The following is a 183,694-nucleotide window of genomic DNA, read 5'->3' as shown; positions in this document are numbered from 1 at the left end:
TTTTTAGCGAAAAACATCTCGCGAAAGCTTGACCGTGAACAGAGTATCTACAGGGGAGATATCAGCTCAGGGCTTTTTCAATCGCCTGAATGACAGAGGGATCATCCGGAGCAGTACGTGGCGAGAATCGCGCCAGTACCCGACCATCCTTGCCCAGCAGGAATTTTTCGAAGTTCCAGGTGATGTCACCCGGGAACTCGGCACCCTCGCCCGCCAGCAGCTTGTACAGCTGATGACGCTCGTGACCGTTGACTTCCAGCTTGCTGGACAACGGAAAGGTCACGCCATAGTTGAGGCTGCAAAACTCCTGAATCTCTTGCTCGCTGCCAGGCTCCTGCCCGGCAAACTGGTTGCATGGCAAACCCAGCACGCTGAAACCTTTGCCCTTGTATTGCTGGTAGAGGTTTTCCAGCGCGGCGTACTGTGGGGTCAGGCCACATTTGGAGGCAACGTTGACCACCAGCACGACTTGCCCCTTGAACGGTGCCAGAGGTAGCGCCTGACCGTCCAGGGCTGTCAAATTAAGGTCGTGAAAAGCACTCATGACGTACTCCAGATTCCAGTGTTCTTCTCGAAACAGCCGCTTGGCGGCGTCACACGGGACAGCCGCAGACTAAAAAGGCGCCCTCGGGGCGCCTCTCCAGTCATCTGAGCTTAGCGCACAAATCAGTGGTGATGGCCACCTTCGCCATGGACGTGGCCATGAGCGATTTCTTCCTGGCTGGCGTCACGGATGGCAACGATCTTGACCTGGAAATTCAGGCGCTGGCCGGCCAGTGGGTGGTTGCCGTCGACGGTTACATCGTCGCCGTCCAGATCGCGGATGGTAACGATCTGCATCTGGCCATCCGGAGCAGAAGCGTGGAACTGCATGCCGACTTCCAGTTCATCAACGCCTTCGAACATGCTGCGGCTCAGGGTGCTGACCAGTTCGGCGGCATATTCGCCGTAAGCGTCTTCCGGTTCAACGGCTACGGTCAGCTCGTCGCCGACAGCTTTGCCTTCCAGGGCTTTTTCCAGGCCAGGGATGATGTTGCCTGCGCCTTGCAGGTAGACCAGCGGCGCGCCGCCGGCGGAGCTGTCGATGACCTCACCAGCGTCGTTGGTCAGGGTATAGTCGATGGAGACAGCCTTATTGGCGGCGATCAGCATGGGGCGAGACCTTTTGCATAAGAATATAGAAAGACCCAGTTTAGCGAAGCAATCGCCCGAAAGCGAACACAACCCGGACAGACGGGATTCGACGATTACTGGGTTTCATCAGGATGAGGACGGTCACTGGGTGGTCGAGCTTTCCTGCGGCCATACCCAACACCTGCGCCACCAGCCGCCATGGCAATCACGGGCCTGGGTCATGGACCCGGTGCAACGCCTGGAAAAAATAGGCCAGCCCTTTGCTTGCGGTTGGTGCGCACAGGGCTCGGTTAGCGATAACCTTGGTGACTGAATTTCGGTAGACGGCCAGTCATAGGCCCTCACCTTTGCCATGCTCCTTCAGAGAATCCGCATGCAAACTTTTTTTATCGCGCCCACCGATTTTGGTGTGGGTCTGACCTCCATCAGCCTCGGGCTGGTGCGTACCCTTGAGCGCGCTGGCCTCAAGGTTGGCTTTTTCAAACCGATCGCCCAGCCGCATCCGGGTGACACGGGACCCGAGCGCTCCACCGAACTGGTGGCCCGCACCCACGGTTTGAAGCCGCCGCAACCCTTGGGCCTGGCCCACGTCGAACGCATGCTCGGCGACGGCCAGCTCGATGAGCTGCTCGAAGAAATCATCACCCTGTATCAGCAGGCTGCCATCGGCAAAGACGTGCTGATTGTCGAAGGCATGGTCCCGACCCGCAGCGCCAGTTACGCCGCACGGGTCAACCTGCACCTGGCCAAGAGCCTCGATGCCGAGGTGATCCTGGTGTCGGCGCCGGAAAACGAGGTGCTGACCGAACTCTCCGGCCGCGTGGAATTGCAGGCGCAATTGTTCGGCGGCCCGAAAGACCCGAAAGTCCTTGGCGTGATCCTCAACAAGGTTAAAACCGACGAGAGCATGGAGGCCTTCGCCGCGCGCCTCAAGGAGCATTCACCGCTGCTGCGCAGCGGGGATTTCCGCCTGTTGGGCTGCATCCCGTTTCAACCGGAACTGAACGCGCCGCGCACCCGTGACGTGGCCGATTTGATGGGCGCCCAGGTGCTCAACGCCGGTGACTACGAAACCCGGCGCATGACCAACATCATCATCTGCGCCCGCACCATGCGCAACACCGTAGAACTGCTCAAGCCCGGCGTGCTGGTGGTAACCCCGGGCGATCGCGACGACATCATCCTCGCTGTCAGCCTTGCGGCCATGAACGGTGTGCCGTTGGCCGGCCTGCTGCTGACCAGCGACACCCTGCCGGACCCACGCATCATGGATTTGTGCCGGGGTGCATTGCAGGCGGGCCTGCCGGTATTGTCGGTGAGCACCGGCTCCTACGACACGGCCAACCAGTTGAACGGACTGAACAAGGAAATCCCGATCGACGACCGCGAACGGGCCGAAATCATCACCGATTTTGTCGCCAGCCATCTGGACGCCAACTGGCTGCATCAGCGCTGCGGCACGCCGCGGGAAATGCGCCTGTCGCCAGCCGTGTTCCGCTATCAACTGATCCAGCGAGCGCAGAACGCCAACAAACGCATCGTGTTGCCTGAAGGCAGCGAGCCGTTGACCGTGCAAGCTGCCGCGATCTGCCAGGCCCGAGGTATCGCCCGTTGCGTGTTGCTGGCAAAGCCCGAAGACGTGCAGGCCGTGGCCCGTGCCCAAGGGATCGAGTTGCCGCCCGGGCTGGAAATTCTCGATCCGGACCTGATCCGCGAACGCTACGTCGAGCCGATGGTTTCGCTGCGCAAGAGCAAAAGCCTCAACGCGCCGATGGCCGAACAGCAGTTGGAAGACACGGTGGTGATTGGCACCATGATGCTGGCGCTGGATGAAGTCGATGGCCTGGTGTCGGGGGTCATTCACTCCACCGCCAACACCATCCGACCGGCCCTGCAACTGATCAAGACGGCGCCGGGCTGCACCCTGGTGTCGTCGGTATTCTTCATGCTGTTTCCGGAGCAAGTGCTGGTCTACGGCGACTGCGTGATGAACCCGCACCCGAGCGCCAGCGAGCTGGCCGAGATTGCGCTGCAAAGTGCCGATTCGGCCGCGGCGTTCGGCATCACGCCGCGCGTGGCGATGATCAGCTACTCCAGCGGTGAATCGGCCAGCGGTGAAGAAGTCGAGAAGGTTCGCGAAGCCACCCTGCTGGCCCATGAACAGCAAAACTCGCTGCTGATCGACGGCCCGTTGCAATACGACGCCGCCGCCAACGAAACCGTGGCCCGGCAACTGGCGCCGAACAGCCAGGTGGCCGGTCGCGCTACCGTGTTTGTGTTCCCTGACCTCAACACCGGCAACACCACCCACAAAGCCGTGCAGCGCAGCGCCGACTGCGTGAGCCTCGGACCGATGCTCCAGGGCTTGCGCAAACCGGTGAACGATTTGCCACGCGGCGCTCAAGTCGACGACATCGTCTACACCATCGCGTTGACCGCGATTCAGGCAGCCAACCGACCTATGGATGTTTAAATGCTGGATTTTCTACCTGCACCGGTTCGCGGTGTAATCGCTTCATTGCTGTTGGCGTTGAACACGATTCTGCTCTGCTCGTTCCTGTTCTGCGTGGCGCTGGTCAAGGCTCTGCCATTCGCTGTCACTCAACGTCTTGCGGGCTGGCTGATGAGCCACACTCATGAGGCCTGGATCAGCCTCAACAAAGGCTGGATGAACCTGGTCCGTCGCACGCGCTGGCACATCAGCGGCTTGCAAGGGCTCGACTACAAGCACTCGTACCTGATCACCAGTAACCACCAGAGCTGGGTCGACATTCTGGTGCTGCAGTACGTGCTCAATCGACGCATCCAGCCGTTGAAGTTCTTCCTCAAACAGGAACTGATCTGGGTGCCGGTGATTGGCTTGGCGTGGTGGGCTCTGGGCTTTCCGTTCATGAAGCGCTATTCCAAGGCTTATCTGGAGAAGCATCCGGAGAAGAAAGGCAAAGACCTGGAAACCACCCGCAAGACCTGCGCGAAGTTTCGCAATAACCCGGTGGGCATTTTCAACTTTGTTGAAGGCACGCGGTTCACCGAGGGCAAGCATGCCCAGCAGAAATCACCGTTCAAATACCTGCTCAAACCCAAGGCCGGCGGCATTGCGTTTGTGCTGGATGCGATGGGCGAGCAACTGGAATCCATCGTCAACGTGACCATCCACTACCCCGCCGGCCGCCCGGGCTTCTGGGATTTGCTGTGCGGCAACGTCGCGGACGTGGTGGTGCACTTTGAAGAGCTGAAGATTCCACCGCAGTTCATTGGCAAGAACTACGACCAGGATGGTGAGTATCGGCTGCAGTTCCAGGGCTGGATCAATCAGATGTGGCAGGACAAGGATGCGCTGCTGGAACAGATGCACCGCGAGTATCCAGCCAAACGCTGATCCCCTGTGACTGATCGTTGCCTGATCGTTCCCACGCTCCGCGTGGGAATGCCTCAACGGACGCTCCGCGTTCGGCTCTGGAGGGGACGCAGAGCGTCCCGAGCTGCATTCCCACGCCGAGCGTGGGAACGATCATCTCAAGGACACAAAAAACCCGCCGGATGATCACTCATCGGCGGGTTTTTTATTAACGGCTAAGCCTTAGATCGCGCCACGCTTGCGCAGCAGATCCAGCACTTGCTTGACGCCTTCTTCCAGCGATACGGACTGGGTGTCGATCACCAGGTCGGCATCCAGCGGCACGTCGTACGGGAAGGACTCACCCGGGATGTTATCCCCGGCCGCCGCGTACAGGCCCTGTGGGTCACGCTCGGCGCAGACAGTCGGCGAGGCCTGGACGTAGACCGTCAACAGACGTTCCTTGCCGATCAACTCCCGAGCCTGTTCACGACCTTCGGCACTCGGCGCAACGAACGCCGCCAGCGTCAGCAGACCGGCTTCGTTGAACTGACGCGCCACGTGCGCGGCACGACGCCAGTTCTCGGTACGCCCGGCGCGATCCTGGGGCAGACCTTTGTTGAGGTCGTGACGCAGGTTCTGGCCATCGAGTACGAACACCGCACGACCCAAATCGAACAGCTTGCGTTCAACCGCATACGCCAGAGTGCTCTTGCCCGCACCCGACAAACCGCTGAACAGCACGGTGGCCGGTTGCTGACCGAAGCGCTGGGCACGCTCTTCGGTGGCGACGTGAGCCAGCTTGCCGTGGTGGGTGCTGGTGCCATGGGCCAAAGGCTGGGCGACGATCATGCCGGCGCCGACGGTGCCATTGGTCAGGCGGTCGATGATGATGAACGCGCCGGTGGTGCGGTTGCTGTCGTAACCGTCGAGGGCAATCGGCGCATCGAGCGCGATCTTGACCTTGCCGATCTCGTTCAGTTGCAACGCGCTGGCCGGACCTTCTTCCAGGGTGTTGACGTCGACCTTGTTGACGATACTGGCGATGGAACCCGGCACATAACTGGTGGCGCGTTTGATGTCGTACTTCTTGCCCGGCAGCATCGGCTCTTCAGCCATCCACACCAGCATCGCTTCGAAGCTGTCGGTCACCGGTGGCACGTTGTCGGCATGCACCAACAGGTCGCCACGGGAGATGTCGATTTCGTCTTCCATGGTCAGCGTGACTGCCTGACCTGGACCTGCATGCTCCAACTCACCTTCGAAGGTGACGATGGATTTCACGCGGCTGCTCTTGCCCGACGGCAGGACCACGACTTCGTCGCCTTTCTTGACGATGCCGCTGGCCAGCGTACCGGCGAAGCCACGGAAGTTCAGGTTGGGACGGTTGACGTACTGCACCGGGAAACGCAGATCGGTGAAGTTGCGGTCGCCCGCCACTTCCACGGTCTCGAGAATTTCCATCAACGACTGGCCGGTGTACCACGGCGAGCGCTCGGACTTGTTCACCACGTTGTCGCCCTTGAGCGCCGACATCGGCACGAAGTGCATGCTGGTCGGCTTGAGCTTCAGGCCTTCGGCGAACTTCAGGTAGTCGGCCTTGATCGACTCGAACACGTCCTGATCGAAGCCCTTGAGGTCCATCTTGTTGATGGCGACGACGATGTGCTTGATGCCCAGCAACGAGGCGATGAAGCTGTGGCGGCGGGTCTGGGTCTGCACGCCGTAACGGGCATCGACCAGGATGATCGCCAGGTCACAGGTGGAAGCACCGGTGGCCATGTTGCGGGTGTACTGCTCATGGCCGGGCGTGTCGGCGATGATGAATTTGCGCTTGGCGGTGGAGAAATAGCGGTACGCGACATCGATGGTGATGCCCTGTTCACGCTCGGCCTGCAGGCCATCGACAAGCAACGCCAGGTCGATGTCTTCTCCGGTGGTGCCGACTTTTTTCGAGTCGCGGGTAATGGCTTCCAGGTGATCTTCGTAGATCATCTTGGAATCGTGCAGCAGGCGCCCGATCAGGGTGCTCTTGCCGTCGTCGACGTTACCGCAGGTCAGAAAGCGCAGCAGCTCTTTACGTTCGTGCTGGCCCAGGTAGGCGAGGATGTCCTCGCTGATCAAATCAGATGCGTGCGACATAACAACCCCTTAGAAATAACCCTGACGTTTTTTGTCTTCCATGGAGCCTGCGCCATCGTGGTCGATGACACGGCCCTGGCGCTCGGAAGTTCGCGTCAGGAGCATTTCCTGAATGATGTCCGTAAGGCTTTCGGCCTCGGACTCCACCGCGCCCGTCAACGGGTAGCAGCCAAGGGTGCGGAAACGCACTTTCTTTTTGACGATGCGCGCTTTGTCTTCATCGCTCAGGTGTTCGAGGATGCGCTCATCGTCGATCATGATCAGCGTGCCGTTCTTCTCGATGACTTCACGCTCGGCGGCGAAGTACAGCGGGACGATCGGGATGCCTTCAAGGTAGATGTACTGCCAGATGTCCAGTTCGGTCCAGTTCGACAGCGGGAACACGCGGATCGATTCGCCTTTGTTGACCTTGCCGTTGTAGACGTTCCACAGCTCGGGACGCTGGTTCTTCGGGTCCCAGCGGTGCTTGCTGTCGCGGAACGAGTACACGCGCTCTTTGGCGCGGGATTTCTCTTCATCGCGGCGGGCACCGCCGAAAGCGGCATCGAAACCATACTTGTCCAGAGCCTGTTTCAGGCCTTCGGTCTTCATGATGTCGGTGTGCTTGGCACTGCCGTGGGTGAACGGGTTGATGCCCTGCGCCACGCCATCAGGGTTGACGTGGGTGATCAGGTCCAGGCCCAGCTCAGCGACCATCTTGTCGCGGAACTTGTACATCTCCTGGAATTTCCAGCGGGTGTCGACGTGCATCACCGGAAACGGCAATTTGCCCGGGAAGAACGCCTTGCGTGCCAGGTGCAGCATCACGGCGGAGTCTTTACCGATGGAGTACAGCATCACCGGGTTGTCGAACTCGGCGGCCACCTCGCGGATGATGTGGATGCTTTCCGCCTCCAGCTGTTTCAGATGCGTCAGTTTGTCGACCATGGCTACTCACGAAATCTTTCTTATGAACGGCCAGCGGGCCGTGTTCGAGCGAGGAATCCTAGCACAGCGACCTCTTCTAATCAGGACGCCAACTAGATCGAAAGAGCATATGAATATGCCTGCCTGTTTGGGCCAAGCTCCCGTAGGAGCGAGGCTTGCCCGCGAAAAACGATAACGCGATTTGGTCAGGTACACCCCGTTATCGTTCTTCGCGGGCAAGCCTCGCTCCTACAAAGGGAGGGTGTGGTCAGATGGGATTCGGGCAATCGATGAAGATGTGCTCGAGGGCAAAGCGCCTTGCCAGGTAATCGCCCAAGGCCTGCACGCCATAACGCTCGGTGGCGTGGTGACCGGCTGCAATGAAACTGATGTCGTTTTCCCGGGCGCTGTGGAAGGTCTGCTCCGACGCTTCGCCGCTGAGGTACAGGTCGACGCCCGCCAACACGGCTTGATCGATATAGCCCTGGCCACCACCGGTGCACCAGCCGACCCGGCGGATCATGTTGCTGCCTTCAATCAGCAGCGGTTCGCGGCCCATGACTTCCTGCACACGGCGGGCGAAATCGCGAGGGGTCGCCGGCTCGTTCAATGAACCGACCAGCCCGACGATCTTCAGGTTATCCGGGTCCAGCGGACCTTCGACAGTAATGTCCAGCTGCCGCGCCAGTTGTACGTTATTGCCAACCTCCGGGTGCAGGTCCAGCGGCAGGTGATACGACAGCAGGCTGATGTCGTGCTTGAGCAAGGTTTTCAAGCGGCGCTGCTTCATGCCGGTGATGCACGGATTTTCGCCCTTCCAGAAATATCCGTGGTGCACCAGAACCAGATCGGCATTGGCTTGCACGGCGGCATCGAGCAAGGCCTGGCTGGCGGTGACGCCACTGACGATGCGCATCACCTGCGGCCGGCCTTCGACCTGCAGGCCATTGGGGCAGTAATCGGCAATTTTCGAACTGGCGAGGTAACGGTCGGCTTCTTCGACCAGGGTGCTCAGGGCGACGGCCATAAAAGACTCCTAAATATCCCGTTCAGAGGCACGCGCGGCCTCGTATAATGCGCGTCATTATGAGCGGTCTCATTCCGCCTGCAACTCTCTCAGGACGTGCTTAATGCTCAAGGCGCTGCGTTTTTCCGGCTGGCCGCTGTTGGCCGGCGTGCTTGTCGCTCTGTTAATCATCCAGCGTTACCCGCAGTGGGTCGGGCTACCAAGCCTCGACGTCAACCTGCAGCAAGCGCCGCAAACCACCAGCATGAAAGAAGGCCCGGTCTCCTATTCCGACGCGGTAACCACCGCCGCGCCATCGGTGGTGAACCTGTACACCACCAAGGTCATCAACAAACCCAGCCATCCGCTGTTCGAGGATCCGCAGTTCCGGCGCTTCTTCGGCGACAACTCGCCCAAGCAGAAACGTATGGAATCGAGCCTCGGTTCCGGCGTGATCATGAGCCCGGAAGGTTACATCCTGACCAACAACCACGTGACCACCGGTGCCGATCAAATCGTCGTGGCGCTCAAGGATGGACGTGAAACCCTGGCTCGCGTGATCGGCAGCGATCCGGAAACCGACCTCGCGGTGCTGAAGATCGACTTGAAAAACCTGCCTTCGATCACTGTCGGCCGCTCGGACAACATCCGCATCGGCGACGTCGCGCTGGCCATCGGCAACCCGTTCGGCGTCGGCCAGACCGTGACCATGGGCATCATCAGCGCCACCGGGCGCAATCAACTGGGCCTGAACAACTACGAAGACTTCATTCAAACCGATGCCGCGATCAACCCCGGCAACTCCGGTGGTGCGCTGGTAGATGCCAACGGCAACCTGACCGGTATCAACACGGCGATCTTCTCCAAGTCCGGCGGCTCTCAAGGCATCGGCTTTGCGATTCCGGTGAAACTGGCGATGGAAGTGATGAAATCGATCATCGAGCACGGCCAGGTTATTCGTGGCTGGCTGGGTATTGAAGTACAACCGTTGTCCCAGGAGCTGGCGGAATCGTTCGGTCTTTCGGGGCGCCCGGGCATTGTCGTGGCCGGGATTTTCCGTGACGGCCCGGCGCAGAAAGCCGGGCTGCAACTGGGCGACGTGATTCTTGCCATCGATGGCGAACCTGCGGGTGATGGCCGCCGCTCGATGAACCAGGTCGCGCGGATCAAACCGACTGACAAGGTCACGATTCAAGTCATGCGTAACGGCAAGGAAATCAAACTGACGGCGGAAATCGGTTTGCGTCCGCCGCCGGCGCCGGTGAAAGAAAAAGAAGAGAAATAAGCCAGGCCCGATCAATTCGGGTCAATGGAAGACATTCTCATCGGACATGTTATATTGTTTCAATTCTAGCAATTGGAACAACATAACATGTCGTCTCGAACAAAGTCCTGCGTGGCAAGTCTTGCCCTCGGGCTGCTGGGTGAACCGGTCTTCGCCGAACAATCCCAGGCATTGGAACTGGACGCCATCAGCGTCACTTCCGACTACGAATCCCCCACCGGGCCTGTCGCTGGCTACCGCGCCACCCGCTCTGCCAGCGCGACCAAGACCGATACCGCCATCCGCGACATCCCGCAATCGATCAGCGTGGTCCCCGTCAGCGTGCTCGACGATCTAGGCAGTACCCACGTTGAGCGCGCGCTGGACTTCGCCGGCGGGGTTTCCAGACAGAACAACTTCGGTGGCCTGACGCTGTACGAATACAGCGTGCGCGGCTTCACCACATCGGAGTTCTACAAGGACGGTTTCAGCGCCAACCGTGGCTACCCGAGCTCGCCGGATGTGGCGAACATCGAGCGCATCGAAGTGCTTAAAGGCCCCGCCGCCAGCTTGTATGGGCGAGGTGATCCGGGTGGCACGGTGAACATCGTCACCAAGAAACCTCAGCCCGAAGCCTTCGCGACCCTGCACACCAGCGCGGGCAGTTGGGATCGTTATCGCACGGCGCTGGACGTCAACACGCCACTCGATGACCAGGGCAACGTGCTGTCGCGGGTGAATCTGGCCGTCGAGGACAACCACAGCTTTCGCGATCACGTCGACAGCCAGCGGGTGTTTGTCGCGCCTTCCTTCAGTTGGCAACTGAACCCGGACACCTGCCTGCTGGTAGAGAGTGAATTCGTTCGTCACAGCTCGACCTTCGATCGCGGCATCGTCGCACCCGACAACACCTGGAGTGGCGTATCCCGTTCGACCTTCCTCGGCGAACCCGACGATGGCGACATCGACAACCACAACAATCAGCTGCAGGCCGCCCTCGAGCATCAGCTCAACGACACCTGGAAATTGCGCCTGGCCAGCCATTACAAGCAAGGCAAACTCTGGGGCTTCGCCTCGGAGGCGCGCCCGCTGAATGCCGACGGCCATACCGTCAACCGCCGTTATCGAGAACGTGACAACAATTGGCACGACAGCATTAGCCAACTCGAACTGCGCGGCTTTTTCGACACCGGCCACTTGCAGCACGAATTGTTGATCGGCAGCGAATACGAGAATTTTCGCAAGAACGAGCGGGTGACGACCATTGCCGGCAGCCCCTACGCCATCGATATCTACCAACCGGTCTACGGTCAGCCAAAACCCAACGGCGCACGTTCCGGTACGGACTTCTTCGAGCATGTCGAGAGCCATGCACTGAACCTGCAGGACCAGATCATTTTCAACGACAAACTGCGCGGGCTGCTCGGTGTGCGGTTCGAACACTTCGAGCAACGCATCGACGATCGTACCCGTGGCGCCACCAGCAACCAGACTCACGACGCGCTGACCCAAAGGGCCGGTTTGCTTTACCAACTGACGCCTGAGGTCGGCCTGTTCGCCAACGCCTCCACTTCGTTCAAACCGAACAATGGCCTGGACGCGGCCGGTAAACCCTTCGACCCGGAAGAAGGCATCGGCTACGAGATCGGGATCAAGAGTGAGCTGTTCGATGACCGTTTGAGCAGCACCCTTGCCGCTTTCCATATTGAAAAAGAAAACGTCCTCGCCCTCGACCCGGCTACAGATACCAGCCGCGCCATGGGCAAGGCACGCAGCCAGGGAATCGATCTGCAAGTGACCGGGCAAGTCACCGACGCTGTCCGGCTGATCGGCGCCTTCGCCTACATCGATGCTGAAGTCACTGAAGGCGACAAGGTCATTCCCACCGGCAGCCGCATTCTCGGCGTGGCCAAACGCAGTGGCAGTCTGTTGGGGGTTTATGAGTTCCAGGACGGTCGACTGCGCGGGTCGGACCTTGGCGCCGCGTTCACTTACGTCGGTGATCGCTCGGGTGAGGCCGGCAGCGACTTTGAATTACCTGCCTACCACACCGTCGACCTGCTGGCCCATTACAAGGCCAGCGACAACGTCACGCTGGGCCTGAACCTGAACAACCTGTTCGACGAGAAATACTTCGAGCGCTCCTACAGCAACTACTGGGTCAACCCCGGCGAGCCGCGCAATTTCACTGTCAGCCTGACACTCACTCTGTAAAAGGAAGTCCCCATGCACCCACTCAAACCCCTGGCACTGCTCGGCTTGCTGTTTGCCACAGAAGTCTCGGCCCACGGCCTGTGGACCGAACAACGTCGAGGCAACATCGAGGTCATTTACGGTCACGGCGCCGAAGACAATGCTTTCAAGGCACCGAAAATCAGCGGCGCCTGGGCTTATGACGGCCATGGAAAAATGATTCCGGTGACGGTACAGCGGCTGCCCGATCACGCACGCCTGCAACCACTTAAACCACCCGCCGTGATGGCGGTGGCGCTCGACAATGGCATGTGGTCGCAGACCAGCGACAAGAAATGGATCAACGAAGGCCGCAGCAAGGTGCCGGGGGCGATCGAGGCGACCCAGACGTTCAAGTACAGCCTGGCGATTTATCAGCCGGGGGCGAAGTTGCCCAAACTTGATCAACTGAAATTGCTGATTCTGCCTGAGGTCGATCCGCTGACTGTAGGGCCGGGCGGATCATTGCCGGTGCGAGTATTGCTGGATGGCAAACCGGCGGCGGGCGTGAAGTTGGTGGGGGACTATCGCAACGCACCGAATACCTTGAGCACCGAAACCGATGCACAGGGTCGGGCACAGGTGGTGGTGCGCAATGAAGGCTTGAACGTGATTTCGGCGCAGATGGAAGTGCCGGTAAAAGACAGCCCTGACGTGAACAGTCGCGGGCTGTTCAGCTCGCTGACGTTCCTCGGCGAGCCGCATCACGAGTAACCCATAAAACCTTGTAGGAGCGAAATGCTGTTCACTTAAGGACGAACACTGTACCCGTGGCGAGGGAGCTGACGTGCTCTTAAGTGAAGAGCGAGGCTTGCACGCGAAGGACGATGGATGGGTATTCGTTTTTTACCGAGTCGTCCTTTTTCGCGGGCAAGCCTCGCTCCTACAGATTCCGGGCCGGTTTAGAGATCGCCTAAACCGTCGATCAGCGCCTGGTTCTGCTCTGGCGTACCGATGCTGATCCGCAGGAACTGCGCAATCCGCTCCTGCTTGAAGTGCCGAACGATCACGCCTTGCTCACGCAACTTCGCCGCAAGCCCTGCCGCATCGTGCTGCGGGTGACGGGCAAAAATGAAGTTGGCCGCCGATGGCAGCACCTCAAAACCCTTCTCCTCCAACTGCGCAACAACCTTCTGGCGATTCTCGATCACCAATCGGCACGTCTTGTCGAAATACTCGCGGTCCTCGAATGCGGCGGCGGCGCCGACATTGGCCATGCGATCCAGCGGATAAGAGTTGAAACTGTTCTTGATCCGCTCCAGCGCCTCGATCAGGTCCGGATGACCGACTGCCAGACCCACCCGCAGTCCCGCCAGGGAACGGGACTTGGACAGGGTCTGGGTCACCAGCAGATTTGGATAGCGGTCCACCAGCGCAATCGCGGTTTCACCGCCGAAGTCGATGTACGCCTCATCGACCACCACCACCGAATCCGGATTCGCCTTGAGAATCTGCTCGACCGCGTCCAGTGCCAGCAGGCAACCGGTCGGCGCGTTCGGGTTGGGGAAGATGATCCCGCCGTTCGGTTTGGCATAGTCCGCCGGGTTGATCCGGAACTGCTCGTCCAGCGGTACGGCGTCGAACGTGATGCCGTACAACCCGCAGTAGACCGGGTAAAAGCTGTAGCTGATGTCCGGGAACAGCAATGGCTGATCGTGTTGCAGCAGACCGTGGAAGATGTGCGCCAGCACTTCATCAGAACCGTTACCGAGAAACACCTGATTGCTCTGCACGCCGTAGTATTTGGCCACGGCATTCTTCAACAGATCGCTGTTGGGGTCCGGGTACAGGCGCAGGTTGTCGTTCAGCTCAGCCTGCATCGCTGCCAGGGCTTTGGGCGATGGACCGTACGGGTTTTCGTTGGTGTTGAGCTTCACCAGCTTCGCCAGTTTTGGCTGTTCGCCCGGCACGTAAGGCACCAGATTCTTGACGAACGGGCTCCAGAATTTACTCATCTCAGTTCCCCTTCTTGTCGTCAACGATGCGGTATTCGGCGCTACGGGCGTGCGCGGTCAGCGACTCGCCACGAGCCAGCACGGAAGCGGTTTTACCGAGTTCCGAAGCACCCTGTTCTGAGCAGAAGATGATCGACGAACGTTTCTGGAAGTCATACACACCCAGCGGCGACGAGAAGCGCGCAGTACCGGAAGTCGGCAGCACGTGGTTCGGGCCGGCGCAGTAATCGCCCAGCGCTTCGGACGTGTGACGGCCCATGAAAATCGCCCCGGCGTGACGAATCTGCGGCAACCAGGCTTGTGGATCGGCAACCGACAGCTCCAGGTGCTCCGGCGCGATACGGTTGGCCACTTCCATGGCTTGTTCCATGTCGCGCACCTTGATCAACGCACCACGGCCATTGATCGAGGTTTCGATGATCGTGGCGCGTTCCATGGTCGGCATCAGCTTGGCGATGCTGGCCGCGACCTTGTCGAGGAATTCGGCGTCCGGGCTGACCAGAATCGCCTGGGCGTCTTCGTCGTGCTCGGCCTGGGAGAACAGGTCCATGGCGATCCAGTCCGGATCGGTCTGACCGTCGCACACCACAAGAATTTCCGACGGACCGGCGATCATGTCGATACCGACCTGGCCGAACACGTGGCGCTTGGCGGTGGCGACGTAGATGTTGCCCGGGCCGACCACCTTGTCGACCTTCGGCACGCTTTCGGTGCCGTAGGCCAATGCCGCAACGGCTTGCGCACCGCCGATGGTGAAGACCCGGTCGACCCCGGCGATGCAGGCAGCGGCCAGCACCAGTTCGTTGATCTCACCACGCGGGGTTGGCACCACCATGACCACTTCGGTCACGCCGGCAACCTTGGCCGGAATGGCGTTCATCAGCACCGACGATGGGTAAGAAGCCTTGCCGCCCGGTACGTACAGCCCAGCGCGATCCAGCGGCGTGACTTTCTGGCCCAGCACCGTGCCGTCGGCCTCGGTGTAGCTCCAGGAGTCCTGTTTCTGCTTTTCGTGGTAGCTGCGCACACGGGCGGCAGCGACTTCGAGCGCTTCGCGCTGCGCCACGGAGATGCGGGTCAATGCCAGCTCCAGGCGCTCACGCGGCAGGATCAAGTCGGCCATGGACTGAACGTCCAAACCGTCGAACTGGCGGGTAAAGTCCACCAGCGCCGCGTCACCGCGCTCGCGCACAGCCTTGATGATGTCCAGCACTCGCTGATTGACCGAGTCGTCAGACACACTTTCCCAGCTCAGCAGATGATCCAGATGATGCGCGAAATCCGGGTCAGCAGCGTTGAGTCGGCGAATTGCAGTCGGTGCGGTCATAGCGAGAGCCTCATAGGAATGGCAAAAAACTCAGGCGCCCGAAGCTAACATTCGATCCGCTTGGGCACCTGAGAATTCTGGCTATGAGGCGGATAGACGGCGCGACTCAGCGTCGCGCAGGTGAATCAGCCGCGGTGTCGAGACTCCACTGCCTTGCGCAGGGTGTCGATCAACGCCTGGATACGGGCGTGCTGCATTTTCATCGAAGCTTTGTTGACGATCAGACGGGAGCTGATGGCCGCAATGAAATCCTGTGGCTCCAGGCCATTGGCCCGCAGCGTGTTGCCGGTGTCGACCACGTCGATGATCTTGTCGGCAAGACCGATCAGCGGTGCCAGTTCCATCGAACCGTACAGCTTGATGATGTCGACCTGGCGACCCTGTTCGGCGTAGTAACGCTTGGCAACGTTAACGAACTTGGTGGCGATGCGCAGGCGGCCCTTGGGCTCGACCGCGCCGACCTTGCCAGCCGTCATCAACTTGCATTGGGCGATTTGCAGGTCCAGTGGCTCATACAAGCCCTGGCCGCCGTATTCCATCAGCACGTCTTTACCGGCGACACCGAGGTCGGCGGCACCATGCTCGACATAGGTCGGCACGTCGGTGGCACGCACGATCAGCAGGCGTACATCTTCCTGGGTCGTGGGAATGATCAGCTTGCGGCTCTTGTCCGGATTCTCGGTCGGCACGATGCCCGCTTCAGCGAGAAGCGGCAGAGTGTCGTCAAGGATGCGGCCCTTGGACAGTGCGATGGTCAACATGGGAAACGTCAGTCCTTATCAAGGTACTCATGCCCGGTCGCAAACGGCGCCGGACACACATCGAGCCGGAAACCGGCTCGACTTCAACAATTCAACGGGCATGTCCTTATGCCCCTGCAGCAGGAACTAGCCCGGAACGCGACGGATCTTGGCGCCCAGCATCTGCAGTTTCTCTTCGATGCACTCGTAACCACGGTCGATGTGGTAGATGCGATCGATGAGGGTGTCGCCTTCGGCAATCAGTGCCGAGATCACCAGGCTGGCCGAAGCGCGCAGGTCGGTAGCCATGACTGGCGCGCCCTTGAGCTTTTCGGTACCGGTGACGATGGCGGTGTTGCCTTCGACCTGGATCTTGGCGCCCATGCGGTGCAGTTCGTAAACGTGCATGAAGCGGTTTTCGAAGATCGTCTCGATCACAGCACCGGTGCCTTCGGCAATGGCGTTGAGGGAGATGAACTGCGCTTGCATGTCGGTCGGGAACGCCGGGTACGGAGCGGTCCGCACGTTGACGGCTTTTGGCCGCTTGCCGTGCATGTTCAGCTCGATCCAGTCTTCGCCGCAGGTGATTTCGGCACCCGCTTCGCGCAGTTTTTCCAGCACGGCTTCAAGGATGGTCGGATCAGTGTCCTTGACCTTCACGCGCCCGCCGGTCACGGCAGCAGCAACCAGGTAAGTACCGGTTTCGATACGGTCCGGCATCACCTTGTAAGTGGTGGTGTGCAGACGCTCGACGCCATCGATGGTGATGGTATCGGTACCGGCGCCGGAAACCTTGGCGCCCATGGCGTTCAGGAAGTTCGCCAGGTCGACGACTTCAGGCTCGCGCGCGGCGTTGGCCAGGACGCTGCGGCCCTTGGCCAGGGCGGCGGCCATCATGATGTTCTCGGTACCGGTCACGCTGACGGTATCGAAGAAGAAGTGCGCACCGCGCAGGCCGCCTTCAGGCGCCTTGGCCTTGATGTAGCCGCCTTCGACGTCGATGATCGCGCCCATGGCTTCAAGACCACGGATGTGCAGGTCAACCGGACGCGAGCCAATGGCGCAACCGCCAGGCAGGGCAACTTCGGCTTCGCCGAAACGGGCAACCATCGGTCCCAGTACCAGAATCGACGCACGCATGGTTTTAACCAGTTCGTACGGAGCGATCAGGGTCTTGATGGTGCGAGGGTCGATCTCGACTGCCAGCTTCTCGTCGATCACCGGCTCAATGCCCATGCGACCGAACAGCTCGATCATGGTGGTGATGTCGTGCAGGTGCGGCAGGTTGGCAACGGTGACCGGGCCATCGCACAGCAGCGTGGCAGCCAGGATCGGCAGGGCAGAGTTCTTTGCCCCGGAGATGCGGATTTCGCCGTCAAGACGAGCACCGCCAGTAATAATCAATTTATCCATAAGAATCTCGACGCCCTTGGGCTCAGGTGCGCTCGGCCCAGGCCGCGCTGCTGAAAAATTTCATAGTGACCGCATGGATGCTGCCATCGGTGATCCATGGGTTCAAATGGGCATAGATCTGCTGCTGACGCTTCACCGGGCTCAACGCCGCCAGTTCATCGCTAATCACGTTCAGCTGGAAATTGCAGCCTTCGCCCTCGACTTCAACCTTTGTTCCGGGCAGCTTTCCTTCAAGGAAGCTCTTCACTTCTACGGCCTGCATGCTCAACCTCAATCGGCGCCCTGTGCGCGCGGGTCGGACATCATACAAAAAAGCCCCGCGCCTGCGAACCCCGCGGAGCAGGACTCTGACGGGGGGCTTCTTTATAGATGCGGGTTAGGGATGCGCCAACAGCTCGGTCAGCTCGCTGACCTGAGCGATTTCACGCATGTCTTCCGGCATTGCGCGGATGCTCAGCGCCTTGCCGGCAGCCTGTGCGTCGCGCATGAAACACAGCAGCAACGACAAACCGACGCTGCTGGATTTTTCTACCGCCGAACAATCGACCACCACTGTCGCCGCCTTGCTGGCCTTGATCAGCGCCTGCCCCTGCTGACGCAAGGCCGGGCCGGTGCGGTAGTCCAGCACGCCGCTGAGCCGCAGCTCGCCGGCTTCGTCCATCCGGACTGCCGACTCACTCATTGAGTTTGCTTCTCGGACGATTGTTCGGCAGTTTCCTTGGCCTTGGCGACTTCCCCGGCCCAACCATTGATGGTCTTGTCCAGATCGTTGCCATTGCGCTGCATTGCATCGGCGAACTGATCGCGGAACAGCTTGCCGATGTTGATGCCGTTGATGATGACGTTACGCAGTTTCCATTCGCCATTGATTTTTTCGAGGGTGTAGGACACTGGGTAGATCGCACCGCTGCTGCCCTTGACCGTCATGCCGACACTGGTGCGGTCCCCGGACTCCTCCTTGGGAGCGTCAACGGTGATGCCCTGGTTGTTGTACTCCAGCAAGGCGTTGCCATAGAACTGGAACAGACCTTTCTTGAAGTTCTCTTCGAAGGTCTTCATCTGTGCAGGCGTGGCTTTGCGCGAGTACTTGACCGTCATGATGCTTTTGGAGATGCCCTCGGCATCGACAACAGGCCCGACAATCGTGTTCAGCGCGTTATAGAAGTCTTGCGGATCTTGCTTGTATTTCTCTTTGTTGGCGGCCAGGTCGGCCAGCATCCGATTGGTGGTGTCCTGGACAAGGTCATGCGCGGAAGGGGCCGCCACGGCGTTAGCCATCAACGGCACGGCCGCGAGCAATATCAACAGGCCACGTCGCAAGGTAGAGATCATTTACAAATTCCTCATTTGGGGTCTTTGCTAACGGTATTGAGCAGGAACTTACCGATCAGGTCCTCGAGCACCAGCGACGACTGCGTGTCATGGATGGTCCCGCCATCCTTGAGCAACGCTTCTTCCCCGCCCACGCTGATACCGATGTACTTCTCGCCCAACAGGCCAGCGGTCAGGATAGATGCAGTGGAATCAGCCGGCAGATTATCTACACGCTTTTCCAGCTGCATGGTCACCCGACCGGTGAAACTGTCGCGGTCCAGATCGATCGCTGTGACCTTGCCGATAGTGACACCGGCCATGGTCACTTTAGCTCTGACCGTCAAACCGGCGATATTGTCGAAATACGCATAAAGTTTATAGGTGTCGGTGCTCGGGCTCGGGGTCAGGCCACTGACCCGCAATGCCAGCAGCAACAAAGCCAGGATGCCAGCCAGCAAGAAAAGGCCGACACCGATTTCCAGGGTGCGGTTTTGCATCAGAAATCTCCAAACATCAAGGCGGTCAGAATAAAGTCCAGACCGAGGACTGCCAACGAGGCATAGACCACGGTCTTGGTAGTGGCACGACTGATCCCCTCGGAAGTGGGCTCGCAGTCATAGCCTTGGAATACGGCGATCCAGGTCACGACGAAGGCAAATACGATGCTTTTGATGATGCCGTTGAGCACGTCGTCAGTGAAGGTCACACTGTTCTGCATGTTCGACCAGTAGGAGCCCTCGTAGACACCCAGCCAGTCGACAGCCACCCACGAACCACCCCAGATGCCCACCACGCTGAAAATCATCGCCAGCACCGGCAGGGAAATGAAGCCGGCCCACAGGCGCGGGGCAATGATGTACTTGAGCGGGTCGACCCCGATCATTTCCAGGCTGGAAAGCTGTTCGGTGGATTTCATGTTGCCGATCTCGGCTGTCAGCGCCGAACCGGCTCGCCCGGCAAACAGCAACGCGGTCACGACCGGCCCCAGCTCACGCAAAAGCGTCAGCGCGACCATCTGCCCTACCGCCTGCTCCGAGCCGTAGCTGGACAGAATGTTGAAGCCTTGCAGCGCCAGCACCATACCGATGAACACCCCGGAGACCACAATGATCACCAGGGACATCACGCCTACCGAATGCAGTTGCTTGACCAGCAGACCGAAACCGCCGCCGATACCGCCGCGACCCAGCAGTGCGTGAAACAGAAACAGCGTCGAGCGCCCGAACACCGCCAGCACATCGATGCCGGCGTGGCCGAACCGGCGCACTCGTTCCAATAGTGAAATCTTGCGCATCAACGCTTCCCCAGAAGATCTGCGCGGTAATCCGTCGCTGGAAAGTGGTACGCGACCGGACCATCGGGTTCACCGGTCATGAATTGACGGATGCGCGGGTCGTCCGAGTTCATCAGTTCGTCCGGCGTGCCCTGCCCCAGCACCTGCCCGTCGCCCACTACATAGATGTAGTCGGCAATGCTCGCGGTTTCGGCCAGGTCGTGGGAAACCACGATACTGGTGATGCCCAAGGCATCATTGAGCAAGCGGATCAGGCGCACCAATACGCCCATGGCGATCGGGTCCTGGCCAACGAAGGGCTCGTCATACATGAGAATCTGGGGATCGAGCGCAATGGCCCGCGCCAGCGCGACACGACGCTTCATACCGCCGGACAGTTCGTCGGGCATCAGGTCGATGGCACCGCGCAAACCCACGGCCTGCAATTTGAGCAGGACGATATCCCGGATCATTTCTTCCGGCAGCTCGGTGTGAACGCGCAGTGGAAAAGCCACGTTCTCGAATACATCGAGATCCGTAAACAGTGCGCCACTCTGGAACAGCACGCCCATGTGCTTGCGGGCATCGAACAGATCGCTGCGCGACAACGTCGGCAGGTTCTGCCCATTGACCCAGACTTCGCCGCTATTGGGCCGCAATTGTGCGCCCATCAACCGCAACAGCGTAGTCTTGCCACACCCGGAAGGTCCCATGATGCCGGTGACCTTGCCGCGGGGAATACGGATATCGACGTTATTGAAAATGCTGCGCGCACCGCGCTTGAAGGTCAGTCCCTTCAGCTCGACCGCGTAGGCGTTATCGGCACTCATCTAAACTCCTTGCGATGCAGCCTCTCACTCGGACGCCTGACTTTCTGACGAAAGCACATGCCTCTCGGGCGGGCCGAACTGGCGGCGAACTATATCACTGCAATGGTCACGCGCCCAAGGCCAAAGCCGGGCCATATTCGGTCACATGCCCGCCATGACGCGTCATTTAGAGGGATTGAGTAACAAGGAATGACAATGCGCGACGAACTTGCGTGAGGGTTTCGATCATAACCGCTATAATCGCCGCCTTTTCATCAGGCTAAACGATTTCTGACATGAGCCAATCCAGCGACCTGATTCAATCCGCCCAACGCACCATTCGCCTCGAAGTGGAAGCCGTACAAGGCTTGCTGCCACAAATCGATGCGGATTTCGTACGCGCCTGCGAGATGATTCTGGCCAGCAAAGGCCGCGTAGTCGTGGTCGGCATGGGCAAGTCGGGGCACATCGGCAACAAGATCGCCGCCACCCTGGCCAGCACCGGCACCACGGCATTTTTTGTCCACCCCGCCGAAGCCAGCCATGGCGACATGGGCATGATCACCCGGGACGACATCATTCTCGCGCTGTCGAACTCCGGCTCGACCAATGAAATCGTCACCCTGCTGCCACTGATCAAGCGCCTGGGCATCCAGCTGATCAGCATGACCGGCAACCCTGACTCGCCGCTGGCCAAGGCCGCCGAGGTGAACCTGAATGTTCACGTCGAGCACGAAGCCTGCCCGCTGAACCTGGCGCCGACTTCATCGACGACCGCCGCACTGGTCATGGGCGATGCCCTGGCCGTTGCCTTGCTTGAAGCCCGCGGCTTTACCGCTGAAGATTTCGCGTTCTCGCACCCAGGCGGCGCCCTGGGCCGACGCCTGCTGCTGAAAGTGGACAACGTCATGCACGCCGGTCAGGAGCTCCCACAGGTCCAGCGCGGCACCCTGCTCAAGGATGCATTGATGGAAATGACCCGCAAGGGTCTGGGCATGACGGTGATCCTTGAAACCAATGGCAAACTGGCCGGGATCTTTACCGACGGTGATTTGCGCCGCACCCTGGACCGCAGCATCGACATCCATAGCGTCACGATCGATCAGGTCATGACCGCCCACGGCAAGACTGCCCGCGCCGAAATGCTCGCCGCCGAGGCCCTGAAAATCATGGAAGACCACAAGATCAACGCACTGGTCGTGGTTGACGACGAAGACCGTCCGGTCGGCGCCTTGAACATGCACGACTTGCTGCGCGCGGGGGTAATGTAATGAGTACCGACCTGTTGCAACGCGGCCAGGCAATCAAACTGGCGGTTTTCGACGTCGACGGCGTTCTCACCGACGGTCGCCTGTATTTCCTTGAAGACGGCAGTGAATTCAAGACATTCAATACGCTCGACGGGCAAGGCATCAAAATGCTGATGAACGCCGGCGTACAGACCGCCATCATCAGCGGCCGCAAGACCCCGGTGGTCGAACGTCGGGCAAAAAACCTCGGCATTCCTCATCTGTTCCAGGGGCGCGAAGACAAACTGGTGGTTCTCGACGGTCTTCTTGAGCAATTAGGCTTAAGCTATGAACAGGTCGCCTACCTCGGTGACGACCTGCCGGACCTGCCGGTGATTCGCCGCGTCGGTTTGGGCATGGCTGTGGCCAATGCCGCCAGCTTCGTGCGCGAGCACGCCCACGGCGTCACGATGGCCCGCGGTGGAGAAGGTGCCGCCCGTGAATTCTGCGAACTGATCCTGCGCGCCCAGGGCCGCCTCGATGCGGCCAACGCCGCGTACCTGTGAGCCAAACATGCTGAGCAAAAAAATACGCAACATACTGCTGTTCGGCTGCATCACGGCGATTTTCGCCGCGGTCGGCTATTGGAACATCAGTCCGGAACGCTTCCTCGACAAGCCGGTCGTGCAGGTCGATAACAGCGCAATTGATTACTACGCCATCAATGCCCATAGCGTGCAGTTCCTGCCCGATGGCAAGTTGCAGTATGAAATGACTTCGGACAAGGTCGAGCACCTGAAAGCGACTGAAGTAACGCTACTGACCAATCCGGACCTGAACATGTTCCGCGGCACGCAGTTTCCGTGGCATGTCCAGAGCGATAAGGGTGAAGTCAATCCAGACGGCACCCAGGTCGAACTGATCGACTCGGTACGCATCACCCGTTTCGATGAGAAAAACCGCAGAACCCTGATCACCACCACTCGTATGACGGTGTTCCCGCAGCAGCAATATGCGCAGACCGAGCAACCCGTTAGAATCGACGGCGCTGGCGGTGTATCGACTGGCAAGGGAATGAAAGCGTATTTGAAAGAAAGCAGGATACACCTGCTATCGAACGTAAGAGGACAGTATGAGGCTCGTTAAAACCCTCCCTATTTTGCTCAGTCTGAGCGCTGCACTGGGAAGCGTGAGCGCCTGGGCTCTGCCGGACGATCAACAGCAGCCTATTCGCATCCAGGCCGACGACGCCCAACTGGACGACAAGAACGGTATTGCCACCTACACGGGCGATGTCATCATCACCCAGGGTTCGATGAAGGTCACCGGCAACAAAGTGACCATGACCCGCGCTCCGAATGGCGACATCGACGTGGTGACATCGGTGGGCAACCTGGCCTACTTCGAGCAACTGCAGACCGCGGGCGACACCAAACCCGTGCAGGGCTACGGCGTAACCATCCAGTACCACGCCTCGCAAAATCGCGTGGTACTGATCGACCGCGCCAAAGTCATCGACAAGGACAACAACGTCACCCAGGGCGAGAAAATCGTCTACGACACCCAGAAGAAACTGGCCAGCGCCGGTCGCGCCACGGGTAGCAAGGTGACCGAGTCGCGTCCGCGCGTCGACATGGTGATCCAGCCGAAAAAGAAAACCGACGAGCAAAAGGCCCAGTAATGGCAACTCTGAAAGCTCAGCATCTGGCCAAGAGCTACAAGAGCCGCCAGGTCGTGCGTGACGTCAGCCTGTCCATCGACAGCGGTCAGATCGTCGGCCTGCTTGGCCCCAACGGCGCCGGCAAGACCACCTGCTTCTACATGATCGTCGGCCTGGTACAGGCCGATCAGGGTCGCGTACTGATCGACGACCTGGACGTCAGCCACCAGCCGATGCACGGTCGCGCCAAGGCGGGTATCGGCTATCTGCCGCAGGAAGCGTCGATCTTCCGCAAACTCTCGGTCGCCGATAACATCATGGCGATTCTCGAGACCCGCAAGGAACTCGACAAGGCTGGCCGACGCAAGGAACTGGAAAGCCTGCTGCAGGAATTCCACATCAGCCACATCCGCGACAACCTCGGCATGAGCCTGTCCGGTGGTGAGCGTCGTCGCGTGGAAATCGCCCGGGCATTGGCCACCAACCCGAAATTCATTCTCCTCGACGAACCTTTCGCCGGCGTGGACCCGATTTCGGTAGGCGATATCAAGCAGATCATTCATCACCTCAAGGCCAAGGGCATTGGCGTGCTGATCACCGACCACAACGTCCGTGAAACGCTGGATATCTGTGAAACCGCCTACATCGTCAACGATGGCCAACTGATCGCCGAAGGTGACTCCGACACCATCCTGGCCAACGATCTGGTCAAGGAAGTGTATCTGGGCCACGAGTTCCGCCTGTAAGCACTGAAGCTCATGGCGGTACAGTTCGCGACAAACAGTAAAAATCAACCAGTTTTTATTGTTACAGCGGTCTAGGCAAACACTTCAGTTTCAGGCATATAATTTGCTTATGTTTGGCGCTTCGGCGCCCTGTAGTGGATGGCGCATGTGCGCCGGCGAATAAGGTGTTAAGCCCCTGCCATGAAACCATCGCTAGTCTTGAGAATGGGCCAGCAGCTGACGATGACACCGCAGCTGCAACAGGCCATCCGCCTGCTCCAATTGTCGACCCTGGACCTGCAACAGGAAATCCAGGAGGCCCTGGAGTCCAATCCGATGCTCGAACGCCAGGAAGATGGTGAGGATTTCGACAATTCCGACCCTCTGGCCGACAACGTCGAACAGAAGCCCAACACCGAGATTCAGGAGCCCTCGTATCAGGAAAGCGCCCCGACGGTGGACAACCTCGAGGAAGGCGACTGGAACGAGCGCATCCCCAACGAGCTGCCGGTCGACACCGCGTGGGAAGATGTCTACCAGACCAGCGCCAGCAGCTTGCCGAGCAACGATGACGACGAGTGGGATTTCACCACCCGCACCTCGGCCGGCGAGAGTCTGCAAAGCCATCTGTTGTGGCAACTGAACCTGGCGCCGATGTCCGACACCGATCGCCTGATTGCCGTGACCTTGATCGATTGCATCAACAATCAGGGCTATCTGGACGAGACGCTCGAGGAAATCCTGGAAGCGTTCGATCCGGAACTGGATATCGAGCTGGACGAAATCGAAGCCGTCCTGCACCGCATCCAGCAATTCGAGCCGGCCGGTATCGGCGCGCGCAACCTTGGCGAATGCCTGTTGCTGCAACTGCGCCAGTTGCCCGCCAAGACTCCGTGGCTGGCCGAAGCCAAGCGTCTGGTCACCGACTACATCGACCTGCTCGGCAGCCGTGACTACAGCCAGCTGATGCGCCGCATGAAGCTCAAGGAAGATGAGCTGCGCCAGGTGATCGAACTGGTCCAGAGCCTCAACCCGCGTCCGGGCTCGCAAATCGAGTCCACCGAGGCCGAGTATGTCGTCCCCGACGTCATCGTGCGCAAGGACAATGAGCGCTGGCTGGTAGAGCTCAATCAGGAGTCGGTACCACGGCTGCGAGTGAACGCCCAGTACGCCGGTTTTGTGCGCCGCGCCGACACCAGCGCCGACAACACCTTCATGCGCAATCAGTTGCAGGAGGCTCGCTGGTTCATCAAGAGCCTGCAAAGCCGCAACGAAACCCTGATGAAAGTTGCCACCCAGATCGTCGAGCATCAGCGCGGCTTTCTGGAGTACGGCGACGAAGCCATGAAACCGCTGGTGTTGCATGACATCGCCGAAGCGGTCGGCATGCACGAATCGACGATCTCCCGGGTGACCACGCAAAAATTCATGCATACCCCCCGGGGCATTTATGAGCTGAAATACTTTTTTTCCAGCCACGTCAGCACCTCCGAAGGCGGCGAATGCTCGTCTACGGCGATCCGCGCGATCATCAAAAAACTGGTTGCCGCGGAAAATCAGAAAAAGCCGTTGAGTGACAGCAAGATCGCTGGTTTACTGGAGGCACAAGGCATTCAGGTGGCTCGCCGCACCGTCGCCAAGTACCGCGAATCCCTCGGGATCGCGCCTTCGAGCGAACGCAAGCGGTTGATGTAGAGCCACGCCACAGCGTTCCAGTGGCAGATCATCGGGTCTGCCGCTTTATGCACTGGCAACGAAGGAGAAGCTGTATGCAAGTCAACATCAGTGGACACCAACTGGAAGTGACCGAACCTCTTCGCACCTACATCGGCGAAAAACTCGAACGACTGGAGCGACATTTCGACAAGATCACCAACGTGCAGGTCACGATGACAGTCGAAAAGCTTAAGCAGAAAATCGAAGCCACGTTGCATATTCCCGGCAATGAAGTGGTCGCCAACGCGGAGCATACCGATATGTACGCGGCGATCGACGCATTGACCGACAAGCTGGATAAACAACTCAAAAAGCATAAGGAAAAGACCCAGAGCCTCCTCCAGGGCGCGACCGGTCGTTAACACTCCCTACCCATGATCCGACTTGAAAGCATCCTGACCCCCGGCCGTTCCCTGGTGAACGTGCCGGGCGGCAGTAAAAAGAAAGCCCTCGAGCAAATTGCCAACCTCATCCATCGCGAAGTGCCGGATCTGGCCATGCAGGATGTCTTCGAGAGCCTGGTCGCCCGTGAAAAACTCGGTTCAACCGGTTTTGGCAACGGTATCGCCATCCCCCACTGTCGCCTCAAGGGCTGTCATTCACCCATCAGTGCCTTGATGCACCTTGATGCCCCTATCGATTTCGATGCCATCGACGGCGCACCGGTTGACCTGCTGTTCGTTCTGCTGGTCCCGGAAGCCGCTACCGATGCGCACCTGGAACTTTTACGCCAGATCGCCAGCATGCTCGACCGCAAGGAAGTGCGTGAAAAACTGCGCAGCGCGCCGAGCAATGAAGCCTTGTATCAGGTAGTCCTGGACGAGCAAAACGGTCATTAATCATGCGCTTGATCATCGTCAGCGGACGCTCCGGCTCAGGTAAAAGTACTGCCCTCGATGTGCTTGAGGACAATGGCTATTACTGCATCGACAACCTGCCTGCCGGGTTGCTGCCCGAGTTGGCCGAGCGCGCATTGATCCATACCGAACTGGTGCAACCACTGGTTGCCGTATCCATCGACGCGCGTAACTTGCCGAGTCACCTGTCGCGGTTCCCCGAACTGCTCGAAGAAGTCCGCAGCCGGCATATCCAGTGCGATGTCCTGTACCTGGACGCCGACGAAGAAACCTTGCTCAAACGCTTTTCCGAAACCCGTCGTCGCCACCCATTGAGCAGCGCCAATCGCTCGTTGGCCGAGGCCATCAGTGATGAAACCAGCCTGCTCGGGCCGATTGCCGACCTTGCCGATCTCAAGGTAAATACCACCAACCTGAACCTGTATCAGCTGCGCGATACGATCAAGCTGCGCCTGCTGAACCAGCCGGAACCCGGCACGGCATTCCTGGTGGAATCTTTCGGCTTCAAGCGCGGCATGCCGGTGGACGCCGATCTGGTGTTCGATGTGCGCTGCCTGCCCAACCCCTACTGGAAGCCGGAACTGCGCGCGCAGTCCGGCCTTGATCAACCTGTGATCGAGTACCTGGCGGCGCAACCGGACGTCGAGGAGATGTTCCAGGACATTTCCACATACTTGCTCAAATGGCTACCGCGCTTTGCGGCCAGTAACCGCGCTTACGTCACGATTGCCATCGGTTGCACCGGCGGACATCACCGCTCCGTCTACCTGACCGAACGCTTGGGCAAGACCCTGCAGCAATCCCTGAAGAACGTCCAGGTTCGCCACCGCGACCTCAGCTAAAGGATTCACATCGCGATGCCTGCTCTGGAAATCGAAATCATCAACAAGCTGGGCCTGCACGCCCGGGCATCCGCAAAATTCGTTGGGGTCGCCGGTCAGTTCAAGGACTGTACGATCAGGGTAGGCCGCACGCCGGAAACCACCGTCGACGGAAAAAGCATCATGGCCATGATGATGCTGGCTGCCGGCAAAGGTACGAGGATCTACCTGAGTACGGAAGGCGAACAGGAGCAGGAAGCGTTGGACGCCTTGGTCGCACTGATCAACAACTACTTCGACGAAGGCGAGTAAGCGGCAAGCCTATCGTTGACCGACACTGCGAAATCGCGACCACGGTTGCTTCTGCCGAGTCAGGCCCATGAAAAAGGCGCGCCACCCAATGGGTGGCGCGCCTTTTTCATGGGCTGCTGAGGTTAGCTACCGGCGACTGTCATCCGCTCGATCAACACCGAACCGGTGCGAATGTTGCTGCGCAGCTCCAGGTCATTACCCACGGCAACGATCTGTTTGAACATGTCGCGCATGTTGCCGGCGATGGTCACTTCCTGGACCGCAAACTGGATCTCGCCGTTCTCGACCCAGTAGCCCGCCGCGCCGCGCGAATAATCGCCCGTCACCATGTTCAGGCCCTGGCCCATCAACTCGGTGACCAACAAGCCACGCCCCATGCGTCGCAGCAAGGCAGCCTGATCTTCGTCGCCATGGGTGACGAACAGGTTGTGCACACCGCCGGCGTTCGCGGTGCTCGGCATGCCGAGCTTGCGGCCGGAATAGGTGCCGAGGATGTAGGAAACCAATTCGCCCTTTTCGACGAACGGCTTGGCGTAGGTTGCCAGGCCATCGCCATCGAACGCGGCACTGCCCATGGCGCGCATCAGGTGCGGTCGCTCATCGATCGTCAGCCATTGCGGGAACAACTTCTGGCCGAGGGTGCCCTCAAGGAACGACGATTTGCGATACAGGCTGCCGCCGGAAATCGCCGACAGGAAACTGCCGAACAAGCCACCGGCCAATTCTGCCGAAAACAGCACTGGCACTTCGCAGGTCGGCACCGGACGCGCACCCAGGCGGCTCGCCGCTCGCTGCGCGGCACGCTGGCCGATGCTGACAGGGTCGGCCAGCAAACTGCCCTGGCGATTCACGTCGTACCAGTAATCACGCTGCATCTGGCCATCGGCCTCGGCAATCATTACGCAGCTCAGGCTGTGGCGGGTCGACGCATAACCACCGACAAAACCGTGGCTGTTGCCATAGACCCGGCAACCCTGATGCGTGCTCAGGGTGGTGCCGTCGGCATTCTTGATCCGGCTATCGGCGGCAAACGCCGCAGCTTCGCAGGCCAGCGCCTGCTCGATGGCTTGTTCCGGGGTGATGTCCCATTGGTGGAACAGGTCGAAGTCCTCCACGTCACGCGCCATCAGAGCAGCATCTGCAAGGCCCGACGCTTCGTCTTCCGAGGTGTGTTTGGCAATGGCCAACGCCGCCGCGACGGTTTCGCGAATGGCATCCGGGCCACTCGCCGAAGTGCTGGCCGAGCCCTTGCGCTGGCCGACATACAAGGTGATGCCAAAACCCTGATCACGATTGAATTCAACGGTTTCGACTTCACGCTGGCGCACTGTGGTCGACAGGCCCTGCTCCAGGGACACTGCCACTTCACAGGCACTGGCACCCTGGCGCTTGGCTTCAGCGATGATCTGCTCGACTTGTTCCTGCAGTGCCGGCAACGCTTGTGGGCCGACGCTTTCAACTGCACTCATGCTGTTCTCCACTCAAATTCTGCTTTCGGTAACGGTCATCCGAGCGACCGGGCCGGACAAGCGGCCCCCGACTGGTTATCATGGCGGCGTTTCTTTGCGGACGGCCACCATGGTTGATTCTTACGACGACTCCCTCGATACGGGAGAAAAAAGCAAATCCCAGGTTAAACGCGAGCTGCATGCTCTGGTTGACCTCGGCGAGCGCCTTACAACACTCAAGCCTGACTTGCTGGCAAAACTGCCATTGACCGACGCTTTGCGCCGGGCTCTGGCCGATGCGCCCAAGCACACCGCGAACATCGCGCGTAAACGGCATCTTCAGTTCATCGGCAAGCTGATGCGCGATCAGGACACTGACGCCATTCTGGTTCTGCTCGATCAACTCGATGCCTCCACTCGCCAGTACAATGAACGCTTCCATAACCTGGAGCGTTGGCGCGATCGCCTGATCGCCGGCGACGATGCCGTGCTGGAAAAATTCGTCGTCGACTACCCGGACGCGGACCGCCAGCAATTACGTTCCCTGATCCGACAGGCCCAGCACGAGGTTGCGCAAAACAAGCCTCCTGCTTCCAGCCGTAAAATCTTCAAGTACATCCGTGAGCTGGACGAGACTCAACGCGGTCTGCGCTGAATCTCTGACCGGGTGAGTCGCCAGGCGACTCACCCGAAGCTTCACGTCTTATGCGCCCGTGCCACCCACGGTGATCGCATCAATCTTCAGCGTTGGCTGGCCGACACCTACCGGCACCGACTGCCCATCCTTGCCGCACGTCCCCACTCCACTGTCCAGCGCCAGATCGTTGCCGACCATCGACACTTTGCTCATGGCTTCCGGACCGTTGCCGATCAAGGTCGCGCCTTTGACCGGCGCAGTGATCTTGCCGTCCTCGATCAGGTACGCCTCGCTGGTGGAAAACACAAACTTGCCGCTGGTGATATCCACCTGCCCGCCGCCAAGGTTCGCGCAGTAGATGCCGCGTTTCACCGAAGCGATGATTTCCTGCGGATCGCTTTCGCCGGCGAGCATGTAGGTGTTGGTCATGCGCGGCATCGGCAAGTGCGCGTAGGATTCGCGGCGACCGTTACCGGTTCGGGCGACGCCCATCAGACGCGCGTTGAGCTTGTCCTGCATGTAGCCCTTGAGGACGCCGTTTTCGATCAGCGTGGTGCATTCGGTCGGCGTGCCCTCGTCGTCGACGTTCAAGGATCCGCGGCGCCCCGACAGGGTGCCATCATCGACAATGGTGCAAAGCTTGGACGCAACCATCTCGCCCATGCGCCCACTGTAGGCCGAGCTGCCCTTGCGGTTGAAATCGCCTTCCAGGCCGTGACCGACCGCTTCGTGCAGCAGCACGCCGGACCAACCGGAGCCGAGCACCACCGGCAGCGTACCGGCCGGCGCAGGGATGGCTTCGAGATTCACCAGCGCCTGACGCAGTGCCTCACGGGCATACCCCATGGCGCGGTCTTCAGCGAGGAAATAGCGGTAATCGGTACGACCACCGCCACCATGGCCGCCGCGCTCGCGTCGACCATTTTGCTCAACGATCACGCTGACGTTGAAACGCACCAGCGGCCGCACATCCGCCGCCAGACCACCATCGGTGGATGCCACCAGAATCCGCTCCCAGACCCCCGCCATGCTCACGGTCACTTGCTGGATACGCGGGTCGAGGGCACGGGTCGCGGCATCGATGCGCTTGAGCAGGTCGACTTTCTCGGCGCGGGTCAGCACTTCCAACGGATTGTCCGGAGCGTACAGCTGAGCGACATCTTGCGTGGTGAACGCTTGTACGGTGCCGTTCTGTCCCGCCCGGGAAATCGAACGGGCAGCACGGGCCGCCGCACCCAAGGCTTCCAGGGTGATCGCGTTGCTGTAGGCAAAACCGGTTTTCTCTCCCGATTGCGCCCGCACGCCAACCCCTTGGTCGAGGTTGAAACTGCCTTCCTTGACGATGCCGTCTTCCAGCGCCCAGGACTCGGAAATCTGCCCCTGAAAATACAGGTCGGCGGCATCGATGCCCGGCCCGGCCAGGTCGCCGAGCACGCCTTGCAGGCTTTCGATTGTTACGCCGCCAGGCGCCAGGAGATGTTCACTGACTGAGGACAACAACTCGCTCATATGCTTTACGCCTTAAAATTCATCGTTCTGAGGCAGGTCGCTGGGCGCCCTGCGAGAAAAAGCGCCGGTGACTGGACACCGGCATCCGCGCCCGGATGGACGCCTGTTCGCTGCTATCGCGTTCGGCCAGCAGCACGGCCTCGCCTTGATCCTGTTGCGCCAGCACCCGGCCCCACGGGTCGATGATGGCAGCATGGCCAAACGTTTCCCGCGGCCCTGGATGCGTCCCACCCTGGGCGGCCGCGAGCACATAACACTGGGTCTCGATGGCCCGTGCGCGAATCAGCACATCCCAATGCGCCGCGCCGGTCACCGCGGTGAACGCCGATGGCGCGGTAATCAACTCTGCGCCGGCTGCGCGCAATTCGCTGTAGAGCTCCGGGAAGCGCAAGTCATAACAGACTGTCAGGCCAACCCGGCCAACCGGCGTGTCCGCGACCACGACGCCACTGCCATAAGCATAGTCATCGGATTCACGGTAACGGCCACGATTGTCGGCCACGTCGACGTCGAACAGGTGCAGTTTGTCGTAGCGCGCCACTGTTTCGCCTTGATCATCGACCAGCAGCGAGCAGGCATGCACCTTGGCCGTCGGTTGATCCACCGGCGGCAACGGCAGAGTGCCGGCCACTATCCATAACTTGAGGTCACGTGCGGTCTGTTTCAACCATGGCAGGATCGGGCCTTCGCCCTGGGCCTCGGCGCGGCCGATGTCGGCAATGTCGCGGCGCCCCATGGCAGCGAAGTTTTCCGGCAGCACGGCAAGCACAGCCCCGGCCTTCGCAGCCTGTTCGAGCAGGCGTCGGGCCTGGACCAGATTGGCCAGCACATCGCTCTGGCTGACCATTTGAATCACCGCTACAGACATGGCGCACTCCTGGAAACGTATGCGGCCATGCTACTCCATTGATTTGCCGAGCGCCTTTTCAAAAAAGAAACTCAAAACGGCTTGTCGAAGGTGATTTTCGGTTCTTTCCACGGCCCCTTGACGGTGTACTTCACACTGGCGAAGCGAGCCACGCGGTCTCCGATCAGCTTGTCGATCAGAAACAGCGCACCACCGATGGCTGGTGCTCCGACGATCAGCGCGGCAATCGGCAGGTTGTTGGTCACCGGCAAGGTCACCAGCAGTTTCGCGTCGATCTGATCGGCGACCATGTTCAAAGTGCCATCAAGCTCGATGGTGCTCGACGGGCCGGTCAGGCGGATCGGTTCACGCGTGACGTACACGCCGTTGTTTGCCTCCAGCAAGCCTTTGACCCGGTCATAGCTCAAGCCTTTGCCGAACAGGTCGGAGAAGTCCAGACGCAAGCGGCGACCAATGGAATTGAAGTTGAGCAGGCCGAACACACGTAAAGCCTGGGCACTGCCTTCTACTTCGACAAACTGGCCTTCTTTGAGTGAGGCGTCCAGCGTGCCCGAGAAGCGCTTGGTCGCCAGCCATGCTGGCGATCCCGGCCAGCGCCCATCGACGTCCATATGGAACTCCTGGCTGGTGACGCTCGGTGCAAAGCCCCAGCCCTTGAGCACATCAGCGAGGTTCTTGCCGCTGGCCCGGCCCTTGAAAAAGCTTGTGCTGGAACCGGGCACGCCTTCCCAGCCACCACTGCCCTGCAACAGAATGCCCTTCAGGCCCATGTCCAGCGAATTGAACGCAATGCCTTTAGGCGTCGGACGAATCTTCAATGACCAGCCGCCGACCAGGTCGTTGCCCTGGAACAACTGGTTGATGGTGATATCCAGCGCCGGAATCTTCGTCGGATCGACTGAGGCCAGTGGGTCCGGGGAGTTTTCGTCGGCCAGTACCGTCGGATCAGGTGCCGGCAAACGCACGTATTGCAAGTTGACCACCAACGGCGCGGCTTTCGCATCGGGAATAGTGGCACTGCCCTTGGCCTGCTGGCTGTCGAGCTGCAAGGCCCAGGCGGACGGCTTGCGCGTCAATTGCAGGGAAGCCTGATCCAGCGTGGTGCCGAGCGCGCTAAGTTTGCCGACCTTGAAATCGGCGCTGCTGAGCAGCTGCTTGGCACTGCCGCCCGGATCCTGTCCGGCGTATTTATTGACCAGATCCTGCCAGGGGCCGACATCCAGCTCCGACAGCACTCCGCGAATACGCAATCCTTTAGCGCCGGGTAACACCGCGTCGCCGTTGCCGAGGAACAACTCACCACGGCCGTTGTTAAAGTTGCCCGTCGGTGCGGCAAAGGTGAAATTCGCCAGCTGACCGTAGTTCACCCAGTAACGCCGCTCTGCGCCCTGCAACGTCATGCGAAATGTCGTGTCTCGCCCCTCCTCTGCTGTCAGGCCGAAAGGTGCGGGCAGATCGACGGCAACGCCCTTGAGACTGGAGTTGACCATCAACTGGCTGTCGGCACCATCCAGTGTCAGTTGCAGCTGATACGGGATCACGCCACTGACCGGCAACGGCTGGGTAACGCTCAGCCACTCGGTGAGTTTCTTCACTTCAACCTGCCCCGAGGCCACGACCCGGGTATTGAGCTTGCCTTCACGGCCATCGGCAAAAATTTGCGCGCTCACCGGTTTATCGAAAGCCCGGGCGGTGATGTTCTGCCCGCTTAGCCCCTTGGTGCTATCAAAACGAAAATCGCCTTTGAGTTGAGTCAGCTCCAGAGGGGGCTCGGGAAGTTTCAGGCGAGCCTTGGCGGTTTTGAAGTCGACCTGGATTTTCGGCTGTTCACCTTTGGCCAGCGGGATATCCAGCTTCAGCTTGCCTTGCAGATCACCCTCGCCTTCCCAGCCGGCAAAGGTCTCGGCAGTGCCGATCGGCGCTTCCTTGAGGATTTTCAGGCCATCGCCCAACCCGCCGGCGAACCCACCGTCGAGAAACAGATGACTGTTCTGCCCCTGGGGTACGTGGGGAATATTGACGTAAATGTCGCTGACCCGGGTGTCGAGCAGCTGGCCCTTGCTGGCCAGGATGCGCACGCCGCTGTCTTCAACGAACACATCACCGGTGACCTTGCTGACGTGTGGCCAACCTGGCTGGAACGCCAGTTCGGCATCGTGCACCTTGAAAAACAGGCTGATGCTGCGGTCGGTCTCGGCGGCGCCGTGGTTGAGCGAACCTTGATACTGGAAGAAGCCTTGATCCACCGCCCCTTTGAGAATCGCCGTGCGCAGCCATTCGTCCAGCGCCGGGCTGAGGACAGTCGGCAGGTACTTGGCGGTATAGCGACCGTCACCGTCCACCAGGCCGACCCGCAGATCCATGTAATCTTCCCGGGTTTCATCGAAAAACAGGCGAATCAGAAAGTCACCGGCTATCTTGCCCTCCTCGCCCAGCACCTTCAGGTACGGCGCGATCAGGGTGAAACTCTCTTTGTCGAGTTTCCAGGTCAGGCGGGCGTTGGCCTGGATGTATTGCCATGGCTTGGCGAAAATCGGGTCCAGGTGCAGCATGAAATCCTTGCTGTCCATGCGCAGTTCGCCGTGCCCAAGATCACCGCTGATGCTGCCCGTTACATTTCGTGCCGCCGGAGCCCCGTGATAGGCATCAAACCCAACCTGCTCAAGGTTGGCCGCGAAACTGAACTTGCTGTCGTCGGTGGCGTTAGGGCGCAAATCGATCAGAACGTTGCGCAACCCTCCGGTCACCTTCAGCCGTTCAACCACTGTAGCCAGACCTTCAGGCAAGGGCGCCAGGGCATTGAGCAACGGTGTCAGCGGAGTCAGGTCGAGGCGGTCGGCTTGCAGGTGCCAGAGCTCTTCGGACTTGTCGGAGGCCGCGGTTTGCTTGAGCTGCAGATGCGTTTCCCAGCGACGTTCACCAAGGTTCATGGCCAGCGAATCCAGGGTCACCATCATGCCTTCGGCGTTGCGCTGGAAGTAGGCGTTGAGCGCCAGGTTACTGATCTTGACGGGTTTACGCTCGGCATAGGCGCCATTGAGTTGCGGTGCATTCAGGCGCACCGCTGCACTCTGCAGCGTCCCTTGCCCCCAGGTGACCCACACCTCGCCACCGGCCTTGATCTCGGAGAAATTCCACTGTCGGGTCAGTCGTTCGGGCAGCCATTTTGACCAGTCGCTCTGCGGCAGGCTGACATAAGCCTGCGCTTCGCCGTCCTTCCACTGACTCGCGCGAATGCGGGTGCGCAGGTTAATGGCCACCGGCTGCCCGTCCGGCAACGTCAGGCGGGCATCCAGTCGCTGGCGAACCGCACCGGTTTTCAGGCTCAGGCCGACGTAGGTCAGGGTCAGCGGCGACTCACCAAACGGTTGCAAGGTGACCTGGCTGTCGAGCACCGACAAGCGCTGGATCATTTGCATGCGATTGAGCATTTGCTCGGGGTCCAGCGGCTGATCGTCCTTGACCGGCAAGCCCTCCAGCGCCCACTGCCCGTCCTCGCCTTCCTTGAGGCTGATCTTCAGGCCGTTGAGTTCCAGATGGGCGATGCGCACTTCACGGGCCATGAGGCTGGCCCAGAGGTCCGGCACCGCGCGCACCTTTTCCAGATGCAAGGCATTGGTGCCGACACCGACCGTCACATCGTGGGCCGAGAGAATGGGCGCGAAACCACTCCAGTCGCCCCGCAGCTCGCCAATTTGCAGCGGCATGCCCAAAGCCTCGCTGGCTTTGGTTTCGACTTCGGCGCGGTATTCGGCCACCAGCGGCGTCAGTTCCCGGCCGAGACTGACGTAAAACGCCATCAACACCAAAACCAACGCGCACAGGCCCAGACCCCAGCGGGTCAGTGCGGCCAAAATGCGTGTCAGACGCTCCATGTCAGTTGGCTCCCATGGCAAATGTTTTGCAAAAAGCTGAGGCCAGCCATTGTGGAAAAATCACGACGCAGCGACTCAGAGCAACACCACGTCGTATTGTTCCTGGGAGTACATGGTTTCCACCTGAAAACGGATGGTGCGCCCGATGAAACCTTCGAGTTCGGCGACGTTGCCCGACTCTTCATCGAGCAGTCGGTCGACAACTTTCTGGTTCGCCAATACACGATAGCCTTCCGCCTGATAGGCGCGCGCCTCACGGAGAATTTCGCGGAAAATTTCGTAGCAAACGGTTTCCGGAGTCTTCAACTTGCCGCGGCCCTGGCAACTCGTGCACGGCTCGCAAAGCACTTGTTCGAGACTCTCCCGGGTGCGTTTGCGGGTCATCTGCACCAGGCCAAGCTCTGTGATGCCAATGATGTTGGTCTTGGCGTGATCCCGTTCGAGCTGCTTCTCCAGCGTGCGCAGCACCTGGCGCTGATGCTCTTCATCTTCCATGTCGATGAAGTCGATGATGATGATCCCGCCGAGGTTGCGCAGACGCAGTTGACGAGCAATGGCAGTCGCCGCTTCGAGGTTGGTCTTGAAAATGGTTTCTTCGAGGTTGCGGTGACCGACAAACGCGCCGGTGTTGACGTCGATGGTACTCATGGCTTCCGCCGGGTCGACCACCAGATAACCACCGGACTTGAGCGGCACTTTGCGCTCCAGGGCTTTCTGGATTTCGTCTTCGACGCCATACAGATCGAAAATCGGCCGCTCGCCGGGGTAGTGTTCCAGACGATCGGCGATCTCCGGCATCAGTTCGGCGACAAACTGCGTGGTTTTCTGGAACGTTTCCCGGGAATCGATGCGGATTTTCTCAATCTTGGGGCTCACCAGATCGCGCAGGGTGCGCAACGCCAGGCCGAGATCTTCGTAGATCACGCTCGGTGCGCTGATGGTTTTGATTTGCTCGCTGATCTGGTCCCACAGCCTGCGCAGATAGCGGATGTCCATGAGGATTTCATCGGCGCCGGCCCCTTCGGCTGCTGTACGCAGGATGAATCCGCCGGCTTCCTTGATGCCCTCTTTGGCAACGCAATCGGTGACCACTTGCTTGAGGCGGTCACGCTCGGCTTCATCCTCGATCTTCAGCGAAATGCCGACATGTGCGGTGCGCGGCATGTAGACCAGATAGCGCGAAGGGATCGACAGTTGCGTGGTCAACCGTGCGCCTTTTGAGCCGATCGGATCCTTGGTGACTTGCACTACCAGGCTCTGGCCTTCATGCACCAGCGCACTGATGCTTTCGACCGCCGGACCCTCGCGCAGGGAAATTTCCGATGCATGAATGAAGGCGGCGCGATCCAGGCCGATATCGACAAATGCCGCCTGCATGCCCGGCAATACCCGCACAACCTTGCCTTTATAGATGTTGCCGACGATCCCGCGCTTTTGCGTGCGTTCGACGTGAACCTCTTGCAGGACACCGTTTTCGACCACCGCCACGCGCGATTCCATCGGCGTGATGTTGATCAGGATCTCTTCGCTCATGGCAGGGTCTCGTTCAGGCATGTTCACGGTAATGGCCGCATCTGTTCAGTACGACGCTCAACGCGCGTTATGGGTTTGCCAACAGGGTATGCCGAAATGGCCGAGCACCTCGAAGGTTTCGCACAGCGGCAGTCCGACCACCGCCGAGTAACTTCCATTGAGCCCGGCAACAAACACCGCGCCCAGCCCTTGTATGCCGTAGCCGCCGGCCTTGTCCTGCGGCTCGCCGCTGGCCCAATAGGCCGCGGCCTCGTCACGCGTGATCGGGCGAAAACGCACCAGGCTGGTAATTACCCGAGACTCGCAATGCTCGCCTTCAAGCACGGCAATTGCGGTCAGCACCTGATGTTCGTTGCCGGACAACATCATCAGCATGGCGCACGCGTCGGCTTCATCAAGCGGTTTGCCAAGAATTTTTCCGTCGAGCACCACGGCGGTATCGGCGCCGAGCACACAGAACGATTCGTCAGACACGACCGTACGCTGCCCGGCCTCGGCCTTGCCGCGCGCCAGGCGCTCGACATAGGCCGACGGGGTTTCATGGATCAAAGGGGTTTCATCGATATCCGCACTGATGACGGAAAACGGTACGCCGATCTGCGTAAGCAGTTCACGCCGACGCGGCGAACCAGAGGCGAGGTACAACCGTTTCATCAAGACCTCTCCCTGTCTAATGCCTGAGCGAATTAATTGATTTTGTAGCGTCGACGCAATCCGCGCAAACCGAAGCTGATCCAGGGCCAGAGCAAGGCGCTGACCAGCGCCGGCAACACCAGCGCCAAGGTTGGCTGACGGTTACCGGTCAGGGCGCTGAGCCACAACTGGACCAACTGCGCGAGACCGAAGATCACCAGTATCACCAGGCTCTGCTGCCACATCGGGAACATCCGCAGACGTTGTTGCAGCGCCAGGACCAGGTAAGTGATGAGAGTCAGGATCAATGCGTTCTGGCCCAGCAGCGTACCGTAGAGCACGTCTTCGGCCAGGCCCAGGCACCACGCGGTGACCATCCCGACCTTCTGCGGCAAGGCCAACGCCCAGAACGCGAGCAACAGCGCCAGCCACAGCGGACGCAGGATTTCCATGAATTGCGGCAGCGGCGAAACGCTGAGCAGCAAACCGATGGCGAATGTCAGCCAGACGATCCAGCCATTTCGGGAGGCAGTAACACCGACCATTATTCTCGTCCCCCAGGAGTAGCCGGCGCAGAGACTGGCGGTTTGGCAGCAGGCTTGACGACGGCAGGTTGAGCGGCCGGTGGTTTGGCGGCAGCGGGTACGGTCGCAGGTGGTTTAGGGGCGGCCGGGTGCGTGGCCGTTGGCTTGACCGGTGTGGCGGCAGGCGGTGTGGTCGCCGGGGCTGCGGGTGTGGCCGCTGTCGGTGTCGCAGGTGCTGCAACGGCTGACGGGACGAGCGCCGGTTTGGGCACGGTCGCCGGAATGACCGGCCCACCGCCCTGCGCATCCAGGGATTCCTGCGCCTGGGCGGCATCGTTGGCACGCTCTTCCGGGGTACGGGTGTCGCTGAACACCAGCAGCAGGTAACGGCTGCGATTCAGTGCTGCAGTCGGCACCGCACGGACAATGGCGAATGGCTGGCCGGAATCGTGAATCACTTCCTTGACCGTCGCGACCGGATATCCGGCCGGGAAACGCTGCCCCAGGCCGGAGCTGACCAACAGATCGCCTTCCTTGATGTCGGCGGTGTCGGCCACATGACGCAGCTCCAGGCGCTCCGGATTACCGGTGCCACTGGCAATTGCGCGCAAGCCGTTGCGGTTGACCTGCACCGGAATGCTGTGGGTGGTATCGGTCAGCAACAGTACGCGGGAGGTGTACGGCATCAACTCCACCACCTGGCCCATCAGGCCGCGGGCATCGAGTACCGGCTGACCGAGAACCACACCGTCGCGCTCACCTTTGTTGATGATGATGCGATGGGTGAACGGATTAGGGTCCATGCCGATCAACTCGGCCACTTCGACCTTCTCGTTGACCAGTGCCGAAGAGTTCAGCAACTCGCGCAGCCGGACGTTCTGCTCGGTCAGGGCGGCAAGCTTTTGCATGCGCCCCTGCAACAGCAGGTTTTCAGTCTTGAGTTTTTCGTTTTCGGCGACGAGTTCGGTCCGGCTGCCAAACTGGCTGGCGACACCTTGCCATAGCCGCTGCGGCAGGTCGGTGATCCAGTAAGACTGCATCAACACCAGCGACATTTGGCTACGCACTGGCTTGAGCAGTGTGAAGCGGGCATCGACCACCATCAGCGCGACCGAAAGCACGACCAGCACCAACAAGCGCACGCCCAGTGAGGGACCCTTGGTGAAAAGCGGTTTAATAAGCCGCTCCTCCCAGGCAAATGTTCTCTTTATTCATACGGCAGCAAACCGGCCTGGATGCAGAGTGACAGAAGATAAACGCGAACAGGCAGCACTGCAAAGTGCCGCCTGCGCGCTCAACAGCATAGAGGCGTCCCGGCGACTTATTCGCTGGAAAGCAGATCCATGGTGTGTTTATCCATCATTTCCAATGCACGGCCACCGCCGCGAGCAACGCAGGTCAGCGGGTCTTCGGCGACGATCACCGGCAGGCCGGTTTCCTGGGCCAGCAGCTTGTCGAGGTCGCGCAGCAAGGCGCCACCACCGGTCAGCACCAGACCACGCTCGGCGATATCGGAAGCCAGTTCCGGAGGCGATTGCTCCAGGGCACTTTTCACTGCCTGAACGATGGTGGCCAAAGACTCCTGCAGAGCTTCCAGCACTTCGTTGGAGTTCAGGGTGAACGCGCGTGGAACGCCTTCGGCCAGGTTACGGCCACGAACGTCGACTTCACGAACTTCACCGCCCGGGTAGGCCGTACCGATTTCCTGCTTGATGCGCTCGGCGGTGGATTCGCCGATCAGGCTGCCGTAGTTGCGACGTACGTAAGTGATGATCGCTTCGTCGAAACGGTCGCCGCCCACACGTACGGATTCGGCGTACACCACACCGTTCAGGGAGATCAGTGCGATTTCGGTGGTACCGCCACCGATATCGACAACCATCGAACCGCGAGCTTCTTCAACCGGAAGGCCGGCACCGATCGCAGCGGCCATCGGCTCTTCGATCAGGAACACTTCGCGGGCACCGGCACCAAGGGCCGACTCACGGATGGCACGACGCTCAACCTGGGTGGATTTGCACGGAACGCAGATCAGCACACGAGGGCTGGGCTGCAGGAAGCTGTTTTCGTGAACCTTGTTGATGAAATACTGCAGCATCTTTTCGCAAACGCTGAAATCGGCGATCACGCCGTCTTTCATCGGACGAATGGCAGCAATGTTGCCTGGCGTACGGCCCAGCATGCGCTTCGCTTCGGTGCCGACAGCCACGACACTTTTCTGGTTACCGTGTGTCCGAATGGCCACAACCGATGGCTCATTCAGGACGATACCGCGCTCGCGCACGTAAATAAGGGTGTTGGCAGTGCCCAGGTCAATGGAAAGATCGCTGGAAAACATGCCACGCAGTTTCTTGAACATGGGAAAGGGACCCTAGGCAACGCGTGGGTAAAAAAGTGCGGCAAACTCTAACAACGACAGGGATTTTGGGCAAGGCGCCAATATGTTAAATTGGCCGCTTTTCTGTGCACCAAGCCCCACAATCGCGGCCTTATGACCGTAGAAGTGCGGTAGTGTTCCGACAATCTAACACACGGACGCCGTCCGTTTTGTTTTCCACTGGAGAATCCCAATGGCGCTTGAACGCTCCGACGTGGAAAAAATCGCTCATCTGGCCTGCCTTGGCCTCAATGATGCCGATCTTCCACACATCACTTCGGCCCTCAACAGCATTCTCGGGCTGGTCGACGAAATGCAGGCGGTCAATACCGACGGTATCGAACCGCTGGCTCACCCACTGGAAGCCAGCCAGCGCCTTCGTGCAGACGTCGTGACCGAGACCAATAACCGCGAGGCCTACCAGTCCATCGCACCAGCGGTCGAAAACGGCCTGTACCTGGTTCCGAAAGTCATCGACTAAAGGGAAAGAGCCTGCAATGCATCAATTGACTCTGGCCGAGATCGCCCGCGGACTCGCCGATAAAAAGTTTTCTTCCGAAGAGCTGACCAAAGTCCTGCTGGCGCGCATCGCCCAGCTCGATCCTCAGCTCAACAGCTTCATCAGCCTCACCGAAGACCTGGCACTGTCGCAGGCGAAAGCCGCTGACGCCCGCCGGGCCAATGGTGAGAGCGGCGCGCTGCTGGGCGCGCCGATCGCCCACAAGGACCTGTTCTGCACCCAGGGTATTCGCACCAGCTGCGGCTCGAAGATGCTCGACAACTTCAAGGCACCGTACGACGCCACCGTCGTCGCCAAGCTGGCCGCCGCCGGGGCTGTAACCCTGGGCAAGACCAACATGGACGAATTTGCCATGGGTTCGGCCAACGAGTCGAGCTACTACGGCCCGGTGAAAAACCCGTGGAACCTGGAACACGTGCCGGGTGGTTCGTCCGGTGGTTCGGCGGCGGCAGTCGCCGCTCGTCTGCTGCCAGCGGCGACCGGCACCGACACCGGTGGTTCCATTCGTCAGCCCGCTGCATTGACCAACCTTACAGGCCTGAAACCGACGTACGGTCGCGTGTCGCGTTGGGGCATGATCGCTTACGCGTCCAGCCTCGATCAGGGCGGCCCGATGGCGCGCACCGCCGAAGACTGTGCGATTTTGTTGCAAGGCATGGCCGGTTTCGATCCGAACGACTCCACCAGCATCGACGAGCCCGTGCCTGATTACAGCGCCAGCCTAAACGGCTCGCTGCAAGGCCTGCGCATCGGCGTGCCGAAGGAATATTTCAGCGCAGGTCTGGACCCACGCATCGCCGACCTGATCATGGCCAGTGTCGAAGAGCTGAAAAAGCTCGGCGCCGTGATCAAGGAAATCAGTCTGCCGAACATGCAGCACGCTATTCCGGCGTACTACGTGATCGCCCCGGCGGAAGCCTCGTCCAACCTGTCGCGTTTCGACGGCGTGCGCTTCGGTTATCGCTGCGAAAACCCGGTCAACCTGATCGACCTGTACAAACGCTCTCGCGGCGAAGGCTTCGGGCCGGAAGTGCAGCGCCGGATCATGGTCGGCGCCTACGCGCTGTCCGCCGGTTACTACGATGCCTACTACCTGAAGGCGCAGAAGATCCGTCGCTTGATCAAGAACGACTTCATGGCGGCCTTCAATGAGGTCGACATCATCCTCGGCCCAACCACGCCGAACCCGGCCTGGAAGCTCGGCGCCAAGAACAGCGACCCGGTCGCTGCTTACCTGGAAGACGTCTACACCATCACCGCCAACCTCGCGGGCCTGCCGGGCCTGTCGATGCCGGCAGGTTTTGTCGACGGCCTGCCGGTCGGCGTGCAACTGCTCGCTCCGTATTTCCAGGAAGGCCGCCTGTTGAACGTTGCCCACCAGTATCAATTGAATACTGACTGGCACACCCGCACCCCAACCGGCTTCTGAGGAGACACACATGCAATGGGAAGTCGTGATCGGGCTGGAGATTCACACTCAGCTCACCACCCGGTCGAAAATCTTTTCCGGTAGTTCCACCACGTTCGGTTCCAAGCCGAACACCCAGGCCAGCCTGATCGACCTGGGCATGCCCGGCGTGCTGCCGGTGCTGAACCAGGAAGCGGTGCGCATGGCGGTGATGTTCGGTCTGGCGATCGACGCCGAGATCGGCCAGCACAACGTGTTCGCCCGTAAAAACTACTTCTACCCGGACCTGCCCAAGGGCTACCAGATCAGCCAGATGGAATTGCCGATCGTCGGCAAGGGCCACCTGGACATCGCCCTGGAAGACGGCACGGTCAAACGTGTCGGTATCACCCGCGCGCACCTTGAAGAAGACGCCGGCAAGAGCCTGCACGAAGAGTTCAGCGGCGCCAGCGGCATCGACCTGAACCGTGCCGGCACGCCGCTACTGGAAATCGTCTCCGAGCCGGACATGCGCAGCGCCAAGGAAGCCGTGGCCTACGTCAAGGCGATCCACGCACTGGTGCGTTACCTGGGCATTTGTGACGGCAACATGGCCGAAGGCTCGCTGCGTTGCGACTGCAACGTGTCGATCCGCCCGAAAGGCCAGGTCGAGTTCGGCACCCGCTGCGAGATCAAGAACGTCAACTCGTTCCGCTTCATCGAAAAGGCGATCAACAGCGAAATCCAGCGTCAGATCGAGCTGATCGAAGATGGCGGCAAGGTGATCCAGCAGACACGCCTGTACGATCCGAACAAGGACGAAACCCGTCCGATGCGCAGTAAAGAGGAAGCCAACGACTACCGTTATTTCCCCGATCCTGACCTGCTGCCAGTGGTCATCGAGAACGCGTTCCTCGACGACGTGCGCGCCACCCTGCCGGAATTGCCACCGCAAAAGCGCGAGCGCTTCCAGGCGCAATTCGGCCTGTCGGTGTACGACGCCAACGTCTTGGCCACCAGCCGCGAACAAGCCGATTACTTCGAGAAAGTCGCGAGCATCGGCGGCGACGCCAAACTGGCGGCGAACTGGGTGATGGTCGAACTGGGCAGCCTGCTCAACAAGCAAGGTCTGGACATCGAACAGTCGCCGGTTTCCGCCGAGCAACTGGGCGGCATGCTGTTGCGCATCAAGGACAACACCATCTCCGGCAAGATTGCCAAGGTAGTGTTTGAAGCGATGGCCAACGGCGAAGGCAGTGCCGACGAGATCATCGACAAGCGTGGCCTCAAGCAAGTGACCGACACCGGCGCCATCTCGGCGGTGCTGGACGAAATGCTCGCGGCCAACGCCGAGCAGGTCGAACAATACCGCGCAGCAGACGAAGCCAAGCGCGGCAAGATGTTCGGCTTCTTCGTCGGCCAGGCCATGAAAGCCTCCAAAGGCAAGGCCAACCCGCAGCAGGTGAACGAATTGCTGAAAAGCAAGCTCGAAGGCTAACCACAGGGATCGTTCCCACGCTCTGCGTGGGAACGCCTCTCTGGACGCTCTGCGTCCGCTTATTTTGTGACGCGGAGCGTCACGAGCTGCATTCCCACACGGAGCGTGGGAACGATCATGGGGTCACCTAATGAAGCGTCTGCTAAGTGCCTGCGCCCTCCTCTCGCTCCTTGCCGGTTGCGCCAGCAACGATATCGTCGATCCGCACGGCTATGACAAGACCGGCGTTGCCTCGTATTACGGCGCCAAACACCAAGGCAAGCGCACCGCCAGTGGTGAGCGTTTCAACAAGAATTCCCTGACCGCCGCCCATCGCCAATTGCCTTTCGGCACACGGGTGAAGGTCACTAACCTGAACAACGACAAGTCCTGCGTGGTGCGCATCAACGACCGCGGGCCACATACCCGTGGACGCTTGATCGACTTGTCCCATGAAGCTGCCGCGCGCTTGGGCATGCTCAGGAGCGGCACTGCGCGGGTTCGCGTCCAGGCCCTCGACGACTGACACTTGGAGCCCCAGCCATTTTCGGACTAGCCGACCTACCCCTGATCAGCGTGATCGAATTGCTCAGCGGCCTGGTGCTGTTGATTGCCGGCGCCGAATTGATGGTGCGCGCCGCGGTACGACTGGCCGCGCGCCTGCATGTTCGACCGCTGATCATCGGCCTGACCATCGTCGCCCTCGGCAGCAGCGCGCCGCAGATGGCCGTCAGCCTGCAAGCCACGCTGACCCATAACGCTGACATCGCTGTCGGCAGTGTGATCGGCAGCAGCATTTTCAACATCCTGGTCACTCTCGGCCTCTCGGCGTTGATCATTCCGCTGCGGGTGTCGCGGCAACTGGTGCGCCTGGATATTCCCCTGATGATCGGTGCCAGCCTGCTGGTGTTTGTACTGGCGTGGAATGAGGAACTGACTCGCGCCGACGGTGTGGTTCTGTTGGCGGCATTGCTTCTGTACCTGGCGTTGTTGCTGCGCCAGTCACGGCATTCTGTGCGTCCGGTATCGGCTCACAGCCTCACCGGCGAAGCGCCATGGTTCACCAGCGTGCTGATGATCATCGCCGGGCTGGGGATGCTGGTGTATGCGGGGCATCTGTTGCTGGGTGCAGCGGTGGCGGTTGCCACCGACCTGGGTTTGTCAGAGCGGATCATCGGTCTGACCATCGTTGCGGTCAGCACCTCCTTGCCTGAACTGGCGACATCGCTGATCGCAGCGTTGCGCGGTGAACGGGAGATCGCCGTGGGCAACGTGATCGGCAGTAATTTGTTCAACCTTCTGGGCGTGCTCGGAGTGACGGCACTGCTTGCGCCATCGCCGCTGTCCGTATCGCCCAACGCCCTGGACTTCGACCTGCCGGTGATGCTCGGTGTCGCCGTGCTGTGCATGCCGGTGTTCTACTCCGGCTATCGCGTAACCCGCGCCGAAGGCCTGCTGTTTCTGGGCTTGTACCTGGCTTACGGCCTGCACGTGTTGTCGTTCACCACCGGCATGCCACTGGCGGGCAAGCTTGAACAACTGATGCTGTTTTTCATCCTGCCGGCGCTGGTGGCATTTTTGTTGTTCACGTCGCTGCGCGCCTGGCGGCGCCAACACCACAAGAAGGAATTGCCATGACCGAGCATAAAAAACCCGGCGTTGAAGTACGTCGCCAAGTGATGGGCGACGCCTTTGTCGACCGCGCCCTGGGCAACGCCACAGATTTCACCCAGCCATTACAGGATTTCGTCAACGAACACGCCTGGGGCGCCGTGTGGAATCGTGAAGGCTTGCCGCTGAAAACCCGCAGCCTGATCACCCTCGCCGCGCTGACTGCGCTGAAGTGCCCGCAGGAATTGAAAGGTCATGTACGCGGCGCACTGAACAACGGCTGCACCGTGGATGAAATCCGCGAAGCGCTGCTGCATTGCGCGGTGTATGCCGGTGTGCCGGCGGCAATCGATGCGTTTCGGGCGGCGCAGGAAGTGATTGATAGCTACCAGAAGCCGGAGTAATCAGGTCCGCCCCCTTCGCGGGCAAGCCTCGCTCCTACAGGGGATATCGAACCCGTAGGAGCGAGGCTTGCCCGCGAAGAGCCCTGATACACGCCGCAAATCTATCGATCAAATCCACCCACCCCACTGCAACAAAAAGATCCCGATATTGGTGGTGACCGCTGCCATCAGCGTGGTGATCACGATGATCGCCGCCGCCAATTCATGATTGCCGTCCGCCGCGCGGGCCATGACGAAACTGGCCGCTGCAGTCGGGCTGCCGAAGTACAGGAACAGAATCCCCAACTCCGCACCACGGAAGCCCCAGAGCCAGGCGCCGAGTGTCGCCAGGATCGGCAGGCCGAGCATTTTCACCAGGCTCGAGCTGAATGCCATCGAACCACTTTTGCGCATCGCCGCCAGCGACAACGTGCCGCCAATGCAGATCAACGCCAACGGCAAAGTGGTTTGCGCCAGATATTGGCCGGACGTCTCCAGCCATCCCGGCAGACTGATTTTGAAGTACGCAAACGGGGCCGCCGCAAACACGCTGATGATCAACGGATTGACCATGACGCTTTTGCAGATGCTCCACGGATCGGACTTGATCACCGGGCTGTACACCGCCAGCACGATGGTCGACAGCGTGTTGTAGAACAGGATGACCAACGCCGCGAGAATCGCCCCGAGGGAAATCCCATAGTCGCCGTACATGCTCGCTGCCAGCGCCAGGCCGATGACCCCGTTGTTACCGCGAAAGGCGCCCTGGGTATAAATTCCGCGGTCTTCGCGCGGGCATTTGACAATCGCCCAACCCCAGGCGATGGCAAAGCACACCAGGGTCGCGAGGGAGAAATAGATCAGCAGCGCCGGTTGCAGCGCGGCGTGCAGGTCGGCATGCAGGATGCCCAGAAACAGCAACGCCGGCATGCTGACGTTGAACACCAGGGCCGACGCGGTGTGGATGAAGTTGTCGTTGATCCAGTCGATGCGTTTGAGCAACACCCCGAGAAACAGCATGGCGAACACCGGTGCGGTGATGTTCAGGGTTTCGAGGAAAATTGCCAGCATGCCGGGGGTAACCTTGGGTGAGCGTCGTTAGTAGGCTAATGATAAGCCACTTTCACCCGGATCGTTCCCACGCTCTGCGTGGGAATGCCTCTTGTGACGCTCTGCGTCGAGCTTTTGGGACGCAGAGCGTCCCGGGTTGCGTTCCCACGCAGAGCGTGGGAACGATCACTGGTTGGTCTCAGGTGATCGGCGCCGGGTTGAACAAGGTGATGTCGTTATGCAGCTTGTGCTTCTCAGCCCACGTCTGCTGCTTGCCGCTGGCCACATCCAGATAGTAGTGGAACAACTCCCAACCCAGTTCCTCGATGGAGGCCCGGCCTGTAGCAATGCGCCCGGCGTCAATGTCGATCAGGTCCGGCCAGCGTTGCGCCAGTTCCGTCCGGGTCGACACTTTCACCACGGGGGCCATGGCCAAGCCATAAGGCGTGCCACGTCCGGTGGTGAACACGTGCAGGTTCATTCCCGCCGCCAGTTGCAACGTCCCGCAGACGAAGTCGCTGGCCGGGGTCGCGCAGAAGATCAGGCCTTTGTCCTTGAACCGCTCGCCAGGGCCGAGCACGCCGCTGATCGCACTGCTGCCAGACTTGACGATCGAGCCCAGGGATTTCTCGACGATGTTCGACAACCCGCCCTTCTTGTTGCCTGGCGTGGTGTTGGCGCTGCGGTCCGCTTCGCCCTTGGCGAGATAACGGTCGTACCAGTCCATTTCCCGAACCAGTTCCTCGGCGACCTCCTTGGTCTGTGCCCGAGAAGTCAGCAGGTAGATTGCGTCGCGCACTTCGGTGACTTCGGAAAACATCACCGTCGCGCCCGCCCGCAGCAACAGGTCCGAGGCATAGCCGAGGGCCGGGTTGGCAGTGATGCCGGAAAACGCATCGCTGCCACCGCACTGCATGCCGAGAATCAGCTCGGACGCCGGCACGGTTTCCCGACGGCGTTGATCAAGCTTCTTCAGACGGATTTCCGCCAGCTCCATGATCTGTTCGATCATCTCGGTAAAACCGTGACTGGAATCCTGCAGGCGATAGAGCCACGGCTCGCTCAAGTCCACCGAGGCATCGTCCTCGTGCATCACCTGCCCGGCCTGCAATTTCTCGCAACCCAGGCTGATCACCAGGGCCTCGCCACCCAGGTTCGGGTTGCGCGCCAGATTGCGCACGGTACGAATCGGGATGTAGGCGTCGGTGGCCGTAATCGCCACGCCACAGCCGTAGCTGTGGGTCAGCGCCACCACGTCATCGACGTGCGGGTACTTGGGCAGCAATTCGTCCTTGATACGCTTGACCGCGTGGTCGAGCACACCGGTCACACATTGCACGGTGGTGGTGATGCCAAGGATGTTGCGCGTGCCGACGGTGCCGTCGGCGTTGCGATAACCCTCGAAGGTGAAGCCTTCCAGCGGTGCTTGCGCGGCCGGCACTTCGGTAGACAGCGGCAGGCTGTCCAGCGGTGGCGCGGTCGGCATGCGCAGTTGATCTTCCTTGACCCAACTGCCGCGTGGAATCGGCTGCAAGGCGTAGCCAATGACCTGGCCGTAACGAATCACCTGGCCACCCTCGGGAATGTCTCCCAGGGTGACCTTGTGGCTCTGTGGCACGAAGTCCACGGTGACCAGGCCATCGGCAAACTCGGTGCCGGCCGGTACGCCCTGATCGTTGACCACGATCACCACATTGTCCCGCTCGTGCAGGCGGATGTAGCGCGGCGAGTCGGAATGTTCAATCAACTGCATGACGCCGCTCCTCAGGAATGCGCTTGAGACAATTTATTGTTGGTTTCAGGACCGCTGACCGGTGGCTCTTTGAGCACCACACGCTTGATCGGACCGACGATCACCAGATAGCTGAACACCGCGACCAGTGCGTTGCAACCAACGAACACCAGCGCCCACTTGAACGAGCCGGTGGAACTGATGATGTAGCCGATCACGATCGGGGTAGTGATCGAGGCCAGGTTACCGAAGGTGTTGAACAGGCCACCGCTCAGACCGGCGATCTGTTTCGGCGAGGTGTCGGACACCACGGCCCAGCCCAGTGCGCCCACGCCTTTGCCGAAGAATGCCAGGGCCATGAAGCCGACGACCATCCACTCAACATCGACATAGTTGCAGGCCACGATGCTGCTGGAAACCAGCAGGCCGGCAATGATCGGTGCCTTGCGGGCGAAGGTCAGGGAATGCCCCTTGCGCAGCAGGTAATCGGAAATCACCCCGCCGAGCACACCACCGATGAAGCCGCAGATCGCCGGCAACGAGGCGATGAAACCGGCCTTGAGGATGGTCATGCCGCGTTCCTGCACCAGGTACACCGGGAACCACGTCAGGAAGAAGTAGGTGATACCGTTGATGCAGTATTGGCCCAGGTACACGCCGAGCATCATGCGGTTGGTCAGCAACTGACGGATGTAATCCCACTTCGGACCGTCGGACTTCTTGCCCTTCTGGTCCATGTCGACCATGCCGCCGTTCTCGGAGATGTGCTTGAACTCGGCATCGTTGATCCGTGGGTGTTCACGCGGGCTGTAGATCACTTTCAGCCAGATCAGCGAGAAGATGATGCCCAGGATACCCATGACGATGAACACATGTTCCCAGCCGAAGGAGTAGACGATCCAGCCCATCAGCGGGGCGAACAGCACGGTGGCGAAGTATTGCGCGGAGTTGAAGATCGCCGAGGCCGTACCGCGTTCAGCGGTCGGGAACCACGCCGCAACGATGCGCGCGTTGCCAGGGAAGGACGGCGCTTCGGCCAGGCCCACCAGGAAGCGCAGCATGAACAGCGCAACCACCGCCGTGGACATGCCGAATTCACCGACGAAGCCTTGCAGCACGGTGAACAGCGACCAGGTGAAGATGCTCAGTGCGTAGATTTTTTTCGAACCGAAACGGTCCAGCAGCCAGCCCCCGGGAATTTGCCCGGCCACGTAGGCCCAACCGAATGCGGAGAAAATATAGCCAAGGGTGACGGCGTCGATGCCGAGGTCTTTTTGCAGGCTGGAGCCAGCGATAGCGATGGTAGCCCGGTCGGCGTAGTTGATCGTGGTCACCAGGAAAAGCATGAGCAGGATCAGATAGCGGACGTGAGTCGGCTTTTGCGTCGATTGCATGTAGATGTACTCCCACAAATTATTTTTATGCGCGGGTGAATCTTCTTCGGTCTTTTGTGGGAGCTGGCTTGCCAGCGATGCGGGCACCCCGGTGTGTCATTGACACCGGGTGATGCGATCGCCAGCAAGCCGGCTCCTACAGGGTATTGCGTAGATCAGGAGCCGATGTAGCTGGTCTTCACGACCGTGTAGAACTCTTGCGCATAGCGACCTTGCTCACGTGATCCATAGGATGAACCTTTACGCCCACCGAACGGAACGTGGTAATCCACGCCGGCGGTCGGCAGGTTGACCATTACCATCCCGGCCTGGGAGTGGCGCTTGAAGTGGTTGGCGTACTTCAGGGATGTGGTGGCGATGCCCGCCGACAGACCGAATTCGGTGTCGTTGGCCATGGCCAGCGCAGCATCGTAATCGGCGACGCGGACAATGTTGGCCACCGGACCGAAGATCTCTTCACGGCTGATGCGCATCGCAGCTTCGCTGTCGGCAAACAGCGTTGGCGCGAGGAAGTAGCCCTCGGTGTCACAGGTCACCAGACCGCCGCCGCTGACCAGACGCGCACCTTCGGACTGACCGATGTCGATGTACTTCATGTCTTGCTCGAGCTGCGCTTGCGAAACGACCGGACCGATGTCAGTGCCGGCTTTCAAGGCGTGGCCGACTTTGATCGACTTCATGCGTTCGGCCATGGCATCAACGAACTTGTCGTGAATCCCGGCGGTGACGATGAAGCGGCTCGACGCGGTGCAACGCTGGCCGGTGGAGTAGAACGCGCTCTGTACCGACAGTTCGACCGCTTGCTTGAGGTCGGCGTCGTCGAGAATGATCTGCGGGTTCTTGCCGCCCATTTCCAACTGAACCTTGGCCTGGCGCGAGACGCAGCTCACGGCGATCTGGCGACCAACGCCCACGGAACCGGTGAAGCTGATGCCGTCGACCTTCGGGCTGTGCACCAGTGCATCGCCCACTACTCGACCACTGCCCATCACGAGGTTGAACACACCGGCGGGGAAGCCTGCGCGGGAAATGATTTCCGCCAGCGCCCAGGCGCAGCCCGGCACCAGGTCCGCAGGCTTGAGCACAACGCAGTTGCCGTAGGCCAGGGCCGGGGCGATTTTCCACGACGGAATGGCAATCGGGAAGTTCCACGGAGTGATCAGGCCGACCACGCCCAAGGCCTCACGAGTCACTTCGACGTTGACGCCCGGGCGCACCGACGGCAGATAGTCGCCGGACAGACGCAGGCATTCGCCGGCGAAGAACTTGAAAATGTTACCGGCGCGGGTCACTTCACCGATGGCTTCAGGCAGGGTCTTGCCCTCTTCCCGGGCCAGCAGCGTGCCGAGCTCTTCGCGACGAGCGAGGATTTCGCTGCCGACTTTATCCAGGGAATCGTGACGCGCCTGAATACCGGACGTGGACCAGGCCGGGAATGCGGCACGGGCAGCATCAATGGCGGCGTTGACCTGGGCCAGGTCAGCCTTGGCGTAATCGCCGATGTTGTCGCTCAGCTCGGACGGGTTGATGTTGGCCGAGTAATCGCCACCGGCAACCCATTCACCATTGATGTAGTTATCGAAACGCTTTGCATCTGCCACTTTAAGATCTCCTCACGCAAAAGGCCGCTGATCACTCAGCGGCCTTACTTAAACGGATGTGTTACTGCGCACCCTGCTTGTCGATCAGCGCCGCGAGCATTTCATACTCTTCGCCAGTCAGATCGGTCAGCGGCGCCCGCACAGGGCCTGCGTCATAGCCGGCAATTTTTGCCCCGGCCTTGACGATGCTCACCGCATAACCCGCTTTGCGGTTACGGATGTCCAGGTACGGCAGGAAGAAGTCGTCGATGATCTTGCCAACGGTGGCGTGATCTTCGCGAGCGATCGCGTGGTAGAAATCCATCGCGGTTTTCGGGATGAAGTTGAACACCGCCGAGGAGTAGACCGGCACGCCCAGCGCCTTGTAGGCAGCGGCGTAGACTTCAGCGGTCGGCAAACCGCCCAGGTAGCTGAAGCGATCACCGAGGCGGCGACGGATCGACACCATCAACTCGATATCACCCAGGCCATCCTTGTAGCCGATCAGGTTCGGGCAGCGCTCGGCCAGACGTTCCAGCAGCGGCGCGTTCAGGCGGCAAACGTTGCGGTTGTAGACCACGACGCCGATGTTGACCGATTTGCACACCGCTTCAACGTGGGCGGCAACACCGTCCTGGCTGGCTTCGGTCAGGTAGTGCGGCAGCAGCAACAGGCCTTTGGCGCCCAGACGTTCGGCTTCCTGTGCGTACTCGATGGCTTGACGGGTCGAACCGCCCACGCCGGCCAGGATTGGCACGCTGGTGGCGCAAGTGTCGACGGCAGTCTTGATGATTTCCGAATATTCGCTGGCCGCCAGAGAGAAGAACTCACCGGTGCCACCTGCGGCGAACAGAGCCGAGGCGCCGTATGGGGCCAGCCATTCCAGACGCTTGATGTAGCCAGCGCGATTGAAATCGCCCTGTGCATTGAAATCGGTAACCGGGAAAGACAGCAGACCGGAAGAGAGGATGGACTTCAGTTCTTGTGGATTCATTATTCGAACACCCTGGGTTGCGACGTTTGTGTGTGATGACCGTTCAGCCTGCGCTGAAGTTGTAGGTCATCGTACAACTTAAAATACAACCGTCAACTGCATTTCATCGCGCCGGGTGAAAATTGTTCGACAAAAGGCTCGGAAACCCCATGTTTAAAAGCCTTTGGTGGGAATGAAGAGGATGGCGCTTCGAATAATACCAATCCTAGAGATACGTCATCCTAGGACCCTAAGAAGCATAACCGCTTGTCGAAACTGTAATTTCTATCAGTTCCGAATGACGCATCTCTAGAGGGATAACTCTGATCCGGAGCTTGGCATGTGCCGCAACCCATTTCGCCAACCTCGACACTCCAAGGAATACATCATGGCGCTTGAAGCCCCAACGCTTACAGGAATCACAACCCGGCCCGACGATCAGGAAACTGTCGTGGTGTTGTCGAAGCTCCAAGGAGATCTGGAAGTCTGCATTCCCGATTCCGCATATTCCTCGCCTTACAACGAAGCCTTTGCAATCTTGAATCTGGACAAGGGCGACCTGGAATGGCGGGGGAAAAAGATCCCTACCGGACAATACAACGAAGACATTGACGACGTCGCAAGAACGCCAAACCTGAAAGTTTACGTCTCCAGAGAAGAAGTGAAGAGACACGTAAACAAGACAGTCACGCTGTGCTACCAGATCGGCGGCGAGAACGAACCACAAACCAGCTCACTGCTGACATTGCGCATCGAATGGTAATCAGTCATGCCAATAAAACATCGATTTAACTTTCCGACCAGCGCCCAGCTCAAGCCGCTGGTCATGCCAATGGAATTCGACCTGCACGTGAGCATTGGAGATTGGGTCGAATTTGAGTTGATGCCGGGAAAAACCCTGGAGGTCACTCAAAAAAAAATCAAGGTATTGAGTGATAACACAGTCGAGTACATCGACTATGTGACGGTGCCAGTGGAAAATCCTGTGCTCCCCTAAACCCGCTGCGCCTCAGCCTCTTCATGGGCATGACGCAACCGCTCGCGGCTGTTGGTCAGGTGCAGGCGCATGGCGGCGCGGGCGGCATCGGAGTCCTGGCGGGCGATAGCGTCGTAGATTTCTTCGTGCTCGCGGCTCAGGCGATTCATGTAGTGCTGCTGATCGTCATGGGCCAGCCGCGCGGAGTTGAGCCGAGTGCGCGGAATGATGCTGGTGCCCAGGTGAGTCATGATGTCGGTGAAGTAACGGTTGCCGGTGGACAGGGCAATCTGCAGGTGGAACTGGAAGTCCGAAGCCACGGCATCACTGGCGTGAGACACGCTTTCGTTCAGCGCATCCAGTGCCGCGCGCATCAAGGCCAATTGCTCGGGACTGCGACGCTGGGCAGCGAGGCCGGCGGATTCCACTTCGAGACTGATGCGCAATTCCAGGATCGCCAGCACGTCACGCAAGGTGACCACGGTTGCCGGGTCGATGCGAAAACCACTCGGGCTCGGTGTGTCGAGAACGAAGGTGCCGATACCATGGCGGGTCTCCACCTGCCCCGCCGCCTGCAAACGGGAAATCGCCTCGCGCACCACCGTGCGGCTGACACCATGGGCATCCATGATCGCCGACTCGGTGGGCAACTTGTCGCCACGCTTGAGGTGACCGTCGCGGATCTGCTCGGACAGCACCGTCACCAGTTCCTGAGCGAGGCTGCGGCGCTTGCGAGGTAGGCGTGGTGCGTCGTTCGGGTTTTCCATGGTGGACGTCTGTCTCGAAATATTCGGCTGCTGAAACCGCATCATAGCGCAACGCGGTTGTACGATCACCACCACCCCTGGTAGGAGCAAAGCTTGCTCGCGATGAACGATCACGCGGTCCCAGGTCGAAAACCGCATGATGGTGATCGCGAGCAAGCTTTGCTCCTACAGAGGCATGATGTTTATGCGGTCACGGCCTGATCCACCAGATGCCCATTTTCGATACGCACATGCCGTGGATGGAAGCGCTTGAGACTGCTGCGATGGCCAACGCTGACAATGCTCAGCCCGGGCAATTCGTCGATCAGTGCCTGATACAGCGACGCTTCGTCCTCTTCATCCATCGCCGAGGTCGCTTCGTCCATGTACAGCCATTGCGGGGCGTAAAGCAGCGCGCGGGCAAAGGCCAGTCGCTGTTGCTCACCCGGCGAGAGCATGCGTTGCCAGTGATTGGCTTCATCAATACGCGCCACCAGATGCGGCAATCGGCAGGTTTCCAGGACGTGCGCATAACGCTCGCTCTGATACGTACCGCCATCCTGTGGATAACTCAGCGCTTCACGCAACGTACCGATCGGCAGATACGGCTTTTGCGGCAAGAACAGATAACGCGCCGCCGGCAGACGAATGCTGCCGTGACCGGACGGCCACAGATGCCCCATCGCCCGCAGCAACGTCGACTTGCCGCTGCCGGAACGCCCGCTGAGCATCACGCGCTCGCCCTCCTCCACAGTCAGGTCGGCATTGGTCAGCAAGTGACGGCCGTCGGCCAGGTCCAGGCCCAGGTTGTGCACTTTCAATGCATCACCCTGGTTCTGCACATCGATGGCCGGTGCGCGCTGTTCGTTGTCGGTCATGGCCTGACGGAAGCTGAGCAGACGATCGCAGGTGGCGCGCCAGGAAGCCAGGCTTTGGTAGGCACTGATAAACCAGCTGAAACTTTCCTGCACATTGCCGAACGCCGAGCTGATCTGCATCAACTCGCCCAGTTCGATCTTGCCCGCCAGGTAACGCGGCGAAGCAACGATGAACGGAAAGATAATGGCAGCCTGGTTGTAACCTGCCGTAAAGAAGGTCAGGCGCTTGGACACCTTCATGATGTCCCAGAAATTGTGCCAGACCATCCCGAAGCGGCCGCTCAAGCGACGATTTTCGTTCGGCTCGCCGTTGTACAACGCGATGCTTTCGGCATTCTCACGAATCCGCACCATGGAGAAACGCAGGTCGGCCTCGAAGCGTTGTTGTTGGTTGTTCAGACCGATCAAGCGACGACCGATCAAATGCGTCAGCCAACTGCCCACCACGGCGTAAACCAGCACGCACCAGAACATGTAGCCGGGAATGGTGATACCGAAGACTTCGATACTGCCCGACACGCCCCACAAAATGATCGAGAACGACACCAGGCTGACGATATTGCGCAGCAGACCGATACCCAGTTCAAGGGTGTTGTTGGTGAAGTTGTTGAGGTCTTCGGAAATCCGCTGGTCCGGGTTATCGGTGTAGCCGCCCTGCTCCAGCTGGTAGTAATTCTTGTCGTTGAGCCACCGCGTGAAATGTTTTTCGGTCAGCCAGGCCCGCCAGCGGATCGTCAACATCTGAGTCAGGTAGAGGCGATACACCGCACCGACAATCGCCACCGCCGCAATCGCGCAGAAGTACAGGATCAGGCGCCAGAAAGCGGCTTCGTCTTTCTGTTGCAGCGCGTTATAGAAATCCTTGTACCAGGTGTTGAACCACACCGAGATGCCCACGCTGATCAGTGACAACGCGATCACCGCGATCAACAACGCCCAGGCCTTGGCCTTCTCCTCACTTTGCCAGTAAGGCGTGATCATCGCCCACACTTTGCGAAAAAACTGCCCGCGCACAGCATCGTTGACCGCGGAGTACTCAGCGTTCTGGTTCATGGATAAGGCTCAATAGAGAAAAGTACACGCACGAACCGATCATAGATGATCGGTTCGGTTTGTCGCGAGGAGCGGCCCGCATTCGTTCAGCGCAGGTTCAGCGACGAACGGGGCGCTTCTGCAGTTTGCGCTGCAGCGTGCGGCGGTGCATGCCCAGGGCGCGGGCAGTGGCGGAAATGTTGCCTTCGTGTTCGGTCAAAACCCGCTGAATGTGTTCCCACTGCAAGCGGTCCACCGACATCGGGTTTTCCGGCACCAGGCTGTCGAGGTCGGCGTGTTCGGACAGCAGCGCCGCCAATACGTCGTCGGCATCGGCCGGTTTGCACAGGTAGTTGCAGGCACCACGCTTGATCGCTTCGACGGCGGTGGCAATGCTTGAGTAACCGGTGAGGATGACCACGCGCATTTCCGGGTCCATTTCCAGCAACTTGGGCAACAACACCAGGCCGGAATCGCCATCCATTTTCAGGTCCAGTGCGGCGTAGTCCGGCAGATCGGCCTTGGCCAGTTCCAGGCCTTCCTCGGCGGAGCCAGCCGTGCTGACGCGGAAACCACGGCGAGCCATGGCGCGAGCCATGACGCGGGTGAAGGTGGCGTCGTCATCGACCAGCAGCAAATGCGGCAGTTCTTCGCCTTCGACTTGGGTTTCGTCACTCATGTTGGTCTCCTCGGGCGACACGGGGCAGGCGCAGCTCGGTGAGCGTGCCACCTTCCTCATGACTGTAGAGTTTCACTGAGCCGCCGGCGCGTGTCACGCTGGCCTTGCTCAAAAACAGGCCCAGGCCGAAGCCTTTGCCCTTGGTGGTAAAAAACGGTTTGCCGATCTGTTCGGCGATAGCCAATGGTACGCCTGCGCCGTGATCGCGGATGCTGATGGTGAGGTTTTCGGCGTCCCAGTCCAGCGTCACCTGCAAGCCCTCCGGGCAGGCATCAGCGGCATTGTTGAGCAAATTCAGCAAGGCCTGGGTCAGGTCAGGCGGTGGCGCCATGCGTGGCACCGTGCCCTGGCCGAGGCGCTGGAAGCGGTAACTGGCCTCCGGACGCATCAGGTGCCAGCGATTGAGCGCTTCGTCGAGCCAATCGGTAACGTCCTGCATTTCCACCGCCAACCGGCGATTGGCCTCGGCGGCGCGTACCAGTTGCTGCAAGGTCTCTTTGCACAACTTGACTTGATCCTGCAACACGCTCAGGTCGTCCTGCAACATCGGGTCGTGATGGTCCTGGCGCATTTCCTTGAGCAGCACGCTCATGGTCGCCAATGGCGTACCCAGCTCATGCGCCGCGCCCGCGGCCTGGGTGGCGACAGCCAGGAGCTGTTGGTCGCGCAGGCCTTCTTCACGGCGGATGGCGCGCAACTCTTCCTGTCGGCGCAGTTCTTCGGCCATGCGAGCGGCGAAGAAGGTGATCACCGCCGCCGCCAGGGCGAAACTCAGCCACATCCCGTACACCTGCAGGTTTTCCCGGGCGATGGGGAAGGTTTGTAGCGGATAGAAGCGTGCCAGCAACAGGGTGTACATCGTCAGCGCGATGCCCGACAGGATCACCGAATAACGCCACGGCAACGTTACGGCAGCGATGGTCAGCGGCACCAGATAATAGGAAACGAAGGGGTTGGTCGACCCCCCGGAGAAATACAGCAAGGCACTGTGGATAAACAGGTCGCAGGCCAGTTGTACGGCGTATTCCAGCTCGGTCACCGGCCATGAGGTGCGCAAGCGAATCGCGGTGAATGCACACAGCAGCATTGAGCAACCGAGGGTGGCGGCCAGTTGAAACCAGGGCAACGGCAACAATTCGAACCAGTAGGCCAGGCCTACCGACCCGGCTTGGGCAGCCAGTACCAAAGTCCGGATGAAAGTCAGCCGCCAGAGATTCTGGCGAGTGGCGGAAGTGATTTGAACGGGGGCGAGCATGAGCTCTCCTGATGAGCGCTCCAGGCGGATCATTGGGAGTATAACCAAGCGGCGCCTTCAGAAGCGAAAGTGCGGCAAACGACCACATGCCAAATCTGATAACGCTGTGGTGGCGAGGGAGCTTGTCGGATCGCCGCACCGTCCCGCTGGACTGCGTAGCAGGCCCGCTCCATCGTACCGGGTAAAACAGGGAGGTCCTGCAATCCGACTTTGCGACTGCTTCGCAGCCGAATGGGAGCAAGCTCCCTCACCACAAAAAGCCCAGCACACGTTATCTGTATAGAAGTTGTAACTGTGCGAACCGGATCATTATCGCTAGAGTCTGATGGGTTCACGCAGGCCCGAACGATTCCCTGCACATCATCCCAGGAGCTTTCATGCACACATTCCGCCGCAGCGCCGCCCTCCTTGCCCTGAGCGTTGGCGCTTTCGCCAGCCTCCCGACCCTGGCGGCCGACGAGCTTCATTACAACCAGATTTCCCTGCGCGCCGAAGTCAGCCAGGAAGTGGCTCGCGACTTGATGATCGTGACCCTCTACACCGAAGAACAAAACACCGACCCGGCCAAACTCGCGGCCGACGTCAGCACCACCATGAACAAGGCGCTGGCCCAGGCCAAACAGGTCAAGGACATCACCCTGCGCCAAGGCAGTCGCAACAGCTATCCGATCTACGACACCAAAGGCCAGAAGATCACCGGCTGGCGTGAACGCGCCGAGTTGCGCCTGGAAAGCACCGACTTTGCCGCCCTGTCGAAGTTGACCGGCGAACTGCTCACAGACCTGAAGATGGGCGGCATGGACTTCGCCATTGCCACGCCAACCCGCAAGGCCAGCGAAGACACCTTGCTCAAGGAAGCAGTGACTGCCTTCAAGGCACGGGCGCAACTGGCAACCGATGCGCTGGGCGGCAAAGGCTACAAAATCGTCAACCTGAACCTCAACAGCAACGGCTATCCGCAACCGTACATGCGCGCGCCGATGATGATGAAAGCGGCCAGCATGGACGAAGCGGCGCCGGTCACTCCACAAGTCGAAGCCGGCACCAGCCAGGTCAGCATGACGGCTGACGGCTCGATCGAAGTGCTGATGCCCTGAGTCGAAGCCACCATGCAATCAGGCGATCACTTGGTGATCGCCTTTTTTTTTGCAAACTGCCATCTATGCTCTATCTGCGACGACAGAAATCCCTGAAAAACAGCCACAGTTGCACTTCGTACAACTCGACCAATTGCAGTGCAACGATAACCACTCCCATCAATCTCTACCCACCCCTTTAGAGCGGGGTATAAATAGGTAACACCTCGCCCCACCCACGGGCAACCCAAGCTATATTCGCACCACAAAGGTGCACTAAATGCACTGCAAAAATGCCGCGCAAACGGTCAAATGCGTCAACTTTTATACAAATGCGACATTAAGGTACGTTCGTGCCACCGTTTAAGACCTGCAGTCGCTCAAGATCTTGCATTGGGTATGCCCCCTGCATAAGTATCCGCAGGCACGACTCACGAGGTCGTCCTCAAAATTAAAAAATGACAACAAATCATGAGGCCACCATGCTTAAACAAGCGGTCATTCCGTTTTTAGTCGGCGCCAGCTTATTGGCCGCCGCACCGTTCGCCCAAGCTGCGACCAACCTGGTGTTCTGCTCCGAAGGAAGCCCGGCCGGTTTCGATCCAGGTCAATACACCACCGGAACCGACTTCGACGCCTCTGCAGAAACCATGTTCAACCGCCTGACCCAGTTCGAGCGCGGCGGCACCGCTGTCATTCCTGGTCTGGCGACCAGCTGGGACGTCTCCGATGACGGCCTGACGTACACCTTCCATCTGCGCGAAGGCGTCAAGTTCCACACCACTCCTTACTTCAAGCCGACCCGTGAGTTCAACGCCGACGACGTGCTGTTCACCTTTAATCGCATGATTAACAAGGATGACCCGTTCCGCAAAGCGTACCCGACCGAATTCCCGTACTTCACCGACATGGGGATGGATACCAACATCACCAAGATCGATAAAGTCGACGACAAGACCGTCAAGTTCACCCTCAAGGACGTAGACGCCGCGTTCATCCAGAACATGGCCATGAGCTTCGCCTCGATCCAGTCCGCCGAGTACGCCGCCCAGCTGCTCAAGGAAGGCAAGGCCGCCGACATCAACCAGAAGCCGGTCGGCACTGGTCCGTTCGTGTTCAAGAGCTACCAGAAAGACTCCAACATCCGCTACACCGGGAACAAGGACTACTGGAAGCCGGATGACGTGAAGATCGACAACCTGATCTTCGCCATCACCACCGACCCGTCGGTACGCATCCAGAAACTGAAGAAAAACGAGTGCCAGGTCACCCTGTTCCCGCGTCCGGCCGACCTCAAGGCGCTGCGTGAAGACAAGACCCTGAAGCTGCCTGACCAGGCTGGTTTCAACCTCGGTTACATCGCCTACAACGTGATGGACAAAGTCAAGGGCAGCAACGAGCCGAACCCGCTGGCCCAACTGAAAGTGCGTCAGGCACTGGACATGGCGGTCAACAAGCAGCAGATCATCGACTCGGTTTACCAGGGCGCCGGCCAACTGGCCGTCAACGCCATGCCGCCGACCCAGTGGTCCTACGACACCACCATCAAGGATGCACCGTACAACCCTGAGAAAGCCAAAGAGCTGCTCAAGGAAGCCGGCGTGAAAGAAGGTACCGAAATCGTTCTGTGGGCGATGCCGGTACAGCGTCCGTACAACCCGAACGCCAAGCTGATGGCAGAAATGCTGCAGTCCGACTGGGCGAAAGTCGGCCTCAAGGTCAAGATCCAGAGCTACGAGTGGGGCGAGTACATCAAGCGCTCCAAAGGCGGCGAGAACCAGGCAATGCTGATTGGCTGGAGCGGTGACAATGGTGATCCCGATAACTGGCTGAACGTGCTGTTCGGCTGCGACTCGCTGGAAGGCAACAACTTCTCCAAGTGGTGCGACAAGAAGTTTGACGACATCGTCAAGCAAGCCAAGCGCACTTCGGATCAAGGCAAGCGCACCGAACTGTACAAGCAAGCGCAACACGTCCTCAAAGACGCTGTTCCAATGACACCTATCGCTCACTCGACGGTGTTCCAACCCATGCGCGCCAATGTGCAGGACTTCAAGATCAGCCCGTTTGGCTTGAATTCCTTCTACGGCGTCAGCGTCAGCAAATAAGATCGGGTAACGGCGACGTCCTGGACGTCGCCGTTACTTTATCAACCGAGAAAGCAGGAATTCGCCTACATCCAAGTCGACTGCTGCTTACAGCAGAACGTCAGGCCACGTAGTCATTTCCTACGAGACTTTCGGACTCTTCGCATTTACTGCCGGAGCCACGGTTCATACCGTCGGTATCCGACCAGCTCATGCGTGGGTCATCGGTTTGTTTGCTGCACGTCATGGCTTGAAACCAGTGAAGCCTCGTCGTCTACGCACGGATTGCAGGCTCATTGTCACAACACTGAACAAGAGAGAGCGTCATGCGCCATACCTTGGTTTTATCTGCACTGCTGGGCACCGGTCTGCTGGCCGCTACCTCCATGGGCCACGCGGCCAGTAACAGCCTGGTGTTCTGCTCCGAAGGCAGCCCCGCCGGGTTCGATACGGCGCAATACACGACAGCGACTGACAATGATGCCGCCGAGCCGCTGTACAACCGGCTGGCAGAGTTTGAAAAAGGCTCGACCAATGTCGTACCGGGCCTGGCCACAAACTGGGATATTTCCGAGGACGGCCTCAAGTACACCTTTCACCTGCGCCCAGGGGTGAAGTTTCACACCACCAAATATTTCACCCCAACCCGTGAATTCAATGCCGACGACGTGCTGTTCACCTTCAACCGCATGCTCGATCCGCAACAACCTTTCCGCAAGGCCTACCCGACAGAGTTTCCGTACTTCAACGGGATGAGCCTGAACAAGAACATCGCCAAGGTTGAAAAGACCGGGCCGCTGACCGTGGTCATGACGCTCAACAGCGTCGACGCCGCGTTCATTCAGAACATCGCCATGAGCTTCGCCGCCATTCTCTCTGCCGAGTACGCCGACCAGCTGCTGGCCGAGGGCAAGCCGAGCGACATCAACCAGAAGCCGATCGGCACCGGGCCGTTCGTGTTCAAGAGCTATCAGAAAGACTCGAACATCCGTTACACCGGCAACAAACATTACTGGGCGCCTGAGCGCGTCAAGCTCGACAACCTGATCTTCGCCATCAACACCGACGCTTCGGTACGTGTGCAGAAACTCAAGGCCGACGAGTGCCAGATCACCCTGCATCCGCGTCCGGCCGATGTCACCGCGCTGAAGAACGACCCCAAGCTGCAACTGATCGAGAAGCCCGGCTTCAACCTCGGCTACATCGCCTACAACGTGCGCCACAAACCGTTCGACCAGCTTGAAGTGCGTCAGGCGCTGGACATGGCGGTGAACAAGCAAGGCATTCTCAACGCCGTTTACCAGGGCGCGGGGCAACTGGCGGTCAACGCCATGCCGCCGACCCAGTGGTCCTACGACGACACCGTCAAGGATGCCGCCTACAACCCGGAAAAAGCCAAGGAATTGCTCAAGGCTGCCGGCGTCAAGGAAGGCACCGAGATCACTTTGTGGGCCATGCCCGTCCAGCGTCCGTACAACCCCAACGCCAAGCTGATGGCCGAGATGCTCCAGGCTGACTGGGCGAAAATCGGCCTCAAGGTCAAGATCGTCAGCTATGAATGGGGCGAGTACATCAAGCGCACCAAGAATGGCGAGCACGACGTCAGCCTGATCGGCTGGACCGGTGACAATGGTGACCCGGACAACTGGCTCGGCACGCTGTACAGCTGCGATGCCATCGGCGGCAACAACTATTCCATGTGGTGTGATCCGGCTTACGACAAGCTGATCAAGCAAGCCAAGGTCGTGACCGACCGCGACCAGCGCACCGTCCTCTACAAACAGGCGCAGCAGTACCTCAAGCAGCAGGTGCCGATCACGCCAGTCGCCCACTCGACGGTCAATCAGCCGTTGAGCGCCAAAATCGAAGGGTTCAAGGTCAGCCCCTTCGGTCGTAACGTTTTCTCGGGTGTCAGCATCGAAAAATAAAACCGTGTAGCTGAATCGCTGGGGGCGTACTGCGCCCCCATGCAGGCGCCTTGCCGTAATTCGCCCAAAAGGCATGCAGCAAACGTTTGCGTTGCGTGAAAGAGTTCCAAAGCAATAGCCGCTCATCAAAAAAGAACGGCATAAAAAAAAGAAATAAAAAGGAGCTTCACCCATGAAACTGAGCAGCACCGCAATACTGGCCCTGGCCATCAGCAGCGTGACCGCCACGGCTTACGCTGAAACCCAGAGCCAGGCTTTCACACCGGTTACCGTGAAAGAAAAATCCGCTCAAAGCGAAGCCACTGGCTTTGTGGAAGGCCAGTCGATTACCGGCACCACGCGTAACTGGTACGCCAATGAACAACTGAAACGCGGCGGCAAGTTCCGCTACAGCAAAGACGGCGCATTGCCGGAAACCGATCGCCGTATCAACTGGGTGCAAGGCACCATCCTCAAGTACAACTCGGGCTTCACCGAGGGCACGGTCGGCTTCAGCACTGAAGTCGCCGCCTACAACGCCATTGCACTGGAGCGTGATCGCGAAAACCTGGCTGCCGGCAACGGTGGCGCGCCCAAGACCGGCGCCTTCTCGGGTAACAACCGTACCCTGACCGAGAAAGGCGGCGATGCGGTGGGCCAGTGGAGCAAACTGGGCCTGGCCAACGTCAAGGCGCGCGTCTCCAACTCCACCCTGACTGCCGGTCGCCAGAGCTACAGCAGCCCGCAAGTCGACACCATCGGCAACCGTGCCCTGCCTTCGAGTTTCGAGGGTGTGAGCCTGAATGTCGCGGAGCTGGAAAACCTGACCTTTGATATCGCGACCTTCGATCGCGTGTCTCCGCGTATGGAACAAAGCCTGCAAAAATTCCGTACGGAATACGCCAACGGCCGCGTGGAATCCGATCACATTTACACGGGCGGCATCACCTACACCCCATTCTCCAGCCTGACCACCAGCCTCTGGGCAACCCAGGCTGAAGACATCTGGAACCAGTACTACTTCGGCGCTACCCACGTGCTGGGCGACAGCCAGGTGCTGAGCCTGACCACTGGCCTGAACTATTACAAAACCCAGGAAGAAGGCAAGGCGCTGATCGGCGACATCGACAACGATACTTACTCGCTGTCGTTCGGCCTGACCCACCAGGCTCACACCTTGACCTTCTCGTATCAGGAAGTGAACGGTAACGAGTACTTCGACTACCTGCACGAAACCAACGGCATCTACCTGGCCAACTCCCTGCTGTCGGACTTCAACGGCCCGAACGAGAAATCCTTCCAGGTAGCGTATGGCCTGAACATGGCTGAATACGGTGTGCCAGGCCTGAAATTCAACATCTACCAGGCGCGTGGCTGGGGCATCGACGGCACCCACTACACCGGCAACAAAGGCGTCGCTGGCAAAGGCTACGACGGTGTGCAGGAACAGGACGGCGAACACCACTACGAATACGGTATCGGTGCCACTTATGCAGTTCAGAGCGGTCCGTTCAAGGCCACCACGATCCGCGGCACCTACACCGCTCACCGTGCCAGCGAGTTCCAGTCCGATGGCAGCATCAACGAGTTCCGTCTCGTGACCACCATCCCGTTCAATATTCTGTAATGCATTGGGCCGAACGGTGCGCTCAGCGATGAGTCGCCGTTCGGCTTTTGTCCTTTAACCGATTGCAGAGGGTTCTTGATGAAAATGCTTCCCCTACGTGCGGCCATCGCGGCCGCCTTGCTGAGTGTCGCGGTGGGCGTATCGGCCAAGCCGCTGGTGGTTTGTACCGAAAACAGCCCCGAAGGCTTCGACATGGTCCAGTACACCACTGCAGTCACAGCCGATGCGGTGGCGGAAACCATTTTCAATCGCCTGGCAGATTTCAAGCCCGGCACCACGGATGTGATTCCGGCACTGGCCGAATCCTGGGACATCAGCGAAGACGGTCTGACGTACACGTTCCACCTGCGCAAAGGCGTCAAATTCCACACCACCGAATACTTCAAGCCGACCCGCGACATGAATGCCGACGACGTGGTCTGGAGCTTCCAGCGTCAACTGGACCCGAATCACCCATGGCACAAACTGTCGAGCGTGGGCTTCCCCTACTTTGAAAGCATGGGCTTCAAGGAACTGCTCAAGAGTGTCGAAAAAGTCGATGACAACACGGTCAAGTTCACCCTGACCCGCCGTGAAGCGCCGTTCCTGGCTGACATCGCCATGGCCTTCTCCTCGATCTATTCCGCCGAGTACGCCGATCAGTTGCTCAAGGCCAACAAAACCGCCGATCTGAACAACAAACCGGTCGGTACCGGCCCGTTCATCTTCCAGCGTTATAACAAGGACGCCCAGGTTCGCTTCAAGGCCAACCCGGACTATTTCCGTGGCAAGCCACCGGCCGAGGCGCTGATCCTGGCCATCGCCACCGATAACAACGTGCGCCTGCAGAAGCTCAAGGCGAACGAGTGCCAGGTCGCGTTGTACCCGAAGCCGGACGACATCCCGAGCATCAAGAAAGACCCGAACCTGAAAGTCGATGAACTGAACGCGATGACCGTCGCCTACATCGCCATCAACACCCAGCACAAATACCTGAGCGACGTGCGCGTGCGTAAAGCCATCGACATCGCCTTCGACAAGGAAGCGGCGGTCAACGCGCTGTTCGGCAAAGGCAATGCGACCGCGGCGGTCAACCCGTTCCCGGACACCCTGCTGGGCTATAACCACGACATGAAGAATCCGGTCCGCGACCTGGACAAGGCTCGTGCCCTGCTCAAGGAAGCCGGCGTACCGGAAGGCACGGTTTTCACCCTGTTCACCCGCAACGGTGGTGGCGCGACCAACCCGAACCCGATGCTCGGCGCGCAGATGATGCAGGCTGACCTGGCCAAGGTCGGGATCAAGGTCGACATCCGCGTGATGGAATGGGGCGAAATGCTCAAACGCGCGAAAAACGGTGAGCACGATATGGTTTCCGCCGGATGGGCGGGCGATAACGGCGACCCGGATAACTTCCTTACGCCTATGCTCAGTTGCGAAGCGGCCAAGAACGGCGAAAACTACGCACGCTGGTGCAATGACAAGTTCCAGGCACTGCTCGATCAGGCCCGGGAAAAAACCGACCCGGCCGAGCGTGCAGCCCTGTACGAACAGGCTCAGGTTATTTTTAACCAGGACCAGCCATGGATCAGCATGGCGCACACTAGAATGTTCACCGCAATGCGCAACAACGTAGAGGGCTATCACATTAGCCCCCTCACCACGAATAACTTCGCCACCACCCAGGTGAAGTAAATAAGAAAACTCCCGGCAAGCCTGATCCAGGCCTGCCGGGCACGCCTAACCGGCTGATGAGGTACACCACACGATGTTTAGTTTTATTGCCCGCCGACTGGGGTTACTGATCCCCACGTTCTTCGGCATCACCTTGCTGACTTTCGCGTTGATACGCATGATCCCTGGCGACCCCGTGGAAGTCATGATGGGAGAACGCAGGGTCGACCCCGAAATGCACGCTCAGGCAATGGAACGCCTAGGTCTGAACAAACCCCTCTATGCCCAGTACCTGGATTACATCGGCAAACTGGCCCACGGCGATCTCGGGGAATCCCTGCGTACCCGTGAGAGCGTCTGGACCGAGTTCACCTCCCTCTTCCCCGCGACCCTGGAACTGTCCATGGCCGCCCTGTTGTTCGCCGGCATCCTGGGCCTGCTGGCCGGGGTGATTGCGGCACTCAAGCGAGGATCGCTGTTCGACCACGGGGTGATGGGCGTCTCCCTCGCGGGGTACTCGATGCCGATCTTCTGGTGGGGCCTGATCCTGATCATGTTCTTCTCGGTGAGCCTGGGCTGGACCCCGGTATCCGGGCGGATCGACCTGCTCTACGACATTGAGCCGCGTACCGGCTTCATGCTGATCGATACACTGCTGGCCGATGACGTCGGCGCGTTCTTCGATGCGCTGCACCACCTGATCCTGCCGGCCATCGTGCTGGGGACCATTCCATTGGCGGTGATCGCGCGAATGACCCGCTCGTCGATGCTCGAAGTGCTGCGTGAAGACTACATTCGTACCGCCCGCGCCAAAGGCCTGTCGCCATCGCGTGTGGTATTCGTCCACGGCCTGCGTAACGCGCTGATCCCGGTACTGACCGTGGTTGGCCTGCAAGTCGGCACCCTGCTGGCCGGCGCGGTCCTGACCGAAACCATTTTCTCCTGGCCTGGCATCGGCAAATGGCTGATTGAAGCCATTGGCGCCCGTGACTATCCGGTTGTACAAAACGGCATCCTGTTAATCGCCTGCCTGGTGATTCTGGTCAACTTCGTAGTGGACATCCTCTACGGCTTTGCCAACCCACGCATCCGTCATCAGCGCTGAGGTCAATACCCATGAGCACTCCAACATCCTCAGTAGCCACCGCCGCGTCCGCCGTGGATCAAAGCCTGCTGTACCCGTCGCCGTACAAAGAGTTCTGGCAAGCGTTCTCCAGGAACAAAGGCGCCGTTGCCGGCCTGATGTTCATGCTGCTGGTGATTTTCTGCGCCATCTTCGCCCCGTGGGTTGCCCCCCATGACCCGAGCGAGCAATACCGTGACTTCCTGCTGACCCCGCCAGCCTGGCTGGAAGGCGGGCAGATCCAGTTCCTGCTCGGCACCGATGAACTGGGTCGTGACCTGCTGTCACGCCTGATCGAGGGCTCGCGGCTGTCGTTGCTGATCGGCTTGTCGTCGGTGGTGATGTCGCTGATCCCGGGCATCCTGCTGGGTCTGTTCGCCGGTTTCTTCCCGAAAGCCGTCGGCCCGACCATCATGCGCCTGATGGACATCATGCTGGCCCTGCCATCGCTGCTGCTGGCCGTGGCGATCGTCGCCATCCTCGGCCCTGGCCTGATCAACACCGTGATCGCCATCGCCGTCGTGTCCCTGCCGTCCTACGTTCGTCTGACCCGCGCCGCGGTGATGGGCGAACTGAACCGCGACTACGTGACCGCCGCGCGCCTGGCCGGTGCAGGCCTGCCGCGCCTGATGTTCGTGACCGTGCTGCCCAACTGCATGGCGCCCCTGATCGTTCAGGCGACCCTGAGCTTCTCCTCGGCAATTCTCGATGCTGCCGCCCTGGGCTTCCTCGGCCTTGGCGTACAACCGCCAACCCCTGAGTGGGGCACCATGCTGGCCTCGGCCCGCGACTACATCGAACGCGCCTGGTGGGTAGTCAGTCTGCCTGGTTTGACCATTTTGCTCAGCGTGCTGGCAATCAACTTGATGGGTGACGGCCTGCGCGACGCGCTGGACCCGAAACTCAAGAACGCCGCCTGAGGAGATTCCAATGTCACTGCTAGAAATCAAGAATCTCAACGTTCGCTTCGGCGACAAAAACGCTACGCCAGTGGTCGATGGCCTCGACCTGAAAGTCGACAAAGGCGAAGTGCTGGCCATCGTTGGCGAGTCGGGTTCGGGTAAATCCGTGACCATGATGGCGCTGATGGGCCTGATCGAGCACCCTGGCATCGTCACCGCCGACTCGCTCAGCTTCGACGGCAAGGACATGCTCAAGCTCAGCAACCGTCAGCGTCGGCAGATCGTCGGCAAAGACCTGTCGATGGTCTTCCAGGACCCGATGACCGCGCTGAACCCAAGCTACACGGTGGGTTTCCAGATCGAAGAAGTGCTGCGCCTGCACCTGAAAATGTCCGGCAAGGCCGCTCGCAAGCGCGCCATTGAGTTGCTGGAAAAAGTTGAAATCCCGGGCGCGGCCAGCCGCATGGAAGCCTACCCGCATCAACTGTCCGGTGGCATGAGCCAGCGCGTCGCGATCGCCATGGCGATTGCCGGCGAACCGAAACTGCTGATCGCCGACGAACCGACCACCGCTCTGGACGTAACGATCCAGGCGCAGATCATGGACCTGCTGCTGGCCTTGCAGAAAGAGCAGAACATGGGCCTGGTGCTGATCACCCACGACCTCGCCGTCGTGGCCGAAACGGCCCAGCGCGTGTGCGTGATGTACGCCGGCCAGGCCGTCGAAGTCGGCCAGGTGCCGCAACTGTTCGACATCCCGGCGCACCCGTACAGCGAAGCGCTGCTCAAGGCGATTCCGGAACACAGCCTGGGCGCCTCGCGCCTGTCGACCCTGCCGGGCATCGTGCCCGGTCGCTACGATCGCCCGCAGGGCTGCCTGCTGTCGCCGCGCTGCCCGTACGTGCAGGACAACTGCCGCGTGCAACGTCCGGCCCTTGACCCGAAAAGCAACAGCCTCGCCCGCTGCTTCTACCCGCTGAACCAGGAGGTGGCGTAATGGCCGTCGTACTTACCGCCCGCGACCTGACCCGTCACTACGAAGTGTCCCGAGGCCTGTTCAAGGGTCACGCCACCGTGCGCGCCCTCAACGGCGTGTCATTCGAACTGGAAGCCGGCAAGACCCTCGCCGTCGTCGGCGAGTCGGGCTGCGGCAAATCCACCCTGGCCCGCGCCCTGACCCTGATCGAAGAGCCGTCTTCGGGTTCCCTGAAAATCGCCGGCCAGGAAGTCGCCGGCGCCGACAAGGCCCAGCGCAAGCAACTGCGCAAAGACGTGCAGATGGTGTTCCAGAGCCCATACGCGTCGTTGAACCCACGGCAGAAAATCGGTGATCAACTCGCCGAGCCGCTGTTGATCAACACCAACCTGTCGGCCACCGAACGTCGCGAGAAAGTCCAGGCGATGATGAAGCAGGTGGGCTTGCGTCCCGAGCACTACCAACGTTATCCGCACATGTTCTCCGGCGGTCAGCGCCAGCGTATTGCGCTGGCTCGGGCGATGATGCTGCAACCGAAAGTGCTGGTGGCGGACGAACCGACCTCGGCGCTGGACGTGTCGATCCAGGCGCAGGTGCTGAACCTGTTCATGGATTTGCAGCAAGAGTTCAACACCGCCTACGTGTTCATTTCCCACAACCTGGCGGTCGTTCGCCATGTTGCCGACCACGTGATGGTGATGTACCTCGGCCGTCCGGTGGAAATGGGGCCGAAGGAAGACATCTACACCCGTCCCCTGCACCCCTACACCCAGGCGCTGTTGTCGGCGACACCGACCATCCACCCGGATCCGGACAAGCCGAAAATCAAGATCGTCGGCGAACTGCCCAACCCGCTGAACCCGCCGCCCGGCTGCGCTTTCCACAAGCGCTGCCCATACGCCACCGAGCGTTGCAGCACTGAAGAGCCGGCCCTGCGCCTGCTCGACAGCCGCCAGGTGGCGTGCCATTACGCCGAGCAATTTGTACACGGCGCAGCATAAAAACCGCCTTGAAAAAAATGCAGGAGCCAGCCTGGCGATTACGGAATATCAGTCGACATCTGCGTCGACTGGCACACCGCAATCGCTAGCAGGCTAGCTCCCACAGGAACTGAGTTGAGCAAAAACCCCTTCTACTTCCGGTAGAAGGGGTTTTATTTTGTCTGTAAATCTAAGTCTGGCTATCACCTTCGTCGGCTTCATCGGAGTCCGGGTCATCGGTCATCGAGTCGTCGTCCCCCGCGCTGCCACCCTGGCCCTTGTCGCCCGGCTCCGATTCGGACTTGGCGATCATCAGCTCAGCATGCCCTGCCTGACTGCTTGAAGCCTGAGTTTCATGATCCTCGCACTCAGCCCAGACCGCCGAGCTGCCGAGGGCCAACATCACCAACACCTTCAACATCAAAATAACGCGTAGCAAGCTGTTCATGGCCGAATCCGTCCTTCGTAGAGTGCCTGTCTGGCGCTTAGTGAAATCTAGTTCCGATTAACTCGGTTCTCCAGATAGGATGCTGAAGCTGAGCCGTAAATGCCGTGAATCGGCAGATTGCTTTCGAATAAGACCTATACCCAAATCCACTAAAGCATCAGGCCATTGGCCAGGCATTAAAAAGCCCCGGTGCTTTCGCCACGGGGCTTTTGGTCTTGCAGCTCAGCGCTTAATGATGCTCACGCGTCGCACGGAATTTCACGTCCGGCCAGCGTTCTTCCATCAGTGCCAGGTTAACCCGGGTCGGAGCCAGGTAGGTCAGGTGACCGCCGCCGTCCAGCGCGAGGTTTTCCACGGCCTTGTTGGAGAATTCTTCAAGCTTCTTCTTGTCGCTGCATTCGATCCAGCGCGCCGAGTAAACGGTGATCGGCTCGTAGGAGCACTCGACCTTGTATTCCTCTTTCAAACGGCTGGCGACCACATCGAACTGCAGCACACCGACGGCGCCGAGGATGATGTCGTTGCTGCGTTCCGGGAAGAACACCTGGGTCGCGCCTTCTTCGGCCAGCTGTTGCAGGCCCTGGCGCAGTTGCTTGGATTTGAGCGGGTCTTTGAGGCGCACGCGGCGGAACAGTTCCGGAGCGAAGTGCGGGATGCCGGTGAAGCCCAGGACTTCGCCTTCGCTGAAGGTGTCGCCGATCTGGATAGTGCCGTGGTTGTGCAGGCCGATGATGTCGCCGGCAAATGCTTCTTCCAGTTGCTCACGCTCAGAGGAGAAGAACGTCAAGGCGTCGCCGATCCGCACGTCCTTGCCGGTGCGCACGTGGCGCATCTTCATGCCTTTTTCGTACTTGCCCGAGCAGATACGCATGAAGGCGATGCGGTCGCGGTGTTTCGGGTCCATGTTCGCCTGGATCTTGAAGATGAAGCCGGAGAACTTCTCCTCCACCGGCTCCACGGTGCGCTCGTTGGCCACCCGGGCCAGAGGGCGCGGAGCCCAATCGACCACAGCGTCGAGAACATGGTCGACACCGAAGTTGCCCAGCGCCGTACCGAAGAACACCGGGGTCAACTGACCGTCGAGGAATTCCTGCTGGTTGAACTCATGACAGGCCCCTTGCACCAACTCGAGCTGTTCGAGGAAGCGCTCGTACTCGTCGCCCAGGTGCGCGCGCGCTTCATCGGAATCAAGCTTCTCGATGATCTTGGTTTCGGTGCGCTCATGACCATGACCGGCGGTGTAGACGATGATGTAGTCATCGGCCAGGTGATACACGCCTTTGAAGTCCCGGTAGCAGCCGATCGGCCAGGTGATCGGCGCGGCCTTGATCTTCAGGACCGCTTCGATTTCGTCGAGCAGTTCGATCGGGTCGCGGATGTCACGGTCGAGTTTGTTGATGAAGCTGACGATCGGCGTGTCACGCAGACGGCAGACATCCATCAGCGCAATGGTCCGTGGCTCTACACCTTTACCGCCGTCGAGCACCATCAACGCCGAGTCCACCGCCGTCAGGGTGCGATAGGTATCTTCGGAGAAGTCTTCGTGGCCCGGGGTGTCGAGCAGGTTGATCATGTGCTCGCGATACGGGAACTGCATGACCGACGTGGTGATGGAGATACCACGCTGCTTTTCCATTTCCATCCAGTCGGAGGTGGCATGGCGGTCGGACTTGCGAGACTTCACCGTGCCGGCTACCGCAATCGCCTTGCCCATCAGCAAGAGCTTTTCGGTGATCGTGGTTTTACCGGCATCGGGGTGGGAAATAATGGCGAAAGTGCGGCGTTTCGCGACTTCGGCGGCCTGTTTGGTCATGGGAAATCGCCTGGCAGGTGATTCAAAAAAGGGCGCAGATTATAGCCCAAGTTGATCGAAGAACCGAACCGTTGAGCACATCAGGGGTGGCCAAATGCTGTTTCAGATGGGAACCTTTTGAATCACGGAGACGTCCACTCCCCCGTTACGACCATTCGTCAGGGGATGAAACATCTGCATTGTCGGCCTGACGAGGCTGCGCTTATGGCTCGATAAGCCGTACGCCGTCCCTACGGGGCGCGCGCTCGGTATCAGCTACTTCTCGCGAACGTTTTTTCCGGCAGCCAGGCATGGCATGCCACACGGAATGGCGTTCGCCGACTGAAAAAAAGGAGTCCGCCTGTGGCTATTCGCTATGGCAAAGGGCTGATAGGAGGCGTGCTGGTAATCGCCCTTCTGGCCCTGCTGATCCACTGGATCGGCATCAACACGATCGAACATTACCGCGACGATTTGTTGTTTTACCTGCAAGCTCATCTGATTCTCGTCCTCGCCTCCATGCTGGCCGCCCTTGTCGTGGGCATCCCTGCCGGCATATTCCTCAGCCGCCCGAACATGATCGGCCGCGCCGAGCGCTTCATGCAGTTCTTCAATATCGGCAACACGGTTCCGCCTCTCGCCGTTCTGGCCATCGCCCTCGGCATCCTCGGCATCGGCAGTGGCCCGGCGATCTTCGCCCTCTTCCTCGCCTCCTTGCTGCCCATCGTGCGCAACACCTACGAAGGCCTGAAAAACGTCCAGGGCTCACTCAAGGAAGCCGCGGTCGGTATCGGCATGACGCCCACTCAAGTGTTGTGGCGTGTCGAATTGCCCAACGCCGTGCCGATCATCATCGGCGGCGTGCGCGTGGCACTGGCGATCAATGTCGGAACCGCGCCGCTGGCCTTCCTGATCGGCGCCAACAGCCTCGGCAGCCTGATCTTCCCCGGTATTGCCCTGAACAATCAGCCGCAACTGCTGCTCGGCGCCGCGTGTACCGCGCTGCTGGCCTTGTTGCTCGATGGCCTGGTGACCCTCGCCAGCCGTCTCTGGCTCGAACGCGGTTTGCGCCCGTCTTAAGCCTCGGCAAAGGAATCGTCATGAAAACATCAAGCTTTTTACTGGGCTGCGTTCTGCTGTTTGCAGGATTTGCCCAAGCCGCGGAAAAACCGGTTATTCGCATCGGCGCCCGGGTGTTCACCGAACAGACCCTGCTGGCGGAGATCACTTCGCAATACCTGCGTACCAAAGGTTACGAGGTGCAAGTCACCGGCGGCCTGGGCAGTAACCTCGCCCGCAGTGCCCACGAAAGTGGGCAACTGGACATGCTTTGGGAATACACCGGCGTGTCGTTGGTTTCCTACAACCATGTCACTGAAAAACTCGACAGCGAACAGTCCTACGCACGAGTCAAAGAACTCGACGCGAAAAAAGGCCTGGTCTGGCTCACTCCGTCGAAGTTCAGCAACACCTACGCCCTCGCCCTGCCGAAAAACGTCGCTGACCAGTACCCACAGATCAACACCATCAGCGAGCTCAACTCGGTGCTGCGCAAGGAAGCCCAGACCAACAACCTGGTGGCGCTGGACACCGAGTTCGCCAATCGCTCGGACGGACTCGACGGCATGGTCGAGCTCTACGACATGAACCTGACCCGCAAGAACATCCGCCAGATGGACGCTGGCCTGGTCTATACCGCGCTGCGCAACGGCCAGGTGTTTGCCGGACTGGTCTACACCACCGACGGTCGACTCAACGCCTTCAAGTTGAAACTGCTGGAAGACGACAAGCATTACTTCCCGGACTACACCGCCGCACCGGTGGTGCGTCAGGCCTACCTTGATGCGCATCCGCAACTCGCCGAACAGCTCAAGCCACTGGCTGAACTGTTCGACGACGACACCATGCGCGAGCTCAACGCGCGGGTCGATGTCGAGCATCAAAGTCCGTCAGCCGTCGCCGCCGATTTCCTGCGCCGCCACCCGATTAACTAAGGAGGAAAAGTCATGGAATTCTTGAACGCCTTTTCCCATCTCGACTGGTCGCAGGTTTTGCACCTGACGTGGCAACACATCACGCTTGTCGGGATCGCCGTAACCCTGGCGATCGTGGTCGGCGTGCCGCTGGGCATTTTGATGACACGCTTCCCGAGCCTCGCCGGGCCTTTGCAGGCCAGCGCCACGGTGCTGCTGACCGTGCCGTCGATTGCGCTGTTCGGCCTGCTACTGCCGTTCTACTCGAAATTCGGCCAAGGCCTCGGTCCGATGCCGGCGATCACTGCGGTGTTCCTTTATTCACTGCTGCCGATCATGCGCAACACCTACCTGGCGCTGAGCGGTGTCGAACCGGGTATTCGTGAAGCCGCGCGAGGTATCGGCATGACCTTCGGCCAGCGCCTGCGCATGGTCGAACTGCCGATTGCCGTGCCGGTGATCCTTGCCGGTGTGCGCACCGCCGTGGTCATGAACATCGGCGTCATGACCATCGCCGCCACCATCGGTGCCGGTGGATTGGGCGTACTCATCCTCGCTTCCATCAGCCGCAGCGACATGTCGATGCTGATCGTTGGCGCCGTGCTGGTCAGTCTTCTGGCGATCTTCGCCGACCTCATTTTGCAGTGGCTGCAACGTTCGCTGACTCCAAAAGGACTCCTTAAATGATCGAACTTCAAAACCTCAGCAAGACCTTCCAAAGCAACGGCAAAGATGTGAAAGCCGTGGACTCGGTGAGCCTGACTGTCAATGAAGGCGAAATCTGTGTGTTCCTCGGGCCATCGGGTTGCGGCAAAAGCACCACGCTGAAAATGATCAACCGCCTGATCAAGCCGACCTCGGGCAAGATCCTGATCAACGGCGAAGACACCACCGGCCTCGACGAAGTGACCCTGCGTCGCAACATCGGCTACGTGATCCAGCAGATCGGTTTGTTCCCGAACATGACCATCGAAGAGAACATCGTGGTAGTGCCGAAATTGCTCGGCTGGGACAAACAGAAATGCCACGACCGCGCCCGCGAATTGATGAGCATGATCAAGCTCGAACCCAAGCAATACCTGCATCGTTATCCACGGGAATTGTCCGGTGGCCAGCAACAACGGATCGGCGTGATTCGTGCACTGGCGGCCGATGCGCCGCTGTTGTTGATGGACGAACCGTTCGGCGCGGTCGACCCGATCAACCGCGAAATGATCCAGAACGAGTTCTTCGAAATGCAGCGGGCGCTGAACAAGACCGTGATCATGGTCAGCCACGACATCGACGAAGCCATCAAGCTCGGTGACAAGATCGCGATCTTCCGCGCTGGCAAGCTGCTGCAGATCGACCATCCGGACACACTGCTTGCGCATCCGGCGGATGACTTTGTCAGCAGCTTCGTCGGTCAGGACAGCACCCTCAAGCGCCTGTTGTTGGTGAAAGCCGAAGACGCAGCGGACAACGCGCCCTCTGTCAGCCCCGAAACACCCGTGGCCGAGGCGCTGGAATTGATGGACGAGCACGACCGCCGTTACGTGGTGGTGACTTGCACCGAGAACAAGGCGCTGGGCTACGTGCGCCGCCGCGACCTGCACCGCCAGACCGGCACGTGCGGGCAATACCTGCGCGAGTTCAACGCCACCGCTGCCTACGACGAACATTTGCGCATCCTGTTGTCACGGATGTATGAGTTCAACCGTTCGTGGCTGCCGGTGATGGATGCCGAAAGGGTGTTTTTGGGTGAGGTGACGCAGGAGTCGATTGCGGCCTACCTGAGTTCAGGTCGTTCACGCGGGATGAAGACCAGTATCGTCTCGCCAGCAGAGGCCGTGGTCGCCTGATCAATAAATAGTCAGAAACGAACCTGTGGCGAGGGAGCTTGCTCCCGCTGGGTCGCGAAGCGGCCCCTCTTTTAAAAAAGCGGGGACTGCTTCGCAGTCCAGCGGGAGCAAGCTACCTCGCCACAGTTTTTTGTGTTTTCAAAGACTGGAAAAGAATATCAACACCGAGGTGGGCTCTGGCACTGCTAAAGCACCCGCCACATTAATCAAAATCGCCTTCACACCCGCCTCTCGCCGCCAACGTCGCCGATGTTGACGCCATCACACTTCTCTACGAACTAGCTGACAAAAGCATCGAACGTGCAGGTATTTTTAACACTGGAAAAATCACGGGGAACATCTGCCCGTCACACAGGTCCGCTACAAAGAGTGATATCGGGTACGCACGTCAGAAGCGTGCAAAAACGCGACATTTTTTGTTGATCTCAAGCCCCTCACGCCCTAAAGTTCGCGCCGAACGTCCATGCTGGAAACGATCCATCCGGCTCAAGTACTGACGACGAGACAGCAAGGCCAAGGGAAAGCTGCACTTCCCATGGCCTTTTTGCTTTCGGCGACATGCCTTGGGAAGTAGGCGAACCAAAGTGGGGATACGGAGGACGTTCATTTGCACCCATTGATTAACGACGTTTGCCACTAGGAGTCCCAAGTATGTCGATCCAGGTCGAAGACTATTTTGCGCGCGAAACCTTTCAGAAAATGAAGGCGTTCGCCGACAAGCAAGAAACCCCGTTCGTGGTGATCGACACCGCGATGATCAGCCAGGCCTATGACGACCTGCGCGCCGGTTTCGAATTCGCCAAGGTCTACTACGCGGTCAAGGCCAACCCGGCCGTGGAAATCATCGACCTGCTCAAAGAGAAAGGCTCGAGCTTCGACATCGCCTCGATCTACGAGCTGGACAAAGTGATGAGCCGCGGCGTCAGCGCCGCCCAGATCAGCTACGGCAACACCATCAAGAAATCCAGGGACATCCGCTACTTCTACGAGAAGGGCGTACGTCTGTTCGCTACCGACTCCGAAGCCGACCTGCGCAACATCGCCAAAGCAGCGCCGGGTTCGAAAGTCTATGTACGTATTCTCACCGAAGGCTCGACCACCGCCGACTGGCCATTGTCGCGCAAATTCGGCTGCCAGACCGACATGGCCATGGACCTGCTGATCCTCGCCCGTGACCTCGGCCTGGTGCCCTACGGCATCTCCTTCCACGTCGGTTCGCAACAGCGCGACATCAGCGTCTGGGACGCGGCTATCGCCAAGGTCAAAGTAATCTTCGAGCGTCTGAAAGAAGAAGACGGCATCGAACTGAAGCTGATCAACATGGGCGGCGGCTTCCCGGCCAACTACATCACCCGCACCAACAGCCTGGAAACCTACGCTGAAGAAATCATCCGTTTCCTCAAGGAAGACTTCGGTGATGACCTGCCGGAAATCATCCTCGAACCCGGCCGCTCGCTGATCGCCAACGCCGGTATCCTGGTCAGTGAAGTGGTATTGGTCGCGCGCAAGTCCCGCACTGCGGTTGAGCGCTGGGTATATACCGACGTGGGCAAGTTCTCCGGCCTGATCGAAACCATGGACGAAGCCATCAAGTTCCCGATCTGGACCGAAAAGAAAGGCGAGATGGAAGAAGTGGTCATCGCCGGCCCGACTTGCGACAGCGCCGACATCATGTACGAAAACTACAAGTACGGCCTGCCGCTGAACCTGGCCATCGGTGATCGCCTGTACTGGTTGTCGACCGGTGCCTACACCACCAGTTACAGCGCCGTTGAGTTCAATGGCTTTCCGCCGCTGAAATCGTTTTACGTTTGATAGGCATCCTCTCTGGTCCTGAAACAGGGTAACCCGTGTTCAGGACGAGACAACTCCATTAAAAAAGCCCATAAATTTTATGGGCTTTTTTTTCATTCACGAAGCCAAAGCTCAAGGTGGTTCATCATCTTCACGCACTCACCAGCGCCCTCCAGGGTGCCGGCCAGCTTGAAGTTTAATTCGCCGAGCCTCGCTGCCGTCTTTGCCCGGAGCAGCTCAATGAACACCCCATGGATACGTCGATAAAGCTCCTCAATGAATAACTGCATCTGAGCGATCACCGCAACGAACCCGGTGAATAACGCTGCAATATCTGCCTTATATTCTTCAGCGCTGACTGAAGGGTCCCTCGAAGAGTAATTGAAGTCCCAGACCGGAGTAGTCACAGGCTCGCCGAATAACGCCTGCGCAACCTTTGGCGTTGCATGGCAATTACAGGACCGATATTCCATGGCTGTGGTGAATACCGACCTCAACCCAAACGATTCTACATATACTTCTCCCAACGTAAATTTCAATTCTCCTACCGCGATTCTTAGCTCATCGAATCGAAGAGCCAGTTCATGAATCAAATCTGGCACCTTCGTAGGCGGAAATAACATCCAGGTCGGGGACCTGGATAAAATGAACTGCCTGAAATCCACCAGATCAATGGGCTCATCCCGCGAGGTTTTTCCGGTCATCTCCAAACATTCACGAGTGAATATGTCGAGATCTGAAAAAAAAGCTTCGCCTAAAAGCAAAGTTTCTCTGGTACGCCCCCAAAAGGTCTTTAAATATCGCTCATTGAACGGGGCATTCACCAGCCGCGAGTCCTTGGGCAGACTGGCAAGTTGATGGCCGTTTTTTCTACGAAGCTCAAGCATAAGCGATATACGATCAAAGGTCGGATACAAAGAACCTAGAAAAGTGCTGTATCGATTTAAAATGCGCCGTTGCGCTGATGTAAAACCATAGTCTTGTGAATTCATATTCATCATTTGAAGGGGATGGGCATATGACCACCCCCTAAATCCTGTTTATTGATAAACTGGTTTCATGTATTTGACAACTTCCGCTATTTTGGACACTGCACTATCCGCTCGCTTTTCGACGGAAATCGAAGCATCTTGCTTGAACTCACGAGAAAATTTTTCTACATCATTCTTCAGCTTTGAAAACTCATTTACGTATTTCGAACGACCGTCATCCACCTCGTTCAATGTCTTGACCAGAGTGATTTTCCCATCAATCTGGAGAATATGCCTGGCGTACTTTTGCGAGTGCGCTCGCAAATCAGTTGCCTTCTCGGCGAGTCGGTTATACGCGGCCACCATATTGAGAAAAGAAATAGCCTCACCTATACCCGAGATTATTTTCTTAAGCATATCAACAGCAAATAACGCAACCTGGACCTGCGGGGGTGCCAAACCCAACGCTTTCAAACTTTCAAGTGACAATTGAGCTTCTTCGCCAATTTTTTCGACGCCAGCTTTGGCGATCAAGTCAATCGCTTCGGACACCGACTTCATCTGCTCAGTCAGCTCGGCCAATTTTTCCTCGGTTTTAATCTTGAGGTCTTCCGTGAATATCCGATCCTGCGTGAGCGCTACAATCCATCCTTCAGGAGCCTCCCGATCATACGGGATGCTAATACCCCTTTGAATGCTTTTTAGATCCTCAGCATGTGCGCAGACTTTATTGGAAAGGTTATTGAGTTCCACCTCCATATCCTCCCGTACTTCATCCGCATCCTCCGGATTAACCAATTCTGCCTGGTAGCCTTTGAGCTTTTTCTCGGCACGCTCAAGAAAAAGAGTAAAGTCCTGAGCATTCTTGCGCAGCTCAAATGTAATCTTGTTAATATTGAACGCTACGCTATTCATCGTAACAACAGTGCCCGGCAAGTAATCGAATTGTTCGAAAAGCATTTGCGCAGAAGTATTCGCCCCTTGCACTTCAGCATTATGACCACGCAGCTTGACCACATTAAAAACCGGAACATCCACACTATAAATCAACCCACGCATTGCCATCCCCTCCCCAAAAACCAAACGATTGCTCTCATATTCTTTATCAGCCTCTGCGAACACGCTGAGCAACTGATCCGAACCTACTTTTATCTGCTCCCAAGGCTCGACAATACTGAGTATCTGATTCTTGAATCGTCTCAGGGAGGTTGCTTCATCCAGCTTGGTAACGTCTTGCATGGAAGCCGCGATGTAGTTACTCAACGCATTCCATACCAGCATAAGGTTTTGAGTCGCCACTTCAGCTTCAACCGCAACGTAACTCAGGTTCTGCAGATCATCACGCACTCTGTTCAAAGAGCTCAGTGTCTGGCTTTTGCTGGCCATCAATTGATTCGCGGTTCTTTGCAAATCTTTAAGCTTGTTACGCTGAGTGCGTATCTGCTCAGCTTTGACACCCTGGTAGATGCCGAGAATCAAACCGCCAACATTCAAGGTCGCTGCTGCCTTGATTGCCTCTTGAACCATCTGATCATATTGCTTGTTGAGATCCTCAATCTCTTTTGAGCGCTGATCAATTTCATCCTGCAGAACCTGTATATCTGCCCCATAGGTATTGTTCTTAACAAACTCAAGTCGCAACCTGATTTGCGGCAGCACTTTCGTGAGCATGTCGTGGCCAAACTCGTTCAGTCTGGTTCGTACCGACTCGGCGCTTTGATGACATTGCGTGACCTTGAACAGCAGATCATTGAGGTAGATTCGAATTTCGTTTACATCTCCGGGAGACACCTCATCACTGGGGAGGCCTGGAACTTTCATTTTCAGTTTCAGATACTCTTCCGGCGTATTGATATTATATTCTTCCAGATATTTCGATATCTTGAGGTCCTCATACACCTCTACAATTGAGTAACCTGTCCCGAGGATGCTGCCGGCAAAAATTTTCAGCTCGTTGCCTGTCAGCATTATGTCCCGGCGTAATGGTGACCAGCGCTTGGCATGGTTATAGGTCAAAGTGAATGTAAATAAAAAATCACTCGCCGTCAGCCCCTTGCCCCCCTCATCACCCGCGCCGTAATTCAAGTATGCAATTACATCTTGCAGCCGAACAGGAAGAGAAAGCCCTAACGTTTCATACTTCTTGAGACTGATGATCTGTTCCTTGGTCAACTGTATCCCCATTCCACGGTGATGCTCTTCACCCACACCTAACGATGCATTCACAAACACCTGGGGTGTTTTGGCGGCAGCTTCGACCAGTTCATTATTCGTTTTCAACTCCATCAGAGACTCCTTGTCTTCGTCGAGTATTAAGAAAGAATTAACAACAACAATATTCAAGCGCCGCTTCCGGCGACACTTTTCAATACTGTGAAAACAACCTTAAGGCGATACGAAACAAATCAACAAGTCTTAAAATATTAAAATTCAAGACAGCAGACATTAATAAAATAACCAGACCAGCAACAACCATCCCGCCCGCCAACTTTTACAGCGCGAGATTTTAATATGGGCTTTCTATTAATTAATGAACAGCGAAGCTGTTACGACGTGACCAACTGTGATAATCGCTGTTGATAAACTTCAGCCATCCCACGAATCTGCGGATGTCTTGCGCTCGACAAGGCTACAACGCTCACCCGCAGGAAATTGCTGTTTCCTCCCGCCAACGCCTTGTGCAACCACTCCAGAGCCTCGCCGATTTGTCCTTCTTCCGCCAGGAGCCCTGCATAACTGAATTGCCCACGAAAATCCCCGCCGAGCGCCGAGCGTCGATACCAGCTTCGCGCCGCGAGTGGGTCAGCGAGGCAAAACTTGCCTTCCTCCAGATAACGCCCCAACAGATTCATCGACTTCGCATGGCCCAGTTCGGCTGCCTGGCGATACAGACTCAAGGCTTGCCGCTGATCCACCGCCACGCCACGCCCGGTCGCCAACAGATTGGCATAGTTGTATATCGCCCAATCCAGTCCGGCTTCGGCAGCCTGGCGATAATGCCCCGCAGCAACCGTCGCATCGGCTACGCAACCCCAACCGTGTTCATGACAACGACCCAGCATGTTGCGCGCCATCAAATGCCCGCCTTGGGCAGCGATCTCGAACCAGCGCACAGCCAGCGGCTGATCCTGCTCAATACCTTGCCCATCCAGCAAAATTTGCCCGAGCAAGGCCTGAGCGTCGAGCACACCCTCACGCGCGGCGATCAAAATCGCCTGTGCAGCGCGTGCCGGGCTTTCCTCGAGCATGGTTTTAAGCTGGTCACCGTCGAGGACTTCCTCGCGGCGCAAACGAAAATCCGCCACTTACACCTCGACCCAGCGGCGCAACAGATTGTGATAAGTGCCGGTCAAGCGGATCAACGATGGGTGATCGGGCACATCGCGGGTCAGGTTGCGGATCGCCCCGTCCATCTCGAACAACAGTGCCCGCTGGCTGTCTTCACGCACCAGGCTCTGCGTCCAGAAGAACGAGGCGTATCGCGTACCCCGCGTCACCGCGTTGACCTTGTGCAGGCTGGTGCCGGGGTACAGGACCATGTCGCCGGCGGGCAACTTCACACGCTGGGTGCCGTAGGTATCCTGGATTTCCAGTTCGCCGCCGTCGTAGTCCTCGGGCTCACTGAAGAACAGCGTGGCCGACAGGTCAGTGCGTACCCGTTCGATGCTGCCCTTGGGTTGGCGCACGGCGTTATCGATGTGGAAATCGAAACTGCCACCGGCCGTGTAACAGTTCAGCAACGGAGGAAAGACCTTGTGCGGAAGTGCTGCTGACATGAACTGCGGATTTTTCCACAGTCGCTCCAGCATGGCCGCGCCAATCTCCTTGGCCAGCGGATGACCTTCCGGCAATTGCAAATTGTGCTTGGCCTTGGCCGACTGGTAACCGGCGGTGATCTTGCCGTCGGCCCAATCAGCCTGTTCCAGAGCCTCGCGGATGCGCTGCACTTCTTCTTTTTCGAACAAGCCTGGAATGTGCAGCAGCATGGCGTAGACACCTGGAAGCAAAAGGACGCCAATGGTATTGATTCTTATTGCCTGTGTAAAACCCGCTAGACGAACGAAGCAGCAAAAACCGTAAGGTCAAATTGTAAAGAATGTAAATTCAGTGCGAATAGCAATATTTCGCAATTGCTACAAATACGTGTTTACCCTATATTCCGCCGCCTCAAATCCTTGGGGAGGGGAATCAAAATGTCACGTCAACACCCACAATTACCGGTCAGCTCACCGCGTTTGCTCGCTTCTGCAATTGGCGTGGCAATCACCGCCGGCTCCGCTGGTCACATGGTTTTCGCGGCTGAAAAAACCGACGAGAAAGCGCCGGGCAACACGATTTCCCTCGGTGCCACGGCCATCACCGGTGAAGCCCAGGACGACACTTCCTACAACGTCGAAAAAGCCTCCTCACCCAAGTACACCGCGCCGCTGGTTGACACTCCGCGTTCGATCACGGTCATCCCGCAACAAGTCCTCAAGGACACGGGCGCCATGAACATGCAGGACGCATTGCGCACCGTTCCCGGCATCACCTTCGGGGCCGGTGAAGGTGGCAACCCGCAAGGCGACCGTCCGTTCATTCGTGGTTTCGATGCCCAAGGCGACACCTATCTGGATGGCGTGCGCGATACCGGTTCGCAGAGCCGCGAGATCTTCGCCGTAGAGTCGATCGAAGTCAGCAAAGGCCCGAACTCGGCCATCGGAGGCCGCGGCGCGGCCGGGGGCAGCATCAACCTGGTGAGCAAAAAAGCGCATCTGGGCGACTCGTTCGACGGTGGTTTCACCTGGGGCTCCGACCAGACCCAGCGTTACACCATGGACGGCAACTATCAGTTTTCCGACACCGTCGCCGGCCGTCTGAACCTGATGAGCCACGAGAGCAACGTCGCCGGCCGTGACAGCGTCGACTACGATCGCTGGGGCGTGGCGCCGTCGCTGGCGTTCGGCCTGGGCACCGACACCCGGGTCAACCTCGACTACTACCACCTCGAAAGCAACGACACGCCGGACTCGGGCATTCCTTATTCGATTCCGACCGCAGGCTCGGCGGCGCGCACCAAGTCCAATCCGGACAAACCGGATGACGGCGGCGACAGCAGCAACTTCTATGGCCTCGACAACCGCGACTTCCGCAAGACCCGCGTCGACACGGCCACCATTGCCATCGAGCACGACCTGAGCGACGCGCTCACGGTCAAGAACACCCTGCGTCATGGCAACAGCATGCAGGACTACATCCTGACCCAGCCGGACGACAGCAAGGGCAACGTCAACAATGGCAGCGTCTGGCGCCGTGCGAACACCCGCGTCAGCAACACCGAGACCACCACCAACCAGACCGACCTGTTTGGCGACGTCTACATCGCCGGCTTCAAGAACAGCTTCGCCACCGGTATCGAGCTGAGCCGCGAAGAAAGCAAGAAGTCCTCGTACAACGTCAACACCGACACCACGCCAAGAACTGCCGCAGCGACCACTAACTGCAGCCCCGCGCTGATCGGCGCGCCAAGCGGTTACAACTGCACCTCGCTGTCCAGCCCGAACCCGAGCGACCCATGGAACGGCGCGATCTCGCGCAACTATGCCGGCACCGACACTACGGGTAAAACCTACGCGCTTTACGTGTTCGACACTTTGACGTTGTCCGAGCAGTGGCTGGTGAACATGGGCCTGCGCTACGACCACTTCGACACCGACTACAAGACCTACAACGCGGCCGGCACCACCACCTCCAAGGGCGATGATGTCAGCGAATTCGTTACCGGTCAGTTCGGTGTGGTCTACAAGCCGGCGGAAAACGGCAGCATCTATGCGTCCTACGCAACATCCGCCACCCCACCGGGCGCGACCCTGGGCGAAGGCCAGGACGGCAACCCGCTGGGTGGCACGCCTGATCGCAACGGCAACCTGCTCGCCAGCGACATGGAGCCGGAGACCACCAAGAACTACGAAATCGGTACCAAGTGGGATCTGTTGAACGATCGTCTGTCGCTGACGGCTGACATCTTCCGCACCGAGAAAGAAAACGCTCGGGTGCAAACCAACACCACCACGTACGAAAACGTCGGCAAAACTCGGGTTCAAGGTTTCGAACTGTCGGCCACTGGCAAGCTCACCGACAAATGGCAGGTCTTCGCCGGTTACGCCTACATGGACAGCGAGCAAATCGATGGCGGCGACATGCCGGCCAACCGAGCCAACAATGGCAACGAACTGCCGAACACACCGAAAAACAGCGCCAGCCTGTGGACGACTTACCAGGTCACGCCGAAGCTGACCATCGGCGGCGGCGCATTCTATGTCGACGACGTGTTCGGTAGCGCAGCCAACACCACCATGGTTGACTCCTACGTTCGCTACGATGCGATGGCGGCCTACAAGCTGACCAAAAACGTCGACCTGCAATTGAACGTGCAGAACCTGACCGACGAAACCTACTACGACAAAGCGTTCTCGACTCACTTCGCCAACCAGGCGGCGGGCCGTACTGCTTTGCTGAGCACCAACTTCCACTTCTGATTGACTGTCATACGACAATCGCTGTGGGAGCGAGCTTGCTCGCGATGGGGCCATAACATTCAACATGCATGTTGACTGTAAGGCCGCCATCGCGAGCAAGCTCGCTCCCACAGCTTTTGTGTGTAAAAGGAATGTTTCTCGACAACCCACGGCATAATGCGCGCCGTGATGACAACTTTTGAACGAACAAGGCGAGCGACGTGTTGAAGAAAACCCTGTTCCAGTTGCACTGGTTTTTTGGCATCAGCGCCGGACTGGTCCTGGCCCTGATGGGCATCACCGGGGCGACGGTATCGTTTCAGGACGAGATCCTGTATGCGTTGAATCCATCTGTGTTGCAGGTGCAGAAACAGGTCGCCGGTGTGCTGCCGCCCGCTGAATTGGTGGAGAAGATCGAAGCGGCCACGAACCTGAAAATCGCGATGCTCTCGGTCGACATCGACAACGACGTCGCCGCAAAAGCCTTCTTCACCCCGGCACCGGGTGAGCGCCGCGGCCCCATGCGTTTCTTTGATCCGTACACCGGCGAATTGCTGGGCGACGCCACTGGCCAGCAGTTCTTCGGCCTGATGCTGCAACTGCACCGTTTTCTCGCCATGGGCGATACCGGTCGGCAAATCACCGGCGCCTGTACCTTGATCCTGGTGTTCTTCTGCCTGTCCGGCCTCTATCTGCGCTGGCCGCGCCAGTGGAAAAGCTGGCGCGCGTGGCTGACTCTCGACTGGAAGAAAAAAGGTCGCAGCTTCAACTGGGACCTGCACTCGATCGCCGGCACCTGGTGCCTGGTGTTTTATCTCCTGGCAGCGCTGACCGGGCTGTCCTGGTCCTACGAGTGGTACAACAAGGGTCTGAACAAATTGCTCTCCGACTCACCGCAGAACGAACGCGTTCGTGGTGGTCGCGGCCCGGCACCAAAAGGCCCGGCGCCGACAGCCGATTACTCGGCCATGTGGAGCAGCATCTACAGCGCGGCCGGTCCCGGCCTGAGTTTCTATAACACCCGCATGCCACCGGTGGCCGGACAACCGGCGACCGTTTTCTATTTGCTCAAGGATTCGCCCCACGACCGCGCGCTGAACCAGATCACCCTCGATCCGCTCACCGGCGTCATCAAGCGGCACGAGCGCTACAGCGACAAGAGCTTCAAGGCACAGTTGCTGACCAGCATCTATGCGCTGCATGTCGGCAGTTTCTTTGGCATTGGCGGACGGATCATCCTGACGATCACCGCGCTGACCATGCCGCTGTTCTTCATCACGGGCTGGATGTTGTACCTCGATCGTCGACGCAAGAAACGCCAGATCAAGGACGCACGCAAAGGGCTGGCCCAATCAGCCAGCGATGTGCCAGCGTGGCTGATCGGCTTCGCCAGTCAGAGCGGCTTCGCCGAGCAACTGGCGTGGCAGACTGCCGGCCAATTGCAGGCCGCCGGCCTGCCGGTCAAGGTCCAGCCGTTGGCGGATGTCAGCGAGCAGGATCTGCGTGAATCGAGCAACGCTTTGTTCGTGGTCAGCACTTTCGGCGACGGCGAAGCACCCGATAGCGCCCGGGGGTTTGAACGCAAGTTACTGGGCCGCAGCTTGAGCCTGGAAAGCCTGAACTATGCGGTACTCGGCCTCGGTGACCGCAAGTATCAACACTTCTGTGGATTCGCCCGACGCCTGCACAGCTGGCTCGGCGAACATGGCGGCAAGACCCTGTTCGCCCCCGTGGAAGTCGACAGTGGCGACCCTTACGCCTTGCGTCACTGGCAGCAACAACTGGGCCAGTTGACCGGTCAGGCGCCGGTGGACACCTGGCAAGCGCCGAGCTACGACAACTGGACCCTGACCCGCCGCGAACAAATCAACCCGGACAGCAGCGGTTCGCCCGTCTATTTGCTGGGCCTCACCGCACCCACCACCAGCAGTTGGCTGGCTGGCGATCTGGTGGAAGTGTTGCCGCGCAACTGCCCTTGGGCGATCGAACATTTCCTTGATGGCCTGGGCATTGATGGACGGGCAACGATTGAACTCGACGGTTTGTCGCAACCGCTGGAGCAAGCCCTTGCCAGCCGCCAACTGCCAGAAAACCGCAGCCATCTGGTCGGCCTGCACGCGCAAGCGCTGGTAGCCGCTCTGGTGCCGTTGGCCAAGCGCGAATACTCCATTGCCTCGATTGCCGCCGACGGCATTCTGGAGTTGATCGTTCGCCAGGAACTGCATGCCGATGGCAGCCTCGGTGTCGGCTCCGGTTGGCTCACTGAACACGCGCCTGTAGGCAGCAGCATCAGTCTGCGGGTGCGCCGCAACAGCGGCTTCCATCTCCCGAACGAACCCGTGCCCATGATTCTGATCGGCAACGGCACCGGTCTGGCCGGCTTGCGCAGCTTGCTCAAGGCGCGGATTGCCGATGGCCAGCAACGCCAGTGGCTGTTGTTCGGCGAGCGCCATCGGCAACACGATTACCTGTGCCGCGATGAGCTGGAAGAGTGGTTGATTTCCGGAGATCTCCAGCGCCTGGACCTGGCGTTCTCGCGGGATCAGGCCGAAAAGATCTACGTGCAGGATCGCCTGCGCGAATCGGCCGGCGAATTGAAGAAATGGCTGGCGGACGGCGCGGTGATCTACATCTGCGGCAGCTTGCAGGGCATGGCCTCCGGGGTCGATCAAGTGCTCAATGATGTGCTCGGTGCTGTCGAAGTCGAGCGCCTGATCGAACAAGGCCGCTACCGCCGCGACGTGTACTGACAACTGCGCACCTGCCCCTGTCGTTGATCGTTCCCACGCTCTGCGTGGGAATGCGGCCCTGGGACGCTCTGCGTCCCAAAAGCCGAACGCAGAGCGTCCGTAGAGGCGTTTCCACGCAGAGCGTGGGAACGATACTCCATCAGCGGGTCACACCGGCTGCAACGTCTGTTCAAAGACGGAAACCCCATCCAGATCCCGTAACACCACGCTCAACGCCCCGCTTTGCCCTTCGATATTCACCTCACCGAAAAACTGAAACCCGGCAAACGGTGAAATGTTCTGCGCGGGCGGTGCTTTCTGGAACACCACTTGCGGGCCGAAGGTTTTATCCAGCGGATTAGGCCCGTAGCTCCCGGCATTCAGGGGACCTGCGACGAACTCCCAAAACGCTTCGAAATCCTGGAACGCGGCGCGGTCCGGGTGGTAGTGATGCGCGGCGCAATAATGCACATCCGCTGTCAGGAACAGGAAGTTGCGCACCTGCTGCGCCCGCAGGAACCCCAGCAGCTCGGCAATTTCCAGCTCGCGGCCCTGGGCCGGTCCCGGATCACCATTGGCCACCGCCTCCCAGCGCTCGACACCGGGGCTGACCTCGCCATCGGGCACGCCGAGGCCGATGGGCATGTCGGCAGCGATGACTTTCCATTGTGCCTTCGAAGCTTTCAACGATGCTTTCAACCAGTCCAGTTGTTCACGACCGAGGAAGGGTTTGGCGCCACCCAGGTTGTCGTCATTGGCCTCGCGGTAACTGCGCATGTCGAGCACAAACACATCGAGCAATGGTCCGTAACTGAGCTGGCGATAGATCCGTCCGCCACCATCGGCGCTCTGCAAACGCATCGGTGCATATTCGAGCCAGGCCTGACGCGCGCGACCCACCAGCCTGTGGATATCTTGGCTCTTGTAGCGCTCATCCAGTTGCTTGCCCGGCGACCAGTTATTCACTACTTCATGGTCGTCCCACTGCCAGATTTGCGGCACTTCGGCGTTGAAACGACGGATGTTTTCATCCATCAGGTTGTAGCGGTAATTGCCGCGGTAGTCGTCGAGGGTTTCGGCGACTTTGCTCTTGGCTTCGGTGGTGAGGTTGCGCCACACGCGACCGCTTTCGGTGGTGAGCTGGGCGGGTACGGGGCCGTCGGCGTAGATGGTGTCGCCGCTTTGGATAAAAAAGTCCGGCAGGCGCAAACGCATGGCTTCGTAGATGCGCATGCCGCCGATGTCCGGGTTGATGCCGAAGCCCTGACCGACGGTGTCGCCGCTCCAGACGAACCGAATGTCGCGGCGAGTTTGCGGCACGCTGCGCAAGTGGCCGAACCACGGTTCGCTGGCGACGCCGCTCTGGGCATCTTCAAACTGTACGCGATAGAAAATCGCCTGGTCGGCGGGCAACCCGGTCAACTCGACACGGGCGGTGAAATCGGAGCGGGCATCGGCCAATGCCGAGACGAAACGCCGAGGGTTGGGGAACAGACTGCGGGTGTCCCATTCCACCACCATTCGAGCCGGGCGGTCGCTGCGGCTCCAGATAATCGCCCGGTCTCCCAACAGGTCGCCGGACTGCACGCCGTCGGTGAGTTGTGGTCGATCCTTGACCGAAGCGATGACCGCCGGCGCCAGCCCCGGCAACAACAGTCCGGCGCCGACCGCTTGCATCACACGACGACGGCCAAGGTTGAAATCGCTCATGGTGTTCTCCCTGGAAAAGGAAAAACTTAAGCACGTGTCCGTGACGCTGATGTGAAACCGCGATCCTTGTAGGAGCCGAGCTTGCTCGCGATGGCGGTGTTTCATTCACCTCGATGTTGAATGTCAGTCCGTCATCGCGAGCAAGCTCGGCGCCTACAGGTTCCGCCTCAGGCCTTGGCCGGCTCCAGCGCCAACTCAACCGTCTCCGGGCGCTTGACCAGCGCATACACCACCGCCGTCAGCAAACTCCCGGCGACAATCGCCAGCAGATACAGCAACGCATGATTGATCGCATTCGGAATCAGCATCACGAACAACCCACCGTGGGGCGCCATCAGTTTGCAGCCGAAATACATCGACAACGCACCGGTCAGCGCACCACCGGCAATGCTCGCCGGAATCACTCGCAACGGATCTTTCGCAGCAAACGGAATCGCCCCTTCGGAGATGAAGCACAACCCCAGCACCAACGCCGCTTTACCGGCCTCGCGTTCGGTCTGGGCGAATTTGCGTCGGGCGATGAACGTGGCAATCCCCAGGCCAATCGGCGGCACCATGCCGGCGGCCATGGTCGCGGCCATCGGTGCATAACTCTGCGACGCCAGCAGTCCCACCGAAAATGCATAAGCGGCTTTGTTGATCGGTCCGCCGAGGTCGACGCACATCATCGCGCCCAGCAGCACGCCGAGGAGAATCGCGTTGGTGGTGCCCATGCTGTCGAGAAAATGCGTAAGCCCGGCAAGCATCCCCGCCACCGGTTTACCGACCACATAGATCATCACCAGACCGGTAAACAAACTGGCGAGCAGCGGAATGATCAGAATCGGTTTCAACGCCTCGAGGCTTTGCGGTAAACGCGCGTAGCGGTTGATCGCCTGCGCCGCGTAACCGGCGATAAAACCGGCGATGATCCCGCCAATGAATCCAGCGCCCAGGGTGCTTGCCAACAGTCCACCGATCATCCCCGGCGCCAGGCCCGGCCGGTCAGCAATCGAGTAGGCGATGTAGCCCGCCAGCAACGGCACCATCAGCTTGAACGCCGTGTCGCCGCCAATTTGCATCAGCGCCGCCGCCAGCGTGCCCTCTTCCTTGAACGCAGTGATGCCGAACACGAAGGACAAGGCGATCATCAAGCCGCCCGCTACCACCATCGGCAGCATGAACGAGACGCCGGTCAACAGGTGCTTGTAAACGCCGGTCTTGTCTTTTTTGGCCGCGGCGCTGGCACCCGTCGCTGCGCTTTCCTGGGTGCCTTCGGCGAGGGCCTTGTTCAATGTCGCTTCGGCTTGCTTGAGCGCAATGCCGGTGCCGCAGCGGTAGATTTTCTTGCCGGCGAAACGCTCGGTGGCCACTTCGATGTCTGCTGCCAGCAACACCACGTCGGCATCGGCGATGGCCTGCGCACTCAGCGGGTTGCGCGCACCGACCGAGCCCTGGGTTTCCACTTGCAGGTCGTAGCCCAAGCGCTTGGCCGCTTGCTGCAATGCTTCGGCGGCCATGAAGGTATGCGCGACACCGGTCGGACACGCGGTGACCGCGACCAGGCGCGGCGCATTTTTTGCGGCCCCCGCCGGTTCCACGACGGCTTCAGCGACGGCTTCAGGCGCTGTGTAAACCTGAGCTTCTTCAGCCCCGCGGCGCAACACTGATTCCACATCCTGAAGGGCCTGGGCCGGGGTGCTCTGGTAGATGCGCTTGCCCACGAATCGCGACATGTCCACCGGCGCACTGGTGACCAGCAACACCCATTCGGCCGCATCGAGTGTGGCCGCCGACAGTTGCCGCTCGGGGTGCGCCGCATCGCTGATCTCGACGCTGGTGCTCCAACCCTGGCGCTGGGCTGCTGCGTCCAGCAAACGGGCGCACAGCACACTGGTGACCATGCCGTTCGGGCAGGCAGTAACAATGGCTAACTTCATGACCAACCCTCTTATTGTTCTGTCAGGGGACGCACGCGCACACCCTGTTCGAGCTGCGCCAGGCGCGCCGCATCGCTGATACCGAAACCGATCTGGGTAACCGCCATCGCGGCAATTGCCGTGGCCGTTCGCAAGGTTTGCTCAGGCGTATCGGCACTGACCAATCCGTGCAGCATGCCGGCCAGCAAGGAATCACCAGCGCCCACGGTGCTGGCGACACTGACCTTGGGTGGCGTGGCATGCAGCGCCGAACCGACACTGAACCAGTTCACGCCGTCGGCACCGTGGGAAATCACCACATGCTCGATACCCAGGGCGTGCAAACGGTTCGCCGCTTCTGCCTGGGCCAGAACCGAAACCGCTTCGCTACCCAGCACCTCTGCCAACTCTTCGCTGTTGGGCTTGATCAGCCACGGGCCGGCCGTGAGCGCGGCGCGCAATGCTTCGCCGCTGGTGTCGAGGGCGACTTTCAAACCGAGGTTTTTCAAGCGCACGATCAGCGCCTGCAACCACTGCGGGCTGACACCCTGTGGCAGACTGCCCGCGACGACGACGGCGTCATGCCCCGGCGCAATCTGGTCAAGCCGATCAAGCAAATCCTGTTGCGCCGCCGCGCTGACCATCGGTCCCGGACCATTGAGGTCGGTGATGCGCCCGTCGCTTTCCGCCAGTTTGATATTGCTGCGGGTCTCGCCGGGAACACGGATGAATGCATCGACAAAACCGCGCTTGGCAAACAGGGTTTCGAACGCTTGCAGATTGTCTTCACCGAGAAAACCACTGACCGTCAGCTGATGGCCCAAGTCCGCCAGCACCTGTGCCACGTTCACCCCTTTACCGGCGGCGTGGCTGTGCAGGGCGTCGCTGCGATTGACCTGACCGGGCTCCAGGCGCGACAACTCGACGGTGAGGTCGAGCGCCGGGTTGAGGGTCAGGGTAAGAATCCGGGCCATTACAGGGCCTCCACTAGTGCGCGCACTTCATTGGCGCTGCCCACGGCGAGCGCCTCTCGGGCAAGAATTTGAGTCTGGCTGAGGCTGAGTTCGCGAATCCGCGCCTTGACCTCGGCAATGCTGCGACCACCGACGCTGAGCTCATCCACACCCAGACCGACCAGCACCGGCACCGCCAGCGGATCGGCCGCCAACTCACCGCAGACACCGACCCACTTGCCATGGGCATGGGCCGCTCGAACGGTGATATCGATCAGTTGCAGCACCGCCGGATGCAAGCCATCGGCCTGGGCGGAAAGCGTCGGATGACCCCGGTCGATGGCCAGGGTGTATTGCGTCAGGTCGTTGGTGCCGACACTGAAGAAATCGACCTCTTTGGCCAGCACCGGCGCCAACAACGCCGCCGACGGCACTTCGATCATGATCCCCAGTTGCAGGTCCGCCACCGGGATTTCCAGGCGCAGGCGTTCGGTCATGTCTCGCGCCTGACGCCACTCATCGACACTGCCGACCATCGGGAACATGATCCGCAACGGACGGTTGTCGGCGGCGCGCAACAAGGCGCGCAACTGCGCTTCCATCACCTGCGGACGCTGCAGGGTCAGGCGAATGCCGCGCACGCCGAGGAACGGGTTTTCTTCCTTGGCAATCGGCCAATAAGGCAGCGGTTTGTCACCGCCGACATCCAGCGTACGCACCACCAGCGGCCGCCCGGCGAGGCCATCGAGGACACGGCGGTATTCGGCTTCCTGCGTCGCCTCGTCCGGCGCTTGCGGGTGGGCCATGAAAATCAGTTCGGTGCGCAACAGGCCAATGCCTTCGGCGCCCTGCTCCACCGCGCCGGTCACACCGGCGCTCTCACCAATGTTGGCAAACACCTCCACCGCATGCCCGTCGGTCGTCAACGCCGGTTGATGGCGTTGTTCGGCGGCAGCCTTCAGACGTTGCTCACGGGTATCACGCTCTTCAGTTGCGCGCTGCAAAGTGGCCACATCGGCATCCACGTGCAGGCGACCGCGCTGACCATCGAGCAACAACGGCGTGCCGGGCGCCAGCAGCAGCACTGCAGGGCCGGCGCCGACCAGTGCCGGAATACCCAGGGCCCGGGCGACAATGGCGCTGTGCGCGGTGGCGCCGCCACGGGCGGTAAGAATGCCGGCCACACGGGCCGGATCGAGACGCGCCACATCGGAAGGGCCGACTTCGTCCATCACCAGAATGTACGGTTGATCCGGCTCGTGCGGGGTTTCGATTCCGCACAGTTGCGCCAACACGCGCCGGCCAATGTCGCGCAGATCGGCGGCGCGCTCGGCGAGCAACGCGTCGTGCAAGGCTTCCTGCTGCCGGGCCGCAGCTTCGATTACCGACATCCACGCCGCTTCGGCGCTTTCGCCCTGCTTGAGGCGGGTGTCGACTTCATCGGTCAACTCAGGGTCGTCGAGCATTTCCTGGTGGGTGATGAAAATCTCGCGAATGGCCTTGGCCTTGCTGCGCTCGATCAAGCCCTGAATGTCCTGGCGTACCGCGGCCAGTGCTTGCTTGAGACGCTCGCGCTCGGTCGCCGCGGATTCACCGCGCAGCGGGTATTCGATGGTTTGCAGCACTTGAATATGCGCCGGGCCGATGGCGATTCCCGGCGCAGCGGCGATAGCCTGCACCAAACTCCCGGAGGTTGGCGCCAGCAGTACTTGCGTCACTTCAGCGATTTCTTCGCGCGGCTGGCTCACCGGTGGCAGCGGCTCGACTTCCTCACCCAGGCCTTCTTCGATGGCAGCCAATAGCGCGGGCAAGGCATCGGCGGCAATACTGGGCTCGGCGATGATTTCCAGCACCTGACCGCGACGGGCGCCGAGGCTGAGCAATTTGCTCAGACTCTTGACCGATACCGCGCTGTCCTGACCATCGACGATGCGGATGCGAATCTCGCCTTCAAAACTTTTTGCCAATTGCGCGAGAATCTTCGCCGGGCGCGCATGCAATCCGTGGGCGTTCGCCAGCGCAATGCGCGCACTCGGCCAATCGGCAGGCAGTTCACCACCGAGCACTTCCAGCACCGCACGGCAGCTGGTGGCGCGCCCCAATTCATGGCCTCGACCTTCTATCAGCAAGGCGCACAGACGTTCGAGCAACGCCTGATGGGCCTCGCCCAGACTGGCCAGGCAAAACAGTCCGTTAAGCGGTTGGCCGAGGTAACGCAGCGGTTTGTCCGGGGTGACGAAGGCCAGTCCCGGACGCTTCACCGTTTGTTCGCTGTGCAGCCACCACAGGCCATCACCCAGCGGCAGAGCTTCGACCTGCTGCAACACTGCCGAGAAACCGTTGCTCACGCAGTCGGCCTGGCGCAGCAAGCGCGCGCCGCGCCAAACCAGCTCTTCGAAATCTTCAGCGGCAACGCCCAGGCCAATCATCTGTGCATCCAGCGCCAGCTCCTGCGGCGCGCCTTGCAGCAGCTTGAGCAAGGCTTCGGCAGAGCTGGCGCGACGCAAGGCCTGTCCCAGATCGGTCTCGCCGAGGGCCCGGGTCAGCAGCTGCAACAGGCGCAGGTGTTCGTCGGATTTGGCAGCGATGCCAATGGCCAGGTAAACGGTCTGGCCGTCGCCCCAATCAACGCCGTCGGGGAACTGCATCAGCCGCACGCCCGTGGTGTATACCTGATCGCGGGTTTGCGGCGTACCGTGGGGAATGGCAATACCTTGACCGAGAAAGGTCGAGCCCTGGGCTTCACGGGCCTGCAGACCGGCCAGGTAACCGTCGGCAACCAGGCCATCGGCGACCAGATGTCCGGCCAGTAATTGCAACGCTGCGGCCTTATCCACAGCCGACTGGCCCATGGAAATCTGCTCTATGGTGAGCTCGAGCATGCTTTCTCCTTTTTGGCACCTTGGGTGCCAGGTATTGTTTTGAATGATTCAGCTTAGGCTTTTGTCTTGAAACAATCTTTGGCGGTTTCGCGGCAGCACCTGCCAAAGCGTATTTAATCCAGAAAATACGCCTGCTGAAACGTTTAATCTAGAATGATTGGCACGTTACTCGATTCTGTTGCGTCGTTGAAGCCCAACTTGTCGGATGCGTTGTGACGATGGTCGACTGCCCGAATCGGGTACGATTGGCGAAAATGTCGAGGCAAGCTCGAGAAAACAAGGAATTGCGGGTTGAAACTCAGTGATATAGCTCAGTTGGCCGGTGTGTCCGTCACCACCGCCAGCTACGTCATCAATGGCAAAGCCGAACAGCAACGCATCAGCAGCGCTACCGTCGAGCGCGTACGCGCGGTGGTCGAATTGCACGGCTTCACACCCAATCCCCAGGCTGCCGGCCTGCGCAGCCGGCACACCCGCACGCTGGGCTTTATTTTGCCGGATCTGGAAAACCCCAGTTACGCGCGAATCGCCAAACTGCTGGAACAGGGCGCGAGGGCTCGCGGCTATCAGCTGCTGATCGCCAGTTCCGACGATGCACCGGACAGCGAACGGCAATTGCTGCAACTGTTCCGCGCCCGGCGCTGTGACGCGTTGATCGTTGCCAGTTGCCTGCCCCCCGGCGACGACAGCTACCGGCAATTACAGGCCAAGGGCCTGCCGATCATCGCCATCGACCGGGTCATGGAGCCCGAGCATTTCTGCTCGGTGATCAGTGACGACCGTGAAGCCAGCCTGCACCTGACGCAAAGCCTGCTCGACCCGCTGCCCAAACAGATTGCCTTGATCGGCGCCCGTCCCGAGCTGAGCATCAGCCAGGAGCGCGCCGCCGGTTTCAAAGAGGCGTTGACCGGTTACAACGGTGAAATGCTGATCGAGCACGGCGAGTCGTTCAGCCGCGAATGCGGTAAACAGTTGATGGAAGAATTACTTCAGCGTGTCGGGCATCTTCCCGAAGCGCTGGTGACCACTTCTTACGTACTGCTGCAAGGCGTGTTCGATGCCTTGCACGACTTCCCGTTGAAAAACCGCCCACTGCGCCTCGGCACTTTCGGCGATACCCAATTGCTGGACTTTTTGCCGTTGCCGGTCAACGCCATGGCCCAGCAACATCAGTTGATCGCCGACAAAGCCCTGGCCCTGGCCCTGGCAGCCATCGAGCAATCCGATTACCAACCCGGCGTGCAGGCCATTGCCCGGACGTTCAAACAACGTATTCGTCAGGACTGAGCCATGGACCTGATCGACACCCACACACACCTGGACTTTCCCGACTTCGACGCGGATCGTCAGGCACTGATGGCCGAAAGCCGCGCCCTCGGGGTCAGGGAAATGGTGGTGCTGGGGGTTTGTCAGGGCAACTGGCAGCGGGCCTGGGAGCTGGTGCAAGACGATCCCGACCTGCATGCCGCGTTCGGCTTGCACCCGGTGTACCTGGACGATCATCGGCCTGAACACCTGACGCAACTCGGCGACTGGCTGACCCGCCTTGCCGGGCATCGGCAGCTGTGTGCTGTGGGTGAAATCGGCCTGGACTACTACATCGAAACCCTCGATCGCCAGCGTCAGCAAGCGTTGTTCGAGGCGCAACTGCGACTGGCGGTGGACTTCAATCTGCCGGCGCTGATTCATGTGCGGCGCAGTCACGCGGCGGTGATTGCCACACTGAAACGCTTCAAGTCGAAACGTGCCGGGATCATCCACGCCTTCGCCGGCAGTCAGGAAGAAGCCCGCGAGTACATCAAGCTCGGCTTCAAGCTGGGCCTGGGCGGTGCCGCGACCTGGCCGCAAGCGCTGCGCATGCACCGCGTGCTGGCAAAATTGCCGCTCGAATCGGTGGTGCTGGAAACCGACTCACCGGACATGGCGCCCGCGATGTTTCCCGGTCAACGCAACAGCCCGGCGCATTTGCCGGCAATCTGTGCCGCACTGGCCGACATCATGGCCATCAGCCCCGAACAACTGGCTGCCGCCAGCACCGCCAATGCCCGTGAGTTGTTCGGCTGGTAAACACATTGAGCAGATCGTTCCCACGCTCTGCGTGGGAATGCAGCCCGGGACGCTCCGCGCCCCATCCAGAGCCGAACGCGGAGCGTCCGATGAGGCATTCCCACGCAGAGCGTGGGAACGATCATGCGATGCGGATTTAAACGCGAAATGCGCTGATCAACTGTTTGAGCTCAACCACCTGCGCCGACAACGCGCGGCTGGCGTCCTCGGTCTGGTGCGCACCCTCAGCGGTGCGCTCGCCGGCGCGGTTGATCTCAACGATGTTCTGGTCGATGTCGTGGGCCACAGCGGTCTGCTGCTCCACGGCGGCGGCGATCTGCTGGTTCTGGTCGACGATCATGCCGACCGCACCGAGGATATTTTCCAGTGCGAGCTGGACCTTTTCTGACTGCCCCACGGTGCCGTTCGCCATCTCATGGCTGACCCCCATCGCCTTGACCGCCGCACCGACACCGCCGTGCAACTTGGCGATCATCTGCTCGATTTCCTCAGTCGATTGCTGGGTGCGTTTGGCCAGGGTCCGGACTTCGTCAGCCACTACGGCAAACCCGCGCCCCTGCTCACCGGCCCGTGCCGCTTCGATCGCAGCGTTCAGCGCCAGCAGGTTGGTCTGCTCGGCAATGCTCTTGATCACTTCCAGCACGCGACTGATGGATTGGCTGTCACTGGCCAGTTGATTGATCACCAACACCGACTGATCAATCTCGCTGGCCAGTGCCGCGATGCTGCCTTGCTGGGACTGCACCAGGCCGCGCCCGCTGATGGTTTCATCGTTGACGCTGTGGGCGCTGCTGACCGCTGCCGCCGCACTGCGCGCCACTTCCAGGGAAGTGGCGGACATTTGGTTCATCGCCGTGGCGACCTGCTCGATCTGGGTGCGCTGCCCGGCCACCGCCTGGTTGCTTTGCGCCGAAACATTTTCCACTTGCCCGGCTTGACGCTCGACCTCGCTGACGGTCTGCCCGACGCGCTCGATCAGGTCATGGATTTTCTTCACCGTGCCGTTGAACACCTCGCCCAACTCTCCCAGCTCGTCGCGGCTGTTGGCACTGAACGTCACTGTCATGTCGCCGGCCGCCACCTTGTCCATGACCCCACCCAGACGCTTGAGTGTGGTTCGGGTAGACGCGTAGAAACCGCCGTAGAGATAGAAGATCAGGACAAACACCACCGACAGCGCCACGGCCTGCAGGATCATGTGTGTGCGGTTCTGGTCCAGACGCTGCTGCAACTGGTTGCCGAGAAACTTCAGGGTGGCTTCATTGAGTTGGTAGGTCGAATCCATCAAGCCAGTGACCTGGTCGTAGAAGGCCTGCCATGGCGTATCGAGTGTATCGGCCATCACCACCTTTTCTTCGAACAGCTCGCTGGCTTTTTTCAACGAGGCTCTGCTGCTGTCTGCCTGAGCAGCCAGGGTCTGCGCCGCGGCCTTGCTGGAGTTTGTCGCGTCCTGCAACTTCAAGCCGTACTCGGCCTGGAGTTTTTCGATCTGCCCCAACAGGTCATCGAATCGGTTGCTCGATGCCGAGTTGAGAAAACCTTGCCCCAGCGAGGCCGCGCCCATCGCACGGCCGTCTCCCAGAATCTGGGTGATGCGCGGAGTGACGTTGGTCACCAGTTCGCTGAGTTGGCGCATGTCGCTTTGATTGTCGAGGCTCAGACCGGCCTGACTGGCAATGAGTTGGCTGAAAAGCTGGGCATTACCCACCAGCTTGCCCGCCAGGGCACTTTTGCTTTGCAGGGATGTTTCCGTTTGCTGTGCCTTGAACGCAGCGACCATCTCATCGCGTTTGCCGTCGAACACCGCAATGTGCTCCGGATCGCTGCTCATTGCCGTCAACCCTTGCAGGCGCGTCAGCACGCTTTTTTCCAGGCTGCTGATTTGCGCCTCGATATTCCCGGCCCTGCCGGACTGGCCGAGGGCAAAATTGATCTGCACCAGGTTGTTCAAGGTTTCCAGATCGCGTCGTAGCGTCAGGCTACTGCCCAACAGGTCGAGGCTTTGCAGTTCGATCCGGGTGCCCTGGAATTCGCGATAGGAATCGCGTACCAGATAGAAATTGGTGACTAACATTGGCACCAGGAACAGGACGCTGATCAGGCTGAACTTCATGCCGAAGCTCAGGCGATTCATTAGCGCGACGGCGGGATAGAGCAAGCTCTTCACTGGAAGTCTCCCTTGGATTTCTTATTTTTATTGGCAGGCGCAGCGAGGCAGCAGATAGCCACTATTGAGCGCTATCCCTGTATAGCTTAAATCGGCAGGAAGTTTTGTAACTTAAGGTTAACGAGAGGCCAGCGCAGCCCTGTAGCAGCGGGTATCAGCCGCTACAGGGATCAATCGCTTCAGGGCAAGACAGTCCACAATGCAAAACCGGCATACCACAGCACCGCCGCTCGCAGCAGTAACTCCCAGAGCCGGTCGAGATTGTTGATGCCGTCGGGCCCTGCGACCGGTGCAGGAATTTCCGCGGCCACCCGCCCAGCCTTCTCGATCAACTGAGCAGCGCTGATGTTCCAGTTCAGCAATTCGTGCAACATCACCCGGCTGACAGCGACAAAATTGCCGACCAGGGCAAAGCTCGCGGCCAGCAAGCGCACCGGCACCCAATCGAATGCGTGACGCAATTGCCCTGCGCGCTCGACCACGGCCGGGTTTTGCCCGTGCTCTTCAGCCAGGGCCAGCAGGCGGTAGCTCAAGGCGGCGACCGGCCCCAACAGGAAGTACCAGAAAATCACCGCAAAGAAACTCTGGTAAGCCTCCCACAGCAAATGCCCTTCAACCCGCTCCAGCAGTTGTTCGCCGCTGTCGGCGCAGATATCCAGATCGCGCTTGGCGACATGGGCCGCCGCTTGCAGGTCTTCTCGACGCCAGGCATCGCGAAACGGCCCAAGACCGGCCAGCAGATCTCCGCGCCCCAGGCTGTAGATAACCACCAACAGGTGTACCGGCAAGGCCAGCAGACCGTAAGCCACCGGGTCAATCACCACCAGCAGCAGGCCCAGTAGCGCAACGGGAAACAGCACCAGCACCGCTAGTACCAGCCATGGACGCTGCACCAGACGCGGGCTGAGCTCAAGCTTGTGCAGCTCGCGAACCCAGCCGCCATCGCGTTGAACCCGATGGCGCAGGGCCGAAAACTTCTCGATCCAGACCGCCAACAGCAACACCAGAAAACTCATTGTCCTTCCTCTTTTGCCAGGGCTGCGCGATAGCGTGCCCAGTCGAACGCCGGCCCCGGATCCGTCTTGCGCCCGGGGGCGATGTCGCTATGCCCACAGATCCGCTGTGCAGTGATCGCCGGGAACGCCGCTTGCAACTGCCGAGTCAGCCCGGTCAACGCATCATACTGAGCATCGGTGAATGGCAGATCATCCGTGCCTTCCAATTCAATGCCCACGGAAAAATCGTTACAGGTTTCCCGCCCCTCGAAATTCGAAACGCCAGCGTGCCAGGCGCGCTCAAGACAAGAGACAAACTGGGTAACCGTACCGTCACGCTCAATCAGAAAATGTGCGGACACCCGCAGATCGGCAATCCCCTCAAAGTAGGGGTGCTCCGTGACATCCAGACGATTCTGGAAAAACGCCTGCACCTTGCCCGTGGCGAACTGCGCCGGCGGCAGGCTGATGTTATGGATCACCAGCAGGGAAATTTCGCCCTCGGGGCGCGCATTGAAGTTGGGCGAGGGGCACAAACGCACGTCCTGACACCAACCGCTCGCGGGGTCCAACTGCATACCGATTCCTTCAACGACAAGTGTGTTGGCCGTCAGTATGCCGCGATAGCCCCCCGGGATGCGATCACTTGCCACGCTCAAGGCGTCGCAGATTGCCGATCACCTTCTCCAGCGCCCGATCAAACAGCAAGGTGTCATCGAGCGTACGCACCGTACCGCGACGAAACTCCAGGGCCAGGCTCGCACGGCTGTGCTCCAGCACCTTCATGCCAGTGCGGTTGACGAAAATGTAATGGCCCGTGACGTCGATAATCGCTGCCAGCTTGCAGCGCAGCGTATTGTCCTGATCCTCCTGGAACTCGACCCAGCCACCAAGGCGCAACTGGTCCACGTGCCACAGCCCGATATCATCGGCCGACAAAGGCACCGCAGTGGCCCGTACCGGTCCTTCATCGGCTGACTGCAAGACCATTGCTTCGAGCACCTGAACCAACTCCGGCGCGTCCTTTGGCGCATGAGGCTCAGGCTCGAACAACTGAACATGCAAACCTTCCAGCTCACTGAAAAACTCACTGGTGGCGAACGGATCGAACGTCGAACCACTCAGGCCTTCGCGCAACGCCTTGAGCAAGCCCGGCACCAGCGCCAGCAAGCGCGAACGCGCGTCCGGTTCGTCATGGCACTGAACGCTCCAGACCAACTGCTCCATGGTCTGCACAGCCGCATGCCACTGCGTCGATTGATGACCGTGCTTGAGAAAGGTCAGCAGCAACACTTTGCTCCAGGCGTCCTGAACAAACAGCACCACGCTGCGCGGCAGACTTTTGCCCAACAAGGCCAGATTCAAAGCCTGTTCGACATGTTGACGGGCCAACGCAGCTTTCGCCCGGCCTTCTTCAGCATCACGAGTGCGCTGCTCCAGCAGTTCACTGCGACGCCGCTCATCGGCGGTGAACGCCAGGAAGTCAGCCAGCAGATCGGAAAAAATCGTCGGGTCATCGACGAAGTCATTCAACAACCGCTTCACCACCTGCTCGATGCGCAAGTACAGGCTATCGCGCTGAACATCGTCGCAGCTGCTCCAGCCGAGCGTGGCACTGGCTATTTCATTGAGCAGACGCCTGGCCGGGTGATCGCCGCGACTGAAAAAACGCTTGTCCAGAACCGCCACCTTGACCATCGGGATTTGCAACTGGCCAACCAACGCCTTGAGGCTCTGCGGCAAGTCGCGGTCGTGGCGGATGCACTCGAACAGCATGGCGATCAGGTTGATGACATCTTCATCCGCCACCCCCACCACGCGCGACTTGCCGCTTTTGACACTGACGCGAGTCAGCAACTGTCCCAGCTGATTGCGCAGATCGAAATCGTCCTGACTGGCGTGCGTCGGCACGTATTGCTGCAAGTACGAAAGCAGCCGCAACAGGTCCCGTGAGGAAATCGGCTGTGCGGGCACGCTTGCTTCGAGGGTTGGCGTGAAACGGCCGCGCACCTGGGACAACAGGTGCTGCAATGGCAGAAACACCGGTGGCAGGCTGTCGTCGAGCGCTGGCTCTTGCGACTCAACGGCCACAGGCGTTTCGACAGACGTAGCAATCGTTCGTGCCGGGACGGGCTGGAGATCGGGCAGCACGCCCATGACTACCAATAACTGGTTGGCTTCACCATAGAGCTGGTCAGCATCGTTGAGCACATAGCGCTCGAACAATTTGAGGATAATCAACTTGACCTTGATCTCTACCCCGAGATTGCGCCCGGCCTGCAGGAAAAACTCACACAGCAACGTCGGCCCCAAAGGGTTGTGCCTTTCAATCAGCGTCTTGCCCAACAGCGTACTGAGGCGTGCGGTGAGCTGGTCGAGCGCCAAACCGTCACGATCCAGTATTTTATTGACCATCGCTTCTACCGCGACTGTGCGCTCCAGCTCGTCGCCGGGCTGCGCAAACGAAGCGCCGGCCGACAGCGCCATGGAGCCGTTCACAGGTGTTACGTCGTAGCGGGAAAGACGAGCAAATGCCTCGAAGATCTGATCGAAAAAAAGCCGCTCGATACTTTTGCGCTTGAGGCGCAAATCGCGCATGGCCTGGAAGTAAATGTTCTGCTCGATGCTATCTCGAGCCCGATCCGTCATTTCAAAAAGTGTGTCGTCTGCATTGTCAAACAGCGCCTGCAGGCCTTTCCTGAGCTGCAGCACAGCCTTGTCGCGAACCTGAAGGAGAATCACAGGCAGGCGGGTGAGCGGCGTATGAATCGCCTGATCGGTAGGCGCCTTGTGCAAAGGCACTACATTCCCGTCGTTGTGCATCCCGGTCCCCCTGAAACAATGATTCCACGAATCGTCAAAGTCATGACGTCAATTGCAAGGCGCAATTATCTTGCAAAAAACCACCCCGGTACCAGCGACCCGTGTTCCTCCATGGAAATACAGACCAGTACGGGCGGTATTTGCTTGCGGGAATCGACCAAATGCATGTTTCGCTGCGCCGACAATCTTTCGCACGCCTTGGGTTGCTCCGCGGCATGGCCCTATAATCGGACCACTTTGTTTGTGGAGTCCGTTATGCCGAATCTACGTCTCGCCGATCTGAACGCCGAAATCGAAGCCAACGTGCGCCGCGCGTTGCTCGAAGACATCGGCAGCGGCGACATCACCGCGCAGCTGATCCCGGCCGAACGCCTGGCCAAAGCCACCATCATTACTCGCGACGCTGCCGTCATTGCTGGCACCGCTTGGGTCGACGCGGTTTTCCGGCAACTGGACCCACGGGTCGCAGTGCATTGGCAAGTCGCCGATGGCGAGCGGGTGAAACCCAATCAGGTGCTGTTCCACCTCGAAGGTCCGGCGCGCTCGCTGCTGACCGGCGAACGCAGCGCGCTGAACTTCCTGCAAATGCTGTCCGGTGTGGCCACCCGCGCGCAGTACCTGGCGGACTTCGTTGGCGAAACCCAGGTCAAGCTGCTCGACACCCGCAAAACCCTGCCGGGGCTGCGTCTGGCGCAAAAGTACGCCGTGACCTGCGGCGGTTGCCACAACCACCGCATCGGCCTGTATGACGCCTTCCTGATCAAGGAAAACCATATTGCTGCTTGTGGCGGCATTGCGCAGGCCATTGCCGCCGCGCACAAGATCGCGCCGGGCAAACCGGTAGAGATTGAGGTGGAAAGCCTGGATGAGCTCAAAGAAGCCCTGGCGGCCGGGGCAGACATCATCATGCTCGACGAACTGAGCCTGGATGACATGCGCGAAGCCGTGCGCCTGAACGGCGGCAAGGCAAAACTGGAGGCCAGCGGCGGGATCAATGAAAGCACGCTGCTGCCAATCGCCGAAACCGGCGTGGATTACATCTCGATTGGTGCGATGACCAAGGATGTGAAGGCCGTCGATCTGTCGATGCGCTTGAGTCTCTGATCACATCGAACTGTAGGAGCGAGCAGGCTCGCTCCTACATGAGTGTCAAACCACCAGATTATTCATCTCGCAGTACTCTTCCCACTCGACGCCCAACACTTCGGCAGCTTCCTTGTGCAGCTCCAGGCGCTTGGCCTCGAACTCTTGCGGGGTGCAGGTGTACTTGAGCGTCAACTCCCAAGGCTGCAGGCCCTGGGCCTCCGCCTCATCCTCGAACGCCCACTGGATCTGATCTTTCTGATCGTCGGCGGGCAGGTCCTTGATCTCATCGGCTAACTGGGGTGAGTCGATCAAGTATTTCTTGAGCGCTTCTTCGTGGCGGGCTTCTTGGGTCAACTCTTTAACGGTCATGGCGTTCTCGCTGATCTGGGGAATGGAAGATGGATCTGGATCATCAAGGATCTCTCTGACGCAAAAAACCGTATGAAGCGCGGTTTGTCTGGCCTTCAGAACCATTCGGGATCATCTGAAAACAGAGTGTCGCTGGTGCCCGAGACAGGAATCGAACCTGCGACCTTCGCGTTACGAGTGCGCTGCTCTACCGGCTGAGCTACACGGGCGGTGGGCTAAACCTAGCACTGACTTTAGGGTCAGGCAACTTCCAAGTCGCTTCAATTTTCTGCGGACAAAAAAATGCCCCACAGCTTTCACTGCGGGGCATTTTCTACAACGTTGAAGCCATCAGGCTGAAGGGCTGATTAAACGCCCGAAGCCTTGGCAGCTGCTACGTCTTTGATGGACAGCTTGATACGGCCGCGGTTGTCCACGTCCAGTACCAGTACTTCCACTTCCTGACCTTCCTTGAGGATGTCGGTCACTTTCTCAACGCGAGCATCGCTCAGCATGGAGATGTGCACCAGACCGTCCTTGCCAGGCAGGATGTTGACGAATGCGCCGAAGTCGACGATGCGCTCAACCTTACCGACGTAGATCTTGCCGATCTCGGCTTCAGCGGTGATACCCAGAACGCGCTGACGTGCTGCTTCAGCTGCTTCCTTGGTTTCGCCGAAGATCTTGATCGAACCGTCGTCTTCGATATCGATCGAAGCCTTGGTTTCTTCACAGATCGCACGGATGGTCGCGCCACCTTTACCGATAACGTCACGGATCTTGTCGGTGTCGATCTTCATCGCGATCATGGTCGGAGCGTTGGCCGACAATTCGGTACGCGACTGGCCAATGATCTGGTTCATCTGGCCGAGGATGTTCAGGCGCGCTTCCAGGGCTTGGCCCAGAGCGATCTCCATGATCTCTTCGGTGATGCCCTTGATCTTGATGTCCATCTGCAGCGCGGTGACGCCTTTGGCGGTACCGGCTACCTTGAAGTCCATGTCGCCCAGGTGGTCTTCGTCACCCAGGATGTCGGTCAGAACAGCGAATTTCTCGCCTTCTTTAACCAGCCCCATGGCGATACCGGCAACTGGCGCCTTCATCGGCACACCAGCGTCCATCAGTGCCAGGGAAGCACCGCAAACGGAAGCCATCGAGCTCGAACCGTTGGATTCGGTGATTTCCGAAACCACGCGAATGGTGTACGGGAACACGTCGGCGGCAGGCAGCATGGCCGAAACCGAACGACGGGCCAGACGGCCGTGACCGATTTCACGACGACCGGCACCACCCATGCGACCACACTCGCCTACCGAGAACGGTGGGAAGTTGTAGTGCAGCATGAACGGGTCTTTTTTCTCGCCTTCCAGGGTGTCCAGCAGCTGTGCATCACGGGCGGTGCCCAGAGTTGCAACGACCAGGGCCTGGGTTTCGCCACGGGTGAACAGGGCCGAACCGTGGGTTTTTGGCAGGACACCGACTTCGATGTTCAACGGACGTACGGTCTTGGTGTCGCGACCGTCGATACGTGGCTTGCCGTTAACGATGTTTTCGCGAACGGTGCGGTATTCGATTTCACCGAAAGCCGCTTTGACGTCGGAAGCGGAAGGCTGGCCTTCTTCACCGGACAGCTTGGCAACAACCTGGTCTTTCAACTCGCCCAGGCGAGCGTAACGGTCGGCTTTGACGGTGATGGTGTAGGCCTGGGAGATCGCTTCGCCGAACTCGGCACGGATAGCGCCCAGCAGTTCGGTGGCTTCTGGCGCAGGAGCCCAGTTCCAGGTTGGCTTGGCGGCTTCGGCAGCCAGTTCTTTAACAGCGTTGATCACAACCTGGAATTCGTCGTGAGCGAACAGTACCGCGCCCAGCATCTGGTCTTCGGTCAGCTCTTTGGCTTCCGATTCAACCATCAATACGGCGTCCGAAGTACCGGCAACGACCATGTCCAGGCTCGAGGCAGCCTGTTGCTCGTAGGTCGGGTTCAGCAGGTAGCCGGTGCTTTCGTGGAAGGCAACGCGGGCAGCGCCGATCGGGCCATCGAAAGGAATGCCGGAGATCGCCAGGGCTGCCGAAGTACCGATCATCGCAGCGATGTCCGGATCGGTCTTCTTGCTGGTGGAAACGACGGTGCAGACAACCTGCACTTCGTTCATGAAGCCTTCAGGGAACAGCGGACGGATCGGACGGTCGATCAGTCGGGAAGTCAGGGTTTCTTTCTCGGAAGGACGGCCTTCACGCTTGAAGAAACCGCCAGGGATCTTACCGGCAGCGTAAGTTTTTTCCTGGTAGTGAACAGACAGAGGGAAGAAGCCCTTGCCTGGATCGGCTTGTTTTGCACCGACTACGGTCACCAATACGCTGACGTCGTCGTCAACGGTGACCAATACTGCGCCGGAGGCCTGACGGGCGATTCGGCCAGTCTCGAGGGTAACGGTCGACTGACCGAACTGGAATTTTTTGATTACCGGGTTCACGGTGTCCTACCTTCTTTTGTGGCTCTTGGGGAAACGGGTTTCTTGCGAAATTCTTGGGCAACGCCGGGAATCGGCCCGACACAATTGTCCAGGTGCTACTCAGGTAAAGCAGGTATCCAGATAAAACTTGAGGCTGGGAGCCTGCCGTGCACTGGCGGGAAACCCGCTGGTGCACGACAGACAACCAACCTCTAGCGCAATCGCTTGTTAGCGACGCAGACCCAGGCGAGCGATCAGAGCGCTGTAACGGCTCACGTCCTTGCCTTTCAGGTAGTCCAGCAGCTTGCGACGCTGGTTAACCATGCGGATCAGACCACGACGGGAGTGGTGATCTTTACCGTTGGCCTTGAAGTGACCTTGCAGTTTGTTGATGTTGGCGGTCAGCAGTGCTACTTGCACTTCCGGCGAACCAGTGTCACCAACAGCTTGCTGGTAGTCAGCAACGATTTGAGCTTTTTCTTGAACGTCGAGAGCCATGAGGCAATCCTTTTATCAGGAAACTGTTTGTCGAAAAACAGTTTCAACAGGCCAGGGACAAATCCCTGTATCTAAAAATGAGTAGTGACCGTGCCTGCTGACAGCCACACTCGTTCGGTCATTCTGACCGAATCAGTCGACGCGGCGCGATGCGCCCGTCTTCGCTCACTTCACCGATACCGATGAAGCGACCATTGTGATCCTGTACCCGTACCATGCCGAACTTCGGTGCATCCGGGGCGCGAACCGGCTGGCCGTTGAGCCAGTAGAACGAGCTGTGCTCCGAGAACTGCAACAACGGCCAATCGAGCAGGCCGCTGTCCGATGGCATCAGGAAGCGATCAACCGCTTCGTTGCCGCCTTCGGCATGTACCGCTTCCAGCTCTTCCAGGGTGACGGTCTGGGCCAGCGTGAAAGGCCCGGCCTGGGTACGTCGCAGTTCTGCAACGTAAGCGCCACAACCGAGTTTTTCACCAATATCCTCCACGAGGGTACGAATATAGGTGCCTTTGCTGCAATCCACTGCCAGTCGCGCAGTATCACCTTCGAAGGCCAGCAATTCCAAGCGCGCAATAGTAACAGAACGCGGTTCGCGCTCCACTACTTCGCCAGCACGCGCCAGCTTGTACAACGGCTGGCCATCCCGCTTGAGGGCCGAGTACATCGGCGGTATCTGACTGATTTGCCCACGAAAATCCGGCAGGACAGTTTCGATATCGGCGCGACCAACGGTCACCGGGCGTTCCTGCAGAACCTCTCCTTCGGCGTCCGCCGTGGTGGTGGTTTTGCCCAGTTGCGCCAACGTCTCGTAACCCTTGTCCGAATCGAGCAGGTATTGCGAGAACTTGGTGGCTTCACCGAAGCACAGCGGCAGAACGCCGGTGGCCAGCGGATCGAGACTGCCGGTGTGACCGGCCTTCTCGGCGTTCAGCAACCAGCGGACCTTCTGCAAAGCTGCGTTGGAGGTGAACCCCAGCGGCTTGTCGAGCAGGATGATTCCGCTGACATTACGACGGATACGTTTGACCTGAGCCACCGATTACTCCTTGGTGTCTTCGGCTTCTGCCGCAACCGGATGCTGATTGTCTTCAGCCACAGCGCGCTCGATCAATGCCGACAGATGCGCACCGCGCACGACGCTTTCGTCGTAGTGGAAGTGCAATTGCGGGACGCTGCGCAGCTTCATTTCGCGAGCCAGTTGCATACGCAGGAAACCGGCGGCGGAATTCAGCACCTTGATGCTTTGAGCGATGTCTTCAGCGCTGTCCTGGCCCATCACGGTGATGAAAATCTTGGCATGACCGACGTCACGGCTGACTTCCACAGCAGTAATGGTGACCAGGCCGACGCGCGGGTCTTTGACTTCGCGACGGATCAGCTGTGCCAGCTCGCGCTGCATCTGATCGCCGATACGTTGGGTACGGCTATATTCTTTTGCCATGTCTTGTTACCTGTAACTGCCCCACGGTGAAACCCGTGAGGTCTGAAAGCGGCAAACGCCCGGCCTGACAGAAGCCAGACCGGGCGTTGCGTTTAGAGTCCGGGTGATGCGTCGCACGAATGAGTGCGACCGGCCATCACGGCTCCTGAAGTGCGCGAGTTAGAGGCTGCGAGCAACCTGAACCTTCTCGAAGACTTCGATCTTGTCACCGACTTTGACGTCGTTGTAGCTCTTCACGCCGATACCGCATTCCATGCCGGCACGTACTTCGGAAGCGTCATCCTTGAAGCGGCGCAGGGATTCCAGCTCGCCTTCGAAGATAACGATGTCTTCACGCAGTACACGGATTGGACGGTTACGGTGAACAACACCTTCGATAACCATGCAACCGGCGATCGCACCAAACTTCGGCGAACGGAACACGTCACGCACTTCGGCGATACCCAGGATGTTCTCGCGAACATCGCTGCCGAGCATGCCGGTCAGGGCTTTCTTGACGTCTTCGATGATGTCGTAGATCACGTTGTAGTAACGCATATCCAGACCTTCCTGCTCGACGATCTTGCGAGCACCGGCATCGGCACGCACGTTGAAGCCAAACAGTACAGCGTTGGAAGCCAGAGCCAGGTTGGCGTCGGATTCGGTGATACCACCGACACCGCCACCGACCACACGTACTTGCACTTCGTCATTACCCAGGCCATTCAAGGCACCGTTCAACGCTTCCAGCGAACCACGGACGTCGGATTTGAGGACGATGTTGAGCGTCTTCTTCTCTTCCTGACCCATGTTTTCGAAGATGTTTTCCAGCTTGCCGGCGTGAGCGCGAGCCAGTTTGACTTCGCGAAACTTGCCTTGACGGAACAGAGCCACTTCACGGGCTTTCTTCTCGTCGGCAACCACGCTCATCTCATCGCCAGCGTCCGGGGTACCGTCCAGGCCGAGAATTTCGACAGGGATGGCCGGACCGGCTTCCTTGATTGGCTTGCCGTTCTCGTCGAGCATGGCCCGAACGCGACCGTAGTTCGAACCGACCAGGACCATGTCGCCTTGACGCAGGGTACCGTCCTGAACCAGAACGGTAGCCACCGGGCCACGGCCCTTGTCCAGACGCGATTCAACCACGACACCACGGCCAGGAGCCGAAGGAGTTGCAGTCAGTTCCAGGACTTCGGCTTGCAGCAATACGGCTTCGAGCAGTTCGTCGACACCGGTACCCATCTTCGCCGAGACCGGTACGAATGGAGTATCGCCACCCCACTCTTCCGAAGTCACGCCGTGGACCGACAGTTCGCTACGGATGCGATCGAGGTCAGCACCTGGCTTGTCGATCTTGTTCACAGCAACAACCAGCGGAACGCCAGCAGCCTGAGCATGCTGAACGGCTTCGATGGTTTGCGGCATTACGCCGTCGTCCGCTGCAACCACCAGGATCACGATGTCGGTCGCCTTGGCACCACGGGCACGCATTGCGGTAAACGCGGCGTGACCAGGGGTGTCGAGGAACGTCACCATGCCACGGTCGGTTTCAACGTGATATGCACCGATGTGCTGGGTAATGCCACCGGCTTCGCCCGCAGCAACCTTGGCACGACGGATGTAGTCGAGCAGGGAAGTTTTACCGTGGTCAACGTGGCCCATTACGGTCACGACTGGCGCACGGGAAACAGCCTCACCTTCAAACTTCAGGGACTCTGCCAGGGAATCTTCCAGGGCGGTATCGCTGACCAGGGTCACTTTGTGGCCCAGTTCTTCAGCAACCAGTTGGGCAGTTTCCTGATCCAGTACCTGGTTGATGGTCGCTGGAGTACCCAGTTTGAACATGAACTTGATGATTTCAGCAGCCTTGACCGACATCTGCTGAGCGAGATCGCCAACAGTGATGGTCTCGCCGATCTTCACTTCACGCACGACAGGGCCGGTTGGGCTCTGGAAACCGTGGGCGTTGCGCTTCTTCAGCTTGGCCTTGCCGCGACCACCACGACGGAAGCCATCGCTTTCTTCGTCGGTAGTACGTGGGGCAACGCGTGGCGCAGGTGCTTTTTCCTTGACCGAAGCACGATGCGGAGCGTTTTTGCGCTCGCCATCGCCACCACCGCGACGATTGTTATCGTCGGCACGTGGCTTGTCCGGACGGCGCGGCTCGTCACGCTTGCGAGCGTCTGCAGCCGGTGCGGCAGCCACAACCGGAGCGCTTTCACGCACAGGCTCGGCCACTGCAACAGGCGCAGCGACAGGTTCGGCTGGAGCGGTCGGCGCAGCAGCAGGCTGGCGACGCGCTTCTTCTTCGGCGCGACGCTTGGCTTCTTCTTCAGCCTTCTGACGTGCAGCATTTTCTACTGCGCGACGTTCATCCAGTTCACGCTTGCGCTCGGCTTCGATTTCTTCCGGGCTGCGCTGTACGAAGACTTTCTTCTTGCGTACTTCAACGCTGATGCTTTTGCTGCCAGCAACACGCAGGGTGCTGGTGGTTTTACGCTGCAGCGTAATCTTGCGTGGTTCTTCCACTTTCGCCTTGTGGCTGCTTTTCAAGTGAGTCAGCAACGATTGCTTCTCACTGTCAGTCACACTTTCTTCGGCGGCGGTGTGCGGCAGACCTGCCTCACGCATCTGCTGCAACAGGCGCTCTACCGGTGTTTTGACCTCATCGGCCAGTTGTTTCACCGTGACTTGCGTCATGCACTTCTCTCCTCAGGCCGCGCCTAATTACTCGAACCAGTGGGCTCGGGCGGCCATGATCAACTTGCCGGCACGATCATCGTCAATGCCGTCGATGTCGAGCAGATCGTCAATAGACTGCTCGGCCAGGTCTTCGCGGGTAATTACGCCGCGCACCGCCAGTTCCATCGCCAAATCCTTGTCCATACCCTCAAGCGAGAGCAGGTCTTCGGCCGGATGGGCGTCTGCCAGCTTTTCCTCAGTAGCGATGGCTTTGGTCAACAAACGATCCTTGGCACGAGCGCGAAGCTCGTTGACGATGTCTTCGTCAAAGCCGTCGATGTTGAGCATCTCTTCCAACGGTACGTAGGCAATCTCTTCCAGGCTGGTGAAGCCTTCATCTACCAGCACCTGAGCCAGTTCTTCATCGACTTCAAGCTCTTCGATGAAGTTGCGCAGGATGTCGCCGGTTTCTGCTTGCTGCTTAGCCTGGATGTCCGATTCGGTCATCACGTTCAGGGTCCAGCCAGTCAACTGGCTAGCCAGACGCACGTTCTGACCACCGCGACCGATGGCCTGAGCCAGATTGTCTGCGCCAACGGCGATGTCCATTGCGTGGGCATCTTCGTCAACGATAATTGCCGCAACCTCAGCCGGGGACATGGCGTTGATTACGAACTGAGCCGGGTTGTCGTCCCACAGGACGATGTCCACACGCTCACCGCCCAACTCGCCCGACACTGCCTGGACGCGCGAACCGCGCATACCGATGCAAGCGCCCTGCGGGTCGATGCGTTTGTCCTTGGAGCGGACGGCGATCTTGGCGCGCGAACCCGGATCACGGGATGCAGCCATCACTTCGATCAGGCCTTCAGCAATTTCCGGCACTTCGATGCGGAACAACTCGATCAGCATTTCCGGCGCGGTACGCGACAGGATCAGCTGCGGGCCGCGGTTCTCGGTGCGGATTTCCTTGAGCAGTGCACGCAAGCGCACACCCACCCGGAAGGTTTCGCGAGAAATGATGTCTTCACGGGCCAGCAACGCCTCAGCGTTGTTGCCCAGATCGACGATCACGTTGTCGCGGGTCACTTTCTTCACGGTGCCGGAGATGATTTCACCCAGGCGTTCGCGGTAAGCGTCAACAACCTGAGCGCGTTCGGCTTCGCGAACCTTCTGCACGATGACTTGCTTGGCAGTCTGTGCAGCGATGCGACCAAATTCGATGGACTCGATTTTTTCTTCTACGACGTCACCGACCTTGGCACCAGGATGCGTCTCTGCAACCTTGCTCGGCCAGGTTTCAATGGCCGGATCGTCCAGGTCTGCTTCTTCGACGACCGTCCAGCGACGGAAAGTCTCATAAGCACCGGTGTGGCGATTGATTTCCACACGCAGATCAACTTCGTCCTCGAAACGCTTTTTGGTAGCAGTGGCCAAGGCCAGCTCCAGCGCTTCAAAAATTACGTTTGCCGGTACACCCTTTTCGTTGGATACCGACTCAACAACCAGCAGTACTTCTTTGCTCATCGTACGCCTCGCCTTTCGCAAGCCATTGGATCCGCGGGATCCGCGTCTCAGTCAAAACTGGGAATAATGTTGGCCTTGTCGATCATATCGATCGGCAACAGGAACTCATGGTCTTCAACCTGCACCACGACGTCCTGCTCTTCTACACCGCGCAGAAGGCCCTGAAAGTTGCGTCGACCTTCAAAAGGCGAGCGCAGCTTGATCTTCACTTGTTCACCGGCAAATTTTGCAAACTGCTCAAGAGTGAACAGTGGGCGTTCCATGCCAGGCGAGGAAACTTCAAGGGTGTATTCAACGGAGATTGGATCTTCAACATCCAGCACACCGCTGATTTGACGGCTGACAATGGCGCAATCGTCCACCAGCACGCCACCCTCTTTATCGATATAAACGCGCAACATTGAGTGGCGACCCTGGGCCGAAAACTCAATACCCCAGCATTCATAGCCTAGGGCCACGACCACCGGGGCCAGCAAGGCCTGCAACTCTTCTAGCTTGCTCGACACCTGAACCCCCTAGTGCATGTATGTGCATGCTATGCAAAATAAAAAAATGGGCGAAACGCCCATCCTTGAAACGCCGTCGAACAGCGGCGTTGAAAGTGTCCAGCTAACAAAAAGCCCCTTAAAAGGGGCTCCTTAAACTGGTTGCGGGGGCCGGATTTGAACCGACGACCTTCGGGTTATGAGCCCGACGAGCTACCAGACTGCTCCACCCCGCGACAAAGCTGGGGCGGAAGTATACGACCGATCCCCTACAGGGTCAATGTAACCTTCCACCTGCAAGAAAGCCCGCAACTGCGGGCTCTCCTGACTAATTGGTACCGAGAAGGGGACTCGAACCCCTACACCCTATGGGCACAACCACCTCAAGGTTGCGTGTCTACCAATTCCACCACCTCGGCAATACTACGTTTGAAACCCTTCTTACTTCTGCTCTTGAGCTGGAGGCACGTCAGTCGCTGGAGTAGCCGACTTTTGCTCTTGAAGCACCGGGACATCATCAGAAGCCGGTTGTTGCTTTGGAACTTCCAGTACCGCCGGGTTTGGGAGACCTACTTGAGTCAGCTGGTGAGCCTTCTCTTTAGCAAAGTAACCTAACCCCAAGCTGGTTATGAAAAAACCTGCGGCAAGTATAGCAGTAAACTTACTAAGAAAGGTAGAGGAACCTTGGCTTCCGAACACAGTATTTGAAGCACCTGCTCCGAAAGACGCGCCAGCATCCGCACCTTTACCCTGCTGCAGCAATACGAGAGCAACTACGCCCAATGCACCCAGCAGATGAAAAACGACTACGACTGTTTCCAGCATTTTTTCAGTTTCCCGCGGCGCGACAAATCGCACCGAACTCATCTGCATTCAGGGAAGCCCCACCAATGAGGCCTCCATCGATATCCGGCATGCCGAACAGTTCGACCGCATTGGCCGCCTTCACGCTGCCGCCGTATAGAAGCCGCACACCTTGTGCGACTTCAGAATTTTCTGCCGCCAACTGGGCACGAATGGCTGCATGCACATCCTGCGCCTGTTGCGGCGAAGCAGTCAGCCCGGTACCAATGGCCCAGACCGGCTCGTAAGCAATTACTGCGTTTGCAAAAACACCGACACCCAGCTCGCCGATGATGCTGCTCAGCTGACGCGAGACAACCTCAACGGTCTTCCCCGCTTCGCGCTGCTCGAGGGTCTCCCCTACACACAACACCGGAATCAAGCCGCTTGCCTGTGCCGCTGCGAACTTGCGGATCAGCGTTGCGTCCTGCTCGCCCATAATCTGGCGACGCTCGGAGTGCCCGACAAGCACCAGGGAACAACCTGCATCCACCAACTGACTTGGCGAGACCTCGCCGGTCAGTGCACCTTGCCCGGATTCCACTGCAGAATTCTGCGCGCCGATCGAAATCGACTTTCCTTTCAAGCCATCAACCACTTGGCTGACATGCAACAAAGGCGGGAATACCGCTACATCAACACCGCTCGGCAAGGCCAAGTCACGAAGGCCGTTGATCAGCTCAGCGACGCTGGCGCGGGTACCGTGCATCTTCCAGTTACCAGCTACCATAGGGCGACGCATGCTGTACCTCGTCGGTCAAAGTGGGCGCAGATGTTACCCAACACAATCAAGGCTGGCAAGCCGAATTCAGGCAGAAACTTCACTTACCAGTTTTGCCAGCTCTTCGGCGTAACCACGAACCTGCGTTTCGTCTTCGCCTTCGACCATGACGCGCACCAAAGGCTCTGTTCCCGACTTGCGCAACAGCACACGGCCGCGCCCGGCCATCGCGCTTGTGACGCGTTCGCTTGCCTGCTTCACCGAAGGATGATCAAGCGGGCTAGCTCCTCCACCAAACCGCACATTGATCAACACTTGAGGGCACTTGCGCAGCGCTTGACGCGACTGCGCCAGACTCTCGGAGCGCGTCTTGAGCGCCATCAGAACCTGCAGCGCGGCGATGATCGCATCACCCGTAGTGGTGTGACCGAAGCAAACGATATGGCCCGAGTTCTCGCCGCCAACCAACCAATTGCGCTCCAGCAGATCAGCGATTACATATCGATCGCCGACGTTGGCACGTACAAATGGAATCGCCAGGTCCGCCAGGGCCAATTCCAGCCCCAGATTACTCATCAGCGTCCCGACCACCCCACCCTGAAGCTTGTCGCGCTCATGCAGGTCGCGGGCGATAATGTAAAGCAGCTCGTCACCATCGACGACAGTGCCGGTGTGATCGACCATCAATACACGGTCACCATCACCATCGAATGCAATTCCCAAGTCGGCGTGCTCAGCCAGCACAGCAGCCTGCAACTGCCCCATGTGGGTCGAACCGCAATTTTCATTGATGTTCAAGCCGTTGGGTTGCGCAGACAGGACGACGACATCAGCACCCAGCTCGCGAAACACGCTCGGCGCCACTTTGTAAGTCGCACCATGGGCACAGTCGAGAACGATTTTCAGCCCTGCAAAACTGGTCCCCGTAGGCACACTGCTCTTGCAGAACTCGATATAACGACCCGAGGCGTCGTTGATGCGCGTGACCTTGCCGATCTTGCTCGACTCAACCACTGTCATGGGCGTGTCCAGCAGCTCTTCGATCATCTGCTCAACTTCATCCGGCAACTTGGTGCCTTTGCCGGAGAAAAACTTGATGCCGTTATCGTCATGAGGATTGTGCGATGCACTGATCACGATACCGGCTTCTGCATGGAACGTACGCGTCAAGTAAGCGATAGCGGGAGTCGGCATCGGCCCCAGAAGCATCACATCGGCGCCCGCAGAAGTCAGGCCCGCCTCAAGTGCCGACTCAAACATATACCCTGAGATCCGGGTGTCCTTGCCGACCAGCACCTTGCAAGCGCCCATCTTGCGGAACGCCATTCCCGCGGCCCAGCCGAGCTTGAGCATGAAGTCAGGAGTAATCGGGTATTCACCGACTCGACCACGAATGCCGTCAGTACCAAAATATTTCCTACTCATAAACGCTCCATCATTCTTATTCGGCTGATTCCACTGCGGCGATCATCCTCACCACATCGACTGTTTCGGCTACATCGTGGACGCGCAATATACGCGCACCTTTATGTGAAGCCAGCGCCGCGAGGGCAAGACCGCCATACAGGCGCTCACCTACCGGACGATTCAACGCCTGCCCAATCATGCTTTTTCGCGAAACCCCAACCAACAGGGGGCGCCCCAAGGCATGCAAGGCATCCATATGTTTGAACAAGCTCAGGTTGTGCTGCAAGGTCTTTGCGAAGCCAAAGCCAGGATCGAGAATGATCTTATCGCTGGCTATGCCCGCCGCCTCACACTGGACCATCCGCTCGGCGAGAAACTCGCCCACTTCTCTCGTGACGTCCAGGTAGTGCGGATTGTCCTGCATGTCGCCCGGCTCACCGAGCATATGCATCAGACACACGGGCAAGCCGGTCGCAGCGGCTGCATCCAGGGCACCATCGCGACGCAACGAGCGTACATCGTTGATCAAGCCAGCTCCCAGTCGCGCGGTTTCACGCATGACGGCGGGAGTCGAGGTGTCAACCGAGATAATCACATCAAGCTCGCGATGAATCCGCTCGACGACCGGCGCTACACGTTCCAGCTCTTCCAGCGGCGAAACCGCCCTGGCGCCGGGCCGGGTCGATTCACCACCGACATCAATAAGCGTCGCGCCAGCAGCCACCATCGCCTCGGCATGGCGCAAGGCCGCATCGAGCTGGCTGTACTGGCCGCCATCGGAGAACGAATCAGGGGTGACATTGAGAATACCCATGACATGCGTCTGGGCCAAATCAAGAACCCGGTTGCCGCAAGGCAACCGGGTCGAGGACTGAACAGAAGTCATTTCAAACCTTAAACGTCAGCAGCCGGGCCGCCGATAGGTGTTTCCGGACGCTCACCCTGTACTGCTGGAGGCGTGCCGGATGCACCGGTGCCACCAGACCAGTCGCGCGGTTCGCGAGGTGTACGACCGGCCATGATGTCGTCGATCTGCTCGGCATCAATCGTTTCATACTTCATCAGGGCATCAGCCATGGCATCGAGCTTGTCACGGTTATCCGTAAGGATCTGCTTGGCCGTACCGTAGCACTGGTCAATGATGCTGCGCACTTCGGAGTCGATCAGTTTGGCCGTCTCACCGGAGAAGCTGGCACTCTGACCACCACCACCGCGACCGAGGAACACTTCACCCTCTTCTTCGGCGTACATCAATGGACCGAGCTTCTCGGAAAGACCCCACTTGGTCACCATGTTCCGCGCAATCTGGCTGGCGCGCATGATGTCATTGGAGGCACCCGTGGTGACGCCATCGAAGCCCAGGGTCATTTCTTCAGCGATACGGCCGCCGTAGAGCGAGCAGATCTGGCTGATGAGCGCGCGCTTGGACAGGCTGTAGCGATCTTCTTCCGGAAGGAACATGGTCACACCCAGCGCACGACCGCGCGGGATAATCGAGACCTTGTAGACCGGGTCATGCTCAGGCACGACGCGACCAACGATGGCGTGGCCGGCTTCGTGATAAGCGGTGTTCTGCTTTTCTTTCTCGGACATGACCATGGATTTGCGCTCGGCACCCATCATGATCTTGTCTTTGGCCAGTTCGAACTCTTTCATCTCGACGATGCGCTTGCCGGCCCGGGCAGCGAACAACGACGCTTCGTTGACCAGGTTGGCCAGGTCAGCACCGGAGAAACCAGGCGTGCCACGAGCGATCACCGCCGGGGCGACGTCGTCACCCATCGGCACTTTGCGCATGTGGACCTTAAGAATCTGCTCACGACCACGGATATCCGGCAGACCAACCACAACCTGACGGTCGAAACGGCCCGGACGCAGCAGCGCAGGGTCGAGTACATCTGGACGGTTGGTTGCGGCAATCACGATGATGCCGTCATTCATTTCGAAGCCGTCCATCTCTACCAGCAACTGGTTGAGAGTCTGCTCGCGCTCGTCATGACCACCGCCCATGCCGGCACCACGGTGACGACCGACGGCGTCGATTTCGTCGATGAAGATGATGCATGGCGCGTGCTTCTTGGCCTGTTCGAACATATCGCGAACGCGGCTGGCACCAACACCGACGAACATTTCGACGAAGTCGGAACCGGAAATGGTGAAGAACGGCACTTTGGCTTCACCGGCAATCGCCTTGGCCAGCAAGGTTTTACCGGTACCCGGAGGACCGACCATCAGCACGCCGCGAGGAATACGACCACCCAGGCGCTGGAACTTGCCCGGATCACGCAGGAACTCGACGAGCTCGCCCACTTCTTCCTTGGCTTCGTCGCAACCGGCAACGTCAGCCAGCGTGGTTTTCACCTGATCTTCGGAAAGCAGTCGCGCCTTGCTCTTGCCGAAGCTCATCGGGCCACCCTTGCCGCCGGCTCCACCCTGCATCTGCCGCATGAAGAACATGAACACGGCGATGATCACGAGGATCGGGAAGCTGGCGACCAGGAGCTGGGTCCAGATGCTTTGCTGTTCCGGCTGCTTGCCTTCGACTACAACATGGTTATCCACCAGGTCGCCGATCAGACCGTTGTCCTGAATTGCCGGACGAATGGTCTTGAAGCTGTCGCCATCGGTGCGTTTGCCGGTGATGACGTAACCATCAACGGCTACGCGCTCGACCTTGCCATCCTTGACCTGCTGGATGAAGTCGGAATAGTTGAGGGTCTGCGGCTCGTTAGGGCTGGAGAAGTTGTTCATCACCGTCACCAGGACTGCCGCGATGATCAACCACAGGATCAGATTCTTTGCCATATCGTTCAATTAACTACCCTCTGAAGCAAGCGCCGCTGGTGGCGCGCGCTTCGCATGATATTCACCGGCCTAACTTACTACATTACCTACGACTCTGGCAGGCGCCGTCTGTAACCCTTTGTGAAACACTTTCTACACAATATTCGCTAAAGCGCTCGGGGCGAAATACGAAAAACCTATCACCCCGCGAAAAAACCTCGTTTTACTCACTACGCCCGCAGTAACCCCAAGCCAACATGTATTGCTCGCGGGAACTGCCGCGGGAAGAGTCTGGCTTGATCATCTGGATCTTGTCGAATTTCTTGCGAGCATCCTTCAGATAAGAATCGAACCCTTCACCCTGAAAAATCTTGATCACGAAATTACCACCGGGCTTGAGTATCCGCTCCGCCAGATCAAGAGCCAGCTCACAAAGAAACATGGCCTTGGGCATGTCCACTTCAGGCGTACCACTCATATTGGGGGCCATATCGGAAATCACAAGGTCCACCTGCGAATTACCGACGGCCTCAAGGATCCGGGCAAGCACTTCGTCCTGGGTGAAGTCACCCTGGATGAAGGTCACATCCGGAATGCTGTCCATTTCCAGAATATCCGAGGCGATCAGACGCCCCTGGCCACCAATCAGCCGGCTGGTGACCTGCGACCAGCCACCGGGCGCCGCGCCCAGGTCGACAACGCTCATGCCAGGGCGGATCAGCTTGTATTTCTCCTGGATCTCCAGAAGTTTGTAACTCGCACGCGAGCGGTAGCCATCCTTCTGCGCCTGCTTCACATAGGGATCGTTGACATGTCTTTTCAGCCAACCAAGGCTTGTCTTGGAACGCGCCATTGGGCACCTCGTTGATAAGGGTCGTGATTAATTGGGCGGATCCACGAGCCCTCGGGTAAAATGGCCGCCATTTTACAGAATCCAGACGAAAGGGTCAGATTATGCCGCTCACTCAAGAGCAGAAGAAACAATACAAATCCATTGGCCACCATCTGAAACCAGTTCTGATTGTGGCAGACAACGGTTTGACTGAAGGTGTATTAGCCGAGCTTGAACGCGCACTGGCGGATCACGAACTGATCAAGATCAAGCTCAATATCCTCGATCGCGAATCGCGTCTGGCGTCCATTGCTGAACTGTGCAAGGTCGGCAAAGCGGATCTGGTTCAGGTCATCGGCAAGATGGCGCTGATTTACCGCAAGAACTTCAGCGTCAACAAGCAGCTGTCGAACGTTCATCGCTTCAAGTGATGACAAGGGTCACGGGTGTGCTTCGCGCACCCTGCCACTCCATCCCGGCACCGGCTGCAATACCAGGACCAGCCCGGAAAAGCCCAACACCAGATAGCTGAACGCCTGCCAACGGATCGCATCCGGCCAACCGATACGCACAGCGATGAACATCGCACACGCATATAGCGCCATCAACAGCAGTTGCCCACGAATATCAAGCCAGAGACTGAAAAGACCCTCGGCCTGAATCAGCACCAGAGCCTGAAAAATCACACACGCTGCGGCAAAGCCGATCATCAGCGCATTCAGCATGCCTGCGATTTCGTCGATCAGCAGCGGCGCCAGACCTATACGGTCCAGCACCGGCAGCAGACCGATGTGCAACAGCCACAAGCCACCGACCCACAACATCTGGGTCAACTGCCAAAGCATGGCGCCCGCACGGAGCGGGCGCTTGCCTTTATTAGATGTGGCGAACTTCGACAATCTCGTACTCGATAACGCCGCTTGGCGTTTTCACCGCGACCACATCGCCCTCTTCCTTGCCGATCAAGGCACGGGCCAAGGGCGAGCCGACAGAAATCTTGCCGAGTTTGAAGTCAGCCTCATCCTCACCCACGATGTGGTAAGTGACGCTTTCATCAGTCTCGACGTTGGCGATTTCAACGGTGGTGCCGAAGATGACCTTGCCGGTGTGAGGAATGGTCGTGACATCGATGATGACCTGGTTCTGAATCCGGCCTTCAATGTCACGTATCCGCGCCTCGACCATACCCTGCTGCTCGCGGGCAGCATGGTATTCGGCGTTTTCCTTCAAATCACCCAACTCGCGGGCCGTACCGATGTCCTGGCTGAGCTTCGGACGAACGACCTTGGTCAGGTGAGCATGTTCTTCTTCCAGGGCGCGAGCGCCCTGAACGGTCATTGGGTACTTCGTTATGCTCATGCCTTCAATCCTGCGTGTAGATCCTGCAAGCGGCGCACGGTCTTTTCGGGACCGAACTTCAGCGCTTCGCAAATAGCTTCGCCAGCAGCAATGGTGGTGGTGCAGTAAATCTTGTGCTGCAGGGCATTGCGACGAATGGAATAGGAGTCAGCGATCGACTGACGACCTTCGGTGGTGTTGATGATCAGCGTGACTTCGTCATTCTTGATCATGTCGACCACGTGCGGACGACCCTCGGTCACCTTGTTCACGCGGCGCACCTTCAGGCCTGCGGCTTCAATCAGCTTGGCAGTACCGGCAGTGGCGACCACTTCGAAGCCCAAGTTGATCAGATCACGGGCCACGCCCGCAACCAGTGGCTTGTCGTCGTCACGCACGCTGATGAACGCAGTACCGCCGGTCGGCAGCACTTCGCTGGCACCCATCTGGGCTTTGGCGAACGCCTCACCAAAGGTATCGCCCACGCCCATCACTTCGCCGGTCGACTTCATCTCAGGGCCGAGGATCGGGTCAACCCCTGGGAATTTGGCGAACGGGAACACCGCCTCTTTCACGCTGTAGAAGTTCGGAATGATTTCCTTGGTGAAACCCAGTTCTTGCAGGGTTTTACCGGCCATCACGCGTGCTGCGATCATCGCCAGGGAAACACCGATGCACTTGGACACGAACGGCACGGTGCGGGAAGCACGCGGGTTGACTTCGATGACGTAGATGTCTTCGCCTTGCAGCGCCAGCTGTACGTTCATCAGGCCGACCACGCCCAGTTCCAGGGCCATTTTCTTGACCTGCTCGCGCATCTCGTCCTGGATGTGTGCCGGCAGCGAGTACGGCGGCAGCGAGCACGCGGAGTCACCGGAGTGAACGCCCGCCTGCTCGATGTGCTGCATGATCGCACCGATCACCACGTCTTTGCCGTCGCAGACCGCATCGACGTCCATCTCGATGGCGCAGTTGAGGAAGTGATCCAGCAGCACCGGGCTGTCGTTGGACACTTGAACCGCCTCGCGCAGGTAGCGCTTGAGTTCTTCTTCTTCGTAGACGATTTCCATCGCACGGCCGCCCAATACGTAGGACGGACGCACCACCAGCGGGTAACCGATCTTGGCGGCGGCACGAATCGCTTCGTCTTCGCTGCGCACGGTGGCGTTTGGCGGCTGACGCAGGTTCAGGCGCTGGACCATCTGCTGGAAGCGCTCGCGGTCTTCGGCACGGTCGATGGCGTCAGGGCTGGTGCCGATGATCGGCACGCCGGCGGCTTCCAGGGCGCGGGCCAGCTTCAGCGGGGTCTGGCCGCCGTACTGGACGATCACGCCTTTCGGCTTCTCGACGCGAACGATTTCCAGCACGTCTTCCAGGGTCACTGGCTCGAAGTACAGGCGATCGGAGGTGTCGTAATCGGTGGAAACGGTTTCCGGGTTGCAGTTGACCATGATGGTCTCGTAACCGTCATCGCGCAGGGCCAGTGCCGCGTGTACGCAGCAGTAGTCGAACTCGATGCCCTGGCCGATACGGTTCGGACCGCCGCCCAGGATCATGATCTTGTCGCGACCCGACGGCGCGGCTTCGCACTCTTCTTCGTACGTCGAGTACAGGTACGCGGTATCGGTGGCGAACTCGGCGGCGCAGGTGTCGACGCGCTTGTAGACCGGGAAGATTTCCAGCTTGTGACGGTGAGCACGCAGGGCCTTCTCGGTCACACCCAGCAGCTTGGCCAGACGCATGTCGGAGAAGCCTTTGCGCTTGAGGCGGAACATCAGGTCACGGTCGATGCTGGTCAGGCCCAGGGTCTTGACCTTCTCTTCGTCCTTGATCAGATCTTCCATCTGCACCAGGAACCAAGGATCGATCATGGTCATGCCGAAGATGTCTTCAACACTCATGCCGGCGCGCATGGCGTCCGCCACGTACCAGATGCGCTCGGCGCCCGGCACGGTCAGTTCGCGCTTGAGGATGCTCATGCTTTCCGGGTTGCGCAGGTCAACCTTCTCGTCCAGACCGCACACGCCGACTTCCAGACCGCGCAGGGCTTTCTGCAGGGACTCCTGGAAGGTACGGCCGATGGCCATGACTTCACCCACCGACTTCATCTGAGTGGTCAGGCGCGCGTCAGCCTTGGAGAATTTCTCGAAAGCGAAACGTGGCAGCTTGGTCACGACGTAGTCGATGGACGGTTCGAAGGACGCCGGGGTCTTGCCGCCGGTGATATCGTTCGACAGCTCGTCGAGGGTGTAGCCCACAGCCAGTTTGGCCGCGACCTTGGCGATAGGGAAACCGGTGGCTTTCGAAGCCAGTGCCGAGGAACGGGATACTCGCGGGTTCATCTCGATCACGACCATGCGGCCGGTGTTCGGGCAGATACCGAACTGAACGTTGGAACCGCCGGTTTCCACACCGATCTCGCGCAGTACCGCCAGGGAGGCGTTACGCAGGATCTGGTATTCCTTGTCGGTCAGGGTCTGTGCCGGCGCCACGGTGATCGAGTCACCGGTGTGCACGCCCATCGGGTCGAAGTTTTCGATCGAGCAGACGATGATGCAGTTGTCCTTCTTATCGCGGACAACCTCCATTTCGTATTCTTTCCAGCCGATCAGCGATTCGTCGATCAGCAGCTCTTTGGTCGGCGACAGGTCCAGACCACGGGCACAGATTTCTTCGAACTCTTCACGGTTGTAAGCGATACCGCCACCGGTGCCGCCCATGGTGAAGGACGGACGAATGATGCACGGGAAGCCGAGCTTCTCGAGGACCGCGTTGGCCTCTTCCATGCTGTGGGCGATACCGGAACGCGGGCACGCCAGGCCGATGGATTTCATCGCCTTGTCGAAGCGCGAACGGTCTTCAGCCTTGTCGATGGTGTCGGCGTTGGCACCGATCATCTCTACGCCGAACTTCTCCAGAACGCCTTCGCGCTCCAGGTCCAGGGCGCAGTTCAGGGCAGTCTGGCCACCCATGGTCGGCAGCAGCGCGTCCGGACGCTCTTTCTCGATGATCTTGGCAACGGTCTGCCACTTGATCGGCTCGATGTAGGTGGCGTCGGCCATGGCCGGGTCGGTCATGATGGTAGCCGGGTTGGAGTTCACCAGGATGACGCGGTAGCCCTCTTCGCGCAGGGCTTTACAGGCCTGGGCGCCGGAGTAGTCGAATTCGCAGGCCTGGCCGATCACGATCGGGCCAGCGCCGAGAATCAGGATGCTTTTAATGTCTGTACGTTTTGGCATGGGTTTGTCACTCAAATCCGCAGGTCAGTCGGCAAGCCGTCTTGTTCAATCTGTGAAGCCTTGAGGGGGCCGCCGGTTCGGGACCACCCTCAGGCTTTGCTGCATCAGGGCGAGCGATCAGCGTCGCTTGGCCATCTCAGTGATGAAGCGATCGAACAATGGCGCTACGTCGTTCGGGCCAGGGCTGGCTTCCGGGTGACCCTGGAAGCTGAAGGCGCTCTTGTCGGTACGCTCGATCCCTTGCAGGGTGCCGTCGAACAGCGATTTGTGGATCGCGCGAACGTTGGCTGGCAGGGTCGCTTCGTCTACCGCAAAGCCGTGGTTCTGGCTGGTGATCATCACCACGCCGGTATCCAGGTCCTGGACCGGGTGGTTGGCACCGTGGTGGCCGTGACCCATTTTCAGGGTCTTGGCGCCGGAGGCCAGGGCCAGCAGTTGGTGACCGAGGCAGATACCGAAGACGGGGATCTCGGTTTCCAGCACGTCCTTGATCGCCTGGATCGCGTAGTCGCAAGGCTCCGGATCGCCAGGACCGTTGGACAGGAACACGCCGTCCGGCTTCAGCGCCAGCACATCGGCAGCAGGGGTCTGAGCAGGCACCACGGTCACGCGGCAGCCGCGCTCAACCAGCATGCGCAGAATGTTCACTTTGACGCCGTAGTCGTAGGCAACTACGTGGTACGGCAGCTCGGAAGCTTCGATGGTCGCATGGCTGTCGGTTTTCAGATCCCAGACAGTCGAGCGCCACTCGTACTTTTCTTTGGTGCTGACGACTTTTGCCAGGTCCATGCCCTTCAGGCCAGGGAAACCCCGGGCTGCGGCGATAGCGGCTTCTTCGGAAATATTGTCACCGGCCATGATGCAGCCGTTCTGCGCGCCTTTTTCACGCAGGATGCGCGTCAGGCGGCGGGTGTCGATACCGGCGATGGCCACAACGTTGTTGGCCTTCAGGTAGTCGGACAGGGACATCGTGTTACGCCAGTTGCTCGCAACCAGCGGCAGGTCGCGAATGACCAGGCCAGCCGACCAGACGCGGTTCGACTCGGCATCTTCCGGAGTAGTACCGGTGTTGCCGATGTGCGGGTAAGTCAGGGTAACGATCTGTTGGGCGTAGGAAGGATCGGTAAGGATTTCCTGATAGCCGGTCATTGCGGTGTTGAACACCACCTCACCAACGGTTTGACCGTCGGCTCCAATGGCTTCGCCGCGAAAAATGCTGCCATCAGCAAGGGCGAGTATGGCTGGCTTAGTCAAGAAGACCTCCCGTAAATAAAGCCTGAAAGGGCGATCGCAGGTTGTAAAAAAGCGGAGTGACGTATGGACACGTCACCCCGCTTCTTCACTGAATTATTCTGCGCGCTTTTAGTGGACACACTAAAGCTGTAGCTTACAGAAAAAGGCATTTTTGGTCTACCGCCAATGAGCCTTAAAGGCTGGAGAATGCGACAGGACGTCGCTTGGCGGAACAAAACCGGGCTCGAACGCTGTGCACGAGCCCGATTTCGGGTGCATCTTAACGCAGGTCGAGCACGTCTTGCATGTCGTAAAGACCAGGCTCGCGCCCATCCAGCCACAATGCAGCTCGCACAGCACCCTTGGCGAAGGTCATGCGACTGGAGGCCTTGTGCGTGATCTCGACACGCTCACCTTCAGCGGCGAACAGCACAGTGTGATCACCGACGATATCGCCAGCGCGCACAGTGGCAAAGCCGATGGTTTCGCGAGCGCGCGCACCAGTCTGGCCTTCACGGCCATACACCGCCACTTCCTTCAGGTTACGGCCCAGGGCATCCGCGATGACTTCGCCCATGCGCACCGCCGTACCGGACGGCGCGTCGACTTTATGCCGGTGGTGAGCCTCGGTGATTTCGATGTCGACATCGTCACCCAGCACGCGTGCCGCGGTGTCGAGCAACTTCAGGCACAGGTTCACACCCACGCTGAAGTTGGCCGCAAAGACGATCGGAATGTCCTTGCCCGCTTCCGCCAGCAATTGCTTTTCTTCAACGCTGAAGCCAGTGGTGCCAATGATCATCGCCTTGTTGTGCTTGCGGCAGAAGGCGAGGTTTTTCAGGGTCACCGTCGGATGAGTGAAGTCGATCAGCACGTCGAATTCGTCGACAACACGATCCAGATCACCCGACAACGGCACACCGATCCGCCCCAGCGCAGCCAGCTCACCGGCATCAGCGCCGACCAGCGTGCTGTCCGGGCGATCCACTGCCGCCGTCAAACCGGCACCCGGCGTTTGCTGCACGGCTTCGATCAAGGTTTTGCCCATGCGCCCGGCGGCGCCCATCACTGCTATACGTCGCATGCCTGTCTCCTTACAAGTCGCCGAAGAAGCGCTTGACGCCTTCGAACCAGCCAGTGGTCTTCGGTGAATGGCTGTTGTCGTCAGCCAGGGAACTGCGGAACTCTTCGAGCATTTCGCGTTGGCGACGGCTCAGGTTGACCGGGGTTTCGACTGCCACTCGGCACATCAGATCACCGGCACCACCGCCACGCACAGGCGCAACACCCTTGCCACGAACACGGAACTGCTTGCCGGTCTGAGTACCCTCAGGGATCTTCAGCTTGACCCGACCATCAAGGGTAGGGATTTCCAGCTCACCACCCAGCGCTGCGTCGACGAAGCTGATCGGCACTTCGCAGAACAGGTGCTTGCCATCACGCTGGAAGATCGAGTGCTCACGCACATTGATCACCACGTAAAGGTCGCCAGTAGGGCCACCTTGAGCGCCCGCCTCACCTTCGCCGGACAGGCGAATGCGGTCACCGGTATCGACACCGGCCGGCACTTTCACCGACAGGGTCTTGTACTCTTCGACACGACCTTCGCCGTGGCAGGAATCGCACGGATCGGAAATGATCTTGCCCTGGCCATGGCAACGCGGGCAGGTCTGCTGCACCGAGAAGAAGCCTTGCTGCATGCGCACCTGGCCGATACCGCCACAGGTCGGGCAAGTGACCGGCGAGGAACCTTTCTTGGCACCCGAGCCATCGCATGGCTTGCAGTTGACCAGGGTTGGAACGCGGATATTCACGGTCGTGCCGCGCACCGCTTCTTCCAGGTCCAGCTCCAGGGTGTAGCGCAAATCACTGCCGCGCTGAGCACCGCCACGGGAACCGCCGCGACCGCCACCGAAGAAGTCACTGAAGACATCGCCAAAGATGTCGGAGAAATTCTGACCGCCGAAACCGGCGCCGCCGCCACCCATGCTCGGATCGACACCGGCATGGCCGTACTGGTCGTACGCCGCGCGCTTGCTGGAGTCGGACAGCACTTCGTAGGCCTCGTTGGCCTCTTTGAACATCTCTTCCGACGCTTTGTCATCGGGATTACGGTCCGGGTGGTGCTTCATCGCCAGGCGACGGTAGGCCTTTTTCAGGTCCGCCTCGCTTGAGCCTCGTTCAACACCCAATACTTCGTAATAGTCACGCTTTGCCATAAGTCATTTGCACTCTTGAGGACGTTCGGCAAACCTCTCCTGAGCCCCGCCGAACTCGTTGAGCCCCAATACAGGCCCGGACCCAACTCACGTCAATTCAACGATCCTGGTCTTTGATTCAGATGTGGTACTTGCGGCTCGAAAAGCAGGAGCATTCCCGGCCATACCAGCAGCAAACGAACGTTGTCGCATGCTGTAAAAATTCGCGTGTTCCAGACACGCCAACGCGGGAGCAAGCTCCCGCGCGGCGACATCCTACCAGTCACCGCCTGAAGGCAGTCAACCGGGCGACCAACAACTTACTTGTGGTCTTTTACTTCTTCGAACTCGGCATCGACAACGTCGTCAGCCTTTTCAGCCGATTCACCCTGCGGTGCCGCGCCTTCAGCTGGCTGAGCCTGTTCGGCGTACATTTTCTGGGCCACTGGCGCGGAGACCTTGGACAGCTCTTCAACCTTGGCTTCGATAGCGGCCTTGTCGTCGCCTTTGACAGCGGCTTCCAGGGCAACTACGGCAGCTTCAATTGCAGTCTTCTCTTCAGCGCTCACCTTGTCGCCAGCATCAGCGACCATTTTGCGCGTCGAGTGCACCAGAGCATCGCCCTGGTTACGGGCAGCGGCCAGCTCTTCGAACTTACGGTCTTCCTCAGCGTTAGCTTCGGCATCACGCACCATGCGCTCGATCTCTTCGTCGGACAGACCGGAGTTGGCCTTGATCACGATCGACTGAGTCTTGCCGGTGGCCTTGTCCTTGGCGCCTACGTGCAGAATGCCGTTGGCGTCGATGTCGAAGGTCACTTCGATTTGTGGCACGCCACGTGGTGCTGGTGGAATCTCGGCCAGGTCGAACTTGCCCAGGGACTTGTTCTGCGCCGCTTGCTTACGCTCACCCTGCAGCACGTGAATGGTTACCGCGCCCTGGTTGTCGTCGGCAGTCGAGAACACTTGCGATTTCTTGGTAGGAATCGTGGTGTTTTTCTCGATCAGCGCGGTCATCACGCCACCCATGGTTTCGATACCCAGGGTCAGCGGGCTGACGTCGAGCAGCAGAACGTCTTTAACATCACCAGCCAGAACGGCGCCCTGAATCGCAGCACCCATGGCAACGGCTTCGTCCGGGTTCACGTCCTTGCGAGCTTCTTTACCGAAGAACTCGGTCACCAGCTTCTGAACCAGTGGCATACGGGTCTGACCGCCTACCAGGATCACGTCGTTGATCGCGCCAACGTCGATACCGGAGTCTTTCAGCGCGATGCGGCAAGGCTCGATGGTGCGTTGAACCAGGTCTTCAACCAGCGCTTCCAGCTTGGCACGGGAGATCTTCACGTTCAGGTGCTTAGGACCAGTGGCATCTGCAGTGATGTACGGCAGGTTGACGTCGGTCGACTGAGCGGAAGACAGCTCGATCTTGGCTTTTTCAGCGGCTTCTTTCAGACGCTGCATGGCCAGCGGATCACCCTTGAGGTTCATGCCGCTTTCTTTCTTGAATTCGTCGACGAGGTAGTCGATCAGACGAATGTCGAAGTCTTCACCACCCAGGAAGGTGTCACCGTTGGTGGCCAACACTTCGAACTGGTGCTCGCCATCCACTTCAGCGATTTCAATCACGGAAACGTCGAAAGTACCGCCACCCAGGTCATAAACGATCACGGTGTGATCGCCTTTGGCCTTGTCCATACCGTAAGCCAGAGCAGCCGCGGTTGGTTCGTTGATGATACGTTTTACGTCCAGGCCCGCGATGCGGCCGGCGTCTTTGGTCGCTTGACGCTGGCTGTCGTTGAAGTAGGCCGGAACGGTGATGACCGCTTCGGTTACCGGCTCGCCGAGGTAATCTTCGGCGGTCTTCTTCATTTTCTTCAGGATTTCAGCCGAGATTTGTGGCGGAGCCATTTTCTGGCCGTTGACCTCAACCCAGGCGTCGCCGTTGTCAGCCTTGGCGATTTTGTACGGAACCATCTTGATGTCTTTCTGCACGACTTCTTCGTCGAACTTACGACCGATCAGACGTTTTACCGCGTACAAGGTGTTGTGCGGGTTGGTCACTGCCTGACGCTTGGCGGACTGGCCTACCAGAATCTCGCCATCGTTGGCGTAAGCGATGATCGACGGCGTGGTGCGCGCGCCTTCGGCGTTTTCAATAACCTTGGCTACGCCGTTTTCAAGTACGGAGACGCAGGAGTTGGTAGTCCCCAGGTCGATACCGATAATTTTGCCCATGTTCACTCTCCCGAAACTTTTGGATTTGGTTGCCGCAGCAGTGGTGGCTAACTGCGGTAGCACTTAAACGCTTGACTTCTAAATGGGGGCCTTGCGGCTAATTTCAAGCCTGCTCGTCAATAGAAGGCGAAACCGGTGCCGGCGCCTTGCTGACCACGACCATTGCCGGGCGCAGCAGGCGGCCATTGAGCTGGTAACCCTTCTGGAACACCTTGAGCACGCTGTTCGGCTCGACATCGGCGCTTTCCTGCATGGCCATCGCCTGATGAAGAACGGCGTTGAACGGTTCGCCATGCGGATCGATGGCTTCCAGCTGATAACGCTTCAACGTGTCCTGGAACATTTTCAGGGTCAGCTCGATGCCTTCGCGCATTGGACGGATGCTTTCGTCATCCGGGCTGGACAACTCCAGGCCGCGCTCCAGGCTGTCGATGATCGGCAGCAGGTCACCGGCGAACTTTTCCAGCGCGAACTTGTGAGCTTTCTCGACATCCTGCTCGGCGCGACGGCGGACGTTCTGCAGATCGGCGGCCACACGCAAAGCCTGATCCTGTGCGCCGGCCAACTGCTCTTCGAGCACTTGTACCCGAGCCGCCAGATCATCACCCGAAGCTTGAGAAGCCTGATCGGCGTCTAGATTTTGCGTATCCACTGTCTGTTCGTCAGCCATAGAATTCTCCTTTCAATATCGTCCGCGAGCTCGACTCGCGCTTCTGTCCAGCTATATGGGGCCGCAAAATCCGGCTTCAAGGGGCCAGACGTGATTAACCCTACAAAAAGCTTTGTATCGGTATTCCTTGCTGCGCTAACGATTTCGTCGGATCGAGCGAAACGAGCTAAGCGAGGGCATTGTCAGCCAGAAACAAAACACTGTATAAATAACCAGACCTAAAGCCTGGGAGCGGCCGTTATGCTGGTGCACCTGTCCGTACACAACTACGCCATCGTTGAACATCTCGATCTCGAACTCGATCGCGGAATGAGCGTGATCACAGGGGAAACCGGCGCCGGCAAGTCGATCATGCTCGACGCCCTGGGCCTTACCCTGGGCGACCGCGCCGACAGCGGCGTGGTCCGCCCCGGCGCAGACAAGGCCGATATCCTGGCCACCTTCGACCTGGCTGATATCCCGGAAGCCAGCACCTGGCTGGCCGAGCGCGATCTCGAGAACGACGGCCCGTGCATCCTGCGCCGGGTGATCACCGCCGAAGGACGCTCGCGCGGCTACATCAACGGTACGCCCTGCCCGCTCGGCGACCTCAAGGCGCTGGGCGAACTGCTGATCGACATCCACAGCCAGCATGAACACCAATCCTTGCTCAAGACCGACACCCATCGCCGCCTGCTCGACGAGTACGCCGGGGCGACCGATCTCGCCCGCCAGGTCCAGCTCGCCGCCCAACGCTGGCGCCAGACCCATCAGGAACTCGAACGCCTTTCCAACTCCGGCGATGAGCAACGCGCCCGCCACCAATTGCTCAGTTATCAGCTTGAAGAACTGGAAAACCTCGGCCTGGGTGATAACGAACTGGAACAGCTGGAACAGGAACACAAAAACCTGACCAACGCCGAAACCCTGCTGGGGATTTGCCGGCAGGTGGTCGAGCAATGCAGTGAAAGTGATTCCGGCAATGTATTGAATGCCCTCACCGCCAGCCTCAACCGCCTGTCGAGCGTGAATAGCTCCATCGGCGCGCTCGGCGAAGCCAGCAGCCTGCTGACCAGTGCACAGATTCAGGTTGAAGAGGCCGTGGGCGAGCTAAACCGTTTCCTCGACAATTTCGATGCCGACCCGGCGCGTCTTCAGTTTCTGGAAGAACGTCTCGACGCCATCTACACCATGGCGCGCAAACATCGCATCCAGCCCACCGAGGTCGCGGAGATGCAGCAGCGTCTGCTGGACGAAATCGAAACCCTGAATGCCAACGATGAATCCATCGAGCGGCTGAGCGACGAATTGGCGTCCTATGCCCGTCATTATCAGGAGAAAGCCCGGGAGCTGAGTGATCTGCGCCACCAGGCATCGAGCAGCCTGGCCAGCGCCGTGGAGCAGGAAATCCAGCGCCTGGGCATGCCCGGAGGGCGTTTCACTATCGAGCTTCGCCCCAACAACAGTAACGAACTTTTACCGAATGGCCTCGAACAGGTAGAACTGCTGGTCAGCGCAAACCCGGGACAGCCATTGAAGGCCCTGGCGAAAGTGGCCTCTGGCGGTGAGCTGTCACGGATCAGCCTGGCGATTCAGGTCATTACCGCACAAACATCACGCGTGCCAACCCTGGTGTTCGACGAAGTGGACGTAGGCATTGGTGGCCCGACCGCCGAAATTGTAGGCCAGTTGCTGCGTCGACTTGGCGAGCGCGGGCAGGTACTGACCGTGACTCACTTGCCACAAGTGGCTGCGCAGGGGCACCAACATCTATTTGTGCACAAAGTGCGGGGCGAGGACGCCACTCGCACCGCCGTCTCCAAGCTGAGCAAAAACGATCGAGTCGAAGAAGTCGCCCGAATGCTGGGTGGTATCGATCTCACCAAGGAATCCCTGGCTCACGCCAAGAAAATGGTGGTGACTGCGAAGGTTTAAGGCGGGCAGAAAGCACGAAGGCGACCCAGAGGTCGCCTTCGTTCGTATCGCGAACCAGGTTCGCGCGACATGCTTACTTTTTCTTGCGTACGTACAGCACCAGATTGTGATCAACCATCTCGAAGCCGTACTTGTCGACGATGGCTTTCTGCAGGCGCTCGATTTCTTCGTCGAAGAATTCGATCACTTCACTGGTTTCGACGTTGACCATATGGTCGTGATGCTTGCCGTCGTCCAGTTCGAAGACCGCATGGCCTCCGTCGAAGTTGTGCCGCACCACAAGGCCAGCTGCCTCGAACTGGGTCAGTACACGGTAAACCGTGGCCAGACCGACGTCCTCGCCAGCCTCCATCAGCGCCTTATAGACATCTTCAGCGCTCATGTGGCGTTGCTCGGCGGAATCGAGCATTTGCAGAATCTTGACCCGTGGCAGGGTCACTTTGAGGCCGGCTTTGCGTAGTTCGCTATTTTCAACCATGGTCAGCTTTCTCGCGATGCTGCTTCGCAGCTTCTCTTAATGCGGGTATGATCGGCGTTTACGTTGTCCCAGCCAAGATAGTGGAAGTCGCCCACCGATGCAAAACACCAAGCTCTTGCTAACCAGTTTCACCTTTGTGGGACTGCTCGCACTCGCCGGTTGTTCATTCCCCGGGGTTTACAAAATCGACATCCAGCAGGGCAATGTCGTCACGCAGGACATGATAGACCAGTTACGCCCGGGAATGACCCGCAAGCAAGTACGGTTTATCATGGGCAACCCTCTGCTGACCGACACGTTCCATGCCGATCGCTGGGATTACCTGTACAGCCTGCAACCCGGGGGCGGTGAACGCCAACAGGAACGCATTAGCGTTATCTTCAACCCTAATGATCAGCTTGTCAGCCTTTCTGGCGATTTCATGCCAGGCGTGAGCCGCGATGAAGCGATTCTCGGCAAGGACAGTGGCACCACAGTCACCGCTCCGACAGAAAACGTCGAGAAACCGAAGCCGGAGAAACCGGTCAAGCCAGGTTCGTTGCTGGATCAGATTCAAAAGGATGTCGACGGCGTAGAAACCGTTCCGGTCCCGACGCCAGAACCACTGGACACCTCGCCGCAATAATTTGCGACGCAATAAAAAACCCGGCTGGTCCGGGTTTTTTATTGCCTGTTCATTTTGTCACTCATTGATTCTTGGCTTTGGCCTCTGCCGCCCTCGCAGCGCGCAGTCGCCGAACTTCCTTGGGATCGGCCAGCAGCGGCCGATAGATCTCGATTCGATCTCCCGACTGAACCACTCGCGTATCGGGATCGACAATCACCTTGCCGAATATGCCCACCGGGCACTCGGCCAGATCCAGTTCGGCAAACACCTGGCCGATCCCGGATTTCAACAGTGCGGCGCGAATGGTCGTTCCCTCCGGCACCGCGACAGGCATGAGAACCTGACGATCTACAGCGGCGTACACGACCTCAACGTCAATCATTACCTCAACCATGCATTTGCTTCGCCCGCTGGCAGAATGCATCCACCAGCGTATTGGCCGCCTGGTTGAACAAAGGCCCCAAGGTGGCACGAATAATTGGCCCCGCATAATCAAACGACAGGTCCAGGCTGATCTTGCAGGCTTTATCGCCCAATGGCTTGAACACCCAGACACCGTGCAACTGGGTGAACGGCCCTTCTTCAAGGTTCATTTCGATCGACTGACCGGGGACCAGGGTATTACGCGTCACGAAATGCTGGCTGAGCCCGCCCTTGGCAACACCGACGCTGGCGCGCATGTGTTCGGCGGAACTCTCCAGAACTTCAGCCGATGAGCACCATGGGAGGAATTCCGGATACCGCGCCACGTCGTTGACCAGGTCATAAAGCGCTTGCGCCGGATATGGCAGCAGGGCTGAACGAGAAATGTGTGTCGTCATGTCAGCGTCACTTCCAGAGCAGGGCGGCAAACACTACGAGAATGCCGATGGGCGCCACATAGCGCATCAAGAACAAGGACAAAGCGAACAACGCCGGATTACGAATCGACAACTCTTCACGCACCGCGTCACGACCCATCACCCAGCCTGCAAACACCACGAAACACAACCCACCGAGTGGCAGCATGATTCGCGAGGTGAAGAAATCGATCACGCCGAAGAAGTCGAGGCCGCCTGTCGCCCCCCACTGGTAGAGGTGGAACAACCCGCCTTCGTTCACGAAAAACTTGGCTTCCTTCCAGATATTGAAGGAAAACACTGTGCCCAGACCAACAAACCAGCAAGTAAACGCCAGCCAGAAGGTGACCCAGGCGCGACTGATTTTCGAGCGCTCGACCAGGTAAGCCACCATCGGTTCGAGCAGCGAGATCGCCGAACTCCAGGCAGCAATCGCGACCAGAACGAAGAACACTACGCCCATCAACTGGCCAAACGCTACGTTGCCAAAGGCAAATGGCAGGCTGACAAACATCAGGCCAGGGCCTTCGCTCGGATTCAGACCCGCGGCGAACACGATCGGAAACAGTGCCAGACCAGCCACCAGGGAAACAAAGGTATCAAGCAGCGCCACCCCAACGATGGTTCCGGAAATCGACGAGCTCTTCGGCATATAAGCACCGTAGATCATGATCGAACCAACCCCGACGCTCAGGGAAAAGAATGCGTGCCCCATGGCCGGCAGCAAGCCGTCGAGGACTTTTTCCGGATGGAAGTCGAACATGAAATGCACGCCTTCCATGAAATGCCCGGTAGTCATGCTGTAACCCAGCAGAACAATCACCATCACGAACAGCAAGGGCATCATGATCCGCAAGCTGCGCTCAAGCCCGGCAACCACACCCTTGGCAATCACCACTGCCGACAACAGCATGAAAACTGTGTGCCAAAGTGTCAGCCGCCATGGATCGGCGATCACCGCGCCGAAGTAAGCGCCCACCTGATCGGGCGTCGCGCCCTGGAAGTCGCCACGCCCCATGTCGATGATGTAGTCCAGCGACCAGCCGCCTACCACGCTGTAAAAAGACAGGATCAGCAACGCCGTGATCATCCCGGCGAATGCCCCCCAGGACCACTTGGCTGAATGCCCCGCTTCCAGTGCCAGCACCTTCAGGGCATTGGCCGGACTCTGCCGGGCGCGCCGACCGATCAGGGTTTCCGCAAGCATGACCGGCACACCGATCAACGCGATACAGGCCAGGAACATCAGCACAAAGGCGCCGCCGCCATAGACGCCGACCATGTAGGGGAATTTCCAGATACTACCCAAGCCCACGGCCGAACCGGTCGCGGCGAGTATGAAGACCCAGCGGCTAGCCCAACTGCCGTGGACAGAAACCTTGTCTGTCGACATCGTTATCACGCCCAAGCGTTCGAAAAAGAGCGCGCATTGTCCGGGATTCACTCAACCTGCTCAAGCACGTAGCAACACCGTAGCCGACTCGCGTGCAACTCCCTATAATGCCGCCCCTATGGCTAAACAGAAGAAACACCCAACAGGGACCATCGCGCAAAATAAAAAGGCGCGACACGATTACTTCATCGAGCATAAGTTCGAGGCTGGTCTGGTCCTGGCCGGCTGGGAAGTAAAAAGTCTGCGGGCAAGCAAGCTGCAGCTGGTTGACAGTTATGTGCTGCTCAAGGATGGCGAAGCCTGGCTGCTCGGCAGTCACATTACGCCCCTGACGACGGCCAGCACCCACGTCATCGCTGATCCGGTCCGCACCCGTAAATTGCTGCTCAACCGACGCGAGCTGGAGAAGCTCGCCGCCGCTGTGCAGCAGAAGGGTTACGCCTGCGTGTGCCTGTCCTGGTATTGGAGCAAGCACATGGTCAAGTGCGAGATCGCACTGGGCAAGGGCAAGAAGGAATACGACAAGCGCGACACCGAGCGCGAGCGCGACGCCGGTCGCGAATTGCAGCGTGCGGTGCGCAACAAGGGCAAGGAAGACTGATTTTTCTGCCTGAGTTGATCGTTCCCCACGCTCCGCGTGGGAATGCAGCGATGGACGCTCTGCGTCCGCTTTGTGACGCGGAGTGTCACGGGATTCATTCCCACGCTGAGCGTGGGAATGATCATACCGACTACATCCCCTTACGCCGCTCCGCCCGCGCAACGCGTTGCACTTCCTGGCGCACCTCCTCCAACACCTCCTGCACATACAGAATGTGACGACTGGAGACTTCCCTCGCCTGTTCGGCCCGCCCCTCGATGATCGCCTGATACAACTCTCGGTGTTGCGTGATCAACATGTCGCGAGTTTCGGTGCGCTGCTTGTACATGCCGCCGATATTGGTCACGACGTTGCGCTTGAGCAAATCGAACAGTCCGCGAATGGTATGCAGCAAAACAGCGTTATGACTGGCCTCGGCGATCGCCAGATGAAATTTCGCATCGGCCGCGCCCTCTTCCGCACGACTCACTTCATCGTGACGCGAATAGCAGTCCTGCAACTCATTGAACGCGGCGGTCAGGCGCTCGCGGTCGACATCCGTGGCGCGCAACGCCGCGTAATACGCACAGGACGCTTCCAGAGTGTGGCGGAACTCCAGCAGATCGCGCTGAGCCTCGGGATTACTCTCTAGCAAATGCAGTAGAGGATCACTGAACGTCGTGCCCAACGATTCCACCACGTAATTACCGCCGCCCTGACGGCTGACCAGCAAGCCCTTGGCCGTCAGCTTTTGTATCGCCTCGCGCAACGAAGGGCGTGAGACACCGAACTGTTCGGCCAGCGCGCGCTCAGCCGGCAAGCGCTCACCCGCCTTCAACGTACCCTCAAGGATCATGCCCTCGAGCTGCTCGACAATATCGTCAGACAAACGGCGCTGACGAATCTGATCAAACCCCATAACTCACCTTCTCCAAGATCCGACGGCGCGCCGGCGCTCTATTCTGGCCCATTGCCGCCGTATCGGCACCTGCCGTACAGCACCTGAATCCACACAACGCAGCCCATTGCAGTCCCGGTATTCGACAAAAGTTTTAGGGCGGCAAATTGACACACCGCGTGGAAGGCTTTTACCCTACCCAACAGCGATTGTAAATTGGTATTACCAATTATCCAAGAACGCTGATCAGTGCCTGACCAACAACAATTAGGGGCCACCCCATATGCAAACCTGGCAACAGCTCTACAGCCCGCTCGGAAGCCTCGGTTTATCCGCGCTCGCGGCCGTTATACCTATCGTTTTTTTCTTCCTGGCTCTGGCCGTGTTCCGTCTCAAGGGGCACGTTGCCGGTAGCATCACGCTGGCCTTGTCGATCCTGGTGGCGATTTTTGCCTTCCAGATGCCGGTCGACATGGCTTTCGCAGCCGCAGGGTATGGTTTCGCCTATGGCCTTTGGCCGATTGCGTGGATCATCGTGGCCGCTGTTTTTCTTTACAAACTGACGGTCAAAAGTGGGCAGTTCGAAGTGATCCGCAGCTCGGTGCTGTCGATCACTGACGACCAGCGTCTGCAAGTGCTGTTGATCGGCTTCTGCTTCGGCGCGTTTCTTGAAGGTGCGGCCGGTTTCGGTGCACCGGTGGCGATTACCGCCGCTCTGCTGGTCGGCCTGGGTTTCAACCCGTTGTACGCCGCGGGCCTGTGCCTGATCGCAAACACCGCGCCGGTAGCTTTCGGCGCCCTGGGGATTCCGATCATCGTCGCCGGGCAAGTGACCGGCATCGACGCGTTCAAGATCGGCGCCATGACCGGTCGCCAGCTGCCGCTGCTGTCGCTGTTCGTGCCGTTCTGGCTGGTGTTCATGATGGATGGCCTGCGCGGCGTTCGCGAAACCTGGCCCGCCGCTCTGGTTGCCGGCTTGAGCTTCGCCGTGACTCAATACTTCACGTCGAACTTCATCGGCCCGGAACTGCCGGACATCACTTCGGCCCTGGCCAGCCTGATCTCCCTGACCCTGTTCCTGAAAGTCTGGCAGCCAAAACGCGCCGCCGGCCAGCACATCGTCGGGGCCGTATCGGCTTCCGTGGTCAGCGCCAGCGCCGGTGGTTTCGGCCAGAAGCGCACCACCCTGGCATCGCCCTACAGCCTCGGGGAAATCATCAAGGCGTGGTCGCCGTTCCTGATTCTGACCGTGCTGGTGACCATCTGGACCTTGAAGCCGTTCAAGGCGATGTTTGCCGCCGGCGGTTCGATGTACAGCTTCGTGTTCAATTTCGCTATCCCGCACCTTGATCAGATGGTGATCAAAGTTGCACCGATTGTGGCTAACCCGACTGCCATTCCAGCCGTGTTCAAGCTTGATCCGATTTCCGCGACCGGCACGGCGATTTTCTTCTCCGCACTGATCTCGATGCTGGTTCTGAAGATCAACCTCAAAACTGGTCTGACCACTTTCAAAGAGACCTTCTACGAACTGCGGTGGCCGATTCTGTCCATCGGCATGGTGCTGGCGTTCGCCTTCGTCACCAACTACTCGGGCATGTCGTCGACCATGGCCCTGGTGTTGGCCGGCACGGGTGCAGCCTTCCCGTTCTTCTCACCATTCCTCGGTTGGCTCGGTGTGTTCCTGACCGGTTCCGATACCTCGTCCAACGCACTGTTCAGTTCATTGCAAGCGACCACCGCCCACCAGATCGGCGTCAACGACACCTTGCTGGTGGCAGCGAACACCAGTGGCGGCGTGACCGGCAAGATGATCTCACCGCAATCGATCGCCGTGGCCTGCGCCGCGACCGGGCTGGTGGGCAAGGAGTCGGACCTGTTCCGCTTCACCCTCAAGCACAGCCTGTTCTTTGCCACGATTGTCGGCTTGATCACGCTGGCTCAGGCCTATTGGTTCACCGGCATGCTGGTGCACTAAAAGCCACAACCGATACGGAAAAAACCGACGCCGGACCACGATTCCGGCGTCAGCTATTCACAACCCGGTCTGTAAGGCTGCTGAAAGAATCTCACTCTATATTCAGCGGCCTCAGCGGACGGATAACCGGGCCCACCCGGAGACACGCCTGATGAGCGAGCTTTTTTACAACGCTGTGCCGAATGCGACCCGTGTCGCCCCGCCACTGCCCGAGCCTCGGCAATACCCCAGCGAGAAACCGCAGCGGGTGTACCTGTTCGGGACCTGCGTAGTGGACTTGTTCTACCCGCAAGCCGGAATGGACGCGATCCATCTACTGGAGCGCGAAGGGATCCGTGTCGAGTACCCGCAAGGGCAAAGCTGTTGCGGTCAACCGGCGTACACCTCGGGTTATACCGAGCAGGCCCGGACAGTGGCGCGCTCGCAGCTGGCGCTATTTGCCGGGGATTATCCGGTGGTGGTGCCGTCGGGTTCCTGTGCCGGCATGTTGCGCGAACACTATGCCGACTTGTTCAAGGACGAGCCGGACACGTTGAAACAGGTCGAGGCCTTGGCGGCCAGGACCTATGAGCTCACCGAGTTCCTGCTGTTCGTCTGCAAGGTGCAGCTCAAGGATAGCGGTGAACCGGTAAAAGTAGCGTTGCACACGTCGTGTTCGGCACGCCGTGAAATGAACACCCACCTGCACGGCCGTGAGCTGTTGTCGCAGCTGAGCAATGTGGAGCGAGTCGACCACAGCCATGAAAGCGAATGCTGTGGCTTCGGTGGGACTTTCAGCGTCCGTATGCCAGACATTTCCGGCGCGATGGTGGCTGACAAGACCCGATCGCTGAAGGAGTCCGGCGCGCACAAGGTACTCAGTGCCGACTGCGGTTGCCTGATGAACATCAACGGCTCACTGGAAAAACAGCAGGAAGCGTTACGCGGTCAGCATCTGGCGAGTTTCCTCTGGCAACGTACCGGAGGTGCCCAATGAGCGCCGCCGAGATTATTCCTACGGTCGCTGTAGAAGAGGATTTCCGCACCCGGGCTCACGAGGCCTTGGATGATGCGCAATTGCGGGGCAACTTCCGCAAGGCGATGGATTCACTGATGACCAAACGGGCCGCGGCTTTCAGCGATGCCCATGAGCGGGAACATTTACGCGCGCTGGGTAATGCCGTCCGCGCCCGTGCTTTATCGAAGTTGCCCGAGCTGCTCGAGCAACTTGAACAGAACCTGACCCGCAACGGTGTGACAGTGCACTGGGCGGAAACGGTGGACGAAGCCAATGGCATCGTCCTTTCGATCATCCGCGCTCACGAGGGGCGGCAAGTGATCAAGGGTAAATCGATGGTCAGCGAAGAAATGGAGATGAACCACGTCCTCGCTGAACAGGGCATTGAATGCCTGGAATCGGACATGGGCGAGTACATCGTCCAGCTCGACCACGAGAAGCCTTCACACATAATCATGCCGGCGATCCACAAGAACGCCGGTCAGGTCGCGTCCTTGTTCCACGACAAGCTTGGCGTGGAATACACCAAGGACGTTGACCAACTCATTCAGATCGGTCGCAGAGTCCTGCGACAGAAGTTCTTCGAAGCGGACATCGGCGTTTCCGGTGTCAACTTCGCCGTGGCTGAAACCGGCACCCTGCTGCTGGTGGAAAACGAAGGCAACGGCCGCATGACCACCACCGTGCCACCGGTGCACATCGCCGTGACCGGCATCGAAAAGGTTGTGGAAAACCTGCGCGATGTGGTGCCGCTGCTGTCATTGCTGACACGCTCGGCGTTGGGAATTCCGATCACCACTTACGTCAACATGATTTCCGGCCCGCGCAAGGCACATGAGCTCGACGGCCCGCAGGAAGTGCACCTGGTGCTGCTCGACAATGGTCGCAGCCAGGCCTTTGCCGACAGCGAACTGCGTCAGACCCTGAACTGCATTCGCTGTGGCGCCTGTATGAATCATTGCCCGGTCTATACCCGAATCGGCGGCCATGCCTATGGCGAGGTCTACCCCGGCCCTATCGGAAAAATCATCACCCCGCACATGGTTGGCCTGGCGAAAGTCCCGGATCATCCGAGCGCCTCTTCCCTGTGCGGCGCTTGCGGCGAGGTATGTCCGGTAAAAATTCCGATCCCGGCGTTACTCCGTCGTCTTCGGGAAGAGAACGTCAAAGCCCCGGACAGCCCACATCAAGTGATGCGCGGCCAGGGCAGCAAATACTCGCGCAAGGAGCGGTTCATCTGGAACGCCTGGGCGAAGCTCAATAGCTCACCGACGCTGTATCGCCTGTTCGGGTTTGCCGCGACGCGCCTGCGCGCCCTTGTGCCGGACAATGTCGGCCCATGGACGCAAAACCACAGCGCACCGAAACCCGCTGCCCGCTCACTGCATGACATGGCGCGCGAACATTTGGCCAAACAGGGAGACCGTCGATGAGCGCCAAGCAAAACATCCTCGCCAAACTGCGCAAAAGCCTGACAGGCACCACACCGGTGGCTGACAACTTCGATGTCGATCTGGTGACGCAGCCTTACACCTACGCACCGGAACAGCGCATCCCGCAACTGCGCAAACTGATGGAAGCGGTGCACACGGAAATCCACCTGACGTCGGCTGAAGGCTGGCCTGAGTTGCTTGGGCAATTATTGAAGGATCGCCAATTACCGAGCCTGTTGATTGCACCGACCACACCCCACGGGCAGCGTGTCGTACAGCACTGGGAGAAAAATCCTGATCTGCCGGCACTCAAGGCCTATGATCGACCGGTCGAAGAGTGGAAAGCCGAGCTGTTCAACGACACTCCGGCGAGTCTGACTACGACCCTCGGCGCCATCGCCGCGACCGGCAGCCTGATCATCTGGCCGACACGGGAAGAACCGCGATTGATGAGCCTGGCGCCACCGGTGCATTTCGCCCTGCTCAAGGCCAGTGAAATCCGCGACAATTTTTATCAGGTCCAGCAGGAGTTCGAGTGGGCGCAAGGCATGCCGACCAATGCCCTGCTGGTGTCCGGCCCGTCGAAAACCGCTGACATTGAACAAGTGCTGGCCTACGGCGCCCACGGTCCGAAAGACCTGGTGGTGCTGATCCTGGAGGATCAATGACTTTACCGGCCGCTTTCCTGCGTGATGCACAGCAACTGATTCCCTGCGAACGGCGCTTCGACGACCCGTTGTCGACCCTGGCTTTCGGCACCGATGCCAGTTTCTATCGGCTGATCCCGCAACTGGTGATCCGCGTCGAATCCGAAGATGAAGTGGTAGCGCTGCTGAAACTGGCCCAGCGCGATCAGGTGCCGGTGACCTTCCGCGCCGCCGGCACCAGCCTGTCCGGGCAAGCCATCAGCGACTCAGTGCTGATCGTCCTTGGGGATAACTGGAACGGTCGTGAGATCCGCGGCCAAGGCACGCAGATTCGTCTGCAACCCGGCGTAATCGGAGCACAAGCCAATGCCTGGCTTGCGCCGTTCGGGCGCAAGATCGGACCGGACCCGGCATCGATCAATGCCTGCAAGATCGGCGGCATTGTCGCCAACAATGCCAGCGGCATGTGCTGTGGCACGGCGCAAAACACCTATCACACGCTGGCCGGCATTCGTCTGGTTCTAGCCGATGGCAGCCGTCTCGACACTGAAGATGCCACCAGTGTCGCGGCGTTTCGGCAAAGCCATGCAGAGCTGCTTGAACGCTTGGCGACGCTAGGCCGCGAGACCCGCGCCAATGCCGAACTGGCGGCAAAGATTCGCCACAAATACCGTCTGAAAAATACCACCGGTCTGTCACTCAACGCCCTGGTGGATTACGACGAACCTGTGGATATCTTGAGCCACTTGCTGGTCGGTTCCGAAGGCACACTCGGCTTCATCAGCGCAGTGACCTACGACACGGTGATCGATCACCCTAACAAAGCGTCGGCGCTGATTGTGTTCCCGGATGTGGAAACCTGCTGCAACGCGGTCACCGTGCTGAAAAGCCAACCGGTGTCGGCAGTAGAACTCCTGGACCGGCGCAGTCTGCGCTCGGTGCAAAGCAAACCCGGCATGCCCGCTTTCGTACAACATTTGTCGAACAATGCTTGCGCCCTGCTAATCGAATCCCGCGCAGCGTCGTCCACTTTGCTGCATGAACAACTGGCGCAGATCATGGCGTCGCTGGCGTCGTTCCCGGTGGAGAAGCAAGTCGACTTCACCGAAGATCCGCTGGAAAACGCCCGTCTCTGGGCGATCCGCAAGGACACCTTCCCCGCCGTCGGTGCGGTGCGCAAAACCGGAACCACGGTAATCATCGAAGACGTGACATTCCCGGTGGAACAACTGGCCATCGGCGTCAATCGCCTGATCGAGTTGTTCGACAAACATCACTACGACGAAGCGATCCTTTTCGGACACGCACTGGAAGGCAATCTGCACTTCGTCTTCACTCAGGGCTTCAACAGCCCGGAAGAAGTCGCACGCTACCAGGCGTTCATGGACGACGTCGCGCAACTGGTCGCGGTGGAGTTCGGCGGCTCGTTGAAGGCTGAGCACGGTACCGGGCGCAACATGGCGCCATTCGTTGAGTTGGAATGGGGCAGCGATGCCTATCAACTGATGTGGCAGCTCAAGCGTCTGCTCGATCCCAATGGCATTCTCAATCCGGACGTGGTGCTCAGCGAAGATCCGCAAATCCACCTCAAGCACTTGAAACCCTTGCCGGCCGCCGACGAGATTGTGGATAAGTGCATCGAGTGCGGGTTCTGCGAGCCGGTTTGTCCGTCGAAAGGCCTGACCTTGAGCCCACGCCAGCGCATCGTGATCTGGCGCGATATCCAGGCGAAGAAACGCGCCGGTGTCGATACCCGTGAACTTGAAGCGGCTTATGAATACCAGGGCATCGACACCTGTGCCGCGACCGGTCTGTGTGCGCAACGCTGCCCCGTGGGAATCAACACCGGCGAGCTGGTGAAAAAGCTTCGCGGCCAACACGCCACTCATACGAAAACCGCCAATTGGCTGGAAGGCAATTTCGCCACAGCCATGCAAGGCGCGCGCTTCACACTGCATGTAGCCAACGGCGCAAGAATGTTGCTGGGCGCGCCACGATTGGCAAAGTTGTCGGCAACGCTGACCCGCTTGTCCAAAGGCCAGGTCCCGCAATGGACCAGCGCCATGCCGCAGCCGGAAAAAGCCATTCGCTTCAGCCCATCGGTGACCGACGAACGCCCGCGCGTGGTGTATTTGGCAGCCTGCGTTTCACGCGCTATGGGGCCGGCGGCCGGCGACAAAGAACAAATGTCGCTGTACGACAAAACCCGTGGCCTGCTGGAAAAAGCCGGTTATCAGGTGGTCTTCCCGGACAATCTGGACAATCTCTGCTGCGGCCAGCCGTTCGCTTCCAAGGGTTATGCCGAACAGGCCGAACACAAACGCCAGGAACTGATCGGTGCCCTGCTCCACGCCAGCCGTGGCGGGCTCGATCCGATCTACTGCGACACCAGCCCCTGCACCTTGCGCCTGACTCAGGATCTGGGCGACGTGCGCCTTGACCTGTACGACCCGGTGCGTTTCATCCGCACGCATTTGATGGATCGACTGGACTTCATCCCACAAGAGGCGCCGATCGCGGTACATGTCACCTGCAGCACCCAGCACCTGGGCGAAAGCCAGGCATTGATCGATCTGGCGCGCAGGTGCAGCAACAACGTGGTCATCCCGGAAGGGATTCACTGCTGCGGCTTTGCCGGTGACAAGGGCTTCACGACGCCAGAACTCAATGCTCACTCGCTGCGCACGTTGAAAGACGCCGTGCAGTACTGCGAAGAAGGCATCTCTACCAGTCGCACCTGTGAAATCGGCCTGAGCCAGCATGGCGGGATCGATTATCACGGATTGGTTTACCTCGTGGACCGCGTGACGCAAGCGCGTCCGGTTTGAACAGGCGGCTTGCGTAAAAGGGGTGTTTTCACCCCTTTTTGCTTTGCAACACCATCATCAACCCGAAAAAAAAACCGAATTCCTGCGCGCGGCTATAGTCATTTGACTAGGCTCTTTGAAAGGAGCTTATAACCACCTCGGCCAGCAGCCCGCGTTATCGGCAGCACCGAGCCCACATGCGCAAGGAGATACCCATGAAGCACTCTGCAATTGCTGGAATGTTCATCGCTGCTGCAATGTTGGCGTCGCCGGTGTTTGCGGCGGATAAAGACCTGTGTACCGATAACCTTCAAACCATTGATGAATTCGTAAACAGTGCGCCCTCTATTCCGGAAGGCACTCTGGACAGCGTCAAAGCAGCGCAGACAAAAGCCAAGGCAGCCCAGGCTGCAGGCAACGACAAGGATTGCGTAGAGATTTCCAGCGGTATCATTACCAAAATGCAGATTCGAAACCCAACGCGGAACTGATGCCAGGTGCGGCCAACCTTCGGGTTGGCCTTCCGGGCCACAATGTCGTAGACTGTTCGTGCTTGTTGCTCATCCGTTTCACGAGCAATGAGTTCGGGGCCGTTTAGGATTCGACGCCGGTTGCGAAACTTTAGGTGCATGCCGAGTTGGTAACAGAACTCGTAAATCCACTGTTGCAACTTCTTATAGTTGCCAATGACGAAAACTACGGCCAGGAATTCGCTCTCGCTGCGTAAGCAGCCTTAGCCCTGAGCTTCTGGTACCTTCGGGTCCAGCAATCACCAGGGGATGTCTGTAAACCCAAAGTGATTGTCATATAGAACAGAATCGCCGTGCAGTACGTTGTGGACGAAGCGGCTAAAACTTACACAACTCGCCCAAAGCACCCTGCCCGTCGGGTCGCTGAGGGTTAACTTAATAGACACGGCTACGCATGTAGTACCGACAGCGGAGTACTGGCGGACGGGGGTTCAAATCCCCCCGGCTCCACCAACTCAACAAAAAAGACGTCCTCGGACGTCTTTTTTTGTGCCTGAAATTCAGCCTCCTCCCCCAATTTCAATAATCCTCGAAAGGCTCTACGCCGCATCCTCGCGGCATGGGCCAGGCGACGCTTGGCGTTTTTCACAGGATGCCCGTGCCACCGTTCATCGTCGGGGCAGAAAATAATCTTTGACATTGTTGAGGCTTCGGCAGATTATTATCACATCGCATACGATCTAATCGAAAGCGATCAACAGCATCAACCCATTGCCGTTTGGAGATTCAGCCATGAACACCGGAAGCCGCCAGACCCAGATCAATCCGACCTTCCACGCTTCCAATGGCCACAACGGCAACAACTGGATCACAGCAACAGGCAATCAATAGATCGTTTACCGCATCAAACAAATCGCATGCGATGTTATCGCATAGTATGTAACCCTTGGAGGAACCGTCCCATGAGCAAGATCGAGAAAGTACTGGCTACCGGTAAAACCCATACTACCCTGAGCAACGCTGGCACCACCTCGCGTGGCCATAACGGCAATCTCGACATCGAGCTGTCGTCCCCCGGCTCGACTCAGCCGGCTCATGTGTTTGCCGCCACCCAACCGCATCCGAAAGCCGAGCAATTGTTCGCCGGGGCATGGTCGGCCTGCTACACCGCAGCGGTTGGCCTGGTCGCGGCAGAGCGCAACATCGCATTGCCGGCAGACCTGGCCGTCGACATCGAAATCGACCTCGGCCAGACCGGCCCGGCTTACTTCCTTCAAGCCCGGCTGACCGTGCGCGTGCCGGGGCTGGCCCACGACGTCGCGACCGAACTGGCACATATCGCCGACTCCATCTGCCCGTACTCCAAAGCTACACGCGGCAATATCGACGTTGCTCTGAGCGTTATTACCGCCTAATACATCGCATGCGATGTTAGCGCACACGAATTTAATAACTGAAAACCTGAGGACATCATCATGAGCAAGATCGAAAAAGTACTGGCCACCGGCAAAACCCACACCACCCTGAACAGCGCTGGCACCACTACGCGCGGGCATAACGGCAGCCTCAACATCGAATTGTCGTCCCCCGGCAGCGCCACGCCAGCGCATGTATTCACCGGTGTGCAGCCGCACCCGAAAGCCGAGCAACTGTTCGCCGGGGCATGGTCGGCCTGCTACATCGCCGCAGTAGGTCTGGCGGCGCAGCAGTTAAAGGTGACGCTGCCAGCCGATACCGCCGTCGACATCGAAGTCGATCTGGGCCAGACCGGCGCAGCCTACTTCCTCCAAGCCCGACTGACCTTGCGCGTGCCCGGCCTGTCACACGAAATCGCCACCGAACTGGCACACAACGCCGATGCCATCTGCCCGTACTCCAAGGCAACACGCGGCAACATTGATGTCGCCATCAACGTCCAGACCGCGTAACGCTGTCCACGGCCGGTCCGCCAGGGTGTTGTTCTCCCGCTGGACCGGCCACCGGCTTCAATGGCGGTCACAGTGGACGATACGCCAAGGTCTGAGCACTTCCGACACCATCGCATGCGATGTATAGTCGAGACTTGCAACCCATCCGTCCTTGCCCAGAGAGAATGCGCATGAAATCCACTGACAAGACATCCGCTCTCGACCTGAAGCTTTCCGAGTTTTTGTGCTTTGCGGTTTATTCTTCCAACCTTGCCTTCGGCAAGGCTTACAAACCCATGCTCGAACGTATGGGCTTGACCTACACGCAATTCATCACCCTCGTTGCGCTGTGGGAGCAGGATGACCAGACCGTTGGCAGCCTCGGCGAAAAGCTGTTCCTTGAATCCAACACGCTCACGCCGATCCTGAAAAAACTCGAAGCGATGGGTTATTTGCTGCGTCAACGCGACCCGGAAGACGAACGCCAGGTGCGGATCAGCCTGACGAAAGAGGGACGAAAACTGCGTGAAGAACTGAGCGAGGACGGCTTCCCGCAAACCGGTCTTGATCCTGACGATTTCGTGCAAATGCAGCAGGCCATTGTGAAGCTGCGCAACAACCTTATCCGCACGACAAAAGATCGTCACGAAGCTGAGTAGACGACAGCTTCAAGCCTGACAAAAAAAGGCACTGCCGGTAATCGACAGTGCCTTTTTTCGTACCGCCAGAATGCTTCAGCGCGACAACATGAAGGTGTCGTACTCGAGGTCTTCCAGCGCGGTGGACAATCGATGCAGCCCCAACAACACGCACACCAGCAGCGAGAGGGTGAAGCCGTAGCCAAAGAAGCTCGGGCCAAGGTGCATGCTCAGTAGCGTCAAACCGGCGTTCAACACGGCGAAGATCACGCACAGCTCCAGGACCACGGCGCGCTTGTCGAGGTAGAAGAACACGTTGAGCAACGCCATGAACACCACCTGGATGCTCACGCCGATCAGGTCAATGTAGAACAGCGGCAGGTAATAGCTGGAGATGCCCAGCCAATCCAGCAGACGCGGAGCAAACAGGAACAGCAGCACCACGGTCAGCCCCTGCACCTTGCAGATTTCCAGCAGGCCTTGGCGAATGGACAAGGTCATCTCGGTCTTCAGCGAACTGATGTGCTGCAGGGTCTCGCCTTCGCGGATAGCCCGGAACAGCCGGTCATACCACTCGGCAAAATCGGTTTCGATGCGCACCAGAAACACCGCCATCCCCGGAATGATCGCCAGGTAGGCGAGGAAGATCGGCAAGTCGTACAGGATTGACGCCCGCAGTGGACCTATCACAACGTTCGAGGTGCCGGGGTTGAACCAGAAGATGAATTTGTCGATCCAGATGCCGAAGTTATAGAAAAATCCGGTCACCAGCAGGCTGACAAACACGTGGCGCCGGTCAAGAAAATCGAAGGCCACCAGTTTCTCGGCTCGGTATTCGCGCAGGATGTCGTAGAGAAACAGGAACAGCAACGTACTGTGCCCGATCAACAACGCCAACAGCAGGCCCGCTATGCCCAGGAAGCTCAGCAGATACGCACTGATGACCATCAGTGTGTAGCCCACCAGCATCACCAGCAGGATGCGGTTATAAGCTTTCATCCCCGAGAGGAAGATGATCACCATCCACAGATTGCACAGCACCACGAAGTTCGACAGCACCAGCAGCCGGTACATCAGCGGCTGGTCGAACAGCACGCTCAGCACGACGATACCCAGGACACCGGCACCGATGGTGACCATCAACAGCACGCCCACCAGGTTGGGCAGGATCTGGTCGTGCTTGTTCTCAAACAGCCGGTCGGAAACGAACCGGGTGAAAAACAGCTGCAAGCCGCCCGTAATGATCAGCGAACTGGCCATCAGGTAGGTCACCGTCACCAGGAACTGTCCCACCAGCGTATTGGGCACGACACGGCTCAGGCTGATGATACCCACCAGCATCACGCTGATGATCGACAGCACCCAGGGACCGGAGCTGATCAGCCCGGCATAGACGTAGGCATGCAAGGTCGCGGTATAGGAATCGCGCGACAGGATCTTGCGAAGTTCGAAGCCAATCCCGGCCATTTAACTGTTCTCCATGGCGGCTTGATACAAGTCGCGATAACGCTGCAGCATCAAGGCTTCGGTGTAGTAACGGTTGACCCGCAACAAGCCGCTGGCCTGAGCCGCCTGCCAGCGTTGCGGACTGCGCAGCAGTTCGAGGATGGCCACGCTGGTGGCCTGCGGGTCGGCAATGGCCACGACTTTGCCGGCCAGGCCCAGATCGCGGTCCTCTGGACTGCCACCTTCGATCATTTCCCGGCACGAGCCCACGTCACTGCTGACCACCGGCGTACCGGCAGCCCAGGCTTCGAGAATCACCAGCGGTTGCGCCTCGCTGATCGAGGTCAGGACCATCAGCCCGAGCTGGGGCAGGATCTCCTGGATGCGCTGGAAGCCAAGGAAATGCACCCTGCCTTCCAGCCCCAGGCTGGCCATCAGGCTGCGGCATTCGCTGACGTATTCCGGGTCTTCCTCTTCCGGGCCGACGATCCAGCCTTCGGCCTCGGGCATGGCGCTGATCACGCCGCGCATGGCCCGCAGGAACGTCTTCACGTCCTTGATCGGCACCACACGACCGATCAGCCCCACCACCGGGGCAATGCCGGGCGCACGGGATTGGAGGGCGGTGGTCCACTGCGGCAGGTCGATGCCGTTGGGAATGACCTGGGTACGGACCGGGTCGGCGCCGTCCTTGATTTGCCGCTGGCGGTTGCCGTCATACAGCGAAATGATGTTGTCGGCGCTGTTGTAGGTCAGTTGGCCGATACGCTCGAAAAAACGCACCCACAAGGTCCGGATATAGCCCGAGCCGGCATCAAGGCTGCGGTTGAGCGCCTGGCCGGAGCTCTCGGCGATCCAGCTGGCCTGGGCCAGGTCGATCTTGCGTTCCTTGGTGTAGATCCCATGCTCGCTGAGCAGGTAAGTGCAGTTCCAGCGCTGCTTGAGGATGCACCCCAACAACCCGGCGTAACCGGTGGAAATCGAATGCAGCACCCGCGCCCGCGGCATCCGGCGCGATGACTCGGCGAGCATCAGCAACGGCGACTGCATCGAACGCAGGGTCCAGAAATAGTTGATGAACGACGGGTCGGCGCAATGCAGGCGATAGCCTTCGCTCAACGCCTCCCAACTGGCACGGCTGCGCAGCACGTCGTCGAGGGTCAAGTGGCCTTGCGCGATACACTCGAGCAGGTTTTCGCCCAGTGCGGGCTCGGGCGCGTCCGGGTGATGCAGGAAGCGATAAAGGTCTTCCAGTGTTTGCAGGTCGGCCTCGCGCGGCGTGCCCCGGGTATTTGTCGTATGGGTCGCGTCCTCGAGGAACACTTCCTCGATGTGCAGCACGTTCGACGGTACTTGATAGCGGCGTTCGGGATAGGCTGAACGTTGCCCGCCGATGAACATTACCGAGAACGTCAGCTCCGGCAGGCCGAGGATCATCTGGTGAATCCAGCTCGACACGCCGCCACGCACATAAGGCCAGGTACCTTCGAGCAGCAGGCAGATGTCGGCGATCGGCGCCTCTTCCTTGTGACTCATGTCCAGCTCCTCACCAGATCAGCGAAGGGGGGTCGCTGGCGGGTTTTCTCGGGAAGGCTTGCAAGCAACCCCGGAATTTCATGGTAGCGACCGGCCTCGAAAGCCAGTTCGGCGTGGAACGGCAGAATCTGCGCCGCGCCCATGCCGTTTTCCTGGGCCTGGGTCAGCAACACTTCGGCGCGCTCGATGTCGCCGCGTTCCAGGGCAATACGCCCGGCCAACAGAAACAGCTCACCGCCCTCACCCGCCTGCAGACCTTGTTCGGCATGTTCGCTGGCCTGGTTGAGGACGTGCTCGAGCACGCTGCCCTGCGCCAGCCCCAGGTACGCCAGCTCCCAATACCAACGCGCCAGGGTGCCATGCAGCACACCGGCGGCCTTGGTCGAGGCGCCGTGCAGTTGGCCGAGGGCAATCTGGATACGCAGGTTGATGTCGCTTTCCTGCTTGTCGAGCATTGAGTAGGCCAGCAGCCGCACATCGTCGCTCGGGTCGCCCAGTGCCAGTTTGAGAATCGGCACCGCTTCCTTGCCAGGCATGCGTTTGGTGGCCAGCAATGCAGCCAGACGTTGATCCGGATCCGGTGCGTGACGCAAGACATCCTGCAACCCGCCATCGGCGAAGATCGGCGAATGCAATTGCATCTGCGCCCGATACGGCAGGCTCGGAATGCCCACCGCTTGCCAGGCTTGTTTGTCGCGTTTGCGTGGCAGGTACAGCGCCGGGAAGATCGCCGCGACCACGCCCACGGTCCCGAGCACCGGCACGAAGAACGCCAGGCTGAAAATGAACAGCGGGCTCCACGGCAGGGGCGAACGGTAACGCGCCGGCAACAGCAACCAGACCGCGCCACACAACAGCACGCTGGCCAAACCGTGAGTGAGGGTGAACACCAGCAATTGGTGCGCCTCGGGCGCGTCGACCCACAAACTGGCCCAACTGCCCGCCTCTAACAACAAGGCTCCGCTAAACAGCCACTTGCTGATCATTCAGACCACACTCGTTGAACAGGAAGTTACGCAGCCCGTTGTGATCATCAGGCTCCAGGTTGAACGGCATGACCCGCACGCCGAGGCTGTCCAAGTCACTTTCAATGCCGAAGTGTTCATGCACCAGCAGGTTGATACGCGACAGATAGCCCTCGGTGCCTTGCGGACTGGTCAACGGCAAGAGCACCAGCAGCAACTGGTGATCGCGGTTGTTGCGCAGCGGCAAGTGCAAATCCAGACCGCGCTGGCTGCGTTCCAGCAGGCGCGTCAGTTCTTCGTTGGAACGGGTCATTTCGAAGGCGAACAGTCCGGCAGACAACTGGTGCTGTTCAACGTCGACCAGCGAACGCTTGAGTTGCAGTGTGAAGTGCTGCGCGTCGGCATCGACCAATTGCAGCACTTGCACGTCACGCAACAGCAGGTCGGCGATGTGACCGGCCAACAGCGCCAGCAGGCTCAGCGTGCGATCCTGGAAGGCAAAGAACGGCATCTGTCGCACCGCCAGCACCGCCAGCAGACGCCCTTCGGCATCGATCAACGGAATGCAGGCCTGCAGCGACGAGAATTGTGCCGAGCCGCCCGCATCGATCAGCTCCTGACGTACGCTGACCAACTCACCGCGCTCAAGGCACAACTTGACCAGTCCGTCCTCGGTGTCCAGCGAGCCCATGACGCCGATGGTTGCCAGCGGCGCCGGCAACACTCGCTCACCGCGCTCGTCGACTCGATACAACCCGGCCACCCGCAGCGCGCCGTACTGTCCAAGCACGGCAACGATCGGGTCGGCCAATGCCGCCAGGGCATCGCCATGCTCGGGCATCACCCGCAGTTTTTCGCGCAGGCCCAGCAGCGAGCTGCGCAAGCTCTGGTCGCTACCCGCCACACGCTGTTCCAGGCGGTCATGGGAGACCCGCAAAATCTGATGCGCACGGGTGAACTCATCGAGACGGTACTGACGATAATCGTTGGCCATCTGCAGACGCTCCAGGCGTCGCTCCCACAGATCGCGCACCTCGCCCACCAGCATGCCGCATACCAGCACGCCGACTATCCACGACGGCTCAAGCTGCGCATAGCCGGCATGGCCGCTGTAGCGCAGGGCGAAAACGGCCAGAACCAACAAACCGGCGCTGAGCAGGCCGCGCACAAAACCGTAACGCACACCCAACAGCAGCGGCGCCAGAATCGGCCAGGGGAACCCGCCGTGCATCTGCATCGGGTCGTCCGGGGTCAACCAGAGGCCGAGGCCGATGACCAGGCCGGTTACCAGGAACGTTTCCAGCCAAGACACCGGGCCGCTGGCGCGAGGCGCCAGGCTGTAATCCATGTGTGGAGAATTCATTGCGATCACTCGAACGTAAGGGCGCCAACAAGTTTGTCGAGCACCTTTTGCGCGGTACCCGCGAGGCTTTCACGAGACCAACCGGCACGCGCGCCGCTTTTGCTCCAGAGCACCCGGCCGCTATCGGCATCCAGCACGCGCAGGCTGATGCCCACCGCCGGCTCGCCGTCCAGGCCATTCTTGTACTGCCATTCTTCGACGCTACCGGCGACCACGTAATCGAGCTTCTGCTCACGCGCCCAATCCAGGGCACCGGCCAGACGCTCGTTATCGTCCATCAGCGCTTGCTCACCCTGAGTGCTGGCTGGGTAAACCCGTGGCTGCAGGCCATGGCTGCTGAGGACGCTGAGCAGAATTTGCTCGCTGCGTTCACCGGCCTGTGGTGTCTGCGAATAGTTGACCATCGGCACGATGCCCCACTGCGCAGTGCGCGGCAGGCTCGGGCTGCTTTCGTCGGTGAAACTGGCACAACCGGCGACGACCAGGACCGCCAGCGCCAGGCTCAGATTACGAATTGCTTGCATACGTTTTTCTCCCGTAGAAATTCCATGATCAGCGTCCGAAACGCACGCCGTAGCTCACACCCAGTGTTCCGCCGGCCTTGCCGTCCCCGCCTTGTGGCGCGGATTGGTAGCCGAAGGTCAGGGCCAGTTCGTCGTCACCCAGCACTTCAACGCCGATCCCGGTATTGATGCCGTAGTTGAATGTTTGATCGGTCCATTGCCAGCCTGCCGTCAGGTCAACCAGCCAGGTGTACTGCGGCCTGGTCCGCACCAGCGCGCCAGGTATGCCGCGACGCCAGGAGCTGCCGACATACAGTTGGCCATAGCGACTTTGCAGCAGGTCGCTGGCGGTGACGGTCTCGATATCCAGTGGATTGATCGGGTCGGGCAAACCGGTATCAGGGTCGAACGTCTGCACAGGCGCCGCTCTGATGACCGGGCCACCAAAGTTAGTCGACAGGTAATCCAGCGACTTATCCTTGACCCGATTCTTCTGGTAGTCGACACCGCTGCGCACGGTCCAGTTGGGACCGGCGAATTCCAGCGTGTGGTTGTACTCCATTTTCAGCGCATGGCCATCGCCCAGATCGTCACCGGCCCGGGTGGAAAACGACCGCTGCGCGACTTCCCAACTGACCTGATCGCGGGCTGTCAAACTATGGCGGCCACCCAGATACACGCGGTCCTGTTGGCCGAAGGCGCGCATCAAGCCGCTGTCTTCGTTCTTGCGATGCCAGTCGACGCCGGTTTCCAGTTCATCGCTCACACCCAGCTGCCAGGTCCGGGACAGGCCCAGGCCGTTGCGGTCGTCATCGCTGCGCTGGCTGGTATCGGCGAACAGTTTATAGCTGCCGTCCTCGACCGCACGTTGCAGGGTCAGGGCGGCGTTACGCTCCTCGCCGATGCGCGATGATTCGATTTCGTCACCACTGTAGTCGCCCTGCTCCAGCTCAAGATCGGCGTACCACTTATCGCCCAGGTTGTGCGCAATCTCCAGGCGTGGCGCGTTGAACTCCAGGCCGCCGAAGTCCTGTTCATGCCACGACAACTGCGCACCTTGCGGCGTGCGTTCGTGGATCTCCACAGCCTGGCGGCGCAGCTGTTCGCGCACCGCTTCCGGCTGCTCATCACCGAGCGCCGTCAGGCTGGTGTCGAGGGCTTCATTCAGGCGACCCAGACGACTGAGGGCCTGAGCGCGTTGCGCCGGGTTGAGGTCGCTGCTGGCCAACAACGTTTCGACCTGCGCCTTGTTGCGGCTGCGCAGAGCTTCCTGAATCTGCTCATAACGCTCGACCTTCAGGCCCTGACTGCGCGCCCAAGCCAGCCATTGGTCTTTTTGCGATTCCTGATTGGTCGCATCAAGACGCGCCAGCAAACGCTCAAACCACAGTTGCAACATCGCCGGCGAGCCGTCCTTCCATTTCAGGACTTCCTGCTGGGCCTTTTTCGGTGAATAGCTGCTGGCCATCAAACGCAACCAGGTGCCATAGCGTTGAGACGACGGCTGCAGGTTTTCGCCTTCCGGGCTGCGCAGCAGCTTCAAGCGCAGACGCTGGGCCGCATCCTTATAGCCGGCACTGTCCAGCGCATCGGCGTAGGCCGCTTGCACCAGCCAGTCCTGAGGACTGCTCTTGAGGTACATGCGATACCAGGCCAACGCTTCGCTGTCGCGGCCGAGCATCTGACTGGCGCTGGCGAATGGCAGCCACAGCAGACGGTCTTCGCGCGCCCGGGCTTTCCATTGGCTCAGCAAAGGCTTGAGTGCGGCGGTGTTGCCCTGATCGACGTACAGCCACATCAGGCGTTCGCGGAACAGGTTGTCGTCAGGGAACCGCGCGAGGCCTTCCTGATACAGGCGCAGCGCTTCGTCGGTCTGGCCCTTCTGCACTGCCAATGCACCGCGTACTGCCAACACTTGAGACTGGCCATAGGCATCAGGGTATTGCTCGGCGTCCTTGAGCAGCGACTCCACTTGCGGCCAGTCCTGCAATTCCTGGGCTTGCTGCAAGGCCTCGACCAAACGCTGCTGGTCGTGGCTGCGTTGCCAGCTGGCGACCATCAACTGCAGAGCGCGCTGTGGATTGCTGGTTCGATAAAGGGTGATCAACTGACTCTCGTCGCCGCTGTTGAGCGAGCCCTTGAGCGTCAACAGCTTCTCGAGCGACACCTGCAATTCATCGTCCCGTTCCAGGTCCCAGGCCAGCGAGGCCCGGGAGCGCCAGTAGTTCGGATCAGTGATGGTGCGGTTATCGACTTGCAACACTTGCCATGCCGACGTGTTATCGAACAACTTGAGATAGGTATCGACCCAATCGACGCGCTCGGTGGTGGTCAGCGCAAAACGTTTCGAGTAGTCCTTGTAAACGTTGGCCTTGGCTGCATATTGCCCGGTGTTTTCCAGGTTTTGCAGCAGGCGCGTCCAGGCCAGGCGATGCTTGGGGTACTTGCGCAAATACGTGCGCAGCCAGGCTTCAGCCTCTTTTGGCGTACCCCGCGATTCGTGACCGTAGATCAGCGCATCGAGTTCGATGTCGGTCAGCGCACGCTGCTCCATGATCTCGGCAAGCAACGGAATCGAGCGGTCGAAGTCGAACTGCTGGCTGGCCAGGCGCCAGGCGTGCTCACGGGTTTGCGCACTTTCGCGCAGCTTCAACAGACGAATCCAGTAACCGAGCGCCGCTTCGTTTTCACCCTGCCATTCGCCGAGGTGGGCCATCTGCTCAAGCAACTGCACATCTTCGGGATGTTCTTCGAGCAGTTGCTGGCCGCTTTCCCAGGCGCCCGACAAATCGCCGAGGGCCAGACGCATGCTGAAATCCTTCTGCAGGATCTGCGGGTTGTCCGGTTGCAGGATGCGCCACTGTTGCAGGAAGCGCTGCGCCAGATCGAAGCGCTTGCTGGCGACGGCCACATCGACGCCCTGCTGGACCCAGGCCGAGTCGGTTTGCGGGTTGATCAGCGAGTCGATTTCATCTTCAAGCACCTGCGCAGCCTGGTCGCCCTGACCGGAAGCCAACAGGCTGTTGTAGGCCAACTGGGCGTACTCACGACGCTCGCCCGCCTGATCAGTATCCTTTCTCAACTGCAGATAGATTTCTGCGGCGCGCCCCGGTTGCTCGCCCGCCAGGTACCATTGCGCAGCGGACTTGAGCGCCGCGCTGCGCTGCTGCGGGTCGCGAGCAGCAATTTCTTCATAGACACTGGCGGCAAACGCCGGTGCCTGCAAGGTCAGTGCGAGCTTGGCCAGGTTCTGCAATTGCGGCAATGGCAGCATCCGGTGATCGAAGCTTTTCAGACGCTCGACCAAGGCCTGCTGGGTGATCAGGTCACTGTCCTTGGCCGCTTCCAGCGCATCCAGTTCGAGCCGGTAATACGCCTGCAATTGCAGGTTCGGCTTGGGCCAATTCTCCAGATGCTGGCGGGCCTTGGTGTAATCACCGAGGCGAATCAACAGGTCGACCAGTTGCAGACGCAGGTGATCGTCTTCCGGGTGAGCGGTCAGCAGCAGTTCGGCATAGTTGGCGGAAACCGCATCCGGTTCGCGGCCGTCAGGCTGGAATACTTCTTCACGCTGGAAGGTCGCCCACAGCAGACCGCCCACGGCAACCGCCACCACCGCCAGCGCCCACGGGTTGAGCAGGCGGCTGTTTTTGCTCGCTGAAGAATTAGTTGCAGAAGAGCTGACCATTACTCACCTGCTTCATTGGTAATTGAAAAGTCCACAGACCGGCCGATGCCTTGCCTGCAAAACGCTGTCCATCCACTTCGACCCGGCAGGCACTCGCCGACCGTACCGAGAAGGTCAGATCAAACTGCCCGGCAAACGAAAAACTCACGCGTTGATCATCCAGGTACTGCCAACTCAGCAGAGGCAAATTGGCTTCCTCCAATGCCGGGCGGCTGTCCCGATCAGGTCGCAGCACCAGCAGTGCCCGGTCGCTGCTCAGTGCCACATAGCGCCCTTGCGGTATGTCTCGAACACCGGCAATGCCTTGCGATCGCAGCAAATCCGGCCAGCCCATTTGCGGGTCCAGGCGCACGGTGCGCAATGCATCCATGCCGCGAATCTGCCAGTTGCCATCGGCGGTCCGCGCCAGGCTGGCCTGATACAAGCCGTGCAATCGATCGATGTAGTCGCTCATCCACAGCGACATCGGCTGTTGGTCGCGCATGTAGCCGTAGATCTCGTGCATGGCCTTGATCGAAGCCTGCTTGGTGCTTGAATAAAAGTGGTAGTAAAGGTGCAGGCCACGCAGGCGGCGCGGGCTGTCGGTCAGCTCGAAGGTGTCGATCACTTCGCGGAAACCGTAATACGGACCTTTCCACAGGTTGGTGTAGAGGTTCTCGTTGATGATCGGCGCGTAGTACTGCAAACCGCCCTCGGTAGGGCGCAGTAGCGGGTTCAACCCGGTCAGGGACGGATCGGCCTTGGTCATCATCGTTTCCGCGCCGTTGACGTTTTTCAGACCGGCATCGTAGGCAATCTTCAGCGTCGCTGCCGAAGGCAAGGCGTCACCTGGCCAGAACACCATTTTCACCGGTTTTTCCGGAGTGGTGAGCTGCTGGTTGATGTAGTCGCGGGAACCGACAACCTCGCGATAAAAATCAATTTTGTCGTAGCCCGCAATAGCCATGTTCAAACCATATTCCGGTTTGAAATTCTCACGTTTAGTGGCCTTTTCCGGCTGCATGAAAAACGGATGGCTGAAGGTGTGGGTGGCCACTTCGACTTTCGGATTGGCGAAGATCTCGCGGGCGATGGGCTCCAGTTCGCGTGCCAGGTGCGGGAACATGCCGCGTGGCGAAATTTCACCCTCGACGATCGACACCGACGTCAGGAACGGGTTGGGCTTGATGTAGTCATCCAGCGTGTGACGGCCGGCATATGGCGTGCCACGCACTTCGGCGCGGGAGGGAAAGCCATCGCCGTCGATGTGTACGGTGGCGATTCGACGGCCGTTTTCTGTGGTGGTGTCCGGCCGTGGTTGCTCAGGCAGACGCAGGCTTGCCTTGAGGAAGGCGAAGGGGTCGAGAATCCAGCGACTGCGCTCGTTGTTCACCTCAAGAATGTAAGGTGCCAACGCCAGACCGCCCCAATCGCCAATGACGACCGGGTCGAAGGTTTGCCCTGCAGCATTGCTCAGCGAAAGTGCCGGTGTCGGCCCCTTGGGCAATACCGAGACCGCCGTCAGGTCACGGGATCGGGGCTGCACCGGTGCTTCAAAAGCGCCGAGCAGCGCCTTGTCTTGATGAGTCACTGTCAGTGCTTGGGTACCCGGCGGGGCTTCTCGCTTCAGGCCCATGCGCTTGAGCAGAACCTGGTCTTCAACCGGCAGGCCGGAGAAAAAAACCACCGGTACCTGCTCGTCCAGACGTGCGCTGATGAAACGGTTGAATGCCGGAGCATCTTGCGGCGAACCGCTGGTCATCCACGTAATCACACCGGCATACAAGCCACTGAAGCGATAATCCGGCATGGAGCTGCTGGCAGGCAGGTAGTCAACGCGATAACCCAGGTATTCGAGCAGCCCGCCCAGATAGGTGTGACCGGCGTTGTTGGCCAGGTCACCTTCGCGCGGGTCGTAAACCAACGCGACACGCCGCGGCTGCACTTCGATGTTGCTGATGCCCATCGAATTCAGTTCCGGGGTGCTGATGAAAGGAATGAAACCTTCATCGCGCAAACGCTTGGCCAGCTTGCGGGCCTCCTCGCGTCGTTCCGGTGGCAAATAGTCGATCGCCACCAGTGGAATGCCTTTGGCACGCAACGGTTGCAGCTGGCCCAGCAGCCATTGGCGGTCCGCCTCCGGCACTGGACGGTATCGTTTGGCGGATGCGTCCCAACCAGCGTAGAGCGACTCGAAAGCTACCGCTGCAGCCACGCCGTCAAGCTCCGGCAGCACTTCAAAGCCACGATTGAAAAACAGCTTCAGCTTTGGCTGCTGCTTGTGCAGTTCCCGCAGAAAACTGGCAAGGCCGGCACGCTGGGCTTCACGTGATGCCTCTGGCAGTAGAGTGAAACTGTCGAGGGTATCGAGAAAAAGTCCGCCATAGCCCTGGGCTTGCAGCTGCTTGGCACGGCCGAGCAAGTGTTCGCGCCAGGCCGGTGCCGTGAGGTCCATGACCTGGCTGTTCCACGAGTCGTTTCGCACCGGAGAGACAGCCTTGTCCAGGCCAGCCTTGGAGATATCCGCTTTTGAACCGTCGAACTCGCCCACAGACATATAGGCAAACGGTTCGCTGCCCAGCTTGCGCAACGTTTTGACATCGTTCGCCGTCATGTGCCCGGGTTCGACGACAGCCCAGTCAAACTGCGCCAGCTCAGAGATCGGCGGCTCGTCGGCATACCAGAAAGTCACGCTTGAGGGAGGCGTCAATACCGCGGCTTGCACGGCGGGGCCACTCACACACAGCGCCAGAGCGGCTAACAGTCGCTTGGCGACCGAGCGGACACGCGTCCTGCGAAAAACGATTTCCATAACTCACTCTTGAAATGACGGATCAGTACTGCTTGAACTTCGGGCAGCTTAAGCCGACCGAGTTACAAACTGCGGATGAGTTGCGCTAGACCGTTGCCGATGGAAGTCGGTTCCGGAAGATCAAAGCGCTCGAGCAGGCGAGCATTATTGGCGCGCGAATGGCGAATGTCGCCTTGACGTGACGCCTGTTTGTTTACCGTCAAAGGATTGCCGGTGGCAACCCCCAGTTCAGCGATCAAATCATTGAGGCTGGTGGAACGGCTGAGGCCAATGTTCACCGCTCCAGGACGCGGCTCATTGGTCTCCACGGCTTGCAGCAGGATGCTCACCAGGTCCAGGACATAGACGAAGTCGCGGGTCTGCTCACCGTCACCGAAAATCGACACCGGCAGTTGCTTCAACGCCCGCTCGGTGAAAATGCTGATCACACCGGAGTACGGCGAGGACGGATCCTGGCGCGGGCCAAAGATGTTGAAGAAGCGCAGGATCACCGGCTCCAGGCCGTGTTCACGGCGATAGAAGTCCAGGTAATGCTCACTGGACAACTTGTCGCTGGCATAGGGTGTGAGTGGCGATTTTGGCGTGTCTTCGTCGATCGCCGAACCTTCGCCGTTGTTGCCGTAAATGGCAGCACTGGAGGCGAACACGACGCGCTTGATACCGGCCTTCAACATGCTTTCACAAACGTTGATCGTGCCGACGAAATTGCTTTGGTGTGTACCGACCGGATCATCCACCGACGCTTGCACCGAAGCCACCGCCGCCAAATGAACGACGGCACTGCAATCGCGCATCGCTTGGGCCACTGCGGCACTGTCTGCGACATCGCCAACCACCAGGTTCAGGTTGGCATTGTCCATCGGCAGGTTACTGACTTTGCCGGTCGACAAGTTATCCAGCACTCGAACCTTGTAACCCTTGGCCAGCAACGCTTCTACAAGGTGCGATCCAATGAATCCCGCTCCGCCAGTAACCAGTACGCGCTCAACGAACATGAAATTTCTTCCTGAAGATTCAAGCGGACGCTCCTTTTTGAAGCCCGCTGACGGTGTAGGCATTTGTATCGTACTGCGGTTGCGAACCATGGGGAACTGCCCAGTCACCACCGACATTTTTATGGCGCAAGGCCATCAAAACGCGGCAGATAATGGGAGATCCCACGGACACTGTCAATAGCTTGTCTACTTTGCCGCCGTACGGCAAATAAAAGCGCGATTCCGTCATTTTATTGACGACGCAAATCGGATCCATTCGGACAAACATACCCACCCGCTCGCGCGAATCAGCCAAACGTCACAGCAAATGGTGCCGCAGCCTGTTCAATGGCACCGACGACATGTGTTGCCTGTTCTCGATACTGAGGATAACGCGCAATCACCACCTCAACAGCGGCGAGCATTCTCTGAATGCGCTCCCTCGGCTTTTCGATTTCGCAGTTTTGTGCAAACTCAACAAAAATACAGGCGCCTAAAGCGCAGAATGATTATTTTGCAAAAAGCCCTTCTACACTCAATCGGCAAAGCCACTCTCCCCCGCCGAACGAGCCCACATGAGCCTCCTCAAAGACCGTTTCAAACAAGGCAGAGATGCGCGCAAGAAATGCCCCCGCAGTGCCCACGCGACGTCGGGCAAAGCCAAGCGCGATCCGATTCCGCTGATCAAGGCATCGAGTGAGGGGCGGATCAAGTCGCTGGTGGAGTTGCGTTACGGGCGCATGCTGGAGTCGCCGTTCACCTTTTACCGTGGCAACGCGCTGTTGCAGGCGCATGACCTGGCAGACACGCCTGATATGGGATTGGTCGCGCCGATCTGTGGTGATAGTCACCTGATGAACTTCGGTGGTTTCGCCACACCCGAACGCAACCTGCTGTTCAGCGTCAATGACTTTGATGAAGTTCATCCAGGGCCATGGGAGTGGGATGTAAAGCGTCTGGCCACAAGTTTTGTGGTGGCCGCCCGCGACTTGCGCCACGGCAAATCGGTCGAAGATTCGATCTGTCATGAGCTGCTGGGGGCCTATCAGGAGACCATGCTCGAGTGCGCCGAACAAAGCACCCTGGAGACCTGGTACGAGGCCATCACCTACGGCGATTTGCGTGAACAGGCGAGCAAAAACACCCTGGAACACGTGCAACGTGCCATCGACAAAGCCGAACATCGTACCCATGCCGAACTGCTGCCGAAAATCAGCGAACGCGATAACCACGGTCGCCTGATCATTCGCGATGATTTGCCGGAAATCTTTCACCTGCACAACAACACCACGTTGCTGGATGCCGACGATGACTGGTTGCGACTGTCTGACTGGCGACCGTTGTTCGACACGTTCATGCGCGACTACCGCGGCACGCTGCAAGCCGACCGCCGTGAATTGTTGTCACGCTTCACCGCTCAAGACATGACGTTCAAAGTGGTGGGTGTCGGCAGTGTCGGCACCCGTTGCATGGTGGCGCTGTTGACCGACGAACAGCAATTCCCGCTGTTCCTGCAATTCAAGGAAGCACGCCGTTCCGTCCTCGCCGATTACGTGAGAGCCAAGTCGCGGGTCCGCCATGAGGGGCAGCGCGTGGTCGACGGTCAGCGCTTGATGCAATCGGCCAGCGATCTGTTCCTTGGCTGGACCACCGGCCCCAGCGGTCGTCACTTTTACGTGCGTCAGTTACGCGACATGAAGGTTTCGGCCGAACTCGAAACATTTGATGCAGAGGCTTTCGCAGCCTACGGTCGACTTTGCGGTCGCGCCCTGGCCCGCGCCCATGCCAAATCGTCCGGATACGCCGCGCAGATCAGCGGCTACATCGGCAAGGGCGAGGCGCTGGCCGATGCGCTTTACAAATATGCCCAAGGCTATACCGAACAGAACGAGCGCGACTTCGAGGTTTTCCAGCAGGCCTGCCGCAAGGGTCGTTTGCGTGCGCGATCGGAAGCCGATTTTGCGGCGGATCATTTGCCCTGACCGTCCAGAGATGTCTGGCCCGTGGCGTTCCTCCAGATGAACTTTTCTTCACCCCGCCTCGAAGCCACAACCTGTACATTGGCCTCGCTCATTCAAGAAACTACGGTTTGCCCGCCCTCCCGCGGGCTTTTTTTTGTTTGATCAAATGAAGCTGGCAGCACCTGACCATCCTGATGCGTCACAGTGGTTACGACCTAACCTACCCGCACATGCCGAGCATTTGGCCTTGTCGCCCACCACCGCCGGGGTTTTTCCATTGAGGGTATGCGTGCCTTCGAGCTGGCAGGAAATCACGGTGCCGCCACTGCTGGTGGCGTCGCCCAGGCAGATGGGATGGCTCATGTTCTGGGTACGCCGCCGTTAGGGGCGCCGAACTTGAACGGGTCGGCACCTCGGTTCTCACGGTTCTTGGCTTTGCGCGCTTCGTCCGGTGGGCGGATCATTTGCACGGTCAGGCTGCCGTCCTGCCCGGCGTAGACCACTGCGCTGGCGCCGCCATCCAGGTAGCTGGCAATGGTCGCCAGGTTGATTTGCACCAGCGCGCCACTGACCCCGGTATTGCCCAGGCGCCGCCCGATGTCGTAACCCTCGTCGACATTGCCCAACTCGATACCGTGGCCGTCGGTATTCAGGCCATGCAAGGCAATGGTCAGGGCAATTTCAGCGTCCCGATTGTCGGTGGTGTCGTAGAACACCCGGACCGGTTTCTTCCCTTCAGGCAACGTATCCAAAGCTTGCAGCCAGCCTGCCTGCAGGGCTTTGGCCTGCAACGCCGGTTTGAGCCGCTGGCCGTGTTCATCCTGCATCGAGACCTTGATCGGTCGGTGCAAGTAACCCAGTACCGGCGCAGCGTCGAACTCTTTGACCTGATGCTGCGCCCAGCGGATGGGTAGCCATGGGGAGGGTTGAAATTCTCCCGGCCCGCGGTTGCTGATGGTTTGCCAGAGGGTGGGGAGTTGGGATTGCCAGTAGGCGGTGGACATGGTGCCGGGGGCTAAGGGATCTTGAGCGCCTTTGGCACGCTCCGCCTCTTCGTACACATCTAAAAACTCTCGGGATTGCTTCCAGTAAAACGCCCACAGCTTGCCCAAATCTGTGTCTTTGTTCTGGTTGTCCTCACGCTCATGGGTGGCATAACGACGGATATATCGATCCACCCGATCTGAGCGGGTGACCAACAGCCCGGCCATGCTTTCGTAGACGGTGGGGACGACATGACCATTCTGCAATCCCGGAGTGCCTGGTACGCGCAAGCCGTTTCGCGTGACATCGCCGTCTTCGCTCACGATCAAGGCCAGGGGCACTTGGGGGTTGTCATCAAAGAACTGGAACAAGCGCTCGATCATGCCCTGGGCATGGGTCGTATTCTCCGCGTCCTGCCACAAAAACAGCGTGACACCAAGCGTGGCGGCATTGCGCCCGCTGAGAATATTGCTTGCGGCCCCGGTATCTGAAGGTTGCTTGGGCGGCGCGATGGAAAATACAGGAATTGGCCAATACGCCGCCGACTCGCCTGCCGAATGCTTGAATGAAACACGGATTTTGATATTTCTACTGATCTCTCTGAAGTCCAATGAGTCGGTGTAGTCCTTGGGGTCTCGTGAGTAAATCGAAGCAAAATTGTCGTTTTTCTTTTTAATGGATTGCCAGATTTCAGATTGATGATCCTGATAAATCCCGAGCCCCACGCCTCGTATTTCCAGGGCATAAGTACGCGCTTGGGTGGCCTGCCGCTCGGCGATTTGTTTCATGACGTCGGCTTTGTAGGCGGCCAGCCCCGCCCGTTCACTGGCCACGGCTTTCCCCCACCAGTGAACGCTGAAAACCAGCAGCAATGGACCTAGAATTGCTGCCATACCCCAGCGCATTACCGGGTTCATGTCACGAAGTTCCACGTCAGATAACTCGTACGTTCAAAGCATTGCTTGCCAAGGCATGACAACCGCAGGCCAGCAGATGCCCCTGCAATACGACCGGAATGCCGTTCATACGCCGGCGCGGATGCCCTTCGACGAAGGCAAACTCGCCCAGATGCAGCGGACACTTGGCCTTATCGCCCAACACCGCCGGAGTTTTTCCATTGAAGGTATGCGTGCCTTCAAGCTGGCAGGAAACCACGGTGCCGCCGCTGCTGGTGGCATCGCCCAGGCAGATGGGATGGCTCATGGTTTGTTTCCCGGCATACGAAACCTGAACGGGTCGGCGCCGTGGGTTTGCTGGTTTTTCGCTTTGCGGGCTTCGTCCGGCGGGCGGACCATTTGCACGGTGACGCTGCCGTCCTCGCCGGTGTACACCACCGCGCTGACGCCGCCCTCTTGATAGCTGGCAATCGTGGCGAGGTTGATTTCGACCAGGGCGCTGCTGACGCCGGTGTTGCCCAGGCGCCGTCCGATGTCATAGCCCTCGTCGACATTGCCTAACGCGAGGCCGGTTCCATCGACATTGAGACCGTGCAACGCAATGGTCAGGGCGATCTCGCCAGGGGTGTTGTCGGTGCTGTCGTAAAAAACCCGTGCCGGTTTTTCACCTTTGGGCAGGGTTTCCAGTGCCTGCAGCCAACCTGCTTGCAGGGCTTTGGCCTGTAATGCGGGTTTGAGCGGTTTGCCGTTTTCGTCACGCATCGGGACTTTGATCGGGCGGTGCAGGTATCCCAACACCGGGGCTTTATCGAACTCCTTGACCTGATGCTCGGCCCAGCGCACCGGTAGCCATGCGGAGGGTTCGAAATGGCCGGGGCCTCGGTTGCTCAGGGTTTGCCAGAGGGTGGGGAGTTGGGATTGCCAGTAGGTGGAGGACATGGTGGTAATAGGGAGAATAAAGCCTGTATTGCCTTTGGCACGTTCAGCATCCTCGTACACCTTTCTAAACAGCGGCGAATGCTTCCAGTAAAACGCCCACAACTTGCCCATGTCGGTGTTCGTGTTCTGGTTGTCCTCGGAATCGTGCGTAGCAAAGGGACGGATATAGCGGTCTACCCGATCCGAACGGGTGAGCAGCAGACCAGTCATACTTTCGTATACCATTGGCACGGCATGGACATTTTGTAGACCTGGTGTGCCGGCCACACGAAGACCACTTCGGGTCACATCACCATCCTCGCTCACAATCAATGCTTGCGGTACCTGTGGATTGTCATCAAAGAACTTGTACAGCCGCTCGATCATGTTTTGGGCATGCGGGGTATTGTCCGCGTCTTGCCAGAGAAACAGCGTCACGCCCAGGGTGGCGGCATTGCGTCCATCTGAAATATTTGCGGCGGCCCCAACGTTTTCCGGCTGCTTAGGCGGTGCGATTGCAAACACGGGGATCGGCCAATAAGCCACCGAGTCGCTGGCCGCATGCGTAAAAGCGACACGGGTATTGATTCTCGCCGTGATTCTCCGAGAGTTAACAGAGGCATCGTAATGCTTGGGGTTTTGCGAATAGATCGAAGTAAAATTGTTGTTGGTCTTTTTGATTTCTCGCCAAATTGAAGATTGATGCCAATTATCAACGGCAAGCCCCGTACCCCGTATTTCCAGCGCATAGGTACGCTCCTGGGTAGCGATGTGCTCGGCTCTTTCGGCCATGACTTTTGATTTGTAGGCCTTGAGTTCTGCTTCTTCGTAAGCTACGGCCTTACCAAACCAGTGCCCGCTGTAGGTCAACACTAACGCGCCGAAAATACTTGCTATTCCCTTAAGCATCACGGTGCTCATATCCCCCAACTCCTTGTTTTCAGCCTGTGCTGTGTAGATGATGACGAGTAAAAAACCCAGCCAAATAGCTGTCAGTATCCCCGTAGTCCAGAGATAGCCTTTCAGCTTCGGCCGCTGTGATTTGTCCTGCCGGCGATCTCTCATTGAGACACTCCTTTTCTCGGAACGGGCAAAACCAAACTTGGCGGCGTCAACGACACGAGAGCCGTAGAGGGAAATTCACCTTCGTCGTAATACAAATAACTGGCCTTGACCAAGGCTTGAGCCTCAGTGCTCAGTCGCGACCAACCTTCCATCTGCATGACTTCATCAACGAACCGCTTTTTGTCCATCTTCCAATCCGCAATCGCCACCAACACCTCCCGCATCACCGGATCATCCAGACACCTGGCCTGCCCAATCGCAATGTCCATCGCCGTCACCCAGCGATGGTTCTCCGGGCTGCGCAATACCGCCGAGTGATAGCTGTTGTCAGTCCATTCCTTCTGGTCAACCTGCATGCGTGCACGGATTTCGTTCGGGGTTTCCTCACGGTAGATGCGGTAGTGGTCCTTACGATTGAGCATCGGGTTGCCGGACACCGGCGTCTGGCGCAGGGCCCGGGTCTGGTCGTCGGGTTCTTTGCCGTGATTCCAGCGAACAAGCCCATCGTCCAGGTCGAGTCGCTGGTCACTGTTGGTCACATAAATCCATTTGAAAGTGGCACCGGGGTTGCCCAATGCCGCGTTTTGCGACACCGCATCCGGTCGATCCTTTCCGGCCTGATGGCTAGACCCCGTCACGGCTTCGCCGCCAAACATCTGCGGCGCATGGGGTGGATGCAGTTGTTCGGCATTGATGGTGCGTTGCTGGCCTTTGCGGATTCCGGTTTGCGAGGCTAGCGCTGCGACCGAGCCGCCACCGGGATAGCGCGGCTCGCCTTCGACGCGGGTGAAGTCCGCCTGCGGCGGCTTGCCCACCAGTACCGGCTCACCATCACGCAGGCGCCTGGTCCACAGGCGTTGGTAGAAGCCCATAGATTGCAGCGCGGTCATGGCCGGTTGGCCATCGGGCAACGCGTCCGGCACGCCGTACGTGCCGATGCCTTGCACATCATCCAGTGCTACGGTGGTGTCGTCCGGGCAGAAATACAGATAAACCTTGCCGCGGTTGTCGCGCTCGGGAAACACCAGGGTGTTCCCGTCTGCGCCCAGACGCTCGCCTTGTTCGGGTGACCAGCGCGGCCCCGTGCGACCGCCATAACCCGGTACGCCATAGCGCACGGCGCTGAGGGGCGGTTGCGTATGGGGGGATTGAGTGGTGTGTTGCACGATGTCGAACAGAGTTTGCAGGGTCTGCGAATTTTTCGGAGTCGCACTCGGCAGTACCGAGTAGGGCGAGGCCACCATGATTGCGCAGTCGGCACAGCGTTCACCGCGATCCACCAACATGGCCTGGGCGAGCAAGGTGATCAGCGTGCCCTGGCTGTGCCCCATGATGGTGATGGTTTCATCGGGTGAGACGCGGCGAATCTCGCTGACCAGCATCGCCAGCCGGGTCGCGGCCAGCACGAAATACCGACGATGCGGCGCCTTGCCCATGTACAGGGAGTTAGGCATGGTCGGTTGAACCCAATGGCGCAGCCATTTGCCGAACCCTTCTTCGTACATTTCCGGCAAATTGTTGGTGGCGTTGGCGAAAAATCCGCCGCCTTTGGCGAAGTGACGGTCCAGACGGTTGTCGAATCTGTCCAGGAATTGATCGCGCAAGCGGGCCGGATCGCCATTTTTATCGCGTTTGATTTCGCCGGGTTCGGCCCGGTAGCCCCAATAAAACGGAATCAACAGGCTGCGGGTCTTGGGGGCCTCTGTATCGCGCTGGTAAAGATAAGTATCCGGATCGTCGAGTATTTGCCCCTCGTTGTCCTTCCATTCCTTCCTGGGCGTACTGTTAGCCTCGTTGTACTTGGCCCCATACCGCCCCGACTTCAGATCCTGCCGATCCAGCCGCTCGTTAACCCCTTGGCACAACCCGATTTCCACCGACTCGTAGGATGCCCCGGGGTCATTCACGCCGTGCAGGAAAATCACCACACCAGGCAGGTCTCGCGGCACCGCAATGTTGCGATCCGTCGATCTATTGGGCAGCAAACGACTCGTGCCGGTGGCGATCACTGTGTTGTCCGTATGGCTCATGCTTTCGATATCCTTTTGAAATCATGTTTCTGTGTCGATCACTGGGTCGACACTTTGCTTAGCTTCCGTCGGTACGGTTGTCTGATCCGATGCTGAGGTCAGAAGGGCCTGCTGAGTCGGCCCCGACACTGTTCGGGGCCGGGTTTGCTGCCTGTTGGGATGAATGGCGAAAAACCTCGAGATTGGCGAGTAGCATCTCTGTTCGCTGGAGCAACTCGGTTAAACCCTCGGCACCTGTGATGCCTTGCACCAGGCTGCCGTCCTCCAGGGCGATTTTGTAGGGTTGGCCTTGAACGATGGCGCCTGGATCATCTTCGTAGTGCAGTCGATGCCGTTGGTCCGCACCGTCCCGACCGAAAACTGGAATGGCAGCACTGTCGGTTTTCGGCCCCACCCAGTCATGCTCGCCGGCATGCACAATCGCCTTGCCCTGCGTACCGATCTCGACGCCGCCACCGATCCTGATGTAGCTGCCGTCATCGGCCACCAGGCGGATGGTGGGGGCGGTGATGAGCACTTCGCCTTCGGCCGCCGACAGGTGCAGGTTCTTTTGCGCGTTGAGCACCATGTCGTCGTCCTGGGCCTGCACCAACACCTTGCCGCGATTGGCGATGGCGCTGATGCCCTCGTCCTGGGCGAAGGCGCTGATGCCTTTGCCGGCTTGCAGGCGCATGGCCGCGCCGCTGCTCAGCTGCAAATGGTCCTGGGCGGTGGTGTCATGGTTTTCACCGGCGTAGTGCACCTGCGAGCGCGGCGTGGCACTGGCAATGCCGGCTTCAGCCGCTATCGCGACCACCGGCTCGCCCGGACTATTGCTGTCGGGGGCCGGCCATTGACTCAACGACTGGCGCAACGCCTCGATGCCCTGGGTGTCGATCTTCGGGCTGCCACGGGCAGCGGCGGTCTGGCCGAGGGCCTGGAACAGTTCGCCGCACTCGGCCAACAGCTTGAGCAGTTCTTCGCGGTCCAGTTGTGAGCCCTGCGCATCGTGGCGAGCGTAGGTGGTCAACAACAGCCCTTGGGCCGCCCGCAGGGCAATCGCGGCATCGCTGCGCAGTTCGGCGCCCTGGCCGCGTGGCTGGGCCTTGCCGTCGGTGCGCGGGGTGACGAGCTTGCCCAGGTTCAGCGCGGTGGCCTGATGGGTCGTGCCCAGTCGGGCGCGCAGCGCGCCGGGTGTATCGTCGAAGAGCAATTCGTTGAAGCCCTTGCCCTGGTGTTCCCGGGTCTGGATCCCGGATAAGGTTCGATTGCCCGGCAACCCCGTGGCGTTACTGAAGTGCGGCGGAAAATGGTCGGCGTTGTAGAGCACCGACGTCACCAGCGGCCGGTCGATGTCGCCGCCGAGGAACGTCACCAGCACTTCCTGACCGATGCGCGGCAAAAACTGGTGGCCGAAGCCGGCGCCGCCACTGGGCATGGCAACCCTTAGCCAGGTGGTGCCTTGTGCGGCATCCTGTCGACGCTGCCAATGAAAGCGAACCTGCACACGCGCCAGCTCGTCGGTGAAAACCTCCTCACCTTCCGGACCCACGACAATGGCAGTGAGCGGCCCGGAAATCGTCGGTCGCGGGGTAATGATCGGTGGGCGAAAGGCAATCTTGTGGCGGATGCAGACGAAACGGTTGTCGTAGTTCGCCGGTTGATCCGTCAGATAGTTGTTGCGGCCTTGGTGCTCCACCTTGATCAGGAGGAACTGGCGATCATCCACGGGATCAGCATCGTGATCGAAGTGCTGGGTCAGTTCGAAGGTGTAACCCGGCAGCAGGGCGCGACAGTTGCTGGCGCCCTCAAACGTCTTGCCTTGCACTTCCATGGCTTCGAGTCGATGACGCACCAGCGCTTCGCCCTCTGCGGGCATACCGTGGCTGTAATGACCGGGAAAGTCGTAGATCTCATAGGCAGGCACATCGCCCTGGACGTTGAGGCTGGGCATGCTGACCGGCAGCGGATTGCGCGGTTGCCGGTAGTCGAAGGTCTGGATGGCCATCTGGCCGGACTGCAAAACCCGCTGGCTGCTCCAGCGGGTGATCGAGTCGGCGGTCTCGGTGACCGCCGCGCTGTGGTAGCGGATCCGCGGTTGTTGTATCAACGGCTCAAGGTTGCGGGAGTGGTCAGTGATGATCAGGCAGTGTTCTTCCTTCGTGTGAGCGAAGTAGAAGAACAGCCCTTCACGTTCCAGCAGGCGCAAGACGAAATCCAGATCGCTCTCGCGGTACTGGGTGATGTAGCTGTGGGACTTGAGCGGCTGCTCCAGACGGAACTCAAACCTGGGCAGCACGCCATAGTGGGCGAACACCGTGCGCAGAATGTCTTCGATGCTCTGCTCTTGAAAGATCCGCGAGTCGACGCGTCGGGACAGCATCCACAGCCAGGGGCTCAAGGTGGCTGAATAACAAGCCAAACCACCATCGCTTTTCTGCAGGCTGAACCGACTGATGTAGCCGTGAATGTAGCGCGCCTCGCCAGTCGCCAATTCAATGTCGAGCAGTGCGGGTTGCCCGATCAATGACTTGAGTTCCAGGCGGGCATCCTGACTGAGCAGCGACAACTCGAAACTGAATAACGTCGACAAACTCTCAGTACCGGAAAAGCTTTCGAGCAGCAGTTCTTGCTGGCCCGGCACCGGGGATGTGAACCTGATGAGACGCCGGTTCTGTGGCGAGAATATTTTTGTCAGTTCCATTAACAAACTTCCTGCGTCCTGAACAACCGGTGTTCGCCAACCGTAGCGCTCCTGCTACTGGCGAACCCCAAACACGGGAATTAAGAGGCTTTCGAAATAGTTTGTATGTAAGACGCTTCCTTTTTTACGAATTCTGAACGACGGATGTGAACGCGAAGGCTATGCCAAGGCGTATCTGAACATTGAGGGACGATGGCAGGATCACGCCTCGGGTGACGCGTCCTACAGACGCTCAGAATGAGCTGAAAAATCCCACAGGTTTTTCAGGTTGGCGGTCGGAAGTGGGCGCTCTAGTCTTTTGTTGTCGCTGAAAAAATCAGTGATCGGGTGTGAGATCCCCGGCAATAAGTATGCATCTAGAGTCAGTACCTCCATAATTGGCGCCAGCTAATCTGCTGCCAGTAAAAACGTTATGGCGGCTGTGTGCGGGCAGACTTCGGTCTGGCCGGGTGCCTACTACCGGTGATCTCACTCTGCACATAGCTGCCACCTCTTCGCCGCTTGAGATCCGGCGAGTGATGGCTCCAATTCCAGTAGGAGTTTTCACATGGATAAGTTAGTCCCCGATCCGCCCTTCGAAACCGAAAAGCCCTACAGCCCAAGCCCTTTCTTCACAGTCCTTCCGGACATCAGCACCGAAAACCTCCTCGTCCACGCCTGTGAGTCATTGGCCTCAGCCAGTGTCATGACCAATGATTTCGCCACCTTCCTGACCGGCACTCAGCGCAACACCGCATTGGCCATCGCGCAGATCATCATGCTGGCGGAACTGGCGGTAAACCGGGCGCTGGATAACGTTGATCCGCAGGTATAAATCTGCGCCACCGCATTATTGTTCGTGCACAAAAGCTGCGAACGGCATCAATCCAATGTGGGAGCAACGTCGCTCCCACATTGGAGCTGTGCGAACCGTCTCAACCAACAGGCTGAGACTCAGCCACCACTCTCGGTTCTTCGACCTTTTGCAGCACCGGCATCTCCAGTCGCGCCCGCCCATAAAACGCCAGCGCCGTCAGCAGGCAGGCGAGCCACACAACTATCCCGGCCCAGAACGTGTGGGACATGTAGTGCCAGCCCTGCAGCACCCGCGTGGTGCCGTAGACGAATCCCAGCGCCAGCGAGCCGTACAGGATTGCCTTGGAATAACGCCAGCGATAACGCCGTGCCACGAAGTACAACGCCAGCAGGGTGAAGCCCCCCGAAGCATGCCCGCCCGGCCAGCAGCGACCGTCACCGGCGACCTTCAGCAAATCGAAGTTTTCGTACCACTCCTTGTGCTCGATCTTGCCGCCGTACTGGGTGGTTTCAATGGGGCAATACACACTGGTGTGGCCCTTGAGGTAGTGGATCAAACCGGTGCTGATGGAAAACGCGAACACTATGTAGAGAAAATCCCGTCGATGCTTGCTGGCAAACCGCAGCACTGCCGCGACTTTTATTTTTTCCAGAAACGCGATGATCTTCGGATGTTTTTCCGCCTTCAGGCGCGGCCAGAGGAACGACAGCAAGGCGCCCACGATGGCGATCTCGCCGGTCCAGTTCGGAATGATCCGTGCCCATTTATGCGTGATCTTTTCGAACAGATGCACATGGTCCAACGGGAATGTTTGCGTTACCGGATCAAAGAAAAGATTGCTGAAGGCGATGTCGATGCGGGTCAGATCGAACGTCAGGAACACCAGAACTGCACAGGCCAGCGGGATACCGAAGTTGACCGCATAAAAGCGATAACGGGAGAGTGAATTCATTGGATTGTCACCGAGCGCCAGTCCGAAGCATCGATCAGGCCGAGCATGCGTGGCGCTTGATGTTCTGCCGCAGTGATGAACAGCGAGGCGCCGTAACCCGGGGTGGCGTTCGGCTGTTTGAGGTCTTTCTCCAGTTGCACCATGCATTCGCTGTGCGTCACCAGTATCAGATTGCGCCCCGCGACTTTGTGCGCCAGCGCATCGCGCAACATGGAACCCTTGCAGTCGACCAGCCAGTCGTCACCGCTGCTGACCTTGTTGAACATGTAGCCGGCCGTTTGCGCCGTGCGCAGTACCGGGCTGTTGTAGATGTCAGCGCTGTCGAGCCCCAACTGGGCGAACCGCGCACCGACGGCCAGCGCAACGCTGCGCGAACGATCGGTAATACCATCGTTACCCATCAGGCAAGCGGCGCGGGAGTGATCGCAGCGTTCGACATGGCGTACAAGCACAATCAGGTCACCCCTGGCCCACTCCGACAGCATCGCCCGGGCACCGGCGACATTGCCGTGAGCCAGGTCCGGCACGGCGGCCGGCCGTAACAGAAACACCGTGAGGGGGATCACCAACAGCGCCGAGGCCAGTACCACCGCGGCATTGCGATAACGGGCAAAACCGCTCAAATCGATCGAGCGGTTTATTCCGAACAGATTCAGTCTCAATTCCACATCAAGCCGCCTCGCTGGCATGCAACCTTTGATTCAATGCGGCGAAGGTAAATAGATTGGCGTCGGCAGCCGGTGAAACGCATGTGAAAAAAACCTTGTTACACGATCCCTCCGACAAAATCCTTTCAGCTCTCGCGATGGCTGCCGATACAGTCCGTCTACACCGCATGCTGGCCCCCAAAAACAACAATCTTCCAGCCAACCGACGATCGAGAAACATTACGTTCCTGGAGGAATTTTGATGAATAGCTGGTTCGGCAATATCAGCGTGAACCTGAAACTGGGCCTGGGGTTTGGCCTGGTACTGGCCTTGACCTGCGTGCTCGCCCTCACCGGCTGGACCAGCCTGGGCAGCCTGATTGACCGCAGCAACTGGATGAGCGACATCACCCAGCTCAACGCCGGCCTGACGAAGCTGCGCGTGGTGCGCCTGCAATACATGCTGGCCAACGGTGACGAAACCACCGCACAAAATGTGCAAACCACCCTCGACGCGTTTTCCGCTCAACAGCAAGCTTTGCTGGTCAAATTCAAGAGCCCGGAGAATCTCAAGCTGCTCAGGGAGCAAGGTACTGTCATCGATGCCTACAAGACGTCCCTGAACAAAATGCGCGACGCTTATCGCGCTGGCAACAGTGCGCGCGACGTCATGACCACGAATGCCGAAACGGCCAGCACGCTGATCAACGACATCAACATCCGCGTACAACAAATGCCGTCGAGCGAGCAACGCTTCGAACAGTTCCAGGCCATCACCGCCGCCAAAGAAGCCTTCCTCCTGGCCCGCTACGAAGTGCGTGGCTACACCGCCACCTCCAACGCCGAGACCGAGCAAAAAGCGGTCGTCCAACTCGACTCCGCGATCGCCAGCGTGAAGTCCCTCAATGCACACTTCGCCGACGCGCAACCAGATGAACTGCGTCGACTGGAAACGGCACTCGGCAACTACCGCAACGCCTTGCAGGCCTACAAAACCGCGAACAGCGATATCGTGCAAGCGCGCAAGGAAATGACCGACCAGGGCGCAGCCATCGTCAGCCTGAGCGAGCAGCTGTATCAGATCCAGCTTGACCGTCGTGATGCCGAAAGCGCCAAGGCCCGCACCCTGCAGCTGGTCAGCACGCTACTGGCATTGCTGGTGGGCATCATTGCCGCGGTGCTGATTACCCGGCAGATCACCGGCCCACTGCGCGACACCCTGGCGGTGGTCGATCGCATTGCCAGTGGCGACCTGTCCCAGGACGTCAAGGTCACCCGCCGCGACGAACTCGGGGTTTTGCAACAGGGCATCGCACGCATGGGCGTGACCCTGCGCGATTTGATCAGTGGCATCCGCGACGGCGTCACCCAGATTGCCAGCGCCGCCGAAGAGTTGTCGGCCGTCACCGAGCAAACCAGCGCCGGGGTCAACAGTCAGAAAATCGAGACAGATCAGGTCGCCACCGCAATGCACGAGATGACGGCCACCGTGCAGGAAGTCGCGCGCAATGCCGAGCAAGCCTCACAAGCGGCTGCGGCCGCCGATGGCGAAGCCCGCGAAGGTGACAAAGTGGTGGGCGAGGCCATTGCCCAGATCGAGCGACTGGCCAACGAAGTGCTGCGCTCGACCGAAGCCATGAGCGTGCTGCAACAGGAAAGCGACAAGATCGGCAGCGTCATGGACGTGATCAAGGCCGTGGCCGAACAGACCAACCTGCTGGCGCTCAACGCCGCGATTGAAGCGGCCCGCGCCGGTGAAGCCGGGCGTGGTTTTGCCGTGGTGGCCGACGAAGTCCGTGGCCTGGCCCAGCGCACGCAGAAATCCACCGAAGAAATCGAAGGCCTGGTGGCCGGCCTGCAGAACGGCACCCAGCAAGTGGCTGCGGTGATGAACAACAGCCGCACTCTGACTGACAGCAGCGTCGCGCTGACGCGCAAGGCCGGCGCATCACTGGAAAACATCACCCGCACGGTGTCGAACATCCAGTCGATGAACCAACAGATTGCCGCCGCTGCCGAACAGCAAAGCGCCGTGGCCGAAGAGATCAGCCGCAGCATCATCAACGTGCGCGACGTCTCCGAACAAACCGCTGCGGCCAGCGATGAAACCGCCGCCTCCAGTGTTGAACTGGCACGATTGGGCATTCAATTGCAGGCGATGGTGAGCCACTTCCGCGTTTGACGCCGGGTCAGCGCTGAATCAAAGATCCATTCGCGAGCAAGCTCGCTCCCACAGGTTCAGTGAGCAACCTGTGGGAGCGAGCTTGCTCGCGATGGGGATCTATCTGTCACTGAACATTTTCAAACACTGATCGCATTGGTAAACACCAACCGATTGCCAAACGGATCGGTCACGGTCATGTCCTGGCTGCCCCAGGGCATGGCCTGGATGTGAGGGCGGGCGAAGGTGTATTCCTTGGCCAGCAGTTGTTGCTGGAAGGTTTCCAGTTCATCGGTTTCGATGCGCAGGGCCGAGCCCGGTGTCGCGTCGCCGTGGTGTTCGGACAGGTGCAATACGCATTCACCGCGGGAGACTTGCAGGTACAGCGGGAAGTTGGCTTCAAAGCGGTGTTGCCAGTCGATCTTGAATCCGAGGAAGTCGACGTAGAATTCAACTGCCTTTGTTTCGTCGAAGATCCGCAGGATCGGGGTGGTTTTGCCGAAGCTCATCGAGTTGCTCCCAGACAGAAATAGCCCACAGTGTAGCCGGGCTGTACGTCAGCAATTCGGCTTGTTGAGGGCATTCTTTAATCTCAATGTGCCATCACTGTGACGCACTGCTCGAATTGTCTTTAAAACCCGTCGCGCAAGTCACCTTCCCGCGCCAGAAACCGCCCTTCACGTCGCCCGTTGGCTTGACCGTCCCGGTAACTCAGGACTCCATTGATCCACACCCCTTCAATGCCTTCGGCCGCCCGTTGAGGATCGTTAAAGTCGGCGACATCGCGAATGGTCGCGGCGTCGAACAGCACCAGGTCCGCCCAATGGCCCTGACGAATCTCGCCGCGCGCCTTCAAGCCGAATCGCGCCGCCGACAACCCGGTCATTTTGTGCACGGCGGTGTGCAGCGGGAACAGGCCTACGTCGCGACTGAAATGTCCGAGCACCCGCGGGAACGCCCCCCACAACCGAGGGTGCGGGAACGGGTCTTCCGGCAAGCCGTCGGAGCCAACCATCGACAGTGGATGGGCGAGAATTCTGCGCACGTCGGCCTCGTCCATCCCGTAATACACCGCACCCGCCGGTTGCAGTTGCCGGGCAGCTTCGTGCAACGACAGGTTCCACTCGGCGGCGATGTCGATCAAGTCACGCCCGCCCATTTCCGGGTGCGGCGTCGACCAGGTAATGGTGATGCGATGGGCATCGGTAACTTGCTTGAGATCCAGCGTCGAAGAGCTCGCGGCATAGGGATAGCAATCGCAACCCACTGGATGGGTTTTGGCGGCCTGTTCGAGTGATGCAAGCAGTTGCGGACTGCGGCCCCAGTTGCCGGCGCCTGCACATTTGAGGTGGGAAATGATCACCGGCGATTTCGCGTGGCGGCCAATCTGGAATGCCTCGTCCATGGCCTCCAGCACCGGTTCGAACTCGCTGCGCAAATGGGTGGTGTAGACCGCACCGAACGCCGTCAGCTCTTCGGTCAATTGCATGACTTCGTCGGTGGAAGCCGAGAAGGCGCTGGCGTAGGCCAGGCCGGTGGACAAACCCAACGCACCGGCTTGCAGGCTCTCGCGCAGTTGCTCGCGCATCGCGGCAATTTCATTTGGCGTTGCCGTGCGAAACAGGTCATCAAGGTGATTGCTGCGCAACGCGGTATGCCCGACCAATGCCGCGACGTTCAACGTGGTGTTCGCCGCTTCGACCGCCGCGCGGTAGTCGCTGAATGTCGGATAGACAAACGCGGCCGCGCTGCCGAGCAGGTTCATCGGGTCCGGTGGATCAGCGCGCAAACTCACCGGCGAGGCGCTGATCCCGCAGTTGCCGACGATCACCGTGGTCACGCCCTGGCTGAGCTTGGGCAACATCTGCGGTTGGCGGATCACCACCGTGTCATCGTGGGTATGCACGTCAATGAAACCTGGTGCCAAAACCATGCCCGCCGCGTCGATCTCTTCACGGGCGCGGGCGTCATGCAAGTCGCCGATGCGCTCGATGCGCCCGTTCAGGATCGCCACGTCAGCCGGGTAACCGGGGCTGTTGCTGCCGTCGATGACCAGGGCATTGCGGATCAGCGTGTCGTACATCATGTCAGTCTCCCAGCGGCAGGTGATCGTTGCCGCCGCGGTAATCGTCCAGGGCGAGTTTGATCCGCCGCAGACGCTCTTGATTGTCTTGAGGATTGGCCAGTGCGAGTTCGGTGGCAAGCACATCAATGGCCAGCAGCATGCCGTAGCGTGCCGCCGTGGGCTTATAGATGAATGAAGTTTCGGCGCTTTGCAGCGGCAGGACGATGTCCGCCAATTGTGCCAACGGCGAATCGCTGCGGGTGATGGCCAGGACGCGTGCGCCGTAGTTGCGTGCCAGTTCTACCGTTTCGACCAGCTCCGGCGTGATCCCGGTCAGCGAACAAACGATCAGCACATGGTCGGGGCTCAGGCTGGCCGCGGTGACCCGCATCATCACCGCGTCGTGGCACACCGCAATCGGGTAACCGAGGCGCACCAGGCGCACTTGCAATTCATCGCTGCACAAGGTCGAGCAGCCGCCCATGCCGAACGCGTGAATCATCCGCGCCTTGCCCAGCAGTTTGACGGCATCGGTAAAACGCGACTCGTCAAAGGCTGCCAGGTGCTGGCGCAAGGTCGATTCGATATCACCGACGATCTGTCCGTAAAACGCCGACTGATCCGGTGTGCCCGCCGGGTCGAGAAACCGGCTGCCGACGCCGTTGGCCTGGGCCAGTTGCAAGCGCAGGTCACGCAAGTCCTTGCAGCCGACCGTGCGGGCAAACCGCGACAAGGTGGCGGTGCTCACCTCCGCCCGCTGAGCCAGCTCATCGAGACTGGCGGACGCGGCGAACCCTACGTCGTCGAGCATCAGCCGGGCGATGCGACCTTCGCCGGCACTGAAGGAGTCCTGACGGGCGCGGATCTGGTAGAGGATGTCCATGACGGGCGACTCCGGTTAAATCAGGTAAGAAAGGCCAACGGTCAGACCAAAAGCGACGAGCGAGATCAATGTCTCAAGCACGGTCCAGGTCTTGAAGGTCTGGGTGACGGTCATGTTGAAGTATTCCTTGATCAACCAGAAGCCACCGTCGTTGACGTGGGAAAAAATCACCGAACCCGCGCCGGTGGCCAGCACCAGCAACTCCGGATGCGGATAACCCAGGCCGATAGCCACCGGCGCCACCACGCCCGAGGCAGTGGTCATGGCCACGGTGGCAGAACCTGTGGCGATGCGCATCAGTGCGGCGAACAACCAGCCCATCAACAGCGGTGACAAATGGAATTCATGGGCCAGGCCGACGATCTGGTCGGTGACGCCGGCGTCCACCAGAATCCGGTTCAGGCCGCCACCGGCACCCACCAGCAGGGTAATGCTGGCGGTCGGCGCCAAACATTCGTTGGTGAACTTGAGGATCGATTCGCGGTTGAACCCTTGGGCCAGACCGAGGGTCCAGAAGCTCAACAAAGTTGCCAGCAACAGCGCGATCACCGAGTTGCCGATGAACAGCAGGAACTGGTTGAAACCCGTACCCGGCGTGGAAATCAGGTTGGCCCAGCCGCCGATCAGCATCAACACCACCGGCAACAGAATGGTCGCCATGGTGACGCCGAAACCCGGCAGGCTGTCGCGCGGTTCGCGTTCGAGGAACTGGCGCTCCAGCGGGTTCTCCGCCGGCAGCTGGATGCGCGGCACAATGAATTTGGCGTACAGGGGACCTGCGATGATCGCCGTCGGAATGCCGACCGCAATCGCGTAGAGCAAGGTCTGCCCCACCGACGCCTGATACACCTGCACCGCCAGCATCGCCGCCGGGTGCGGCGGCACCAGCGCGTGGACCACCGAGAGCCCGGCCACCATCGGCAAGCCGACCATCAGGATCGACACGCCGACCCGTCGCGCTACGGTGAATGCAATCGGCACCAGCAACACAAAACCGACTTCGAAGAACAGCGGCAATCCCACCAGGAACGCGATGCAAACCATTGCCCAGTGCGCGTTCTTCTCGCCAAAACGGTCGATCAAGGTCCGCGCCACCTGCTCGGCGCCGCCGGACTCGGCCATCATCTTGCCGAGCATCGTACCCAGCGCTACCACCAGCGCGATGTGCCCCAGGGTCTTGCCGACGCCGGCCTCATACGCCCCCACCACACCCGACGGCGGCATGCCTGCCACCAGCGCGAGGCCGATGGAAATCAGGGTGATGACAATGAACGGATTAAGCCGGTAACGGGCGATCAGAACGATCAGAGCAATGATGGCGATGGCGGCATACACCAGCAGCCAATAGCCGAAGGACAGGGTCATGCGCTACTCCTCGAGAGGGTCACGTCGAAATATTTGTGAAACTCATAAAACATTTCGAGGCGCGATTATCAAACGAGGTGAAATTAATTTTCGTGAAGAGGTAAGAAGTGTCGCTCACGGATATGTCGTGTCGCGAATAATGAAAATCGGGCAGTTGGATTTTCATGACCCGGCTGATCGTTCCCACACTCTGCGTGGGAATGCAGCCCGGGACACTCTGCGTCCACTGCGAAGCCGAACGCGGAGCGTCCGAAAAGGCATTCCCACGCGGAGCATGGGAACGATCACAGGCGGGTCTCAGTCGTGATGAACCCG

153 protein-coding genes, 3 tRNA genes, 1 other RNA gene and 2 pseudogenes are annotated in these 183,694 nt (G+C 59.2%); 61 read left to right on the top strand and 98 right to left on the bottom strand.

Going from position 1 to position 183,694, the window contains the following annotated elements; genetic code table 11:
• Window positions 1-61 precede the first annotated feature (61 nt).
• Both D8U73_RS27520 and D8U73_RS27515 read right to left on the bottom strand, forming a co-directional pair.
• A complete protein-coding gene (locus D8U73_RS27520) occupies window positions 62-544 on the bottom strand; it encodes a glutathione peroxidase (protein ID WP_056855049.1) in 483 nt (160 codons plus the stop codon).
• A 122-nt stretch (window positions 545-666) separates the two neighbouring features.
• Complete coding sequence (locus D8U73_RS27515; RefSeq protein ID WP_007942189.1) at window positions 667-1,152, bottom strand: peptidylprolyl isomerase; 486 nt, start codon at window positions 1,150-1,152, stop codon at window positions 667-669.
• Between D8U73_RS27515 and D8U73_RS27510 the strand changes: the two genes are divergently transcribed.
• From D8U73_RS27510 to D8U73_RS27500, 3 genes are read left to right on the top strand one after another with little or no spacing between them, the layout of a single operon-like run.
• The gene (locus D8U73_RS27510) at window positions 1,121-1,447 is read left to right on the top strand and encodes a DUF3565 domain-containing protein (RefSeq protein ID WP_056855048.1); all 327 of its coding nucleotides are present in this window, start codon (window positions 1,121-1,123) and stop codon (window positions 1,445-1,447) included. The genes D8U73_RS27515 and D8U73_RS27510 overlap by 32 nt on opposite strands.
• 60 nt (window positions 1,448-1,507) lie before the next feature.
• Window positions 1,508-3,607 carry a phosphate acetyltransferase gene (gene pta / locus D8U73_RS27505; RefSeq protein ID WP_130906275.1) on the top strand — a complete coding sequence of 700 codons (2,100 nt, stop codon included), beginning with the start codon at window positions 1,508-1,510 and terminating at the stop codon, window positions 3,605-3,607.
• Window positions 3,608-4,513 carry an acyltransferase gene (locus D8U73_RS27500; RefSeq protein ID WP_056855046.1) on the top strand — a complete coding sequence of 302 codons (906 nt, stop codon included), beginning with the start codon at window positions 3,608-3,610 and terminating at the stop codon, window positions 4,511-4,513.
• Between the two features lie 201 nt (window positions 4,514-4,714).
• Here the strand turns inward: D8U73_RS27500 and cysN are convergent, their stop codons facing one another.
• The 3 genes from cysN to D8U73_RS27485 all read right to left on the bottom strand — a co-directional run bounded on the left by cysN (window position 4,715) and on the right by D8U73_RS27485 (window position 8,546).
• Window positions 4,715-6,613 carry a sulfate adenylyltransferase subunit CysN gene (gene cysN / locus D8U73_RS27495; protein ID WP_056855045.1) on the bottom strand — a complete coding sequence of 633 codons (1,899 nt, stop codon included), beginning with the start codon at window positions 6,611-6,613 and terminating at the stop codon, window positions 4,715-4,717.
• Between the two features lie 9 nt (window positions 6,614-6,622).
• Entirely contained in the window at window positions 6,623-7,540 is a 918-nt protein-coding gene (gene cysD, locus D8U73_RS27490) for a sulfate adenylyltransferase subunit CysD (protein ID WP_034147080.1), read from the bottom strand.
• 247 nt (window positions 7,541-7,787) lie between these two features.
• Entirely contained in the window at window positions 7,788-8,546 is a 759-nt protein-coding gene (locus D8U73_RS27485) for a Nif3-like dinuclear metal center hexameric protein (RefSeq protein WP_056855044.1), read from the bottom strand.
• Between the two features lie 103 nt (window positions 8,547-8,649).
• Here D8U73_RS27485 and algW point away from each other — a divergent pair, with 103 nt between their 5' ends.
• From algW to D8U73_RS27470, 3 genes are all read left to right on the top strand, one after another.
• Window positions 8,650-9,810, top strand: a complete 1,161-nt coding sequence (gene algW, locus D8U73_RS27480) for a Do family serine endopeptidase AlgW (protein WP_056855043.1) — start codon at window positions 8,650-8,652, stop codon at window positions 9,808-9,810.
• An 87-nt stretch (window positions 9,811-9,897) separates the two neighbouring features.
• Window positions 9,898-12,003: a TonB-dependent siderophore receptor gene (locus tag D8U73_RS27475; protein ID WP_130906274.1), complete on the top strand. Its 2,106-nt coding sequence runs from the start codon at window positions 9,898-9,900 to the stop codon at window positions 12,001-12,003.
• Window positions 12,004-12,015: 12 nt separating this feature from the next.
• On the top strand, window positions 12,016-12,735 hold the full coding sequence (locus tag D8U73_RS27470) for a DUF4198 domain-containing protein (RefSeq protein WP_130906273.1): 720 nt from the start codon (window positions 12,016-12,018) through the stop codon (window positions 12,733-12,735).
• A gap of 188 nt (window positions 12,736-12,923) precedes the next feature.
• Here D8U73_RS27470 and hisC read toward each other — a convergent pair whose 3' ends face one another.
• The 10 genes from hisC to D8U73_RS27420 form a co-directional block, all read right to left on the bottom strand.
• Entirely contained in the window at window positions 12,924-13,976 is a 1,053-nt protein-coding gene (gene hisC, locus D8U73_RS27465; protein WP_130906272.1) for a histidinol-phosphate transaminase, read from the bottom strand.
• Window position 13,977: 1 nt separating this feature from the next.
• Window positions 13,978-15,303 carry a histidinol dehydrogenase gene (gene hisD / locus D8U73_RS27460; RefSeq protein WP_056855039.1) on the bottom strand — a complete coding sequence of 442 codons (1,326 nt, stop codon included), beginning with the start codon at window positions 15,301-15,303 and terminating at the stop codon, window positions 13,978-13,980.
• Window positions 15,304-15,428: 125 nt separating this feature from the next.
• Window positions 15,429-16,064, bottom strand: a complete 636-nt coding sequence (gene hisG / locus D8U73_RS27455; protein WP_008018703.1) for an ATP phosphoribosyltransferase — start codon at window positions 16,062-16,064, stop codon at window positions 15,429-15,431.
• 126 nt (window positions 16,065-16,190) lie between these two features.
• Entirely contained in the window at window positions 16,191-17,456 is a 1,266-nt protein-coding gene (gene murA / locus D8U73_RS27450; RefSeq protein WP_056855038.1) for a UDP-N-acetylglucosamine 1-carboxyvinyltransferase, read from the bottom strand.
• 22 nt (window positions 17,457-17,478) lie between these two features.
• On the bottom strand, window positions 17,479-17,718 hold the full coding sequence (locus D8U73_RS27445; protein ID WP_008054378.1) for a BolA family protein: 240 nt from the start codon (window positions 17,716-17,718) through the stop codon (window positions 17,479-17,481).
• A gap of 114 nt (window positions 17,719-17,832) precedes the next feature.
• A complete protein-coding gene (locus tag D8U73_RS27440) occupies window positions 17,833-18,138 on the bottom strand; it encodes an STAS domain-containing protein (RefSeq protein WP_056855037.1) in 306 nt (101 codons plus the stop codon).
• Window positions 18,135-18,788: an ABC transporter substrate-binding protein gene (locus D8U73_RS27435; protein ID WP_056855036.1), complete on the bottom strand. Its 654-nt coding sequence runs from the start codon at window positions 18,786-18,788 to the stop codon at window positions 18,135-18,137. The genes D8U73_RS27440 and D8U73_RS27435 overlap by 4 nt, the downstream gene beginning before the upstream one ends.
• An 11-nt stretch (window positions 18,789-18,799) precedes the next feature.
• Window positions 18,800-19,267, bottom strand: coding sequence for an outer membrane lipid asymmetry maintenance protein MlaD (gene mlaD, locus D8U73_RS27430; protein WP_130906271.1), 468 nt, complete (start codon window positions 19,265-19,267; stop codon window positions 18,800-18,802).
• A complete protein-coding gene (mlaE, locus tag D8U73_RS27425; RefSeq protein WP_056855034.1) occupies window positions 19,267-20,064 on the bottom strand; it encodes a lipid asymmetry maintenance ABC transporter permease subunit MlaE in 798 nt (265 codons plus the stop codon). Before mlaE ends, mlaD begins: the two co-directional genes overlap by 1 nt.
• Complete coding sequence (locus tag D8U73_RS27420; RefSeq protein ID WP_056855033.1) at window positions 20,064-20,873, bottom strand: ATP-binding cassette domain-containing protein; 810 nt, start codon at window positions 20,871-20,873, stop codon at window positions 20,064-20,066. Before D8U73_RS27420 ends, mlaE begins: the two co-directional genes overlap by 1 nt.
• A 275-nt stretch (window positions 20,874-21,148) precedes the next feature.
• Here D8U73_RS27420 and D8U73_RS27415 point away from each other — a divergent pair, with 275 nt between their 5' ends.
• From D8U73_RS27415 to D8U73_RS27370, 10 genes are all read left to right on the top strand, one after another.
• The gene (locus D8U73_RS27415; RefSeq protein WP_130906270.1) at window positions 21,149-22,123 is read left to right on the top strand and encodes a KpsF/GutQ family sugar-phosphate isomerase; all 975 of its coding nucleotides are present in this window, start codon (window positions 21,149-21,151) and stop codon (window positions 22,121-22,123) included.
• On the top strand, window positions 22,123-22,647 hold the full coding sequence (locus D8U73_RS27410; RefSeq protein WP_056855031.1) for an HAD family hydrolase: 525 nt from the start codon (window positions 22,123-22,125) through the stop codon (window positions 22,645-22,647). Before D8U73_RS27415 ends, D8U73_RS27410 begins: the two co-directional genes overlap by 1 nt.
• Window positions 22,648-22,654: 7 nt before the next feature.
• Window positions 22,655-23,227, top strand: a complete 573-nt coding sequence (gene lptC / locus D8U73_RS27405) for an LPS export ABC transporter periplasmic protein LptC (RefSeq protein ID WP_056855030.1) — start codon at window positions 22,655-22,657, stop codon at window positions 23,225-23,227.
• Window positions 23,214-23,762 carry a lipopolysaccharide transport periplasmic protein LptA gene (lptA, locus tag D8U73_RS27400; protein WP_056855029.1) on the top strand — a complete coding sequence of 183 codons (549 nt, stop codon included), beginning with the start codon at window positions 23,214-23,216 and terminating at the stop codon, window positions 23,760-23,762. Before lptC ends, lptA begins: the two co-directional genes overlap by 14 nt.
• Window positions 23,762-24,487 carry an LPS export ABC transporter ATP-binding protein gene (gene lptB / locus D8U73_RS27395; RefSeq protein ID WP_056855028.1) on the top strand — a complete coding sequence of 242 codons (726 nt, stop codon included), beginning with the start codon at window positions 23,762-23,764 and terminating at the stop codon, window positions 24,485-24,487. Before lptA ends, lptB begins: the two co-directional genes overlap by 1 nt.
• Before the next feature lie 180 nt (window positions 24,488-24,667).
• Entirely contained in the window at window positions 24,668-26,161 is a 1,494-nt protein-coding gene (locus D8U73_RS27390) for an RNA polymerase factor sigma-54 (protein ID WP_056855027.1), read from the top strand.
• 74 nt (window positions 26,162-26,235) lie between these two features.
• Entirely contained in the window at window positions 26,236-26,544 is a 309-nt protein-coding gene (gene raiA / locus D8U73_RS27385; RefSeq protein WP_007941242.1) for a ribosome-associated translation inhibitor RaiA, read from the top strand.
• A gap of 12 nt (window positions 26,545-26,556) precedes the next feature.
• Window positions 26,557-27,021, top strand: coding sequence for a PTS IIA-like nitrogen regulatory protein PtsN (gene ptsN / locus D8U73_RS27380; RefSeq protein ID WP_056855026.1), 465 nt, complete (start codon window positions 26,557-26,559; stop codon window positions 27,019-27,021).
• 2 nt (window positions 27,022-27,023) lie between these two features.
• A complete protein-coding gene (rapZ, locus tag D8U73_RS27375; RefSeq protein WP_056855025.1) occupies window positions 27,024-27,881 on the top strand; it encodes an RNase adapter RapZ in 858 nt (285 codons plus the stop codon).
• Window positions 27,882-27,896: 15 nt separating this feature from the next.
• Complete coding sequence (locus D8U73_RS27370) at window positions 27,897-28,172, top strand: HPr family phosphocarrier protein (protein ID WP_130906269.1); 276 nt, start codon at window positions 27,897-27,899, stop codon at window positions 28,170-28,172.
• Between the two features lie 122 nt (window positions 28,173-28,294).
• On the opposite strand, the gene pmbA is transcribed toward D8U73_RS27370, so the two are convergent.
• A complete protein-coding gene (gene pmbA, locus D8U73_RS27365; RefSeq protein WP_130906268.1) occupies window positions 28,295-29,641 on the bottom strand; it encodes a metalloprotease PmbA in 1,347 nt (448 codons plus the stop codon).
• 109 nt (window positions 29,642-29,750) lie between these two features.
• Here pmbA and yjgA point away from each other — a divergent pair, with 109 nt between their 5' ends.
• Window positions 29,751-30,275 carry a ribosome biogenesis factor YjgA gene (gene yjgA / locus D8U73_RS27360; protein ID WP_008054354.1) on the top strand — a complete coding sequence of 175 codons (525 nt, stop codon included), beginning with the start codon at window positions 29,751-29,753 and terminating at the stop codon, window positions 30,273-30,275.
• A gap of 48 nt (window positions 30,276-30,323) precedes the next feature.
• Here yjgA and tldD read toward each other — a convergent pair whose 3' ends face one another.
• From tldD to mreB, 8 genes are all read right to left on the bottom strand, one after another.
• Window positions 30,324-31,766, bottom strand: coding sequence for a metalloprotease TldD (tldD, locus tag D8U73_RS27355; RefSeq protein WP_056855022.1), 1,443 nt, complete (start codon window positions 31,764-31,766; stop codon window positions 30,324-30,326).
• Window positions 31,767-31,785: 19 nt separating this feature from the next.
• The gene (locus tag D8U73_RS27350) at window positions 31,786-32,634 is read right to left on the bottom strand and encodes a carbon-nitrogen hydrolase family protein (RefSeq protein WP_130906267.1); all 849 of its coding nucleotides are present in this window, start codon (window positions 32,632-32,634) and stop codon (window positions 31,786-31,788) included.
• Window positions 32,635-32,705: 71 nt separating this feature from the next.
• Window positions 32,706-36,509, bottom strand: coding sequence for a YhdP family protein (locus tag D8U73_RS27345; protein ID WP_130906266.1), 3,804 nt, complete (start codon window positions 36,507-36,509; stop codon window positions 32,706-32,708).
• A gap of 75 nt (window positions 36,510-36,584) precedes the next feature.
• The gene (gene rng, locus D8U73_RS27340; RefSeq protein WP_056855019.1) at window positions 36,585-38,042 is read right to left on the bottom strand and encodes a ribonuclease G; all 1,458 of its coding nucleotides are present in this window, start codon (window positions 38,040-38,042) and stop codon (window positions 36,585-36,587) included.
• A 57-nt stretch (window positions 38,043-38,099) separates the two neighbouring features.
• A complete protein-coding gene (locus D8U73_RS27335) occupies window positions 38,100-38,696 on the bottom strand; it encodes a Maf family protein (RefSeq protein WP_130906265.1) in 597 nt (198 codons plus the stop codon).
• Between the two features lie 32 nt (window positions 38,697-38,728).
• Complete coding sequence (gene mreD / locus D8U73_RS27330; protein WP_056855017.1) at window positions 38,729-39,220, bottom strand: rod shape-determining protein MreD; 492 nt, start codon at window positions 39,218-39,220, stop codon at window positions 38,729-38,731.
• Entirely contained in the window at window positions 39,220-40,377 is a 1,158-nt protein-coding gene (mreC, locus tag D8U73_RS27325) for a rod shape-determining protein MreC (protein WP_130906264.1), read from the bottom strand. Before mreC ends, mreD begins: the two co-directional genes overlap by 1 nt.
• A gap of 143 nt (window positions 40,378-40,520) precedes the next feature.
• Window positions 40,521-41,558, bottom strand: coding sequence for a rod shape-determining protein MreB (mreB, locus tag D8U73_RS27320; protein WP_002555108.1), 1,038 nt, complete (start codon window positions 41,556-41,558; stop codon window positions 40,521-40,523).
• Window positions 41,559-41,769: 211 nt separating this feature from the next.
• Here mreB and gatC point away from each other — a divergent pair, with 211 nt between their 5' ends.
• From gatC to D8U73_RS27290, 6 genes are all read left to right on the top strand, one after another.
• On the top strand, window positions 41,770-42,057 hold the full coding sequence (gatC, locus tag D8U73_RS27315; RefSeq protein WP_007976465.1) for an Asp-tRNA(Asn)/Glu-tRNA(Gln) amidotransferase subunit GatC: 288 nt from the start codon (window positions 41,770-41,772) through the stop codon (window positions 42,055-42,057).
• Between the two features lie 16 nt (window positions 42,058-42,073).
• Window positions 42,074-43,525 (top strand): Asp-tRNA(Asn)/Glu-tRNA(Gln) amidotransferase subunit GatA, encoded by a 1,452-nt coding sequence (gene gatA, locus D8U73_RS27310; RefSeq protein WP_056855015.1) that lies wholly within the window; start codon window positions 42,074-42,076, stop codon window positions 43,523-43,525.
• A 10-nt stretch (window positions 43,526-43,535) separates the two neighbouring features.
• Window positions 43,536-44,981 (top strand): Asp-tRNA(Asn)/Glu-tRNA(Gln) amidotransferase subunit GatB, encoded by a 1,446-nt coding sequence (gene gatB / locus D8U73_RS27305; RefSeq protein WP_130906263.1) that lies wholly within the window; start codon window positions 43,536-43,538, stop codon window positions 44,979-44,981.
• Window positions 44,982-45,111: 130 nt separating this feature from the next.
• A complete protein-coding gene (locus tag D8U73_RS27300; RefSeq protein WP_056855013.1) occupies window positions 45,112-45,486 on the top strand; it encodes a septal ring lytic transglycosylase RlpA family protein in 375 nt (124 codons plus the stop codon).
• A gap of 50 nt (window positions 45,487-45,536) precedes the next feature.
• The gene (locus D8U73_RS27295; protein WP_130906262.1) at window positions 45,537-46,598 is read left to right on the top strand and encodes a calcium/sodium antiporter; all 1,062 of its coding nucleotides are present in this window, start codon (window positions 45,537-45,539) and stop codon (window positions 46,596-46,598) included.
• Complete coding sequence (locus tag D8U73_RS27290; RefSeq protein WP_056855011.1) at window positions 46,595-46,975, top strand: carboxymuconolactone decarboxylase family protein; 381 nt, start codon at window positions 46,595-46,597, stop codon at window positions 46,973-46,975. The genes D8U73_RS27295 and D8U73_RS27290 overlap by 4 nt, the downstream gene beginning before the upstream one ends.
• Before the next feature lie 108 nt (window positions 46,976-47,083).
• Here the strand turns inward: D8U73_RS27290 and D8U73_RS27285 are convergent, their stop codons facing one another.
• The 5 genes from D8U73_RS27285 to kdgD all read right to left on the bottom strand — a co-directional run bounded on the left by D8U73_RS27285 (window position 47,084) and on the right by kdgD (window position 53,704).
• Window positions 47,084-48,025, bottom strand: a complete 942-nt coding sequence (locus tag D8U73_RS27285; RefSeq protein WP_056855010.1) for an AEC family transporter — start codon at window positions 48,023-48,025, stop codon at window positions 47,084-47,086.
• A gap of 178 nt (window positions 48,026-48,203) precedes the next feature.
• Window positions 48,204-49,757: a galactarate dehydratase gene (gene garD, locus D8U73_RS27280; RefSeq protein WP_130906261.1), complete on the bottom strand. Its 1,554-nt coding sequence runs from the start codon at window positions 49,755-49,757 to the stop codon at window positions 48,204-48,206.
• Window positions 49,758-49,768: 11 nt separating this feature from the next.
• Window positions 49,769-51,130, bottom strand: coding sequence for an MFS transporter (locus tag D8U73_RS27275; protein ID WP_056855008.1), 1,362 nt, complete (start codon window positions 51,128-51,130; stop codon window positions 49,769-49,771).
• Window positions 51,131-51,285: 155 nt separating this feature from the next.
• On the bottom strand, window positions 51,286-52,731 hold the full coding sequence (locus tag D8U73_RS27270) for an aldehyde dehydrogenase family protein (protein WP_130906260.1): 1,446 nt from the start codon (window positions 52,729-52,731) through the stop codon (window positions 51,286-51,288).
• Window positions 52,732-52,792: 61 nt separating this feature from the next.
• A complete protein-coding gene (kdgD, locus tag D8U73_RS27265; RefSeq protein WP_020796617.1) occupies window positions 52,793-53,704 on the bottom strand; it encodes a 5-dehydro-4-deoxyglucarate dehydratase in 912 nt (303 codons plus the stop codon).
• Window positions 53,705-54,071: 367 nt separating this feature from the next.
• Between kdgD and D8U73_RS27260 the strand changes: the two genes are divergently transcribed.
• Both D8U73_RS27260 and D8U73_RS27255 read left to right on the top strand, forming a co-directional pair.
• On the top strand, window positions 54,072-54,446 hold the full coding sequence (locus D8U73_RS27260; protein ID WP_056855006.1) for a hypothetical protein: 375 nt from the start codon (window positions 54,072-54,074) through the stop codon (window positions 54,444-54,446).
• Between the two features lie 6 nt (window positions 54,447-54,452).
• Entirely contained in the window at window positions 54,453-54,680 is a 228-nt protein-coding gene (locus D8U73_RS27255; protein ID WP_130906259.1) for a hypothetical protein, read from the top strand.
• On the opposite strand, the gene D8U73_RS27250 is transcribed toward D8U73_RS27255, so the two are convergent.
• The 4 genes from D8U73_RS27250 to D8U73_RS27235 form a co-directional block, all read right to left on the bottom strand.
• Entirely contained in the window at window positions 54,677-55,426 is a 750-nt protein-coding gene (locus tag D8U73_RS27250) for a FadR/GntR family transcriptional regulator (RefSeq protein WP_177336588.1), read from the bottom strand. The genes D8U73_RS27255 and D8U73_RS27250 overlap by 4 nt on opposite strands.
• Before the next feature lie 182 nt (window positions 55,427-55,608).
• A complete protein-coding gene (locus tag D8U73_RS27245; RefSeq protein ID WP_130906258.1) occupies window positions 55,609-57,336 on the bottom strand; it encodes an ABC transporter ATP-binding protein/permease in 1,728 nt (575 codons plus the stop codon).
• A gap of 97 nt (window positions 57,337-57,433) precedes the next feature.
• Complete coding sequence (locus tag D8U73_RS27240; protein ID WP_056855003.1) at window positions 57,434-57,994, bottom strand: response regulator transcription factor; 561 nt, start codon at window positions 57,992-57,994, stop codon at window positions 57,434-57,436.
• Complete coding sequence (locus D8U73_RS27235; protein ID WP_056855002.1) at window positions 57,987-59,249, bottom strand: ATP-binding protein; 1,263 nt, start codon at window positions 59,247-59,249, stop codon at window positions 57,987-57,989. Before D8U73_RS27235 ends, D8U73_RS27240 begins: the two co-directional genes overlap by 8 nt.
• 377 nt (window positions 59,250-59,626) lie before the next feature.
• On the opposite strand from D8U73_RS27235, the gene D8U73_RS27230 reads away from it, so the two are divergent.
• Complete coding sequence (locus D8U73_RS27230; RefSeq protein ID WP_056855001.1) at window positions 59,627-60,346, top strand: SIMPL domain-containing protein; 720 nt, start codon at window positions 59,627-59,629, stop codon at window positions 60,344-60,346.
• 461 nt (window positions 60,347-60,807) lie between these two features.
• A complete protein-coding gene (locus tag D8U73_RS27225; protein WP_130906257.1) occupies window positions 60,808-62,433 on the top strand; it encodes an ABC transporter substrate-binding protein in 1,626 nt (541 codons plus the stop codon).
• 100 nt (window positions 62,434-62,533) lie between these two features.
• On the opposite strand, the gene D8U73_RS29705 is transcribed toward D8U73_RS27225, so the two are convergent.
• Complete coding sequence (locus D8U73_RS29705; protein ID WP_269083297.1) at window positions 62,534-62,659, bottom strand: hypothetical protein; 126 nt, start codon at window positions 62,657-62,659, stop codon at window positions 62,534-62,536.
• 79 nt (window positions 62,660-62,738) lie between these two features.
• Between D8U73_RS29705 and D8U73_RS27220 the strand changes: the two genes are divergently transcribed.
• From D8U73_RS27220 to D8U73_RS27190, 7 genes are all read left to right on the top strand, one after another.
• A complete protein-coding gene (locus D8U73_RS27220) occupies window positions 62,739-64,340 on the top strand; it encodes an ABC transporter substrate-binding protein (protein WP_056854999.1) in 1,602 nt (533 codons plus the stop codon).
• 172 nt (window positions 64,341-64,512) lie between these two features.
• The gene (locus tag D8U73_RS27215; RefSeq protein ID WP_056854998.1) at window positions 64,513-65,946 is read left to right on the top strand and encodes an OprD family porin; all 1,434 of its coding nucleotides are present in this window, start codon (window positions 64,513-64,515) and stop codon (window positions 65,944-65,946) included.
• A gap of 78 nt (window positions 65,947-66,024) precedes the next feature.
• Entirely contained in the window at window positions 66,025-67,620 is a 1,596-nt protein-coding gene (locus D8U73_RS27210; RefSeq protein WP_130906256.1) for an ABC transporter substrate-binding protein, read from the top strand.
• 73 nt (window positions 67,621-67,693) lie between these two features.
• Window positions 67,694-68,704: an ABC transporter permease subunit gene (locus D8U73_RS27205; protein WP_056854996.1), complete on the top strand. Its 1,011-nt coding sequence runs from the start codon at window positions 67,694-67,696 to the stop codon at window positions 68,702-68,704.
• Between the two features lie 11 nt (window positions 68,705-68,715).
• Window positions 68,716-69,642, top strand: a complete 927-nt coding sequence (locus tag D8U73_RS27200) for an ABC transporter permease subunit (protein ID WP_056854995.1) — start codon at window positions 68,716-68,718, stop codon at window positions 69,640-69,642.
• Between the two features lie 10 nt (window positions 69,643-69,652).
• Window positions 69,653-70,621 carry an oligopeptide/dipeptide ABC transporter ATP-binding protein gene (locus D8U73_RS27195; protein WP_056854994.1) on the top strand — a complete coding sequence of 323 codons (969 nt, stop codon included), beginning with the start codon at window positions 69,653-69,655 and terminating at the stop codon, window positions 70,619-70,621.
• Window positions 70,621-71,601, top strand: a complete 981-nt coding sequence (locus D8U73_RS27190) for a peptide ABC transporter ATP-binding protein (protein ID WP_056854993.1) — start codon at window positions 70,621-70,623, stop codon at window positions 71,599-71,601. The genes D8U73_RS27195 and D8U73_RS27190 overlap by 1 nt, the downstream gene beginning before the upstream one ends.
• Before the next feature lie 169 nt (window positions 71,602-71,770).
• Here D8U73_RS27190 and D8U73_RS27185 read toward each other — a convergent pair whose 3' ends face one another.
• Window positions 71,771-72,028, bottom strand: coding sequence for a hypothetical protein (locus tag D8U73_RS27185; RefSeq protein ID WP_056854992.1), 258 nt, complete (start codon window positions 72,026-72,028; stop codon window positions 71,771-71,773).
• A gap of 229 nt (window positions 72,029-72,257) precedes the next feature.
• The gene (locus D8U73_RS27180; protein WP_007973058.1) at window positions 72,258-73,841 is read right to left on the bottom strand and encodes a peptide chain release factor 3; all 1,584 of its coding nucleotides are present in this window, start codon (window positions 73,839-73,841) and stop codon (window positions 72,258-72,260) included.
• A 342-nt stretch (window positions 73,842-74,183) separates the two neighbouring features.
• Between D8U73_RS27180 and D8U73_RS27175 the strand changes: the two genes are divergently transcribed.
• The 5 genes from D8U73_RS27175 (at window position 74,184) to D8U73_RS27155 (ending at window position 79,449) form a co-directional block, all read left to right on the top strand.
• Window positions 74,184-74,900: an ABC transporter permease gene (locus tag D8U73_RS27175; RefSeq protein ID WP_056854991.1), complete on the top strand. Its 717-nt coding sequence runs from the start codon at window positions 74,184-74,186 to the stop codon at window positions 74,898-74,900.
• 20 nt (window positions 74,901-74,920) lie between these two features.
• Entirely contained in the window at window positions 74,921-75,814 is an 894-nt protein-coding gene (locus tag D8U73_RS27170; protein ID WP_130906255.1) for a glycine betaine ABC transporter substrate-binding protein, read from the top strand.
• Between the two features lie 12 nt (window positions 75,815-75,826).
• Window positions 75,827-76,480 carry an ABC transporter permease gene (locus D8U73_RS27165; RefSeq protein ID WP_130906254.1) on the top strand — a complete coding sequence of 218 codons (654 nt, stop codon included), beginning with the start codon at window positions 75,827-75,829 and terminating at the stop codon, window positions 76,478-76,480.
• Window positions 76,477-77,634 (top strand): ABC transporter ATP-binding protein, encoded by a 1,158-nt coding sequence (locus tag D8U73_RS27160; protein ID WP_056854988.1) that lies wholly within the window; start codon window positions 76,477-76,479, stop codon window positions 77,632-77,634. The genes D8U73_RS27165 and D8U73_RS27160 overlap by 4 nt, the downstream gene beginning before the upstream one ends.
• A 651-nt stretch (window positions 77,635-78,285) precedes the next feature.
• Window positions 78,286-79,449 carry a type III PLP-dependent enzyme gene (locus D8U73_RS27155; RefSeq protein ID WP_130906253.1) on the top strand — a complete coding sequence of 388 codons (1,164 nt, stop codon included), beginning with the start codon at window positions 78,286-78,288 and terminating at the stop codon, window positions 79,447-79,449.
• Between the two features lie 92 nt (window positions 79,450-79,541).
• On the opposite strand, the gene D8U73_RS27150 is transcribed toward D8U73_RS27155, so the two are convergent.
• The 4 genes from D8U73_RS27150 to D8U73_RS27135 all read right to left on the bottom strand — a co-directional run bounded on the left by D8U73_RS27150 (window position 79,542) and on the right by D8U73_RS27135 (window position 84,385).
• Window positions 79,542-80,420, bottom strand: coding sequence for a hypothetical protein (locus D8U73_RS27150; protein ID WP_130906252.1), 879 nt, complete (start codon window positions 80,418-80,420; stop codon window positions 79,542-79,544).
• 48 nt (window positions 80,421-80,468) lie between these two features.
• Entirely contained in the window at window positions 80,469-82,685 is a 2,217-nt protein-coding gene (locus D8U73_RS27145) for an alpha-xenorhabdolysin family binary toxin subunit A (RefSeq protein ID WP_056854986.1), read from the bottom strand.
• Window positions 82,686-82,945: 260 nt separating this feature from the next.
• Window positions 82,946-83,647, bottom strand: coding sequence for a tetratricopeptide repeat protein (locus tag D8U73_RS27140; RefSeq protein ID WP_056855257.1), 702 nt, complete (start codon window positions 83,645-83,647; stop codon window positions 82,946-82,948).
• Between the two features lie 57 nt (window positions 83,648-83,704).
• The gene (locus D8U73_RS27135) at window positions 83,705-84,385 is read right to left on the bottom strand and encodes a Fe2+-dependent dioxygenase (protein ID WP_130906251.1); all 681 of its coding nucleotides are present in this window, start codon (window positions 84,383-84,385) and stop codon (window positions 83,705-83,707) included.
• A gap of 207 nt (window positions 84,386-84,592) precedes the next feature.
• On the opposite strand from D8U73_RS27135, the gene D8U73_RS27130 reads away from it, so the two are divergent.
• Window positions 84,593-86,917 (top strand): TonB-dependent siderophore receptor, encoded by a 2,325-nt coding sequence (locus D8U73_RS27130; protein ID WP_056854984.1) that lies wholly within the window; start codon window positions 84,593-84,595, stop codon window positions 86,915-86,917.
• A 200-nt stretch (window positions 86,918-87,117) separates the two neighbouring features.
• Entirely contained in the window at window positions 87,118-89,646 is a 2,529-nt protein-coding gene (locus tag D8U73_RS27125) for a sulfite reductase flavoprotein subunit alpha (RefSeq protein WP_130906250.1), read from the top strand.
• A gap of 147 nt (window positions 89,647-89,793) precedes the next feature.
• Here D8U73_RS27125 and D8U73_RS27120 read toward each other — a convergent pair whose 3' ends face one another.
• From D8U73_RS27120 to ptsP, 4 genes are all read right to left on the bottom strand, one after another.
• A complete protein-coding gene (locus D8U73_RS27120; protein ID WP_130906249.1) occupies window positions 89,794-91,335 on the bottom strand; it encodes an alkaline phosphatase D family protein in 1,542 nt (513 codons plus the stop codon).
• Between the two features lie 167 nt (window positions 91,336-91,502).
• Entirely contained in the window at window positions 91,503-93,254 is a 1,752-nt protein-coding gene (locus tag D8U73_RS27115; RefSeq protein WP_130906248.1) for a PTS fructose-like transporter subunit IIB, read from the bottom strand.
• Between the two features lie 11 nt (window positions 93,255-93,265).
• Window positions 93,266-94,207, bottom strand: a complete 942-nt coding sequence (gene pfkB / locus D8U73_RS27110) for a 1-phosphofructokinase (protein WP_056854980.1) — start codon at window positions 94,205-94,207, stop codon at window positions 93,266-93,268.
• A complete protein-coding gene (gene ptsP / locus D8U73_RS27105; protein WP_056854979.1) occupies window positions 94,207-97,068 on the bottom strand; it encodes a phosphoenolpyruvate--protein phosphotransferase in 2,862 nt (953 codons plus the stop codon). Before ptsP ends, pfkB begins: the two co-directional genes overlap by 1 nt.
• 291 nt (window positions 97,069-97,359) lie before the next feature.
• Between ptsP and cra the strand changes: the two genes are divergently transcribed.
• Together cra and D8U73_RS27095 are read left to right on the top strand one after the other, a co-directional pair.
• Entirely contained in the window at window positions 97,360-98,355 is a 996-nt protein-coding gene (gene cra / locus D8U73_RS27100) for a catabolite repressor/activator (protein WP_130906247.1), read from the top strand.
• Between the two features lie 3 nt (window positions 98,356-98,358).
• A complete protein-coding gene (locus tag D8U73_RS27095) occupies window positions 98,359-99,135 on the top strand; it encodes a TatD family hydrolase (protein ID WP_130906246.1) in 777 nt (258 codons plus the stop codon).
• 136 nt (window positions 99,136-99,271) lie between these two features.
• Here the strand turns inward: D8U73_RS27095 and D8U73_RS27090 are convergent, their stop codons facing one another.
• The 4 genes from D8U73_RS27090 to D8U73_RS27075 all read right to left on the bottom strand — a co-directional run bounded on the left by D8U73_RS27090 (window position 99,272) and on the right by D8U73_RS27075 (window position 105,120).
• Window positions 99,272-101,302, bottom strand: a complete 2,031-nt coding sequence (locus tag D8U73_RS27090) for a methyl-accepting chemotaxis protein (RefSeq protein ID WP_130906245.1) — start codon at window positions 101,300-101,302, stop codon at window positions 99,272-99,274.
• A 179-nt stretch (window positions 101,303-101,481) separates the two neighbouring features.
• A complete protein-coding gene (ampE, locus tag D8U73_RS27085) occupies window positions 101,482-102,318 on the bottom strand; it encodes a regulatory signaling modulator protein AmpE (protein WP_056854975.1) in 837 nt (278 codons plus the stop codon).
• Window positions 102,315-102,875 carry a 1,6-anhydro-N-acetylmuramyl-L-alanine amidase AmpD gene (gene ampD / locus D8U73_RS27080; RefSeq protein WP_056854974.1) on the bottom strand — a complete coding sequence of 187 codons (561 nt, stop codon included), beginning with the start codon at window positions 102,873-102,875 and terminating at the stop codon, window positions 102,315-102,317. Before ampD ends, ampE begins: the two co-directional genes overlap by 4 nt.
• A gap of 64 nt (window positions 102,876-102,939) precedes the next feature.
• Window positions 102,940-105,120 carry a DUF1631 domain-containing protein gene (locus D8U73_RS27075; RefSeq protein WP_130906244.1) on the bottom strand — a complete coding sequence of 727 codons (2,181 nt, stop codon included), beginning with the start codon at window positions 105,118-105,120 and terminating at the stop codon, window positions 102,940-102,942.
• 255 nt (window positions 105,121-105,375) lie between these two features.
• Between D8U73_RS27075 and nadC the strand changes: the two genes are divergently transcribed.
• Window positions 105,376-106,224, top strand: a complete 849-nt coding sequence (gene nadC, locus D8U73_RS27070) for a carboxylating nicotinate-nucleotide diphosphorylase (protein ID WP_130906243.1) — start codon at window positions 105,376-105,378, stop codon at window positions 106,222-106,224.
• Window positions 106,225-106,269: 45 nt separating this feature from the next.
• On the opposite strand, the gene D8U73_RS27065 is transcribed toward nadC, so the two are convergent.
• From D8U73_RS27065 to rlmE, 17 genes are all read right to left on the bottom strand, one after another.
• Complete coding sequence (locus tag D8U73_RS27065) at window positions 106,270-106,575, bottom strand: DUF6388 family protein (RefSeq protein WP_056855256.1); 306 nt, start codon at window positions 106,573-106,575, stop codon at window positions 106,270-106,272.
• 133 nt (window positions 106,576-106,708) lie between these two features.
• A tRNA-Thr gene (locus D8U73_RS27060) sits at window positions 106,709-106,784 on the bottom strand.
• A gap of 138 nt (window positions 106,785-106,922) precedes the next feature.
• Window positions 106,923-109,028, bottom strand: coding sequence for a polyribonucleotide nucleotidyltransferase (gene pnp, locus D8U73_RS27055; RefSeq protein ID WP_130906242.1), 2,106 nt, complete (start codon window positions 109,026-109,028; stop codon window positions 106,923-106,925).
• 207 nt (window positions 109,029-109,235) lie between these two features.
• Window positions 109,236-109,505 (bottom strand): 30S ribosomal protein S15, encoded by a 270-nt coding sequence (gene rpsO / locus D8U73_RS27050; RefSeq protein WP_011332409.1) that lies wholly within the window; start codon window positions 109,503-109,505, stop codon window positions 109,236-109,238.
• 118 nt (window positions 109,506-109,623) lie between these two features.
• Window positions 109,624-110,541 carry a tRNA pseudouridine(55) synthase TruB gene (gene truB / locus D8U73_RS27045; RefSeq protein ID WP_130906241.1) on the bottom strand — a complete coding sequence of 306 codons (918 nt, stop codon included), beginning with the start codon at window positions 110,539-110,541 and terminating at the stop codon, window positions 109,624-109,626.
• Between the two features lie 3 nt (window positions 110,542-110,544).
• The gene (rbfA, locus tag D8U73_RS27040; protein ID WP_034148332.1) at window positions 110,545-110,946 is read right to left on the bottom strand and encodes a 30S ribosome-binding factor RbfA; all 402 of its coding nucleotides are present in this window, start codon (window positions 110,944-110,946) and stop codon (window positions 110,545-110,547) included.
• A 159-nt stretch (window positions 110,947-111,105) separates the two neighbouring features.
• Entirely contained in the window at window positions 111,106-113,625 is a 2,520-nt protein-coding gene (gene infB, locus D8U73_RS27035) for a translation initiation factor IF-2 (RefSeq protein WP_056854969.1), read from the bottom strand.
• 27 nt (window positions 113,626-113,652) lie between these two features.
• The gene (gene nusA, locus D8U73_RS27030) at window positions 113,653-115,134 is read right to left on the bottom strand and encodes a transcription termination factor NusA (protein ID WP_056854968.1); all 1,482 of its coding nucleotides are present in this window, start codon (window positions 115,132-115,134) and stop codon (window positions 113,653-113,655) included.
• Between the two features lie 47 nt (window positions 115,135-115,181).
• A complete protein-coding gene (gene rimP, locus D8U73_RS27025; protein ID WP_007973115.1) occupies window positions 115,182-115,640 on the bottom strand; it encodes a ribosome maturation factor RimP in 459 nt (152 codons plus the stop codon).
• Window positions 115,641-115,778: 138 nt separating this feature from the next.
• Window positions 115,779-115,855 (bottom strand) — tRNA-Met (locus D8U73_RS27020).
• Window positions 115,856-115,952: 97 nt separating this feature from the next.
• Window positions 115,953-116,038 (bottom strand) — tRNA-Leu (locus D8U73_RS27015).
• 22 nt (window positions 116,039-116,060) lie between these two features.
• Window positions 116,061-116,444 carry a preprotein translocase subunit SecG gene (gene secG / locus D8U73_RS27010; protein WP_017336473.1) on the bottom strand — a complete coding sequence of 128 codons (384 nt, stop codon included), beginning with the start codon at window positions 116,442-116,444 and terminating at the stop codon, window positions 116,061-116,063.
• 4 nt (window positions 116,445-116,448) lie between these two features.
• On the bottom strand, window positions 116,449-117,204 hold the full coding sequence (tpiA, locus tag D8U73_RS27005) for a triose-phosphate isomerase (protein WP_130906240.1): 756 nt from the start codon (window positions 117,202-117,204) through the stop codon (window positions 116,449-116,451).
• Between the two features lie 66 nt (window positions 117,205-117,270).
• Entirely contained in the window at window positions 117,271-118,608 is a 1,338-nt protein-coding gene (glmM, locus tag D8U73_RS27000; RefSeq protein ID WP_130906239.1) for a phosphoglucosamine mutase, read from the bottom strand.
• 16 nt (window positions 118,609-118,624) lie between these two features.
• Window positions 118,625-119,476: a dihydropteroate synthase gene (gene folP / locus D8U73_RS26995; protein ID WP_056854965.1), complete on the bottom strand. Its 852-nt coding sequence runs from the start codon at window positions 119,474-119,476 to the stop codon at window positions 118,625-118,627.
• Between the two features lie 8 nt (window positions 119,477-119,484).
• Window positions 119,485-121,395: an ATP-dependent zinc metalloprotease FtsH gene (ftsH, locus tag D8U73_RS26990; RefSeq protein WP_056854964.1), complete on the bottom strand. Its 1,911-nt coding sequence runs from the start codon at window positions 121,393-121,395 to the stop codon at window positions 119,485-119,487.
• Window positions 121,396-121,597: 202 nt separating this feature from the next.
• Window positions 121,598-122,227: a 23S rRNA (uridine(2552)-2'-O)-methyltransferase RlmE gene (gene rlmE, locus D8U73_RS26985; RefSeq protein WP_056854963.1), complete on the bottom strand. Its 630-nt coding sequence runs from the start codon at window positions 122,225-122,227 to the stop codon at window positions 121,598-121,600.
• 101 nt (window positions 122,228-122,328) lie between these two features.
• Between rlmE and D8U73_RS26980 the strand changes: the two genes are divergently transcribed.
• Window positions 122,329-122,637, top strand: coding sequence for a YhbY family RNA-binding protein (locus D8U73_RS26980; RefSeq protein WP_007942889.1), 309 nt, complete (start codon window positions 122,329-122,331; stop codon window positions 122,635-122,637).
• Window positions 122,638-122,646: 9 nt separating this feature from the next.
• Here D8U73_RS26980 and D8U73_RS26975 read toward each other — a convergent pair whose 3' ends face one another.
• The 8 genes from D8U73_RS26975 to grpE all read right to left on the bottom strand — a co-directional run bounded on the left by D8U73_RS26975 (window position 122,647) and on the right by grpE (window position 133,121).
• Entirely contained in the window at window positions 122,647-123,051 is a 405-nt protein-coding gene (locus D8U73_RS26975) for an MFS transporter (RefSeq protein WP_130906238.1), read from the bottom strand.
• Between the two features lie 31 nt (window positions 123,052-123,082).
• Window positions 123,083-123,559 (bottom strand): transcription elongation factor GreA, encoded by a 477-nt coding sequence (gene greA / locus D8U73_RS26970; RefSeq protein ID WP_038861135.1) that lies wholly within the window; start codon window positions 123,557-123,559, stop codon window positions 123,083-123,085.
• Between the two features lie 2 nt (window positions 123,560-123,561).
• The gene (gene carB / locus D8U73_RS26965; RefSeq protein WP_056854961.1) at window positions 123,562-126,783 is read right to left on the bottom strand and encodes a carbamoyl-phosphate synthase large subunit; all 3,222 of its coding nucleotides are present in this window, start codon (window positions 126,781-126,783) and stop codon (window positions 123,562-123,564) included.
• A 117-nt stretch (window positions 126,784-126,900) separates the two neighbouring features.
• Complete coding sequence (gene carA, locus D8U73_RS26960) at window positions 126,901-128,037, bottom strand: glutamine-hydrolyzing carbamoyl-phosphate synthase small subunit (RefSeq protein WP_056854960.1); 1,137 nt, start codon at window positions 128,035-128,037, stop codon at window positions 126,901-126,903.
• A gap of 259 nt (window positions 128,038-128,296) precedes the next feature.
• Window positions 128,297-129,100: a 4-hydroxy-tetrahydrodipicolinate reductase gene (dapB, locus tag D8U73_RS26955; RefSeq protein WP_130906237.1), complete on the bottom strand. Its 804-nt coding sequence runs from the start codon at window positions 129,098-129,100 to the stop codon at window positions 128,297-128,299.
• Window positions 129,101-129,110: 10 nt separating this feature from the next.
• Complete coding sequence (gene dnaJ / locus D8U73_RS26950; RefSeq protein WP_007973132.1) at window positions 129,111-130,235, bottom strand: molecular chaperone DnaJ; 1,125 nt, start codon at window positions 130,233-130,235, stop codon at window positions 129,111-129,113.
• A gap of 299 nt (window positions 130,236-130,534) precedes the next feature.
• Window positions 130,535-132,451 (bottom strand): molecular chaperone DnaK, encoded by a 1,917-nt coding sequence (dnaK, locus tag D8U73_RS26945; RefSeq protein WP_056854958.1) that lies wholly within the window; start codon window positions 132,449-132,451, stop codon window positions 130,535-130,537.
• A 103-nt stretch (window positions 132,452-132,554) separates the two neighbouring features.
• Window positions 132,555-133,121, bottom strand: a complete 567-nt coding sequence (gene grpE / locus D8U73_RS26940; protein WP_056854957.1) for a nucleotide exchange factor GrpE — start codon at window positions 133,119-133,121, stop codon at window positions 132,555-132,557.
• Between the two features lie 240 nt (window positions 133,122-133,361).
• On the opposite strand from grpE, the gene recN reads away from it, so the two are divergent.
• Window positions 133,362-135,035, top strand: coding sequence for a DNA repair protein RecN (gene recN / locus D8U73_RS26930; RefSeq protein WP_130906236.1), 1,674 nt, complete (start codon window positions 133,362-133,364; stop codon window positions 135,033-135,035).
• A gap of 73 nt (window positions 135,036-135,108) precedes the next feature.
• Here the strand turns inward: recN and fur are convergent, their stop codons facing one another.
• The gene (gene fur / locus D8U73_RS26925; protein WP_003197684.1) at window positions 135,109-135,513 is read right to left on the bottom strand and encodes a ferric iron uptake transcriptional regulator; all 405 of its coding nucleotides are present in this window, start codon (window positions 135,511-135,513) and stop codon (window positions 135,109-135,111) included.
• A gap of 97 nt (window positions 135,514-135,610) precedes the next feature.
• Here fur and D8U73_RS26920 point away from each other — a divergent pair, with 97 nt between their 5' ends.
• Window positions 135,611-136,138, top strand: coding sequence for an outer membrane protein assembly factor BamE (locus D8U73_RS26920; protein ID WP_130906235.1), 528 nt, complete (start codon window positions 135,611-135,613; stop codon window positions 136,136-136,138).
• A gap of 61 nt (window positions 136,139-136,199) precedes the next feature.
• On the opposite strand, the gene D8U73_RS26915 is transcribed toward D8U73_RS26920, so the two are convergent.
• The 3 genes from D8U73_RS26915 to D8U73_RS26905 are packed head-to-tail and all read right to left on the bottom strand — an operon-like array spanning window position 136,200 to window position 138,352.
• Window positions 136,200-136,514, bottom strand: a complete 315-nt coding sequence (locus tag D8U73_RS26915) for an RnfH family protein (protein WP_130906234.1) — start codon at window positions 136,512-136,514, stop codon at window positions 136,200-136,202.
• Complete coding sequence (locus tag D8U73_RS26910) at window positions 136,507-136,941, bottom strand: type II toxin-antitoxin system RatA family toxin (RefSeq protein WP_056854954.1); 435 nt, start codon at window positions 136,939-136,941, stop codon at window positions 136,507-136,509. Before D8U73_RS26910 ends, D8U73_RS26915 begins: the two co-directional genes overlap by 8 nt.
• A 7-nt stretch (window positions 136,942-136,948) precedes the next feature.
• A complete protein-coding gene (locus tag D8U73_RS26905) occupies window positions 136,949-138,352 on the bottom strand; it encodes a sodium-dependent transporter (protein WP_130906233.1) in 1,404 nt (467 codons plus the stop codon).
• 118 nt (window positions 138,353-138,470) lie between these two features.
• Between D8U73_RS26905 and smpB the strand changes: the two genes are divergently transcribed.
• The gene (smpB, locus tag D8U73_RS26900; protein WP_007933497.1) at window positions 138,471-138,953 is read left to right on the top strand and encodes an SsrA-binding protein SmpB; all 483 of its coding nucleotides are present in this window, start codon (window positions 138,471-138,473) and stop codon (window positions 138,951-138,953) included.
• A gap of 130 nt (window positions 138,954-139,083) precedes the next feature.
• On the opposite strand, the gene D8U73_RS26895 is transcribed toward smpB, so the two are convergent.
• Window positions 139,084-139,851: an FCD domain-containing protein gene (locus D8U73_RS26895; protein WP_056854952.1), complete on the bottom strand. Its 768-nt coding sequence runs from the start codon at window positions 139,849-139,851 to the stop codon at window positions 139,084-139,086.
• Window positions 139,852-140,113: 262 nt separating this feature from the next.
• On the opposite strand from D8U73_RS26895, the gene D8U73_RS26890 reads away from it, so the two are divergent.
• The 10 genes from D8U73_RS26890 (at window position 140,114) to D8U73_RS26845 (ending at window position 150,728) form a co-directional block, all read left to right on the top strand.
• On the top strand, window positions 140,114-141,808 hold the full coding sequence (locus D8U73_RS26890; protein WP_056854951.1) for a lactate permease LctP family transporter: 1,695 nt from the start codon (window positions 140,114-140,116) through the stop codon (window positions 141,806-141,808).
• A 151-nt stretch (window positions 141,809-141,959) separates the two neighbouring features.
• Window positions 141,960-142,784, top strand: a complete 825-nt coding sequence (locus D8U73_RS26885; RefSeq protein WP_130906232.1) for a (Fe-S)-binding protein — start codon at window positions 141,960-141,962, stop codon at window positions 142,782-142,784.
• Entirely contained in the window at window positions 142,781-144,238 is a 1,458-nt protein-coding gene (locus tag D8U73_RS26880; protein WP_130906231.1) for a LutB/LldF family L-lactate oxidation iron-sulfur protein, read from the top strand. The genes D8U73_RS26885 and D8U73_RS26880 overlap by 4 nt, the downstream gene beginning before the upstream one ends.
• Window positions 144,235-144,906 (top strand): lactate utilization protein C, encoded by a 672-nt coding sequence (locus D8U73_RS26875; protein ID WP_130906230.1) that lies wholly within the window; start codon window positions 144,235-144,237, stop codon window positions 144,904-144,906. The genes D8U73_RS26880 and D8U73_RS26875 overlap by 4 nt, the downstream gene beginning before the upstream one ends.
• Window positions 144,903-147,713 (top strand): FAD-binding and (Fe-S)-binding domain-containing protein, encoded by a 2,811-nt coding sequence (locus tag D8U73_RS26870; RefSeq protein ID WP_130906229.1) that lies wholly within the window; start codon window positions 144,903-144,905, stop codon window positions 147,711-147,713. The genes D8U73_RS26875 and D8U73_RS26870 overlap by 4 nt, the downstream gene beginning before the upstream one ends.
• Before the next feature lie 194 nt (window positions 147,714-147,907).
• Window positions 147,908-148,183, top strand: coding sequence for a hypothetical protein (locus D8U73_RS26865; RefSeq protein ID WP_130906228.1), 276 nt, complete (start codon window positions 147,908-147,910; stop codon window positions 148,181-148,183).
• 95 nt (window positions 148,184-148,278) lie between these two features.
• Window positions 148,279-148,675, top strand: a transfer-messenger RNA (tmRNA) gene (gene ssrA / locus D8U73_RS26860).
• Window positions 148,676-149,124: 449 nt separating this feature from the next.
• Window positions 149,125-149,577 (top strand): Ohr family peroxiredoxin, encoded by a 453-nt coding sequence (locus D8U73_RS26855; protein WP_056854945.1) that lies wholly within the window; start codon window positions 149,125-149,127, stop codon window positions 149,575-149,577.
• A gap of 60 nt (window positions 149,578-149,637) precedes the next feature.
• The gene (locus D8U73_RS26850; protein ID WP_056854944.1) at window positions 149,638-150,090 is read left to right on the top strand and encodes an Ohr family peroxiredoxin; all 453 of its coding nucleotides are present in this window, start codon (window positions 149,638-149,640) and stop codon (window positions 150,088-150,090) included.
• A gap of 170 nt (window positions 150,091-150,260) precedes the next feature.
• Complete coding sequence (locus D8U73_RS26845; protein ID WP_056854943.1) at window positions 150,261-150,728, top strand: MarR family transcriptional regulator; 468 nt, start codon at window positions 150,261-150,263, stop codon at window positions 150,726-150,728.
• 75 nt (window positions 150,729-150,803) lie between these two features.
• Here the strand turns inward: D8U73_RS26845 and pelG are convergent, their stop codons facing one another.
• The 8 genes from pelG to D8U73_RS26805 all read right to left on the bottom strand — a co-directional run bounded on the left by pelG (window position 150,804) and on the right by D8U73_RS26805 (window position 163,994).
• Window positions 150,804-152,174, bottom strand: coding sequence for an exopolysaccharide Pel transporter PelG (gene pelG, locus D8U73_RS26840; RefSeq protein ID WP_056854942.1), 1,371 nt, complete (start codon window positions 152,172-152,174; stop codon window positions 150,804-150,806).
• Window positions 152,175-153,689 (bottom strand): GT4 family glycosyltransferase PelF, encoded by a 1,515-nt coding sequence (gene pelF / locus D8U73_RS26835; protein WP_130906227.1) that lies wholly within the window; start codon window positions 153,687-153,689, stop codon window positions 152,175-152,177.
• Window positions 153,686-154,675, bottom strand: coding sequence for a HEAT repeat domain-containing protein (locus tag D8U73_RS26830; protein ID WP_056854940.1), 990 nt, complete (start codon window positions 154,673-154,675; stop codon window positions 153,686-153,688). The genes pelF and D8U73_RS26830 overlap by 4 nt, the downstream gene beginning before the upstream one ends.
• A complete protein-coding gene (locus tag D8U73_RS26825; RefSeq protein ID WP_056854939.1) occupies window positions 154,653-156,017 on the bottom strand; it encodes a PelD GGDEF domain-containing protein in 1,365 nt (454 codons plus the stop codon). The genes D8U73_RS26830 and D8U73_RS26825 overlap by 23 nt, the downstream gene beginning before the upstream one ends.
• A gap of 5 nt (window positions 156,018-156,022) precedes the next feature.
• A complete protein-coding gene (locus tag D8U73_RS26820) occupies window positions 156,023-156,541 on the bottom strand; it encodes a hypothetical protein (protein ID WP_056854938.1) in 519 nt (172 codons plus the stop codon).
• 28 nt (window positions 156,542-156,569) lie between these two features.
• The gene (locus tag D8U73_RS26815; protein ID WP_130906226.1) at window positions 156,570-160,208 is read right to left on the bottom strand and encodes a tetratricopeptide repeat protein; all 3,639 of its coding nucleotides are present in this window, start codon (window positions 160,206-160,208) and stop codon (window positions 156,570-156,572) included.
• A complete protein-coding gene (locus tag D8U73_RS26810) occupies window positions 160,186-162,999 on the bottom strand; it encodes a bifunctional glycoside hydrolase 114/ polysaccharide deacetylase family protein (protein WP_130906225.1) in 2,814 nt (937 codons plus the stop codon). The genes D8U73_RS26815 and D8U73_RS26810 overlap by 23 nt, the downstream gene beginning before the upstream one ends.
• Before the next feature lie 62 nt (window positions 163,000-163,061).
• Window positions 163,062-163,994 (bottom strand): NAD-dependent epimerase/dehydratase family protein, encoded by a 933-nt coding sequence (locus tag D8U73_RS26805; protein WP_130906224.1) that lies wholly within the window; start codon window positions 163,992-163,994, stop codon window positions 163,062-163,064.
• Between the two features lie 554 nt (window positions 163,995-164,548).
• Between D8U73_RS26805 and D8U73_RS26800 the strand changes: the two genes are divergently transcribed.
• On the top strand, window positions 164,549-165,955 hold the full coding sequence (locus tag D8U73_RS26800) for a DUF2252 domain-containing protein (protein ID WP_130906223.1): 1,407 nt from the start codon (window positions 164,549-164,551) through the stop codon (window positions 165,953-165,955).
• Between the two features lie 216 nt (window positions 165,956-166,171).
• Here the strand turns inward: D8U73_RS26800 and D8U73_RS26795 are convergent.
• From D8U73_RS26795 to tssI, 6 genes and pseudogenes are all read right to left on the bottom strand, one after another.
• Window positions 166,172-166,297, bottom strand: a pseudogene (locus D8U73_RS26795) (PAAR domain-containing protein); the annotation flags it as partial.
• Entirely contained in the window at window positions 166,294-167,811 is a 1,518-nt protein-coding gene (locus tag D8U73_RS26790) for a DUF2875 family protein (RefSeq protein WP_241668551.1), read from the bottom strand. The gene D8U73_RS26790 and the pseudogene D8U73_RS26795, both read right to left, overlap by 4 nt.
• A gap of 40 nt (window positions 167,812-167,851) precedes the next feature.
• Window positions 167,852-168,121, bottom strand: a complete 270-nt coding sequence (locus tag D8U73_RS26785; protein WP_130906221.1) for a PAAR domain-containing protein — start codon at window positions 168,119-168,121, stop codon at window positions 167,852-167,854.
• The gene (locus tag D8U73_RS26780; protein WP_130906220.1) at window positions 168,118-169,797 is read right to left on the bottom strand and encodes a DUF2875 family protein; all 1,680 of its coding nucleotides are present in this window, start codon (window positions 169,795-169,797) and stop codon (window positions 168,118-168,120) included. The genes D8U73_RS26785 and D8U73_RS26780 overlap by 4 nt, the downstream gene beginning before the upstream one ends.
• Window positions 169,794-171,827: a DUF3274 domain-containing protein gene (locus D8U73_RS26775; RefSeq protein WP_130906219.1), complete on the bottom strand. Its 2,034-nt coding sequence runs from the start codon at window positions 171,825-171,827 to the stop codon at window positions 169,794-169,796. The genes D8U73_RS26780 and D8U73_RS26775 overlap by 4 nt, the downstream gene beginning before the upstream one ends.
• Before the next feature lie 202 nt (window positions 171,828-172,029).
• Window positions 172,030-174,516: pseudogene (gene tssI / locus D8U73_RS26770) on the bottom strand (type VI secretion system tip protein TssI/VgrG); the annotation flags it as partial.
• A gap of 541 nt (window positions 174,517-175,057) precedes the next feature.
• Here tssI and D8U73_RS26765 point away from each other — a divergent pair.
• Window positions 175,058-175,324: a DUF6124 family protein gene (locus tag D8U73_RS26765; RefSeq protein WP_130906218.1), complete on the top strand. Its 267-nt coding sequence runs from the start codon at window positions 175,058-175,060 to the stop codon at window positions 175,322-175,324.
• Between the two features lie 100 nt (window positions 175,325-175,424).
• Here the strand turns inward: D8U73_RS26765 and D8U73_RS26760 are convergent, their stop codons facing one another.
• Complete coding sequence (locus tag D8U73_RS26760) at window positions 175,425-176,258, bottom strand: phosphatase PAP2 family protein (protein ID WP_130906217.1); 834 nt, start codon at window positions 176,256-176,258, stop codon at window positions 175,425-175,427.
• Complete coding sequence (locus tag D8U73_RS26755) at window positions 176,255-176,926, bottom strand: histidine phosphatase family protein (protein ID WP_056854926.1); 672 nt, start codon at window positions 176,924-176,926, stop codon at window positions 176,255-176,257. The genes D8U73_RS26760 and D8U73_RS26755 overlap by 4 nt, the downstream gene beginning before the upstream one ends.
• Window positions 176,927-177,167: 241 nt before the next feature.
• On the opposite strand from D8U73_RS26755, the gene D8U73_RS26750 reads away from it, so the two are divergent.
• Entirely contained in the window at window positions 177,168-179,087 is a 1,920-nt protein-coding gene (locus D8U73_RS26750) for a methyl-accepting chemotaxis protein (RefSeq protein ID WP_130906216.1), read from the top strand.
• 119 nt (window positions 179,088-179,206) lie between these two features.
• Here the strand turns inward: D8U73_RS26750 and D8U73_RS26745 are convergent, their stop codons facing one another.
• The 4 genes from D8U73_RS26745 to D8U73_RS26730 all read right to left on the bottom strand — a co-directional run bounded on the left by D8U73_RS26745 (window position 179,207) and on the right by D8U73_RS26730 (window position 183,379).
• Window positions 179,207-179,575 (bottom strand): glyoxalase superfamily protein, encoded by a 369-nt coding sequence (locus D8U73_RS26745; RefSeq protein ID WP_130906215.1) that lies wholly within the window; start codon window positions 179,573-179,575, stop codon window positions 179,207-179,209.
• Between the two features lie 122 nt (window positions 179,576-179,697).
• Window positions 179,698-181,152: a D-aminoacylase gene (locus tag D8U73_RS26740; RefSeq protein ID WP_130906214.1), complete on the bottom strand. Its 1,455-nt coding sequence runs from the start codon at window positions 181,150-181,152 to the stop codon at window positions 179,698-179,700.
• A gap of 1 nt (window position 181,153) precedes the next feature.
• The gene (locus D8U73_RS26735; protein WP_130906213.1) at window positions 181,154-182,014 is read right to left on the bottom strand and encodes a MurR/RpiR family transcriptional regulator; all 861 of its coding nucleotides are present in this window, start codon (window positions 182,012-182,014) and stop codon (window positions 181,154-181,156) included.
• A gap of 15 nt (window positions 182,015-182,029) precedes the next feature.
• Window positions 182,030-183,379, bottom strand: coding sequence for a gluconate:H+ symporter (locus D8U73_RS26730; protein WP_130906212.1), 1,350 nt, complete (start codon window positions 183,377-183,379; stop codon window positions 182,030-182,032).
• Window positions 183,380-183,694 lie beyond the last annotated feature (315 nt).

This window comes from Pseudomonas sp. Sample_22, assembly GCF_004307635.1.
Classification (GTDB): Bacteria; Pseudomonadota; Gammaproteobacteria; order Pseudomonadales; family Pseudomonadaceae; genus Aquipseudomonas.
This window is presented reverse-complemented; position numbering and strand designations above follow the sequence as displayed.

Coding starts and splice junctions, on each gene's coding strand:
- D8U73_RS27520 (WP_056855049.1), bottom strand. CDS start 544: ATGAGTGCTTTTCACGACCTTAATTTGACAGCCCTGGACGGTCAGGCG.
- D8U73_RS27510 (WP_056855048.1), top strand. CDS start 1,121: ATGGAGACAGCCTTATTGGCGGCGATCAGCATGGGGCGAGACCTTTTG.
- D8U73_RS27515 (WP_007942189.1), bottom strand. CDS start 1,152: ATGCTGATCGCCGCCAATAAGGCTGTCTCCATCGACTATACCCTGACC.
- pta (WP_130906275.1), top strand. CDS start 1,508: ATGCAAACTTTTTTTATCGCGCCCACCGATTTTGGTGTGGGTCTGACC.
- D8U73_RS27500 (WP_056855046.1), top strand. CDS start 3,608: ATGCTGGATTTTCTACCTGCACCGGTTCGCGGTGTAATCGCTTCATTG.
- cysN (WP_056855045.1), bottom strand. CDS start 6,613: ATGTCGCACGCATCTGATTTGATCAGCGAGGACATCCTCGCCTACCTG.
- cysD (WP_034147080.1), bottom strand. CDS start 7,540: ATGGTCGACAAACTGACGCATCTGAAACAGCTGGAGGCGGAAAGCATC.
- D8U73_RS27485 (WP_056855044.1), bottom strand. CDS start 8,546: ATGGCCGTCGCCCTGAGCACCCTGGTCGAAGAAGCCGACCGTTACCTC.
- algW (WP_056855043.1), top strand. CDS start 8,650: ATGCTCAAGGCGCTGCGTTTTTCCGGCTGGCCGCTGTTGGCCGGCGTG.
- D8U73_RS27475 (WP_130906274.1), top strand. CDS start 9,898: ATGTCGTCTCGAACAAAGTCCTGCGTGGCAAGTCTTGCCCTCGGGCTG.
- D8U73_RS27470 (WP_130906273.1), top strand. CDS start 12,016: ATGCACCCACTCAAACCCCTGGCACTGCTCGGCTTGCTGTTTGCCACA.
- hisC (WP_130906272.1), bottom strand. CDS start 13,976: ATGAGTAAATTCTGGAGCCCGTTCGTCAAGAATCTGGTGCCTTACGTG.
- hisD (WP_056855039.1), bottom strand. CDS start 15,303: ATGACCGCACCGACTGCAATTCGCCGACTCAACGCTGCTGACCCGGAT.
- hisG (WP_008018703.1), bottom strand. CDS start 16,064: ATGTTGACCATCGCACTGTCCAAGGGCCGCATCCTTGACGACACTCTG.
- murA (WP_056855038.1), bottom strand. CDS start 17,456: ATGGATAAATTGATTATTACTGGCGGTGCTCGTCTTGACGGCGAAATC.
- D8U73_RS27445 (WP_008054378.1), bottom strand. CDS start 17,718: ATGCAGGCCGTAGAAGTGAAGAGCTTCCTTGAAGGAAAGCTGCCCGGA.
- D8U73_RS27440 (WP_056855037.1), bottom strand. CDS start 18,138: ATGAGTGAGTCGGCAGTCCGGATGGACGAAGCCGGCGAGCTGCGGCTC.
- D8U73_RS27435 (WP_056855036.1), bottom strand. CDS start 18,788: ATGATCTCTACCTTGCGACGTGGCCTGTTGATATTGCTCGCGGCCGTG.
- mlaD (WP_130906271.1), bottom strand. CDS start 19,267: ATGCAAAACCGCACCCTGGAAATCGGTGTCGGCCTTTTCTTGCTGGCT.
- mlaE (WP_056855034.1), bottom strand. CDS start 20,064: ATGCGCAAGATTTCACTATTGGAACGAGTGCGCCGGTTCGGCCACGCC.
- D8U73_RS27420 (WP_056855033.1), bottom strand. CDS start 20,873: ATGAGTGCCGATAACGCCTACGCGGTCGAGCTGAAGGGACTGACCTTC.
- D8U73_RS27415 (WP_130906270.1), top strand. CDS start 21,149: ATGAGCCAATCCAGCGACCTGATTCAATCCGCCCAACGCACCATTCGC.
- D8U73_RS27410 (WP_056855031.1), top strand. CDS start 22,123: ATGAGTACCGACCTGTTGCAACGCGGCCAGGCAATCAAACTGGCGGTT.
- lptC (WP_056855030.1), top strand. CDS start 22,655: ATGCTGAGCAAAAAAATACGCAACATACTGCTGTTCGGCTGCATCACG.
- lptA (WP_056855029.1), top strand. CDS start 23,214: ATGAGGCTCGTTAAAACCCTCCCTATTTTGCTCAGTCTGAGCGCTGCA.
- lptB (WP_056855028.1), top strand. CDS start 23,762: ATGGCAACTCTGAAAGCTCAGCATCTGGCCAAGAGCTACAAGAGCCGC.
- D8U73_RS27390 (WP_056855027.1), top strand. CDS start 24,668: ATGAAACCATCGCTAGTCTTGAGAATGGGCCAGCAGCTGACGATGACA.
- raiA (WP_007941242.1), top strand. CDS start 26,236: ATGCAAGTCAACATCAGTGGACACCAACTGGAAGTGACCGAACCTCTT.
- ptsN (WP_056855026.1), top strand. CDS start 26,557: ATGATCCGACTTGAAAGCATCCTGACCCCCGGCCGTTCCCTGGTGAAC.
- rapZ (WP_056855025.1), top strand. CDS start 27,024: ATGCGCTTGATCATCGTCAGCGGACGCTCCGGCTCAGGTAAAAGTACT.
- D8U73_RS27370 (WP_130906269.1), top strand. CDS start 27,897: ATGCCTGCTCTGGAAATCGAAATCATCAACAAGCTGGGCCTGCACGCC.
- pmbA (WP_130906268.1), bottom strand. CDS start 29,641: ATGAGTGCAGTTGAAAGCGTCGGCCCACAAGCGTTGCCGGCACTGCAG.
- yjgA (WP_008054354.1), top strand. CDS start 29,751: ATGGTTGATTCTTACGACGACTCCCTCGATACGGGAGAAAAAAGCAAA.
- tldD (WP_056855022.1), bottom strand. CDS start 31,766: ATGAGCGAGTTGTTGTCCTCAGTCAGTGAACATCTCCTGGCGCCTGGC.
- D8U73_RS27350 (WP_130906267.1), bottom strand. CDS start 32,634: ATGTCTGTAGCGGTGATTCAAATGGTCAGCCAGAGCGATGTGCTGGCC.
- D8U73_RS27345 (WP_130906266.1), bottom strand. CDS start 36,509: ATGGAGCGTCTGACACGCATTTTGGCCGCACTGACCCGCTGGGGTCTG.
- rng (WP_056855019.1), bottom strand. CDS start 38,042: ATGAGCGAAGAGATCCTGATCAACATCACGCCGATGGAATCGCGCGTG.
- D8U73_RS27335 (WP_130906265.1), bottom strand. CDS start 38,696: ATGAAACGGTTGTACCTCGCCTCTGGTTCGCCGCGTCGGCGTGAACTG.
- mreD (WP_056855017.1), bottom strand. CDS start 39,220: ATGGTCGGTGTTACTGCCTCCCGAAATGGCTGGATCGTCTGGCTGACA.
- mreB (WP_002555108.1), bottom strand. CDS start 41,558: ATGTTCAAGAAACTGCGTGGCATGTTTTCCAGCGATCTTTCCATTGAC.
- gatC (WP_007976465.1), top strand. CDS start 41,770: ATGGCGCTTGAACGCTCCGACGTGGAAAAAATCGCTCATCTGGCCTGC.
- gatA (WP_056855015.1), top strand. CDS start 42,074: ATGCATCAATTGACTCTGGCCGAGATCGCCCGCGGACTCGCCGATAAA.
- gatB (WP_130906263.1), top strand. CDS start 43,536: ATGCAATGGGAAGTCGTGATCGGGCTGGAGATTCACACTCAGCTCACC.
- D8U73_RS27300 (WP_056855013.1), top strand. CDS start 45,112: ATGAAGCGTCTGCTAAGTGCCTGCGCCCTCCTCTCGCTCCTTGCCGGT.
- D8U73_RS27290 (WP_056855011.1), top strand. CDS start 46,595: ATGACCGAGCATAAAAAACCCGGCGTTGAAGTACGTCGCCAAGTGATG.
- D8U73_RS27285 (WP_056855010.1), bottom strand. CDS start 48,025: ATGCTGGCAATTTTCCTCGAAACCCTGAACATCACCGCACCGGTGTTC.
- garD (WP_130906261.1), bottom strand. CDS start 49,757: ATGCAGTTGATTGAACATTCCGACTCGCCGCGCTACATCCGCCTGCAC.
- D8U73_RS27275 (WP_056855008.1), bottom strand. CDS start 51,130: ATGCAATCGACGCAAAAGCCGACTCACGTCCGCTATCTGATCCTGCTC.
- kdgD (WP_020796617.1), bottom strand. CDS start 53,704: ATGAATCCACAAGAACTGAAGTCCATCCTCTCTTCCGGTCTGCTGTCT.
- D8U73_RS27260 (WP_056855006.1), top strand. CDS start 54,072: ATGGCGCTTGAAGCCCCAACGCTTACAGGAATCACAACCCGGCCCGAC.
- D8U73_RS27255 (WP_130906259.1), top strand. CDS start 54,453: ATGCCAATAAAACATCGATTTAACTTTCCGACCAGCGCCCAGCTCAAG.
- D8U73_RS27250 (WP_177336588.1), bottom strand. CDS start 55,426: ATGGAAAACCCGAACGACGCACCACGCCTACCTCGCAAGCGCCGCAGC.
- D8U73_RS27245 (WP_130906258.1), bottom strand. CDS start 57,336: ATGAACCAGAACGCTGAGTACTCCGCGGTCAACGATGCTGTGCGCGGG.
- D8U73_RS27240 (WP_056855003.1), bottom strand. CDS start 57,994: ATGAGTGACGAAACCCAAGTCGAAGGCGAAGAACTGCCGCATTTGCTG.
- D8U73_RS27235 (WP_056855002.1), bottom strand. CDS start 59,249: ATGCTCGCCCCCGTTCAAATCACTTCCGCCACTCGCCAGAATCTCTGG.
- D8U73_RS27230 (WP_056855001.1), top strand. CDS start 59,627: ATGCACACATTCCGCCGCAGCGCCGCCCTCCTTGCCCTGAGCGTTGGC.
- D8U73_RS27225 (WP_130906257.1), top strand. CDS start 60,808: ATGCTTAAACAAGCGGTCATTCCGTTTTTAGTCGGCGCCAGCTTATTG.
- D8U73_RS29705 (WP_269083297.1), bottom strand. CDS start 62,659: ATGACGTGCAGCAAACAAACCGATGACCCACGCATGAGCTGGTCGGAT.
- D8U73_RS27220 (WP_056854999.1), top strand. CDS start 62,739: ATGCGCCATACCTTGGTTTTATCTGCACTGCTGGGCACCGGTCTGCTG.
- D8U73_RS27215 (WP_056854998.1), top strand. CDS start 64,513: ATGAAACTGAGCAGCACCGCAATACTGGCCCTGGCCATCAGCAGCGTG.
- D8U73_RS27210 (WP_130906256.1), top strand. CDS start 66,025: ATGAAAATGCTTCCCCTACGTGCGGCCATCGCGGCCGCCTTGCTGAGT.
- D8U73_RS27205 (WP_056854996.1), top strand. CDS start 67,694: ATGTTTAGTTTTATTGCCCGCCGACTGGGGTTACTGATCCCCACGTTC.
- D8U73_RS27200 (WP_056854995.1), top strand. CDS start 68,716: ATGAGCACTCCAACATCCTCAGTAGCCACCGCCGCGTCCGCCGTGGAT.
- D8U73_RS27195 (WP_056854994.1), top strand. CDS start 69,653: ATGTCACTGCTAGAAATCAAGAATCTCAACGTTCGCTTCGGCGACAAA.
- D8U73_RS27190 (WP_056854993.1), top strand. CDS start 70,621: ATGGCCGTCGTACTTACCGCCCGCGACCTGACCCGTCACTACGAAGTG.
- D8U73_RS27185 (WP_056854992.1), bottom strand. CDS start 72,028: ATGAACAGCTTGCTACGCGTTATTTTGATGTTGAAGGTGTTGGTGATG.
- D8U73_RS27180 (WP_007973058.1), bottom strand. CDS start 73,841: ATGACCAAACAGGCCGCCGAAGTCGCGAAACGCCGCACTTTCGCCATT.
- D8U73_RS27170 (WP_130906255.1), top strand. CDS start 74,921: ATGAAAACATCAAGCTTTTTACTGGGCTGCGTTCTGCTGTTTGCAGGA.
- D8U73_RS27165 (WP_130906254.1), top strand. CDS start 75,827: ATGGAATTCTTGAACGCCTTTTCCCATCTCGACTGGTCGCAGGTTTTG.
- D8U73_RS27160 (WP_056854988.1), top strand. CDS start 76,477: ATGATCGAACTTCAAAACCTCAGCAAGACCTTCCAAAGCAACGGCAAA.
- D8U73_RS27155 (WP_130906253.1), top strand. CDS start 78,286: ATGTCGATCCAGGTCGAAGACTATTTTGCGCGCGAAACCTTTCAGAAA.
- D8U73_RS27150 (WP_130906252.1), bottom strand. CDS start 80,420: ATGAATTCACAAGACTATGGTTTTACATCAGCGCAACGGCGCATTTTA.
- D8U73_RS27145 (WP_056854986.1), bottom strand. CDS start 82,685: ATGGAGTTGAAAACGAATAATGAACTGGTCGAAGCTGCCGCCAAAACA.
- D8U73_RS27140 (WP_056855257.1), bottom strand. CDS start 83,647: ATGCTCGAGGAAAGCCCGGCACGCGCTGCACAGGCGATTTTGATCGCC.
- D8U73_RS27135 (WP_130906251.1), bottom strand. CDS start 84,385: ATGCTGCTGCACATTCCAGGCTTGTTCGAAAAAGAAGAAGTGCAGCGC.
- D8U73_RS27130 (WP_056854984.1), top strand. CDS start 84,593: ATGTCACGTCAACACCCACAATTACCGGTCAGCTCACCGCGTTTGCTC.
- D8U73_RS27120 (WP_130906249.1), bottom strand. CDS start 91,335: ATGAGCGATTTCAACCTTGGCCGTCGTCGTGTGATGCAAGCGGTCGGC.
- D8U73_RS27115 (WP_130906248.1), bottom strand. CDS start 93,254: ATGAAGTTAGCCATTGTTACTGCCTGCCCGAACGGCATGGTCACCAGT.
- pfkB (WP_056854980.1), bottom strand. CDS start 94,207: ATGGCCCGGATTCTTACCCTGACCCTCAACCCGGCGCTCGACCTCACC.
- ptsP (WP_056854979.1), bottom strand. CDS start 97,068: ATGCTCGAGCTCACCATAGAGCAGATTTCCATGGGCCAGTCGGCTGTG.
- D8U73_RS27095 (WP_130906246.1), top strand. CDS start 98,359: ATGGACCTGATCGACACCCACACACACCTGGACTTTCCCGACTTCGAC.
- ampE (WP_056854975.1), bottom strand. CDS start 102,318: ATGAGTTTTCTGGTGTTGCTGTTGGCGGTCTGGATCGAGAAGTTTTCG.
- ampD (WP_056854974.1), bottom strand. CDS start 102,875: ATGCAGTTGGACCCCGCGAGCGGTTGGTGTCAGGACGTGCGTTTGTGC.
- D8U73_RS27075 (WP_130906244.1), bottom strand. CDS start 105,120: ATGCACAACGACGGGAATGTAGTGCCTTTGCACAAGGCGCCTACCGAT.
- nadC (WP_130906243.1), top strand. CDS start 105,376: ATGCCGAATCTACGTCTCGCCGATCTGAACGCCGAAATCGAAGCCAAC.
- D8U73_RS27065 (WP_056855256.1), bottom strand. CDS start 106,575: ATGACCGTTAAAGAGTTGACCCAAGAAGCCCGCCACGAAGAAGCGCTC.
- rpsO (WP_011332409.1), bottom strand. CDS start 109,505: ATGGCTCTCGACGTTCAAGAAAAAGCTCAAATCGTTGCTGACTACCAG.
- rbfA (WP_034148332.1), bottom strand. CDS start 110,946: ATGGCAAAAGAATATAGCCGTACCCAACGTATCGGCGATCAGATGCAG.
- infB (WP_056854969.1), bottom strand. CDS start 113,625: ATGACGCAAGTCACGGTGAAACAACTGGCCGATGAGGTCAAAACACCG.
- nusA (WP_056854968.1), bottom strand. CDS start 115,134: ATGAGCAAAGAAGTACTGCTGGTTGTTGAGTCGGTATCCAACGAAAAG.
- secG (WP_017336473.1), bottom strand. CDS start 116,444: ATGCTGGAAACAGTCGTAGTCGTTTTTCATCTGCTGGGTGCATTGGGC.
- tpiA (WP_130906240.1), bottom strand. CDS start 117,204: ATGCGTCGCCCTATGGTAGCTGGTAACTGGAAGATGCACGGTACCCGC.
- glmM (WP_130906239.1), bottom strand. CDS start 118,608: ATGAGTAGGAAATATTTTGGTACTGACGGCATTCGTGGTCGAGTCGGT.
- folP (WP_056854965.1), bottom strand. CDS start 119,476: ATGACTTCTGTTCAGTCCTCGACCCGGTTGCCTTGCGGCAACCGGGTT.
- ftsH (WP_056854964.1), bottom strand. CDS start 121,395: ATGGCAAAGAATCTGATCCTGTGGTTGATCATCGCGGCAGTCCTGGTG.
- rlmE (WP_056854963.1), bottom strand. CDS start 122,227: ATGGCGCGTTCCAAGACAAGCCTTGGTTGGCTGAAAAGACATGTCAAC.
- D8U73_RS26980 (WP_007942889.1), top strand. CDS start 122,329: ATGCCGCTCACTCAAGAGCAGAAGAAACAATACAAATCCATTGGCCAC.
- D8U73_RS26975 (WP_130906238.1), bottom strand. CDS start 123,051: ATGCTTTGGCAGTTGACCCAGATGTTGTGGGTCGGTGGCTTGTGGCTG.
- carB (WP_056854961.1), bottom strand. CDS start 126,783: ATGCCAAAACGTACAGACATTAAAAGCATCCTGATTCTCGGCGCTGGC.
- dapB (WP_130906237.1), bottom strand. CDS start 129,100: ATGCGACGTATAGCAGTGATGGGCGCCGCCGGGCGCATGGGCAAAACC.
- dnaJ (WP_007973132.1), bottom strand. CDS start 130,235: ATGGCAAAGCGTGACTATTACGAAGTATTGGGTGTTGAACGAGGCTCA.
- dnaK (WP_056854958.1), bottom strand. CDS start 132,451: ATGGGCAAAATTATCGGTATCGACCTGGGGACTACCAACTCCTGCGTC.
- grpE (WP_056854957.1), bottom strand. CDS start 133,121: ATGGCTGACGAACAGACAGTGGATACGCAAAATCTAGACGCCGATCAG.
- recN (WP_130906236.1), top strand. CDS start 133,362: ATGCTGGTGCACCTGTCCGTACACAACTACGCCATCGTTGAACATCTC.
- fur (WP_003197684.1), bottom strand. CDS start 135,513: ATGGTTGAAAATAGCGAACTACGCAAAGCCGGCCTCAAAGTGACCCTG.
- D8U73_RS26920 (WP_130906235.1), top strand. CDS start 135,611: ATGCAAAACACCAAGCTCTTGCTAACCAGTTTCACCTTTGTGGGACTG.
- D8U73_RS26915 (WP_130906234.1), bottom strand. CDS start 136,514: ATGGTTGAGGTAATGATTGACGTTGAGGTCGTGTACGCCGCTGTAGAT.
- D8U73_RS26910 (WP_056854954.1), bottom strand. CDS start 136,941: ATGACGACACACATTTCTCGTTCAGCCCTGCTGCCATATCCGGCGCAA.
- D8U73_RS26905 (WP_130906233.1), bottom strand. CDS start 138,352: ATGTCGACAGACAAGGTTTCTGTCCACGGCAGTTGGGCTAGCCGCTGG.
- smpB (WP_007933497.1), top strand. CDS start 138,471: ATGGCTAAACAGAAGAAACACCCAACAGGGACCATCGCGCAAAATAAA.
- D8U73_RS26895 (WP_056854952.1), bottom strand. CDS start 139,851: ATGGGGTTTGATCAGATTCGTCAGCGCCGTTTGTCTGACGATATTGTC.
- D8U73_RS26890 (WP_056854951.1), top strand. CDS start 140,114: ATGCAAACCTGGCAACAGCTCTACAGCCCGCTCGGAAGCCTCGGTTTA.
- D8U73_RS26885 (WP_130906232.1), top strand. CDS start 141,960: ATGAGCGAGCTTTTTTACAACGCTGTGCCGAATGCGACCCGTGTCGCC.
- D8U73_RS26880 (WP_130906231.1), top strand. CDS start 142,781: ATGAGCGCCGCCGAGATTATTCCTACGGTCGCTGTAGAAGAGGATTTC.
- D8U73_RS26875 (WP_130906230.1), top strand. CDS start 144,235: ATGAGCGCCAAGCAAAACATCCTCGCCAAACTGCGCAAAAGCCTGACA.
- D8U73_RS26870 (WP_130906229.1), top strand. CDS start 144,903: ATGACTTTACCGGCCGCTTTCCTGCGTGATGCACAGCAACTGATTCCC.
- D8U73_RS26865 (WP_130906228.1), top strand. CDS start 147,908: ATGAAGCACTCTGCAATTGCTGGAATGTTCATCGCTGCTGCAATGTTG.
- D8U73_RS26855 (WP_056854945.1), top strand. CDS start 149,125: ATGAGCAAGATCGAGAAAGTACTGGCTACCGGTAAAACCCATACTACC.
- D8U73_RS26850 (WP_056854944.1), top strand. CDS start 149,638: ATGAGCAAGATCGAAAAAGTACTGGCCACCGGCAAAACCCACACCACC.
- D8U73_RS26845 (WP_056854943.1), top strand. CDS start 150,261: ATGAAATCCACTGACAAGACATCCGCTCTCGACCTGAAGCTTTCCGAG.
- pelG (WP_056854942.1), bottom strand. CDS start 152,174: ATGGCCGGGATTGGCTTCGAACTTCGCAAGATCCTGTCGCGCGATTCC.
- pelF (WP_130906227.1), bottom strand. CDS start 153,689: ATGAGTCACAAGGAAGAGGCGCCGATCGCCGACATCTGCCTGCTGCTC.
- D8U73_RS26830 (WP_056854940.1), bottom strand. CDS start 154,675: ATGATCAGCAAGTGGCTGTTTAGCGGAGCCTTGTTGTTAGAGGCGGGC.
- D8U73_RS26825 (WP_056854939.1), bottom strand. CDS start 156,017: ATGAATTCTCCACACATGGATTACAGCCTGGCGCCTCGCGCCAGCGGC.
- D8U73_RS26820 (WP_056854938.1), bottom strand. CDS start 156,541: ATGCAAGCAATTCGTAATCTGAGCCTGGCGCTGGCGGTCCTGGTCGTC.
- D8U73_RS26815 (WP_130906226.1), bottom strand. CDS start 160,208: ATGGTCAGCTCTTCTGCAACTAATTCTTCAGCGAGCAAAAACAGCCGC.
- D8U73_RS26810 (WP_130906225.1), bottom strand. CDS start 162,999: ATGGAAATCGTTTTTCGCAGGACGCGTGTCCGCTCGGTCGCCAAGCGA.
- D8U73_RS26805 (WP_130906224.1), bottom strand. CDS start 163,994: ATGTTCGTTGAGCGCGTACTGGTTACTGGCGGAGCGGGATTCATTGGA.
- D8U73_RS26800 (WP_130906223.1), top strand. CDS start 164,549: ATGAGCCTCCTCAAAGACCGTTTCAAACAAGGCAGAGATGCGCGCAAG.
- D8U73_RS26790 (WP_241668551.1), bottom strand. CDS start 167,811: ATGGCAGCAATTCTAGGTCCATTGCTGCTGGTTTTCAGCGTTCACTGG.
- D8U73_RS26785 (WP_130906221.1), bottom strand. CDS start 168,121: ATGAGCCATCCCATCTGCCTGGGCGATGCCACCAGCAGCGGCGGCACC.
- D8U73_RS26780 (WP_130906220.1), bottom strand. CDS start 169,797: ATGAGAGATCGCCGGCAGGACAAATCACAGCGGCCGAAGCTGAAAGGC.
- D8U73_RS26775 (WP_130906219.1), bottom strand. CDS start 171,827: ATGAGCCATACGGACAACACAGTGATCGCCACCGGCACGAGTCGTTTG.
- D8U73_RS26765 (WP_130906218.1), top strand. CDS start 175,058: ATGGATAAGTTAGTCCCCGATCCGCCCTTCGAAACCGAAAAGCCCTAC.
- D8U73_RS26760 (WP_130906217.1), bottom strand. CDS start 176,258: ATGAATTCACTCTCCCGTTATCGCTTTTATGCGGTCAACTTCGGTATC.
- D8U73_RS26750 (WP_130906216.1), top strand. CDS start 177,168: ATGAATAGCTGGTTCGGCAATATCAGCGTGAACCTGAAACTGGGCCTG.
- D8U73_RS26745 (WP_130906215.1), bottom strand. CDS start 179,575: ATGAGCTTCGGCAAAACCACCCCGATCCTGCGGATCTTCGACGAAACA.
- D8U73_RS26740 (WP_130906214.1), bottom strand. CDS start 181,152: ATGATGTACGACACGCTGATCCGCAATGCCCTGGTCATCGACGGCAGC.
- D8U73_RS26735 (WP_130906213.1), bottom strand. CDS start 182,014: ATGGACATCCTCTACCAGATCCGCGCCCGTCAGGACTCCTTCAGTGCC.
- D8U73_RS26730 (WP_130906212.1), bottom strand. CDS start 183,379: ATGACCCTGTCCTTCGGCTATTGGCTGCTGGTGTATGCCGCCATCGCC.